Here is a 203,207-nt window from a genome sequence, read left to right on the forward strand (position 1 = left end):
CCGTCCGCTCCCGCGCGCGGTGCCCGGCCGGACGGCCGGCCACCGCTGGAAGATCTCGGGTCGCGGGGTCCTCAGAGGGCCCGGCGGCGGCCGGTGAGGCCGGCGACCAGCGCCACACCCACGGCGGCGACGATCACCTGGACGACGAGCTCGCCCCAGTCGACGCCCGGCGTGTCGGTGGCGATGCCGATCGCGTTCGCCAGCACGGTGCCCAGCAGTGCAGCGACGATGCCGACCACCATGGTCAGCAAGATCGAAATGTGCTGACGGCCGGGGACCACGAGCCGCCCGAGCGCGCCCACGATCAGACCGACGATCAGCGCGGTGATGATCCCAGTGACTGTCATTGCTCCTCCTGCAATCCGCCGTTTTCAACCTGACTCAGTGATGCCCATGCCTCGCTGAACCGAAACGGACCGCACCCGTGTGACCGGCGGCACACCGACGCCCTGGGTCAGCGGCGGCGAGCGCGTCAGCTACCGGGGAATTCCGTTTACGGCGGGCGGGGCAGGTCCCTACCCTGGGCGGACCATGTCGACCACCAAGCGGCCCGATCCGCGCCTCGTCCGCACCGACGACTCCTGGCTGACCCTGCCCAACCCGTACGACGTGCCCGTCGAGATCTGCGCCGGCCCCGACGTGCCGATCGAGTCCGCCGCCGTCGACGAGCTCCTGGTCGTCCTGGAGACGGCCGCCACGCTGCGGGCGCTGCCCGGGGCGGCGCGTATCGACCGGGTCGTGTGCACGCCGGACTTCCACAAGGGCGCCGGCATCCCGATCGGCACGGTCCTGCAGACCACCGGCGCGCTCATCCCGCAGGCCGTCGGCAACGACATCAACTGCGGCATGCGGGTCGAGGCGACGTCGCTGACCGTCGACCGGGTCCGGCCGCACCTGGACCGGCTCGAGCAGCACCTGCGGCACCTGTTCTTCGAGGGCGGCCGCCGCATCGGCCTCACCCCCGCCCACCGTGAGGGCCTGCTCCGCGAAGGCCTGCCGGGCCTGCTGTCCGCGGGCGTTCCGTCCGGTCCGGACGGCGCGTGGGCCCAGGTGTCCCCCGGCGACCTTGCCCTTTCCGGCGGTGTGCACGCGTCCGGCCACCCGGTCGCGTCGGCCTCCCAGTTCCGCGACTGGATCACCAGCGGCGGCGGCACCAGCTACGACAGCATCATCGGCAGCGTCGGCGGCGGCAACCACTTCGCCGAGCTGCAGTACGTGTCGGAGGTCCACGACGGCGCCGCCGCCTACGCCTGGGGCCTCGTCCCGGGCCGGGTGGTGCTGATGGTGCACACGGGGTCGCTGTCCCTGGGCCACCAGGCGAACTCGACCGGCCTGGACCAGGCCCGCGCCCTGTGGCCCGCCGGCGTGCCGGCGCCCCGCAACCGGATCCTGCCGATGCTGCTGGACGAGGCCGGCGCCGCCCGCCGCGAGAAGTACCTGACCGCCTTCGCCAACGCCGCGAACTTCGCGATCGGCAACCGCTTCTTCCTCGCCTTGATGATGCGGGCCGGACTCGCCGCCGCGGTGCCCGACGAGTTCGATTCCCGCCTGGTGTACGAGTCCCCGCACAACCTCCTCTGGCCCGCGCCGGACGGCACGGTGGTGCACCGCAAGGGCGCCACTCCCGCCGGTGGCGCCACGACGCAGGACCCGTTCGGCGAGCCGGTCATCGTGCCGGGCTCGATGGGCGCCCCCAGCCACCTCCTGCGCGGCCTCGGCAGCACCCGCGCCCTGCAGAGCGCCTGCCACGGCGCCGGCCGCAGCGTCCCCCGCGGCTCGGCGTCCCGCGGCGGCGACGCAGAGCTCGACGCGTTCCTGGCGGAGTTCCGCGTCGTGACCCCGCTGAACCACCGCGACCCGGCCGTCGCCGGCCGCCGCGACATCCTCGACGCCTGGCGCCGCGACCTCAAACAGGAGGCCCCGTGGGCGTACAAGGAGGTCGGCCCGGTCGTGCGCAGCCTCACCAGCGCGGACGTGGCGATGCCGGTCGCCGAACTGCGCCCCCTCCTCACCGTCAAAGGCTGACGTCCGCCACGTGCCGCATCATCCGATCGGGACGCCGACCGCCCGGATGCCGGTCGGGAGACCGACCGTTCGGATGACGGCCGGCTGCCGACGCACACGATGTGCGACATGACGCTTGCGTCGGATGCAACGCTGCCGTCTTCGTGGTGTCGACGTTGGAGGCAGCGGTGGACACGATGACCGGCACGGGCCTGTCCGGATCCGCGGGCGAGCACCTGTTGCAGCAGCGGTTCGGGACGGTCGAGCGGGCGGACCGGTTCTACCGGCAGCAGGTGCTGCCCGAGCTCAACGCGGACATGGCCGCGTTCGTCGGGCGGCAGGAGATGATGTTCGTCGCCACGGCGAGCGCGCTCGGGCACGCCGACTGCACGTTCCGCGCCGGACCGCCGGGCTTCGTGCAGGTGCTGGAGCCCGGCAAGGTCGCCTGGCCCGAATACCGCGGCAACGGCGTGATGGCGAGCCTCGGCAACATCCTGGAGAACCCGAACGTCGGGCTGATCTTCGTGGACTTCTTCCGCGACGTGATCGGCCTGCACGTCAACGGGCACGCGACGATCGTGCCCGACCCGCAGATGCGCCGGGCGCACCCGGACCTGCCGGCGGAGACCGTCCCCGGCCGCAAGGCGGAGCGGTGGGTCACGGTGCGGGTCGACGAGGCGTACATCCACTGCGCGAAACACATCCCGCACCTGCGGAAGGTCACCGCCGAGGACCGCGCGTGGGGCACCGACGACGTGCACCGCAAGGGCGGTGACTTCTTCCACGCCGCGTCAGAACGGGAACTCTAGGTAGGTGGCGCCGCCCAGCCGGACGTCCCGGTGATGCTTGGCGCGCGCCTCGTACACGCGATCACCGACCGGCCACAGATAGCCGTCCAGCGACGTCCGCAGCAGTCCGGCCGCGTCGGCGATGTAGCAGTCGAAGCCCGGGTACATGAGCCCGATGAACGGCATGTCGTCGCAGTCGACCGCGAAGACGGCGGACTCGCCCGCGCCGTCGGGGTGGCCGAGCGCGAGCACCCGCCGCGAGTCTGACCCGCCGGGCAGCAGCACGCACGACGGGAACCGCGCGGACAGCTCCTGGAACATCTCGCCCCACGGCTCGCCGAGCTCGGCCTCGACGAGGTCCCCGATCGGCAGCCGCGGCTCCGGCTCCGCGTCCATGTCGAAGAGCGTGGCGTCGCGGGCGAGCCAGAACCGCAGGCTCGCCGGCAGGTCGTCGCCGTCGGCGGGCGGTCCGGGCTGCCGCTGGCACGCGAAGGGCAGCGGCCGACCCAGCGCCCGGGTCACGAGATCGACGCCATGATCGGTCATGCGGCGACGGTACCAGCGGCCGCTGGCATCACCGGATGCGCCGGCACGGCGTCTTCCTCGCCATCAGTGCGGTCACCGCGTTCGGCTCGGCGTGCGCGTACACGCTCGGCGAGGAGCGGATCGGCGCGGTGCGCCGCTGTCCGCGGCCCTGACCCGGCAGCGGAAGGAGAGCGCCGCGACCGCCTGCTGATCCGGCTGTGAGGCGTTACAGCAGCACGGTCGCGACGCTCGACGGCGGCAGTGTGAACCTGTCGGCGCCGAGCTCCACCGTCACGGCCGTGTCGAGCGGGTTGCCGGTGACCACGACCCTGCCGCCGTCCGGGTTCTCGAACGCGACGCTGCGCGCCGACCACGGCCCGCGCAGCCCGAGCCGCCGCGCGCCCGGCCGCACGAAGTGCGCGTAGTGCTTCGTCACCCAGAACTCCGGCCGGACCGTGAAGGCGTCCCCGTCGACGGTGATGAGCGAGTTCTGCGCCCAGCCCCACGTGCTCAGGCCGCCCGCGGGCAGGACCATGTTCCAGCTGAGGTACGTGCCGGCCCCGTTGGACAGGTAGTGGCGGAAGAGCTCGTTGACGTACATCGCGTACTGCCACGTGTTCGTCCAGTCGCCGCACTCGCTCTCCGACTGCGTCAGCGGCAGGTCCGGAAACGCGCGGTGCAGCGCGGCGATGTTGGCCCGGCCCGCCCACTGCATCGACGCGCCCCGCACGTACGGCGCGGCGCGGGGGTCGACGAGGCACGTGAACGCGTGGTCCCGCCAGCCGGTCGCGGCGGTGGCGATCGCGTCGTCGTTGACCGTGCCGACCCAGATCCCGGTCTCCACGCCCCGCTCGGCGAACAGCGGCCCGAGGTGGCCGCCGATGAAGTCCGCCATGGCGCGGGCCGTCCACACGCACGACGGGAACTTCTGGTCCGCGCCGGGTTCGTTCTTCCGCCACCGGCACGCCCTCGCCCGCGTACGCCTCCGCGAACCGGGCGAGATACAGCGCGTACGCGTCGCGGTGCCGGTCGTCGGCGATCAGCGTCCCGTGGTTGTACACCGGCGGCGACTTCAGCCACGTCGGCGGGCTCCACGGCGAAGCGACCACCCGCAGCCTGGGCACCCGCACCTGGGCGGCGCGCAGGTACGGCAGCAGCGCCTCCCGGTCCCGTTCGATGCCGAACGAGCGCATCTCGAAGTCGCCGGGCGTCTCGTTGTGGCTGTACCAGGAGGTCGCGTAGTCGCTCGCGCCGACCGGCACCCGCGCCACCGTGAGGCGCAGCCCGTCGGCGGCCGGCGCGAACAGCAGGTCCAGCACCGCCTCCCGGTCCGCGGCGGACAGCTGCCGCAGCGCCCGGTGGCCGACCTCGTTGACGCAGCCGCCGAACCCGCGCATGACCTGATCGGTCGTCCCGTCGAAGTCGAGCGCCACCCCGGTCCCGTCCGGCTGCCGGGCCGCGGGACGCCGCCACGGCCGGTCCGACGTGCTCACCACCAGATCGTTCATGGTCATGCCGCCAATCTATCCACCGCCTAGGATCGCGGGATGAGCAACCGGAGCCTGACGCAGGCCGAAGCCGAGCACCGCGCCGCGCTGCTGACCGTCGAGCGGTACGCCGTCGACATCGACTTCACCGACCTGCCGGCCGGGCCGGCGGTGCGGTGCGTGTCGGAGGTGACGTTCACGTGCCGGGAGCCGGGCGCGGACAGCTTCGTCGACTGCGCCGCCGAGGTCGTCGGCGCCACCCTCAACGGTGCCGCGCTGCCGCCCGCGCAGGACGGCCGGATCCCGCTGCCCCGGCTCGCGGCGGTCAACCGTCTGCGGGTCGAGACCGTGCAGACGGAGACCCGCGACGGCGAAGGCGTGCACAAGGCCGTCGACCCCGCCGACGGTGAGGTCTACGTGTGGACGACGTTCGAGCCGGACGAGGCGCACTTCGTGTGGGCGTGCTTCGACCAGCCGGACCTGAAGGCGCCGCACGAGTTCACGGTCCTCGCGCCCGCGCACTGGACGGTCGTCAGCAACAGCGGCGACCCGGTCGTGGAGACCGTCGGCGACGCGCGACGGTGGGCGTTCCCCGCGACGCCGCCGCTGTCGGTGTACAACACCGTCGTCAACGCCGGGCCGTTCTGCGAGATCCGGCGCGAGGCCGACGGGCACGACCTCGGGCTGCTCACCCGCCGGTCCCTGGCGGCGGTGCTCGACCGGGACGCCGAGGAGCTCTTCACGCTCACCCGGCAGGGCCTGGCCTTCTACGCCGAGGTGTTCCGGATGCCGTTTCCGCAGCGTCGGTACGACCAGGTCTTCGTCCCCGAGTTCGGCGGAGCGATGGAGAACTACGGCTGTGTCACCTGGTCGGACTCCGTGCTCTACCGCTCCGCGCCCACGCCCGCGGAGCGGGAGATGCGGGCGAAGATCCTGCTGCACGAGATGGCGCACATGTGGTTCGGCAACATCGTCACGATGCGCTGGTGGGACGACCTGTGGCTCAACGAGGCGTTCGCCGAGTTCGCGTGCCACTGGGCGGCGGAGCGGGCCACCGAGTTCACCGACGCGTGGGCGGGGCACCTCGCGAGCGGGAAGCTCGCCGCGTACCTCGCCGACCAGGGCCCGGCGACCCACCCGATCCGGCAGCCGATCCACGACGTCGCGCAGGCCATGTCCATCTTCGACGCGATCACCTACCCGAAGGGCGCCTCGGTCCTGCATCAGCTGATGCGGTACGTCGGCGAGGCGGACTTCGCCGCCGGGATGGCCGCGTACTTCGAGCGGTACGCCTGGGGCAACACGACCCTGCAGGACCTCATCGACGTGCTGGGCGAGCGCAGCGGCCGGGACCTGAACGCCTGGCGGACCGGCTGGCTGGAGACCGCCGGCACCGACCGGCTGACGCTGCGCGGCACCGGTTTCCTGGACGCGACCGGTCCCGACGGCGGCCCGCCGCGGCCGCACGTCCTCGCGATCGGCGCGTACGCCGCCGACGGTGACCGGCTGCGCCGCGTCGACCTCGTCCACGTCGAGGTCACCGGCCCGGCGACCGCGGTGGACCTGCCGCCCGCCGACCTGTACCTCGTCAACGACGAGGACCTGGCGTTCGCCACGACCCGCCCGTCGGTCTTCCCCGCGGCGGCCGGGCTGCCCTCGGCGATCTCCCGCGGCGTCGCCCTCGCCACCGTCTGGGACATGCTGCTCGCCGGCGAGGCCACCGCGGCCGAGGCGGTCCGCGGCCTGACCGGCGTCCTGGAGGTGGAGACGTCGGGGTCGGTGATCGAGCCGTACCTCACCCTCGCCGCCGACGCCGCGGAGCTGTGGTCCCCGGCCTCGGACCGGCAGGAGCTGACCGCCGCCGTCGCCGCGGCCTGCCGCAGGCTCGCCGAGGACCCCGACCAGGCGCAGGTGGCGCGGCGGACCCTCGCCCGCACCGCCGGCAGCCTCGACGAGATCGCCCGGCTGCGGGAGTCGGCCGCCGACGACATCGACCTGCAGTGGCGCGCGCTGGCGCGGGCGGCCGAGCTCGGCGGCGACGTGGCGGCCGACATCGACCTGCTGCTGGGCCTGGACCCCGACCCCGACGCATGGGTCCGCGCGACGGCGGTACGAGCGGCGTCACCGGACCCTGCCGTCAAGGAGGCCGTCTGGCAGACGGTCGTCGTGGACCGCAAGGTGCCGATCAGCGAGGTCAAGCACGTCACGACGCTGTTCTGGCGCCCGGGGCAGGACGCGGCGCTGGCCCCGTTCGCGGAGCGCTTCCTGGAGCTCGCACCGCAGCTGCACCGGGGCGGGATGATGCCGGCGATGGTGTTCGCGAGCCGGCTCTTCCCCATCTTCGCCGTCGACGAGGCCTATCTCGCCCGCGCCGAGGCGGTCGCCGCCGACACGGCGCCGGTGGTCGCCAAGTACACGACGGAACGCATCGACGTGGTCCGCCGCATGCTGCGCGCCAGAGCCGCCTAGGGTGCTGCCGGGCCGGTCGTGCGGCCCGGGTCGCCGTCGTGCCCCGGCCGCCGCGCGCCCCCGGTCGGTGGGTCCGCGGAAGGCCGGGGCCATGCTCGACGGCCTGGCGCACAGCCGCTGAGCGGCAGCGACCCCGCCGCGATGAGCGCCCCGCTCTTGGCCCCGTCCGGCCCGGCGCCGGTCCCGGTGCCGACGGGCACGCCTTCCCGGGTCAGAGGTGTGGCCATAGAAAGGGCTCCAATCGAGGAAGGTGATGGGCGCCGCCGCGTCGGTGGTGGTGGTTATGCCGTTGCTGGGGTGGGCAAACCGCGGCGAGAATGCACCCGTGCACTACTCCTTGACAGCGCACCGGAGGGACACGGCCCTCGCCCTGTTGTGGCCCTTGCATGGTGGGTCCGTGTCGCTGGTGGCGGAGGTGCCGCTCGGGCACGACTGGGCTCCCGTCACGCGGTTGATGTTCGACCGCGACCTACCCGGCGTCGGCCGGACTGTGGTGGTCAAGACACGCCGGGTGGACGGGGCCGGTCACGGCGGCCCTACCCATTTGCGACGTGAGGAGGCCGCGTTGCGGACGGCGGCGCCCACCGGGGTCACCGCGCGGTTGATCGCTTCCGACCAGGCCTCGGGTGTCGTGGTCACCACCGATCTTGAGGACTGGCCGACGTTGGAAAGTGTCCTCCTCGGCGCGAATGCCGAAGCCGCCACCCGAGCGGTGGTGGAGTTCGGCGTGGCCGTCGGGCGGCTGCACGCCGGCACTCGCGGCATGGGTGAGGGGTAGCGGCAGGCGCTGGCTGGTCTCGGCGGGTCGGAGGCGGATGCAGGCCCCGGACTTCCCTGGCCCGGTGTGGACAGATGGCGGGACGTGGAGGTCGCGTGCGCCGAGCTGGGTCTGCCGGACGCGCGCGTCGCGGCTGATGACGCCGCGTTCGTCCAGGATCGGATCGCCGACGCCGGCCCATTCGCGGCGCTGACGCACACCGACCTCAATCCCGGTAACGCGCTGGTGGCGCCGGATGGCGTGCGGATCGTGGACTTCGAAGGCGCGATCTTCGGACATCTCGGCTTCGACGCGTCGTTCCTGCATTTCCCGTTCCCCACCTACAGCGCCCACTGGGCGACGCTGCCCGACAACGTGGTGACCGAGGCCGACCATGCCTACCGCTGTGAACTGGCCCGGGCCATGCCCGGTGAAGTCCTCGGACGCCTTGACCAGGCACTCGCGGTCGGTGCTGCGGCGGCCCTTGCCATTCGGGTACAGCGGCTGCCGCTGCTGGCCGCCACCAGCCAGCCCTCACACACTCGCTGGCGCCGTCGAGCGCAGCTCGTGCAGCAGATTCAGGTGTTCACCCGGCTCGCCGAACGAGCCGCGACACTGCCGACGATGGCGGACTGGTTCGCCCGGCTGGCCGACGCGATGTCCGCCCGCTGGCAAGACACGACAACGCCGCCGCCGGCGACGTTCCCCGCCTTCCGGTCAGCCAGGAACAGATGACGCCCAGGCTGGCCGCACGGCGACGGCGAGAGTAGTCGGCAGGTGAATCCGGCGCGTGTTGCTCCGGCGAGCCTCACGGTTGAAGTCCGTTGACGCTGCGGTCCGCCGTGAGCTCCGGGTCGGTCGTCATGATGGCGGTGCGGTCGCCTGCTCGAGCAGTTGTCGCGCGCTGTCGGCGTAGAACGTGGCAGTAGTCCCGCTGATGCCGAACACGACGGTCAGGTGAAGGGGATCGCCGCACCGGCCGCCGGGTAAGGGCGATCATGACGGGCGGGGCTCAGATCCAGCCGCGGGAGCGGGCGATGCGGGCGGCCTCGTGGCGGTTGGCGGCGGCGGTCTTGCCGACGGCGGAGGACAGGTAGTTGCGGACGGTGCCCGGGGAGAGGGCGGCGCGGCGGGCGATCTCGTCGACGGGGGCGCCTTCGGCGGCGAGGGTGAGGACGTCGGCCTCGCGGGCGGTGAGGGGGCTGTCGCCGGCGCTGATGGCCTCGGCGGCGAGCTGCGGGTCGACGTAGCGGCCGCCGGCGTGGACGGTGCGCACGACGGTGGCGAGGATCTCGGCGGAGACGGTCTTGCCGAGGAAGCCGCGGACGCCGCCGGTGAGGGCGCGCTTCAGGTGGCCGGGCAGGCCGTGGCTGGTGACGATCATCGTGCGGCAGGCGGGCAGCTCGGTGTGCAGCGCGGTGGCGACGGCGACGCCGTCGAGGTCGGGCAGTTGCAGGTCGAGGACGGCGACGTCGGGACGCAGCGCGCGGGCGAGGCGCAGCGCCTCGGCGCCGGTGGCCGCCTGACCGACGACCTCCAGGTCCTCTTCGAGCCCGAGCAGCGCGGCGATGGCACCGCGGATGAGGTGCTCGTCGTCAGCCAGCAGGATGCGGATCATGAAACCGCCGAAGCCGGCAGGGAGACCAGCAGCTGGAAGCTGTCCGGCGGGGTCCGGACCGCGCTCACCGTCCCGCCGAGGGCGGTGATCCGCTCGGTGAGCCCGATCAGTCCACCGCCGAAGACGATGGTGCCGGACGAGGGCACGCCGTTGTTGGTCATCGTCAGGGTCACCGAGGAGGGCAGCGTCCGCAGGGTGACGACGCAGCTGCGGGCCTCGCTGTGACGCAGGAGGTTGGTGGTGCCCTCGCGGACGACCCAGCCGAGGGCGCCCTGCAGCGGTGGTGGCAGCGCGGCGCCGTCGCCGATGATCCGGCACTCGATGCCGGCGGAGGTGAGCAGGGCGCGGGCGCCGGCGAGCTCGACGTCGAGGTCCGCGGCGCGGTAGCCGCCGACGACGGCGCGCAGCTCGGTGAGCGAGTCCTGGGCGATGCGCCGCACCTCGAGCATCTCGTCCACCGCCTCCTCCCGGCCCCGGCGGGCGAGCTGCGCGGCGAGCTCGGCCTTCAACGCCACCACCGACAGCGTACGGCCGACGACGTCGTGCAGGTCCCGGGCGAAGCGCAGCCGCTCCTCGGCGACGGCGAGCCCGGCCTGCACGTGCCGGGCCCGGTCCAGCTCCCGGACCATGCCGAGGATCCACAGCGACGTCCGGTACGCGAAGACGAAGCTCACCAGCAGGACCCCGAGCGCGATCGTGGACCCGGCGCCGGAGGAGAACGCGCCGACGGCGCAGCAGGCCACCGCGGCGGCGACCGCGGACCGGGGGCGGACCGCGGCGGCCAGGGCGGCCACGTACGTCGCGGAGAGCATGAGCAGGATCGCGGTCGCCGGCCCGTCGGGGTGGCCCGGGTCCGCACGCGGGTAGGCGGCGTAGCCGGCGCCGACGCCGAGCGCGGTCAGGAGACCACCGGCGACGACGAGGGCGACCGGCTGGGGGCGCAGCCCGAGGTAGGCGTTGATGCCGGCGTGCGCGAGCCGCAGGCACACGACGGTGTGCACGACCGACCCCGCGACCACCACGGCGAGGGCGGTGGCGCCGACGCTGAGCTGGACGAGGGCCCCGATGAGCAGTGGCGACACCACGAGCTGCCCGTAGAGGGTGCCGCGGACGTAGTACTCCAACCGGGTCGCCTGCCCCCGGCGCCGCCACCATCCGATCACCGAACCGACCCCCATCGAACCCGTCACCGCCGCGGCGACCAGCGGAACCAGCGTCGCACGGCGACCCAGCCGAGCACCGTCCACGCCGCGAGCAGCCCGGCCGGACCGGCAGCGGCCCGCAGCACGCCGAGGACGCCCTCCCCCGGCCTGCCGAGCCAGCCGAGCCGCACCAGGTCCAGCGTTGGGGTCAGCGGCAGCCACCGTAGCGTCCCGGCGACCGCGGGCGGCAACGCGTCCACCGGTACCGTCAGACCGGCGCCGACGAGACAGACCAGCAGGACCGGCAGCGTGGTCACCTGCGCGAGCTCCACGGTGCGGGTGAACGCGCTGCTCAGCGCCGCGATCAGGGCGAACACGACGGTCCCGCCGAGGATGCCGGCGAGCAGGACCGGGGCGTTCGCGGGGACCGGCAGCCCGAATGCGATCGCGCCGCCGGCGACGAACAGCACCATCTGCCCCAGGGCGACGGCGACGGCGGGTCCCGCGGTGCCGGCCAGGATCTCCACGTCGCTCAGGACGCCGACCCGCAGCCGCTTGAGCACCAGGTCCTCGCGGCGGGCGACGTACGTGCTGACCAGCGTGTAATAGAGCACGCCGAGCAGCACGAAGCCGAGCACGCCGATGAGCAGCGTCGCGTCGCCGCCGCCGTTGACGAACAGCCCGAACACCATCACCGGCAGCAGCGCGGCGTTGAACACGGCGATGCGGTTGCGGGCGAGCAGGAGGATCTCGGAGCGGGCCAGGCCGGTCATGCGGCACCCGCGATCTGCAGGAACGCCTCGTCCAGCGTCGCTGACCTGGCGTCGAGGCCCGTCAGGACGACGTCGTGCGCCGCGGCCCAGGTGAGCAGCGTCGTGAGCGCGGCCTGCAGCGCCGTCGTGTGGACGGTGACGCGCCCGCCGTGCTCGTCGTAGGCGCCGACGACGTCGGGCAGCGCGTCGAGGGTGAGGCCGGCCGGCAGGTCGAAGGAGACGCGGGCCGGGAACGCGGCGACGACCTCGGCGACGGTGCCGGTCGCGGCGACCGTGCCGGCGTGCAGGATCGCGACCCGGTCGGCGAGTTCCTGCGCCTCCTGCAGGTAGTGGGTGCTGAGCAGGATCGTGACGCCGTCGGTGAGCAGGCCGCGCAGCAGCCGCCAGGTGTCGTTGCGGCCGGCGGGGTCGAGGCCGGTGGTCGGCTCGTCGAGGATGAGCAGGTCGGGCCGGCCGATGACGGCGGCGGCGAGGTCGAGGCGGCGTCGCTCGCCGCCGGACAGCTGCCGCACCCGCACGTCGGCGCGGTGGTCGAGGCCGACGAGCTCCAGCACCTCGCCGACGCCCCGTGCGCGGGCCTTCAGCGTGCCCGCCCACATCCGCAGCGTCTCGGCCGGGGTCAGGTCGGGCGGGAAGCCGCCCTCCTGCAGCATGACCCCGGTCCGGGGGCGGACGGCGGACCGGTCGCGGACCGGGTCGTGGCCGAGGACCCGCACGGTGCCGCCGGTCGGCCGGTCGAGGCCCTCGACGAGCTCCAGGGTCGAGGTCTTCCCGGCGCCGTTCGTGCCGAGCAGGGCGAACAGCTCGCCGCGCTCCACGTCGAACGACACGCCGCGCACCGCTTCGAACGCGCCGTAGCGGCGGCGCACCCCGTGCACCTGGACCGCGGCCGTCACGGGAGGAACCGCATCTCGGGGAACGCCCGCGACGGGCCGTCGAGCAGGGCGCCGCGCCGGCCGCCGAGGTACCGGTCGACGAACGCCAGCTGGTAGGCGCGCTGCACCCGCACCGACCGGGCACCGTCGATGGTGCCGAACTGGTCGGCGAGGTCCGCGGGCGGGATGCCGGCCTGCGGGAGCAGCACCTGGTAGTCGGTGAACGACAGGTGCCCGGAGCCGCGCAGCTGCAGCTCCAGGCGCGGGCCGCGCAGCGCGGACCAGAACGCGGCCCAGGACCCGTCGTCGGCGCGGCCGTGGCCCTCGGAGCCGACGAGCAGGAACGGGCGGTCGAGCCCTGCGGCCACGACCCGGCCCGACATGGTGCCGTCGAGGTTGGCGCCGGCCCTGACCCGCCGGTCCTCCAGCATCGTCTGCGCGGCGGTGGTACCGCCCAGCGAGTGCCCGATCATCCCGGTCCGCCGCTGGTCCATGGCGTGCCAGAGGCCGGCCGGCAGCGCCTGCTGCGGACGGGCGAGCCAGTCCAGGACGAACCGGGTGTCGGCGACCCGCGCGGCGAGGGCCTTGGCGATCAGCGCCTCCTCCTCGCCGGGCTCACCCGTCGGCGGCGGCACCGCGCTGGTCGCGACCCGCCCGCCGGGGAACTCCACGAGCGGCGAGTCGTGCGTGTGGTCGATGGTGACGACGACGTACCCGTGGCCGGCGAGCTCCTCGACGACGGCGGTGCTCGCGGTGCGCTCGACGCCGAAGCCGGGTGAGTACAGCACGACGGGCCACCCGGCGCGCGGGCCGGGCAGCGCGGGCGCGCCGGTGCGGGCGTGGGTGACGGGCAGCTCGACGCCGGAGCCGGCCGGGTTGACGAACTCGGCGAACGCCGGCGACACCCACGGCGCCCGCGGCAGCCACGGCGCGGGCAGCGCCGGATACCAGACCTGGATCATCAGCTCCCGGACGGTCTCGGCGGGGACCCACGGGTCGGGGCGGGACCGGTCGACGAGGTGCAGCGCGACGGTGCCGATGCGGTGCGGTCCGGTCGGCTCGGGCAGCACCAGCCGCCTGTTCCTCGCTTTCCGCAGCGACGGCACGCCGGCCGCGGCGGCCGGGGCTGCGACGGCGGTGACGGCGGCGGCCGACGCGGCGGCCGTCAACACAAGTCTGCGTCTCATATGGACAGTCTTCGTGCCCTCCGGCGGTGCCTGTAGTGCCGCCGCACACGGTTTCGGGTGCGCGGTGCACGTCCGGCGGATGACAAATGTCAGCGCGTTCGCTCCCGTACCGCACCCGCGGCGGACGACGATCGGGCTCAGGAAGGCCCGGCCCGCACCGATCAACGGACCATGTCGGTGAACGCGCTGGAGCAGCACGAGGGTGACTACCGGGCCCGCCAGATCCGGCTGGGCACGTGGGTCGCCGTCGGCGTGATCGCCATCGGCGCGGTCCGCGTCCACCTCGACTGGCAGGGCGGGCCGCTGCTCGTCGCGCTGATCACCCTCGCCGGGGTGTCCCAGGCCGCGATGGCGTTCCTGCCATGGCGGGACCTGGTCGACAGGCCGTGGCTGCCGAAGGTCCTCGTCGCCTGGTGGGTGGCGAACCTCGCCGTGCTGCTGGCGTTCACCGCCTACGACGTCGCCGCGCTCGCCATCTACCCCGCCGGTGTGACCCTCGTCCTGGCGTCCACGGCGGCCCTCGCGAGCGAACGCGCCGTCATCGGCATCGGGGCGGCGTCCCTCGCCGGGTACGTCACGCTCGTGCTCACCAGGGACCGGCCCGTCACCGGTACCCTCGCCGCGCTGACCCTCGCGCTGATGGCCGGCGTCATGTGGTTCTGCGCACGCACCGCCAGCAACCGGCGGCGGCTCGACACGGCCCGGCTCAGCGCCGAACGCCGGATCGAGGCACTGCTGGAGAACTCCTCCGACGCGGTCATCGCCGTGCTCCCCGGCGGCGGCGTCACCTACTGCAGCCCGTCGGTGCGCAGCGTGCTCGGCTACGAGCAGTCGTACGTCACCAGCGAGCTGCTCATGGACATCACCCACCCCGACTTCCTGCCCCTGGTGATGGAGTGGTGGCTGGCCGTCGCCAACGGCGCCCCCGGCTCCTGCGCCCGCGTCGAGTCCCGGGTCCGCCGCGGCGACGGCGCCTGGATCTACGCCGACGTCATCGGCACCAACCGGCTGCACGACCCGTCGCTGGAGGCCGCCGTCATCAGCATCAGGGACATCACCGAACGCAAGGAGCTGGAGGAGGAGCTGACCCGGCAGGCGTTCGCGGACTCGCTGACCGGGATGCCGAACCGGGCGCTGTTCCGCGACCGGCTCGAGCACGCCATCGCCCGCAACCGGCGCTGCGGCGGACGGATCACGCTGCTGCTGGTGGACCTCGACGACTTCAAGCTCGTCAACGACAGCCTCGGGCACAACGCCGGCGACCAGCTCATCGCCACCACCGCGCTGCGCCTGCACCAGCAGCTGCGCGCCGCCGACACCCTCGCCCGGCTCGGCGGCGACGAGTTCGCGATCCTCGTCGAGGACGTCAGCGAGATCGAGGCGATGGATCTCGGCGACCGGCTCCTCGCCGCGATCCGCCGCCCGCTGCGCCTCGGCAACCGCGAGGTCGTGTGCTCCGCCAGCATCGGCGTGGCGACCGCGAAAGCCGCCGACGGCGACGACGGACCCGACCCGGGTGAACTGCTGCGCAACGCGGACCTCGCGATGTACGCCGCGAAGGCCGCCGGACGGGACCGCTACGCGCTGTTCGACCCCGGCATGTACGCCGACATCCTCCGCGAGGCCGACGACCGCGCCGAGCTGGAGCGGGCCCTCGCCCGGGACGAGTTCGTCGTGCACTACCAGCCGATCGTGGACCTGCCGACCAGCCGCCTCATCGGCGTCGAGGCCCTCGTCCGGTGGGAGCACCCGCTGCGCGGCCTCGTGGGCCCCAACGCGTTCATCCCCCTGGCGGAGTCGACCGGGCTGATCGTGCCGCTCGGCCGGTGGGTCCTGCGCCAGGCGTGCGAGCAGCTCGCGCGGTGGTGCGTGGAGTTCCCGGCCGCGGAACGCATCCGCATGAACGTGAACCTGTCGGCGCGGCAGTTCCAGCACGAGGGCCTCGTCGAGGAGGTCGGGCAGATCCTCGCGGAGACCGGCATCAACGCGCAACAGGTGGTCCTGGAGATCACCGAGTCGCTGCTGATGCAGGACACCGACTCGACGATCGAGACCCTCGGCCGGCTCAAGGCGCTCGGCGTCCGGCTCGCGATCGACGACTTCGGCACCGGCTACTCGTCGCTGTCGTACCTGAAGCGGTTCCCCGTCGACATCCTGAAGATCGACCGCTCGTTCGTCGACGGCATCGACACCGAGCACGGCGACGCGACCCTCGCGGAGGCCGTCGTGCAGCTCGGCCGGGCCCTGCAGCTGCAGACCGTCGCCGAGGGCATCGAGACGCAGGAGCAGTGGTCGACGCTGCAGGACCTCGGCTGCGAGTTCGGTCAGGGGTACCTGTTCGCGAAGCCGGGCGCCGCCGACGCGATCTCGTCGATCCTCGGCGGCGCCAAGCCTTCGTGAACTAGGCGGGAATGGTGAACGGGTCCCCGTAGACCTTCCAGCTCAGCGGCGGGTTGAGGTCGAAGTTGCGGTTGTTGAGGAACACCCGCTGCGCCGTGTCGACGCGGCTGGTGTCGCTGTGCGCCTCCTCGGTCTTCATCGCCGCGACCCGCGCGTCGAGGAAGGCGTTGAGGTACGTGAACTCGTCGCCGCCCTGTGCGGGGGTGCGGGCCTTCGCCATCGCGGCCCGGCGGATCCCGCCGAAGCTGACGGCGCTGTTGCCGGGGCCGTGCATGACGATCGCGTCGTAGTAGGCGAACTGGCCCAGAGCCCGCAGCCCGTCGGCCTTCGCCTGCTGGACGGACGGGTTGAAGTAGACCCGGTCGCGTTCGTCGTTCTGCGCGGTCTGGAACGCGGGGTCCGCCGCCGCGGTCTTCCAGTCCTTCGTGAAGTTCGGGTCCAGGCCCGCGTGCGAGGCGGTGCCGTCGACGTTGCGCAGCGCCGGCAGGTACTTCGCCAGGACGTTGCCGGGGACGCGCTGCGCGTACAGCTCGACGAGCTCGAGCATGTCGCCGGTGCCGGAGCAGAAGCCGATGATGCCGGCGGTGTAGCCGCGGCCGTCGCCGATGTCCTCGATGTACTTGTACTGCGCCTTCCAGTCCAGCGACGAGTTCTCCGCGCTGGACACCAGCTGCATGGCGATGTCCTTCTTGCGCGGGTCGGTGAGGTCCTTCCCGGCGCTCGGGCTGCTGCTGGGGCTGCTGCTCGGGCTCTTGGACGGCGACGGGCTCGCGCTCGGGCTCTTCGACGGGGACGTGGACGCGCTCGGCGACGGGGTGGTGCCGTCGCTGCCGTACACCTTGAGCTCCCACAGCGAATAGCCCCACGCCGTGCCGCGGGCGGTGCCCAGGACCCGCACGTAGCGCCCGGTGCCGCTGAGACCGGTGAGGTCGTCGGTCGCGCCGTTGCCGGTGGTGGTGCTGAAGATGCTGGTCCAGGCGCTCCCGTCGGCCGACGTCTGGATCTGGTACGACTTGCCGTACGCCGCCTCCCAGCTGAGGTTGACGTGCGTGATGGTCTTCGTGGCACCGAGGTCGACCCGGATCCACTGCGGGTCGACGCCCTCGGCGCTGGCCCAGCGGGTGCCGGTGTTGCCGTCCACGGCGTTGCCGGGGCCGAACGAGGACGTCTCGTCGGACGACGACGTGGCGGGCCTGCCCTGCGAGAGCAGGGTCTCAGCGGCCGCCTCAGCGCCGTAGGTGGTCACGGCGACCGTCACCCCGCCGACGAGCACGGCCGCGGCACCGATGCCGACCAGCCTGCCGGGAATCTTCACGAGGCGCCTCCATCATTAGATAGGTAAGTTACCTGTCAGATGTTCCGATTCGAATCCTTCGATGTCAAGCCACCTAAGCCAGACTTCAGACTGCATTAGTCGTTCCATCGTGTAACTCGTAGGTTACACTTCCGGCGTGGACGATGTGGCGGAAGCGATCGCGGACCCGGTCCGCCGGTCGGTGCTCGAGCTGCTGCGGGCCGGCCCGCAGCCGGCGGGCCACATCGCGGCCGTGATCGGCGCCCGCTTCGCCATCAGCCGCCCCGCCGTGAGCCGGCACCTGCGGGTGCTGCGCGAGTGCGGCCTGGTCCGCGACACCCTCGACGGCCGGCGCCGCCTCTATGCCGTGGACCCCACCCGCCTCGCCGAGCTGACCGGCTGGCTCGCCCAGTTCGCGGTGCCGCCGGTGTGGCAGCAGCGCATGGACGCCCTCGAAACCGAGGTGTTCCGCACCCGCCGCGAACGCCTTCGCGGCACCCCGACAGGAGAGGAACGCAGCGCATGACCCGCACACCCGACGGCACCTGGACGCCGACCCCGACCGGCGGCGACCTCGTCGTGCGCCGCGCCTTCCGCGCCCCCATCGAGGACGTGTGGGCCAGCGTCACCGAGTCCGAGCGCACCGCCCGCTGGTTCGGCCCCTGGAAGGGCGACGGCCGCCCCGGCGGCACCATCCAGATCCAGCTGGTGCAGGAAGAGGGCGCCCCCTGGTCAGAGGCCCGCATCGAGGTCTGCGACGCGCCGCGCCGCCTCTCGGTGACCACCTCGGACGCGGCCGGCTCGTGGCACCTCGAGCTGCTGCTGACCAGCACCGGCGGCGGCACCGAGCTCCGGCTGGTGCACCACCTGACCACGGCCGACGGCATCGGCGAGGTCGGCCCCGGCTGGGAGTTCTACCTCGACGCCCTGGTCGCCTCCCGCTCGCCCGACGACACCCCGATGCCCGACTTCACCGACTACTACCCCTCGATGCAGGCCTACTACCGGTCCCTCGCCTAACCCTTCAGCGCGCCGCCGGGGTGGTGGTGTCGCTGGGGCGCATGAGGCGTTCCCAGCCGGCGTCGCCCGACGTGCCGTACGTGCGCAGCGCCGCGATCGGGTCGGGCTCGGCGGCGGCGGTCAGCGGGAGCGTCACCCGGAAGCGGGTGCCGCCGCCCGGGTTGTCCTCGACCGCGATCGAGCCGCCGTGCCGCTCCACGATGCGGCGGCAGATGGCGAGGCCGAGGCCGGTGCCGCCGTAGTCGACGGGGCGGGCGCGGTAGAACGACTCGAACACGCGGGCCTTCTCGTCGTCGGGGATGCCGATGCCGCGGTCGGCGACGACGAGGTGGATGCCGTCGGGGCCGGCGTCGGCGGTGACCTCCACGTGCGGGGTGCGGCCGGCGGGGGTGTACTTGATGGCGTTGCCGACGAGGTTGTCCACGACGAGGCGCAGCAGGCCCGGGTCGGCCTTGATCTCGGGCAGGTCGCCGATGTGGACGACCGGCGCCGGCGGGCGGCCGGCCGAGGACGCCATCGCCAGGTCTGCCGGCGGGACCGGCGCGGTCCGCTCGGCGACCACCGACTCGACGATCGCCCGCAGGTCCACCTCGGTGAGGTTGAGCGGCGCGTCGCGGGCGGTGGTGTAGGCGAGCAGGTCGTCGATGATGGACCGCATCCGGATCGCGCCCTGCCGGACCCGCTCGACCGCGGCCCGCGCCGTGCTCGACCGGGTCAGGCCGCCCCGCCGGGCCTCTGGGCTGTCCGGCTCCGCCGCAGCGGCGGGCCGGGCTCCACCCGCCGGTGGGGCGGAGGCGATCAGCGGGTCCGCCACGGAGAGGGCGTCGGCGGCGACGGCGGCGAAGCCGTGCACTGCGGTCAGCGGGCTCTTCAGGTCGTGCGCGACGACCGCGGCGAACTGGGCCAGCTCCGTCTCGTAGCGGCGCAGCGCCGTGATGTCGTGCAGGACCGCGACCGCGCCGCGTGGCCCGCCCGCCGAGCGGTCCAGGGGCCGGGCGCTGACGCTGACGAGGATTCCGTCGGGGTGGGTGGCGTTGCGGATGACCATCTCGACCCGGTCGACGGACACGCCGCGCAGCGCCTTCACCATCGGCAGCTCCGCGGCGGGGAACGGGGTCGCGCGGTCCGGCAGGTACGCGCCGTAGTGCGCCGGCCAGTCCTCGAGGGTGTCGGGGTCGCCGTCGGTGCCGAGCAGCTGGCGGGCCGCGGGGTTGTGCAGCAGCACCCGGCCGTCGGCGCCGACGACGGTGACGCCCTCGCCGAGGCTGGTGAGGATCGCCTGCTGCAGCGCGGCCTGGTTGCGCGCCTCGCGTTCGGCGGCGCGCAGCTCGCCGGTCGCCTCGTGCACCAGGATCATGGCCTTCGAGCGACGGGTCGACAGCAGGTACACCAGCAGCGTCACCAGCACGGTCAGCACCGCCCCCGAGGCGGTCGCGACGAGGGGCCGGTCGGTGTAGGCGCCGGGCAGATCGCGCGGGTCGGCGCTCACCTCGAGGTGCCACAGCCGCTGCGCGATCCCGATGTCCTGGGACCGGCGCAGGGCGTCGCGGGGGGTCGCCAGGCGGTGCACGGTCGCGATCGGCAGCAGGCCGCCGCCGGTCTGGGTGGCCGACAGCGTCGCGGTGACCCGCCGGTGCAGGACCTCGCCGAGCGCGCCGCCGAAGAAGCCCTCGCCACGCAGGCCGAGCACGACCCAGCCGCGCAGCTCCCCGGCCGGCCCGGTGACCGGGGTGGCGAGGCTGAGCGTCCGGCGCTGCGCACCGGCGGGGCGGGACGCGTCGAGCGCGAGCAGCGCCGCGTTGGACACCGCCGCACGGCCCGTCCGGCGCGACTGCCGCAGCACGTCGGCGAGGTCCGGGTTGCCGCCGAGATCCGTCCCGCCCTCCAGAGGCGCGTTGCCGTCGAGCTGCCTGGCGTACACGCCGAAATAATGCTCCTGGAGGCCGTCCGCGGGTCGCAGGGTCAGCCCGGTGGCGCCCGCCGCCCGCCATCCCTCCTGCACGGTGGCGACGTCCGCGGCGCCGGCCGGGACGACGAACACGAGCGCCGTCGCGCCCGCCAGGGCCTCCCCCGGCACCTTCGCCGTCGCCCGCGTGAACTCCTGCGGGCTCAGCCCGTCGTGGGAGCCCAACGCCGCCGCCACGTTGTCGATCGTGTCGACGTACCGGCGGACCTCACCGGCGACGGCGGCGGCGGCGAGATCGGACTGGCGCTCGATCGCCTGCTGCGCCGAGCGCCGCTCCTTGCCGCTGATGACGACGGTGACGCCGAGCGTGGCGAGCGCCCCGAGGACGAGGACCACGGCCGCGAGGGCCATCGAGCCGTACCAGCGGTGCCGCTCCGCCGTCATCGGGCCCGCCGCATCGGCCGGACCGTCACCCGGTCGCCGGGCGTCGCGGTGCGCGGCAGCATGACCCGGAGCTCGGTGTCGCCCGCGGTCACGATCCCGCCGTGCCGGTCGGCGATGGCGCGCACCACCGCCACCCCGAGCCCCACGATGCCGGCCGGGCACGGTTGCGTGCCGGCGGTGACGACGAGCTGCACCTGGGTGTCGTCGCCGTGCAGCGCGACCAGCAGCTCCCCGCAGCCGGCGAAACACCCCGCGGCGTGGTTGAGCAGTGCCACGACGAGATGCTCCAGTTGTCGCGGATCCCCTTGTACGACGCAGCTTCCGCCCTCGGCCGTCCAGCGCACCCCGGGCTCGCCGGGTCGGGCGCGTGCGGCGTGCGCCTTCAGGACGCGGTCGCACAGCCGGCGCAGGTCGAGGTCCTCGACGACGAGCCCGTAGACCCCGGCGTCCACCGCCGCGAAGAGCAGCAGGTCGTCGATGAGGCTGTCGAGCCGGTGGACGCAGGAGTTGAGCATGGTCAGCATGTGACGCTGCCGCTCGGTGAGCGGACCCGCATGCTCCAGCACCTCACTGTACCCACGGATACCGGTGAGCGGCGTGCGCAGCTCGTGCGACAGCTGCCGCAGATACTGCGGCGCAGGCGCTGCGGTCATCGTCGCGGCCTCCAGACTCCGTCCATCCGGAACCACCATAGTTGAGCGGTTTTGTCCATATACTCGGATCGGGAGCTTCCAGAAAGTTGGTGCGCATGTCGACGGTGCTCGTGGCCGAGGACGACCTCGCCATCCGGGAGCTGCTGACGTTTCTGCTCGACACGTCCGGCCACCAGGTGATCGCCTGCGCCGACGGCGGCACCGCGCTGGACACCGCCCGCCGGGAGCACCCCGACCTGGCGATCCTGGACGTCAGCATGCCCGGCATCAACGGCATCGAGGTCTGCCGCGCGTTGCGCGAGACCGCCGACACCGAGCTGATGCCGGTGCTGATCCTCACCTCACACGGCCAGTGGCTGGACGTCAGCACCGGCTTCGACGCCGGCGCCGACGACTACCTGGTCAAGCCGTTCGAGCCGAGCGTCCTGCTCGAACGCATCGAGACCCTGCTGTCCGACGCCCCCGACTAGCCTCGCCGCCGCGTTCCTGGACTCCGGCGGCAGGCTCGCCCCGGGCCGCGCTTCGCGTCCTGCGTCAATCGCTTCGCATCGTTCGTCAGTCGCTTCGCATTGTTCGTCAGTCGCTTCGCAGGCCGTGCTTCGCGTCCTTCGTCAGTCGCTTCGCAGCGCGAAGCCGAGCAGCACGGCGGCGTTGACGATGACGTAGCCGGGGGCGAGGTCCTGGGCGGCGGCGTCGGCCGCGTCAGTGGCGTGGCTGCGGTACTTGTCCGCGCCCGGCCCGTCCGAGTCGACGTCCTCGATGTGCACCACGGCGCCGAGCCGGACGCCGGCCGCCTCCGCGTACAGCTCGGCCTTCGCCCGGGCGGCCGCGACCGCCCCGCGCCGGGCCTCGGCCCGCAACGCCGGCTTGCCGGTGACGTCGAAGTCCACGTCCTCGATCTCGTTGGCTCCGGCCGCGACGAGGTCGACCAGAAGCTGCCGGCTCCCGTCGAGGTCCGCCGACTCGACAGCGAACCCCGCCACGCACTGGTAGCCGACGAACCGGTGAGCGCCCTCGATGTACCTGGTGGCCGTCACGAGGCTCAGCCGGGACGCCTTGACCGCCCCGTCCGCGATGCCGTGCCGGCGCAGCGCGGCCCGGACCTCGGTGACCGCCGCGCTGGCCACGTCGAACGCCGCCGAGGGCGTCTCCTGGGTATTCACGATCTTGAACTTGATCCGGACCAGCTCCGGCAGCGCCTGCACGCTCGCCGCGCCGAAGGCACTGACGCCCCACGGTTGCTCGATCTTGTCCCGCATGCCCCGTTCCAATCTGTCGCATCAGCCGTTGCTCAGTGCGGTGACCAGCGTGCGCAGCCACGGCTCGGCGAGCGCGGGCTCACCGGCGGTGGCGCGGGCGAGCGCGCGGCGCCCCTCCCTGCTGCGACCGTAGTGGACGAGCGCCACCGCCTCCGCGAGGGCCGCCCGGGTCTGCTCGCCCCGGTCGGGCCCGTCCGCCCCGGCCAGCCACCGTTCGGGGCGGAACGACCGGGTCAGCTTCGTCTGGTCGTCCCCGAAGTACGACCACACCTGCCGGTCGAGTGAGACGTTGACGACCGCCCTGGCCGGTAGCTCACCGGTCCACGGCGCGTCGTCCTGCTGCCAGCGGTACGCGTTCGGGCTCGTCTGCCGCCGCGACGTCACCCCGACGAACCGCAGCTTGCGCCGGATCACAGGCCACGGCTCGCGCTCCTCGTCGATCCATTCGCGCAGCAGTGTGTACAGGTCGGTGAACGTCCCGCCCTCGCTGACCACGTCGACGAACGTCACCGGCCGCGCCCCGCGCGCCAGGTCCCGCGGCGCCGCCCCGACCCCTTGGACCATCCGGCGGGCCTGCGCCACCTCGGCCTGCGTCAACGCCCGCTGCCGCCACCTGCGCCCCCGCCGCACCACCGGCCGTGCGAATGAGAACGGCAGCCGCCGCAGCCCCACCCGCCCGTCGAGGGCCCCGCCGAGCAGGTCGTACATCGAGTCGAGGGACCGGCCGACGAACACCAGGTCACCGTTGCCGCCGCGGGCCACGACCTTCCCGGTGCACGCGACGAGCTCGTCGAGGAACCACAGATCCGGCGCGTCCACCCCGTCCAGCAACGACCCCAGCTGATCCGGCGTGACCAGGTCCCACCGAAACGGCGCGCTGTCGTCCATCCCCCGATCCTGCCAGGGCGCCGGCGCCTCATGCTGCGTCGACGCCGATCAAGACGCTGGTCTCAGCCCAGTGGCTGCTCGTCGCCGCGTACCTGTACGCGGCAGTCGCCTTCCTCACCACCGACGCGCCGTACTTCCCCGAGCAGTCACCACCCGGCTGGTCCTGGCCGGCCGTCATCGTGGTCCTCTTCGGCTTCGTCCCGGCCGTCATCTGCCTGGCCTTCTCGGTCCCAGGCCTGGCGAGTCCCCGCTTGCGCGCCGACCGGACCAGGTGGACGGTCCTCGCCGCGACCGCCGTGATGCTCCTGGTCATGGCGACCCCACCCGGCTGGGCCCTGTTCGACTGGTACGTCGACTGACAGCGCACCGCCCTCGGACATCAGATGGCCGACGGCCTGCTCCGCCGGGATCGGACCAGGTCCAGGTATTCCTCACCGGCGACGCCGAAGTTCACCCATCGGTCCCTCGTCGCGCCGGTGAGGCGTTCGGCGAGGGTCATCGCGGCTTCCTCGTCGGGGCTGCCGGCCAGTTCGCGGCCCTGGCCGACGTAGTCCTCGTCGACCGGGTCCAGGGACGGGAACAAGGGCAGGTCGGCGAAGCGGTCGTCGTCGAGGTCACGCACCGTGTGCAACGAGACCGTGTAGCGGCCGTCCATGGGCGTGACCGCGACCCATCGCACGGCCGCCGCGCCGTCGACTTCGGCGGGGCCGAGGAACTGCTCGATGCCGTTGCCGCGGCGCAGGGCGCCGACCGCGAACTGCTGGGTCAGGTACCGCACCCAGGGAACGCTACCGGCCGGCGTCGGGAGCGCGGCCGCTGCACCGGGGAACACGGTGCAGCGGCCGGAAGGGGCGGTCAGCTCAGGGTCCACGTCACGGTGTCGGTGACGGGGGTGCCGTTGAGGGTGGCGGTGACCTGGACGGTGTTGGCGCCCGGGCGCAGGGTCACGCCGGTCCATTTGAAGATGCGGTCGGTGCTGGTGCGAGCGCCGAGGGAGACGCCGTTGAGGGTGGCGGTGACCGAGGGCGCGTTGGAGTAGACCTTCAGCTCCGTGGCGGCGGTCGTGCGGCTCGTCCAGCGGCGGCTGGTGATGTACAGCGTCGGCGTCGAGGCCCAGTTCGCCTTGTAGAAGTAGAAGGCGTCCTTGCGGGTCAGCCGGTCCCGGGTGACGAGGCCCTTGTCGTTGATGCCCGGCTGGCTGCCCTCGTTGCGGGCGTCGGCGGCGAAGTCGAACATGTTCCACACGTAGGTGCCCCACACGTAGGGGCGGGCGTCGAGCTGCTTCCAGGATGCCTCGTGCAGCAGCGCCTGGTATTCCTCGGGGTGGTACTGGCCGCCGGGGCTCGGGGCGCCCGGGTTGAGGGCGTGCTGGGTGGTGTTGGCGCCCGCGCCGTACTCGGACAGGGCGATCCGCCGGGACGGGTTGGCGGCGTGCAGGTTGTCCAGGTTCCCGCCGAGGTCGTTGTACGAGCCGTTGTACCAGCCGAAGTACTTGTTGTAGCCGCTGGCCTCGGCGTGGTTGTTGACGGCGCCGGTGTCGCTGACGCAGCAGCTGGCGTAGACCGAGACGCGGTCCGGGTCTTCGGTGTCCACCAGGCCGGCGAGGCTGTCGAGCAGCGCGTTGGTGGCGGCGTTGTCGACGCGTTGCTCGTTGCCGATGCCCCAGAAGACGATCGACGGGTGGTTGTAGTTCTGCCGGATGAGCTCGGTCATCTGCTGGCGGGCGTTCGCCGTGTACCCCGCGGAGTTGGTGGTGTCGTTGACGAGCGGGATCTCGGCCCAGACGACGAGGCCGCGCTCGTCGGCGAGGCTGTAGTCCTTCTGGTCGTGCTGGTAGTGCGCCATCCGGATCGTGGTGGCGCCGATCTCGCGGATGAGGTCGAAGTCAGCAGTGTGCTGCGTGTCGTTGACGGCCCAGCCGGCCCCGGCGCGGTCCTGGTGCAGGTTCACGCCGTGCAGGTCGTACGCTCGGCCGTTGAGGCTGAAGCCCGTGTTCGGGTCGACGCCGAACGTGCGCAGGCCGAGAGGCTCCGTCACCACGTCCGTGACCTGGCCCGAGTCTCGGATCTCGACGTTCGCGTTGTACAGGTAGGGATCGGCGAGCCCGTCCCACCGGCGGGGGTTGGCGATGGTCACCGTGGAAAGCACATCCACGCCGGCGTTCGCCGCCACGGTGCGGGCGGCCGACGACTGATCCGCGACGACGGTGCCGGAAGCGTCGGTGATGACGGTGCGGACGACGACGGAGCGGCTGGAGGTGTTGTTGTTGAACAGTTTCGTCGTCACGTCGACGGTCGCCGACGCCGCGGTGACCGACCGCTGCCGCAGGTACACCCCGGGACCGGCGGAATCGAGCATCCGCACGGCGAGCGGGTCGACGACCTGCAGGCTGACGTTGCGGTAGATGCCGCCGTAGAACGTGAAGTCGGCGGACAGCGGGGCGATGTCGGCGTTGTGCGCGTTGGTCACCTTGACCGCGATGACGTTGTCCTGCCCCACCTTGAACGCCGAGGTGGCGCCGAAGCGGAAGCGGGCGTAGCCGCCGGAGTGCTTGCCGAGGTAGACGCCGTTGACCCACACGTCGGCGACCTGGTTGACGCCGGCGAACTGCAGGAAGAGCATCTTGCCGGCGAAGCCGGCCGGGACGGTGTAGTGCCGCCGGTACCAGCCGATGCCGCGGTAGTAGTTGTTTCCGCCGTCGGCACCGTCGGCGGCGTTCCAGGTGTGCGGGACGTTGAGCTGCTGCCACGCGCTGTCGTTGAACGTGGTGGCTTCGGCACCGGCGACGTCGCCCTTGGTGAAGCGCCAGCCGGTGTTGAGGTCGACCCGCTGCCTGAGCGCGGGCGGGGTGTAGGTGGCGGCGGACGCGGCGGGTGCCGCGACCGCGTTGCCCGCCACGACCATGACGGCCGCGGCGAGCCACGTGAGGATTCTGCGCATTGTTCACTCCCGGACGGGACGTATGGCGGTACGCGCGGCCCCGGGTGAGGCGGCGGTGAGGTGCCGAATCTATTGGCGGAGCAGACGTGCGGCGTGTTCGATGAGCAGGTCCCGCCACGAAGGGCCGAGCCGGTCGGGGAAGACGGGCAGGAGCGCGTCGACCAGCGCGGGCGCGGTGGTGGCGCCCGCCGTCGCGGCGGCCAGCACCGCCGCTTGCGGGTCGTCGACCGGTTGGCGGGTCGCGACGTACACCATCCACGCCGCGACGGCGAGTGCCGTCCACTGTGGAGTGGCCCCGGCGGCGAGCCGGTCGCGGGCGGTGCCGAGCAGGCGGATCGGCAGTTTCAGCGACCCGTCGGCGGCGACCTGGGTGGTGCGGTGGCCGAGGGCGGGGTCGGCGAACCGGCGCAGGATGGACTCCTGGTAGCCGACCAGGTCGAAGCCGGCGGGCAGGGTGAGTGTCGGCGCGGCGTCCTCGGCCATGAGCCGGCGGGCGGCGTCGGCGAGGACAGGGTCGGTCATGGCGGCGGCGATGGTGTCGTAGCCGGCGAGCGCGCCGGTGTAGGCGAGCAGCGAGTGGGTCGCGTTGAGCAGCCGCAGTTTCGCCGCCTCGTAGGGCGCCACGTCATCGGTGAACGTGGCGTCCCAGGCGGGTCGTCCGGCGGCGAACGAGTCCTCGATGACCCACTGACTGAAGGGTTCCGCGACGACCGCTCCCTCGTCGCGGGCACCGAGCACCGACGCGACCGCGTCGAGGTCGGCGGGTGCTGTCGCCGGCACGATCCGGTCGACGACGCACGACGGGAACGCCACCGACTCGGTGATCCAGTCGAGCAGCCGGTCCGCGTCGGGCAGCCCCGCGCAGTGGGCGGCGACGAGGGTGCGCAGGGTCGCGCCGTTGGCGGTCAGGTTGTCGCACGACAGGACGCTGATCGGCCCGGCGTCGGCGCGGCGGCGCAGGTCCAGGCCGGCGACGAGGTGCCCGACCGCGGGGGCGCCGGGCCGGTACCCCTTTTCCGTGACGGTGAGCGTGACCAGGCGGACGCGGGGGTCGGCGATCCGCGCCGCGGGCCCGCCGTCCTCGTCCGGGGCGCGGATCTCCCGCAGCGCCCCGATCACCCGCGGCGGGGCGGCCCCGGCGCCGCGCTCCAGGACCGTGTAGAGGCCGTCCTGCGGCGCGAGCTGGTCCCGGACCGTGGCGGACCGTTGCGTGAAGCCGCTGATGCCCCAGGTCGGATCGGCGGCGAGGACGGCGTCGGTGTAGACGGCCTGGTGCGCCCGGTGGAACGCGCCGACGCCCAGGTGCACGATCCCGACCTGGACCCCCGCGAGGTCGTACGGGGGCGTACGAACGCCGCGGACGCCGGGCAGCGAGGCACGCGAGAGGCGGGTCACCAACTGTGCATCGTCCCGTCTTCGAGGCGGTTCACCGGCAGGGACGCCGGCTTGTACGGATACCGCGCGGCGAGCTCCTCGTCGATGTCGACGCCGAGCCCCGGCTCCTCCGACGGGTGCAGGTAGCCGCCGTCGAAGTGGTACCCGTGCGGGAACACGGCATCCGTCGCGTCGGTGTGCCGCATGTACTCCTGCAGCCCGAAGTTCGGGATGGCGACGTCGACGTGCAGCGCGGCCGCCATGCAGACCGGGGACAGGTCGGTGGCGCCGTGCGAGCCGGACCGCACGTGGTGCAGCGCGGCCAGGTCGAAGACGCGCCGCAGGTGGGTGATGCCGCCGGCGTGCACGACGGTGGCGCGGATGTAGTCGATGAGCTGCTCGCGGATGAGCTGCTCGCAGTCCCAGATGGTGTTGAACACCTCGCCGACGGCGATCGGGGTGGTGGTGTGCTGCCGGATGAGCCGGAACCCGGCCTGCAGCTCGGCGGGGACGGGGTCCTCGATCCAGGTGAGGTCGTACGGCTCCAACGACTTCCCCAGGCGGGCGGCCTCGATCGGGGTGAGCCGGTGGTGCACGTCGTGCAGCAGCTTCACGTCGGGGCCGAACTCGTCGCGGACCCGTTTGAACACCGACGGGACGTGGTTGAGATAGCGGGCCGTCGACCAGACGTTCGACGTGGGCAGCGCGGCGTCGGCGGGCTCGTAGTACATCTTGTCGCCGGAGACGCCGTAGGTGCTGGCCAGGCCGGGCACCCCCGTCTGCACCCGGATCGCCTTGTAGCCTAGGTCCACATAGCGGGCGACCTCTGTCAGCGCTTCGTCCACTGTGGACCCGTTGGCGTGGCCGTACACGGTGACGCCCTCGCGGGAACGTCCGCCGATGAGCTTGTAGACGGGCAACCCGGCGATCTTGCCGAGGATGTCCCACAGCGCCGTGTCGACGGCCGCGATCGCCGACATCGTGACGGGCCCGCGCCGCCAGTACGCCCCCTTGTAGAGGTACTGCCAGGTGTCCTCGATGCGGGTCGGGTCACGGCCGATGAGCTGCGGCACGACGTGGTCGGTGAGATAGCTCGCGACGGCGAGCTCACGCCCGTTGAGGGTGGCGTCGCCGACGCCGGTGACGCCCTCGTCGGTGACGATCTTCAGGGTGACGAAGTTGCGGTCGGGGCAGGTGACGATGACGCGCGCTTCGCTGATCCTCATGTGACCTCTTCCTCCTTGACCCGGGCGACGAGCTGGGTCGGGTTGACGAGGCGCAGCGCCAGGACGAGCAGCACCAGCATCGTGCCGGTGTAGATGACGGCCATCGCGTCCACGGACTGCTGCGCGCGGATCCCGGCGGCGGACATCGAGTTGTAGAGCGCGACGACGAGCGTCTGCGAGTCCGGCCCGGCGGTGAGGAACGTCAGCTCGAACATGCCGACCGTGCGCACCAGGACGAGGATCGACGCGGCGAGCATGCCGGGGACGAGCAGCGGCGCGAGGATCCGGACGAAGACCTGGCGGGTGCCGGCGCCGCACATGCGGGCGGCGCGTTCGATCGCCGGGTCGATCTGCTCGATGAACGGGGTCATGGTGAGGATGACGAACGGCACCGACGGCACGAGGTTCGCCAGGACGACGCCGGTCATGTGCCCGGCGAACCCGTACTTGTACAGCACGGTCGCCAGGGGGATGCCGTAGGTGATCGGCGGCATCAGGATCGGCAGCAGGAACAGCAGGTACAGCACCCGCCGGCCGGGGAACGAGCGCCGGGCCAGGACGTAGGAGGCCGGCACGCCGATGAGCACGGAGATCCCGACGACGAGCGCGGACACCTCCAGGGTGGTGACGAGCACGGGCAGGAGCCCGAAGTCGCGCCACGCCTCGCCGTACCACTGGCCGGTGGCGCCGGTCGGCAGCCACGTGTCGAACCATGTGGTGCCGAACGAGCTGACGACGACGGAGCCGACGACGCCGAGCAGGTTGACGAAGAAGAACGCCACCAAGCCCCAGACCACCCAGGCACCGGTTCTCATCCCTTGCCCCCCGTCGATCCGGTGTACAGCAGCGAGCGCCAGCCGAGGACGGCGGCGATGACGGCGAGCTCGACGAGGCCCATGACGACCGCGATCGCGGACGCCTTCGGGTAGTCGTACTGCTCATAGCCGGCGTGCCAGGCGGCGATGGAGATGACCCGGGTGTCGCCGGCGGGGTCGCCGACGAGGACCGCGGACGGGAAGACGCTGAACGCGAGCACGAACGTCAGGCAGAACGTGGTCGCCAGGCCCGGGGCGAGCAGCGGCAGGGTGATCCGCCGGAAGCGTTGCGCCCAGCCGGCGCCCAGCGTCGCGGCGGCCTTCTCCAGGGTCGGGTCGATGCCCGACAGGTAGGACAGCACCAGCAGGAACGCGAACGGGAAGCCGGTGATGACGAGGGAGAAGAGCACGCCCCAGTAGTTGTGGGTGAGCCGGACCGGGTCGTCGATCAGGCCGGCGGACATGAGGGTGCGGTTGAACCAGCCGGTGGGGCCGAGGAAGTTGAGCAGCCCCTGGGCGGTGAGGACGGTGCCGAGGGTGATCGGCACGACGAGGACCGTGGTCAGCAGCCGCTTGCCGCGGAACCGGCCCCGCATCCGGTAGGCGATCGGCACCGACGCGCCGACGTTGAGCAGCGCCACCGGCAGCGACAGCCACAGCGTGGTGGTGAGGGTGCCGCGCTCGTACGCGTCGGCGAAGAACGACCGGTACGCCCCGAACGGCCCGCCCTGTTCGGGTTGGAACGACAGCCCGATGCCGTAGAAGAACGGGTAGATGAACAGCGTCACGACGAACAGCAACGCCGGGCCGAGCAGCAGCAGCTGCCGGTCGATGCCGCGTTCGGCGAGCCGGTGCGCCCATGCCACCTGTGGCATCAGTCCTCACCGCCGCGGGGGAACACGAGCAGCGCCGCGGGATCCACCGCGAGCCGCACCTTGTCGCCGGGCGCGGGGCGGGCATCGGTGCGCAGATGCAGCCGCTGCCCGGCCTCGGTGACGACCTCGACGGCGACCTCGCGCCCCTGGTACTCCACGACCTCGACCGTGGCGGGGAAACCGTCTTCGGCCATGCGAAGTGACTCAGGCCGTACACCGGCGACGACATCGTCACCGGCGGACACCGGGCCGACGGGGGTGCCGTGCAGGCTCAGCCCGTCACGGAAGACCTCCACCGTGGACGGTCCACTGGAGACGACCTTCATCGGCAGCAGGTTGCGGAAGCCCATGAAATCGGCGACGTGCCGGTTCGCCGGTTGCGTGTGCAACTGCTCGGGGGTGCCGATCTGCTGGACGCGCCCGTTGCGGAGCACGACCAGGCGGTCGGCCATCGACAGCGCCTCCTCCTGGTCGTGCGTCACGTAGACGGTGGTGAGGCCGAGCGCCTGGTGCAGCCGCCGGATCTCGGTGCGCATCTCCAGCCGCAGCTTCGCGTCCAGGTTGGACAGTGGCTCGTCCATGAGGACCAGCGACGGCTCGAGGACGACGGCGCGGGCGATCGCGACCCGCTGCTGCTGCCCGCCGGAGAGCTGGCCGGGCAGTTTGCGGGCCTGCGCCTCCAGGTGGACCAGCGCGATCGCCTCGTCGGTGCGGCGGCGGACCTCCGCGCCGGGCAGGCGCCGCATCTGCAGGCCGAACGCGATGTTCTTCGCCACCGAAAGGTGCGGGAACAGCGCGTAGTTCTGGAACACCATGCCGAAGCCGCGCTTCTCCGGCAGGAGCGTGTCGAGGCGGGTGTCGTCCTGCCAGATCCGGCCCGCGGTCAGCGGGAGCAGGCCGGCGAGGCAGTTGAGCGCGGTGGACTTGCCGCAGCCGGACGGGCCGAGCAGGGCGATGAACTCGCCCCGCTCGATCGTCAGGTCCAGGTCGACGAGCGCGTCCTGGCCGCCGAAGCGGCGGGTGACACCTTCGAGCCGCAGCTGATTGAAGGCGGTCACTTCTTCACCTTCGCCCCGCCCACCTCGCGGTCCCACTTGTCGAACGCGGCGACGAGCGCCTTGGCGTCCAGGGGTACCTCGAGGGGGTTGCCGGAGATGAGCGCGTCGTACTCGGGGCGGCCGTAGTCGGTGATCGCCTTCTGGCTGTCCGCGGGCGCCATCGACAGCGGCACGTCCTTGACCGCCGGGCCGGGGTAGAAGTAGCCCTTGTCGTAGGCCTTCGCCTGCTGTTTCGGGGTGAGCATCTCCTGCAGCAACAGCAGGATCGCGGACTGCTTGTCGGCGGAGACGCCCTTCGGCACGACGGCGTAGTGGGCGTCGGTGACCCAGTGGAAGCCGTTGAGCGAGCCGATCCTCGCCTCCTTCGGCACCTGGCCGAGGACGCGCGGGTTGATGTCCCAGCCGGTCGTCGTCGCGATGATCTTCGCGGAGCCGTTGGCGAGGGACTTCATCGTCTCGCTGGTCGAGGACGGGTACAGCTCGACGTACTTGTTCAGCTCCGTCAGGTACGCCCAGGTCTTCTCCCACCCGTTGACCGGGTCCTTCGGGTCCTTGTCGCCCAGCAGGTACGGCAGCCCCATGAGGAAGGTGCGACCGGGCCCGGAGTTCGCGGGACGCGCGTACTGCACGGTGCCCGGGTTGGCCTTCGCGTAGGCGAGGAGCTCCTCGGCGCTCTTCGGCGGGTTGGGCACCTTGTCCGGCAGGTATTCGATCAGCGGACCGGACGGGTAGTAGGTGACGGTGACGCCGAAGTCCCCGGCGAGCTTCTGCATGGCGGCGGCGCCCGGCAGGTAGCTGTTCATGTTGGACAGGCGCTGGGCGTACACCGGCAGCAGCGGCTGCCAGAGTCCCTGGTCGACACCGGCGGCGAGGCCGTCGACGCCGGTGAGCACGAGGTCGATGTCGACCCGGCCGGCGTTCTGCTGCGCCTTGACCTTCGGCGCGAGCTCCGGCGCCGTCGCCTTCGAGTAGGTGACCTTGCTGATCGTGTCGGCGTGCGCGGCCACGAAGTCGTCGATCATGCCCTGGGTGAGCTGCAGGTTGCCGGCGACGTCGAGGATGTTGAGCGTGACGGGGGCCCCGGGCTTGAGCGGCAGGTCGCCGCTGGACGCGGGCGCCGGGGTGGATTTCGTCGGCGCGCCGCAGGCGGCGAGCGACAGCACGAGCAGCGAAGCGAGGGATCTCCGGGTGAGGGACATGGCGGTTCCCTTCTCAGGGGGTGGGGGCGCGTCCTGTGGAGTGGCGGACCATGAGCTGTGAGGGGAGCTCTCGCCGCGCGACGGCCGCGCGGTCGGGGTCCTCGAGCAGCTGCAGCAGCATGTCGACGCCGGCGCGGCCGATCGGCTCCTGCGGCTGGGCGACGGTGGTGAGTGACGGGCTGACCATCTGGGACAGCACGATGTCGTCGAAGCCCATGACGCTGATCGTCTCGGGCACCTTGACGCCGCGGGTGGCGAACCAGTTGAGCAGGCCGAGCGCGACGAGGTCGTTGTAGGCGATGACGGCGGTGACGCCCGCGGCGAGGACGAGGTCGGCGGCGGCGACACCGCCGGCGAACTGGGGGGCGAAGTTGCCGACCTCGACGAGCTCGATGCCGCTCGCCGCGGTGACCGCCCGCAGCGCGCGGGCGCGTTCCCGGTTGGACCACGACAGCCGCGGCCCGGCGACGTAGGCGATGCGGCGGTGGCCGAGCGCGGCGAGGTGCGCGACGGCCTGCCGGATGCCGTCGACGTTGTCGATGGTGATCGACGGGATCTGCCCGACCCGGCGGTTGAGCATGACGATGGGGGTGTCGCCGCCGACGGAGCGCAGGTCCTCCTCGCTCATCCGTGGGGAGCACAGCACGATGCCGTCGACCTGCTTGCTCAGCGCCCGGACCAGGCCGGCCTCCGCGGTCGGGTCCTCGTCGGTGTCGGCGAGGAAGACCGAGAAGTCGGACTCGCGGGCGCGGCTCTGCACGCCCTTCACGACGCCCGGGAAGAACGGGTTGGTGAGGTCGGGCACGATCAGCCCGATGTTGCCGGTGCGGCCGGTGATCAGGCCGCGGGCCGCCCGGTTGGGCTGGTAGCCCAGCTCTGCGGCCGCCCGCTCGACCCGGGACCTGGTCTCGGCCTGGACGAGCGCGGGGGTGGTCAGGGCACGGCTCACCGTCGACGGCGACACGCCGGCCACCCGGGCCACGTCCTTGATCGTCACCGGCATCGAGCACGCTCCCTGTCCTGAGGTGGTGTCGGCAAGCATGAAATCGTTTGTAGGTCGATGTCAAGAGATTCTCTTGACGGGTCGCTTTCCGGGGCACACAGTGATGAGAACGTTTGTGGGATCTCTTGCGAGGGAGTTTCTTCGGTGCCGCAGCTCCACCTCGACCCCGACCGCGCCCTGCCACCCGACCCCACCACCCGGGAGCTCGCCCGCACCGTCTATGCCGCGACCCGGTCGCTGCCGCTGGTGTGCATGCACGGCCACGTCGACGCCGGGCTGCTCGCCGACGACACCCCGTTCGGGGATCCGGCCTCGATGCTGATCACCCCGGACCACTACGTGACCCGGTTGGTGCATGCGGCGGGTGTGCCGCTGGAGGCGCTGGGCGTCGGCGCCGCCGCGCAGACCGATCCGCGGGCGATCTGGCGCACGTTCTGCGCCAACTGGCGGCTCTTCCGGGGGACGCCGTCGCGGTACTGGCTGACCCATGAGCTCGTCGAGGTCTTCGGCGTCACCACCGTGCCCTCCGCCTCCTCCGCCGACGTCATCTATGACGCGTTGACCGAGCGCCTCGCTGATCCGGCCTTCCGCCCACGGGCGCTGTTCGAGCGGTTCGGCATCGAGGTCCTCGCCACGACCGACTCACCCCTGGACGATCTCGACGCGCACGCCCGGCTCGCGGCCGACGGCTGGGGCTCGCGGGTCATCCCCACGTTCCGCCCCGACGCGCTCGTCCACCCGGGGCGCCCGTCCTGGACCGCCGACGTCGCGGCCCTCGCGAAGCGCGCCGACACCCCGACCGACGACTACGACGGCTATCTCGCGGCGCTGCGGGCCCGGCGGCAGGCGTTCATCGCCGCCGGCGCGCTCGCCACCGACCACGGCCACGAGTCCGCCGACACCACCCCGCTGCCGGACACCGAGGCCCGCCGCATCTACGCCGCCGCTCTCGCCGGCCGGATCACCGCTTCGGAGGCGGCCGCGTTCGCCGGCCACATGCTCTTCCAGATGGCCGCGATGTCCTGCGAGGACGGCCTGGTCATGCAGCTGCACCCCGGCGTCCTGCGCGACCACAGCACCTCGGCGTTGCAGCTGTACGGGCCGGACCGCGGCTTCGACATCCCGGTCGCCACCGAGTTCACCCGCTCCCTGCGCCCCTTGTTGCAGTCCTTCGGCCGCCACCCCGCACTGCGGCTGATCCTGTTCACGGTCGACGAGACCGTCTACAGCCGCGAGCTGGCGCCGCTCGCCGGCGTCTACCCGGCGGTGCGGCTCGGCGCCCCCTGGTGGTTCCTGGACAGCCCCGAGGGTCTGCGCCGCTTCCGCGCCTCCGTCACCGAGACCGCGGGCTTCTACAACACCGCCGGTTTCGTCGACGACACGCGGGCGTTCGCGTCGATCCCGGCCCGGCACGACCTGGCCCGCCGCATCGACGCCGGCTACCTCGCCACGCTCGTCGCCCAGCACCACCTCGACCTGGACGAGGCCGTCGAGACGGCCGTCGACCTCGCCTACACGATCCCCCGGGAGGTGTACGCCAGGCCCGTGTGAGGGGCCGGGCCGGCGCCCCCGGTCTCACCCTGATGCGGCGTGCCCGCCGGCGCCGGGTGACTCCAGCACGACGACGTCGGCCTCGGTGAGGCTGCCGGCGACGACGGTGCCGTCGCGTTCGGCGACCGAGGTGACGAAGCCGTAGGAACCGTCGGTGGTGCGCAGGTCGTGCACGAGGCGGCCATCGAGATCGAAGGCCATCACCCAGGCGATCGGGACCGCCTTCGGCTTGACGGCGGCGGGCAGATTCCACACCAGCAGCCGCAGGAACCCGGGCAGCGGCAGGAGCCGGTCGAGCAGCGCGTTGCGTGGCGCGGCGATCGCGACCCACAGCAGCCCGTCGCTGCCGAGGCTCATGTTGTCCGGGAACCCCGGCAGGTTCTCCACCAGGGGCTCGACGCGCCCGTCCAGCCAGAACCGCGAGATCCGGTACCCGGCGGTCTCCGCGAACAGCAGACACGACCCGTCGGGCGCGAGGACCAGGCCGTTGGCGAACTTCAGGTCGCTCAGCAGCGTGGTGACCGTGCCGTCGGGGTCGCGGCGGATCAGCCGTCCGGTGCACGAGTGCTCGAACATGTCACCGAGGTGATGCTCCAGGCTCCACCGCGCCGTCGACGTGGTGAACCAGATCGTGCCGTCCGGCCCCTGCACGACGTTGCTGGCGAATGTCAACGGCTCGCCGTCCACGGTGCCGACCAGCACCTCGACGGCGCCGTCCGGGGTGACCCGCAGCAGGCCGCGGTCGTGGTCACAGACCAGGACGCCGCCGTCGGCGCACGGCTGCACCCCGAGGGGCCGCCCGCCGGTCTCGGCGACGACCGTGTGCCCGCCGACGGGGCCGATGCGCAGGACCCGGCCGTCGCCGGTCCCGGTGACCACACAGCCGTGCGCGTCGAACATGACGTCCTCGGGTCCACGCCCGCCGGTCGCCAGCCGCCGCGCCACCACGAACTCGCCCGTCGCCCCGGTGCCGGGCACCGCGGACGGCCGCCATCGCCGCGGCGTGATCCAACGACGGGCCATCCCAGCACCCTACGACGCTCCGACCGCGGCCGCCACCAAGGGCCGACGCCCCGGGACCCGGTCCGCTTCCGGCGCGGCGCACCGCCGGGGACCCGCGACGGCGGGCCGGTCAGGCGAGCTGGCGGAGGATCGACTCGTCCTTGATCTTGTGGTCTTCGGCCAGGAGGAGGGCCTTGGACAGCACGATCGACAGGATCGTGTCGCCCTCGAAGGGCAGGAAGCGCACGCCTGAGGGTTTGGCGGTGTTCGTCGGCACGACGCACAGGTAGCGGTCGTTCGGGGACATGAGGATGTTGCCGCTGCCGATGTGGATGCGGTAGGTGTGCCGGGTGCCGTCCACGACGAGGTAGTGGCCGTCGAGCCGGGCCTTGTCGCGGATCTTCAGCTTGGGCAGCAGATGCTCCAGGACCTGGCGGCGGACCTGCCCGTTGGAGGTCAGGTCGCCGAACGCGACCGACTGCCAGTAGTCGAAGCGCGGGTCGTCGGTGCCGCGGTCGGCCCACGTCGGGTCGGTGGCGATCGAGGTGACGCCGACGAACAGGTCGACGTCGCGCATCGCCTCGGCGAAGACGCGGGCCGGCACCTCCGCCAGGGGGACCTCGTGGCGGGTCCGGCCGCGGCCCCGCTCGAAGCGGACCTGGTCCGTCGCGCAGAACTGCACGGGGTCGCCGCCGCCGTCGGTCGCCTGGTCGTGGTGGAACACGGCCGTCAGGTCCGCCGAGGGGAACTCCCGTTTCGCCTCGCCCGAGTAGCCGCCGTCCCAGCCGCCCAGGTAGTTGCTGCCCCACCGGCGTTCCTTCATCAGCGCGTACGCCTGCTGGTACCGCAGGATGTGCGCCGCGAACCGGTTCGAGTAGGTGCGGGTCTCCTCCTCGGCGGGGGTCAGCAGGTACACCTCCCGGAACGCCTGCTTGAAGGGCTGGTGCAGCTCGTCGGCGAGGATGCGCGCGCGCCAGGCCCGCACCTGCTCAGGGTCCGCGTCCACGGGATGCCACAGCCGGATCCGCGCGCCGACGTCCGGGTCGGCCGCGTCACCGCCGGCCAGGGTGAAGCGACCGTCCGCTCGCGGCAGGCCGGTGTACCGCCGATCGCCGTCGACCACCGTCCACAGCAGACGGCCGGCGAAGACCCCGGTGACGGGGTGCTCGAGGTAGCGTTCGCGCCACGTGTCCAGGGGCCAGTCACGGTCCTCGACGAGCAGGTCCTCGAGGCGCTGCCGCTCGTCGGCGAGGGCCTTCTTCAGGTCGGCGGTGACCCTGCGCACTTCGGCGGCGGCCTCCGGGTCGACGTCCGCGGGCGGTTTCGTCGTGGTCGTGCCGTCGAGCTCCCAGGCGACCCGGACCCGTGCCCGCTCGTCGACGGAGATGACGGCGGTCCGGACGCGCCGCTGCCGCTGCCGGTCGAGGCCGCAGTCGGGGATGGTCAGCTCCGTGAGCTCCGAGCGGCTGACACCGGCGGCGGTGGCGGCCTCGTCGAGGGCGGCGGCGATCTGCTTGAGCTTCCCGCGGTGCCGGTTGCGCCGCTGCATCCTCACGAGCGCGGCGATCGCCTCGGGGTCGGCGCGCCGGCCCAGCACCGCGTAGCAGGCGTTGAGCGGCTTCGGCTCGTGCAGGGTCGGCTCCAGCGACAGCACGAGCGGGACCAGCCACGGCTCGCCGGACACCTGCGCGGCCCACAGCAGCCCCCGCACCAGTTCGGCGTTGTCCGCGCTGACCCGCATGGTCATGTCGGCGTACCACTGCCGGACCATCGCGGGCGGGCAGGTGTGCGCCAGCTGGAGCAGGTGGTGCACCAGGGCGACGAGCGGGCCGTCCAGCAGCTCGCCGGTGCGGCGCAGCCACGCCTTCGTCGGCCGCGGCCCGGACGTGAGGGTGAGCGCGTGGTCGAGCAGTCCGGCGATCGCGGCGGCGTCCGCCGGCGCTGCCCGCAGGTGCTCGACCGCCGCCCGGCTCCAGCCGTCCTCGACCCGGATCCGCCCGGCCCAGGCGGCCGCGCCGTCGGCGGCGTTGTCCGCCAGCCACATCAGCCGCCGCAGCAGCTGCGCACGCTCGGTCGCCTCTCGGAGCGCGGACGTGTCGACCAGCTTCTGCGCCTCCCGGAAGCACTCCACGAGCGTGCTCCGACCGTCCAGGTCCAGCGATTCCGCCGCGACGGTCGCGACGCGCGCCACGGTCACCACCGAATACTCCGACGCCTGATGGGCGAGGCCGAACAGCAGCTCGACGTCGACCGGCGTCCACGCCGGCCGGCGGTTCGCCAGAGCGGGGAAGAGACGCGCCGCCTCCCACGCCCAGCCGCGGTAGTTCGCCGCCCGTTCGGCGAGCGCGACGACGACCGAGCGGAGCTGCTCGTCGTCGAGGTCGGGCAGGACGCGGTGGTGGAAGTGCTCGACGGCGTCGGCGTTGAGGCCGGGCGCGTCCGGGAGCACCCGCGCGGCCCGGTCCCGGTGACCGGCCAGGAGCTCGGTGTTCATCCGCCGACCAGCTGGACCAGGCGGATGAACACCACGTGGGACGCCTCGTCGAGGGCCAGTTCCTCGTCGAGGTCCTCGACCTGCCGGTCGCCGACGAGGACGAAGAACGCGTTGCGGCCGAAGGCGGCCACGGCCGCGTCGGCCTGCTGCTCCCAGTCGATGCGGGCCGGGGCCGGCATGAGGTACCCGTTGAGGTCCGCCTCGGCCGCGGTCGGACGGACCAGGCCCTGGAAGCGTTCGACCGGCCGGGCGTTGAACCGCGCGACCTCCTCCCGCACCCGCAGGCGGATCAGCTCACGGAGCCGCACCGGCCCGGAAACGTCCAGCTCCAGGGCGCTCAGGACCCGTCCGGTCGCCGTCTCGTCCTGGATCTTCACGCGCACGGACCGGAGCGTAGGCCAACCGGGCTGGTCCTGTCACGCGCCGCCGGGTGGTCTCGGCCGCGGGAGGCGGGTGCGGTTCCACCACTGGGCGAGGCCGACGGCGGCGAGGATCAGCGCCGCGCCCGCCAGGGCGAACCATGAGGTCAGTTCGGTCTCCTTGCGCTGCAGGGTCACCTGGCTGGGCAGGTCGCGCAGGACGTCGCCGAGCGATTCGGCGTCCTCGGCCTTGAAGTACTTGCCGCCGGTGGTCTCCGCGACCTTGGTCAGGGTGCCCTCGTCCATGTCCTGGAAGCGGCCACGGCCGCCGCCGAACCCGCCGCCACCGCCGGGGCCGCCGCGGAACTGGCCGCTGCCGCTGCTGATCTGGTCGCTGGAGCAGACCATGGGCGAGGGGGTCGAGGTGCCGAAGCCGATGGTGTACACGCGCAGGCGGCGGGCCTCGGCGGCGGCCGCGGCGGTCATCGGGTCGACGCCGTCGGTGTTGCGGCCGTCGGTGAGCACGACGATCGTGTCCGGCTCGTACTCGCCGGTGTTGACGCCGTCGTCGGGGACCTCGACGCCCGTGGGCGCGACGTCGGGGTTGATCTCGGCGATGGCGTCGATGGAGGCGAGGATGGCGAGGCCGATCGCGGTTCCGCGGGACGTGCGCAGCCCGTCGACGGCGTCGAGGAGCTGCTTGGTGTCGGTGGTCGGCGGGACGATCAGGCCCGCGATGCCGGAGAAGGCGACCAGGCCGATCTTCGAGTCGCCGTCGTGGTCACGGATGAAGTCGCGGGCCGCCTTCTGCGCCGCGGTGAGCCGGTTGGGCGGGACGTCGGTGGAGCACATGGAGCCGGACACGTCGATGGCGAGCAGGATCGTGGCGGCGCTGTCGGGGACCACGACGGACGCCTGCGGACGGGCCGCGGCGGTGCCGGTGACGAGGAGGCCTGCGGCGAAGAGCCACAACGGGATCCGGCGTTTCCATGATGTACGACCAGGCAACGCCGCCCGGATGAGTGCCACGCTCGGCAGCCGGACGGCGGCGCGCCGGCGGCGCCGGCGGGTCCACCAGCGCACGGCGAGGAGGAGGGGAAACGCCAGCAGCGCGGCGAGGGCCCAGGGCCATTGCAGTGACATCAGAGGATCCGTCCGAACCAGGTGGTCATCAGTACTCCCCCGATGGTCAGCAGCAGCACGGCGATCGCGGCGGCGGCGCCGGTCAGTTCGACCGGTTTCGTCTGCACGGTGAGCCTGAGGTCCAGCCCCTCGTACACGTCGTGGAGGGCCTCGGCGTTCTCGGCACGGTGGTAGCTGCCGGTGGTGGTCTTCGCGACCTCGGTCAGCAGCTCCTCGTCGAGGGACGTGGCGACCTGGAAGCCGTCGACCTCGACGGTGGCGCCGTCGACGGTGCCCACGCCGACGGTCTCGATGTGGACGCCGGCGGTCGCGGCGAGCTGGGCGGCGGCGACGGCGTCGGGGCCGCCGGTGTCCTCGCCGTCGGACAGCAGCACGATCGTGGCGTTGCCCCAGTAGCCGAGGTCGGCCGGTGCCTGGCCTTCCTCCGGCAGCGCGGCGGGCTTGCCGGCGATGACGGTGAGCGAGGCGAGGATCGCCTGGCCCAGCGACGTGCCGCCGTTGATCTGGAGCCGCTTGATCGCGGCGACGGTGGCGGCGTGGTCGTCCGACGGCTGCTGGGTGGTGAGCGCGCCCTCGTCGAAGGCGACGACGCCGATGCTGACGCTGTCGGGCTGCGCCTCGGCGAACTCGATCGCGGCCTTCTGCGCGGCGGCGAGCCTGGACGGTGCGATGTCGTCGGCGGCCATGCTGTTGGACACGTCGAACGCGAGGATCACCGTCCCGGCGGCACGCGCCACGGGCAGGTTCGCCTGTGGGCGGGCGACGGACAGCAGCAGCAGGGTCAGCGCGGCGAGGAACAGCACGGGCGGCAGGTGCCGCCGGAACCCGTCCCGGCGAGCGGTGGCGAGCCCGGCGGAGGCGAGGGCGACGCTCCGCTGCCGTTGCAGCCACCAGTACCCGGCCGCAACGGCAATGGCGACGAGGACGCCGGCAACGAGAACATAGGGATGCTGAAAGCTCATGCCGTCACCTCCGCTGCGCTCCGGCGCCGCCCTGAGCCGACACTGAGCCCCTGATTCGCGGCTCCTCCGCTGCGCTGCGGCCCGCTCATGCCCGCCGCCGTTTCGACCAGCGGACCATGTCGACCAGGGCGAGGAGCGGGTCCTCGTCGGTGGTGACGCGGTGCGAGACCACCCGGGCCTTGCGCATCGCCCCGGCGACGGCCGCCTCGCGGTCGTCGACCTGCTCGCGCAGCCGCTGCTGGAACATCGGGTCGCTGGTGTCGACGAGGACCTGCTCGCCGGTCTCGGCGTCCTCGACGAGGACCAGGCCCAGGTCGGGCAGGTCGAGCTCCATCGGGTCGACGATCCGGATCGCGACGACCTCGTGCCGGTGGGTGAGCCGGGACAGCGACGACTCCCAGTTCACGGCGTCGCCGCTGAGGAAGTCGGAGATGACGAAGACCAGGCTGCGCCGGCGGGCCTGGGCCGCGGCGAGCCGCAGCATCCCGTCGACGTCGGTGGCGGCGCCGCCGGGCTTGTCCTTCGACTCCTGCAGCGACGAGGCCGCCCGGGAGATCTCGTGCGCCAGCCGCAGCACGTGGGTGCGGCCCGTCCGCGGCGGGATGACCCGCTGCAGCCCGTTGTCGTAGAGGATCGCGCCGAGCCGGTTGCCGCCCTGGGTGAACAGCCGGGCGAGGCAGACGGCCAGCTCGGTGAGCACGCCGTCCTTGCCGCCCGCGCCGCCGAAGCGCATCGACGCCGACAGGTCCAGGACCAGCCACGCGGTGAGCTCGCGGTCCTCGGTGTACTGCCGCACGTAGGGCTCGTCGAGGCGGGCCGTCACGTTCCAGTCGATGTGCCGGACGTCGTCCTCGTGCGTGTACTCCCGCAGGTCGGCGAAGTCGATGCCACTGCCGCGGAACACGGTGCGGTAGGAGCCCTGCAGCTGCCCGTCGAGCCTGCGGATCACCTGCCACTCCAGGCGCCGCAGCAGACGGTCGGGTGCGCTCGCCACCGTCAGCGGCTTCCGCTGCTCACCGGGACCGGCACCGGCAGCGCCGCCATGACCCGGGTGAGGATCGTGTCGGCGGTGACGTCGTCGGACAGCGCCTCGTAGGACAGCACGAGCCGGTGCCGGAAGACGTCGAGCGCGAGCTCGGTGAGGTCGCGCGGGATCACGTAGTCGCGGCCGCGGATGTACGCCATGGCCCGCGCGGCGAGGACGAGGTTGATCGAGGCGCGCGGGCTGGCGCCGAAGCTGATGTACCGCGCGAGGTCGCCCTGCCCGACCTCCTCGGGCCGGCGGGTCGCGTTGGCGAGCCGGACCGAGTATTCGATCAGCGACGGGTCGACGTACACCTTCTCGACCTCGCCCTGCATCTGGATCAGCCGGGCGGGGTCGACGATCGCCTGCAGCAGCGGCAGCGGCGAGATGGCCCGCTCGACGATGACGAACTCCTCGGTCGGGCTCGGGTAGCCGACGACCACCTTCATCATGAACCGGTCGACCTGCGCCTCGGGCAGCGGATACGTGCCCTCGGACTCGATCGGGTTCTGGGTGGCCATCACCAGGAACGGGCGCGGGATGCGGTGCGTCTCCCGGCCGATCGTCACCTGCTGCTCCTGCATGACCTCCAGCAGCGCGCTCTGCACCTTCGCCGGGGCCCGGTTGATCTCGTCGGCGAGGAGCAGGTTGGTGAAGACGGGGCCGAGCGACACCTGGAACTCGCCGCTGAGCTGGTGGTAGACGCGGGTACCGACGATGTCGGCGGGCACCAGGTCCGGCGTGAACTGGACGCGGTGGAACTGCCCGCCGATCGCCGACGCCAGGGCCTTGACCGCGAGGGTCTTGGCGAGGCCGGGGACGCCCTCGACGAGGATGTGCCCGCGGGACAGCAGCGCGACCATGAGCCGCTCCAGCAGCGCGTCCTGCCCGACGATGGTCTTCTTGACCTCGTACAGGACCTGCTCGACGGCGCCGGTGATGCCAGTTTCGGATGATGTGTCCACGTATCGTCCTTACGTCTGCTGACGGGTCGTCACTGCTGCGGTGCCTGGTCTCCGCCGCCCGCGCCGAGTGCGGCGCCGATCGGCACGGCGAAGCCCACGCCGACGAAGGTGCCGGCGGACGTCGGGTTCGCCAGGGCCACGACGATCGCGATCGTCTCGCCCTTGGCGTTGAGGAGCGGGCCGCCGGAGCTGCCCGGGTTCACGGCCGCGTCGAACTGGATGAGGCCGGTGAGCTTGGTGCCGTCGGGGTTCGACGCGGTGCGCTGCAGGCCGGACACGACGCCGGCGGTGGCGCTGCTGGTGAGCCCGAGCTGGTTGCCGACGGCGATCACGGTGTTGCCGACGGCGAGCCGCTCGGAGTTGCCGATGACGGCGGGCACGAGCACGTCGGGCAGGCCCTCGGGGGCGAGCGCGGCGATGTCGATCGCCGGGTCGGCCTGCGCGACCTTCGCGGCGACCTGGGTGCCGTCGGCGAAGACGACCCGGATCGCGCCGGCGCCCTCGACGACGTGGTTGGCGGTCAGGATGATCCCCTCGGCGCTGGCGACGACGCCGGTGCCGGTCGCGGCGACGGTGTCACCGTCCATGGCCTGGATCGTGACGACGGAGGGGGCGACGGCCGCGTAGATCTGCGCGACGGTCGGCGGTCCCGACGGGGACGGCGACGCGGACGCCGACGGGCGCGGCTTCGCCGTCTCGGCGCCACCGCCACCGGCCTGGAACGCGACATATGCGGTCAATGCAAAGGCAAGGACGACGGCCGCGCCGAGCAGGACGCGCCGGTTCCTCAACCAGGGCAACGAAGGCCACCGCCGCCGGGCGCGTGGCGGGTCTTCGCCCTGGGCGAGAACATCGCCCTGGACGTGGAACTCGACCTCGATGTCGCGTGGAGCCTCGGGAGGCCTCCCGTTCGGGCGCATGCAGGTACCGTAACCACGCTTCCTGGGAAGTTGGTTAGAACTTTCTGCCAATGCTTCCCAGGTTCAGGCGGCTTCGAGCAGCAGCAGACCATGGCGGCGATCAGCTGGTCGGCGCCCCCGCCGCGACGGCCGTGATCGAATCGCGGCGGACACCGGTGTGGTACCGCGGTACCACCGCCGCCGCCGAAGATCGGACCGCGGTACGACGGACCGCTCCGATCCGGTCCATACGGTTCAAGGCATGATCGAGGCACAGCAACTGACGAAACGGTACGGCGACAAGACGGCCGTCGACGGGATCGACTTCACGGTCCGGCCCGGCGCGGTCACGGGCTTCCTCGGCCCGAACGGCGCCGGCAAGTCCACCACCATGCGGATGGTCGTCGGGCTCGACGCGCCGACGTCCGGCTCGGTGACGGTCAACGGCCGCCGGTACGCCCGGCACGCCGCGCCCCTGCGGGAGGTCGGCGCGCTGCTGGAGGCCCGGTCCATCCACCCGGGCCGCTCCGCGCAGGACCACCTGATGGCCCTCGCCCACACCCACGGCATCCCACGCGCCAGGGTCGACGAGGTCATCGAAATGACCGGCCTGCAGGCGGTGGCCCGCAAACGGGCCGGCGCGTTCTCCCTCGGCATGGGTCAGCGGCTCGGCATCGCGGCGGCGCTGCTCGGCGACCCGCAGACCGTCATGCTCGACGAACCCGTCAACGGCCTGGACCCCGAGGGTGTCCTGTGGATCCGGCGGCTGCTGACCGGCCTCGCCGCCGAGGGCCGCACCGTGTTCCTGTCCTCGCACCTGATGAGCGAGATGGCGCTCGTCGCGGACCACCTCATCGTCGTCGGCCGCGGCCGGGTCCTCGCCGACACCACCGTGCAGGACCTGGTCCGGGCCGCCGGCGGCGACACCGTCGTCGTGGCGAGCGCCGACCCGGCCCGGCTGCGGCACGTCCTGGCCGGACCCGGCGTCGACGTCACCGGACGGCCCGGCTCGGAGCAGCTGCAGGTGACCGGGCTGCCCGCCCGGGAGATCGGGCTGCGGGCCGCGGCGCACGGCATCGCGCTGTTCGAGCTGACCAGCAAGGCGGTCTCCCTCGAGGAGGCCTTCATGGACCTGACCAGGGACGCCGTCGAATACCACACCACAGTGAGGGCAGCATGACCACGACGATCGCCGCACCCCGGCCCGCGCCCACGCGGTCGCCGCTCCCCACCGGCCTGAAGGTCACCGGCCGCAGGGTCGCCCGCGCGGAGTGGGCGAAGCTCTGGTCGCTGCGCTCCAGTTGGATCACCCTCGGCGTCGGCCTGCTGCTCCTGCTCGCGTTCGGCACCATCGCCGCGCTGCAGTTCAGGTCCAGCCTCACGTCCGGCCGGCCGATGGACGCCGACTTCGCCGGCGCGACCACGCACACCCTCGCACTGTTCGGGGTGCCGTTCGCGCTCATCGCGCTCGGCGTCCTCGGGGTCCTCACCACGTCCGGCGAATACACCACGGGCATGATCCGCTCCACCCTGGCCGCCGTCCCGCGCCGGCTGCCGGTGCTGTGGGCGAAGGCCTCCGTCTACGGGGCCGTCGCCTTCGCCGTCGGCGCCGCCGGCGCGTTCATCGCCTTCGGCGTCGCCGGCGCGATCCTGTCCGGCACCCCCTCGGCGATGACCTTCTCCGACGACGGCGTCGTGGCGAGCCTGTTCGGCGTCGGCGTCTACCTGGGCCTCGTGGGTGTCATCGGGGTCGCGCTCGGCGCGCTGCTGCGCTCCTCCGCCGGCGGGATCTCCGCGCTGGTCGGCGGGTTCCTGCTGGTGCCGGGGCTGATGTCGCTGCTGCCCAGGTCATGGCGGACCGAGATCACCCCGTACCTGCCGAGCAACGCCGGCGAGTCGATCTACACGCTGACGCACGGGACCGGTTCGCTCTCGGCGGGTGCGGGGCTGCTGGTGCTGCTCGGCTGGACGGTGCTCGCGCTCGCCGGCGCGGCGTACCGGCTGAAGCGCTCCGACGCCTGAGCCTGTCGCTGAAGCGCCCCGACGCCCGAGCCTGTCGCAGGAGGATGGTCGCGTGAGCATCGAGGACGGCGTGGCATGGGTGCTGCGGACCGCACAGCGGGTGCGGCAGTGGGACGCCCGGCACCCGTGGGTGCTGGACGCCGGCGGGGTGTTCGGCGTGTTCGCCATGTTCGGCGCGCCGGACATCGGGGACCACCAGGACGGCGGCGGCCCGCCGATCGCGTGGACCGAGGCGTCCCTGCCGGTGATGCTGCTGCTGCAGGGTCTGCTGCTGCTGCCACTGTACTGGCGGCGCAGAGCACCCTTCGTCGCGTTCCACGCCGTCATGGCGGTGTTCCTGGTGCAGGTCGCGGCCGGGATCACGTTGCGGGCCGACGTCGCGGTCCTCGTCGCCGTCTACAACCTGGTGCTGCACGCGCCGCTGCGGCGGCTGCCGTGGGCGGTGCCGGCGCTGCTCGCGGCGTACGTGCTGGTCCTGGTCCGGCTGACGGACGCCGTGCGGCTGTGGGACGCGATGTTCTTCCTCGCGACCGTCGGCACCGCCGCCGTCGCCCTCGGCTTCGCGGTCCGGCTGCGCCGCGCCCAGGTGGCGGTCCTGCGGGACCGGGCGGTGCAGGCCGAGATCGAACGCGACCAGCGCAGCCGGCTCGCCGCGGCCACCGAACGCACCCGCGTCGCCCGCGAGATGCACGACATCGTCGGGCACAGCCTGTCGGTGATCGTCACGCTCGCCGACGGCGGCGCGTACGCCGCTGACACCGCACCCGAACGGAGCAAGGAAGCGCTGCACCTGATCGGCGACACCGGCCGCCGCTCCCTGGCGGAGCTGCGGCGCATGCTCGGCGTGCTCCGGGAGTCGACCGGCGAGCCCGAGCTCAGCCCGCAGCCCGGCCTCGGCGACCTCGACGCCCTGTGCGAGCGGGTGCGGGCCGCCGGCCCCCGCGTCGAGTACCGCAGCGGCGGCAAACTCGACGAGCTCGACGTCGGGGTGCAGCTCGCCGCCTACCGGATCGTGCAGGAGGCGCTCACCAACGCCCTCAAGCACGCCGGGGCGACGACTTCCGTCGATCTGACGCTGCGGGTCGACGGGTCGCGGCTGCGGATCACCGTGCACAACACCGGCACGTTCGACCGGCCCGTCGCCTTCGGTCACGGCCTGCTCGGCATGCGGGAACGGGCGGCCATGTACGGCGGGACCGTCACCGCCGGCCCCGCACCCGCGGGAGGATGGACCGTGGAGGCCGACCTGTCATGATCACCGTGCTCATCGTGGACGACCAGCCGCTGCAACGGCTCGGCTTCCGGATGCTGCTGGAGAGCAACCCGGACACCGAGGTCGTCGGCGAGGCCGGCACCGGCACGGAAGCGGTCCGCCGGGTCACCGACCTGCACCCGGACGTCGTGCTCATGGACGTGCGGATGCCCGGCATGGACGGCATCGAGGCGACCCGGCGGATCATCGAGGCCGGCGGACGCACCCGGATCCTGATGCTCACCACGTTCGACCTCGACGAATACGCGCACCAGGCGCTGCGGGCGGGCGCCAGCGGGTTCCTGCTCAAGGACGCCCACCCGGAGGAGCTCCTCGCCGGCATCCGGGCGGTCGCCGCCGGCGACGCGGTCATCGCCCCGGCGCTCACCCGGCGGCTCCTGGACGCGTTCGCGCAGCACCTGCCCGTGCCCGCCACGGGCGCCGCTCCGGATGATCCCCGGCTGGCCGCGCTGACCGACCGGGAGCGGGAGATCCTCGTCGCGATCGGCCGCGGCTGGACCAACGGCGAGATCGCCGAGCGGCTGGTCCTGTCGGAGTCGACCGTGAAGACGCACGTCGGGCGGGTCCTGGCCAAGGTCGGCGCCCGCGACCGGGTGCAGGCCGTCATCTTCGCGTACGACCTCGGACTCGCCCGGCCGTCCTGATGTCCTTTCCCGGCGATCCCGAGGCCGCGGAGGTCCGACTCGAAGCTCGGGTAGCCGCGTTCGTCCCATGGCCGATGAGGAGGCCGGATGCCGCACTCGCCGGCGCTGCGGACGGCGGGCCGGATCCATTGTGAAGCTTCCGGCGGCCGGCCGATGCGCGAATGGGTCCGCATCCCTTCGCCGGACCTGCCGCTCGTCCTGGCCTACGTCGTGGAGGCCCGCACGTTCGTCGCCGGGTCGTCCTGAGGCCGCTCGGCGAGACGCCGCAGCATCGGCAGGTTCTTGCTGATGACTCCGGACACGCCCAGCGACGTCGCTTTCGCGAGCGCCTCCTCCGTGTCCACCGACCACACCATCACGAGGTCGGTGTGCCGGTGCAGCTCCTCGACGAGCTGCGGGGTGAGCAGGCTGAGCCGGATCGACAGGCCGTCCACCCGCCGCCGCCGGACCAGCACCCGCGTCCGCGCCAGCTCGCGCTGGTTGCCGGCCGAGTAGATCCGCCGGATGTGCGGCTGGTCCTCGAACGCGTCGAGCATCCGCCACTGCCTGGAGCACACCGCCACCGGCGCCCCGGGCGCCGCCTCCCGCAACGCGGCCGCCGTCAACGGCGCCACCCCCAGGAACGGCCCCTTGAGGTCGAGCATCAGCCGCGCGTCCCCGGCCGCCGCGGCGAGGACCTCGGCCAGCAGCGGCACGGTCACGTCCCGGCGCCGGGTCACGTCCCGCCACGGCTCCCAGAGCACGTGCCGGCCGACCGCCTTGGCGTGCCGCATCTCCAGCGCACCCCGGTAGAGGTGCACGTCGGCCTCGACCAGGTCGACGCGCGCGTCGAGCGCCCCGCGCAGGTCCGCCAGATTGTTGCCCGCCCGGTGTGCGACCAGGACCATCCCCGCCATCGCGCCACGATAGCGCGGCGGTCACCCCCGGGTCAGTGGGACTCGTCCGAACAGCAGATGGCCGCAAGCCGCACACTGCGGGCCCGGCTCGACGATCCGTGAGCCGGGCCCGCGGTGGTGCGGTCGCGTCGTTACCTGTCGGGGCTGCCGGGGCGGCGGCGCAGCGTCCGGATCAGCCGCCGGGCCGCCAGGCGCCGCGACGGGCTGCGCGACCACAGCCCGACGCCGACTGCGGCGACGACGGCGGCGGCCTCGGCGAACTGGGCCAGCGCGAACAGCGTGAGCGGATCGGTCAGACGGGACATGACGGCTCCTCAGGGGGTGTCCGATCGGGTGTGTCCACAAGCCTGAATTGCGCGTAAGTCAAGTGAAAGACCTGCGGATCTAAACCAACATGTTCTTGACTGGCCCGATTCGCCGGTCGAAGGTCAAGCGTTTACGACCATGCGGCGTCAATTGACGGCGCCGGATGATCAAACGATCGGACGGACGGGTGCCCTCACCCGTCCGCGTGTTCTCCATCTGAATTTGCCAAGTGGTGTACAAATTTGGCTCGCCGCGGCCATTGTGGACGCGGCGCGTTACGTGAAACCCTTGCCTTTGACAAAATTTGACGAGGCCGCCTGAGGTCGGAGCGTATCGACGTGGCTATTGCACTGCCGGGTCTCGACAAGGTGCCCGAAGGCCCATTGCGCGACTTCGTCTCGGCCGTGCACGCAATCTACGATGCCGCCGGACAGCCCGCCGCGAGGGTGATCGCCAAGGCGACCGTCGATCTGCCGACACATGAATTCCAGTCCGTCTCGCACGAGACGGTGAGCGCGACATTGCGCGCCGGCACGGTGCCCGCCTGGGAGAAGATCCGGTCGATGCTGCACGTGATGACGGCGATGGCGCCGTTCGAATACGACCTCACGGCGCTCGAGCAGGACATGATCGCGCTGTGGCGGCTGGCCCGGCACGTGCTGCAGGACACGCCGCAGGCCCCTGTCATCCCGGTCCAGCCGCAGCCGAATCTGACACCGCCGCCACCCGCGGCGCCCCAGGTCGACGTCACGCTGCTCGCCGGTGTGCGCCCGCCGGCGGCGCCCGGGTTCGTCGGCCGGGGCGCGCTCATCGAGTGGATGGGCGACGCGCTCGCCGGCGGCACCGACGTCCGGCTGGTGCTCTACGGTCCGGTCGGCACGGGCAAGACGCAGGCCGTCCTGCAATACCTGGAGCGGCACGCCGACGCCGACCACCCGGTGTGGTGGGTGCCGTCCACCACCGTCGAGGCCGCCCGGGCGTCGCTGGTCGAGCTGGCGGCGGTCCTCGGCGTCGAGGCGCATCACCGTGTCGAGCGGACCGTGCGGCTGCTGCTGGACCGGCTCGAGACGCAAGGGTTCCCCTACCTGATGGTCTTCGACGGCCTCGACGGCCAGGACCTGCTGCGGATGGTCCCCAACGGCGGGCACGTCATCATCACCACGTGCGATCCGGTCATCGGCCGCGACGTGTCGAGCGTCGGCGTCGAGGTCGCCGACCTCGACCATGCCGAGGCGGAGGAGCTCCTGCGCCGGCACGAGCCCGGCGTGGTCCCCGAGCGGATCCAGGGGGTCCTGGACACGTACGGGCGGACACCCCTGGCCCTGCGGCAGACGGTGGCCTGGTGGCAGGCGGCCCGGACGCCGTTCGACGTGTCCGACGGCGTCAATCCGGCCGACCGGCTGACCATCGTCGCGGCGGACGGGTACGGGCGCAGCGCGTCAAGAGCGCTGCTGTTCGCCCTGGACCGGCTCGAGGCCGCGAGCCGCCCGGCGCTGCGGCTGCTGGAGACGCTCTCCTGTTTCGCGCCCGTGCCGGTCTCCAAGCACCTGCTCGGCCGGGGGATGGGCGCGAAGGTGGACCCGGCGCTGGCCGAGGCGCTGCGCGGTGAGGTCGCGCTGACCAAGGCGATCGCCGAGCTCTGCCGGCACGGCCTGGCCCGCCTCGCCGACGACGGCCGGCGCGTCGAGGTGATGCCGCTGGCCCGGCTGGTCGCGTTCCGCGCGTTGAGCGGCGAGGAGGCCGGCCGGGCCCGGGGCCACGCGCACGCGCTGCTGGCCGCCGCGGACCCCGGCTGGCCCGACGAGCAGGCCGAGTCGGCGGAGCTGTACTGGGAGATCGCCGCGCACGTGGAGGCGGCCGGGCTGGTCTCGGCACGCACCAGCGAGGCCCGCGAGGTGGTTTACCACCAGATCCGCTTCCGGTATCTGCACGGCGATCACGCCGCGGCCTGTCATCTCGGCGAGCGGGCGTATCTGACGTGGCGGGCCGGCAACGACCCGGCGCAGGACGACCACCTGGTGCTGCGGACCTCGCAGGAATGGGCGAACGCGCTGCGGGCGGCCGGCAGGTACGAGAAGGCGGGCGAGCTCACCCGCGCGGCGATGAGCCAGCTGCGGGTCGACCCGCTGTACGGCGAGCAGCACCGGTACACCCTCGCCATGGCCGCCAGCCGGGCCGCCGACCTGCGGATCTCCGGGGACTACCGGCAGGCGCGCGAGTTCGACGAGGAGACCCTCGAGCGGTGCGAGGCCGGGTTCGGCGACGATCACCCGCGCACCACGATGAGCCGGCACAACCTCGCGGTCAGCCTCCGGCTCAACGGCGATTTCGCCGCTGCCGAGCAGTTGGACCGCAGCGCGCTGCGCCAGCACCGGGACACCTTCGGCGACGGCAACTGGCGGACCCTGCTGTCGGTGAACGCCCTCGCCGAGGACCTCAACGGGCAGGGCCGCTACCAGGACGTGCTCGACGAGGTGGAGCCCATGGTGTCCCGCGTCGAGCCGCCGCCCAGGACCCGGATGTACCGGGGGCTGCTGCTGGCCAGGCGGGCCCTGGCCCTGGCCCGGCGCGGGACCGGCCGGCTGGTCGAGGCGCTGGACCTGCTGGAGCTCTCCCATGCCGAGTGCGCCGAGCTGTTCGGTGAGCGGCACGAATACACCCTCGCCGTGCGGATGAGCCACGCGAACACGCTGCACATGCTCGGCCGGACCGACGAGGCCGCGAACGAGGCGACCCTGGCGCACGCCAGCTACCGGGAGCTGTTCGGCGGCCGCAACCCGCTCACCGTGGCGGCCGAGATCAACCTCGCCAACATGCTGCGGGCCCGCGGCGAGCACGCGCGGGCGATGCGCATCGATGTCGCCAGCAGCGAGTCGCTCAAGGACAAGGTCCGGCGCGAGCACCCGTTCTCCGTGGCGGCGGCGGTCAACCTGGCCTCCGACTACGCCCGCATCGGGCACCCGGAGCGGCTCGCGGCGTCCCGGCGGGCGTTCGACCTCGCGAAGCGGGTGCATCATCAGCCGGACCACCCGGCCCGGATCGCGGCCGAGGCTAATCTGACTATCGACAGCGCCGCCGTGAGCGGGCCGGCCGCGTCAGGCATGCGCCAACAGGTGTTGCTCCGGTTGGGCGGCCTCTACGGCCCGGATCACCCGATCGCGGTGACCGTCGCGCGGGGCGACAGGATCGACTGTGTGCTGGAGCCACCGCTGCCGTAGGCAGTTGACAAGTCTTGTCAAATTCTGGGCACCCGATTTTCTCCAAGATCCACTCGTTCGGAGACTGCTTGCGTTGGATCTCAACAATGAGGTCCGTCCGGCCTCTTTTCAGATGTTGTTCTACGGGGGTAGACAATGCCGGAGACATCTCGCTTCAGCCGTGGAGGACGACCCGTGGGTGGCGCTTCTGGATCGCTCGCGAGTGACGGGCCGCAGGATCCTGGCCTCGTCGATGTCACGAACGTCCCGCTGGTCACACTGTTGGCAGCACAACCCGATTCGCCGGTGGTCCGGTCCATCCGGCGACTGCAGGCAAGTCTTGAGGATCCGAACGGAGTGCTGTCGGCCTTCAGCTCGTTCATCGACACACCATGACCTCGGCCGCCTGGCCGTACGACGATCTCGACGTGGCCGCCCTGCTCGCCGGAGGCTGGCGGCCCACGCCGTTCCACGAGGTGATCGTCAAGGTCCACCAGCGGTGCAATCTCGCGTGTTCGTACTGCTACGTGTACACCCACGCCGACCAGACGTGGCGGGACCGGCCGGCCGTCATGCCCGCCGAGGTGTTCACCGCGACGGCGCAGAGCCTGGGCCGGCACGTGCGCGCCCATGATCTGCGCCAGGTCCGGGTCGTCCTGCACGGCGGGGAGCCCATGCTGCTGGGCGCCGCGCGCCTCGGCCGGCTCGCCGCGGAGCTGCGCGCCGCGGTCCCCGCGCCGTGCGAGGTGCGCGTCGGGCTACAGACCAACGGCGTCCTGCTGGGCGAGGCCGCACTGCGTGAGCTGCGGCGGCACGACATCACCGTCGCGGTGAGCGTCGACGGCGTCGCCGAGGACCACGACCGGCACCGCGTCACCCACGCCGGCAGGGGCACGTTCGGCGCGGTCAGCAGGGCCCTGGCACTGCTCGCCCGCCCCGAGTTCCGGGGCGGCTTCGGCGGCCTGCTGTGCACCGTCGCGCCGGACACGGACCCGGTCGCGTGCTACCAGCGGCTGCGGGCGTTCGACCCGCCGGCGATCGACTTCCTGCTCCCCCACGCCAACTGGGGCGCACCACCGGACCCGGGCGCCGGGGCGTGGCTGGTCGGCGCGTTCGACGCCTGGTACGACGACCCGGACCCGGTGCCGGTCCGGCTCTTCGAGAGCGTCGTCGACCTGACCCTCGGCGGCGCGTCGCGCTCCGAGCAGATCGGTCTGAGCCCCGCGGCCCTCGTCGTGATCGAGTCCGACGGCGCGATCGAGCAGATCGACGCGCTGAAGTCCGCGTACCCGGGGGCGTGCGCCACGGGACTGCACGTGGAGCGCGACGAGCTCGATGCCGCGCTGGCGCATCCCGGCGTCGTGGCCCGGCAGCTCGGCCTGGCCGCGCTCGGCGAGGAGTGCACCGCCTGCCCCGTCCGCCTCGTCTGCGGCGGCGGCCACTACGCCCACCGCTACCGGCCGGGCACCGGCTTCCGCAACCCGTCCGTGTACTGCGCGGACCTGCGGCTGTTCATCGCGCACGTGCGCGGCCGGGTCCTCGCCGACGCCCGGGCCCTGGTCGGGGCGGTGCACCGGTGAGCACCCATGACCGGCCGCCCACCGGGTATCACCGGCTCCCCTCTGCGCTGCTCGGTGACCTGGCCGAGAGCACCGGCGGGCCGGCCGCGTCCAGCGCGCTCGCGCGGGCGCAGTTGAGCAAGCACCTGCTGCGGATCGCGTCGCTGCTCCGGCAGTGGCCGGGGGCCGACGGCGAACGCGACCGGCTCGTCGCCGCGATCGAGTCGGCGCGGGCCACCGATCCTGCCGCCGCCGCCCGGGTACTGGGTGCGCCGCTGGTCGGCGCCTGGGTCGCGATCGCGTGCCGGGCCGCGGGCCAGGGGCTCGCCGACCCTGCCGACGTCGCGCACCTGGGTGCGGTCGCCGCCGTCGCGTGCGCGGCCGCCGGCGTCGACGCCGAGGTCGAGGTCCCCGTCCGCGCCGGCACGGTGGCCCTGCCGGGACTCGGCGTGCTGACGGTCGGCGCGGCCGAAACCGCCCGGGTGCGGACCACCGGCGGCACCATCACCGTCGACGCCGGCCACGGCCCCGTCACGGTCCCGACCGGCGCCACGGGTCCGACCGGCGCCACAGGTCCGACCGGCGCCACAGGTCCGACCGGCGCCACAGGTCCGGCCAACCCGACCATCACCGACGGCTCGACCATCACCGATGGCCCGGCCACCGCGGACGGCCCAGCCATCGCGACCAACCCGACCGGCCCGACCAACCCGACCGGCGCGGACGGCGGCGGCGGGCCGGACCGCGGGATCGGCGACGTCCGGGTGGACTGGCAGCCTGTCCGCTTCCTGCGGGCCGAGGCCGGCGGGATCGGTATCGAGCTGGCGCTCGACGACGTCGACCCGTATCGGCACGGGTATCACGCGCCGCCGGCGCCGAGGCTGTCCGAGGCGGAGTTCGCGGCGTGGCAAGAGCTGTTCGGACGGGCGTGGCGGCTGCTCGCCGAGCGCGTCCCGGGCCGGGCCGCCGAGATCGCCGCCGGGCTGCGGGCGCTCGTGCCGTTGCAGGCCGACGGCCGCTCGTCCCGCAGCGCGACCATCCGGCACGTGTTCGGCGTGTTCGGGCTGACCAGGCCGGCCACCGCGGAGGACTTCGCCGTCACGCTCGTGCACGAGTATCAGCACTCGAAGCTCAGCGCGCTGCTCGACGTCACCCCGCTGAGCGAGCCCGACGACGACCGGCGGTACTTCGCGCCGTGGCGGACCGACCCGCGCCCGCTCGGCGGCCTGCTCCAAGGGGTGTACGCGTTCGCGGGCGTCGCCGACACGTGGCGGGCGCTGCGCGGCGCGGCCGGCGTCAGCGACGCGGCCGAGCAGGAGTTCGCGGATGCCCGGCTCCAGGTCGACCGGAGCCTGGCGAGCGTGGAGTCCTCGGGGTCGCTGACCCCGGCCGGCGAGGTGTTCGTCGGGCACCTGCGCCAGTTCGCCGACTCGCTGCTCACCGTGCCGGTCGACGACGAGGTGGCGCGGCGGGCCGAGCAGCGGCAGGTGGAGCTCCACCGCCGCTGGCTCGCCGCGAACAGCAACTGAGCGCGGGGCCCGGCCCGCTCAGGTGGGCGGCGCCTCGATGTCGCCTTCGAGGCGCTCGCCCCGCTCGGCGGCCACGACCTCGGGATGTCCGTCGCCGAGGGCGTCGCGCAGGCCGGCGAGCGAGGCCCGCAGCAGCGTCTCCGCCTCATCGACCGCGCCCGTCGCCTGCAGATCGTGCGCGAGGTTGATCGCCCGGGCCAGCAGGTAGGGATGTTCGGCGCCGTTGCGGACCTCGTGCGTGCCGCCGGAGACGGACCGGCTGCGTTCCAGCATCTCCTTCGACAGCGCCAGGGCCTCGGCGTGCTCGCCCCGCAGCGCGTGGTCGGTGGCCAGCGACGTACCGGCGCAGAGGGTGTACGGGTGGCTGTCCCCGAGCACCCCGCTGAGGCCCTCGTAGGCCTGGGCGTCCAGTGTCATGGCGCCCGCGTGATCGCTGGCGAGCCGCCGTGCGACGGCCTCGTTGACGAGCGCGACCAGCGTCAGCGGGTGACCTTCCACGAACGAGTCCCGGTAGCGTCGCACCGCCTCGGTGATCTGCGTGAGCGCGCCGTCCGTGTCGCCCAGCTGGCGCAGCGCGTTGCCGTAGCTGCACAGCGCGGCGACGGTGTATTCGTGGTTGGACCCGAATGTCTGCTCCGTCTGCTCCAGATTCTCGCCCAGCACGTCGGCCGCCTCGCGCAGCTGCCCGTCCTTGCGCAGCATGATGCCGTAGGTCCGCCCGGACAGCAGCACCAGACGGTGGCGGGGGCTGCGCTGGTCCAGCAGCGAGCCGCGCCAGCCGTCGAGCACGGCGATCCCCCGCTTGTACGCCCCCAGCCCGTAGTAGTCGCGGGCGATGTTCATGTACGCCTCGAGCGCGCCGAAGCTGGTGTCGAGCTGCTCGCGGCCTTCCCAGTAGTCCACGATCGCCCGGTCCAGGTTCTCCGCCTCGGCGAAGTCACCGACCATCCGGTAGGCGACCGCCAGGTTCGACTGGGCTCGCAGGACATACGGGTCGGCGCGCTGGAACTCGCCGCGGCCGAGCGCGGCCTGGTGCCGGTCGAGCGACGCCAGGGCGAACTCGAGCGAGGGCGCGTAGTCGGCACGGATCCGCAGCGCCTGGCCCACCTGGTTCTCCTGCACGAGGGTCGACTTCGCGGTCTCCCCGAGATGCAGCTTCATCTGCTCGTACGTTTCGTTGGTCAGCTGGTCGGCGTCGTCGCTCAGGCCCTGTGCCCGCATGGCGTTGGCGGCATGGGCGCGGGCCTGCAGGGTGAGCTCGCCGTTGGGGCCGACCTTCGGGTCCTCCTGGCTGCCGCGCCAGTGCTTGACGGCGTCCTCGGCGATGCGGCGGCTGTTCTCGTAGTCGCCCATCTTGTACAGGTACCGGACGTGGTCGACGACCGCCTTCCACACTTCGAAGCGGCCGGAGTGGATCATGTCGGCGGACTCCAGGTGCGGCCCGATCTCCCGCTGGCGGTCGAGGTCGGCGCGGCCGTCGTTCTCGTCCGGGTCGCCGGGATTGGCCCGGGCCAGCAGGTTCTGCGCGCTGGTCAGGGTCTCCTCGGCCCGCTGCTCGTCGAGCGCGTCGCGCAGCACGCCCTGCACGAGCCGGTGGACCTGCAGGCGCTGCGCGTTGTCGATCTTGACCAGGCCGTACTGGTTGAGGTCGCGCACCGCGAGGTTGATCTTGATCGGGTCGCCGAGCAGGCCGCGCAGCGGTTGCACCACGTCTGCGTCCCGCCCGTACCGCAGCAGCGACACCGGCACCGGCTCGCCGCCGAGGAACGCGAAGAGCTCCAGCAGCTGCGCGGTGGCCGGGTGCTCGTTGCGGAGCTTCTCGATCGCCAGGGTCACGAACGCGACGACCGAGGCCGGGTAGCCGGCCGGCTTGCCCTCCGACAGCAGCTCCTTCTGGTGCTGCTCCAGCAGGTCGATGTACTGGGCGATCGGCATCTTCGTGAGCAGGTGCCACGCCGCCGCCTGCTCCAGCGCCAGCGGCAGGTCGCCGAGGCGGTCGGCGAGCCGGTCGGCGTCGGCGGTGCTGATGGCGTTGCGGGTGCGGCGGCGGAGCAGGTCGATGCTCTCGTGCCGCTCGAAGACGTCCACCTCGATCGACACGCCGACGGCCGCCCACTCCCGGTTACGGGTGGTCACCACGACGTCCCCGCCGGTGGACGGCACATACTCGTCGATCGAGTCGAGGTCGTTGGCGTTGTCGTAGACCAGCAACCATTTCCGCGAGCCGGTGGCGAGCGCGTCGAGCACCAGCCGGACGGTCTGCTGCGTGTTGTCGCCCGGCCGGATCCCGAGCGGGTCGGCGAGCTGCTCCAGCGACGCGAGCACGCCCGACGCCGCGTCGGCCGGCACCCACCAGACCAGGTCGTATTCGTCCAGGTGCCGGTACACGTACTCCAGCACCAGCTGGGTCTTGCCGACACCACCCATGCCGTGCACGGCGTGTGGCAGCACGGCCGCCTTGATGCCCGAGGCGAGCGTCTGCGCCAGCCGGTCGAGCAGCTCCGTGCGGCCGGTGAAGTTCTGGTTCTGCAGCGGCAGGTTGCCCCGCAGCGGCCCCGCGCCACCGGCACGGCGCCGCGGGACGGCGGGCCCGTCCTCCACGTCGCCGAGCCGCATCGCGTCGAACTCCGCCTCCGTCACACCGAGGCCGCCGGCGACGTTGGCCGCCCAGCGCCGCAGCGCGCTGGCCATGTTGCCGTCCACGAGACGGGCGAGGCGGGTGACGAACGCGAGCAGGGGCGGCGCGCCACCGCCGGGCACCGGCTGGATCTCCATGATCCGGACCACGGCCGGCCAGTCGGTCCAGATGGCGAGATTCTGCAGCTCGGGCACCGTCGAGAGCTCACCCAGCGCCCCGAACACCGGCGGGGTGCCGACCGCGCCCAGGATCCGGCACAGGTCGTGGCGGTCGGGCTCCGACAGCAGCAGCACGCCCCTGAGCTCGTCGGCCATGGCCGACGCCCGCAGCGCCGGCTCGACCGGATGACTGTCGGCGACGATGCGGGTGAAAGCCACCACGCCGCCGCTGAGCAGGTCCAGTGAATGGACCAACGACAATAGATCTTTGCGTGCGTCGGAAGTCCGCCGGGTCGTGTACTTACGGCGCAGCGCTACCGCCGTCTCATCCACGATGGTGTCGCGCACATTAGCGTCCGACAAGGCGTTGACCTGCAACAACACTGCAACCAAGGCGTCAAGCGGCTGTTCCGCCGTCGCGGCTTCCGACACGGGTACTCATTTCCCACGCGATCTGAACGTCAGCCTCGAATAGTAACGGATTTCCCCGCCCGGCAGACCCGTCCGTTCGGTGGTTCCACTCCTTTGGCATAGATCCCTTTTGCGCTTCGTGCATGAACCGGCGGCACGGACGCGCACAGACCACCAATCACGTGGCACATCCGGCAGACGCCTGAACTGGACCTCCAGCCCGGTTAAGGTCCTACGATCTTCCGCATGGCCGCTATTCACGGGGATCGCAGGACGTTCTACCAGCTTCTGATCAATACGCTGCTGGTGTCGGTGGTCAACTTCACGGTCTGGTTCGCGATCACGTTCTACGTGTATCTGGAGACCAGGTCCGTGTTCGCCACCGGGGTGGTGTCCGGGATCTTCCTGGTGATGACGGCGCTGACCGGGATCTGGTTCGGCAGCCTCGTGGACCATCACTCGAAGACCACGATCATGCAGGTGTCGGCGGTCGCGTCGTTCCTGCTCTACGCGGCGGCGTTCGGGATCTACCAGACGGTGCCGCGGGACGAGTTCAAGGACCCGGCGAGCGTGCCGCTGTGGACGCTGATCGTGCTGCTGATGCTCGGCGTCATCGCCGGCAACATCCGCACGATCGCGCTGCCGACGATGGTGACGGCGCTCATCGAGGAGAGCGACCGGGACCGGGCCAACGGGCTCGTCGGCACGACGTCCGGGGTGTCGTTCCTGGTCACGTCGGTGATCAGCGGCATCCTGGTGGCGCTCGGCGGCATGTTCTGGGTGCTCGTCGGGGCATTGGGCGTCCTGACCGCGGCGGTGGTGCACCTGTCGTTCCTGCGGGCCGTGCCGCCGGCGGCGCAGCCCGAACCGGAACCCGGCGGGGAGGCGCCGAAGCGCAGCGTCGACCTGCGCGGCACCATGCGCGTCGTCAGCCAGGTGCCCGGCCTCACCGCGCTCATCCTGTTCTCCACGTTCAACAACTTCCTCGGCGGCGTCTACATGGCCCTCATGGACGCGTACGGCCTGTCGCTCGTCTCCGTGCAGACGTGGGGCCTGCTGTGGGGCGCGCTGAGCGCCGGGCTCATCGTCGGCGGGCTGTGCGTCGCGCGGACCGGCCTCGGCAGCAACCCGGTCCGGCTGCTGCTGCTCGTCAACGTCGTGCTGTGGACGGTGACCGTGCTGTTCCCGGCCCGGTCGTCGATCATCCTGCTCGGCGGCGGCATGCTCATCTACATGGTCCTCGTCCCGTACGCGGAGGCCGCCGAGCAGACGATCCTGCAGAAGGTGGTCCCGTACGAGCGGCAGGGGCGCGTGTTCGGCTTCGCCCAGAGCGTCGAGCAGGCCGCGTCGCCGCTGACCGCGTTCCTGATCGCGCCGATCGCCCAGTTCGTGTTCATCCCGCTGATGACCGACGGCGCCGGCGCCCGGGCGATCGGCGGCTGGTTCGGCACCGGCGCCGAACGCGGCCTCGCGCTCGTGTTCGTCCTCACCGGGGTCATCGGCCTGGTCGCCAGCCTGTTCGCGTTGCGCAGCGGCCCGTACCGCCGCCTCAGCCACCACTTCATGACCACCCCCGCCACACCGAAGATCGAGGAGGTCGAGGAAAAGGTCGGCGAGCCGTCCTGAGGCGCGCCGATCGGACTGGCGTTCGTACACGTGTACGAATAACGTTGGGGCCGATCGGTCGTTGGTCCTTGGGAAGGGTGGTTCTCCGATGCCTCGCAACGACCTCTCCGACGTCGTCCGCATGCTGTTGCGGCGGCCCGCGCCAGGTGACGGTTTCGCCGTGCGCCTCGACTGGGCGGGCTACGGCCCGGTCCTCGTCTGCCACGACCTCACCCAGTTCACCCCCGACCTGGACCGCGCCGTCCGGCGGGCGCGCAGCACGGAGCGGTATTGGTCACGCGGCCCGCTGCAGCCCCTGGCCATCACCGTCGTCCCGATCGGCCACGCGACGTACCGCGTCCACCCACGGGAATGCGCGTCGACGGCCTGCCCGACGACCGCCCCGCTGCTCGGCGTCGGCCCCGCCGGACTGGACCTGACCCGCAAGCCCTGACCCGAAGGTCCTGACCCGTGAGCCCCTGACGAGCGTCCGGCACGATGTGGGCGTGATCGGCACCGGTGCGCTGGTCCACCCGCACCATTACCACCACGCGGCGCAGCAGGTCCGCCGGGCCGCCGGGCCGCCGGGCCGCCGGGCCGCCGGGCCGCCGGGGATCGCAGACGGCCCGGCGGTGCCGGATCAAGGCCCTGGTCAGCAGGGCCGGTCAGCAGTGCCAGATCAGGAGGTGGCGGTCGGTGGTGGCGGTGGCGCCGGTGATCGTGGTGCCGTCGTCGCTGATCGACGCGGCGACGGCGCCCGGGCCCTTCGGGGGCAGTTGGAGGCCCGGTGGGAGCGGCAGGCGTTCGACGGTGCCGTCGGGGGCGATCCTGGTCGGCTGGTTGTAGTCGCCGCCGGTGGTGATCGCCCAGCCGGTCGGGGTGCCGTCGGTGATGTCGTCCGGGGCGCCCGTCAGCACGGTCACGGTGCCGGCCGTGAGGTCCCAGCGCAGCGCCGAGTTGCGGTCGGCGCCGACGACGCGGGCGAGGCCGTAGGCGTGGCCGCCGCGCATCGCGGTCGCGATCGTGAGGTCGTGGCCGGGCGGCACGGGCAGCAGCGCCGGGGTGCCGTCCGGGGACCAGCGGGTCGCCGCGCCACGGACGTTGCCGACCGCGGTGCCGTCGTCGCCGATGCCGGCCGCCTGCGACCCGCTGGTGCCGGGCTCGCCGTACCCGGCGGGCACGGCGAGCGCACGCACGGTGCCCGGCCGGTCCGCCGGCCAGACGACGGGGACGCTGTCGTCGTTGGCTTCGCCCATCGCGTAGCCGGCGACGTCGCCGCGGGCGTTCACGGCGGTCGGGACCGTGTACGCGTACCCGGTCAGCTTCGCCAGCGGCGTCTTCGTCCCGTCGCGGTAGGTCCACGCGAGCATGTGGCTGGCCTCGTCGACCTCGTCGTAGCCGACGACGGTCCCGGCGGCGTTGACGGCGACGACCTGGCCGGTCGCACTGGTGTAGGGCGTGAAGGCGCCGTCGGCGAGCCGGGCCGCGGTGCCGCCGGCCGTCGCGACGATCAGGCGCCCCGCGGGATCGACGACGGGGATCCCGGTCGGCACGCCGACGTCGACCGTGTCGACGGTGCACGCCGCGAACGGTGCCCCCTGCGGCTGCTGCCCGGTCGGCGCGCCACCGGACCCGCCCGGCGACGGCGTGACGCCGAGCGCGTAGGCGGTGCCGCCGGCGAGGGCCAGCGCGGCCGCCGCCCCGGCGAGGGTCGTGCCGCGGCGGGCCGCCTGGCGGCGCCCGGTGGCGATGGCCAGGCCGATGTCGGCGGTCGTCGGCGGCACCTCGACGGCCAGCATCAGGTCACGGAGTCGCTCGTCCTCAGACATGTCCACGCGTTCCAATCGTCTCTGGGTGGTCCGGGAGCATGGCCCGCAGCGCGGCGAGCCCCCTGGAGGTCTGGCTCTTGACGGTGCCGACGGAGCAGCCGAGGATCTCGGCGACCTCCTCGACGGGCCGGTCGAGCAGGAACCGCAGCACCAGCACGGCCCGTTGCCTCGGTGGCAGCTTCCGCAGTGCGGCGACGACGACACCGCGGTCGTCGATCGTGGTGTACGGCTCGGCGGCACCCTCGGCACCGGCGCCGGCCGACGCGTCGTCGCCGGGCGGGAGCAGCCACACCCGCGACCACAGCCGGCGCTTCTCGTCGATGTAGGTGCGCACCAGCATCCGGTGCACGTACGCGTCGACGTTGTCGGCGCGGCTCGCCCGCTTCCAGCTGCGGTACAGCTTCGTGATGGTGACCTGCACGACGTCGTCGGCACGGTCCTTGTCACCGCCGCACAGCAGGTATGCGGCGCGGTGGAGCGCTGGCAGCCGCGCCGCCACGTAGGTCGTGTAGTCGGCTTCGCTGTCACTGCGCATCCGGGCTCCTCCCTGTCGCCTTCACCCGTCCGACGGGTCCCGGCACGGCGGAGGTTGAGAACATCCGAAGGATTTGTCGGCGCACGGCCCGGTCCAGCACGGCCCGGTCCAGCACGGCCCGGTCCAGCACGGCCCGGTCCAGCACGGCCCGGTCCAGCACGGCCCGGTCCAGCACGGCCCGGTTCAGTCGGCGCGCAGGGCGTCCTCGACGCCGGTTTCGTGGCGGCCGAGGTACACGGGGTCGCGGCCGGACACGACGTCGTAGACGACCTTGACCGAGGCCGGGTATTCGCGGCGGGCGTTGGCCTGCCAGACCTTCGTGTACTTGCTGACGCTGTCGTCGCCGACCCCGGCGGCGTCCAGGCCCAGGTGGCGGCACACCATGACGGCCCGGGGCAGGTGGAACGACTGCGTCACCACGGTCACCTTCGTGACGCCGAAGATGCGTTTCGCGCGGGCGCACGTGTCGTAGGTGTCGAAGCCCGCGTAGTCGCGCACGATCTTCGCGTCGGGCACGCCGTGGGCCATCAGCCAGGCCCGCATCGCGGTCGGCTCGTCGTATTCGTGGCGCATGTTGTCACCGGAGACGAGCAGGACCTTGACCTTGCCCGCGTCGAAGAGCCGCCTGGCCAGGTCGAGTCTGGCCTCGAGGAACGGTGACGGGGTGCCGTCGGCGTACACCTGCGCGCCGAAGACGAGCGCGACCGGCGCGACCGGGACGGCCTGCTCGGTGAACAGGTGACCGTCGGCGCCGCCGCGGACCCAGACGACGCTGCCTGCCAGGAGCAGCAGCACGCCGTGCACGCCGATCGTGGCGAGCACCGCCAGACGGCGGACGTACCGGTGCTGCCACCAACGCGGCTCGGTCATACCAGGAGCCTGACAGCCGCCGTCAACGTTGTTCAACGGGCCTCCGGCAGTCCTGCGCTGGCGCGCCAGTCGGCGATGCGGACCAGGGTCTCCAGGTATGCGAGGAGGAACGGGCCGTACCGGTCGCGCAGCCCGGTCGCGGTCCGGGTCCAGGTCTCCTGGATGCCGTCCTGGTCGACGGTCAGGGTGCCGGCCGGGTGGCCGTGCGTCGCCGGCACGGGCACCGCGTCGCCGGCCCCGACGTCGCCCGGTGGCGGGATCCGGACGCGGAGGTTGCCGTGGTGGGCGAGCACCAGGTAGCGGACCAGGTCCGGGTCGGCGATGCCGTCGAGGAGACCGCGGAGCGGGCCGTCGAGGAGCAGCAGCGAGCCGAGCTCGTGCCGGAACGCGACGTCGTCCCGGAAGCGCAGCGGCGCGTCGATGCCGGACTTCGCCCACGGCCGGCCCGCCGTGATCCAGGCGGGTTCGGGGTCGCCGGCGAGGGCGCACAGCGCGTCCTGCCAGGTCGGGTGGGCCTTGCCGAGGTCGTGGGCGTGGCCGGCGACGACGGCGGCGTGTGCGGCGCCGGGCGGCAGCGCGGGGCCGATGGCGGTGAGGAGCGCGCGGACCTGGTCACGCACGTCGGCGCTGTGCCGGTCGAGCGACAGCCATCCGGTCGGCTCCTGCTGCCGTGGTACGGGGTCCACGTCGGGCGCCGGCTCCACCGGGTCCGTGCCCGCCGGGTCGAAGCCGGTGCGCGGGTCACAGCCGCCGTCACGGGCCGCGACGAGGACCGTCTCGCCGGGGCGCAGCGGGGATCCGGCGAGCACCCGGGACCAGTCGCCCTCCGCGTGGTCGAACCACCAGACCGCGACCCGTTCCGCGAAGGCCCGCAGGTCACCGGACGGCACTAGGTGCCGCCACCGCTGCTCCGGGACGCGCACCTCGGCAGCCGGCCGGCCGTCCGGGCCGGCCGGGGTCCACCGGGCCCAGGCGACCTGCACGTCGAAGTCTCCGGTGTCACTGACATAGGGCGTCACGTCGACGTCGTCCGTGGTGTCGAACCAGGCCAGGAGGTCCTCCCGTTCGATGCCACGGACGTGCGGACGCATCACGATCGCGGGTCGCGGCGCGCCCGCCGTCGACACGCAGGTCAGCGCCAGCGGCTCGGCGGTCGGCCAGGAGCCGCCCGGCGCCGGTCGGGTGAACGCGACGACGCGGCGCAGCGTGGCGGTCGCCGCCGGCGACAGGCCGGGCTCGTCGACGATCCACTGCGCGCCGTTGGTGACGAGGGCGAAGTCGATCGGGTACATCGCCCGCGACAGGGCGTAGCCACGGTTCAGCGCCTTGCTCACCAGGGCGTCGGCGGCGCCGATCACGATCGCCGGCCGGTGCGGGTCGAGCCGCCAGCGGCGGTCCGCCTCACCGGCGCCGGCCATGACGGTGTGCACACCGACCCGGTCGGTCAGGTCCAGTGCGGCGAGCCAGCGCACGACGTCCCCGGCGACCGGTTCGACCCCGGCCCCGCGCGGCAGCGCGTAGATGAGGCGTCGGTGACCCTGGTCGTACCGTCGCCGCCAGAGCCAAACGAGCACGATCGATGTCCGTGGGACCCCGGCGGGCACTTCGACCTCGCCGGGCAGGCCTTCGCGGGCCAGCCGTCGCAGCGCCGGGTCGGGCTGGTGACCGGCCGCCCGCCGGAAGAAGTCGTCGAAGGTCATGCACAGAAACGTACGCGGCGTCCGGACAGAATCCTTTGCACGGGGCCGGTTTCCGGTGCTGCACTCTGCAACGTGCGTGCATCGTCATCGGCGGCCGGCGGGGGCCGGGCAGGTCAGGACCGCGGGACCGACGTCCGGCGCCGGTCGCTGCGCCCGCTGCCCGTCTGACCGTGGGCCGGCGCTCGTCACCGCCGCCGCGATCGGCTGCCGGCCGCGTACCATGCTGCGATGCAGATCGACATGTGGGTGCCGTACGACGAGGCTCAGCTGCGTCGCACGATCAAGGTGGTCCTCCGGCCGCAGCTCCGGCCGATCCGCATCCTCGGCGCGGTCTGCTCCGCACTGGGCCTGCTGCTGCTCATGATCGGCGGCCCGGTCGGCCTGGCCGCCGCGGCGGTCGTCGTGGGCCTGGTGTGCCTGACCCTCGTCGGGCCGATCACGGTGCGCGTCACGGTCGGCATGCAGCCGGCCCTCATCAAGGACGGGTTCCACCTGTCGCTCACCGACGAGTGGCTCGCCGTCGTGTACCCCTTGGCCGAGTCCCGGTACCGGTGGGCCGGCCTGGACCACGTCGCCGAGACGCCGGAGGCGTGGTACCTGCTGCTGGGCAAGGCGGCGTCGCTGTTCGTGCCGAAGGCGCCGATGACCGACGCGCAGCGGGCGGAGTTCACCGCGTTCCTCGCCGCGGACGCGGAGCGCCGGGCCGGCCGGGCGTCCCTCGGCCGGCCCGCGTGACCCGGGCCCTGCCTCAGCAGGGGCGGCCGTAGTCGTACGGGAGGGCCTGCAGGCGTTCGACGGGGATGTCGCCGAGGATGAGGTACTTCTCGGCGCCGTCGGGGACGATGTCGTCGGGGTCCATGAGCTTGAAGTACGGGTCGACGCCGCCGTTCGCTGCCATGTAGGGGCGCGGGTCCTCGGCGTAGGTGACGAGGGCGCCGGCCTTGTCGGTCAAGATGAGGCCGTACTCCTGCATGGCGCGGGCGATGGTGCGGGCGGCGGGGCTGCGCACGACGCTGATGTCGAAGGCCGGGTCGAGGCGGAAGCGCTGCCCCTCGCACGGGATGTCCGCGCCTTCGGTGTTGCCGTCGTTGCGGGTCGCCGGCCACGAGTCGCAGTCCTTGCGGGTGCGGACGGTGGCGATGTTGACCGCGTGGTCGATCCTGCCCCGGCGCAGCTCGTCGATGCGGATGGTGAACGCGCCCATCGGCAGGCCGGTCGCGGTCGCGCCGAGGGGGTTGGTGAAGATGCCGGGGTTGCGGGAGTAGTGCTCGATCTTCCCGCCCCAGCACGCCGACCAGTGCCCGGCCGCGTCCTGCTCGGCACGCCAGAAGTCCCAGTACGTGTCCGTCGACGGCTGATAGATGGTGACGGCGGCGTCGGTGCCCTTCGACACGATCAGGTCGGCGGGCGTCGGCACCGCTGCGAGGCTGCCGGCGATCACCGGTGCCAGGTGCGGCAGGTTCAGACAGTCGGAGAACGTCCACCGCTGCGTCGGCGTGTCCCGCGCGACGGTGAAGATCGGGGTGGAGTACTCGTCGGTGTTCACCGCCCAGGACCCGTAGTTGTTCACCTTGTCGAGGCGGATGTTCTCGACGATCGCGGCGGAGTTCGCGGCCAGCGGGACGTGCCGCGGCAGCTTCGTGTTCCACGGTCCCTGCCGGGAGAACCCGTTCGTGGGCCGCGCCTGATGTCCTCCGGAAGCATGCGCCGGCTGCGCCACGACCACGGCCGCCGGCACGAGGGCCAGCATCACCAGTACCCGAGTGAGCATGTCGCGCAGCGTAGGGCCGCGCCGCCCGAGCCTGGCCCATTTCATGCGGTGGTGCCGTCCGGACCTGGCGCATCTGCTGAAACTTCCACGCGCAGGCGGCGGCGGAGCCAGCCGAGCGCGCCGATGCCGAGGCGGAGCTTGGCGGCCGCGATCGCCTCCAGGCCCGGCGGCGGTGCCGCCAGTCCCCCGGCGAGCAGGAAGCCGGTGTGTGCCGCCAGGACCTCCGTGACCGCCACCGCGTCCTCCGGCACGAACGGCTCCGGGTCGAGCCCGTCCGCCGCCACGCTCGACAGGAACGCGACCAGATCCACGGTGGGCGAGCCGAGGCGGGCGTGCGGCCAGTCGACGAACACGACCCGGTCCGCCGTCAGCAGGATGTTGTGCGGATACAGGTCGCCGTGCACCAGCGAGCCGCCACGCGCCGCGGCGAGGCCGTCGCGCTCCAGCGCTTGGAGCCGCGTCAGGTCGCCGGCCGCCCACGGCGCGTGCCGCCGCAGCCCGGCCACGCTGTCATCGTCGATCCCCACCCACCCGCCGAGCCTCGGATGATCACTCGGAAGCCGCCCGCCCCGGCCGAGACCACCGACGCCCTCCACGACCCCGCCGGGACCACCGGCCGCCTCCACGACCCCGCCGAGACCACCGGCCGTCTCCGCGACCCCGCCGAGGGCACTGGCGGCCTCGACGACGCGGAGGATGTCACCGGGCGTCCAGGGCCGCCCCGGCGGCACACCGTCGACGTCCTCGAAGGCGAGGATGCACTAGTGGCCGTCGTCGTGCACGCCGAGCAGCCGAGGAGCGGGCACCGATCGCGGCAGGGCGGCGGCGACCCTCGCCTCGATCCGATACGCGCCGACCTCGTGCGGCCAGGCGTCGGCGTCGATCGCTTTGACGAACCGCCGGGCCCCGTCGGCGCGCGTGAGCCGCGACGCGAACCCTGGCGAGAACCCGTCGGGGCAACCGTCCGCACGGACGACCGGCCCGCCGACGAGCTCCTCGACGGCCACCCGCACCGCCGCCGGCAGATCGATCCACGACGGACGCATTCAGGTGCCCTTTCCGCTCAGCTCGACCAGTGCCTCCGACAGGGTGACCGGGTCGCAGTGGCCCACAGGGGTGCGGCGGATGTCCCGGGCCGGGCGGCGCTCCAGCTCGCCGTCCTCCCACGCCACCGGCTTGTCCACCGCTGAAAGTGCCATGCCCGGGACGCTACCGCCCGGGTACGACATTTCCCGGCCCGTCTACCGGCGCCGGGGCAGTCGCTCCTCGAGGGTCACGCGCAGGTCGTCGGGCAGCCCGTCGATCCCGATCAGCTCCGGCAGCAGCGAAGGCTCCGTCATGTACGCCCGGAACGCCTGCGCGATCGTCACCCCGTGCGCCGGACGATCCTGCACCGTGACCGGGTCGCCGGCCCACACCTCGCCCTCCTCGACCACGCGCAGGTAGGCGCCGGGACGCATCGACCTGGTGAACGTCTTCAGCCAGCGCGGCTCGCCCATCTTGTGCTGGAACGTGGAGCACGGGATCCGGCCGAACGTCGGCTGCAGCACCAGCCGCGGGCCGATGCGCCAGTGTTCGCCGATGACCGCGCCGTTGACGTCCAGGTCCTCGGTCGTCAGGTTCTCCCCGAAGAGACCGTTGGGCAGCCGGCGGCTCAGCCGCGCCTGCCACCAGTCGTAGTCCTCCCGCGCGTACGCGTACACGGCCTGGTCGTCGCCGCCGTGGTTGACGATGTCGTAGATCTGGTCGCCGACGAGGCCGGTGTGCAGCCCGGTCGTCTTCGGGCCCGGCGCCCGCACGGCCACCAGGTGGTCGACCGGCCGTTTGTTGATGCCGGTGAGGCCGCCCTTCGCCGGGTTCGGCTCCGGCACCGCCAGGTTGACCGAGAGAATCCTGCCCACCACGGCAAGCTACCCACCCGCGGCCCGGCCCGCCGCGTATTTTTCCTCAGGCCGGCAGGTCCAGCGGGCCGCCGTGGCCGGGAAGCCCCTTGTCGTCCGGGATCGGCTGGTCCGCGACGTCCACGGACGTGATGCCGTGGCCCCGGGTCAGCTCGGCGAGGCGTTGGTAGTAGGCGGCGACGACCGTGAGCGGCCGGTGGGCGGCGTACAGCAGGACGTCGGCCGAACGCTCGACGACCTCGGCCTCGTGGGCCTCGAAGGCGCGCACGCCCTCCAGGACGGCGTGCTTCAGGTCGCGCAGCAGCTGGGCGTCGGCGTGGACGTAGGCGCGGCAGAGGGCGGCGACGCGCCCCGGTTCGTCGCCGGACAGCAGCAGCGCCTTCACCGCCGGTACGCTGTGCCGGACCAGCCGAGCGTCCACAGTGGACGACAGGGTGGCCAGCCCGGCGTCGAAGGAGCGCAGGTCGGTGTGCGGGTCGCAGAAGCCGGCGGTGCGCAGCCACAGCCGGCGCAGGTCGTCGTGCAGCAGGCCGTCCAGGTAGCTGACCAGGAAACGGCGGTGGGCCTCGACGACGTACTGCGCTTTGAACGGCGTCAGCTCGGCCGGGTTCTCGCCGTGGGTCGCGACCGCCGACGTGAAGCCGTGGTCGGCGGCCAGGGCGTTCTCCATGCCGCACACCAGGTACACGAACCGCACCCAGGTCTTGAACAGCTCCTCCAGCGGCAGGCTCCGCAGGCCGTCCTCGGTGAGCACGACGCCCCAGCGGGCGCCGAAACGCAGGCGGCGCAGGTGCCCGATCTGGTACATCGCGAGTTGCGCGTCGATCTCGGCGTGCGCGTGGTGCAGGACCGTGCGGTAGGCCACCGTCGCGTCGAGGCCCGTGTGGTTCCGTACGATGTGCGGCCCGCCGACGTGCAGGTGGAGGAACTCGGTGACGTCGAGGACCGCGCCGCCGATCGCCATCCAGTGGCCCGCCTCCGGCGTGTTGTGCACCGCCAGGTCCGACACCTCGAAGCGCGGGCCCTGCTGGGCGTGGCCGAGGTACGTGGTGAACACGTCCTCGCCGAGCCGGCCCTCGGCGACGAGCCGGCGCAGGAACTCGCGGCCCGCGGCGGCCCCGCCGGGCACGATGTCGGTCAGCGCCCGGATCACCGCGACGGCGAAGGGGGCGCTGCCGCAGACGTACACGTGCGCGCCGCGGCCGCCCTCGTCGACCGGGCGCAGTAGGTCCCACAGGGCGTCGGCCTCGGCCCGCACGACGTCGTCGACGTGCCGGCGCTGCCCGTCGTGGACGGTGTGCCGGCGGCCGTCGAAGGAGACCGCGTGGTCGGCGCGGGAGAAGGCGACCGACAGCCGCAGGCGGCCCTCGGCGGCGGCCGCGTCGAGGTCGGGGTGCTCCACGAACTCCGCCGGCGAGCGGACACCCCAGTACAGCCGGTTCTCGCCGGGACCGGTGCGGGCCGAGACGAAGGACAGGAACGGGGCGATGCCGGAGCCGGCGGCGAACATGAGGATCGGGCGCGCCGGGTCCGACGGCAGCCGGAACCGTGGCGTCGGCACGATCCGCAGGGCGAGACGCTGGCGGCCCTCGGCGGCGGCCCGGCGCAGGAAGTGCGAGGCGGCGCCGCGCCGGGGCCGTGGGTACGACCACGGCGTGCGCGCCGACGTGTAGTCCAGACCGGCGACCACCAGCCGCAGTGCCGTCGCGGGGCGGCCGGGCGGCGGCGCGGACGCGATCGAGTACAGCCGGAACGGCTCCGGCGGGATCACCGCGCAGAACGCGTCGTCGGCGTCCGGGTCGGCCTTCCAGAGCCGGGTGACGTCGTACCCACCGGCGTGCAGCAGGTTGAGCACGTCCCACAGCTCCCACTGGTCCTCCATGCGGGCGTCGACGACGCGCTGCCAGGACCCCACCGCGCTCAGCCGGGCCAGGCGTTTGGCGACGTCCCGGCCGATGGGGCGCAGCTTCGCGAAGCGCAGCAGGGTCCGCAGGGGCAGCACGTCGACGTCGCCGTACCCCTCCCGGCAGGAGACCGACGTCTGCCACTGCGGCGTCAGCGGCACCAGCTCGTCGCCGGTCGCCTGCAACGCGGCGGTCGTGCGGCGCACGAGCTCGTCCTCGTGTTCGGCGAGCACCCCGACCCGGTCGCCGGGCAGGTGGTGCACGCCCAGCCCGGTCACGTCGAGCTCGACGTAGCAGGTCCAGGCGCCGCCCTCCCCGCTCACGGTCCGGCCGCGCCGGGTCGTGCCGAAGACGACCGGCGGACCGACGGGGGGACGGCGCTCGTCGCGGACCGTGGCGAGCTCGTGGTCGACCTTGTCCCAGGTGCGGTCCTTGAACAGGCCGGTGAAGCGGGCGCCGGTCGTCACCTGCCGGCCGACCTTGAAGGCGACCTCGAGGAAGCCGTACGCCTTGATGCGGTGCAGCCCCATCCAGCCGCGGTCGCCGACGTAGGCGTCGAGCATCGCGTTGTAGACACCGCGCAGGGTGCTGTTGCGGGTGTCCTCGACGTACTGCCGCACCGACACCTCCCGCAGCGCGGCGACGAGCTCCTGCCAGTGCCGCGGGAAGAAGCCGGCGAGGTAGGTGCTCTGCTGCCCGACGAGCGAGCCGTACTCGCGACGCTCGAGGAACGCGTCGAGGGCGTGGATCTGCGGCTGGGCGGTGCCGCTCGGGCTCGGCGCGCCGTCGAAGATCGGCACGCCGGCGGTGCCGACCGTCTTCGCCCACAGCACCTGGTCCAGCGGATGACGGGCGCGCGGATTCGGGTCGATCTGCGGGTAGACGGCCTGTGTGACGTGCTGCAACCGGTCCAGGATGGTGAGCAGCGCCCGCTCCAGGCCCACCGGGTCGTCGGCGACCACGGCCTCCTGCGCGTCGAGCATGGCGCCGAGCACGGGCGTGAGCCCCATCGCGAACTCGGTCGTGACCAGGTAGAAGACCCGCTCCGCGGCGTTGTCCCAGGTCGGGACGAGCAGCTCCATGTTGGGAAGGGCCCGTGGGCCCGCCGGGTCGCGCAGCCGCCAGTTGTAGAAGAAGAGGTCGATGTACGACACGGCGGGCAGCTGCTTGCCGAGCCGCCGCGACACGGTCGTCCACGGCCGCAGCAGCGACTCCGGGAGCGCGGCCGGAGGGTCGATCGCCATGTACTGGTACGCGTGCGCGAAGACGCCGAGCAGGGTGGACGCGCGCAGCAGGTGCCGGTCGGGCAGTGCCTCCGGCCGCGCGTCGAGCACGGGCATGGCGTCGAAGGCGCGGCGCAGCGACAGCCGCCGGAACAGCTCCGGCAGCTGCGCGGTCATGTCGTCCCAGGCCCGGTGCGACCCGGGGAACGCCAGCAGCGGCGGCTCGGCGGGCAGGAACCCGTGGGCGAGCGACAGGAACCCGTCGAGCTCGTGCCCGACCCGCCGGTTGTGCAGCTCGGCGGCCTGCACGACCCGCCGCGCGGCGACACCGGGCGCGGCCACGGGCCGCAGCGCGGTCAGCTCGCCGGGGTCGATCAGCGCGGTCGCGTCGGGGTCGATGAACGCCCACACGAGCTCGAACCGCCCGATCCGCAGCCGGTCGCCGGTGACCAGGACCCTGCGGGTGACGCGTTCGTCGTTGACGAACGTGCCGTTGGTGCTGCCCAGATCCGTCAGCAGGAGGTCGTCGCCGGCCAGCTCCAGCCGGGCGTGCCGGCGGGAGATGTCGCGGTCCTCCAGCACGACCGCGGCGGTGGCGCCGTCCCGGCCGAGGGTGGCCGGCAGCGCGCACATCCGCTCGCCGGTCTGCCGGGTGTGCCGGTCCGTGATGATCAGCCGCAGGTCAGGAATGGTAGATCACCGCGCGACACAGATCGGCCCGCGACACCGTGCCGACAAGGGCACCGTCATCGACGACGGGCAGCCGCCGGATCCCCCGGTCGAGCATGACGATCGCGGCGCGGGCGAGCTCGTCGGTCGGCCGCACGGTCGCCGTGTCGCGCACGACCAGGGGGTCGATGACCCGGTCGGCGAGGGCGCGGCCCCGCTCGAGAAACAGCCGGAACGCGTCGGCGAGCGTGCCGCCGGCCTCGGTCACGTCGTCGAACCCGGGCAGCATGGCCCGGACCAGGTCCTCCTCGGACACCGACCCGACGAACTTCCCGTCGTGGTCGAGGACCATGAGATGCCCGACCTCGGACACGCTGACCACCTCGGCCGCCCGCCGGATGGTCGCGCCGAGCCTTACATAGGCCGGATAGGCCGCCATGACGTCCCTGACCAGCACGCCGCCTCCCACGCTGCCCCGTGAGTCCGATTCGCATGGTCATCATCGCACCGCGGACCGGAAAACGTCATCGAACCTGCGGCCGATTCCCAGGCGGCCCCCCGTCTGCCCGGTGCTCCGCACGCACGGTTGCGGATCTGTGCGTATCGCACGTAATATCTGTGCGATGCGCACGGATAATGTGGACGGCGGCGGGCCGGCGTTGTTCCGGCTGGTCCGGTTCTGGTCGCGGCGGTGGGCGGCCGGGATCAGCCAGGACGAGGGCAGCGACGTCGCGCACGTCCTCGTCCTGGAGGCCGTCGCCGCCGCCGGGCGGCCCGCGCAGATCGGCGCCGTCGCGGTCGAGCTCGGGCTGGACCGCTCCAACGCCAGCCGGATGGTGGCCGCGAGCGTCACCGCCGGGCTCGTCACGAAGACCGTGTCGGCACAGGACGCGCGGCGCACCTCGCTCGACCTCACCCCGGCCGGCGAGGACCTGCTCGCGGCCGCGCGCGCGTGGCAGGCGCAGACGTTCGCGCGCATGGTCGCCGACTGGCCCGCCGCCGACGCCCGCCGCTTCGCCGCCTACCTCGTCCGCCTCGCCGAATCCCAGGGAGCGTCATGACCATCGTCCTCAACCACACCATCGTCCCGGTCGCCGACCGCAACCGCGCCGCGTCGCTGCTCGCCGGCCTCCTCGGCGTCTCGGTGGCCGCTCCTGCCGGTCCCTTCGCGCCGGTACGGGTGAACGCCGACCTCACCCTCGACTTCGACGACCGGTCCGGGGCCCGACCGGGCCACTACGCGTTCCTCGTCGACGACGCCGTGTTCGACGGGGCGCTCGCCTACGCCTCACGGACCGGTCTCGAGTGGGGTTCGGCACCCCGCCTCATCGACCACCGGATCAACCACCTCGGCGGCGGTCGCGGCGTCTACATCCTCGACCCGGACGGCATCGCCTACGAGTTCTTCACCGCCGTCCCCTGACCTCGCAGCCGCGCCGCGCCCAGGCGGCTCCACCACGACCTCCTGCAACCGAACCCGGACGCGTCCACCCCACCGAACGGCCTACCGGCCGCCGGCATCGCCGCGACCCGGCCGCCGCAACCCGGCCGGTGCCGGTCCGTGCCCAGCCGTGCCGTGCCCAGCCGTGCCGTGCCCAGCCGTGCCGTGCGCAGCCGTCCCCCGACCTCCAGCCGCGCGCTGCCGCTCTCCGCGGCGCACTGACGCGGCTGCTCAGTGCGCGACCGTGACGAGGCCTGTCTCGTACGCGACGATGACCAGCTGCGCCCTGTCCCGCACCTCCAGCTTCGCCAGCAGCCGGCTGACGTGGGTCTTCACGGTCGCCAGGCTCAGGTTGAGCCTGGCCGCGATCTCCACATTGGACAGACCGCGCGCGATCAGCGTCAGCACCTCCCGCTCCCGCCCCGTGATCCCGTCGAGCCGCCGGTGCGCCGGCGCCACCTCGGCGGGCCGCCGCGCGAACTCCCCGATCAGCCGCCGCGTCACCGACGGCGCCAGCAGCCCCTCCCCCGCCGCGACGACCCGGATCGCCGCCAGCAGCTCCCCCGGCGGCGTGTCCTTGAGCAGGAACCCGCTCGCCCCCGCCCGCAACGCCCCGTAGACGTACTCGTCCAGGTCGAACGTGGTCAGGATCAGCACCCGCGTCGCCGTCGTCGCCGGGTCGGCACAGATCCGCCGGGTCGCCTCGATCCCGTCCATCAACGGCATCCGCACGTCCATCAGCACCACATCGGGCCGGTACCGCTCCACGAGCGCAACCGCCTCCACCCCGTTGCCGGCCTCGCCGACCGTCGTGCAGTCCTCGCTCAGGTCCACCAGCACCCGGAAACTCCCACGCAACAACGCCTGGTCGTCGGCGATCAGCACCCTGATCACACCACCACCCCCGCCGGCCCCCGCCGCGTCAGCTCCGCCGCCCCGCCTGCCGCCCCACCGCTGCCCACGCCGCCACCCTGTGCCCGACCTACGCCGCCACCACGCACCCGGCTCGAAGCCACACCCAGCACCCGCGTCACGCCGCCATCCCATATCCGCTGTGCCCCAGTGCCCCGCACCCGTCCACCGCGCTGGCCCCGCCCGGTCCACCGCGCTGTCTCCGTACATGATCAACCCCGGAACAGCGGAGTCTGCTCACAGCGGCAGTCCGCGCCCGGGTCATGCGGGCACCTCGACCGGGGTGTACGGCAGCGTGGCCGTCACCGCGAACCCACCGCCGGGGCACGCTGCCGCGGTGAAGGCGCCGCCGTGGGCACCGACCCGCTCGCGCATGCCGATGAGGCCATGGCCGGTGCCCTGTGCGCGGATCGGGCGGCGGCCGTCGTCGGTGACCTCGACGCGGACCTCGGCCGGGCCGATCGTGACCTCGACGCGGCAGGTCGCTGGCGCGGCGTGCTTCACCACGTTCGTCAGGGATTCCTGCACGATGCGGTACACCGCGAGCCCCACCGACTCAGGGACCTCCTCCTGCGGCGCCGTCCCGGTGACCTCCAGGCGCGCGTCGACGTCGCCGAACGACGCCTGCCCGGCCAGCGCGGGCAGCTCGGCGAGGCCCGGCACCGGCGCATATGGCGCGTCGTCGCGCAGCATGCCCAGGGCCCGCCGCATCTCCAGCAGGGCGCCCCGCCCGGTCGCCTCGATCACCCGCAGGGCGTCGCGGGCCTCCTGCGGGCTGGCCTCGGCGACGTGGTTGCCGACGGCGGCCTTGACCACGATGAGGCTCATCGTGTGGGCGACGATGTCGTGCAGCTCCCGCGCGATCCGCAGCCGCTCCTCGGCGACCGCCTGCCGGGTCACCTGCTCGCTCTGCCGTGCGGCGTGGGCCCGCCGCTCCCGCAACGTCCAGCCGATGAGCCAGCCCGGCATGGTCATGACCGCCCCGTACACCACGGCGAAGGCACCGGACCAGAGGTTGCCGCCGGTCGCGGCGAGCGCGGCGACGACAGCCGTGAGGCAGCTTGCGGCGACGGGCAGCGACCAGCGTGGCGGGGTCGCGACGGCGAGGGTGTAGAAGGCGAGCGCGAGCGAGGCGGACGGGGCCGCGGCCGCGAAGTTCGGAATGACGCCCGTCGCGAGGGCGATCGTGGTGGTGAGGCTGACCGTGACCGTGACCGCCACAGGGAAGCGGCGACGGACGGCGAGCGGCAGCCCGATCGCGAGACCCGTCAGCACCGACACCCACACCGGCTCGACGAGACCGCCGCTCTCGGGCGACTCCAGTGCCGCATAGGCGCACAGGGCCGCGCCGACCACGACGGCGAGGAGCGCGTCGACCACATACAGGTCGACGGGCCGGAGCCGGCGGGTCAGCAGCAGTTCGCTCACGTCGTCGACGGTAGCGGCAGGTGGGGGCGGGGCGCGTCCTCCCCAGGTCGGCCCCGGGGGGTCCTCCTTGAGTATGACGAATCGGCGATTCGGCGCTGGAGGTCCTACTCAAGCAGGACCCGATCGAACGACCTGAGTCTGACGCGGCCGCACCCGCGCAAGCGGCAGTGTCTGGGGCATGACGACACCGACGGTGCTTCTCGACGATGTGCGGGCCGTGTATGGCTCCGGCACACGACAGGTGACGGCCCTCGCGGGCGTGACGGTGGGGTTCGACCGGGGGACGTTCACGGCGGTGATGGGGCCGTCGGGGTCGGGCAAGTCGACACTCCTGCACTGCGCGGCGGGCCTGGACCGGCCGGCGTCCGGCACGGTCACGGTCGACGGGACCCGCCTCGACGACCTCGACGAGGACGCGCTGACCCGCCTGCGCCGCGACCGCATCGGTTTCGTGTTCCAGGCGTTCAATCTGGTGTCGACGCTGACCGCGGCGCAGAACGTGGCGTTGCCGCAGCGGCTCGCGGGGCGGCGTCCGGCCGACGGTGACGTGGCGGCGGCGCTGACCGCCGTCGGGCTGGCGGGCCGCGCCGCGCACCGGCCGAGCGAGCTGTCCGGTGGCGAGCAGCAGCGGGTCGCGCTCGCCCGGGCGCTGATCAGCCGGCCCGCGGTCGTGTTCGCCGACGAGCCGACCGGCGCCCTCGACAGTGCCACGTCCCGGCAGGTGCTGACGCTGCTGCGAGCCCTCGTCGACGAGCACGGACAGACGGTGGTGATGGTGACGCACGACCCGGTCGCCGCCGCGCGGGCGGACCGGGTGGTGATCCTCGCCGACGGGCGGGTCGTCGACGAGCTCCGTGAGGCGATCACGGCCGAGGCCGTCGCCGCCCGGACCGCCGCCGTCGAGGCCGTTGTCGCTGGGCCGTCATGCTGACCGCGGGCGGCGGCGGCGCGGGGCGGCGCGGCGCGGGGCGGCGCGGCGCGGTCATGCGGACCGTGCGGCGGTTCGGCGGCGCGTTCGTGGCCGTCGCGGTCGGGATCGCGCTGCTGTCGGCGGCCACGCTGTTGTATGCGTCGGGCCGCCCCCAGGTCCCCGAGCGCCTGGCGGATGCCGCCGTGGTCGTCCGCACCAGACCGGCGGCGGCGCCGGCGGACGCGTTCCCGCCGCCGGTGCCGTGGTCGTCGGACACGGCCGCAGCCGTCGCCAGGCGGCTCGCCGCGATCCCCGGCGTCGCCGCCGCCGTCCCCGACCGCACGTTCTACGTCCAGGCGATCGTCGACGGCCGCCCCTCCTCGGCGGACGGTGGGCGGCAGGACGCCCGCGAGGGGCACGGCTGGTCCAGCGCGCAGCTCGGCGGGCTCCGCCTGACGGCGGGTGCGGCGCCGGGCGCGGCCGGGCAGGTCGTCGTCGACCGTGGGCTGGGCCTGTCGCCCGGCGACACCGTGACGTTGCTGACGGCGTCGGGGCCCGCGCCGTACACGGTGAGCGGCACCGTCGACGCGCCCGGCTTCCACGTCACCGATGAGGTCGCGGCGGCGCTCGCCCCCGGCGTCGACACCATCGGACTCGTGCTGCGGCCCGGCGCCGACCCCGCGGCGGTCGCGGACGCGGCGAAAGCGGTCGCCGGCACCGGCGCCCTGGTCCTGACCGGCGACGATCGGGGCGCCCTGGAGCCGCGCGACGACGCCCGCATGCGGTGGATCGGGACGCAGGTGCTGACCGCGGTCGCGGCGCTGTCCGGGTTCGTCACGGTGTTCGTGGTCGCGTCGACGTTCGCGTTCGCGGTGGCGCAGCGGCGACGGGAGTTCGGGCTGCTGCGCGCCGTCGGTGCCACGCCCCGCCAGATCCGGCGGATGGTGCAGGGCGAGGCCCTCGCTGTCGGCGCCGCGGGATCCGTCGTCGGGCTGCTCGCCGGGGCCGCGTGCGCGACACCGCTGGGCTGGGCGCTGGTCGGGTCGGGGTTCGAGCCGGCGACGTTCAGGGTGCGGTTCGTGCTCTGGCCGGTCGTCGTGGCGCTCACCGCCGGTCCGGTCGTGGCGCTGATCGGCGCCTGGTCGGCGGCGCGGCGCGCGGCCCGGGTGCGCCCGGTCGAGGCGTTGCGGGAGGCGGCGGTCGAGCCGCGGCCGATGGGTCCTGCCCGCTGGGTCACCGGCCTCGGGCTGTTCGCCGTGGGCGCTGCGCTCGCCGTGGGCACCGCCACGTCCGGTGATGCGCAGCATTCGGCGACCTTCGCGCTGTACAGCATGATGGCCCTCGTCAGCGGCGTGGCCGTCCTGGCGCCGGCGGTGGTCGGCCCGGTGGTCCGGCTGCTGCGCTCGCCACTGCCGTCGCGGGGTGGCGCGATCGGCATGCTGGTCCGGGGCAGCGCGCTGACCGCGGCCCGCCGCACGGCGTCCACGGCCGCGCCGGTGCTGCTGACGGTCGCGTTCGCGGTGCTGGTGTCCGGCATGGTCCGCACGTCGACCGGCGCGTACGCGGCGGGACGGTCCGCCCGGGTGGACGCGGGCTGGGTCGTCGCGCCGGACCGGGCCCCGGGTCTGTCGGACGCCGCGGCGGCGGCGGTGCCGGGCGCGGCGGTGCTGCCGGCGACGGTGTTCGTCCCGTCCGGGTCGGATCCGGCCGGGCCGCGGGCGACACGGACCGCGTTCGGGGTGGATCCGGCCGCGTTCGCCGCGGTCAACCGGCGCCTCGAGGTGCTCAGCGGCACGCTCACCGACCTGCGCGGGGATGACACGGTCGCACTCACCGTCTCTGCGGCGGCCGCGGCGTCCGGGCCCGGCTCAACGCCCGGTCCAGGCTCAACGCCCGGGCCAAGCCCCGCGCTCGGCCCAGGCTCAACGCTCGGGCCAAGCTCCGCACCCGGTCCAGGCCCGACGCCCGGTTCAAGCTCCGCGCCCGGTCCAGGCCCGGCGACCGGCCCGAGTTCTGCCGGTGCGTCGGGCGGTGCGGCCGCGACCGGATCAGCGTCTCCGCCGGGCACCGCCGGTGCGGCCGTGGCGGGCTCCCCGTCGCCGCCGGGTGCCGTGGCCGGACCGGGTTCCACGGCGGCGACCGTGTCCGGCCCGGCGAAGGGCGGTGCTCGGGATGGGGTTCCGGCGGTGTACCCGGTGATGTTCGCCGACGGGACGGTGGTGTCGCTGCGGGTCGTTGCCGTGATCTCCGACGACTCGATTCCCGGCGACATGATCCTGCCGCGAGCCGCCGTGCGGGCGCACGACCCGTCGGCGCTGACGTCGGCGGTGTTCGTCCGGGACCGGGTCGAGGTGCCGTCGGGGTCCGGGGCGCGGCTCGTCGACGTGGGCACGTGGGCGGCCGAGCAGGACAGCGCCGAGGACCGGCTGGTGTGGATGTTCACGGTGCTGCTGATCGCCGTGTCTGCCGGGTACGGTGCGATCGCCGTCGCCAACACCCTGCTCATGGCGGCCTCCGGCCGGGCGGCGGACCTGCGGGCGGTGCGGCTGGCGGGAGCGACGCGCCGGCAGGTGCTGCGGCTCGTCACGGCCGAGTCGGCGCTCGTGGTGCTGATCGGCGCGGTCCTCGGGGGTGGCGTCGCGTTCTTCGCGCTGCTGAGCATCAGGGCCGGGCTGGCCGAGCAGGTCGGCGCCCCGGTCGGCCTGGTGGTGCCGTGGTCCGTGGTCGGCGGGGTCGTCGGACTGTGCCTGCTGCTCGCGGTCACGGCAAGCGCGGTGCCGACCTTGCGCACCCTGCGCAGCGGCCCGGTGCACGAGCAGGTGTAGATGGCAGCAGTCAGGAGGTCCTGAGCGAGCAGATGCGGGCCTGAGCAGGCTCCGGTCCGGACCGGGCCGGTGTGCGGGGCCGAGCTGCGGGCAGGTCGCGGCCGGAGGAACGGGACGGGGCAACCGAGCTGCTGTGGAGGAGCGGCAGCCGGGCGGTGAACCGCTGACGCCGGACTGGGCCGCCCGGCGTCAGCGGCACGCCAGGAGCCGGCGGCGGTGCAGCAGCGGCCCCCGTTGCACCTGCCGCCGCAGGGCCGCCTGACAGCCTCGCAGCGAGCGCTGAGCGACGCCGGTCATCCGCGGGCGCGGGCAGCGCAGGCGGATGCGCGTCCTCAGCGGGGTTCTGGATGATCCGGAAGAGTTTGTGCCGCTATGGAGCCTGTTGCGAAATGGCCGTCTCACGTTCCGTGCTGAGAAAAACACGGCTGTGCGAGCCGGTCGCGGCCGATCGGTAGCCGTCGAGGGTCGCGACGACCGTCGACGAGACAGTTTTCCGCCAAAACGCAACAGGCTCTATGACGACACAAACCCTTCCGGATCAGGGGAAAAAGGCCGCTGTCGATGGCTGGACCGGGGGGTACCACGGTTCGGGCGGTGATCTTCGGCTAGTTCGACCGCATGACGAATCCGGGGCGCGGTGTGAGGGTGGGGACGGCGCCATTCGCACGCCACCAACGTGGACACGACCGCGCGAGCGGATGGGCGGCCCGAGCGGACGGGCGGCACGGGGCGGCGCAGTCGGCAGCAGACAGGCGCGGACCCCGGGGGTCAGTGGGTGAAGCGGTCGGCGAGGTCGGCGAGGTCGCGGATCTCCAGGTCGGCGGAGAGGCCGCGCAGTGCTGCCACGCGCATCCCGGCGGCGTGGCCGGCGTCGATGCCCGGTTGGGAGTCCTCGACCACCAGGCAGTCCTTCGGGTCGACGCCGAGCAGGGAGGCGCCGGCCAGGTACGGGGCGGGGTCGGGTTTGCCGCGCGGGGTGTCCTCGATGGTGACGAGGCGGGTGGCCGCAAGGCCCGCCGCGTGCAGCCGGACCGTGGCGAGCCGGCGGTCCGCGCTGGTCACCACCGCCCACGGCAGGGCGAGCTCGTCCAGGGTCCGCAGCAGCCGGGCCGCGCCAGGCGTGGCGACGACGTCGGAGAGGTCGTCGTACTGCAGGTCGAGGTTCCGCTGGGCGGCCACCGCAACGGCGGCGTCGTCGAGGTCGGGGCGGACGGCGCGGATCGTGGTCGCGGCCGGGTTGCCGTGCAGGATCGGGGCGAGGACCGGGATCGGGACCGCGTGCTCAAGAGCCCAGTGGTGCCAGGCGCGCTCGACGGCGGCGTCGGAGTCGACGAGCGTGCCGTCCATGTCCAGCAGCACGGCCTTCACCGGAATCACGAAATGCCTCCAAGATGGGAGAAGCCGCTCCCCCGAGCCGGGAACGGCCGGGCGGCACACCCGCCGCCCCGCTGCGGGGCAGGTCGGGCGGCGGGGTCATGCGGGGCTGCCGGGGCCGGAAACGGGAGCCGCCAGGCGGTAGCGGGCCTTCATCACGGTGAGGGTGACCAGTGCCGCCCCGGTCGCCGCGTTGGTGAGCACGATGGGCAGGTCGCCCTGGGTCGCGCCGTACACCACCCAGAGCGCGACACCCGACGCGAGGGCCAACAGGTACACCCACGAGATGTCGCCGACCGATCTGGTCCTCCAGGACCGGGCGAGCTGTGGCAGCCAGCATCCCGTGGTCAGGATTCCGGCCAGCACACCGAGCACCGACATGGCGCCTCCTTTAAACTCGTCCCGCGAGCATATTGTACGACAGGCAGGATCTGCACTGATGGACCATCGCGCGGAGACGTTGCGGGCGCAGGGGGCGCTGGCGATGCTGCGGTGTGCGCACCGGACGCCGGGGATCACGCGGGCGGAGGCGGCGGCGCGGCTGGGGCTCAGCAGCGGGTCGGCGGCCGGGATCATGGGCCGGTTGCGGGCGGCGCGCCTGCTCGCGGAGGCGCCCGCGCCGCAGACCGGAGGGCGTGGCCGGCCGACGGCGACGCTGGTCCCCCACCCGGACGGGCCGCTCGTCGCCGTCGTCGACATCAGCCATGCGACGTGGACGGTGACGACCGCGGCCATCGGTGGCGTGCTCACCGAAGCGCCCGCCCACCGGCACCTGGGTCAGCCCGCCGATGCCGTCATTCCGCTGGTACGTGACGCGCTCGCCCGGATCACCGGACCCCGGCTGCGGGCGGTCGGCGTCGCGATACCCGGCACCGTCCACGGTCGCACACTGGTCGAGGCGACGAACCTGCGCTGGCGGGGCGTCGACCTCAGTGTCCTGACGGAGCTTCCCCTCACGGTCGGCAACGACGCGTCCCTGGCCGGGGTCGCCGAGGCGTTGCGCGGCGCCGCGAGCGGCATCGATGTCGCGCTGCACCTGACGGTCGAGGTCGGTGTCGGTGGCGTGCTCATCGTCGACGGCCGGCCGGTGCTGGGCACGGCGGGCGCGGGTGGCGAGTTCGGGCACCTGCCGTTCGGCGACCCGGCGCGGCGCTGCCCGTGCGGCGCGCACGGCTGCTGGGACCTCGACGTCGACGGCCGCGCCATGGCCCGGCACCTGGGCCGGCGCGCCCCGGCGGACCCGCGGGCGTTCGCGGAGCGGACCATCGCCGCCGCCCGCGACGGTGACCCCGATGCGGGCGCGGCCTGCCGGACGGTGGCGGCGGCGCTGGGCCGCGGCATCGGCGCGCTGCTCAACGCCGTCGACCCGGCCGTCGTCACCCTCGGCGGCCTGGGCGTGGACCTTCTCGACGTGGCCGGACCGGCCCTGCACGCGGGCGTCACCGCCGGCGCGATGGCCTGGCGCCGCGACGCCCTGCCCCCGGTCGTCCCCGCCGCCCTCGGCTCCCACGGTCCCGCGATCGGCGCCGCCGAGTCCGCGATGGCGCTGGTACTGACCGAAGCCGCCCTGCTCACGTAGCCAGCGGCACGGAACCAACAGCACGTGGCCAACGGCACGTGGCCAGCAGCAGGGACCGGCAGCACGGAACCAGCGGATCGAGGCGGTGGACCTCCCCCCGCGCCGGGCGTGCCGGAGTCGCGGGCGGTCTCCGCGTCCCAGCTCGTCCTGGCGTATCCGTCCGGCCTTCGTCACGGAACGCAACCCCATCCACCGGCCCGAGCCAGCGCGTGCCACTTTGGCACATCAATGTGCCATGGCGGCTTCACAAGGTGCCATGCGCGTGCCATGATGGTGCCATGGACTTGACCTCGTACGTGAGCAACCTCGGGCGGGAGTTCGCCACCCTCGCCGAAGCGGGCGGTGAAGAGTCGCGTGCGCTGGTCGAGCGCCTGACCGGATCCCTGGAGTCGGCGATCCGGATGACGCTCCTCGAAGCGCTGTCCGCCGCCGCCGACGAGATCACCCGGGACCTGGCCCCGGGTTCGGTCGAGCTGCGCCTGCGCGGCCGCGACCCGAACTTCGTCGTGACCGTGCCCCAGGGTGAGCAGCCGGCCGCGGCCGAACCGGTGCGGACGACCGAGAGCCAGGCCGACCAGTTCCCGGAGGACGGCCCGGCCGCGCGGATCAACGTCCGCCTGCCCGAGCAGCTCAAGGCGGCGATCGAGGAGGCCGCCGCCAAGGAGGGCCGCTCGGTCAACGCCTGGCTCAGCCGCGCCGCGGCCGCCGCACTGCAGCGTGACACCCATGACCCCAGCGCCGCCATGAACGCGAAACGCGGCAAGCAGGCCTTCACCGGCTGGGTGCGGTAAGCGCCCGAAAGGCCCACCCAGCACAGCCACCCACTCAGGATGCGGGGACCACCATGCCAGTTTTCGACACTCATGAATCGATCACCGTCAATGTAGAGCTCGGCGTCGGCGACGTCTGGATCACCGCGGGCGACCGGACCGACACCGTCGTCGAGGTCCGGCCCAGCGAGGAGACCGACGAGTCCGACGTGCAGGCCGCGAAGCAGGTCCGCGTCGACTACACCGGCGGCGTCCTGCGGGTGACCGGCCCGCGGGCGCGGCTGTTCGACTTCTCCCGCAGGACCAGGTCGGTCGACGTGACCATCGAGCTGCCCAGCGGCTCGCACCTGACCACCGACCAGCAGCTGGGCGGCGTCCGCGGCACCGGCCGGCTCGGCGACTGCAGGATCAAGACCGCCGCCGGCAACGTCGCCCTGGACGGGACCGGGTCGCTGCGCGTGGACACGGGCGCCGGGCACGTCACCGTCGAGGGCGTCACCGCCGGCAACGCCGAGGTCTCCACCGGCACCGGCAAGGTCCGGCTGGGCGAGGTCCAGGGCACCGTCGTGGTCAAGAACTCCAACGGCGACACCGCTCTCGACGCGGCGGACGGTGACGTACGGATCCGCAACGCCAACGGGGAGATCGCCATCGGGCGCGCCGGCGCCGGGATCGACGCGAAGTCCTCCAACGGCGAGATCCGCGTCGGCGAGATCGTGCGGGGTTCCGTCGTCCTCGCCACCGCGAACGGCGACCTGGACGTCGGCATCGCCGCCGGCACCGCCGCCTGGCTGGAGGTGCACACCGGGTTCGGGCACGTGCGCAACCAGCTGGACAACGCCGGCAGCCCCGGCGGGTCCGACGAGACCGCCGAGGTGCGCGCCCGGACCTCGTACGGCGACGTCACCATCCGCCGCGCCGCCCACCAGCGCGCAGAGAAGGACACGAAATGACGATCGCCGTGACCGGCCTGCGCAGGTCCTTCGGCGGCCAGGTCGTCCTCGACGGCCTGGACCTGCAGGTGCCGAGCGGGACGGTCTTCTCGCTGCTGGGCGCGAACGGCGCCGGCAAGACCACCACGGTGAAGATCCTGTCGACGCTGCTGCGCGCCGACGCCGGCGACGTCCGCGTCGCCGGGCACGACGTCGCCCGCGAGCCGGACGCGGTCCGCGCCGCGATCGGGGTCACCGGCCAGTTCTCCGCGGTGGACAACCTGCTCACCGGCGAGGAGAACCTGCGGCTGATGGCGGACCTGCACCACCTGTCCCGCGCCGACGGCCGGGCGAGGGTCGCGGGGCTGCTCGCGCGGTTCGACCTGACGGACGCGGCGGCGAAGCCGGCCTCGACGTACTCCGGCGGCATGCGGCGGCGGCTCGACCTGGCGATGACCCTGGTCGGCAGCCCGCGGGTGATCTTCCTGGACGAGCCGACGACCGGCCTGGACCCGCGCAGCCGCCGCGACATGTGGCAGATCGTGCGGGACCTGGTCGCCGCCGGCACCACCATCTTCCTCACCACGCAGTACCTGGAGGAGGCCGACGAGCTCGCCGACCGGATCGCGGTCCTCGACCACGGCCGGATCGTCGCCGAGGGCACCGCGGAGGAGCTCAAGCGCCGCATCCCCGGCGGTCACGTCCGCCTGCGGTTCACCGACCAGGACGGCCTCGACACGGCGATGTGGGCCCTCGGCCAGGCGGCCCGGGACGCCGACGCGCTCACCCTGCGGGTGCCCAGCGACGGCAGCCCGCGCGAGCTCAAGGCCATCCTCGACCGCCTCGACGACCGGGCCGTGCAGGTCGAGGAGCTGTCCGTGCACACGCCGGACCTCGACGACGTGTTCCTGGCGATCACCGGAAAGGCCGGACGATGACCACGACGCTCGATCTGCCCAGGCAGCAGCCGTTGCGCGACTCGGCGACGATGCTGCGCCGCAACCTCAAGCGCATGCTGCGCTACCCGTCGATGACCGTGATGCTCATCGCGATGCCGGTCGTCTTCCTGCTGCTGTTCGTCTACGTCCTCGGCGGCACCCTCGGCGCCGGGCTCGACGCGAGCACCGGCAGCGCCGCCGCGGCGCGGGCCGTCTACGCCAACTACGTGTCACCGGCGATCATCCTGATGACGGTCGCGGCGACGGTCCAGGGCACCGCCATCTCCATCGCCATGGACATGACCGAAGGCATCATCAACCGGTTCCGGACCATGCACATCGCCCGGGTCTCCGTCCTGACCGGCCACGTCCTCGGCAGCGTCATCCAGGCCGCGATCAGCCTGGCCGTCGTCATCGGCGTGGCGGTGCTCGTCGGCTTCCGGCCCACCGCCGGGGTCGCCGGATGGTTCGCCACCGCCGGGTTCCTCCTCGCGGTGACGTTCGCGCTGGTGTGGCTGGCGGTCGCGCTCGGCCAGGTCAGCAAGAGCGTCGAGACCGCCAGCAACCTGCCGATGCCCCTTGTGCTGCTGCCGTTCCTCGGCAGCGGGTTCGTCCCCACCGACTCCATGCCCGCCGGGCTGCGCTGGTTCGCCGAGCACCAGCCCTTCACCCCGATCATCGAGACCCTCCGCGGCCTGCTGATGGACGAGCCGCTCGGCGGCACCGTCTGGGTCGCCCTCGCCTGGTGCGCGGCGATCGCGCTCGGCGGCTACCTGTGGTCCAAGCGCCTGTTCAACCGCCAGTCCTGACCGCACACCGACCATTGACCTGGGGAGAAGCGATGTTCGACAGATGGGGAAGGTTCGTCGTGCGACGGGCCTGGTGGGTCATCGCCGGCTGGCTGGCCGGCGCGGTGGCGATCATCGGGCTGCTGCCGGGTCTCTCCGACATCACCAGCGGCGACCAGGGCAGCTTCCTGCCCGGCACGTACGAGTCGGTCCAGGCCATCGAGCTGGCCAGGACGGCGTTCCCGGAGCAGGCCACGTCCACCGCGATCGTCGTGGTGCGGCGCACCGACGGGGGCGCGCTGACCGCCGACGACCAGACGAGGGTCGGTGCCCTCGCCACCGCGATCGCCGGCGCGCACGTCCCCGGCATCGGCCAGCCGCTCACCGGGCCGCAGGCCGTCGCACCCAACCAGCTCGTCCAGCTGATCAGCGTGCCGGTCACGGCGGCCCTCACCGACGCGCAGGGCCAGCTCGACGCGGTCACGAAGACCCGCGACGTGATCAAAAAGGATCTCGACGGGACCCCGCTCAGCGCCGGTGTCGCCGGGCAGATCGCTCAGGTCGTCGACAACAACGACACGTTCAACACCGCGTTCGCGGTCGTCGGCGCCGCCACGTTCGCGCTGATCATCATCCTGATCCTGATCATTTTCCGCAGTCCGATCGCGGCGCTGCTGCCGATCGTCGTCATCACCGTGGTCATGCAGGTCTCCTCCAGCCTGATCGCGGCCGCGGGCAAGGCGTTCGGCTTCAACGTCGACCAGAGCCTCCAGACGCTGCTGCTCATCGTGCTGTACGGCATCGGCACCGACTACCTGCTCTTCCTGCTGTTCCGCTACCGGGAGCGGCTGCGCGCCGGGGTGGACAGGAAGACCGCGATGGTCGAGGCCGTCGCCCGGGTCGGCGAGGTCATCACGTCCGCCGCGGCCGCCGTGATCGTCGCGTTCCTGGTGCTGCTGCTCGCCAGCTTCGGCGGCTTCGGGTCGCTCGGCCCGGCCCTCGCCATCGCGGTGTTCGTCATGCTCGTCACCGGGCTGACCCTCATCCCGGCCCTGGTGAGCCTGATCGGCCCGGCGACGTTCTGGCCGTCGAAGGCGTGGAAGCGCGAGCCGAAGGGCACCGCGTTCGTCCGGATCGGCGCGGCGCTCGGCCGCCGTCCCGCGGTCGCGGCCGTCGCCTCCGGGCTGGTGCTGATCGCCCTGGCGAGCGGGAGCCTGCTGTACAAGGCGGACTACGACTTCGCGGCCGGCTTCCCCAGCACGACGGAGTCCGCGAAGGCCGCCGCCGACCTGGAACGCGGCTTCCCGCAGGGCGCGCTCGACCCGACCGACGCGTACGTCACCACGCTCGACGGCGGCAGGCTGACCCAGGCGCAGCTCGACCAGTTCGCCGCGGCGGCCGCGAAGGTGTCCGGCGTCGGCGGGGTGCAGCCGCCGGCCACCGCGGCGAGCGGCACCGTGGCCCGCTTCGGCCTGCTGCTGGACGTGAACCCGGCGTCCAACGAGGCGATCGACCTGGTCCGCGACCACCTCCGCGCCGACCTGCACGCCGTCGCACCGCCCGGCACGAAGGTCGTGGTCGGCGGCACCACGGCGATCTACGCCGACATCAACTCGGCCAACAACCGGGACCTGTCGGTGATCCTGCCGGTCGCGGCGCTGCTCATCGCCGTCATCCTCGGGCTGCTGCTGCGCAGTGTCGTCGCGCCGCTCTACCTGGTCGTCGCGGTGCTGCTGAACTTCGCGGCCACGCTCGGCGCGGCGATCCACCTGTTCCAGGGGCTGGCCGGGCGGCCCGGGGTCACGTTCCAGCTGCCGATCATCCTGTACCTGTTCGTCCTGGCGATCGGCACGGACTACAACATCCTGATGATCGCCCGGCTGCGGGAGGAGGCGCGGGCCGGCAACGAGCCCCGGGCCGCGGCGGCCCTCGCGGTGCGGCACGGCGGTCCGTCGGTCGCCGCGGCGGGCCTGATCCTGGCCGGCACGTTCGCGGTCCTCGCCCTCGCGCCGGTGTCGTTCCTGCGGCAGATCGGGTTCTCGGTCGCGGCCGGCATCCTGCTGTCCGCGTTTGTGATGTCGATGTTCCTGGTCCCGGCGCTGACCGCGATCTTCGGCCACGCCGCCTGGTGGCCTGGCCGCGCCGACGTCGAGCAGCGGCGTCCGTAAGGGCCGCACACACCGAAGGCACCCGTCGGGGTGTCACCTCAGGGAAAGCCCTGACGTGACGACTCCCCGGCGGGTGCTAGCGTTTCACGTGTAAGAAAGTTCTTACACGTGAAGGAGCATCATGACGGCGAGTCCGCCAACCGGCGACGACCTGGTCGAGATGCTGGCAGCCCTCTCCAACCCACTGCGACTGCGCATCGTCGCGAAGCTCGCCGGCGGCCGTGACTACGTGAGCCGACTCGCCCGGGAGATCGGCGTCAGCCGCCCCCTGCTGCACATGCACCTCCAGCGTCTCGAGGCCGCCGGGCTGATCGTCGGCAGCCTCGAGCTCTCCGAGGACGGCAAGGCGATGAAGTACTACGAGGTCGCGGACTTCGACCTGCACCTGACCGCCGCAACCCTCGCCGCGGCGGCCGAAACCCTCACGGACCCCGACAAGGGTCCCACCCGCAAGGAGCGGTCCTGATGTATCTGAGCGCGGAAGACATGATCACCTGGCCCGAGAGCGTGGCCTTCCTCGGCATGCTGCTGGCCGTGCTGTTCCTGTTCGGCTTCAGCGTCGCCAGCTGGCTGGAGTACCGCAAACTCAAGATCACCGGCCTCCAGCAGGAGGACCTGCGGCAGCTGGTCAGCCGCTACGAGAAGCTGGCGGAGAGCTCGATGGACGCCCAGCAGCGCATCGCGACCGACGTGGCGGACCTGCGCACCCGCACCGCGTCCATCGAGACGATCCTGCGGACCGTCGAATGAGACGCGCGGTCGCGGTCCTCACGCTGTGGCTCGTCGCCGGGTTCCTGCTCATGCCCCTGGCCGGCAGGCTCGGCGACGTCACGTCCACGGACCCGGCACTGGTCCTGCCGCAGCACGCGGAGGCCACCCGGGAGCTGCTGCGGGAGCGGGCGGCGTTCCCCGGCACCGGCACCCCGTCCGCGGTCGTCGTCTACGTCCGCGACGGCGGGGTCACCGACGCCGACCGGGCGGTCGTGGAGGCCGACCGGGCCGCGTTCGGCGCCGTGGCCGTCGGCGGTGCGGCCGGGCCGGTCACCGCGAGCCGCGACGGTCAGGCGCTGCTGGTCGCGTTCCCCGTGCCGGACAAGGCGGCGGTGAAGCAGATCAAGGCGGCCCTCGCCGACGCGCCGGCCGGGCTGCGGACCGCGGTCACCGGCGAGGCCGGCGCGCTCGCCGACGTCGACGAGATCGGCGAGCACGTCGACGCGACCCTGTTCCTCGCCGCGGCCGGCATCGTCGCGGTGCTGCTGCTGCTCACGTACCGCAGCCCGGTGCTCTGGATCGTCCCGCTGGTCTCGGCGGCGGCGGCGAGCCAGTTCACCTCGGCGATCGTCTACCTCATGGGCCGGCACCTCGACGTGACCGTCACCCCCGACAACACCACGATCATGACGGTGCTGGTCTTCGGCGCGGGCACCGACTACGCGCTGCTGCTCATCGCCCGGTACCGGGAAGAGCTGCACCGGCACGAGGACCGCACGACGGCGATGACGGTCGCGGTGCGCCGCTCGTTCCCCGCGATCCTCGCCTCGGCGGCGACCGTGACGATCGGCGTGCTGTGCCTGCTCGCCGCGCAGATGAACGACATGCGCAGCTTCGGCCCGATCGCCGCGACCGGCATCATCGTGTCCCTGGCGGTGATGACGACGCTGCTGCCGGCGATGCTGGTGCTGCTCGGCCGCTGGGTGTTCTGGCCGTTCGTCCCCCGCTTCGGCGCCGTCGTCCCGGTCCGCCGCGGCGGCTGGCAGCGGGTCGCCGGGTTCGTCGGCCGCCGCCCGCGGGCGCTCTGGATGGCGACCGCCGTGGTCCTCGTCCTGCTCGGCCTGGGCGTGTCCGGGCTGCGGCTCGGCCAGAGCTCCTCGCAGATGTACACCGGCGAGGTCGGCTCCGTGCTCGGGCAGCAGCTCATCGAGCGGCACTACCCCGGCGGTACCTCGGCACCCGCGATGCTCGTCGCGGCGGCGTCCACAGTGGACGACGTGGTGGCGGCGGCGAAGCGCGTCAGCGGGGTGGCGGACGCGACGGCGACGGCACGCTCCGCCGACGGCCGCTGGGTGCGCATCGCCGCGACCCTCACCGACCCGCCGGAGTCCGCGGCGGCGCGGGCGACGATCGACCGGCTGCGGGCGGCGGTGCACGCGGTGCCGGGCGCCGACGCGCTCGTCGGCGGGCAGACGGCGACGCTCGTCGACGTGGCCCGCGCCTCGGAGCGCGACAACGCGGTCATCATGCCGATGATCCTGCTCGTGGTGCTGGTCGTGCTGGTCCTGCTGCTGCGGGCGCTCGTCGCGCCGCTGCTGCTCGCCGCGAGCGTCGCGGTGTCCTACATCGCGGCGATGGGCCTGTCCGGCCTGATCTTCACCGCGATCGGGCACCCGAACATCATGCAGGCCATGCCGCTGTACGGATGGCTGTTCCTGGTCACGCTCGGCGTCGACTACACGATCTTCCTGATGACCAGGGCCCGGGAGGAGGTCGCGGTGCGCGGCAACCGCGACGGGATGCTCACCGCCCTCACGGCCACCGGCGGCGTCATCACCAGCGCCGGCCTGGTCCTCGCGGGGACGTTCGGGGTCCTGGTGGTGCTGCCGTTCGTCGCGGCGATCCAGATGGGCGTGATCGTCGCGGTCGGGGTCCTGCTGGACACCTTCGTCGTCCGCACGCTCCTGGTCCCCGCCCTGGCGATCGACGTCGGCCCGAAGCTGTGGTGGCCGAGCCGCCACGCACTCTCCCCCGCCGCCGCCCCGCCGTCCCGGGTCCCGGCCAGAGCGGCCTGACGCACGGGTTGACCTTGGAGACTTCGGCACGCCCTGACGTGTCAAAGTCTCCAAGGTCAACCCGAACTGGATCGGCGGGCTTGCGGGAGCGGGTAGTGTCGTCCGGGTGGGGCCGGCTCCTCCGGCGTGCTTCCGTCTCTTCGTAGCCGGTGCGCCCGCTTTCGGCCCGCCCGACATGAAGGAGGGCCGGTGACCGCGCAGCTGATCGCGATGCTCGCCCTGCCGGGTGTGCTGTCGGCCGCCGGCGCCGCGGACCTGCGCGCGTTGCTGGCCGCGCAGGCACGGCACGATCTGGCGTGGCTGCCCGCGCGGATCCCCGGCCGCCAGGCGAAGGCGCACCTCCTCGCCTGGCTCCTCGACGAGCCCGCCACCGCCGGCCGGGCCGAGCCCTATGTGGACACCGCGACCGACGTGCTGCGGGTCCTCATCGTGCGCTCCGGCGGCACCGGCTCGATCGCCGACCGGCCGCGGCTGGCGACGGTGCCGCGGCCGCTGCGCCGGACGCTGCTCGCCCTGCTGGACCGGCGGCCGGTCGCGCGCACCGTCGACGACATGCGCCGGCATCCCCGGGCGTGGGTCGCCGCCGGCGAGAAGCTCCACCCCGCCACGCACGCCGCCCGCTATCCCAACGCCGCCCACGCCTTCGCCACGATCCGTGGTGGGAACCCAAACGGCCGCGCAAGCGTCTGAAGGGGTATGAGCATCGACGGACGCAGGTGGCTGGTGGTCGCCCTCGCCGGGGTCGGCACCCTGGTGGCTTTGTTCGCTGTGGTGGCGCTGGCGACCAGCCCATCCACCGCCCCCCATGAGGCGGCTCCCGCGCCGCGGGTGACGCAGGCCGCGGATCCGGCCTCGCTCGTCGTCGACGACGGCGACGTCGTCGAGGCCAGCGGCCGGGTCCTCATCGCCGCGGGGAAGCCCGCCCGGTTGTGCGCGCCGGCGCCCGTCCTCGCGATCGGCACGGTCGGCGACAAGCCGCCCACCTGCGCGCTCGGCGTCGACGTCACCGGCGTCGACCCGGCGAAGCTCACCGAGCGCGGCGTCGTCCTCGGCGTCACCGTCGGCCAGGCCCGCCTGCGCGGCACCTGGAAGGGTGGGGTGCTGCAGGTGACCGAGCAGGGGCCGCCGCTGCCCGCGGCCTCGACGGCGATCGACGACACCCTGCCGTGCCCGGCGCCGAAGGGCGGCTGGAAGCCGACCGCCGGCGTCGACAGCAACGCCATGCACCAGTACATCCACGAGCGGCACCCGGACAGGTTCCGGCCGCTGCGCGTCGTCTACCCCGACGGCGCGCCGACCGGGGCCACGACCGGGCCGCAGCCGCCGGACGTGATGGTCGTGGAGGTCGTCGCGGGTGACCCGGCGAAGGAGGAGCAGCAGCTGCGGAAGCTGTACGACGGCAACCTGTGCGTCGTCGACGCGCCCGGCAGGCCCAGCCTCGCCCGGCAGGAGGAGCTCCGCGAGCAGGTGACCGCCGGTCTGGACCCGCTGATGACGGACCCGGCCAACGGGATCTGGTCCGTCGGCGGCGACGACGTGTTCACCGTCGAGCTCATGGTGCTCACCCCGCGCCTGCACGAGCAGCTGCGCGCCATCGGGTTCGACCTGTTGCGCGTGGAGCCGTGGCTGCGGCCTGTCCAAGCGCGATGATGGAGCGATGAGCAGCAGCCTCGACATCCTGGGCCGGCGCAAGCAGGTCAGTCTCACCACGTTCCGCAAGGACGGCCGTGCCGTGTCCTCGGCCGTGTGGCACGTCATCGACGGCGGGGAGGTGCTGATCCTCACCGAGCCGCACTCGGGGAAGGTGAAGCGCCTGCGCAACAGCGGCCGGGTCGTGCTCGCGCCGAGCGACGTCCGCGGCCGGGTGCCGGATGGGGCGCCGTCGTTCGAGGGGACCGCCCGGCTCGTCGAGGACCCCGACGGGGTCGCCCGTATCCGCGCGGCGATCGGCCGGCGGTACATCTCCTCCAGGATCGGCAACTGGTTCAACCGGCTCCTGCGCCGCCCCCGGGTGAGCATCGGCATCATCGTCACCCTCTGAGCGGCCCACCGGCGGGGGCGACACGCGAAGGGTGGCGGCCTCCCCCGTCGGTGGCCGCCACCCCCCACCTCAGTTACTTGCCGGCGGCCGCCCGGAGCATCGCCCGCGACGCGAACGTGTTCGCCATCGTGGGATCACCCGCGCCGACGACCGGGTCGGCGACCATCACGACCACCACGTACCGGCCGACCGCCGCGGCCACGTACGCGACCGAGCGGTCGCCTTCGTCGTACGTGCCGAGGAACAGCACCGTGTCCGGCCCGAGGTGGTCCTCGGCGACCGGGACGAAGCCCACCTCGTCACCACCGGCCTTGCACCGGTGCAGCTGCTCCTTCAACGCGTTCACGTACGCCTGCGCGCCGCCGGGCCGGTAGCGGGCCACGTTCTCGTACACCCGGTGCCGGGGGCTGTAGTCGGCGGCGAGGCTCCGGGCGGCCACCGGCTGCGGCACGGGCGTGTCCGCGCACGGCTGCGGCAGCAACGGATGCGGCAGCCCCGCCTCCACCGGCCCGGTCGCCGCACCCCCGAGGTCCGCCGGCTGCAGCATCACGCGGTCCGGAATCCCCCGCCGCTCCGGCGCCGCCGCTGCCGTCCCGCCCAGTGCCACCACGCCGGCCAGCACTGCTGTCACGATCGTCAATGTTCGTCGCATGTGCCCATCCTTCGCATCGCCGGACGACGATGGATCGGGGCGCGTACCCAATCCGGCTGAGTACGCCTACTCACACCCGGCTGGGGGTGCCGAACCGGACGGGGACGCCGGGTGAGAACAGCACACTCGCCGGCGGGCCCTGCGGTGCCGGCAGCCCGGCGGCGGTGACCAGGGTGTCGTCGAGGTCGAGGAGGTCCGCGCGGTGCAGCGGCCACCGCGGGTGCTCGTTCGGCAGGTGCAGCGTCCCGCCCCACGCGCCGGTGTGCAGCCCCCACCGGGCGGTGACGAAGTGTTCCAGCGGCGTCGGCTCGGCGATCGGCGCGCCGACCCGCACCGTCATCGCGTTCCGCGCGGGGCGGGGACCCGGCCAGCGGCGGCGGCTGGTGTACCGCACGACGTCGCCGTCCTTCTCCAACCGCATCTTCGCCCACTTGTACGGCAGCCGCAGCGAGACCTGAGCGGTGATGACCGGCAGCAGGCGGGCCGCTTCCAGGGACAGGAACACCACGGCGCGGCGGCCGGCCCCGTCGACGCTGTAGAGCCGCACGTTCGTCTCGCAGAACGTGCCGAGATACGGCAGGCCCGGCCCGTTGAACAGGCCGAGCCGCACCATCCGGAAGCCGATCAGGCCGACATACGCGACCCCGTCCAGCGTGTCGGGGACGGTGCCCGCGGGCAGGAACGGCGCGACGGTCTCCGGCGGCACCGCCCAGTGCAGGAACGCCAGGTCGTGCCAGCGTTGCACGAGCAGCGAGCGGCGCACCGGGCGCAGCGTCTCCGGGGTCACGTCCTCGATCCGCACGGCACCATCATCCACCCCGCCGGCGTGCTCAGCGGGTCACCTGGATCACCACCCTGGTCCACTGCAGCCCGTCCGAGGACCTGTACAGGGCGTCGCTGTCGTACGCGAAGTACGCCCCCGGTCCGACGGTGAGGATCTGGCCGCCGCCGGTGAAGTTCAGCGACCCGCCGAGGCCCGGCTGGGCCGTCCGGCGGTAGCTCTGCCCGCCGTCGACGCCGGCGACCCACTGCAGCGGCGGGTTCTCGTCGGTCAGCACGACATGGACGCCGCCGGCCGCCACGTAGGCGTCGCCCGCGTTGTACGCGACGTTCGGCAGCGACTGTGCGGGGACGCGCTGCCAGGACCGCCCGCCGTCGCCGGTGCGGTAGACGAGGGCCTTCAGCCCGGGGCCGGGCCTGCTGGTCGGCCCCGCGCTGGTGGTGACCGCCGGGTCCGCCACGGTGATGATCATGTACCCGGTGACGCCGTCGACGCTGGCCGGGGCCGGGTAGGCGAGCATGTCGGTGACCGGGTAGCCGGCCTCGCCCTTGCCGAACACGTGCGTCTGCCAGGTGACGCCGCCGTCGTGGCTGACGGCGACGGCGGGCAGGTGCGCGCCGCCGCGTTCCCAGCCGGTGACCCACAGCCCGGCCGAGGACGGCACGGCGGCGGGACCGTTGACCTCGATGTCCGGCACGGCCGCCAGGGGGGTCGCGCGGGCGGCCACCGGGTCGACGGCGAGCAGCGCGCACGGGTCGTCGAGGGTCCGCGGCGGCGCGCACGTCAGCCACCCGCCGGCCGGGACCCGCGGCGCCTGCCCGGCGAGGGTCACCACCTCCGTCCAGACGCGGCCGCCGTCGCGGGAGACCCACGGGATGTGCAGCAGCTTCGGCCCCATCGGGTCGGTGTTCTCCCGCTCGACGGTGCGCAGCAGCACCCCGGGCGTGGGCGCGGTCAGCTCACCGGTGAAGCCCTGCCACCGCACGGTCCAGGTGCGGCCGCCGTCGTCGGAGCCGACCAGGTCGACGGTGCAGCGCCGCTCCTGCGTCCCGTCGCCCGTGCAGGCGTTCACCGTCGCGTACAGGTGCTCACCGTCGGCGGCCGCCATCCCGAGGAGCATGCCGTCGTGGGCACCGGCGGGCCATCCGTCCGCCGTCCGGGCCGGTGCCGGGTCGTGCGCCGGCCGGGTGACCGATCCCGCCGGCAGCAGCCCGGCGGCGACGGCGACGGCGAACGCGACGACCCCGGCCCCGCACGCCGTCCACGCGGTGGCCCGGCGCCGTCGGCGCCGGAACGCGGCGGCGTAGACGGCGTCGGCGGTCAGCCGGCTCGGCGGCGCCGCGGCGGCGGCCGTCTCGTCGAACCGTTCCCGGATCTGGTTCATCGCAGCCCCTCCATCGTCACCAGCTCGCCGTCGGCCTGCAGCAGCTCCCGCAGCTTCGCCAGTCCGCGCGCGGCCTGGCTCTTCACCGTCCCCTGTGCGCACCCCAGCACGGCCGCGGTCGCCGCGACGTCGAGGTCCTGGTAGTACCGGCACACCAGCACCGCCCGCTGCCGTGGCGGCAGCCTGCGCAGCGCGGCCGTGAACGCGATCCGGCCCGGGCTGTCCTCCGCCCCGCCGGGCCGCCCGGCGACGTCCGGCGGCTCGGCGACGCTGCGTTCCCGCCGCCGCCACACCCGCCGCACGTCCGCCAGATACGCGCGGACCAGGCAGGTCCGCACGAACCCGTCGAGCGCCTCCCGGTCGCGGACCTTGCGCCACGACACTGCGAGGCGCATGAACGCCGTCTGGGTCAGGTCGTCGGCCCAGTGCCAGTCGCCGCACAGCAGGTACGCGGTCCTGCGCACCGCGTCCCGGCGGGCCGCGAAGTACTCCCGGAACTGGCGCTGCTCTTCGGTCTCTCCGCTCGGCATCGCACCTCCTCGCCCACTAGGTGCGCGGCGGCCACCGGATCGGTTGCACGCCCGCCGCCGCGACTGCCGCCCCGGCAGCGCCGCGTCCGACCGGCCGTCACGCTCCTCGACGCCGGCTCACCCGGCGAGAGGGTCAGACCCGGTTCAGGGCCCGGTGCCGGCGACCGGCCGTCACGCTCGGCGCCGCCGGCTCCTCCGGCTCGCCCGGGCGAAGAGGGTCAGCTCCGGTTCAGGGCCCGGTGCCGGAACTCGGCGAGCGCGGCCTGCACGACGCCGTTGAGCCGCTCCAGCTCACCCTCGGCCGGTTCGCGGCGCAGGTGCACGTCCATCCGCCAGTCCCCGTCGACGATCCGCGCCTCGAAACGCTCCAGGAGGTCGTGCGGCAGGCGGCTCGTCACGAACTCGCGGAACGCCTCCTCGACCGCGCCCTGCACGTCGCCGCAGCCGCAGCCGCGCCCGTCCAGGACGGCGCCGAGGTGGCCGCGGCCGCTGATCGCGTCCGGGTGCGCGGGCGCCAGCGACGCCAGGCCCGCCTCGAGAGCCTGCCGCGCCCGCGGCAGCCGGTCCTGGTGCTGCAGGAAGATGCCGAGGGCGATCCCGGCCCGGCCGAGGATCTCGAAGTCGGCGCCGCGCTGCGCCTGGGCGACGGCGTCGGTGAGGCACCGCTCCGCCTGCTCGGTCCGTCCGGCGTCCTGCAGCGCGAGGCCCCAGTTGCGCAGCACCTGACTGGTCAGCTCGGGCCGGTCGATGCCGACCGCCCGCCGGTGCGCCGACTCGTACGTGCGCAGCGACGCGTCCCGGTCACCGGCGTCGCCGTGCGCGAGCGCCAGGCCGAGCTCGGCGGTGAGGGCGTCCTCGGCGCGGCCCTGCCGGTCGTAGGAGGCGAGGACCCGCCGGATCGCGTCGACCCGGCCGGTCTGGTCGCCGCTGTCGTACCCGGCGTTGGCGAGCGCCGCGAGCGCGTTGAGCGTCGTGGGATGGTCGGGGCCCAGCCGCGCGTCGACGGCGGCGGCCAGCGCGGCGAGGACCGCGTGGTGCGTGGCCGGGTCGGCGAGACCGTGCCGGTACGTGACGGCGGACAGGATCCCGTCGGCGGTCGCCTCCGGCAGCTGGTCCAGGCCGGGGAACAGCGGCTCGCCGGCGCCGCCCGCGTGCACGATCTCGGCCCGCAGCGCGAGGGCGGACGCGAGGTGGTCGTGCCCGTTGCCCCACAGGTTGCGGACCGTCTCCTCGACGACCTCCCGCGCCTGCCGGACGTTGCCCCGCTGCAGCAGCACGTCCGCGAGGGGCTCCAGGCCGAACGCGTAGCCGGCGTGGTCGCGGCCGTAGAACGCCTGCCGCTCCTCGGCGCCGCGGCGCAGCTCCTGCTCGGCCTCCTCCAGGCGGCCGACCAGGCGCAGCGCCAGGCCGAGGTTCAGCCGGTACGTGAGGTGCTCCTTGCGGTCGACGGCCGGGACCGAGATCGCCTGCCGGTAGCAGTCGATCGCGCGGGCCGGCTGCTCGCAGTTGAGCAGGATGTTGCCGAGGTCGCACTGGGCGGACGCCCAGGCCGCACTGCCGTGGCCGTGCCGGACGGTGACCGCCCGCAGCTCCCGCACCATGACGTCTTCGGCCTCGACGAACCGCCCCTCGTGCATCAGGGAGACAGCCGTGTCGATCGGTGCGAGGGGTCCGGTCACGGCGCGGAAGTCTACCGTCCGACGCAGTGTTGCCTTATGGCCACATACCGCTAGGATGTGGTCCGTGAATGTGCAGCGACACGTCCCGGCCATGTACCACCAGATCGCCGACGTCCTCCGCGGAGAGATCGACCGCGGCACCCACCCGGCCGGCCAGCCCCTGCCGACCGAGCGTGAGCTCTGCGAGCAGTACAGCGTCAGCCTCACGACCATCCGCCGCGCTCTCGCGATCCTGCGGGAGGAAGGCCTCATCACGACCCGCCGCGGCGCGCCCTCGGCCGTCCGCGAATGCCCGGCGCGGCGGACCGTGGTGATGGGCCGCGGCAGCAAACTCACCTGCCGCATGCCGACCACCACGGAACGCTTCGCGATGGGCATCGACCGGGGCGTGCCCCTGGTCGAGGTCCGCGACAGACTCGGCCACGTCGAGGTCTTCCTCGCCGACCAGGTCGAGGTCCTCAGCCCCGAGGGCCTCGCCAGCGCCACCACCCGCGTGATGGACTTCGCCTGACGCCGGACCCACCGACCCCGGAACGGTCAGGATCTGGGACCCGGTGGGCGGGGCCTGCCTCGACGCGTTCCCGGCGCCGTTCGGCGTCGTTCAGGTCGTCGCCGTGGCCGCCGGGCGGGTCACCGTGCTCGCCGGGGGGGTGCTGACGCGGATCGCACAGGACTGAGCACGATCGCAAACAGATCAACATGGCAGGCAAGTTCTGCTAAATCTTGACCGAACGTCGATCAGTGGGTATGAATGGCATCGAGAGCGCTCTCCCGTCCTCACCGCCACGAACGGGAGACCACCCATGTCCCGATCACGCACGGTCCGACTGCTCGCCGGTGCGGGCGCAGCCCTGCTGGGCAGCGCCTTCGTCGCGCTGGCGCAGGCAACACCGGCACAGGCCGCCGACCTCAACCTGACCCAATACGTCAACCCGATGATCGGCACCGACGACAGCAACTCCCCCAACCCTGTCGGCGGCGGCGCCGGCGGCAGCACGTTCCCCGGGGCCACCGTGCCCTTCGGCATGACCCAGTTCAGCCCCGACACCCCGACCGCGTCGCCGTCCGGGTACCGCGACCGGGACCGCACCATCGAGGAGTTCAGCCTCACCCACTTCAACGGGGCAGGCTGCGCCAACAACGAGGACCTCGGCCTGCTGCCGGTCACCGGCGCGCTCGGCTCCTCGCCCGGCACCGCGTGGACCAGCTACGCCTCCGCGTACACGAAGACCAACGAGGCGGCGTCCGCCGGCTACTACAAGAACCGGCTCGACAAGTACGGCGTCGACGCCGAACTGTCCGCCACCACCCGCACCGGCGCGCTGCGCCTCACCTACCCCAGCACGACCACCGCGCGGCTGCTCATCAACACCAGCCGCTCCGCCACCGGCAACCGCAGCGGCTCGGTCACCATCTCCGGCAGCAACGTCACCGGCAGCGTCACCGCCGGCGGGTTCTGCGGCTCGTCCAAGACCTACCAGATCTACTACTCGATCCGCTTCGACCGGGCGCCGTCGTCCGTCGGCACCTGGAACGGCGGCACGATCAGCAACGGATCCACCAGTACCAGCGGCGTCAACACCGGCGCGGTCATCACCTGGGACACCAGCAGCAACCGGACCGTGAACGCCACCGTCGCGCTGTCGTTCGTGAGCGCCGCCAACGCCACCGCCAACCTCAACGCCGAGACGGGCGCGTTCGACACCGTCCGGGCCAACGCCGACGCCGCCTGGAACACCGCCCTCAACCGGGTCCAGGCCACCGGCGGCAGCGCCACCGAGCTGCAGAAGTTCTACACCGCGCTCTACCACGTGATGGTCAACCCGAACATCGCCAGCGACGTCAACGGCCAGTACCGCGGCTTCGACAACGCCGTGCACACCGCGGCCCATCCCGTCTACCAGAACTACTCCGGGTGGGACATCTACCGGTCGTGGGCGGCGCTGATCGCGTTCATCGCCCCGGACGTCGCCAGCGACATCATGAAGTCGATGGTCCTGGACGGCCAGCAGGGCGGCCTGCTGCCCAAGTGGTCGCAGCAGATCAACGAGGACTTCGTCATGACCGGCGACCCCGGGCCGATCATCGTGTCCAGCGCCTACGCGTTCGGCGCCCGCAGCTTCGACACCGCCGCCGCGCTGCAGCTGATGAAGAACGCCATCGCCGGCGGCGCCATGCAGGGCTCCCCGATCCGCGGCCGGCAGTCGGAGTACGCGTCGAAGACGTACATCCCCGGCGCGCCCTCGGACTCCATGGAGTACTCGGCGTCGGACTTCGCCGTCGCCAGGTTCGCCCAGTCGCTCGGTGACACCGCCACCTACAACTCGGCGATGACCCGCGCCCAGTACTGGCGCAACACCTTCAACACCGAGTCCGGCTACATCCACCCGCGCAACAGCGACGGCTCCTGGCCGTGGCCGCTCAACCCCGCGCAGGAGAGCCCCTTCACCGAGGGCAACGCCGCCCAGTACACCTGGATGGTCCCCTACAACCTCGGCGGCGTCATCAACCTGATGGGCGGCCCCACCACCGCCGTGCAGCGCCTCGACCACCACTTCACCGAGCTCAACGGTGGCCTGTCCCGGCCGTACTTCTACATCGGCAACGAACCCGAGCACAACGTGCCGTGGGCGTACAACTTCGCGCAGCGGCCCGGGAAAACGGCGAGTGCGGTCCGGCGGGTCATGACCGAGTCGTTCACCACCGGCGCCGGCGGCCTGCCCGGCAACGACGACCTCGGCGCCACGTCCGCCTGGTACGTCTGGTCGGCGATGGGCATGTACCCCGTCACCCCCGGTGCGGACACCCTCGCCATCCACGGCCCGACGTTCCCGTCGGTGCTCGTCCAGCGCGCCGCCGGCAACATCCAGATCAACGGCGGCAGCTCCACCAACGCGTACGTGCAGAGCCTCACCCGCAACGGCGCCGCCGTGACGAACAACTACCTGCGCTACCCGGACCTCGCCGCCGGCGGCACCCTGCAGTACACGATGGGCTCCGGCGAGTCGTCGTGGGGCACCGGCGCCGGCAACGTCCCGCCCTCCTTCACCGACGGCGCGACCCAGCCGCCGACCCCGGCGTCGCTGGGGACCAACCTGGCGCTGAGCAAGACCGCCACCGGCTCCGCCGCCTGCGGCACCACCGAGACCGCCGCCAAGGCCGTCGACGGCAGCCTCGCCAACAACAGCAAGTTCTGCACCAGCGCCGCTCCGCGCTTCCTGCAGGTCGACCTCGGCTCCAGCCAGACCGTCAGCACCTTCGTGCTCAAGCACGCGGGCCTCGGCGGCGAGTCGACCGGCTGGAACACGGGCGCCTTCACCATCTCCACGTCCACCGACGGCACCACCTGGACCCAGGTCGTCTCCGTCACCGGCAACCGCTCCAGCCGCACCCAGCACTCGATCACGGCCCGCACCGCCCGCTATGTGAAGGTCGACATCGGTACACCCGCCAACGACGGCAACGCGGCCGCCCGCATCTACGAGTTCGAGGTCTACGGCAGCGGCACCCCGTCCGGCAACCTCGCCCTGGGCCGCCCGGCCACCGCCGACTCCTCCTGCGGCACGACCGAAGGCCCCGACAAGGCGGTCAACGGCAGCGTCTCCGGCGGCAACTCCGACAAGTGGTGCTCGCTGGGCACGAACAAGTTCCTCCAGGTCGACCTCGGCAGCACCGTCCACATCGGATCCCTCGTCGTCCGGCACGCCGGCGCCGGCGGTGAGGACGCGGCCTGGAACACCCGCGACTACGACCTGCAGACCTCCACCGACGGCACGAACTGGACAACCGCCGCCCAGGTCCGCGCCAACACCGCCGACGTCACCACGACGGCGACGAACGTCAACGCCCGCTACATCCGCCTGAACGTCATCACCCCGACCCAGAACACCAACACGGCCGCGCGCGTCTACGAGTTCGAGGCCTACAGCTGAACCCCACCGCGGACCCGAGTCCAGCTTCGCTGTCCTCAGTCCAATATGGACTCGGGTCCGCGGTGGCCGACCTCCGTCGCTCCCGCCAGCCGCCGGTCAGGCCGTGGACGGCCTTCCCTCTCCCGCCGCCGGCAGTCGCCCAGCCACGACCTTCGGTCGTGAACAACCACGACACCCGCGACGGCAACCGACGGTCCCGCGCCGCCGCGGTGACCGGAACTGCCCGGACCTGACGACGTCTTCACCTCGCTGCCCCGGTCCGGGACGGTCCGCGCCGCGCGGCCCCTGGCCGAGATCGGTGATGCCCGCGGCCGGTTCCCGACCGCTGCTGCCCCGGCGGGCCTGGCCGGTGTCACCCCGTCACCCCGTCAGCCCGGGCAGACGCGGGTCGTCGTGCTCCGGTGGGCAGTGGACGGCGGTGGACAAGGAACTCCGCGGCGCGGTCTGCGACTTCGCCGCCGACTCCCGCCGCGCCAACCCCGGGCACAGCGCCTCTACGCCCAGGCCAGAGCCACTCACACGCCGTGAGGATCCTCTCCCGGCAGTGGCCGTGGGCCGCGCCCGTCCCGGTCGCGACGAGCACGCGGCCGTGGACGGCCGCGACACGACCTTGCGGTCGTGACCGTCCGGGGCCGGGCGGGGGAGTCAGTTGACCTTGGAGACTTTGTCTCGTCAGGGTGAGACAAAGTCTCCAAGGTCAACTCTGCCGTGGCGGGCACCGGCGCGGGACGGCCGACATGCACCCACACCACATTTTCTCCCCCACGTCCGGGTCCGCTCAGCGGGTGGCGAGGCCCTGCATGGCGATGGACAGGAGCTGGCGGATCATCGCCACCGGGTCCGCTGACTGCTCCCCCGCCCACGCCAGTCCCGCCGCGAGGGCCAGCAGCTGCGCGGCCGTCACGTCGCCGCGGACCTCGCCCGCGGCCTGGGCGCGGTCCAGCAGCCGGCCGCCCGCGGCGCGCATGGCGGCGCACGAAGCGTGCAGCTGCGAGCGGTCGTCGCGCAGCGCCGTCATCACCGACTCGGGCAGGCCGCGGTAGGTCACCGAGCCCGCGGCGAGCTCGCTGAGCCAGGTCAGCAGCGCCTCACCCGGGGCCGGGGCCTGCGACAGCTCGTCGGCGCGGTCGCGCAGCGCGTCGAACCGGCTGCGCAGCAACGCCTCCAGCAGCGCCTCGCGGGTCGGGAAGTGCCGGTACAGCGTGCCGATGCCCACCCCCGCCTGCCGGGCGATGTCGCGCAGCGACGCGTCGGTGCCGTGCTCCGCGAACGCCTCCCGGGCGGCGGCCAGCAGCAGGTCATGGTTGCGCCGCGCGTCGACGCGGGCGGTGCCGGGCATGGCGGTCCCCTTTCCACGGTTGACAGAGCGGAGCACCGCTCCGTATTTTCGGAGCAGTGCTCCGGAAGGAGCCAACCTTACCAAGGGGGAACCATGCCCGAAAACATCGTCGTCGTCACCGGCGCCACCGGCCAGCAGGGCGGCGCCACCGCCCGACACCTGCTCGCCGCCGGCCGGTGGCACGTGCGGGCCCTCGTCCGTGACCAGGACAGCCCCGCCGCCCGCGACCTGGCCGCCGCCGGCCGGTGGCACGTGCGGGCCCTCGTCCGTGACCAGGACAGCCCCGCCGCCCGCGACCTGGCCGCCGCCGGCGCGGAGCTCGTCACCGGCGACATGGGCGACCGGGCGTCGCTCGACGCCGCCTTCGCCGGAGCCCACGGCGTCTTCAGCGTCCAGCCCGCGTACGACGCGCCGCACCTCGACAGCGACGAGGTGCGCCTCGGCGTGACCGTCGCCGACGCCGCGCACGCCGCCGGGGTCCGGCACCTCGTCTACACCTCCGTCGGCGGCGCCGACCGCGGCACCGGCATCTCGCACTGGACCACCAAATGGGAGATCGAGCAGCACATCAGGGCGCTCGGCCTGCCCGCCACGATCCTGCGGCCGGTCATGTTCATGGAGAACCACGCCTCGGCCCGCTACGGCGTGACCGGCCCGGCGGCACTGATCCGGATGATCGCACCGGGCTCGCGGGTCCAGCTGATCGCCGTCGACGACATCGGCGCCTTCGCCGCACTCGCGTTCGCCGACCCCGCCTCGTACACCGGGACCGCCCTCGAACTCGCCGGCGACGAGCTCACCAGGGAGGACCTCGTCGCCGCGATCGTCCGGGCCACCGGCCTGGACCTGGACGTCTCCCCCGTGTCGCGGGAGGCGCTCGCCGCGCAGGGCGTCAACGTCGGCAACGTCCGCCGCGGCGGCTCCTTCGGTGGGTGGCAGGCCGACATCCCAGCGCTGCGGCGCCTGCATCCGGGCCTCATGACCTTCGACGCCTGGCTGGCCCGCGGTGGCGCCGCGCGCTTCGGCGCGCTGTTGTGACGGGTGGTGCGCAGCACCACATCCGCTAGGCCGTCCTAGGATACTAGTCCACGACGCTGAGGTGCGAAAACGACCCGCTTGGGTCCGGCGCGGTGCGAAGATCGGCGCAGGGGTCGAGCGCGAGGGAGCATCGTCGTGACGAAGCCGCTGACCGCGGACGACGAGCCGCAGCGCCTCATCGCGCTCAACGAGACCGGGATTCTCGACACGCTGGCGGAGACCGACTTCGACGACATCGCCGCGCTCGCGGCCGACATCTGTGACGCGCCGATCGCGATGGTGTCGATGGTGGACGCCGATCGGCAGTGGTTCAAGGCGCGGGTCGGGTGGGAGCTCGAGGAGAGCGCGCGCGAGGACTCGTTCTGCACCCATGTCGTGCGGGACCGGCAGCTGCTGGAGATCGACGACACCGTGGCCGACCCGAGGTTCGCGGACAGCCCGGCCATCGCCGGGCACGGCGTGCGGTTCTATGCCGGCGCGCCGATGCTGCTGCAGGACGGGCACGCGGCCGGCACGGTCTGCGTCATGGACCGCCGGCCGCGGCACCTCACGCTGCAGCAGCGCCGCGCACTGCGGTCCCTCGCCCGGCACGCCGCCGCGCACCTGGAGCTACGGCGGTACGCCCGCACCGCCGGCAACACCGCACATCACCGTCACCACGACCGCCGATCCGCGGCCGGCGCTGTCGATCGTCGACACCGGCGTCGGCGTGCCCGCGGAGGATCTGCCGCACGTCTTCGACCGGTTCCACCGCAGCAGCACCGCCGACCACCTCGCCTCGCAGGGCGCCGGCCTCGGCCTGACGATCGTCAAGGCGATCATCGAGGCGCATCACGGCGACATCACCGTCACCAGCACCCAGGGGCAGGGCACCGCCGTCCGCCTGACCCTGCCGTGTCCCGGGGGCTCACCGTGACGCGCCGTCCGCCGGTGCACGGCGAAGCCGCCGCGCCACCGCCCGGACGGCGATGACCACGCCGAGACCCGCCGCGACGGCGAGCTTGAACACGCCCTTGCTCCACAGCAGGCCCTTCACGCCCGCCCACACCAGCAGCGGCCACGGCCGTTCGTCGTGCTGCCAGTACAGCATGGCCGCCAGCACCAGCACCGTCACCGCCGCCGCGCCCCCGATCACGAGCACCGCGCCCGCGTGCCGCCAGTTCGTTCGCATACATCCGAAGCTATGGCCGCGGCGCGCCGCGTTCGTCAGGCCGGGGGCGGATTCCCGGCACCACCCTGGGTTGTAGACGGGCCCGGGCGGGCCAGTCCCGCGTCGTAGGCGAAGATCGTCGCCTGGACCCGGTCGCGCAGGTCGAGCTTGGCGAGGATCGCGTTCATGTGCGCCTTCACCGTCGCGGGCCGCACGCCGAGCTCGGCGCCGATCTCCGCGTTCGACAGGCCCCTCGCCACCCGCCGCAGGATCTCGACCTCGCGGGCGGTGAGCGCGGCGAGACCGGCCGCGACCGCCGGGTCGGCCGCCGGCGCCCGGACGAACGCGTCGATGAGCTGCCGCGTCAGCGTCGGGTCGATGAGCGAGTCACCGGCCGCGACGACCCGGACCGCGTCGACGACCCGCTGCGGGTCGGCGTCCTTGAGCAGGAACCCGGACGCCCCGGCGCGCAGCGCCGCGTACACGTACTCGTCGAGGCCGAACGTCGTGAGCACCAGTACCCGCGACGGATCCGCACCGGCGGTGAGCCGCTGCGTCGCGGCCAGCCCGTCCATGCCGGGCATGCGGATGTCCATGAGCACCACGTCGGGCCGCTCCCGGTGCGCGACGGCGACCGCCTCGGCCCCATCGGCGGCGACCGCGACCACGCACAGGTCGGGCTCGGCGTCCACGACGGCGGCGATCCCGGCCCGCACCATCGGCTGGTCGTCGACCACCAGCACCCTGATCACCGCGGCACCCCCTGCACGTCCGGCTCGGTGGTGGGCAGGTTCGCTTCGAGGCGCCAGCCCGGGTCCGGGATCCGCGCCGGGGTGAGGGAGCCGCCGACCGCGTCGACGCGTTCGCGCAGGGCGGCCAGGACCGGCCGCGGGACCGGACCGCCGAGCCCTTCCACGCGCAGCCGCAGCGCGCCCGGCCCGTGCTCGATCCGGACGCTCAGCGATGCCCCACCGACCGGCAGGACGGCCTCCACCAACCGGAACGCGCACAGCTCCACCTCCAGGGGGACCCCCGGCCCGGCGCCGTGCACCTCGAGGGTGACACCGGTCAGGTCGGCGAGCCCGGCCAGGGTCGGCTGCGCCGCGCGCGGGGCCGGACCGACCCGCAGCACGGTGAGCAGTTCCCGCATCGCGGTGAGCGCGGCCCTGCCGTGCCCGAGCGTCACCGCGATCTTCCCGGCGGCGGGTGTACGGTCATCGCCCGCCGATTCGAGCAGGGCCGAGGTGTGGCGCAGGACCTGGTCGCGCAGGCCGTCGGCGATGCGGGCCCGTTCCTCGCGGGCGGCGCGGACGGCCCGGTCGGCGACGTCGCGCAGCGCGGCCCGGTCGCGCCGGTCCGTGCGGGCGTGGTGCCGGGCGACGAGCAGCCCCGCCATCCACCACGGCACGGTGAGCAGGCTCAGCGCGGCGCCGCTCAGCCCGGTGACGAACACGGCGCCCGTCGGCCACAGCTGCGGCGGCCCACCACCGGCGATGAGGTCGGCGGGCCGCACGAACCTGACGACCAGCACGACGGCGCCCACGACGCCCGCGATGACCGCGGCGAGCCAGCTGAGTGCGGGGTGGCGGGTCTCGTACCGGCCGACCGCGTAGACGGCGCCGACGATCCCGGCCAGGGCGAGGGGCAGCACGCTCCCGGAGCCGGTCGCGCCGGGCACCAGCCGTGCCACGATGCCGCCGGTGAGCGCGACGGCCAGCATCACCGCGAGCACCACGACCGGCGCCCGCCGCCGCCACCACAACGCTCCACAGTAGACAGTCAGGAACAGCGCCGTCATGCCGGCGTCGCCTGCGCCCGCGAACAGCGGCCCGGCGTCCTCCTCGGCCCGCGCGACCGCCGCGACGAACACGGGCAGCCCGGCCACGACGAGCATCAGCAGCCCGTCGAGCACCCGCCCTCCCGGCTGCCGCACCGCCGCGACCGTTGCCGGCACGGGAGTGACGGGTCCGTCCGTGCCGGGGCCGCGGACACCGTTCGTGGTGGGCAGGACCGCGTGCACGGACCAGCCGCCGGACGCCCCGGGCCCGGCCGTGACGGTGCCGCCGAGGCGGGCGGCCCGGGCCCGCATCCCGGGGATGCCGGCGCCCGACCCCAGGTCGAAGCCGCTCGCACCGCCGGCACCGTCGTCGTCGACCGTCACGGTCACCGCGCCGGCGGTGCCGGCGACGCTGACGGAGACCTGCGCGCCCGGGGCGTACCGCAGCGCGTTCGTCAGCGCTTCCCGCACGATCTGGTGCACCGTCCCGCCGACGTCCGGGGCCAGGTCCGGGTCCAGGTCCGGGGCGAGGTCCGGGGCGGCGTCCGGGTCGAGGTCCACGCGCAGGCGCGGGCGCAGGCCGAGGCGGGCGTAGCCGGCGACCAGGTCCGGCAGGCCGGCGAGGCCCGCCGGGGGCGTCGGGTCGTCGCGGCCGGCGAGGGCGACCAGGTGGTGCAGGGACCGCGACGCGGCGCGCCCGGAGGTGCGGGCCACGTCGAGGGCCTGGGCGGTGCTCGCCGGGTCGCGGAGCCGTTGCGCGGCGGCGAGCTGGACGACCACGGCGGTGAGGTGGTGCGCGGACACGTCGTGCAGCTCCCGGCTGAGCCGCTCGCGCTCGTGGGCGGCGGCGGCGCGTTCGTGCTCGGCCGCGGCGGCGACGTGGACGCGGATCGCTTCGCTGCGGGCGCTCCGGCGGCGGCGGGACCGGCCGAAGACGACGACGGCGGCGTACGCGACCGCGGCGAGCACGGCGTCGGCGGCGGCGGTCATCACGTCCACCCCGCCGAACACGTCGCCGAGCGGTCCGGTGAGCGTGTCCCAGCCGATGAACGCGTCCCGACCGGTCGCCGGGCCGGGACGGAAGAGCACGTCGGCGACGAGCGTGGACACGACGGTGCCGGCGGCGGCGCAGGCGACGCTGACCCGCAGGGTGCGGCGGGCGGCGAGCGCATACAGGGCGAACAGGTCCCCGAACGGCACGACCAGGGCCTGGTCCTGCAGCCCGAGCGGCGACGCGCAGCTCACCGCGGCCAGGGTCGCCGCCCACGCCGCGACGGGCGCGACCGACCGCAGGCTCAGCGCCACGGCGACGACGGCGGTGAGCGCCGTGAGCCGCCAGACCTGGCCGGCGTCGACGGTCATGCCGAACGCGAAGGGGCCGAGCGGCCACACGAGCAGCTGCACGGCGGCGAGGGCGAGGGGCAGCCGGACCTCCCTGGCCCACCGGATCCGCCCGCCCTCCCCGTCCATGGCGTGAGGCTATCGCCCGTGGGCGGCCCCCCGGTCATCCCCGGGGCGGAGGCCGTCTCCGCCCTGGGTTGGTGTCAGGTCACCGACGGCGTCGGCGTAGTACGTGCTGCCGAGGCGGAACGCGACCTGCCGCAGCGTCCACGCGTCGCCCTCGGCCCGGTCGAGCCGCTCGTCGTTCAGGGCGCGCAGGCGCAGCGCCCAGATCCCGGCCAGCCGGGCGAGCCGGGCGGCGGCCTCGTCGGCGTCCTCGGCGGTGAACGCGGCCAGGTCACCGGGCGTCGTCACCGCGGACGCGTGCCAGTGGTCGGGCGGCGGCGTCGCACCGGCGAGGCGGGCCTCGAGCTCGGCGAGGTGGTCGACGAGGTGGTCCCCGATGCGGCGGACCGCCTTGTGCGGCGTGTACACCCGGTCGCCGGCGGGGATCGGCCGGCCGTCCCACGCGGGCCAGGTCCGCGCCAGCGCGATCGCGTGCGCCACGGCGTGCTCGATGACGTCGGCGGGGTCGCGGCCGTCGGTGACAGGGATGTCGTCGCTCATGCGGCCGAGGCTAGGCCCGCAACAGTTCGGCCCGCACCGAACGCGGGCCGCGACGGCGGCGGCGGTCAGGCGAAGCGGATGTGGACCGGGCTGGTGGTGGCCGTCTCGGGGGCGAAGGCGAACGCGGCGAGCGCCGTGCGCACGACGCCGAGGGTGTCGGCGCCGACGAGGTCGACCCAGGCCTGCTCGACGGCGACCCCGGCGGTGCGCATCGCGTCGACGGCGCGCCGGCCCTCGGCGGTGAGCTGCAGGTGGCGCACCCGGCCGTCGGCGACGGCCGCCTGGCGCTCGAGGAGGCCCCCGGCGTGCAGGGTGGCGCAGATCTTGCTGATCGCCTGGGTGGTCATGCCGAGGCGGTCCGCGAGCTGGGTGACGGTGTCGAGACCGTCACCGATGAACAGCATGGTGAGCGACTGCGACGGGGTCAGGTGGCCGTATCCCACGGTGGACAGCTCGCCGAGCAGGTTGCGCACGATGCGCTCGCAGCAGGCGGCCAGCAGCATGCCCAGATCCTGCTCGGCACGGTCGACCGGACTCATGCCAGAAACCTTACCGGCCCTTGACTCGGTAACCCAGATGCGTATCTAATTTACGTAACTCAGTTACCCATAGGAGGAGTCATGCAGGTCAAGACCGATCGTGTCGCATTCACCGACGGCACTGGCGCCCAGGTCACGGTGGCCGATCTCCGCGGCGGCACGCGGGGCGTCGCGCTGTATTTCATCCGGGCGGCGAGCTGCGCCATCTGCGTCCGGCACGTCAAGGACCTCGCCGGGCTGCGGCTCGACGACCGCGACGTGACCCCGGTCGTCGTCGTCCCCGGCGGCGAGGCGCAGGCCGCCCGGGTCCGCCGGGTCGCCGGCCCGGTCCGCGTGGTGTCGTCGGCCGGCGCCGAGGCCCACCACACCGTCGGGCTCCCCCGCGCGATGCTGGTCCAGCAGAGCGGCACGCTGCTCGTCGACGCCAAGGGCGACGTCCGCTACCGCCTCGCCGCCACCCTCCCCACGGGCGGCTTCGACGCGGCTGCCCTGACGGCCGCCGTCGCCGCCCTGTGATCCACACCGAAGCGCTGCCCGCGCCCGCGCCCGCACCGGCGGACGGTCAGCGCCGGGCCTGCAGGAGCGCGGCGGCGCGGGCGGCGTCGGCGGGCATGCCGAGGCGGGTGGCGGCGCGGGCGGCGGCGGTCCAGGCGCGGGCGGCGGCGCGGGCGCGGCCCCGAAGCGCGAGGTGGCGGCCGAGCACGATGCCGTAGCGGGGGCGGGCCATCGGGTAGATGCGGGCGTACCTGCGCAACCGTCGCACCGCGGCGGCCTCGACGGCACGAACCTCGTCCACGGCGACCGAAGCCGCGGCAACCGAAGCCCCGCCGACCGAAGCCGCAGCAACCGAAGCCCCACCGACCGAAGCCGCAGCAACCGAAGCCCCACCGACCGAAGCCCCGGCAACCGCAGCCCCATCGGCAGAAGCCGCGCCGGCAGCACCGGTCTCGAGCAGGGTCTGGCAGACCTCGGCGATGCCGGACAGGGCCTCGAGGCCGTACTGCACCGGGGCTGGGCGCGGGCCGATCAGCCGGTCGGCGGTGCGGGCCGCCTGCCACGCCGAAGCCGGGCGGCCGGCGGCGAGGTGCATCCGGGCGTGCGCGGTGTGCAGGCGCGCCGCGTCGATCCGGGACGCGGCGGGCAGCAGCGGGAGCGCCTCCGCGACCCATCCGGGCAGCGCCGGGTCCACAGGGTCCACAGGGTCCACGGGGTCCGCGGACAGCGTCGCCTCCAGCAGTACCAGCAGACCCCACAGCTGCACGACGGGGTCCTGACGGTCCCGGCCCGCCGCCGTGCCCGCCGCGGCCGACGCGAGGGCCTCGGCGCGGCGGCCGGTAAGGTGCTGGGCGACGCCGGCGATGAGCCTGACCTCGTCGGCCCACCGGTGCAGCGGCACGGCCGGGCGCCGGGTGAGGACCCGCGCGGCGGCGGCGTCGACGGCGGCCCAGTCGGCGACGCCGGTCCAGTGCAGCCCGCCGACGATGCCGACCCAGCAGGCGGTGAGCGGGTCGCTGGTGCGGCCGGCCGCGGCGACAGCGGCGGCGAGGTGCCGGCGGGCGAGCCGGTGCAGCCCGGCGCTGCCCGCGATCATGCCGAGCCCGGCGCGGGTCCGGGCGGTGAGGTCGGGGTCGCCGTCGCGTTCGACGTCGTTGACCGCGCGCAGCGCGACCGGCAGCATCCGCCGGTGCTGGTCGAGGACCCAGTACACCTCGTTGATCGCGAAACAGCTGGCGGCGCGCTCCCGGAACAGCTCGCGACGTGCCCGCGCGGCCAGGCCGCCGAACGGGCGCCGGGCGAGCTCAACGGCGACCATCCAGGCCCAGCCGGCGCCGGAGCGGGGGACCGGGCTGCCGAGGACGGCAAGGGCCTGCTCCAGCTCCCGGCGGGCGGCGACGGCGTCGCCGAGCTGCTGGTGCGCCTCGCCGAGCAGCCTGTGCCAGCGGGCCCGGCACAGGTCGGGCACGTCGGTCCGGCGCAGCGCAGCCCCCACGACGACCTGGAACTCCTTGAAGGCACCGGTCCGCCGGTGCAGCGTCCAGAGCCGCCGCAGGTGCGCGTCGAGCTCGGCGGGGGCGGCAGCGCCGATGAACCAGTCGGTGGCGGCCCGCAGGTTGGCAGCGTCCGGGGAGTCCAGGGCGGCGTGGTGGGTGGCGTGCCGGCGTCGGGTCTCCGCCTCCTCAGCGGGGTCTTCGGCGAGCCGTTCCGCCAGGTACTGCCGCAGCAGCTCGTGCATCGTGTACCGCCCGTCCGGCGTGGCGGTGATCAGTGACTGGTCGACGAGCCCGGCCAGCAGCGGCAGCCCGGCGCCGGCCACGGCGGAGGCGGCGGCGAGGTCGAAGCGGTGCTGCACGGACAGGCGACGCAGGGCGCGGCGTTCCTCGTCGGTCAGCAGCCGTACGGACGCGTCGAGCACCGACCGGATGCTGCGGTGCCGCGGCGCCACGTCAGGCGCGGTCGTGGACAGCAGCTCGAGGCCGTGCTCGAGCCGGTCGGCGATGGCGCCGGGCGCGGCGGCGCGGACCCACCTGGCGGCGAGCTCGATCGCGAGGGGCAGCCCGCCGACGAGGCGGCAGATCCGCGCGGCCCCGTCGACGTCGGCCTCGACCCCGGGCCGCAGCGGCCTGGCCCGTTCCTGGAACAGCCGCACCGCCGCGTAGCCGTCACCGGGTGCGCCCTGCGGTGGGTACGGCAGCCCGGGCACCTCGACGAGCCACTCGACGCCCAGTCCGAGCGGCCGGCGCGAGGTGGCGAGCAGCTGCAGTCCGGGCACGCGCCGTAGCAGCCCCGCCAGCGGCGCCGCGGCGCCCGGCAGGTGCTCCAGGTTGTCCAGCACGACGAGGACCCGGCGGTCGGCGAGGTGCGCGACGAGCAGGTCCAGGGGGTCGCGCGGCACGGTCAGCGGCACCCCGAACGCTCTCGCCAGGTCGGCGACGACGAGATCGGCGGCGTCGCCGGCGCCGTCGATGCCGGCGAACGACACGAACACGGCCCCGCCGGCCTCGAGGGCGAGGCGGGTCTTGCCGACGCCGCCGGGCCCGACGAGGGTGACGAGCCGGCACGCGGGGTCGCCGAGCAGCTCCCGCAGCCGGGCCAGCTCGCCCTCACGGCCGACGAGGGAGGTGAGCGGCCGCGGGCGGTCGTCGGCTGCCGGCTCGAACGCCGGCTCGGCCGCGGCCGCGATCTCGTCGCGCAGCGCGGTCGTCGCCGGTGACGGCGGGACGCCGAGGTCCTCGTCGAGGAGGTAGCGGCAGGTCTCGTACTGGGCGAGGGCCGCGCCGCGCTGCCCGCCGGCGGCGAGGAACCGCATGAGCACCCGGTGCGCCTCCTCGTGCAGCCGGTCGAGCTCAAGGATGCGCCTGGCGGCGTCGATCCCCGCCGCCGGGTCGCCGCGGTCGCGCCCCCACCTGGCGGCCCGATCCAGGACGATCAGCATGTCGGCGTGCAAGGCGGCCCGCCGCGCCGCGACCCAGTCGTCGAAGAGCGCGGCGCCCGGCACGTCGAAGCCGTGCAGGAACTGCCCGCCGCACAGCCGGACCGCGTCGGCGGCGGACAGGGCGGGATCCAGTACCGCGGCGGCGTCCACCCAGACCGGCGCGCCGTCGGCGAACGCGACGGTCCGTCTGGTCACAGCGAGGTGTCCGGGCACGACCCGGCGCAGCTTGGTCAGCGCGAGGCGCAGGTTGGCGCGGGCGGTCGCCTCGGGCAGGTCGCTCCACAGCAGCCCGGCGAGCGCCGAGCGGGTGTGCCCGGCGCCGGTCACCGCGAGGTAGATCAGCAGCGCCGCCGCCTTGGCCGAGGCGAGTCCGGTGAGGGGCTGCCCGTCGAGGGCGAGGTCGGCGCGGCCGAGAGTGTGGATCGTGAGCCGTTGATCCGTCATCGCCACCGCCGTCGTCGTCGAGATGCACGGTAACGCCCGCGCACACGTTCGGGAAACGATCCGCACACGATCCGGTGCCTACCTTGCCGCCATGACTGACGCCGTACACCACCTGGTGCTGCAGCACGCGGCACGCCTCGGCGACAAGGCGGCGCTCCTCGACGCCGCGACCGGGGCCACCATCACCTACCGGGAGCTCGCGGACGGGGTCGGGCGGGTCGCCGCCGGGCTCGCCGCCCGCGGCTTCGGCCGGGGCGACGTCCTGGCCGTGTCCAGTCCCAACCTGCCCGCCTACGCGCTGGCCGCCTATGGGGCGATGGCCGCCGGGGGGACCGTCACCGGCGCCGACCCGGCACTCACCGGCGCGGAGCTTGCCACCCAGCTCGCGGACGCCGGGGCGCGCCTGCTGGTCACGGCACCGCCGCTGCTGGCACGGGCGCGCGACGCCTTCGCAGCCGCCGGCGGGGTGCTCACCTTCGACGATCTGACCGGGCAGGAGCATCCACCGGTCGCGGCCCAGACCGACCCCGTCCGGGACGTGGCCGCGCTGCCGTACTCCAGCGGCACCACCGGACTGCCGAAGGGGGTCGAGCTCACGCACGCCGCTCTGGTCGCCAACGTCCGGCAGGCGCAGGCGGTGCTCGGGTTCGCCGAGGACGACGTCATCCTCGCCGTGGCGCCGTTCTGCCACGTGATCGGGCTCAACCTGCTCCTCACCGGCGGGCTCGCGGCCGGCGCGACCGTCGTCACGCTGCCCGGCTTCGAGCTGGAGTCGTTCCTGCGCGCGGTCCAGGACCGGCGGGTCACGCTCACCGTGGTCGTGCCGCCGGTCGTGCACGCCCTGGCGGGGCACCCGCTCGTCGACCGCTTCGACCTGTCGTCGCTGCGCGCGGTCGGCGTCGGCGCGGCACCCCTGGACGCCGCGACGGAGCAGCGCTGCGCCGAACGGCTCGGCTGCCGGGTCAGCCAGGGCCTCGGCATGACCGAGACCAGCGCGCTGATCGCCGTCAGCGACCCGGACGCGCCGCGCCGCGGGTCCGTCGGGCGGCCGCTGCCGGGCACCGAGACCCGCATCGTCGACCCGGCCACCGGCGCCGACCTGGGTGCCGGTCGCACCGGTGAGCTGTGGGTGCGCGGTCCGCAGCTGATGCGTGGGTACCGCCGCCGCCCAGAGGAGACCGCGGCGGCACTGGACACGGACGGGTGGCTGCACACCGGTGACCTGTGCCACTTCGACGAGGACGGCCACCTGTACGTCGTCGACCGGCTGAAGGAGCTCATCAAGCACGGCGGCTACCAGGTCGCGCCGGCGGAGCTGGAGCAGCTGCTGCGGATGCACCCGGCGGTCGCCGACGCCGCCGTGGTGCCCCGGCCCGACCCGGCCGCCGGCGAGGTCCCGGTCGCGCACGTGGTGCTGCGCTCACCGGCGAGCGCGGAGGAGCTGCTGGGGTACGTGGCGGAGCGGGTGGCGCCCTTCAAGCGCCTCGCGGCGATCACCTTCACGCCCGCGCTCCCCCGCTCCCCCACCGGCAAACTCATGCGCCAGGCCCTGCGATGAAGTGGCTGGCCAGCCTCGCGGCGACCGTGGTGTCCGCATACGCCCTCGACGCCACCGCGACCGCTGCCGGGGTCGCACTCGTCGCGTCCGGCCTGCTCGACGGCATCGGGCACCGGTGGGCCCTGGCGCTGCTCGCCATCAGCTACGCGCTGTGGGCGTGGGGGCTGGCGGCGAACCTGCGCGCGAACCAGGAGCTCCTCACCGCGACCGGGACCAGCACCAACGTGCTGTCCAAGGCCGCGCACGACCTGACCCGCCGGTACACGCCGGATCCTCGCGCGGCCCGGGTCGCAGCCGCCGCCGGGTACGCCGCGACCGAGGTCGCCAAGGAGGTCCCGTACTACGCGGGCGCGTTCGGCGTGGCGCTGCTGACCGGCTCCGCGACCCGGGCCCTGGTCTTCCTGGTGGGTGCGAACGTCGGCGCCGCCGGCTACGAGTACGGCCTCGCCCGCCTGACCAGGGTGTTCCTGCGCCACCGGTACGCCTCGTTCGACACCGACTGGGATCCTGCGGCATACCTGCGCGGCTACTACGGCTCCGTCGAGCCGGACGAGGTCGCCACCATCGCGTTCCTCGTCGATGTCCTACGCGGTGCCGGCCGGGACCGGCCGGTGCTGTTCTTCGGGGTCGGGCCGACCCTGCACCACGTGTTCGCGGCGGCCGAAATCGCCTCCGAGATCCACCTCGGCGACTATCTGCCGGGGAACCTGGCGGAGATCCGGCGGTGGCTGGACCGGGATCCGGACGCCCACGACTGGCGGCCGTTCGTCCTGCACACCCTGCGGTGCGAGGGCAACGCTGACCCGACCGACGACGAGGTGGCCGCGCGGGAGGACCTGACCCGCAAGAAGGTCACCGCCCTCGTCGAGGTCGACGCCCGGCACCCGCGTCCGGTCGACCGCACCTATCCTACGGTGATCAGCGCCTACTGCGCAGACTCCGCGACCGGGGACAGGGCGACGTGGGTGCGGTACATGCGCCACATCACCGGGCTGGTCGAGCCGGGCGGACTGTTCGTGACGGCGGCGCTGCGCCGCTGCCGCGGCTACACGGTCGGCGACCGGTCGTTCCCGAGCGCGGACGTCGACGAGCACGACCTGCGGGCGGTGCTCCGCCCCGGTTTCGCCGCCCCTGTCATCGAGGTCCACCGGGTGCCGCAGCAGGACACCCACGGCTACGCGGGGATCATCCTCGCGCACTGCACGGCGAATTCCCTTTCCTGACGTTCCAATTCGTCGACGCTGCGATTTCGACGCGGAGTGTGCAGCCGTCGGCTGCCCGGCACACCCTGACGCCTACCCGGACCGGGCTGCCCCGTCCACGACCACCCGGACACCGAATGGATGCTGGTCCCGGCGGGTGGGGCGCTTCGTGGCCACCGCACCGCCCGCGCCGCACGACAACCAGGCAGGAGGCGTGCCGGGTCGGCCGCGGCCCCGAGCGGCCCCGTCAGCGCGGCGAGGCGCCGCCGTCGAGGTCCAGCGTGGACCCGGTGACGAAGCCGGCCTCCACGGACGCCAGGTAGACCGCCGCCGCGGCCACCTCGGCGGCGGTCCCGCCCCGCCCCAGCGGCAGCGAGGCCACCGTCGCGTCGCGTCGCTCCCGGGTGCTGAAGGTGGCGTGGAAGTCGGTGTCGCCGATGTACCCGGGGGCCAGGGCGTTGACCGTGATGTGGTCCGGCGCGAGCTCCTTCGCCAGGCCCTTGGTGAGCCCGATGATGCCGGCCTTCGCCGCGGCGTACGCGACCCCGCCGGGACCGCCGCCGTTGTGCGCGGCCAGGGACGCCATCGTGATGATCCGCCCGGCGTCGGAGGCGCGCAGCGCCGGCAGCGCGGCGCGGACGGTGCGGAACGTCGCGGTGAGGTTGACGTCGGTCACCTTCGCGAAGTGCTCGTCGCTCATGTCCGCGACGGCGACCCGCCCGACCAGGTGCCCGGCGTTGCAGACGAGGATGTCGAGCCCGCCGAGGAACCCCGTAGCGGTGTCGACGAGCGCGTCCACCTGCCCGGTGTCCGTCACGTCCGCCTGGACCGCCGTCGCCCGCTGCCCCATCGCGGCGATGCGGTCCACGACGCCGGCGGCCCGCTCCGCGGAACGGCCGTAGTGCACGACGACGTCCGCACCGTGCTCGGCGAGCGCGACCGCGATGGCGGCGCCGATGCCGTGCCCGGCGCCGGTGACGAGCGCCAGGCGCCCCGTGAGGTCGAACATGCCGCCACCCTTTCCCGTTTCCGGGCGGCTGGAACCCGCCGCCCCCGCTGAGATTCTGCACGGTGCCGGCGCCGCCGGGAGGTCAGGGTCGATGCGGGTGCTGTTCAGACGCCGAGCAGACGGGCCGTCTCGTCGTGGCGGGCGGCCGGTGCGAGGTCCAGGGCCGCCGCCCGGTGGCCGCACCGATCATGTCGGCGGGCACGCCGTAACGCCGCACAGACCCTCCTTCCCCGGTCGAGTTCCCCGGTCGAACGGGACGATCGTGACATCCCCCGGCGGGACCCGCGCCTCGCCGTGGGACAGGTTGACGGTGCGGCTGGAAACAGTAGTGCGGGTTTCGTACAGTGCGCAGTGTGAAGGGCGACGAGGTGCTGCCGGCGGGCGTCGAGGTGTACGCGTTGACCGCCGACGGCACCGCGCTGCTGACGTCCGGGACCGGACGCGGGGACCTACTCGACCCGGGCGAGCTGCTGCCGTTCATCGACCAGGGGCAGTTCGCGAGGTATCTGATCGGTGACGCGTTGACGTCGCCGGAGCGGCCGAGCAACGCGACGTACAAGCTGGGGCTGATGCGGGGGCACAGTGCGTTCACACCCCACGCGCACGGCGGGGAGCACTTCGTGCTGAGCCTTGGCTACGCGGCGTGCGGGCTCTACGACGAGGAGCGGCAGGCCGCGGTCTCGGTGCGGCTCACGCCCGGTGTCATGATCCGCATCCCGGCGCTGCTGCCGCACTCGTTCGCCAACCGGGGCGACGGCCGGCTGCTGATCCTGGCCGCGAACAGCGGGTTCGGCATCGACCACGAGGACTACGCGATCACCGCCGAGGAGGCCGAGCGCCGCGCCGCCGCGGAGCCGGCCGACGGCGGCGGACTGGACTATCCGGCGCTCGCGAAGGCGTTGCGCGCCGTCGGTGAGCGGCCGGCACCGGGTGGGATGAGCTGGCGGGAGCGCGCGGCCCGGACCGCCCGCCGCCTCGCCGTGCGTCTGGAGGGATCGGCATGATCTGCCCGCACTGCACCACCAACCTCAAGCGCCGCGACCGCACCGGTGGCCGCTGCGGCACCTGCAAGAAGCCGTTCGTGTTCGAGCCGAAAGCAAACCCCCTGGCCCTGCACGACGTGAAGGTGCGGCGGCTCACCGCGAAGCTCGCCGAGGGCGGCCTCTGGTACACCACGACCCAGCTGTGGTATGCCGCCGCCCGCAAGACCAACAAGGCGAGCACGGGCGTCACCGCCGGGTGCGGGATCGTCGTGCCGATCATCATCGGATCGGTGATGATCGTCGTCGGCCTCACCGGCGGCCCCGAGCCCCTGGCGGTCGTCGGGGTGGTGCTGCTGCTCATCAGCGCGACCATCATCGTGCTGCGGCTCGCCGGCGTCTTCAAACGCGAGGTGGCGGTGAACATGCCGCTGCCGCAGTTCCGCAAGGAGATCATCGGCGGCTGGGCGCGCGTCTACGGCAAACCGCCCGGCGGGATCGTCGACGAGCCGCACGTGCGGCCCGGCCCGCCACCCGCGCAGCCGGCGTTCGCGATCCTCTGCCCCGACCTGTCGGTGCTCGCCTGCCTGCGGGTCAACGACGTCGAGCGCCGGTTCGCCGCCGCGCTCGCCGTGAACGTCGCCGAGCTGCCGGCCGGGACCCCGGTGGCGGTGCTGCACGACGCGAGCCTCGACGGTGAGGTGTTCCTCGCGACGGCCCGGCACGAGCTGCGCGGCCGCCGCGTCGTCGACCTCGGCCTGCGGCCCCGCTCGATCCTCGCCGCGAAGGACCCGTTCAAGCTGCGGACGAAAGCCCGGCAGCCGGAGCGGATCGCGTGGCTGAAGACGCAGACGGACCTGACGCCGAAGGAGCTGGACTGGCTCGGCGACGGCTGGTCGTCGCCGGTCGCCGCGCTGCGCCCGGCGCAGCTCCTCGCGCGGGTCGAGAAGGTCGCCGCGCACCTGCGCAAGGCGGGCGCACCCGACCGGGACGAGAAGGCCGCGATGGCGGTCGGCTTCATGACCTGGCCCGGGCAGTGAGCGTCGTCGACCGGGCCCTCGCGGCGGCGGTGGCGCGAGCCGGCGCCCCGGGACGGATCCGGTTCACCCGGCGGCAGCTGTACTACGAGCTGTGCCGCGGCCTGATGCCGCTGCACCGGCTGCCGCGCCGGGTCAGGTTCACGCTGCCCGCCCCGGGCGGCCACGAGCGGTTCCTGGCGGCCCTGCGGCGGCACGGCCCGGTCCCCGGGCTCCTCGACGACCCGGCCACGCGGACCGTGCCGTCGCCGGCACCGGGCGACGACGTGCCCGACCTGTACGACTACGGCCTGCCCCGCCTGCTGGTCTGCCAGGACGCGGGGATCGCCGGGATGCTGCTCGCCAACGAGCTGCACATGGAGTCGGCGTGCCCGGTGTTCGCGCTGCGCGACCTGCCGCTCGACCCGCGCCTCACCGCCGCGCTGCGACGCACCGGCGACGCCACGGTCTTCGTGCTGCACGACGCGAGCACCGCCGGCTACACCGCCGTCGACGACGTCCGCCGGTGGGCCGGTGACCTGCGTGTCCACCCGCTCGGACTGCGCCCGGCGCACGCCGCCGCGCTCCACCTCACCACCGGCGCCCGCGACCGCGCCGGCCCCCCGGAGCACGCCGCCGGGCTGGAGCCGTGGGAGGTGCGCCGGCTGCGGGCCGGGCACACCGTCGAGGTCGCCGCCGTCAACCCGGCCCGGCTGCTGCGCACCGTGCACCGCCTCGTCCGGGGCCAGTCCCGGACGCGTCGCAGGACCCGCCTGCGCCAGCTCCAGGCCGCGGGCTTCATGACCTGGCCGGCAGCATGACCGGCCGCATGACAGGAGTGCTGTGAGCCAGTACCGGGAGATCCAGTACACCGACGAGCTCCTCGCCGACCACAGCGTGCACCGCCGCTTCGCCGACGGCCGGCAGGAGTGGCGCCGCCGCGCCGGCGAGCACTACGTGCAGTGGCAGGACAACTCCGGCCGCAGCGGCGTCGACGAGATCCTCGGCGACCGCATCATCAAACGGACGTACACGACCGGGCAGGTCGTCTACGGCCGGGACCAGGGTTACGGCCGCACCGCGTGGGGCGACGGGACGCTGACGGTCAACCGGACGTCGTTCGGTGGCCGTACCGGCGCCATCCTCGCCGCCGTCGGTGCCGGGGCGCTGCTCGGCGCGATCGTGGCTCCGCCGCTGATGATGTCGCCGCTCGAGGAGGACGAGCTGCGCCGCCAGGCCCAGCAGCAACAGCAGAACAACGGCGGTGACGGAGGCGACGACGGGGGCGGCGGCGACAGCGGCAGCTGGAACGACGACGGCGACGGCGGCGGCGGCGGCTCCGACGACGACTTCGGCTGACGCACGACAGGGCACGGGCCTCCGGCTGGAGGCCGCGGCCCGCAACGACAGGAGACTCCCGTGCCACGCATCGCAGCGACGCTCGGCGACCCGCGGGCGCTGACCGGTCTCGGCGCCCGGCAGGTCGTCCAGGCCGGCCCGGCCACGCTCGGGTTCGTGGACGGCGAGCCGGGCTTCGCCGAGGGACCCTGGACCGCCGGGCCGCTGCACGCGGTCGGCGAGGTCGTCCTGCACAACCGCGCCGAGCTGCTCGCCGCCCTCGCCAGGGCCGGGGACCCCGTCGCACCGGAGACGCCCGACGGTCTGTTGCTGCTGCTGGTGTACAGGAGTCTCGGCGCCGACGGGGTAAAGGCCGCCGACGGCATGTTCGTCATGGTCGTCGCCGACGGCCCGGACCTCGTCGTCATCCGCGACCACGTCGGCGCCCGCACGATCTTCACCGCCCGGTCGACGACGCGGCTGGGCGGCACCTGGGCGGCGTCGACGTCGCTGCGCGCGATGCGCCGCCTGCCGGGGCTGGACACGGGCCTCAACCTGGGCGCGGTCCGGTCGTTCCTCACCTTCGCCTACCTGCCCGGCGACGAGACCCTGCTCCGTGGCGTCCACGAGGTCCTCCCCGGCAGGATCGTGCGGCTGCGCGCCGACGGCACCGCCCACGAAGCGGTGTTCTGGGAGGCGACGGAGGCCATCGACGAAGGCCCTGACGAGGCCACCACCGCCGGCGGGCACACCGCGACCCTGCGGGCCCTGCTGGAGCGGGCCACCAGCATCCGGCTGCCCGCCGCCGAACCCGCCGCGGTCCTGCTGTCCGGCGGCGTCGACAGCAGCCTCGTCACCGCCCTCGCCGCGAAGCTGCACGACCAGGAGGTCCGCACCTACTCGATCAGCTTCGGTCATGAGCTGCCGAACGAGCTGGCGTACTCGGGGCTCGTCGCCGCCCACTGCAACACCCGCCACCGGGTCCTCAGCGTCTCCGGCGACGCGGTCGCCGCCCGGCTCGCCGACACGGTCGCGCTGCTGGACAGTCCCGTCGGCGACCCGCTCACCGTGCCCAACCTGATGCTCGCCGAGGCGGTCGCCGGCGACGGGATGAGCGTCGTGCTCAACGGCGAGGGCGGCGACCCCGTGTTCGGCGGACCGAAGAACCTGCCGATGCTGCTGTACGAGTTGCACCGCGACGACCCGTCACCGGACGCGCGGTCCCTGGCGTACCTGCGGTCCTACCGCAAGTGCTACGGCGACCTGCCGATGCTGCTGACGCAGGACACGCTGCGTGCCCTGGACACCGAACCCGGGCCGGAACGCTTCGTCGCGCCGTACCTGTCGCCGGGCACGATGCGCTCCCACCTCAACCGGCTGCTGCACTGCAACCTGCGGACCAAGGGCGCCCACCACATCCTGACCAAGGTCGAACGGCTGACCGCCGCCCGCGGCCTGCAGGGACGGGCGCCGTTGTTCGACCGGCGGGTGATCGACCACGCGTTCACCGTGCCGCCGCGGCTGAAGCTCGCCGGCACCGACGAGAAGTGGATCCTCAAGGAGGCCGTGCGGGACCTGCTGCCGGCCACCATCGTCGACCGCCCGAAGAGCGGCATGCGGGTGCCGGTGCAGCAGTGGCTGAGCGGGCCGCTGCGGGAGCTCGCCGACGACGTGCTGCTCGGCAGCCGCACCAGCGGCCTGTTCGACCCGGTCACGATCCGCGCGTGGCTGCGCGGCGAGGGCGCGCTGCTGCCCCGCCAGGGCGGCAAGGTCTGGCTGGTGCTCACGCTCGAGCTCTGGCTGCGTGCCTACGATGTGGTGTGAACTTCGTTGATCTGACCGACCCCCGGACCGGCCAGGTCCGCAACCGTCTCTCGTGCGGCGGCCCCGCCGAGGTCTCGGCGGCCGTCGCCGCCGCCCGCGCCGCCGCGCCCGGGTGGGCCTCGCTGACCGCCAAGGAGCGCTCGCACCGGCTCCTCGCGCTGGTCGCCCTCATCGAGCAGCACCTCGGCGAATACGTACATGCGGAGATCGCCGGGACCGGGAAGTCCCCGGCGGACGCCCGCGCCGAGGTGCTGAACTCCGCTGACGTGCTGCGCTTCTACGCCGGTGCGGTCCGCGCCGACCTGACCCCGGCCGCCGGGCAGCTGCTGCCGGGCCGGGAGAGCTGGGTGCGGTGGGAGCCGCTCGGGGTCGTCGCGGCGATCGTGCCGTGGAACTACCCGCTGCTCATGGCCGCGTGGCGGCTCGGACCCGCGCTCGCCGCCGGCAACGCCGTGGTCCTGAAGCCGGCCGAGACGACCCCCGACACGGCGGTGCTGCTGGCCTCGCACGCCGCCTCGGCGCTCGGCGCGGGCGTGCTGGTCGCGCTGCCCGGCGACCGGGAGACCGGCAGGCTCCTCGTCGGCGCGCAGGTCGACGCGGTCGCGTTCACCGGGAGCCAGGCCGGTGGGCTCGACGTCGTCGCCCGGGCCGGGCTGCGGCGGGTCAGCCTGGAGCTCGGCGGCAACTGCGCCGCGGTCGTCCTGCCCGACGCGCCCGACGACACGTATGACGCCCTGGTCGGGGCGTGCACGTACAACGCCGGGCAGAGCTGCGCCGCGCCGGCCCGCGTCATCACGCTGCGCTCCCACCTGGACGAGACCGTCGCGCGGCTCGCCGCCGCGATGCGGGCCCGGCGCGCGGGTCCCGACTTCGGTCCGCTGAACAATCCGTCGCAGGTCGCGCGGTTCGACGCGATCGTGTCCTCGTCGGCGGCCCAGGCGCTCCACCGGGGGGATGTCGCGGTCGGCTCCGGTGAAGACGGAGGGTTCTGGCGGCCCGGGCTGATCCTCGCCGACCTGCCGGCGGACGACCCCGCGGTGACCGGGGAGATGTTCGGCCCGGCGCTGACCGTGCAGGCGGCGGACGACCTCGACGGGGTGGTCGCCCTCGCCAACTCGGTGCCGCAGGCCCTGGCGGCGAGCGTGTGGGGGACGGCGGTGGGGCCGTCGCTGCGGCTCGCGCAGCAGCTCGACTGCGGCGAGGTGTGGGTCAACTGCCACCTGGAGCAGACCGCGGAACTCCCCCACGGCGGCCGGCGCGGCTCCGGGCACGGCACCGACCTGAGCGTCCTGGCGCTCACGGAGTACCAGCGCCCGAAGACGGTCACCGTGCGGCTCGACTAGCGTCCGGTTCCGCACATTCCGGGCCCGGCTGCTCGTCCAGGGAGGCCCCGGCGTGGCGGGGATCGCGCCGGGCTCCCGCTACTGTGGCACGATGACGTCCCCTCAGCTGCGGGATCTCGCCCTGCTGCGGCGGGTCCGCGACCGGATCGACCGGGAATACGCGCAGCCGCTCGACGTGGAGGCCCTCGCCCGTGGCGTGCACATGTCCGCCGGGTACCTGAGCCGCGCGTTCCGGCAGGCGTACGGGGAGTCGCCGTACTCGTACCTGATGACCCGCCGCATCGAACGCGCGATGGCCATGCTCCGCCGCGGCGACCGCACCGTCACCGAGGTCTGCTTCGCCGTCGGCTGCTCGTCGCTGGGCACGTTCAGCACCCGCTTCACCGAACTCGTCGGCATGCCGCCCAGCGCGTACCGGGCGCGCGCCGCGCTCTCGACCGCCAGCCTGCCGCCGTGCGTCGCCAAACGGGTGACCCGGCCGGTCAGGACCCCTCCTCCGGGCAGGACCCCCCATCCGGTCAGGAACCCTCATCCGGTCAGGAATCAAGAAGCGGCGGCCGGCGGCGCCCGCCTAGCGTGACCGGTATGACCATCAGCATCCAGGCCTCGTTCCTGCCCCACACCGACCCTGACGCGTCCCTCGCCTTCTACCGCGACATCCTCGGCTTCGAGGTCCGCAACGACGTCGGTCACGAGGGCATGCGCTGGATCACCGTCGGCCCCGCCGGCCAGCCCGACACCGCCCTCGTCCTGGAACCCGTCGCCGTCCCCGGCAGCGGCGTCACCGACGACGAACGCCGCACCATCACCGAGATGATGGCCAAGGGCACCTACTCCGGCGTCAACCTCGCCACCACCGACCTCGACGCGGTCTTCACCCGCCTCCAGTCCTCAGCCGCCGAAATCGTCCAGGAACCCACCGACCAGGACTGGGGCGTCCGCGACTGCGCCGTCCGCGACCCCGCCGGCAACCTCATCCGCATCCAGCAGAGCTAACTGTGCCGGCTTCGCCGCCGCGCTTTCCCATGATCCGGAAGACTTTATGTCGTCCATAGCAGCACGAACTCTTCCGGATCATCGAGAACCCCGCCGCGCCGCGGCTGGCACAGCTCAGCGGCGCTGCCAGATCTCGGCGGCGGTGGTCCAGCGCAGGGTGGTGACGGCCTGCAGGGCGAGGCCGCCGTCCTTGGCGGGGGTCAGGTACAGCTCGTCGGCGAGGGCGCGGATGATGTGCAGGCCACGGCCGTGCTCGTCGAGGACCGCGAGGTCCAGGGCGGCGAGCTCACTGGTGGTCATCTCGGTCGCCAGGACGAGGCGGGCCGGGTCGATGACGGAGCCGTCGTTGACGACGTGGATCACGCAGCGGCGGTCGGTGACGTCGATGCTGATCTCGTAGTCATCGATGTCACGCGCGTGCTCGATGACGTTGGCGCAGGCCTCGGTGAGGATCAGGCCGATGTCGTCGCGGCAGCCGGGCTCCACGCCGAGTGTTCGCAGCGCCTGGTCGAGGAGGCGGCGGGCCATCGGCACCGTCGCGGCATCCCGCGGGAGGTGCAGTGCGAGCCGCAACGCGATCGACACCTGGTCGTCGCCCCCTTTCCGTTGTCGTGGTCTGCAGCGACCGTACCCTCAGCACCACCTGTTTCATGTTTGTCACACGGCAAGAATCCTCATCCGGTGCGGGTGAGGGTGGGTCGCGCGGATCTGGGAACGGGTCTGCCATGCGGCGAACACACTGGTTGCTGGCCCTCGCGGCCGGGTACGTCGACGGCATCTGCCTGCTGTTTCTCGGGGGCGTGTTCGGCGGCGTCGTGACCGGCAACCTCGTCGTCCTGGGGGTGGCCGGCGTACAGCGGCTGCCGGAGACCGCGCTGCGCGCGGCGCTGTCCGTGGCCGTGTACGGCGGGACGCTGTGGCTCGCCCGGCGGGTCGCGCCGAGCCGTTGCCTCGTCGGCGCGCTGCTCGCGCTGTGCACCCTGTGCGGCGGCTGGATGGTCACCGCCCACGACCCTCGCGGGGTCACCCAACTGCCGCTGCTCGCGCTCGCCGCGATCGCCACGGGCCTGCAGCACGCCGCCACGACCGGCGAGAAGGGCGGCGAGAAGGGCGTTTTCGACACCGTGCTGCCGTTCGCCTGCATCGCGATCGGTGCGGTGAGCGCCGGGCTGCTCGTCGAACGGGTGCCGTGGATCGGCCCTCTACCGGCGGTCCTGCTGGTCGCCGTCGCCCTCGTGGTGGGATCGTTGCGGCCCCCGGACGCGTCCACGTCCACGCCCCGGCATCGCGAACGGGCCGGCGGCCCGGCCGAAGCGCCGGCCAGGCTGTGACCGGCCGTACAGTTGCAGGATGGGCATGGTGCACACGGTCGGGCTGGTCCTGCATCCGCGGCGCGACTCGAAGCCGGCGATCGACGCCATCATCGAGTGGGCGACGACCCGTGAGGTGACGGTCCTCGGGCTGCCCGACGAGGTCGACCGCATCGACTGCACCGCCGTCGCGGTCGACGCCGACGAGCTGGTGAGCCGCGCGTCGCTGGTGGTGAGCCTCGGCGGGGACGGCACGATGCTGCGCAGCATGCGGCTGCTGTCGGGCAAGCCGACGCCGGTGCTCGGGGTCAACCTCGGCCGGCTCGGGTTCCTCGCGGAGGTCGCCGTCGACGACCTGCCGGCGGCGTTGAGCGCGATCGACGCCCACCGGTACACGGTGGAGCCGCGCATGGCGATCCGCACCCGGCTCCCCGACGGCAGCGACGTGACCGCCTTCAACGACATCGCGCTGGTCCGTGTCCCCGGGCAGGGGCTGGCCGCGATCGGCATCTCCATGCAGGGCTACCCGTTCGTCCGGTACTCCGCCGACGCCCTCATCGTGGCGACGCCGACAGGGTCGACCGCGTACAGCTTCTCCGCCGGCGGGCCGATCGTGTCGCCGAACGTCGAGGGCATCCTGGTCGTGCCGGCGGCGGCGCACTCGGCGTTCAACCGGGCGATGGTGCTGTCCCCCGACGAGGACCTCGACCTGGAGCTGCTGCCGTCCAGCGGCCGGCTCGTCATGGAGGTCGACGGGGTCCTCGGCGCGGAGCTGAAGCCCGGCGACATGCTGACGGTGTCGGCGGCGCCGGCCGCGGCGAAGGTGGTGCGCCTCGGCTACACCACCTTCTACGAGCGGGCCCGCCGCAAGCTCCAGGTCAACGGGAGCCTCGAGGTGGAGGAGCCCTGACCGGCCTCAGCCGAAGGCGACGTGCCGCAGCCAGTGGCGCAGCAGGTCCGCGTCGCCGTCGATCCGCAGCCCGTCGGGGTCGCGTCGCCGGTACACCAGCAGCAGCAGCTCCCTGAGCGGGGCCCGCACGGTGACGGCGGCGGGTCCGGTGCCGCGGCGCCAGGTGTTGACGTCGCCGGTCAGGTCGACGAACCAGCCCTCTTCGGGCGCGACCAGGGCGACCGTCCGACCGGGTCCGAGGATCGCGCGTTTGGCGGGGTCGAGGTCGAAGTGGACCGGGTGCGCGTCGAGCTCCATCCACTCGTCGAGCGCGTCGAGCGCGACGTCCGTGCCGACCTCGAACGGCACCCCGGCGGCCAGGCACGCGTCGGCGCGGTGCATGAGGGTCTCGTGCGCGAAGCGGCGCGCCCAGAACGGCATCCCGCCCGCCTCGAACGGCGTCCACACCGCCGCGTCCGGACCCGCCGCGGTCAGTGCGCCGGCGAGCTCCCGGGCGCCGTCGAGCAGCCACCCGGCTGGAATAGGCCCGGTGTCGTCGCCGTCGACGTCACGCACGATGCCGTCGGGCAGGAACTGCGTCGCCCTGGTCCGGACGATCCGCGCGGCCCACCGGTGCCCGCCGCCGACGTGCCGCAGCAGCGCGCCCAAGGTCCAGCCGGGGCACGACGGCACGGGCGCGGCCTGCGACGCACCCGCGCCGAGGTCGGCGACGAGCAGCTCGGTCTGGGTGACGATCCACCCGCAGTGGTCCTCGAATCGCATGGCTCTCTCCTCGCAGCACGCAACGATGACGCTGTCACGAGCTGGTCGGAGCCACCACGCGTTCCTCGACGTGCCCGGCGGCGGAGATCGCGACGCGCTCCATCGCCCACAGGACGGCCTCGACGTCGGCCGGGGCGAGGAAGTGGCTGTCGACGTAGACCGTGATCGCCACGGCCTCGTCGGAGCCGTCGACGTTGACGAACAGGGCCGAGGAGGGCTCGTCGCCGCTGGCGACCCAGGCGAACTCGCTGCGGGCGGGGCGGGGCACGTCCTGCAGCGCGCCGCCGAGGCGGCGGTCGTTGACGCTGACGTCCAGGGCGAACTGCGGGCCCAGGTCGGCGACCACGGCCGCGATGACCGCGTCGAGGTCGAGGCGGTTGTAGTACGCGTACTTGTACGCGGTGATCGCGGCCGGCCGCGTGCGGTGCAGCACGTCCGCGAACGAGCCGGCGGTGTCGATCACGCACAGGCCCATCTGCGAGACGGGGGCGACGACGCCGCCGAGCCCGGCCCGGAAGCGGTTGCTCGACACGAGCCGCAGCGGCAGCACGTCGACGCCGGTGACCTGTGCGAACGCGACGCCGAACGCGGCCAGGAGGGCGGGTGCCGGCTCGACGCCCTCCCGCAGCGCCACCGCGCGCAGCGCGGACGGCAGGACCCTGGAGTGCAGGACGCCGGTCCAGTGCCGGGGGCTGCGTACGTCGCGGGACGGGGCGACCTGCGGGACGGGGATGGCGCGCAGGTGACTGTCCCAGTGCCGCAGCGCGGCCGCGTTCTGCCGCACCCCGGACGGCGACGTCTGCCGACGGGCCTGTTCCAGCGCGGAGAGCCCCTCGTGAGGTGCGTCCGTGCGGGCGTCGGTCTCGGCCATCATCAGCACCGCGCCGGCGCCGTCCATGACGAGGTGTGACATGACCAGGACCACGTGGGTGCATTCGCCGCCGGTCCGGACGACGGCCATGCGGACCGGCCACTCGTGCGCGTGGTCGAAGGGGACGTCGCGGTAGCGGGCCTCGACGCCGGCCGGGTCCACGTCGTCGAGGACCTCGATCTCGATCGCGCCGGAGCCGTCCACGACCTGCGACGGCGGTCCGTCGCCATCCTCCAGCAGCCGCGTCCGCATGCTCTCGTAGCGGCTCATGAGATACCGCAGCTCGCCGGCGACGTCGTCGAGGGTGGTGCCCGCGGGCAGCGGCCGGATCCCGCCCATCGCCATCGACTGCCCGATGGCGGTCATCTTGAGCCATATGTCCAGCTGCCCCCACGACAGCGGGCCGGAGCCGGCCCCGTCACCCTCGAACGTCACCCGCATCCACTTACTTTAGGACGCGAAAAAACGGGCGACTAGGGGTGCGCGCGTGATGGCAGACCGTCGACCTTGAGCAGCGCGTCGTCGGCGTAGCACCACACCCACTCCTCGCCCGGCTCGAACGACTGGACGAGCGGGTGCCCGACGCTGTTGTAGTGCGCGGTGGCGTGCTTCGCCGGCGAGGAGTCGCAGCAGCCGACGTGCCCGCAGGTCAGGCAGAGCCGCAGATGCACCCAGCGACCACCGGCGGCGAGGCAGTCCTCGCAGCCGTCCGCACCGGGCTGGACGTCGTTGATGAGGTCGAGGTGCTCACACGGGTTGCTCACGGGTCACACCGTATCCGGTCCGCGGCGGCGGCGAGGGCGAGCCGTCGGGCGGTGTTCGTTGATCGGCGAAACGCGTGGTTGGATTGGGTCCATGGCCAAGCCAGCGATCTTGACCGTTGACGACGATCCCGCGGTGTCCCGGGCCGTCGCCCGTGATCTCCGCAAGCAGTACGCCGAGGACTACCGCATCATCCGCGCCGACTCCGGCCAGGAGGCCCTCGACGCGCTCAAGGAGCTGAAGCTGCGCGGCGAGCAGGTCGCGGTGCTCCTCGCCGACTACCGCATGCCGAACATGACGGGCCTGCAGTTCCTCGAGCACGCGATGGACCTGTTCCCGCGCGCCCGGCGGGTGCTGCTCACCGCCTACGCCGACACCGACGCCGCGATCCAGGCGATCAACGTCGTCGACCTCGATCACTACCTGCTCAAGCCGTGGCATCCGCCGGAGGAGAAGCTGTACCCGGTGATCGACGCCATGCTGGAGGCGTGGAAGGCCGCCCCCGACCAGCCGGTCGGCGACGTCAAGGTGGTCGGGCACCGGTGGTCGGCACCGTCGTTCAAGGTCCGGGACTTCCTGGCCCGCAACATGGTGTCGTACCGGTGGTACACCACCGACGACGCGGAAGGGCAGCGGCTGCTGACGGCCGCCGGGCTGTCCGAGGCCGACGTGCCGCTCGTCGTCACCCCGGAGGGCAAGACCCTGGTCGCGCCGGGCGAGGCCGAGCTGGCGGTGCAGGTCGGCCTGACCACGACCCCGGCGTCGGACTTCTACGACCTCGTCGTCGTCGGCGGCGGCCCGGCGGGCCTCGGCGCGGCGGTGTACGGCGCCTCCGAAGGCCTGCGCACGGTCCTGCTGGAGGAGCGGGCGACCGGCGGGCAGGCCGGGCAGAGCAGCCGGATCGAGAACTACCTCGGCTTCCCCGACGGCGTCTCCGGCGCGCAGCTCACCGACCGCGCCCGCCGCCAGGCGGTCAAGTTCGGCGCGGAGCTGCTCACCGCGTGCAAGGTCACCCGCCTGGCGGTGCAGGGCTCGGCGCGCGTCCTGCACTTCGAGGACGGCACGACGATCGCCGCGCACTCCGTCATCCTGGCGACCGGTGTGGCGTACCGGCGGCTGCGCGCACCCGGCCTGGAGCAGTTCCACGGCCGCGGCGTCTACTACGGCTCCGCGTCGACGGAGGCGCCGAGCTGCTCCGACCAGGACGTCTACATCGTCGGCGGGGCGAACTCGGCCGGGCAGGCGGCGATGTTCTTCAGCCGCTACGCGCGCCGGGTCCACCTCGTCATCCGCGCCCCCGGCCTGGACGCGTCGATGTCGCGCTACCTGATCGAGCAGATCGCGGCGGTGCCGACGATCGAGGTCCACCCGTGCACTGAGATCGTCGGCGGGGACGGCGACGAGCACCTGGAGCGGCTCACGCTGCGATCCGTCGAGGGCGGCGCCGAGCGTACCGTCGACAGCTCCTGGCTGTTCATCTTCATCGGCGCGGAACCGCGCACCGACTGGCTCGACGGGGTCGTGCAGCGCGACGCCCGCGGGTTCGTGCTCACGGGGCTGGACATCGAGACCAGCGCGCACCACGCCACGCTGGGCCGTGACCCCTATCACCTGGAGTCGAGCGTCCCCGGAGTGTTCGCCGCGGGTGATGTACGAGCAGACTCGGTGAAGAGGGTGGCGTCGGCCGTCGGGGAGGGCGCGATGGCGGTCTCACTGGTGCACAGGTATCTGGTGGAGGGGCAATGAGCGGACCGGAGCGCGGCGAAGAGGCCCCTCATCGGGACGGCGGGTTCAGCCCGGGCCGGCGCCGGAGCGCGGCGGAGGTGACGGCATGAGCCGGAGACTCGCTCACGAGGAGCTGCGCAAGCTGTTCCTGTTCGAAGCCCTGGACGACGAGCAACTGGAGTGGCTCGCCTCCCGTGGCGCCGCGGTTTCCCATGAGGCCGGTCGGCCGGTGTACCGCGAGGGCGACGCCGCGACCTGTTTCGTGGTCCTGCTCAGCGGCATGGTCAGCCTCAGCCGCAACGTCCGCGGCGACGACGTCGAGGTCAGCCGCACCGACCAGGTCGGCGTCTACGGCGGTGCCACCCAGGCGTATCTCGGCGAACGCGTCCCGCAGGTCTACAACAACACGATGCACGCGATCACCGACACCGAGGTGTACGAGCTGCCGGCCGTCGAGCTCGGCGCGGCGATGCGTGAGTGGTTCCCGATGGCGATGCACCTGCTCGAAGGCCTGTTCTTCGGCATGCGCAACAGCAACAACGCCGCCGCCGAACGCGAGCGGCTCCTCGCCCTCGGCGCCCTGTCCGCCGGCCTGACGCACGAGCTCAACAACCCGGCCGCGGCGGCGGTGCGGGCCACCGCCGTGCTCCGCGACCGGATCGCCGGCATGCGGCACAAGCTCGCGATGATCGCCGACGGCCGGCTCGACGGCGAGCACCTGCAGGGCCTCGTCGAGCTGCAGGAACGCGCCGTGAAGCTGGCGGCGAACGCGCCGAAGCGGTCCGCGCTGGACGCCAGCGACGCCGAGGACACCATCGGCGACTGGCTCGACGAACGCGGCGTCAACGGCGCCTGGGACCTCGCCCCGACCCTGGTCGCCGGCGGCGTCGACGTGCCGTGGCTGGAGGACGTGAAGCTCTGCGTCGGCAAGCTCGACCTGGAGCCCGCGGTCCGCTGGCTGGTGTACACGATCGAGACCGAGCTGCTCATGGGCGAGATCGACGACGCCGTCACCCGCATCTCCGGCCTGGTCAACGCCGCGAAGCAGTACTCGCAGCTGGACCGCGGCCCGTTCCAGGTCGTCGACGTGCACGAGCTGCTCGACGCGACCCTCATCATGCTCAACGCGAAGATCTCCAAGCGGGGGGTCAAGGTCGTCACGCGCTTCGACCGCGCCCTGCCGCCGATCCCCGCGTACGCGGCCGAGCTCAACCAGGTGTGGACCAACCTGATCGCCAACGCGGTCGAGGCCATGGACGGCGAAGGCACCCTGACGATCACCACGTCCCGCGACAGCGACTGCCTGGCGGTCGAGTTCGCCGACACCGGCACCGGCATCCCCGACGACGTCCGCCCCCGCATCTTCGAGCCGTTCTTCACCACCAAGCCCGTCGGTGAGGGCACCGGGCTGGGCCTGGACATCTCGTACCGCATCGTGGTGAAGAAGCACCACGGCGACATCCGCGTCACCTCGACCCCGGGCGACACCCGCTTCGCCGTCCTGCTCCCCCTGACCGAGCCCGCCCCCACCGCCTGACCCGCCCGGCCCGGACCCCGCCGCACCGGCCTCAGACGCCGCTGCGGCTCTCGAGCGACTGTGCCCGCACCGACGCGGCTGGGCCGGGATGCGCCGCGCGACGGCGGCCGGCCCAGCCGCGGCCGTCACCGCCTGGGCCGGTGTGGGCCTGCTGGCCCCGTGCACCCTGCTGACCTACGCGGTCGTCGCCACGGCGTCGCCCTGCTCCTGACCGCCGCGACCTGGTGTCGTGAATCCTTGCCCTGGCAAGGGCAGGTCATGCGAACATATGTTCGTGTCGGAAACGGCCTCGATCCTGCATGCTGACCTTGACGCGTTCTACGCGTCGGTCGAGCAGCGGGACGATCCGCGCCTCAGGGGGCGGCCCGTCATCGTCGGGGGCGGGGTGGTGCTCGCGTGCAGCTATGAGGCGAAGCGGCGCGGGGTGCGCACCGCGATGGGCGGGCGGCAGGCGCGGCAGCTGTGTCCCGAGGCGATCGTCGTGCCGCCGAGGATGCGGGCGTATTCGGAGGCCAGCAGACGGGTGTTCGAGGTGTTCCGGGACACGACGCCGGTCGTGGAGGGGATCTCGATCGACGAGGCGTTCCTCGACGTGCGGGGGCTGTGGCGGATCGCGGGGACGCCGCGGCGCATCGCGCAGCAGCTCCGGGTGGATGTACTGCGGCGGGTCGGCCTGCCGATCACCGTCGGGGTGGCACGGACGAAGTTCCTGGCGAAGGTCGCCAGCGGGGTCGCCAAGCCCGACGGGCTCCTCGTCGTGGAGCCGGCCGACGAGCTCACGTTCCTGCACGCGCTGCCGGTCGAGCGGCTGTGGGGCGTCGGCGCGGTCACGGCGGCGAAGCTGCACGCGCACCGGGTGATGACGGTCGGGCAGGTCGCGCGGCTCGGTGAGGCGACGCTCGTGTCGATGCTCGGTGAGGGCTCGGGCCGGCACCTGCACGCGCTCGCGCACAACAGGGACCCGCGGCCCGTGCAGGTGGGCCGGCGCCGCCGCTCGATGGGCGCGCAGCGGGCCCTGGGGCGGGGGCCGCATCAGCCGGCGTTCGTCGACGCGGTCCTCGGCGAGCTGGTCGACCGGGTCTGCAGGCGGCTGCGCGCCGCCGAGCGGGGCGGGCGGACGGTGGTGCTGCGGCTGCGGTTCGCGGACTTCACGAAGGTCACCCGCTCGCACACCCTCGCCAAGGAGACGTGGCACACCGCGACCGTGCTGAGGGCGGTGCACCTGCTGCATCACGAATCGGCGAGCCTGATCGCGCAGCGGGGGCTCACGCTCGTCGGTGTCGCCGTGGCCAACCTCGACGGCGACGGCGCGGTGCAGCTGGAGCTGCCGCTGCAGGCGCACACCGGCGGCGAGCTCGACACGGCGATGGACCGGGTGCGGGACCGGTTCGGCTCCGCCGCGCTGACGAGGGCGTCCATGCTGGGCCGGCAGCAGGGACCCACAACTCCCCTGCTGCCGGACTAGAGCAACGATCAGCTGCGCAGGTCCCGGATGGTGTCGCGGTACCACAGCGCGGACTGCTTCGGCGTGCGCTCCTGCGTGTCGTAGTCGACGTAGACGATGCCGAAGCGCTTGTCGTAGCCGTAGGCCCACTCGAAGTTGTCCATCAGCGACCACGCGAAGTAGCCGCGGATGTCGGCGCCCTGCTGGCGGGCCAGGGCGACCGCGCCGATGTGGGAGTCGAAGTAGGCGACCCGGTCGTCGTCGCGGACGAAGCCGGTCTCGTCGGGCTCGTCGTGGAAGGCGGAGCCGTTCTCGGTGACGAAGATCGGCAGCCGGTAGTCCTCCCACAGGCGCACCAGGAGCTGGGTGAAGCCCTCGGGGACGATCTCCCAGCCCATCGCGGTGATCGGGCGGCCGGTCGGGATGGGTCGGCTGACGGGCAGGCCGGTGGCGTCGTGGGTGTTGCCGTCCTCGTCGACGCCGGAGACGGTCTCGCTGAAGTAGTAGTTGACGCCGAGCACGTCGAGCGGGGTCTTGATGATCTCGAGGTCGCCGTCCTGGACGGGCAGTTCGATGCCCTGCTGCGCCAGGTCCGCGACGAGGTCCGAGGGGTACCGGCCGTGGACGAGCGGGTCGAGGTAGATGCGGGTGCTGAGCGCGTCGCTGCGCCGGGCGGCGTCGCGGTCGGCGGCGCTGTCGGTCTCCGGGGTGCTGACGCCCATGTTGAGGGTGATGCCGAACTCGTGGTGCTCGGCGGCCGCCGCCTTCATGCGCTGGGTCGCGAGACCGTGACCCAGCAGCAGGTGGTGGACGGCGTGCATGCTGGCCGCGAAGTCGCGCCGGCCCGGGGCGTGCACCCCGTAGGCGTAGCCGAGCATCGCCGAGCACCACGGCTCGTTGAGCGTCGTCCACGTCTTGACGCGGTCCTTGAGCGCGTCGAAGACGAGCATGCTGTAGTCCGCGAAGCGGTAGGCGGTGTCGCGGACGGGCCAGCCGCCCGCGTCCTCCAGCTCCTGCGGCAGGTCCCAGTGGTACAGGGTGATCCACGGCTCGACGCCGTTGGCGAGCAGCTCGTCGGTGAGCCGGCTGTAGAAGTCGAGCCCGGCCGGGTTCACCGGGCCGCGGCCGCGGGGCTGGACCCGCGGCCACGCCACGGAGAAGCGGTACAGGTCGACACCGAGGTCGCGGATCAGCGCGACGTCCTGCGGCATGCGGTGGTAGTGGTCGCAGGCGACCTCGCCGGTGTCACCCTTGTCGATCGCGTCGGGCACCTCGCAGAACGTGTCCCAGATGGACCGGGTCCGCCCGTCCTCGTCGACCGCGCCCTCGATCTGGTAGGCCGAGGTCGCCACTCCCCAACGGAAGGCAGGCGGGAGTGTGGCGATCGGGTTCTGCACATCGAGGGGTGTCGCGGTCGTGTCCATGGTTCTCCTGGTTATCAGTAACTGGGACGTTGCGCCATTCGCAGGCTCAACCGGCGGTGACCGGATGCAGCCAGCAGGCGACGGAACGGGGCTCACCGACGTGATCGTCGGGCTTGCCCAGGATCGGCAGCTCGGTCGCGCACGGATCGAACGCCTTCGGGCAGCGCGGGTGGAACGCGCAACCGGTGGGCATGCCGCGCAGGTCCGGCGGGGAGCCGGGGATGCCGGTCAGTTCGCGGCGGGTGCCGCGCAGCGCGGGGAACGAGCGCAGCAGGCCCGCGCTGTACGGGTGCTTCGGGTCGCGGTAGATCGCCGCCGAAGGCGCCTCTTCCACGATCCGCCCGCCGTACATGATCGCGATCCGGTCGGAGAACTCGACCAGCAGCGACAGGTCGTGCGTGATGAACAGGACGGAGAAGCCGAGCCGCTCGCGTAGCTCGACGAGCTGGCCGAGGATCTGCCGCTGCATGACGACGTCGAGCGCGGTGGTGGGCTCGTCCATGATGACCAGCTGCGGCTCCAGGGCGAGCGCCATGCCGATCATGACGCGCTGGCGCATGCCGCCGGACAGCTGGTGCGGGTACGCGTCGAGCCGGTCCTCGGCGATGCCGACGAGGCGCAGCAGCTCCTTGGCCCGGGCCAGGCGGGCGGCCTTGCTGGACTTCGGGTCGTGCGCCTTGATGGCGTCCATGAGCCCGACGGAGACCTTGTGCACCGGGTTGAGCGAGTTCATCGCGCCCTGGAACACGATCGACGTCTCCGCCCACCGGTACTTGCGCAGCTCCTCGTTGGAGAGGTTGAGCACGTCGTACGGGTCGCCGGTCGCCGGGTGGTAGACGACGGAGCCGTTGGACACGACGCCGGGCGGCGGGAGCAGCCGGGTGACGCCGTAGGCGAGCGTGGACTTGCCGCTGCCGCTCTCCCCGGCGAGGCCGACGACCTCGCCGCGGTGGATGGTGAGGCTGACGTCGCGGACGGCCTTGACCGCCTCTTCGCCGAGACCGTAGTCGACGTCGAGATTCTTGATCTCCAGCAGCGGCCGGGTCAGGATCTGGGTCATCGCTTCGCTCCATCGGCGGCGTCGTGCTTGATCTCGATCTTGGGGGTGGTCTCGGCGCGGCCCCGGATGACGGGGGTGAAACCGACCCGCATGGTGACCTTGTCGCCGTTGGGGGCGCGGCGCGAGCCGGCGCCGGCGGTGCGCAGCCGGGGGCTGACGAACTCGTCGATGCCGAAGTTGATGAGGCTCAGCGCGGTGCCGAGGAACGCGATGGCCAGACCGGCCGGCACGAACCACCACCAGGCGCCCTGCGCGAGAGCCTGCTGGCCCTGCGCCCAGAACAGGATCGTGCCCCAGTTCCAGGTCGACACCGACGAGATGCCGATGAAGGCGAGGGTGATCTCGGACATGACGGCGAAGATGACGGTGCCGACGAAGCTGGACGCGATGATCGCGGTCAGGTTCGGCAGGATCTCGAACAGCACGATCCGCCACGTCTTCTCGCCGGTCGCCCTGGCCGCCTCGACGTAGTCGCGGCGTCTCAGCGACAGCGTCTGTGCTCGCAGCACCCGGGCGCCGTACGCCCATGACGTACACCCGATGACCAGTGCCACGACGATGTCGCCGGCGTTGGTGATGGTCGAGGTGACGATGATGATGAGCGGCAGCGCCGGGATGACCAGGAAGACGTTGGACACCGCCGAGAGGCTCTCGTCCGCCGCGCCGCCCAGGTAGCCGGACGTGACGCCGATGAGGACCGACAGGATCGTCGCGACGATGCCGGCGATCGCGCCGACGACCACGACGCCGCGGGCGCCGACCAGGATCTGGCTGAAGATGTCCTTGCCGAGGTGGTCGGTGCCGAACCAGTGGGACCCCGACGGGGCCTGCAGTTTGTCCGGCGTGATGAGGTCCGGGTCGTACGGGGAGATCCAGGGCCCGATGACGGCGATCAGCACGTAGATGCCGAGCACGATCAGGCCGGTGGCCGCCTTGGCGTTGGACACGAACCGGAAGCGCTTGCGCTTCGCCTTCGAGGCCGGCTTCACGCTCGGCTGGGCCATCGAGCCCTGACCCGGGATCACCTGCTCGATGCTGGAGGGGGTGACGGTCATATCAACCACTCTTTCGGGTGCGCGGGTCGAGCAGCAGGTAGGCCACGTCGGCCAGCAGGTTGGCCACCAGCACCGAGATCGTGATGACCAGGAAGATGCCCTGCATCAGCGGGTAGTCGTAGGCCTGGACGGCCTGGAAGAGCTGGTAGCCGACGCCGGGGTAGGAGAACACGATCTCCACCAGCAGGGTGCCGCCGACGATGAAGCCCAGCGACAGGGCGAAGCCGGACACGTTGGGCAGCAGCGCGTTGCGGGCCGCGTAGCTGAAGGCGACCCGCCGGTCGGAGAGGCCCTTGGCGTGCGCGACGGTGATGTAGTCCTCCGAGGCGACGGTGACCATCATGTTGCGCATGCCGAGGATCCAGCCGCTCATCGAGGAGATGAGGATCGTGCCCGCCGGCAGGATGCTGTGGTTGATCGCGCTGGGGATGAAGTAGGCGTCCCAGGCGGGCACCAGGCCGGGGGTGAACCCGCCGGAGGACGGGAACCAGCTGCCCGGACCGGCGAGCACGGCGATGGCGACGAGGCCGAGCCAGAAGTACGGCACCGAGGACAGGAACGTGGTCGCCGGCAGGAGGCTGTCGATCCACGACCCGCGCTTCCAGCCGGCGCCGACGCCGATCGCGGTGCCGATCATGAAACTGAGGATGGTGGTGACGCCGACCAGGCCGACCGTCCACGGCAGGCTCTGGCTGATCACCTCCGACACCGCGGAGGGGAAGAACGTGAACGACAGGCCGAGGTCGCCGTGCGCGAGCTGCTGCCAGTAGTTGATGTACTGGTCCCACAGGCTCTGGCTCTTGTCGAGGCCGAACAGCACCTCGAGGGAGTGGATCGCGTCGCTGGACAGCCGGCCCTGGTTCTTGGAGATCAGGGAGCTGACCGGGTCGCCGGGCATGACCCGCGGGATGAAGAAGTTGAGGGTGATCGCCGCCCACAGCGTGAACAGGTAGAAGGCGAAGCGTTGCAGCAGGAACTTCATCGTGCCTCCTCCGTCAGCGACAGGGCCGGCGGCGTGGGGATGGCGGCGGCGGCACTGTCGGCGGCGGAGCCGATGCCCTCCTTGGCGACGGTGTCCGCGTCGTACAGCCAGCAGGCCGCCCAGTGCCCGTCGCGGTCGCCGATCTCCAGCCGCGGCGGCAGGTCGACCTTGCAGCGGGGCATGGCGTGCGGGCAGCGCGGGTTGAAGCGGCAGCCGGCCGGCGGCCGGATCAGGCTCGGCGGCTCGCCGTTGCCGCGGTCCATGGCGGTCGGGTCGGCGATGCCCTCGATGCGGTCCGGGTCGGGCGCGGACTCGATGAGCAGCCGGGTGTAGGGGTGCGCAGGGTTCTGCGTCACGGTCTCGCTGTCGCCGCCCTCGACCATGCGGCCGGCGTACATGACCATCGTCTCGTCGGCGAAGTACCGCGCCGAGGCGATGTCGTGCGTGATGTACAGGATGGCGAGGTTGAGCCGTTCCTTCAGGTCACGCAGCAGGTTGAGGATGCCCAGACGGATCGACACGTCGAGCATGGAGACCGGCTCGTCGGCGAGCAGGGCCTCGGGGTCCGCGCCGAGGGCGCGGGCGATCGCGACGCGCTGGCGCTGGCCGCCGGACAGCTCGTGCGGGAACTTGTCGACGTAGCGCTCGGGCGGGGTGAGGCTGACCCGGGTGAGCAGGTTCGCCAGGGCGGCCTCGAGGTCGGCCGCGGACTTGCCGGCGTTGCCGTGGATCTTCAGCGCGCGGGTGAGGTGGTAGCGCACGGTGTGCACCGGGTTGAGCGAACCGAACGGGTCCTGGAAGATGAGCTGGACCCGCTTGACGTAGCTGCGGAAGCGGCGACCGCCGTTGACCTTGGTCGACGTGCCGTGCAGCAGGAGGTCGCCGCCGGTGCGCGGATAGAGCTGCGCGAGCAGCCGGGCGACCGTGGACTTGCCGGAGCCGGACTCGCCGACCAGTGCCGTGACTCTGCCCCGTCGCAGAGTGAAGGAGACGTCGTCCACGGCGTGGACGACCGCCTTGGTGCCGGAGAAGAGATCACTCAGCCGCCTGCGGACGGGGAAATGCTTGGTCAGGCCGACGGCCTCAAGCACCACCTCGCCTACCGGCGCCGCCGTGCTTTCGCTCAACGTCATGCCGATGGTCCTGTCTAGGGGGTGTCGTCACGGGGTACCGCTCCCCGGGTGACCGTCGGCCACCCGGGGAGCGGTGTCACTAGCGACCGGTCAGGAGGCCGGCTTGAGGTGCAGGATCACGTCGATCGCGTTGGCCTGGGTGGGCTGAGCGGCGCCGTAGGGGTTGGCGTCGTCCGGCCAGCCGGTCCAGTTCTTGGTGGAGTACGCGCCACCGACGTTGTCGGCGCCGACCGGGATCATCGGCATGTACTCGACGAAGATCTTCTGCAGCTTGTTCATCGCCTCGACCCGGACCGAGTCCTCGGTCGCCGACTGGTAGTCGCGCAGCGCCTTGGTGGCCTCGGGGTTGTTGAAGCGGCCGAAGTTACCGGCGGGGCTGGCGGTGCCGATCGGCTTGAGCAGGTCGCCGTCCATGATCGTCTGGTAGATGTCGTACGGCGTGTTGCCGCCGTTGGTCCACCGGAAGCCCGCGTCGAACTGACCGGCTTCGACGTTCTTGAACCACGCGTCCTGGTTGGCCTTCTCGACCGTGGCCTCGATGCCGATCTTCTGAAGGTTGGCCTTCACGATCTCGAGCGAGGTCTGGTAGTCCGACCAGCCGGCGGGGTCGGTCAGCGTGAGCGTGACGGCCTTGCCGGTCTTGTCCTTCAGGGTGGTGCCCTCGTACTTGTAGCCGGCACCGGTGAGGAGCGCCTTGGCGCCCTCGATGTCGATCTTGTAGTCCTTGCCCTTGAACTCCGGCGCGAGGAACGCGTCGCCGGCGGGGCTGGGCAGACCGGTCACGCTCTTCACCAGCGGGTGGAAGTAGCCGGCCTCGGCCGTGTTGAAGATGTCGTCACGGTCGATGACCATGCTCATGGCCACGCGCAGGTTCTTGTCGTCGAACGGCGCCTTGGTGGTGTTGATGTACAGGCCGTGGATGCCGAGGACCGGCGGGGCCCAGATCTTGTGGTGCGCGGCGTCCTTGTCGAGGAAGACCGTCTTCACGTTGGGGATGAAGACGAAGCTCCACTCCGACTCACCGTTGGCGAGCGCGGTGGTCTGCGCGTTGTTGTCGGTGTAGGAGGTGTACCGCAGCTCCTTGACGGCCGGGAGCGCCTGCCAGTAGCCCTTGTCCTTGGCGACCAGGGTGGCCGTCTGCGGGGTGAAGGACTTCAGCTTGTAGGGGCCCGAGCCGATCGGGTCCTTGGCCAGCTCGGCGGCCGGGTCGGAGACCTTCTCCCAGATGTGCTTGGGGACGATCGGCACCTGGGCGATGGCCTTGTGCTGGCTCACGAACTGCGGGTTCTTGAACGTGATGGTCACGTCCGCGCCGCTGGCCGTGGCGTCCTTGATGGTGAGACCGCCGGTGTTGATGGCGTCGTTCTTGGCCAGCAAGTTGTACGTGAACGCGACGTCCTCGGCGGTGACCTTCTGGCCGTCCGACCACTCCGCGTTGTCACGGATGGTGGCCTTGACCGACGTGTAGTCCTTGGACCACTCCGCCTTGGTGGCGAGCCACGGCTTCATCGGGTCGGCCGGCTTGACCGGGTTCCACATCATCAGCGGCTCGTACAGCGCCCAGCGGTAACCCGACTTGGACGCGGCAGAGGTGCTGAGGAACGGGTTCTGGTTCTCGGTCTGCGGGCCGTTCGGCATGCCGACGTTGAGAACCGTCACGCCCTGCTTGGCGTTCTGCTCGTTCTTCGACTCGCCGCAGGCGGCGAGGGAGCCGGCTGCGAGCAACCCGGCGAGGCCGAGCACAACGGAGCGTCTGGTATGCACGGGGGTGTCTCCTTACGTACCTGGATCGACAGGTGGGGCGGGCATTCGGGGTATGACGACGGGGCCTTCTTGCGGCAGGTCCCGCCCTTTGGTGCGGTGTCGGTGGTGCTGGTGTGGAGCGCTAGGGCTGCGCCGGGGCGGTCGAGGACCGCACGACGAGCGTGGTGGACAGGATGTTGGGCTCACTCGTCAACGGCGTGCCGTCGAAGTGTGCGATGAGCCGCCGGGCCGCCATCTCGCCCATCTGCCGCATCGGCTGGCGGATGGTCGTGAGTGGGGGCTCGGTGTGCGCGGCGTGGACGATGTCGTCGAAGCCCACGAGGGCGACATCCTCCGGCACCGCGCGGCCCGCGTGACGCAGCGCCTGGAGGGCGCCGGCGGCGGACAGGTCGTTGTGGGCGAAGACGGCGTCGAACTCCAGCCCCAGCTCCAGCGCTCGCCGGACGGCCTGGGAGCCGCAGTCGTACGTGAAGTCGCCCTCCATCACAAAACGCGGGTCGACCGGGTGCCCGGCGGCGGCGAACACGTCCGCGAAGCCACCGAGCCGGTCCTGTGTGCAGCCGAACTTCTCGGATCCGGTGATCACCAGTGGGCGCCGCCGGCCGATCTCGACGAGATGCCGCGCGGCGAGGGCCCCGCCGGCCCGGTTGGTGGTCCCGACCGACGGCATGAGCGGCTTGTCGCCGCGGTCGTCGATGAGCACCACCGGCAGACCGCCGGCATACAGGTCGGCGAGGTAGTCCAGGGTGCCTTCCGGCTCGATCGCCAGCAGGCCGTCGAAGGCCTTGCCGGAGACCTGCGCGGAGAACTGCCGCATCGACTCGGCGCCACGGTTGCACGTGAACAGCAGCAACCCGTAGCCCTCCGCCTCGACGACATCCACCGCTCCCTGCACGATCTCGCCCATCCACGGCCAGATCAGCGACGGCACCAGCATCCCGATGACCCTGGTGTGGCCACGGGCGAGGTTGACCGCCCGCGCGCTGGGCGTGTAACCCAGCTCGTCGATGACCCTCCGCACCCGTGCCGCGGTCGACTCGTCGACCTCGCCTTTGCCGTTGAGCACCCGCGAGACGGTGGTCTTGCTGACCCCGGCCCGGGACGCGACGTCGGCGATGGTGATCGGCACGTCGGCATCCTCTCTGTGAGAGCGCTTTCTGGCAAGAGAGCGTTTTCTGGAACCGGTTCCGCAACCGGTTCCGGCACACTAAATCCGATTGCGGACTGTGGTGTCAATAACACGGTGGTAACGAAACGTAACGTCGGCGAAAAGCTTGCCAAGCCTCAGGACGTGGTGTTTGCTCGGCAGCACACCGGTGCGCTTGCGGTCGCAGCGGCGCCCGGCCGTGCCCGCGGGCGCCCCCGCGAAAGCGCTCTACCGGTCGCGGCGCCGGCCGTCCGACCGGCCGTTCCGCGGGGCAGTTGCCGACAGTTGCCGACAGCCTGCCGGCGGGCGCTACCGGCCGGGCAGGCGGATGACGGTGCCGTCGCTCAGCGGCTGCTGCTTGACGACCAGGACGTCGAACCTGAGCCCCTTCGGCACGTCGAACACGAGCGTGCCGGTGACCGGTTTCCCGGACTTGATCTCCCCGTACAGCGGCCGAGTCTCGGCGTTGTAGAGCCACGACCAGTCGTCGGGTTTGTGGTCGTTGCCGTCGGTGTCGCGCAGCCGCTGCGAGCCCTGCCAGATGCGGGTGCCACCGGCCCCGAGGTTCTCCACCCGCACCTCGACCAGGCAGTACTCCCCCACGGCGTCCTTGACGATCGGCCACTCGCCGATCCGCTTCACGCCGCACTCGAAGCCGGTGACGGTGAAGCGGACCCCGCCGTCGGTGCCGACCGGACTCGGCTTCCTCGACGGCGCCCTGCTGGCCGGCGCCGCGGTGGTCGGAGCGGCCTGCGGGTCGCCGGAGCCGGCCGAGCCGGCGAGGTTGAACACGCCCCACAGGCAGCCCACGACGATCAGCACCGCGATGACGGCGGCGACCCCGCGGCCCATCCCGCGCGGCGCCGGCCGGGGCGGCGGCGGCACCGGCGGGAGCGGCTGGCCCTGCCCCACATACTGGGACCGGCCGGTGGGGTCGAGCATCGTCGGGCTGACCGGCGACGGCGACACGGGCCCGTGCACCCCGTGCACGGCGGTCGGCGAGACCGGGATGACGGGCGCCGCACCGGGCGCGAACCGGCCCGCCGGCGGTCTCGGCGCCGCCGCGGCGGGCACCGTCGCGGTGTGCCCGTGCCCGCCGCGGGGCCGCGGATCCGGGCGGGTTTTCCTATCGGCCCGGGGGGATGTCACGTGGACGGCCGCGGGGTCGTCGTCGCCGACGAGCGCGAGGAGGAGCTGGCGTGCCGTCGGCCTGGCCGCCGGGTCCGTCCGCAACGCCCGGGCGACGATCTCGGCGATGCCCGGGGTGAGGATCCGCTCCAGGCCCGGCGGGACCGGCCCGGCCGGCATCACGCCGGTGCCCGCCCACGCGACGAGGACACCCCACGCGTAGACGTCGGAGGCCTGGCTCGGCGGGGCCCCGCGCTCCTGCTCGGGCGCCAGCCATCCCGGCGTGCCGAACAGCTGCCCGACGGGTCCCGAGTGCCCCAGGAGGCGGGCGACGCCGAAGTCGACGACCTTCGGGCCGAACGGGGACAGCAGCACGTTGCGCGGGCTCAGGTCGGCGTGCACGAGCCCGACCGCGTGGATCGCGGTGAGCGCCGCGGCGACCCCGACCGCGACCGCCTCGACCTGACCGCCGAGCGGGCCGTTGACGGTCGCATACTCGTGCAGGGACGGCCCGGACACGTATTCGGTCACCAGGTGCGGCACCGGACCGTCCAGGGCCACGTCGAGCACGCGGGCGGTGCAGAAGCCGGCGACCCGCGACGCGGCGGCGGCCTCGGCCGCGAACCGCTGCCGGAACTGCGGGTCGCCGTGCCAGGCCGGGTTGATGACCTTCAGCGCGACCCGGCGGTCGTCGGGGCCGGCGGCGAGATAGACGGTGCCCATGCCGCCGACGCCGAGGACGCCGAGCAGCCGGTAGGACCCGACCGTGGCCGGGTCCCCGGCACGCAACGACGCGGGCACGTCCCCCATGCCACCTATCGTGCCCTATGTCCGCACGGAATCGTGCTCAGTGCGCCCGTCGCGACGCGAGGAGTGCGGCGCCGACGATCCCGGCGTTGTTCTGCAGGGTCGCCGGGACGACCTTCGTGGGCACGTCCACGTACTGCAGCCACTTCTCGGTCTTCTTGCTCACGCCGCCGCCGATGATGATCAGGTCGGGCCACAGCAGGGCGTGCAGGTGGCGCAGGTAGACCTGGACCCGCTCGGCCCAGTCGGGCCAGCTGAGCTCCTCGGTCTCCCGGATGCGGTCGGAGGCGAAGTCCTCGGCGTCGCCGCCGTGCAGGTGCCGGCCGGTCAGCTGCAGGTGGCCGAACTCGGTGTTGGGCACCAGCTTCCCGTCGATGAACAGGGCGCTGCCGATGCCCGTGCCGAGGGTGACCATGACGACCAGGCCCTCGACGCCCTTGCCCGCGCCGTACTCGACCTCGGCGACCCCGGCCGCGTCGGCGTCGTTGAGGACCGTCACCGGCCGGCCCAGCTTGTCGCTGAAGAGCCGCTCCGCGGGCGCGTCGACCCAGGAGGCGTCGACGTTGGCGGCGGTCTTCGTCACGCCGTGCTGGACCACGGCCGGAAACGTGATGCCGACGCTGCTCGCCGGCGGGAACTGCGCGACGACCGCCGCGACGGTCTCGACGACGGCGGCGATGTCCGCAGGCTGCGGGGTCTCGATGCGGTGCCGGTCAGCGGTGAACTCGCCGGTCGCCAGGTCGACCGGCGCCCCCTTGATGCCCGAACCGCCGATGTCGATACCCAGGACCACCACAGCTGCTCCTCCACGATGTGTGCCTCATCCGATGCTGCAGGATGAGCCAATCATGCGGCGCAGGAGCAAGGATCACCCGGGGTACGCACCGACCGTGTCGCGGATCTCCGGACCGAGCGCGTCGTCGGCGGTGCGGGCGCAGTGGGCGCTGCAGTAGAAGCTGCCGGACACCTCCGCGCCGTGCCCGACGATCCTCGTGCCGCAGTGCTCGCAGACCGGGGCGAGCCGGTGGATCGCGCATTCGAAGGAGTCGAAGACGTGCACGCCGCCGCCGACGGTACGGATCTCGAAAGCCATGTGGTAGTCGTTGCCGCAGGTCTCACAGACCGCCATGATGAAAGCCCCCCGTTCGTATCACCGCAGCGTGTGCGCATCGGGCGGCCGGCGCAACCGGTTCAGGCGGAATCCACCCGGCGGATCACGAGAAGGGCAATGTCGTCGTCGCGCGACCGCGCGCTCAGCTCGCGCAGCAGCCGGTCGCAGAACTGCTCCAGGTCGGCCTCGATGTCGCCGACGGCGGCGCACAGCGCATCGAGCCCCTCGTTGAAGGTCTGCCCGCGCGCCTCGATGAGCCCGTCGGTGACCAGGACCAGTGTCTCGCCGGGGGCGAGGGTCAGCCGGATCTCCTCGTCGTGCGGGGTCGGCACGCCCAGCAGCGCGACCCGGCCCTCGACCAGGTCGACCCGCCCCTCGTGGACCCGCAGCACCGGCGGGTGCCCGGCGTTGGTGAGCCGGACCTCGCCGCTGGCGGGGTCCATGCTCAGCAGGCACATCGTGGCGATCTCCTCCGGCAGCAGCCGCAGCATCATCCGGTTGAGCCGCTCCATGCTCGGCCCCGGTGACGCGTCCTCCACCAGGTAGGCGCGCAGCGCGTGGCGGACCTCCGCCATGATCGTGGCGGCCCGCAGCGAGTGCCCGGCGACGTCGCCGATCGCCGCGACGAGCCGCCCGTCGAGCAGCAGCAGCTCGTAGAAGTCGCCGCCGACGGACGCGTGCTCACTGGCCGGCTGGTAGCGCACCGCGAGCTGCACCCCCGGCACCGACGGCAGCCGCTGCGGCAGCATGCTCTGCTGGAGGGTCAGCGCGGTGCGCCGCTCCTCGTCGTAGCTGCGCAGCGCCTCCACGGCGAGCGCGACCGCCTGCCCGAACTGGCGCAGCAGGTCGGCGTCGTCGTCGCTGAACCCCTCCGCGGGCACGGCGACGTGCAGCGGCTCCCGGCCCGGCTTGGCGCGCGCGACGACCCGCCACACCGCGCCCTGCCACCACGGCCCGTCGTCCTGCCGGAACAGCACCGTGCCGGCCTGCCCGTCGAGGGGGTCGTGGTCGTACTGCTCACGCATCGCGGACCGCACCTGGGGCACGCCGTCCTGGGCGTCGACCTGCACGGCGATCGGCCCGGTCTCCTCCGACCCGGCGGCGACGGCGGCCGGACCCTCGAACACCCGGGCGGCGCCGGTCGCGGCGGCCACCAGCAGGTCCGGCAGGCTCGTCGTGGCGTTGAACGCCGTCGTGGTGTCCACCAGCCGGGTGAGCCGGCCGGCGAGGCGTTCGGCGCGGCGGCGGGCGCGGTACTCGCGCAGCTTCGCCCGGACCGTGGCGAGCAGCTCGTCCGGGTCGATCGGCTCGGCGAGGTACGCGTCGGCGCCGCGGTTGAGCCCCTGGGTGCGGTCCACGACGTGGACGGCGGTCGCGGAGATGTGGATGACGGGGATCGCGGTCGTCCGCGGGTCCTCCTTGATCCGCTCGGCGACCTCGAACCCGTCGATGTCCGGCAGGCGCACGTCGAGCACGACCAGCTCCGCGTGCAGGGCGGCGTCGTGCAGCAGCCGCAGCGCCTCCAGGCCGGTGGCGGCCTCGACGACCCGGTGCCCGTCGCGGCGCAGCCAGCTGGTGATGACATACCGCTTGGAGGGGCTGTCGTCGACGACGAGGATGTCGGCGGCGGCCTCCCCGATCACGCCGCCACCGCCGCTGGGCTCCGGCGCGACCGCGGTCCGGGACGGCGCCCCGGGCCGGTCACGCGGTGACCCGGGCGACGACCTCGGCGACCATGCGCCGGGTCAGTGCCGACTTGTCCAGGACGGCGGCGGCGCCCGGGACGTGCGTGATGTCGGCGCCGGTCACCACGACGACGGGCACGCCGCGCAGCTCCGGCACGCCCGCGAGGGCGGCGATCAGCTCGCCGCCGTCGCCGCCGGGCATCCGTAGGTCCAGGAAGATCAATGATGGGCGCTCACGGGTCGCGATGGCGAGCGCCGAGCGGGTGTCGGCGGCCTCGTGGATGTACTCCGCAATGCCGTCGAGGTGCTCGCGCAGCACCTGCCGCGAGGCGGCCTCGTCGTCGACGACCAGCACCACCGGCACGTGCGGCAGGTCCAGGTCGTCCACCGGCGCGGGCTGCAGCGGCACGTCGAGGGTGAAGGTGCTGCCCTCCCCCGGCTCGCTGACCATGCTGAGCCCGCCGCCGAGCAGCGTCGCCAGCCGCCGCGCGTAGGGCAGCCCGAGCCCGGTCCCGCCCGCCTGGTGCACACCACGCACCTGATGGAACTCCTCGAAGACGCGGCGCTGCTCGGCGAGCGGGATGCCGATGCCGGTGTCGGCGACCGCGATGTGCAGCCGGCCGTCGAGCACCAGCGCGCCCATCGCGACACTGCCGGCGTCGGTGAACTTCAACGCGTTGGTGAGCAGGTTGCGCAGGATCTGGGTGAGCAGCAGCTCGTCGGTGACCAGGTCGACCGGCTCGGCGGGGTCCGCGATCTCGAACTGCACGCCGGGCTTCGCCAGCGGGCGCAGCGTGCCGCGCAGCTGGCCGAGCACCGCGCCCAGGTCGACCTGCGCCCAGTTGGGCTCGATCCGGTTGGACTCGGCCTTCGCCAGGTCCAGCAGGTCGTTGACCCGGGCGAGCAGGTCGGCGGCGGAGCCCTGCACAAGGTCCAGCTGGTGGGTCTGGTCGGCGGTGAGCGGCTCGGAGCGCGGGTCGAGCAGCAGCCGGGTGAGCCCGATGATCGCGGTGACGGGCGCGCGCAGCTCGTGCGACACGTTGGCCAGGAAGCGGCTCTTCGCCTCGTTCGCCTGGCGCAGCTGGGCGGAGCGTTCGTCGAGCTCCGCGTACAGGGCGACGACACCCTGGTTGGTCTGCTCCAGCTCCTCGGACAGCTGCGTGTACAGCGCCATCACGCCGCGGTTGGTCTCCTCCAGCTCCGCGTTGAGGGTGAGCAGCTCGTCGCGGTGCGCCTGGACCTCCTCCAGGGCGGTGACCAGCTGCTGGTTCTGGACGCTGAGCTCGTCCAGCGCAGTCGTCGGCCGGCTCGCGGCCAGCTCCTGCCGCGCCGCGGCCAGCCGGTCCGTGCCGACCTGGGCGGGCAGCCTGCGCGCCAGGCTGATCCTGTCCGGTTCCACCTGCACCTCGTCCATCAACCGGCCCGCCGCCGCCGTGCCCTCCGGCGGGCTGATCCCGATGCCGGCCGCCTCTACCACAATGACCAATCGCGGCCTCGCGGAAACGTCGGTGGAGAACGTGACGACGGCCCCGATCGTGTGCCGTCCGATCTCGCTGAGCGCGGTGGCGACCCTGACTTGGTCCTGGTGCTCCATGAGCAGCGCCGCGGCCACCTCCCGGCCGCGCTGGCGCAGCACGAACACGTCCTGGTCGGTGCGCAGGGTCATCCGCAGCAGCGGCTCGGGCGACCCGTCCGCGGTCACGGCCGGACCACCGCCACGCACGCGTCGTCGCGGCGCACCCCAACGTCGCGCAGCAGCGTCCCGGCGATGAGCAGCGGGTCCTGGCGGCTGAGGCCGGGATAGTCACGCAGGGTCCAGCGGTCCGACACGCCGTCGGAGTGCAGCACCACGACCGCGCCGGGTGGCAGGTCGTAGCTGAACTCGCGGACAACTCTGGACTGGTGGCCGACGATGCCGGGGAGGCTGACCATGCCGCGCCGCGCCCCGTCCGGGGTCGCGACCGTGCCGGCCACGTTGCCCAGCCCGGCGAAGCGGACCGTGTCGTGCTCGACCCTCGCCACGGAGACCGCCGCGCCCCGGGTGTACGACACGACCCGGTGCAGGTGCTCCACGATCGCTCCGGGAGACTCCAGCGGGCTGGCGAGGAAGGCGTCGACGCACGCGCCCGACGCCGCCGCCGCGAGGGCGCCGTGGCCGAGCCCGTCGGCGACGATCAGCAGCATCGCCCCGTCGACGCGGCGTGCCGCGTAGCGGTCGCCGCAGGCCGACTCGCCGGTGATCGGTCGCGTCAGCCCGCCGACCACCGGCACCGCACGGTAAACCCGGTCCTGCCATAGCTGCGCGGTCAGGACGGTGCCGCGGCCCGGCAGCGAGTAGCCGCCGGAGTGGCTCGAAAGGCGGCGGACCGCGCCGAGCCCGATGCCGAGGGTGCCGGCGGTGGACGTACCGTCGACGCCGCTGAACACCAGGTCGGCCATGCCGGGACCCGTGTCGACGGCGACCAGCTCGACCCCGCCGCCGGTGCCCGCGCGCAGGCACCGCACCGACAGCGCCCCCGCGTCGGCGTGCCGGTGCAGGTTGCCGGCCAGCTCCGAGGCGACGATCGCCACCTCGCCGGCCCGCTCCTCGGTGAAGCCGAGCCGTTTGGCGCAGTCCACCGCCACCCGCCTGGCGATGTTCGCCGCCGCGTTGTCGTCGACCGGGAACCAGCCCAGCTCCTCGACGGTGGGAACCTCGACCGGCGGCGTCACCGGGCCCACTTGGTGACCGTGATCTTCGTGCCCTCGCCGGCGACGGTCTCGATCTCGAACTCGTCGACGAGCCGCCGGGATCCGCTGAGGCCGAGCCCGAGGCCGCTGCCGGTGGTGTACCCGTCGGTGAAGGCCAGACCGAGGTCGACGATGCCCGGCCCGGTGTCGACGAACTCGGCCCGGACGCCGGCCCGCCGCCCGTTGTGCACCTGTGCGACGGTCGCGTGCCCACCGCCGCCGTGGATCAGGGTGTTGCGGGCCAGCTCGCTCGCCGCGGTGACGAGCTTCGTCTGGTCGACCAGCGGCAGCTTCGCGGCGAGCGCGATCACCCGGACCGCCTGCCGCACCCGGACCACGTCCTTGTCGTCGGTGATCGGCAGATGCTGCGGGTCCTGCGGCTGCGTCATACGGGCACGTCGTCCGATCCGCTGACACTGAGCACGCCGACGCCACGCACCTGCTTCGCCTCGGCGAGGATCTCCAGTGCCTTGTCGACGTTGAGCGCGGTGCGCACCCCGTTGAGCGACAGGCCGAGCTCCACCAGGGTGATCGCCACCGCCGGGCGCATGCCCACCACGACCGTCTCGGCGTCCAGCACCCGGGACACGGCCGCGATCGTCGACAGCATCCGGCCGATGAACGAGTCGACGATCTCCAGCGCGGAGATGTCGATGATCACGCCGTGCGCGCCGGTCTCCACGATCCGGTCGGACAGGTCCTCCTGCAGCTGCATCGCCGATTGGTCGTCGAGGTCGATCTGGATCGAGACCAGCAGGATCTCGCCGATCTTCAGGACGGGGATGCGGTCCATCAGGCCGTCCTGTCCCGGTTCGCCCGGCGGACGACCTCGACGCCGCTGGCGCGCATCGCGTGCAGGAGCGCGTCGGCGAGGTTGGCCTTGGTGACGATGTCGCCGAACTCGATGCCGAGCGCGACGACGGTCTGCGCGATCTGCGGGCGGATGCCGGAGATGATGCACTCCGCGCCCATCAACCGGGCCGCCACCACCGTCTTGAGGATGTGCTGGGCGACCTGCGTGTCGACCGCCGGCACGCCGGTGATGTCGACGATCGCGAAGCCCGAGCCGGTGTCGACCAGGGTCTGCAGGAGCTTCTCCATGACCACCTGGGCGCGGGCGGAGTCCAGCGTGCCGACCAGCGGCACCGCGACGACCCCTTCCCACAGCTTCACGACCGGCGTCGACAGCTCCAGCAGCTGCTCGGTCTGGTCGGCGATCACCGACTCGCGGGTCTTGGTGTAGGTCTCGAACGTGAACAGGCCCATGTCGTCGACAAGCAGCGACAGCAGCTGGAAGTCCTTCGGCGTCTGCTCCTCCGCGCCCGTCTCGGTGAGGCCGAGCACGACCTCCTTCACGGTGAACACGAGGCTCGCGGTCTCGCTCGGGGTGAAGCCCTGCCGGGCCCACGCCCGCGACAGCTCACCGAGCGTCGCCCGGGACTCGCCGCCCTGCATGCCGGCCACATCACCGTCGCCCTCGGCGGTGAGCATCGCCATCAGCGCGCTGTAGATGTCGCGCACCTGCCGGCTCAGCTCGGCCTGGGTCAGCCGGCCCCGCAGCGTGCGGGCCGCGATCTCCGTCCAATGCCGCACGATCGTTTCCTCATGCGTCTGCAGGAGCGCGGTCAGCCGCTGCCGCGCCTCGGCGTCCACCTTCACTCGTGATCTCCTTCTGTCAGCCGTCGGACCGAACGGTACCGTCCCGCGTCGGCCGCCGCGAACGTTGCCCCGGATCGGTGTGTCACGACCGCGTCGCCAGGGAACTTGTACGGGCATGGAGACGACATGGAGGCCCTCCGAGGCACACGGCACGCTGTCCGAGGAGACCCGCGAGCGCCTGCCCGACAGCGTCTACGCGTTCCCGGAGCAGCGCAAGCTGCCGCTCACCGACGCCAAGCACGTCCGTAACGCGGTCGCGCGGTTCGACCAGGTGCGCGGCGTCAACGACAAGGACCGTGACCTCGCCTTCGCGAACCTCGCGGTGGCGGCGAAGCACTACGAGGTGGAGCTGTCCGAGGCGAGCTGGCACGAGCTCGGCCGCGCGCCCCACTGAAATGACACGCCGGCCCACCCGCTGTGCGGAAGCGGGTGGGCCGGCGTCATGTCCTACCGGTCAGATCAGGCCGAGACGCTCCACGGCGGTGCGCTCCTCGGCGAGCTCGGCGACCGACGCGTCGATCCGGGCCCGGGAGAAGTCGTCGATCTCGAGACCCTGGACGATCTCCCACTTGCCGCCGCGGGACACGACCGGGAACGACGAGATCAGGCCCTCCGGTACCCCGTACGAGCCGTCGGACGGCAGCGCCACCGACGTCCAGTCACCCTCGGCGGTGCCGTTCACCCAGTCGTGGACGTGGTCGATGGCCGCCGACGCCGCCGAGGCGGCCGACGACGCGCCGCGCACGTCGATGATCTCCGCACCGCGCTTGGCGACCCGCGGGATGAACTCGTCGGCATACCACTGCCGGTCACCGACGGCCTCGGCGGCGTTACGGCCCGCGACCTCGGCGTGCAGGATGTCCGGGAACTGCGTCGCCGAGTGGTTGCCCCAGATGGTGACCTTGCGGATCTCCGACACCGGCACGCTGAGCTTCTGCGACAGCTGCGCCACCGCCCGGTTGTGGTCCAGGCGGGTCATCGCGGTGAACCGGTCTGCCGGCACGTCCGGCGCGTTGCGCTGGGCGATGAGGGCGTTGGTGTTGGCCGGGTTGCCCACGACCAGGATCCGGATGTCGTCGGCGGCGCCGGCGTTGATCGCCTCACCCTGCGGCTTGAAGATGCCGCCGTTGGCCTCGAGCAGGTCGCCGCGCTCCATGCCCTTGGTGCGGGGCCGGGCCCCGACGAGCAGGGCGACGTTGGCCCCGGAGAACGCCTGCTTCGGGTCGTCGAACACGTCGACCCCGGCGAGCAGCGGGAACGCACCGTCCTGCAGCTCCAGCGCGGTGCCCTCGGCGGCGCGGGCGGCCTGCGGGATCTCCAGCAGGCGCAGCTTCACACGGGTGTCGGCACCGAGCAGCTGACCGGACGCGATGCGGAACAGCAGCGCGTAGCCGATCTGGCCGGCGGCACCGGTCACGGTTACGTTCACGGACTCGCTCATCAGACTTCTCCTGCGGCAGCGGCGGGTGTGCTTGTCCCCACAAACTATCCCTGGCCCCCAACGACCGTTCACTCACCGCCGTTTTGATGTGGCTTGAAGCACTCGATCAGGTAGCGGCTCGTGGAAGCGGTGAACGGGCCCTCGGCCTGGATGCGGTCGTGGAGGGCCCGCAACTGCTCGCGGTAGGCGTCCACGGTGAAGCCCGGCACGATCCAGATGACCTTGCGGAGGAAGACGGCGACGGCGGCGACGTCGGAGAACTCCATCCGCAGTCTCACCTCGCGGAGGTCCTTCACCTCCAGGCCGGCGGCGCGGGCGGCGGCGGCCGCCGCGTCCGGGTGACGGCCCTGGCCGACCGGGGTCGGGCCGAGCATCGCCTCGGTGAGCTCGTGGACACTGCCGACGCCGACGTGCTGGGCGAGGTACGTGCCGCCCGGGCCCAGGACCCGGGCGAGCTCCGGCCAGCCGGCGACGACCGGGTGCCGGCTGCTGACGAGGTCGAACGTGCCGTCGTCGAAGGGCAGCGGGTCCTCGTCGGCGACGTGGGCGACGGTGCCGCCGTACGGGGCGAGCGCCCGCGTGGCGAGGGCGACGTTCGGGAGCCAGGACTCGGTGGCGGCCAGGACCGCGGGGGTGGTGCCGGCGCGGCGCAGGGCCCACGCGACGACCTCACCGCCGCCGGTCTGCACGTCCAGGGCGCGGCCGGCGGTGCGGTAACGCCGGGACAGGAGGTCCGCGTAGCCCCAGGGTGGTCGCTCCTCGGTCGCGCGGCCGTGGAACCAGGAGAAGTCCCAGCCCTCGACGGGCACGGTCGCGCCTTCGGCGAGGAGCGCTTCGAACTGCGGCATGACGTGGTTGCACCTTCCGTTGCGGGGGAATCACCGACAGCATGACGATCATTGCGCAGACCCAGGTGTTGTGGCTGGCCACGGCCACCGACGACGAGATCCAGGCCGGCCGGGTCATCGGCTGGCAGACCGAGCACGTGCAGCCGGTGCCACTGGTCGCGTGGACCGACGAGACGGGACTGCTCAGCCGCGTCGGCACGCCGGTCAACCCGGTCGTGTGGCTCGGCGACACCCGCGGCGAGGTGGTGGAGTCGGCGCAACGCGAGTCCCGCCAGCCCGCCCTGCGGTAGCCGCGGCAGGTGTACGGCCGGCGACAGGTCGGGCCGCCGCGCGGAGCCGGGACCGGGCGGGCCGCTCCCGCACGTCGAGTCGCACCCGGGCCTTGCGTCGCGTCGGCATGTCTCGATGTTGTGCCGGTCCCACCCGGGACGCAACCCAGTTCCGCGCTCACGGGTCATGGGACTCAGCGGGCCCGCACCGGCCGGGTGATCGTCAGGACCGAGGGGGTTTGACGATCACCCGCCCCGCCGCTCGACCTCCCGCCGGTGCCAGTCCTGGAAGAGCTCGCGTTTGCGGGCCGCGCGGTCGGCGACCTCGGCCTCGATGCCGTTGGCGGCGGTGAGGTAGCCGATCGCCGCGAGCAGATCGCCGCACTCCTCGACGAGCCGGTCGCGCAGGTCGGAGCCGTCGTAGTGGGCGGGGTGGCCACCGGTGGCCACCAGCTTGCCGACGACCTGCAGCAGCTCCCCGGCCTCCTCCGCGACCTTCGCCAGGCCGGGCCACACGCCGGAGCCGATGCCGAACGGGTCGGTCACCGCGGGTCACCTCCCGACCCGCAGGCCCTCCGCGGCGACGAACTCGAGGAAGTCGTCGGCGGCGTGCTCGACGGCGCCGTCCTCGTGGTAGCGGAAGCTGACGGCGTCCTCGCAGATCCCGTCGTGGACCACGAAGCCCCAGTAGTCGCCGGTGCCGACGGGCGCGACCGCGACGAACCCGCGGCCGTGTTCGTCGGCGGGCGCGTTGGCGCTGAGCAGCGTCTCCACCCAGCGGCGGCCCTCGTCGGCGGGGAGCAGCTCGACGAAGAGGAAGCGGCCGGCGCCGTACCGCAGCAGGAACCCGCGGTACTGCTCCGGCAGCCGCACGCCCAGCCGCCGCTGGACCCGCATGAGGTCCGCCTCGGTGGCCCGCCAGTGGTCGAAGACGGCGACGTCACCGTCGCGCTCGAGGGCCGCGTACCGCCGCAACGCCTGCCGCAGCAGGACGTCGAAGTCGGCGAATCGCACCGGAGCAGTGTGCCACCGGCGGTCACTTCAGCAGCGCCCGGGCCTTCTCGGGGTCGAGCTCGCCCTTGCCGGCGAGGCCGGTCGACGGGCACTCCTCGGCGAGGGGGCAGGCGCCGCACGCGGGCCTGCGGGAGTGGCAGGTGCGCCGGCCGTGCAGGATCAGCAGCAGGTTGACCGAGACCCAGTCCTTCTTGTCGAACAGCGCCGCGACGTCGGTCTCGGTGCCCTCGACGTCGCGCTCCGGCCCCCAGGCGAGACGGTGCGCGACCCGCTCGACGTGCGTGTCGACGGAGATCGCCGGGACCGAGAACGCGTTGCCGAGCACCATGTTGGCGGTCTTGCGGCCGACCCAGGGCAGCTCGACGAGCTCCTCGAACGTGCCGGGCACCTCGCCGTCGTGCCGCTCGACGAGGGCCGACGCCAGCTTCATGACGATCTGGGTCTTCTTCCGGTAGTACCCGACGGGCTGGAGGATCTCCTCCATCTCCGCGGGGTCGGCGGCGGCGAGGTCGGCCGCGGTCGGGTACTTCGCGAACAGCACCGGGGTGACGAGGTTGACCCGCTCGTCGAGGGTCTGCGCGGCGAGGACAGCGGCGAAGAGCAGTTGCAGCGGCGAGGCGAAGTCCAGCTCGAGGACCGGGTCCGGGTATCTGGCGGTGAGCAGCCGCAGGATGCGCCGCGCCTGTCTGGTCTTCTCCAGGTCCGGCCCGGCCGGCACGTGGACCACGGCGGCCTTCGAGGGCTTCTTGACGGGGGTCGCCTTCTTCGCCGCGGCCTTGGCGGCGGTGGCCTTCTTCGGCGCGGCGGCCTTTTTCGCCACGGCCTTCTTCACGGGCGCGGCGGTGGTGGGCTCGGCTGCTGGGGTCGTGTTCCGGCTCGGCACGCAGACGAGCCTACGTCGCCGCGCCGCCGCCTGCGGTCCGCCTCGCCCGCGGCTACGACGTCCGGCGCCGCCGCCGGATGTTGGAGCAGATCCGCACGACGAACCCGCCGCCCCCATATTGAGGGCGGCGGGTCAGGCGGTGGGTCAGGCGGACGGGACCAGGGTGGCGACGTCCGCGGGGCGCAGCGCGAGGGCGAGCACGTCGGCGACGTCGGCGAGGGCGTGCACGGTCAGCTGCGACCGCACCTCCGCCGGCAGGTCGTCGAGGTCGGGCTCGTTGCGCTTCGGGATGATGACCTCGGTGAGGCCGGCCCGGTGTGCCGCCAGGAGCTTCTGCTTGACCCCGCCGATCGGCAGGACCCGGCCGGCGAGGGTGACCTCGCCGGTCATGCCGAACTCGGGCCGCACCGGCCGCCCGGTAGCCAGTGACGCCAGTGCCGTGACCATCGTGATGCCGGCGCTGGGGCCGTCCTTCGGGACCGCGCCCGCCGGGACGTGCAGGTGGATGCGGCGGCCGGCGAGCTCGTTGGGGTCGATGCCGAGGCGCCGGCCGTTGGAGCGCAGGTAGGACAGCGCGATGTGCGCCGACTCCTTCATGACGTCGCCGAGCTGGCCGGTGAGGGTCAGGCCGGGCTCGCCCTCCATCGAGGTCGCCTCGATGAAGAGCACGTCGCCGCCGGCGCCGGTGACGGCGAGGCCGGTCGCGACGCCGGGGACGGCGGTGCGCTCGGCCGACTCCGGCGTGAAGCGGGGCCGTCCCAGGTATTTGACGACGTCGTCGACGTGCACCGGGGTGCCGTCGTAGGCGACGGCGACCTTGCGCAGGACCTTCGCCAGTGCCCGCTCCAGCTGGCGGACGCCGGCCTCGCGGGTGTGCTCCCCGGCGATGGCCCCAAAGGCAAGATCGCTGATCGTGACCTCGTCAGGGCTCAGGCCGGCCCGGTCGAGCTGGCGGGGCCACAGGTGGTCGCGGGCGATGGCGACCTTCTCCTGCTCGGTGTAGCCGTCCAGGGTCACCAGCTCCATGCGGTCCAGCAGCGGGCCGGGGATGGTGTCCACCACGTTGGCGGTGGCCAGGAACAGCACGTCGGACAGGTCGAGGTCGACCTCGAGGTAGTGGTCGCGGAACGTGTGGTTCTGCGCCGGGTCGAGGACCTCGAGCAGGGCCGCGGCCGGGTCGCCGGCGTAGCCGACGGCGAGCTTGTCGACCTCGTCGAGGAGCACGACCGGGTTCATCGAGCCGGCTTCCCGCAGGGCGCGGACGATCCGGCCGGGCAGCGCGCCGACGTAGGTGCGGCGGTGGCCGCGGATCTCGGCCTCGTCGCGCACGCCGCCGAGGGACACCCGGACGAACTTGCGGCCCAGCGCCCGGGCGACGGATTCGCCGAGGCTGGTCTTGCCGACCCCGGGAGGGCCGGCGAGGGCGAGGACGGCGCCGGAGCCGCGGCCGCCGACGACCTCCTTGCCCTGCGCGGCGCGCCGGTTGCGCACGGCCAGGTATTCCAGGATGCGGTCCTTCACGTCGGCGAGGCCGGCGTGGTCGGCGTCGAGGATCGCGCGGGCCTCGGCCAGGTCGGTGTTGTCGCTGGTCCGGACGTCCCACGGCATCTCCAGGACGGTGTCGAGCCAGGTGCGGATCCAGCCGGCCTCAGGCGACTGGTCGCTGGCCCGCTCCAGGCGGCCGACCTCGCGCTCCGCCGCCTCGCGGACGACGTCGGGCAGCGTGGCCTCCGCGACCCGGGTGCGGTAGTCGGCGGAGCCGGACGGCTCGTCCTCGCCGAGCTCCTTGCGGATCGCGGCGAGCTGCTGGCGCAGCAGGAACTCCCGCTGCGTCTTCTCCAGGCCCTCGCGGACGTCGTGGTTGATCTTCTCGTTGACCTGCTGCTCGGCGGCGTGGGCGCGGGCCCATTCGACGAGCAGCTCGAGCCGGGCGGTGACGTCGGGGGCGCCGAGGAGCTGGATCTTCTGCTCCAGGGTGAGCCACGGCGCGTAGCCGGCGGAGTCGGCGAGCTCGGACAGGTCCGTCATGCGTTCGACGGTGTCGATGACCTGCCACGCGCCGCGCTCCTGGAGCACACCGATGACGAGTGCCTTGTATTCGCGGGCGAGCTCCTTCGCCCTGCCGGCGGGGGCGGGCTCGTCGAGCAGGGTGGCCTCGACCCACAGCGCCGCGCCGGGGCCGGGGACGCCGGCGCCGATGCGGGCCCGGGACACGCCGCGCACGACCGCCGCGGGCTCGCCGCTGGGCAGCCGGCCGACCTTCTCGAGGACGGCGACGACGCCGAAGGAGCCGTATTCGCCGTCGACGCGCGGGACCGCGAGGACCCGCTTGTCACCGGCTGAGCGCGCCGCGTCGACGGCCGCCTGCGTGGTGGCGTCGAGCGTCACGGGGATGACCATGCCGGGGAGCAGGACGTCGTCGGTCAGTGGAAGAACCGGGAGAGTAGCCATGTCTGACACCTGCCATCAGGATGAGGTTGAGCGTGTCAGGCTTAAGTTACAAAGCGTTCCCTCTGTTCCCGGAAAGATCCCGCGTGTGACCCAGGCCACCGTAGTCCGGCAGGTCGAAGGCCTCCGCGGTCCGCGTCGCGAGGTGCTTGAACAGGTGTTTCACCGGCGGGAGGTAACGGATCACGCGGAAGAAGCGGTCCCGCTGGGCGATCCTGCGGTCGGTGTCCGGGACGAGGAAGTCCGCACCGCCGGACGCCTGTTTCTGGCAGGTGGCCACGTAGGGGCGCAGGCGCCGCTCGTACACCTCGAACGCCTTGTCGAAGGGAAGCCGCCGCAGCTCACCGGCGAGCACATGGGCGCCGACGACGGCGAGACCGGTGCCGTTGCCGCCGGGGCCGCCGGCGTAGCCCGCGTCGCCGAGGAGCACGACCCTGCCGCGTGACCACCGGTCCATCCGGATCTGCGTGGTGGAGTCGAACCAGAAGTCGGGCGCGGTCCGCATGGCTTCGAGCAGGCGCGGCACCTTCCAGCCGGCTGCACCGAACGCCTGGGCGACGACGGCTTTCGGGTGCGTTTTCGTTATTTCGTCATTCGCCGTGAAAAAGAGTGAGACGACTGCTTTGTCCTTGGTCACCCCGCCGATCGTGACGGTGCGGCGCGGTTCGTTGTACATGAGCGCGGTCCGGTCCAGGCCGAACTCGTTGGCCATGGTGAAGATGCAGCCGTGGACACCGAGGTCGCGCCGCGGCACCTCGCCGAAGACCAGGTCGCGGACCTTCGAGTTGACCCCGTCGGCGCCGACCACCAGGTCGAACCTCCCCGGCGCGCCCCGCTCGAAGGTCACGTCGACACCGTCGGCGTCCTGGGTGATCGTGGCGATCGAGTCGCCGAAGACGTATTCGGCGTGGTCGCGGGTGGCGTCGTACAGCACGGCGCCGAGATCCCCGCGCAGCAGCTCCAGATCGCCGCTGAAGATCGCCGACGGCATGGTCGCCTTCAGCGCGCCGTCGCGGTCGACGATCGCGATGTCACCCATGTGCGTGGCCCTGGCCCGCATCGCGTCCAGCAGCCCCATCCGGCGCAGGACCTCCAGGTGGACCCGGCCGCGGAAGTCGACCGCGTAGCCGCCGCCGCGCAGTGCGGGCGCCCGCTCCACGACGGTGACGCGGTGGCCGAGCCGGTGCAGCCAGAGGGCGAGGGACGGGCCGGCGACGCTCGCGCCGGAGATGAGGATGTCCATGGCCGGGAAATATACATTCGTCTTATACGCTTGTATAGACCCTAGGATCTGGACCATGGGACATCGCGAGGACCTCCTCGACGGCGCCGTGCGCTGCATCTACGAGAAGGGCTACGGGCGGACCACCGCCCGCGACATCGTCGCCGCGTCCGGCACCAACCTCGGCTCGATCGGCTACCACTACGGCTCCACCGAGGCGCTGCTCAACGCCGCACTGGAGAAGGCCCTCGAGGACTGGGGCACGCAGATGGCCACCGCGCTGCTGGCCACCGACGCCGAAGGCCTCGCCGGTCTGGAGCGTTTCGAGGCGTACTGGACCAGCGTCATCGCCTCGCTCGGCGCGCACCGGCCCGCGTTCATGGCGTCGTTCGACGCGTTCGTGCAGATGGAGCACGCCCCCGCGATCCGGACGATGATCTCCGAGGGCATGCGGGACGCCCGCGGGCTGTGGGCGTCGGTGTTCCACGGGATCGACCCCGCCGCCGAGCCGCAGAAGGCGTTCCAGCTCGGCTCGTTCTACCAGGCCCTGATCAGCGGCGTGCTCACCCAGTGGCTGATCGACCCTTCGAGTGCGCCGAGCGGCCGTGATCTCGCCGAGGCGCTGCGGATGATCGCCGCGTCGCTGTGACCCGCCGCGTCGGCGGCATCCTGCTCCTGGGCGCGATCGGTCGGGCGCCGCTGACCGCGGTCGGGCCGCTCGTCGCCGACATCCGCGCCACCGGGCACCTGTCCGGGGCCGCCGCCGGGCTGCTCACCACCCTGCCCCTGCTGGCGTTCGCCGGCTTCTCCCCCGTCGCGCCGCTCGCCGCCCGGCGGATCGGCCTGGAGCGTGCCCTCGGCCTCGCGGTCGCCGTCCTCGCCGTGGGCATCGCGGTGCGCTCCGCCCCGGTGCCGACCGCGCTGTGGCTGGGCACGGCGGCGGTCGGCGCGGCGATCGCCGGGTTCAACGTGCTGCTGCCGAGCCTCGTCAAGCGCGACCACCCGGCGCGGGTCGCGCAGCTGTCCGGCGGGTACTCCGCGGCGCAGGCGGTCGTCGCGGCCATCGCCTCCGGCACCGCGGTGCCCCTCGCCGCGCTCACCGGCGGCTGGCGCGCGGCCCTCGCCTGCTGGCTCGCGCTCGTGGCCGTTTCCGCTGCCGCCTGGCTGCCCCGCGTGCTGCGTCCGTTGCCCCCTGCCGCCGCAGCCGCCGGTACCGACGCGGCACCGGCAGACCCGGGAAACCCCAGGTCACCGTGGCGGACGGCGCTCGGATGGCAGGTGACCGTGTTCATGGGGTTGCAGTCCCTGGCGTTCTACGTGCTCATCACGTGGCTGCCGTCGATCGAGCGCGACCACGGCATCCCCGCGCAGGCGGCCGGGTGGCATCTGTTCGCCTACCTCGCCGCAGCCGTCGCCGCCAACCTGGCCGCGCCCGTCGCCCTGCACCGGGTGCGGGATCAGCGGCTCGTCGGGTTCGCCGGGGTCGCCTGCATCGGGCTCGGCACCGCCGGGCTGCAGTGGCTGCCGTGGACGCCGGCCTGGACCCTCGTCTCGGTCGTCGTCGCCGGGTTCGGCGCGGGCGGCGTCCTCGTCGTGTGCCTGTCGCTGTTCAGCCTCCGCACCGCCGACCACGCCCAGGCCGCGGCGCTGTCCGGGATGGCGCAGACCGGTGGGTACGCCCTCGCGGCCACCGGACCGGTCCTCTTCGGCGCCCTGCGCGACGCCGGCGGGTCCTGGTCGCTGCCGATGACCGTCCTGTGCGCCCTGATCGCGGTCACCGCCGCGTTCGCGGTGCTGGCCGGCCGGGACCTCCGCATCGGGTAGTGCGGGGGTCGGGCGGGTCGTGGGTTAGGTTGGTCGGCGTGGATGATCAGCTGGCCTGCCGCCTGCGTGTCGCGGGAGATGTGTTCGATCTGGCCGGGCCGCCGGCCGCACTGCGTGACCTGGGTGCCCGGCTGCGGGCCGCCGGTGACGTGTTCGAGCAGCGCATTCTCAACGGGACCCTGGTGCAGCTGCGGGCCGGCGGGCCGGTGAGGGTCGCGCTGCGCGGTGGGCCGGCGCTCGAGGTCAGCGGATCCGCAGAGGCGCTCGCCGCGCTATGGGACGCTCTCGATGTCGTCGCCGAGGAGGCCGAGGCCGATCCGGACGCGGATGGACCCGCGCCACACCGGCACGTCGAGGCGCTGACCGTCACCGCCGAACGCCCCGCCGCCGAGCTCGTCATCTGACACCCGCCCCGCGAAGGCCCGCCCCGCGAAGGCCCGCCCCGCGAAGACCCCGTGGTGCTAGAAAACCTTGACGACGACGGCGGTGGCGTTGTCCCGGCCGCCGGCCTCCAGGGAGGCGGCGACCAGGGCCGAGGCCATCGCGTCCGGGGGTGCGCCGGAGCTCAGGGTGGCCTCCATCCGCTGATACGGCACCTGCTCGGCGATCCCGTCGGTGCACAGGCAGTAGACGTCGCCGGGGAACATGGTGACGCTCAGGACGTCGGGCTCGGGCAGGCCGGGGTGGCCGATGAAGCGGTGCAGCTGGTAGCGGGCCGCTTCCGCCTGCGGCGAGTCGGCGGGAAACCAGCCGTGCACGGCGCCGAGCCACGCCTCGGTGTGGTCGATGGTGAGCAGTTCGAGCAGGCCGCCGCGCAGCCGATACACCCGGGAGTCGCCGATCTGCGTGACCCACGCGCCCGTGGCGTCGGCGACGAGGGCGGTGAGTGTGCAGCCGGTCAGCTCCCGCAGGGTCTTGCCGGCGGCGCGGACCTGGCGCTGGGCGTCGGCGACCGCGGCGAAGAGCGGCGGCGGCGCGAACGGCCCGCGGTGCTCCTGCACGGCGGTGGTGAAGATGTCCACGGCGGTCCGGCCGGCGGTGCGGCTGCCCTCGCCGGCGCCCATGCCGTCGGCGACGACCGCGCACAGGCCGGGACGGCGCTGCAGCTCGGCGGTGTGCAGCACGTCGAAATTGGCCGGATACCGCCGGCCGATGTCGGTGGCGGTGCCGACCCGCAGTAGGCGCCCGGCGCCCTGGACCTCGATCGTCATCAACGTTGAGCGTAACCCGGGGCCGCCCCGAAAGTGACCCGGGTTCATGTGCCGGACACCTCACCGTCGTCCCGCAACCGAACGTCGCACCACGCCGGTAGCCGTGCCGCTGCACACGGTGCTCACAGACGGCGGGACTCCACGCGCCAGGTGCCGTCGTCGAGGCGTTCCCAGCCGTCGGCCTCGCCGCCGAGCTCCGCGAACAGCAGCACCCGGTCGAAGATCCAGTCGGCGAAGTCGTCCTGCTGGTCCTCGTCGAGACCGGCCCGGATCACCGCGCCGAAGGTGATCAGCCCCGTGCCCTCAAGGGGGGACGCGCCCAGGATGCCGATCACCGACAGGTCGTCGGGCGCCACGTCGACGCGCTCCTCGACCTCCAGGAACCCACCGTCGGGCATCTCCACCAGAAAGGCCACGGCTCCGACGGTACCCAGACAGCGGGCGCGACACCCGCAGGCGCGGCCGTTTCGGCTGGTGACGTAGCCGGTCCGATGATGCCTGTGGGTTGAATGTGGCCGGTACAGTGCGCGGATGGAGTCCGCCGCGGCGCTACCGGCCCCGCTGACCATCCTGGTCGGCCGGGACGCGGAGGTCCGCGCCACGGTCCGCCTGCTGATCACCGGACATCGACTCATCTCACTGGTCGGGACGGCCGGGAGCGGCAAGACCCGTCTCGCGATCGCGGTCGGCGCGGCGGTGCGGACCCCCGTCTGGTTCGCGGACCTGACCACCATGCAGGTCGACGACGCCGCCGGCTTCGTTCTGGACGCGTTCGCGGTGGCGCGCAGGCCCGACCTCGACGCCGCCGGCACCCTCCTCGCCACGCTCGGCGACGGGCCGGCGCTGCTCGTCCTCGACAACTGTGAGCACGTCACCACCCAGGTCGCCGACCTCGCCGCCCGGCTGCTCGACGCGGCGCCGGCCCTGGCGGTCCTCGTCACCAGCCGTCAGGCGCTCGGCCTTCCCGGCGAGACGGTGGCACCCGTCGCCCCGCTGGACGACGAAACGGCGCTGCGCCTGTTCGAGACCAGGATGTTCGAGCGGACCGGCCGGCCCTTGCCGGACGGGCACCGGGCCGGCGCCGCCGCCATCTGCCGCGCCCTGGACGGCCTGCCCCTGGCGGTCGAGCTGGCCGCCGCCCGGGCCGCGCTGCTGTCCGTGCCGGAGGTCCGCCGGCTGCTCGCCGACCGCTTCCGGGTCCTGGCCGACGCGAAGGCCGGCGGGCCGGAGCACCACCGCACGCTGCGGGCCGCGCTCGACTGGTCGTACGAGCTGCTGTCGCCGGACAAGCAGGCGCTGCTGCGGCAGCTCGCCGTGTTCCAGGGCGGGTGGAGCCCGGCGGCGGCCGCGACGCTCCCCGCGCACGGGCCCGGTCTCCTGGCCGCGCTCACCGAGCGGAGCCTGATCGACACGACCGGCGCCCCGCGGGGACGGATGTTGCAGACCGTCGCGGCGTACGCGGCCGCCCGGCTCACCGAGGTCCCCGACGAGGCCGCCGCCGCCCGCGACGCCCACGCCCGCTGCTACCTCGACCTCGCCGAGCGGGCCGCCGACGGCATCCGCGGCCCCGGCCAGCGGGACCTGCTGCGCATGTTCACCGTCGAGCAGGACAACCTGCGCGCCGCGATGACGTGGCTGTCCACCCGGCCCGGCGCCGAGGACCTGCGCCTGGCGACGGCACTGGCCCCCTTTCTGCATTTCACCGGTGTGTACCGGCAGGGCCGCGACTGGCTGTCGGGTGCCCTGGACCGCCGGCCGGACGCGCCGGCGCAGCTGCGGGCCGCGGCGGGTGCGGCCGCCGCGACCCTCGCGATGCTCGACTGCGACTACCCGGCCGCCGCCGCGCTCGCCGAGCTGGCCCTCGGTGGCTCGCCCGGCGGTCCGGCACGGGGGCGGCTGCTCACTCTGCTCGGCTGCGTCGAGCGGGAGCGCGCCGACTACCGTCGCTCGCGGCGCTTCCTGGAGGAGGCGCTGACCCTGTACCGCGACGCGGGCGACGCCTGGGGTGAGGGCCGCGCGGCCCAGCTCGCGGGCGCGACCGCGTGGCTGTCCGGCGACCTGGCCGCCGCGGCGTCGCTGCTGGACGCGAGCCTGGTGGCGTTCCGGGACCTGGCCGATGACGAGTCGGTCGCCTCGACCCTGACGCATCTCGGCGCGGTCGCGCATTTCGGCGGTGACCAGCCGGGCGCGCGCCGGCACCTGGTCGGCGCCCTGGACCGCTTCACCGAGCTGTCGTTCCCGGAGGGGATCGGCTGGGCGCAGGATCTCCTGGGCCGGGTCGACCTCGCGGACTCCGCCGTCGCCTCGGCGGCGGAGCGGTTGCGGGCCAGCCTGTCCATCCACCGGCGGGTCGGCGACCGGTGGCGCTCGGCCAGCGTCCTGGAGGCCCTCGCCGAGGCCCGCCGCCGCCTCGGCGACCCGGCGCACGCGGCCGCCCTGCTCGGCGCCGCCGACGTCATCCGGCACGAGATCGGCGCGCCGACCCCCGCCTGCGAGCTGCCGGCCCGCCACGCGACGGAGGAGGCGCTGCACGCCGAGCTGCCGGGCGCGGCGTTCGACCGGGCGTTCCGCTTCGGCACCCGCACCGGCGTGGACGACCTCCTCGACCTCGCGGGCACGGCCGGGCAGCTGGCTCGCGCCTAAGACGTGTTTGGTGAGTGGGGTCGGAGCGAGGCGAGGTCCAGGCGGCGTCTGGGCCCGCCGCAGCCCGGCATCCACTTACCAAGCACGCCTTAGGTCAGCTCGCCGGGGAGCAGGCCGTACACGACGGTGTCGCGGCGGCCGTCCTTGAACCGTACGTGGGACCGCAGGACGCCCTCGCGCACGAACCCGCACCGCTGCGCGACCCGCGCCGAGGCGACGTTGGCCGGCTCACAGGTCAGCTCCAGCCGCTGCACGCCGAGCCCCTCGAACGTCCACGCCGCCAGGAGCCGCAGCGACCGGGTGGCGACGCCGCGGCCGCGGGCCCAGGGCGCGACCCAGTAGCCGACGGCCGCCCGGCCGTCGGCGGCGCTGACGTCGTACACGGACGCCGCCCCCCACACGCGGGCCGGGTCCGCGGCGTCGGCGACGGCGAGGTTCAGCGACTGCCCGGCGAGGCGTTCCCGTTCGTCGCGCTCATACGCGCCGAGCACGTCCCGCTCGGTGGGCGGCTCGACCCGCGGCCACGAGAACCGCCGGCACAGCTCGTCGGAGAACCCCGCGAACCGCTGCGGGCCGTCCTGCTCCCGCCACGGTCGCAGCAGCACGAACCCGTCGCCGAGCTCCGGGTCGGGAAAGGGCAGCTCCGCCATGCCGGGAGCCTATCCGCGGCAAGCGGGCGTTAAGTGGCGGCCAAGTGCGGCAGGGTTTCCTCAAGGTCGTCACCACTGACCTGAGGAGCGAACATCGTGCCGAACCTTGTCGGGATCACCGTGAACCACCGTTCGATGCGCGGCGACGCGCGCCGGTTCGCCGGGCTGCTGCGGGACATCGCCGACGGCAGGACGCCGAGCACGCCCGCGCGGGCGAAGGCGGTCGCCGCGTACCTGGAGACGCTGTGCGACGGAATCCACCACCATCACCAGGCCGAGGACGACGTCCTGTGGCCGGTCCTGGAGGCGAGCGCCGGCGCGGAGGTCGACCTGCGGGAGCTCACCGAGGATCACCGGCAGCTGGACCCGCTGCTCGACGCGATCCGCCGGGACGCCCGGGTCCTCGCGGCCGCGCCGGGTGACCGGGACGCGGCGGAGCGGCTCGCGGGGGCGCTCGGCACGCTGCGGGACATCCTCGACGAGCACATCGACGACGAGGAGCGCACCGTGTTCCCGGTGATTCTGCGGTACGTGTCCGACGCCGACTGGGACAAGGTCGAGGCCGCGGTGCGCAAGGGCGGCAAGATGGGGTTCGAGCTGCCCCGCATCGAGCGGTACGCGACGCCGGCCGAGCTCGCCGAGCTCAAGCGGATGGCGGGGCCGGTGCTGCGGGTGCTGCTCGCGGTGACCAGGCGCGGGTTCGCCAAGCGCGAGGCCGTCATCTTCGGCGCGGCCTGACCCGCCCGCGCTACGGGGCCGGGCGCTACGGGGCCGCGCTCCAGGGGACGGCCCCCGTGGCGGCGGCCAGGGCGTGTCCCGCCGCGCGGTGCCCGGCGGCCGCCGCGGTGTCGCCGAGGACGTCGGCGAGGTCGGCGAGGACCAGGTCGACCGGCGGGCCCGTCAGGGAGCCGCTGGCCAGGCCGACGAACTGGCCCGCCCACGGCAGCAGCGCCCGGTAGCACCCGCGGGCCCGCGGCACGTCGCGCAGGGCCGCGGCGTTCAGCCCGCGCAGGCCCGTCCACGCGAGCCAGTAGTAGTCCTCGCGGACGGCGACCGCGTCGGGGGTCCACAGCGCTCTGGCCTCCTCGGTCCGGCCGGCGTCCAGCAGCGCCCGCACCATGTAGTCGTTGAGGGCGTCGGGGAGACGCTCGTACACCGGCTGCAGCATCGGCAGGAGGGTGTGTGTCGTGCCGGCGGCGAGGTGCACGAAGAACACGCCCGCGACGCCGACGAGCGCGGCGTTCGGCTGGCCGGCGCGGGCGATGCGGGCGGTGAGGTCGCTGTACAGCCGTTCGGCGGTGGCCAGGTCCCCGGCGAGGACGGCCCGGACCGCGGCGAACAGCGCCATCACCGACAGGGCGACGCCGAGCTGCCCGGCGGTGGCGTGCCGGACGGCCCGGTCGACGTGGTCCTGCGCGGCGGTGAGGTCGTTGCGTTCGAGCGCCACCTGGAACAGCACGTGGTGCGCCTGCGCCTGGAACTGCACGTGCCCCGCCGCCGTCGCCACCTCCAGCAGTTCCGCGCCGACGGCGGGCAGCTGGTGCCGGCGGGCCGGGTTGAGCACCGCGAAGTAGCGGGCGTTCAGCGCGTGGCAGCGCAGCAGCGGGTCGTCGCCGGCGAGGGTGAGCGCCTCGGCGCTGGCCGCGTCGCAGCGCTCCAGGTCGTCGCCTTCGAGCTCGTAGACGAGCGCGACGAGCAGCCGGCACCGCACGGCGGGGGCGGCTGAGGTCAGCGCCGCCTCGAGGTGCGCGACGAGGTCGGTGTCGACGGCGCGGTCGGCGCGGATCGTCCAGGCGACCGGCGCGTCATACGCGGTCAGGGCGGTCGCGGCGGGCACCCCGGCGAGCGCGGCGGCGGCGATGGCCTCGGCCCGGGCGGCGCGGGCGGCGAGGACGTCACCGGCGTTGGCGAGCGCGGACGTCAGCCCGCACAGCAGGTCGTGCCGTTGCGTGGGCGGCAGCGGCCCGGCGTCGAGCGCGCCCCGGAAGAGGGTGGCGGCCTCCCGGTGCGCGTACAGGGCGGCGGCCTGCCGGGCGGCATCGGCGGCGTACCCGGCGGCCTTCCCCGCGGTCGCGGGCGTCGCGGCGGCGAGGGCGTGATGCCCGAGCGCGGCGGTGAGCGCGTGGCCGCCCGGGGGCGACTGCTGCGTGAGCTGTTCCTCGAGCGCGGCGAGGACGCGGGCGTGCAGGCGGCGCCGGCGCAGCAGGGGCATGTCGTCGTACAGGACGTCGCGCAGCAGTGCGTGCGTGAACCTGACCCGTCCCGCCGCCGGCTCCTCGAGGAGCCCCGACACGACGCCGGCCTCCAGGCCGTCGAGGACGGCGTCCTCACCGCCGCCGTCGGCCGCGACGAGCAGGTCGATGTCGACGTCCCGGCCGAGGACCGCGGCGTGCCGCAGCACCGTCTGCGCGACGGCCGGCAGCCGGGTGAGGCGCCGGCGCAGCACGTGCCCGATCCCGGAGGGGATGGCGCGCACGGCGCTGTCGGCGCCCTCGGCGGAGACGAGCCGGGCCGTCTCGGTGAGGAACAGCGGGTTGCCCCCGGTCCGCTCGACGACGACGCCGACCGCGTCGCCGGGCACGCCGAGGTGCCGCAGCAGCGCCGCCCCCGCGTCGGCGTCGAGGCCGCCGAGGTCGACGTCGACGGCGCGGTGCCCGGCGAGCGCCGCCCGGACCGGGTCGAGGTCGGGCCGGGACTCCCCCGGCCGGTGGGTGGCGACGAGCAGCAGCGGCCGCTGCGCGAACGCGACCGCCACGTGCCGCAGCACCTGCAGCGTCTCCCCGTCGGCCCGGTGCACGTCGTCGAGCACGACCAGCAGCGGCCCGGACCCGGCGAGCCGCTCCCCGACCGCCTGCGCCAGCGCGAACTGCCCGCCCGCCCCCGCGACGGCCGGCCCGGACGAGGAGACCGGGGCCAGCAACGGGGCGAGCCGCGAGTCCTCGCCGTCGCCCGGCAGGCCCCGCAGCACCTCGCTCCACGCCCAGGCCGGCGGCGCCCCGTCCACTTCCGGGCACCGGCCCCAGGCGACCCGCCACCCGAGTCCCGCCGCGAACATCCGCAGCAACGTCGTCTTCCCGGCGCCCGCCTCCCCGCCGACCCAGACGACCCGCAACCCGTCGCGCAACACCTCCTCGGCGACCCGGCCCAGCGTCGCGAGCTCCACTTCGCGCCCGAACGCTCCCGGTGTGTCGGCGGCGGCAGGTGTACCGCCCGCCGGCACCGACGGATACGTCCCCGGCAAGGGCCCGGACGGACCAGTGCCGAGCGTTTCCTCCCGCGACGGTCCATCCGGTGCGACGGCCCGCGCGCCGGCACCGCCGCCCGGGTCCCCCGGCGGGGCGGGCGTGAGGTGCGGCGCGTGGGCGAGGACGTCCGCTTCCAGCGCCCGCAGCCCGGGCCCCGGGTCGACGCCCAGCTCCCCCGCCAGCCGCGCCCGCACCTCCCGCAGCGCGGCGAGCGCGTCGCTCTGCCGGCCGGCGGCGTACAGCGCGGTCGCCAGCAGGTGCACCGCCTCCTCCCGCAACGGGTGGGCGGTGACGTGCCGCTCCAGGGCGGGCACGACCAGCGCGGCCCGGCCGAGCCGCACCGCGACCCGGCCCCCGGCCTCCACGCAGGCGAGCCGGAGCGCTTCCAGGCGCCCGGCCTCCGGGACGGCCCACGGCTCGTCGGCGAACTCCGCGTACGCCGGGCCCTCCCACGCCGCGAGCGCCTCCCGCAGCAGCCCGTCGGCCCGCCCGGGATCGCGCTCGGCGAGGGTGGTGCCCTCCCGCAGCAGCGCCTCGAAGCGCCACGCGTCGACGGCGGTCGGCGGCAGACGCAGCGCGTACCCGGGCGCGGCCGTGACGAGGACCGTGGCCGGGGTGCGGGGCGCGCGGCCGGGTTCGAGGGCGCGGCGCAGGTTCGACACGTAGACCTGCAGCGCGGCGAGGGCCTTCGGCGGCGGCACGCCCTGCCAGAGGTCGTCGACGAACCGGTCGGTCGGCACGACGTGCCCGCCGGCGGCGACGAGCCGGGCGAGGACCGCCCGTTGCCGCGGCCCGCCGAGGTCCGCGGGCCGCCCACCGATCCCGGCGCGCAGCGGCCCGAGGACCCCGACGACCGGCGTGCCTGACTGTTGTGTGCGCATCAGCGGGCTCAGTGGAACAGCGAGCTGACCGACTCGCCGTTGTGGATGCGGCGCATCGCCTCGGCCATCGCGGGCGCGATCGACAGCACGCGCAGCTTCGGCACCCACTTCTGTTTCGGGATGGGCACGCTGTTGGTGCAGACGATCTCCAGGACGTCGGGCTGGGCGGCGAGCCGGTCCAGGGCGCCGTCGGTGAAGAGGCCGTGCGTGCAGGCGACCCTGATGCTGGCGACGTCGCGCTCGCGGAGCCGGTCGATGAGCTCGATGACGGTGCTGCCGCGGGCGATCTCGTCGTCCAGGACGATGACGTCCTTGCCCTCGATGTCACCGATGACGGAGCTGATCACCACCCGGTCGTCGCTGAAGCGCTGCTTGGCGCCGGCGGCGACCGGGACCCCCAGCAGCCGCGCGAACGCGGAGGCCACCTTCGCGTTGCCGAGGTCCGGCGAGACGACCACGCTGTTGGTGAGGTCGAGGCCGCGGAAGTGGGTGGCGAGCTCCCGCAGCGCGTGCAGGTGGTCCACGGGCACGCTGAAGAACCCGTGGACCTGCGGCGAGTGCAGGGTCAGGGTCAGCACCCGCGACGCCCCGGCGGCGCTGAGCAGGTCGGCGACGAGCCGCCCGCCGATGGAGATGCGCGGCTCGTCCTTCTTGTCGGAGCGGGCGTAGGCGTAGTGCGACATGACGACGGTCGTGCGGGCCGCGGACGCACCCCGGGCCGCGTCGAGCATGAGCAGCAGCTCGACGAGGTGCTCCTGGACGGGCGGGACGAGCGGCTGGATCAGGAACACGTCCCGCTCACGGCAGTTGGCCTGCAGCTGCACCTCGAGGCAGTCGTTGGCGAAGCGGTCGACCCGCACGGGCTGCAACGGCACCTCGAGATGCGTGCAGATCTCCTCCGCCAGCTCGGGATGGGCGCTGCCACTGAACACGGCGATGTCCCGCACTGGTCCTGCTCCTAGCTGTGGTCGGGGCACTCCTCATGCCCTTGATACCACACGGCGCGGAGATCATCCGCCGGCGCCGACGCGAACCTTCCGGCGCTGCTCCCGGCGGTCCTCGCCTGGGCAGGAACCCAGCGCGACATACCGGTCGGTGAACTCGGCGACCGCGTCACGCACGGCGAGGGGCGCGTCCTGTCTGCGCAACACGTCACCCGCGGCGGTGAAGCAGGCGAGGGCCGCGGCGGCGAGCGCCGGGTCGGTGAGGCCTTCGCGGGCGGCGCCGACCCAGTCACGGTGCCGGCGCAGCGGGGAGCGCAGCGGCTCGGTCGCGGCGGCCGCGGCCTCCGCGCCCTCCGGGTCGTCGAGCAGGGCGGTGACGACCGCGACGGGCACGACCCAGCCGTCGCCGGGCTGCTGGTCGATCATCCGCAGCTCCAGGTAGCCGCGGGGGCGCACCGGCGGGACGAGGGTGCCGAGGTGGCGCTCGAGGTCGTCGAGGGTGACGGGGCGGGGTCCGTGGCCGCGCAGCCAGTCGCGCATCGTCAGCCCGGCCGGCACGTGCCAGCGGCCGGGACCGGCGACCATGGCGACCTTCGCGGCCAGGGCGTAGCGGGACCAGGCGGCGCGGGGGTCGTCGTCGCGGCGCGGCGCGCGGGTGCGGCTGGCGTCGGTGCCGAAGCGCAGCCCCTGCCGGTGCGACACCCAGCGCCGGCCGGACTTCGAGCGGTGCGGCGAGTTGGCGAACGCGGCCTGGACGACCGGGCCGATCGCGTCGGCGAGCCACCACCGGCGCCGGTAGTGGCTCCAGTCGTCGGGGTCGTCGCTGCCGGCGTCGAGGCACACCTGGATCGACGCGGAGTTGCACATGACGGTGAGGCCCTTGGACCCGGCCCGCTCGTGGTACTCGGCGAGCGCGACGTACCGCGGGTGGTCGGTGACGAGCAGCGGCGCCCGGACGTCGTCGAGGCCGGTGCCGTCCAGGACGAGGCCGTTGGCGGCGAGGACGGCGCGGACGAGGGCGAGGTCGCCGGCGAGTGCGGCGACGCAGCCGGTCATCGACGCGCCGACGGCGGAGGACAGCTCCAGCTGCCCGCCGGGCTCGATCGTGACGCCGCTGCCGCCGGGCAGGGGGTTGCCGAGGTGGGCGAGCATGCTCAGGAGGCGCTCGGGCTCGGGCCGGTGCATCGGTTTGCTCAGGTCCCGCACGCAGTACTCGAGCTCGACGCCGACGCGCCCGACAGGACCGACCCGGAACCCGGCGGCGGCCACATACGCGGCGGCGGTTGCCTCGGTGAGGATGTCGTTCACTGCGGCCTCCCGTTCAGGGGTGCGTGCTACCCAGGGTGGTGTTGCGGTTGACTTGAGTGACGCGTGCGGCGACGGTTTCGGTTGTCCGGTCCGGCGAGCTGGCGAGGCTTGCGGACGGCGGGCCGATCCGGCGCGCGGAAACGCTGAAACTGCGGCTGGGGTGATGGTGAACGGCGGGACGTGCGGGTGTGGCGGGTGCGGCGCGGTGGCCGCCGGGTTGCGGGTCCGGCGGGGTGCATTCCATTAGGCGGTCCGGCGCCCGTTCTGTCCAGCCCGGACGGGCAACACGTGGTGAACCCTGGCTGTGAACTGGCTGAATGCCGCAATATCTCCCACGGCGCCCCTTCGGCCACGCAGATCTTGCGGTCGATGTCCATTCCGCAGTCGTGGCAAAACAAGATCGACTGTTATGGTTTCGTCTTGGCTTTCTCAACGCCGATTCGGCGACGTTTGGAGGAAAGTGCGTCATGCCAATTCCCACCGAGAACGTCGGCTCCCTGCCTCGCCCGATGCGCCTGCAGGAAAAGATCGCGCAATATGACGCGGGCGAGATCGGAATCGAGGAGCTGCACGCCGAGCAGGACGCCGCGTGCCGCGATTCGATCACCCGGATGGAAGCGACCGGCGCGCCGATCGTGTCCGATGGGGAGCAGCGCGCGTCGAGTTTCGCCACGTATCCGCTCACCGAAACCCTGGCGGGCACCGGCCTCGCCGACACCCTCGCCGGCGACGGGCAGTGCTTCGCGATCTTCGACGACGGCCACCAGCGGCAGCTGCCCCGCCTCGTGCGCGGCCCGTTCCGCTACCGCGCGTATGCCGCTGACTACCTGCGGCGGTCGGTGCTGATGGCGACGAAACCGTTGAAGCAGGCCGTGATCGCCCCGTCGATGCTCTCCCTGCTGTACCCCCTCGACGCCGCGGTGGACGGCTACTCGCGCGAGGAGTTCCACGACGATCTCGTCGACGAGTGCGAGAAGGACATCCGGCAGTGCTTCGCCGCCGGCGCCGCCCGCGTCTCGATCGACTTCACCGAGGGCCGGCTCGCCCGCAAGAACGACCCCCGCAACCCGTGGACCGGGCGCGACATGCTGGGCGGCTTCATCGACCTCAACAACCGCGTCCTGGACCGCTTCACCGCCGAGGAGCGCTGCGACATCGGCATCCACACGTGCCCCGGCGGGGACCTGGACTCCGCGCACAGCAGCGACGTGGACTACGCCGAGCTGCTGCCGCACCTGTTCCGCATGCGGGCCGGCTACTTCCTGATCCAGCTGGCCGGCGAGAAGGACAAGGAGCGGGTGTATCGGCTGATCGGCGAGCACAGCACCGACTCGCAGGTCTGCTTCATCGGCGTGACCGACCCGCTCGACCCGGTCGTCGAGACGCCCGAGCAGGTCCGCGACGCGCTCGTCACGGCGGCCGCGTCGATCCCGCGGGAGCGGCTCGGCGCGACCGACGACTGCGGCTTCTCCCCGTTCAGCACCGACCACAAGCCGAAGCACGGCTCGCCCGACGCGGCCCGGGACATCGCCTTCCGGAAGGTCCGGGCCCGGGTCGAGGGTGTGGCGCTCGCGTCGGCGGAGCTGGGCGTCTGACGCTTCCGAGGTTCCCGCGGGCGGTCGTCGGTGCCCGCGGGAACGCTCGTCCCGCTCCTCAGCGTGGACTGGCGAAGTCCTGGGTCCAGTAGGGCACCCCGCGGCCGTTGTACGCCACCGCGACCCCGATGTTGCGGAACCGGCAGTTCAGGATGTTGGCCCGGTGACCGGGGCTGTTCATCCAGTCGTCCATGACCTCGCCCGCGTTGCGCTGGCCCCAGGCGATGTTCTCGCCGTACGTCGACCACCGGTAGCCGACGGACGCCACCCTGCTGCCGGGACCGCTCCCCCTGGGCGAGCCGTGCGAGAAGTAGCCACGGTCCGCCATGTCCCTCGAGTGCAGCCACGCGGCATAGCTCAGCCGCGGGCTCAACGTGACCGGCCCGCAGCCCGCCCGGGCACGTGCACTGTTGGTCAAGGAAACGACGCCGCGGATCACGCCGTAGTCGGCCGCGAACGCCGGCACCGCCTGCACGGCAGCGCCCGCGGCGACGGCGCCCGCCACCACGGCGACGGCGACACCCTTCCGGATTCCCATCTCACCTCCACGAAGTAGGGCAGATGAGCCGAAACTAAAGGACCACCCTGTCGCTGACACCAATCTGACAAAACTCGCATTTCCGGGCGATTTTTGCGCTACGACACGCGCTACCGAGCCTCCTTCCGGCCACCGACGTCACCCGTTCGGGGGACCCCGTGTGGGTGTCCCTCCGCTTCCGCGGTGTGGAAGTTGCCCGCCGGCGGCTCACGCGTCGGCCGTGCCGATGGTCGCGTTGCCGCTCGCCGGTGGCACGCCTCGGCTGCGTGGAAGTTGCCCGCCGCTTGCGGATCTCCGGGGCCTACGGAGCGGTGCGGAACGCCGCACCGATCCGAGCCGGCGACGCGGCGCTCATTCACCGACGGCGACGCTCGAGGCGCCGGCCGCGTCACGCGCTTCGTCCGGACGGGACCGCAGCAGGGAGCGCAGGGACACGATCGCCCACACGCTCTCCAGCAGCAGGAATCCCCAGTCGTGACCGATGGCCGCCTCGACCGCGAGGGTGGCGGAGCCGATGAGGTTGAGCCACACGTACCGGCGCGACGTGGACGACCACCTGCCGAGCTGCACGAGCACGAAGGGCAGCAGGACGCACAGGGAACCGAGGATCTGGACGAACATGGCACACTCCCGGGCACCACGTCGTCTTGTCGGGCCGGGTACGACGTGACTCGTCCGGGACGACACGGTGCCCGCGCCGCCACGCCTCGATGATGGCACGCGCCGCTGGTCGGCGGCCACACGGACAGGTGAGGTGCGGCGGTTCTCACCACCCTGCAACCTCACCCTGGTTCGCTGATCCCATGATCAGCAGGATCGCGTGCGTCGCGGCGCTCGTCGCCGGCCTCGGAGCCGGTCCCGCGGCGGCGGCCACCCCCGGCAACTGGCCGCAGCACGGTGGGGGCGCCGCCAACGACAACTACCAGTCCGGCGTCGGCAAGCTCGACGTGCGGCGCCAGGTGTGGCAGCGGCAGGCGGGCGGCGACGACTCCGTCGGCAGTGCGGCGATCGCCGGCGGCAAGCTCACCGTCGCCTACGGCAAGGGCGCGCTGCGCCGCTTCGACGTGCGCACCGGCGCCGTGTCCGTCGTGGGCACCCTGCACGGCCGCCGCCCGCTGCAGCTCGCCGACGTCGACGGCGCCCTGTACGTCCGCAGCCTCGACGCCGACGGCACGCGGAGCCGGCTCGCGTCGTACGACCGTGGCGGCAACCGCAGGTGGGAGGTGACGCTGCCGGACGACGAGGCGATCCTGCCCTTCACCGTCGCCGGCGGGCACGTGCTGGTCACCAGCGGGCCGAAGTGCCGGGAGCTGTGCACGGGCCATCATCTGCGCGCGTACCGCGTCCGCAACGGCACCCTCGCCTGGACCGGCGCGGTGGAGGGCGACGCGGGCGGCGCACCGGCCGTGCAGGGCGACACCGTCGTGCAGGGCGCCTACGGGCCGGTCCGCGGGACCGGTGACGGCAGCGGCGGGGCGAGCCTGCTGTTCGCGTTCGACGTCAGGACGGGCATCCGCCTGTGGACCCGGGCCCGGCCGGGCTTCTCGCTCGTCGGGCACCGCGGGTCGCTGCTGGCCGCGGGCGCCGGCGACGACGCGCTGTGCTCGCTGCACCCGGGGACGGGCGCGGTCCGCTGGTGCCGGGGTGCCCAGGCCGCCGACGAGTGGGTCGACGGCCTGTCCGCCGGCGGCGGCGCGCTGTTCGGCTACGGGCTCACCGGCACCGTCCGCCGCTACGACCCGGAGTCCGGCGCCGCCGCCTGGTCCACTCCCCTGGCGCTGCCGGGCTACGAATACAACGCGTCGCACGCGGCGCTCGTCAGCGGCGGCGGGCACGTGTACGCGGCGGTGCGGCACGGCAACTTCACCCCGGAGTCGGAGTTCACCGAGCTCGTCGTGCTGCGCGCCGCCGACGGGCACGTCGTGCGGCGGCTCCGGCTCGCCGCGTACGACGACACGTCCGCCGAGCTCATGCTCGCCGCCGGCCGGCTCGTGCTCGTCGGCGACCGCACGATCCGCGCGTTCGGCTGACGTCCACGAGCGACGACCGGGAAAGAACCGACGTCCACGAAAGACGACCAGGGAGAACCGACGTCTACGAGCGACGACCGGGGAAGAACACGCGGCGCAGGATCGCGGGCGCGAAGAGGGTCTCCGGCGGCGCGGTCAGGTTGACGGTGCGGTGGAACGCGACCGCGACCTCCGGCGACGTCTCCGCCGCGTGCAGCAGTTTCGCGATGTACCAGTTGAAGAACTTCACCTTCGCGGTCCGCTTCCCGGGCACCGAGGGGAACGTGAGGTCGCCGCCGACCGCCATGTCCCACGGCGTGTCGATCACCGTCGCGGCCTTCGCGTAGAACCGCCGCGGCAGCCCGGCGAGCCCGCCTTCCAGCGCCGCCCGCAGCTCGACGGCCTCGAGGGCGGCGACGGTCATGCCCTGCCCGTAGATCGGGTTGAAGGCGCAGATGGCGTCGCCGAACGCGAGGAACCCCTCCGGATGGCCGGGGATCCGCTCGTACCGCCGGCGCACGCTCGCCGGGATCCGGAACTGCCGTGCGGGGCCGAGCGGGCGGGACCGGTGCACCACCTCGGCGAGGTCGTCGATCGGCAGGCGGGTCGCGTAGGCGGCGAAGCCGGCCTCGTCGGTGGGCGGGGGGTCGTCGCCGAACCCGGCGAGGGTGAGGATCCACCGGTCGCCCTCCATCGGCAGCAGCGCCGCGCCGAACGGGTACTCCGGTGTCACGCCGGTGAGCACGCCGAGCATGCCGCCGGCGAGGGGGCCGCGCTCGTACTCGCGGGTGGCGTACACGACACCGGCCATGACGCTGTCCTGCTCCGGTGGGGTGTAGCCGAGCTCGGTCAGCCAGGTGGTGCCCCGGTTGCCGCGGCCGGTGGCGTCGACGACGAGGTCCGCGCGCAGGTCCTGGGTGGCACCACCGGGTCCGGCGCCCATCACGACGACACGGACCCCCGTGACGGTGCCGGCGGCGGGTGCGTGCAGCAGGCCGGTCGCTTCGAGGCCGCCGCGGATCTCGACGCCCGCGAGTTTGCCGGCGCGGGCGCGCAGGTAGTCCTCCAGCGCGGGGCGGCTGACGGCGAGGACGATCAGGTCGGAGGCGGCGCGGGCCATCGGCCGCGGGCCGTTGTGCCAGGCGAAGCCGTTGTGGATGTCGACGGTGAGCGCGCCGGCGGCGACGAGCTCGTCGGTGAGGCCCGGGAACAGGTCCTCGAGGACCTCACGGCCCTTGGCGAACAGCATGTGGGCGTGGCGGCCCTGCGGCACGCCCTTGCGGACGCCGGTGCCGGCGAGGTCGTCACGGTCGAGGACGGTCACGGTGTCGAAGGTGTCGCTCAACGCGCGGGCGGCGAGGAGCCCGGCGATGCTGGCGCCGAGGACCACCGCGTGCGTGGATTCACTGGTCATGCGCCCAGCCGACCATTGATCAACGACAATTCGTAGGTAGAAGTACGCGGAGCGGGAATGCGGCGCGTGCCGCGGGTCACATTCCGGCGACGGCACCGCGAACCTCTGGTTCCGCGCCCGGTGGCCCAGGAGACGCCGCGGAGATCGCCGGCGCCGGCGAACGCCGGGAGGCGCACGCGACGTCCTCCGGGCGAAGGAGATGACCGCCCACCTGGATCGGCTCACCGGTGACCTCGCCGCCACCGTCGGAGGACTCAAGGTGGGATAGGTCCCATCGATCGGGTGGTGTTGCGGCGGTTCGCGCCCGCGTGCGCGTGTGCATTGCTGAGACTGGTGTTACCGGAAGCGAAGCATGCGATCGCACAAGCTCACCGGAAGCGAGACGGCCGGCCCGGGTGGCCGCGGGCCGGCCTGCGCTCGCAGGGATCGACGACCCGGCCCCGCCGGGCGGACGACCCGCCCCCGCCGGGCGTGACCCCGGCGCTCGCGGGGGTGGATGATCGCTGGGTGACCGTCCTCGTGGTGGGTGCCGTGAACGTCGACCTGGTGATCGAGACCCCGCGCATCGCGGCGCCCGGCGAGACCGTCATCGCCGCCCGCTCGTCGACCGGGCACGGCGGCAAGGGCGGCAACCAGGCCGTGGCCGTCGCCCGCCTCGGGGGTGCCGTCCGCCTCGCGGCCAGGGTCGGCGCCGGCTTCGACCCGGGCTCACTGCCCGGGGTGGACGCCGCGGTCGTCCGGGACGCGGCACCCACCGGGCTCGCCGTCGTCCTGGTCGCCGCCGACGGCGAGAACGCGATCACCGTCGTGCCGGGCGCGAACGCCAACCTGTCCCCCGCCGACGTGACCCTGCCGACCGGCCCGCCAGGGGTGCTCCTGGCCAGCCTCGAGGTGCCCCTGGACACGGTGGCGGCGGCCGCCCGTCTCGCCCGGGCGGCCGGTTGGACCGTCGTGGTGAACCCGGCGCCCGCGGTACAGCTGCCGCCGTCGCTGTTGGAGGACGTCGACGTCCTCGTCCCCAACGAGCATGAGCTCGCCGTCCTCGGCGCGCCCGCAGACCTGCTCGCCGCCGGCGTGGGCGCGGTCGTGGTGACGCTCGGCGCCGCCGGCTGCCGCGTGCACCGCGCCGGCGGCACGGTCGACGTCCCGGCTCACCCGGTCCGCGCGGTCGACACCACCGGCGCCGGCGACGCCTTCTGCGCCGCGCTCGCGTGGGCCCTGGACACGGACAGGTCGTTGGAGGAGGCGGTGCGGCTCGCGTGCGTCGCGGGCGCCCTCGCCACCCGCGCCGTCGGCGCCCGCACCGCCCTCCCCACCGCCGCCGACCTCACGGACGGCGCAGCTGCTCGCTCAGGGGGAGATGGACGCGCGGCGGGCGGCGCGGGAGCGGCGCAGGCCCAGGATGCCGATGACGATCAGGAGCACGCCGAGGACGCCGACGCCCGCGACCATGAGGGTCAGGTCGCGCAGGGTCAGCTCGGACATGAAGGAGGCGGCACGGGAGCCGCCCGCCGGTGAGGCGACGGCCGCCGAGGGCAGCGCCACAATCGCCACAAATGCCATCGCCGGCACGACAACCCATCGCATTCCCCGCAACATGGCGACAAGTGTGCCAGGCTCCGCGCCGTCGCGTCACCCCGTGCCGGGGCGCCCGGCGGGACGCCGGTTCAGGCCATTGACTTCTTCGGATGCACGCCGACAATTTCCATGGGCGGTCGTCGAAGGGAACCATTGCGAATGGGCAGTAGCACAACACATCGCGTCCTCGTGCCGTTCCGCGGTGAGGGTGCCGGGACCGCCGACCTGACGTGGGCGCAGCTCGGGATCTGGCAGACCATGCGCGACACGGGCCTGAGCATGAACATCGGCGGGACCGTGCCGATGCCGGCGGGCACGACGGTGCACGACATGCAGACGCTGCTGCGGTATCTGGTGAGCCGCCACCAGGCGCTGCGGACCAGGCTGCGGTTCGAGGGCGGCGGGGTCACCCAGGTCGTGTCGGCGGCCGGCGAGGTGCCGCTCGACGTCGTCGACGCCGACGAGGACCCGGCCGCGGTCGCCGAGGAGCTGCGCCGCCGCTACGAGGAAGCCCCCTTCGCCTACGAGACCGAGTGGCCCGTGCGCATGGGTGTCGTGCGGCACGACGGCCGGGTGACGCACGTGGTCGTGATCTACTGCCACGTCGCCGTCGACGGCTTCGGCATCGACGCGATCGTCCGGGACATGGCCAACCTCGACCCGGCGACCGGGACGACGACCGCGCCGGTGCCGGGCCTGACCCCGCTGGAGACGGCGGCGAAGCAGGCGACCGCGGCGGGGCGGCGGCAGAGCGACAAGTCGCTGCGGCACTGGGAGCAGATCCTGCGGGCGATCCCGGCGCAACGGTTCCGCGCGTCCGACGAACCGCACGAGCCGCGGTACTGGGAGATCACCCACCGCTCGCCGGCCATGCACCTGGCGATGCAGGTGATCGCGCACCGCACCGGCGCCGGCGTCGGCTACGTGGTCCTCGCCGCCTACGCCGTCGCCCTGGCCGGGCTGACGGGGCACAACCCGAGCGTCGCCCAGCTCGTGGTGAGCAACAGGTTCCGGCCCGGCTGCGCCGACTCGGTCAGCCAGCTCGCGCAGCTGAGCATCTGCGCGGTCGACGTGGCCGGCGCGACGTTCGACGAGGTCGTCGGCCGGGCCTGGACCGCGGCGACGAACGCGTACATGCACGGGCACTTCGACCCGCTCGCGCTGACCGCCCTGCTGGAGCGGGTGCGGGCCGACCGTGGCGACGTAGACTTCTCGATCATCGTCAACGACCGCAGGACCCGTGACGGCGCGCCGCAGCCCGCGGCACCGCCGTCACCGCATCAGGTCACGGCGGCGTTGCCGTTGTCGAAGAGCTGGTGGAGCCGGAAGGTCGAGGTGCTCGACGCCGCGCTCAACATCAGCGTCGACGCCGCACCGGACGCCGTCGACGTGTCGATCTGCGCGGACACGCACCGGCTCCCACCCGCCGACATCCAGGCCCTCGCCCTGGAGATGGAGCGGGTCACGGTCGAGGCCGCCGCGTCTGTCGCCGTGGTGAGCTGAGGAGCCGGGTGGGGTTCAGGTTCGACGTCGTCGGGGTCGGGGCGCTCAATCTCGACTCCATCGCCCCGGTCTCGCCGGCCGCGCGGTCCCTGCTGCGCGGCGCCGTCGACTGGGGCGCCGAGTGCCGGGTCGGCGCCGCCACGGTGGACGCGGCGATGCGGACGGTCCACGCCGCCGCCGTCCGGAACGCTGTCGGTGGGTCCGCGTACAACACGGTCGCCGCCCTCGCGCGGACCGGCGTCGGGCTGCGGCTCGGATACGTGGGCGTCGCCGGGCGGCTGCCGGTGCCCGGCACCCCGGTCGCGGAGCGGCTGCGGAAGGCCGGCGTCGACACCGCGCTGCTGCGCGAGGAGCCCGGCGAGCTCAGCGGCGTGTGCCTGTCGCTGGTCGAGGACGGCGAGCGGACGCTGCTCGTCCACCCTGGTGCGAACGACCGGATGGCCGCGCACCTGGAGGTCGAGTTCGACGCGGTCGTGGAATACCTGTCGGCGGCCAGGATCGTGCACGTGACGTCGTTCCTGGACCCGCGGACGCCGGCGGTCCTCGCCGACGTCCTCGCCGCGGTCCGGGACCGCAGCCCGGAGACGGTGCTGACGTTCGACCCGGGGCACGTGTGGGCGGGCACCGGCGGCGCCCCGATCGCCGCCCTCGCGACGACGGCCGATCACGTCCTGCTCAACGAACGCGAGCTGCGGGCGCTCGGCACGACCGGCGACGACACGTGGGCCGCGGACCGGATCCTGCGCGCCGGCCGGCCCGGCCGGGTCGTGCACGTGAAGCGGCCCGCGGGGGTCACCACGTTCACCCGGTCCGGTCCGCTGCTGCGGGCCCGCTTCCACCCGCAGGAGGCGCTGACCGCGGATCGGGTCGTGGACGCGACCGGGGCCGGCGACGTCTACGCCGCCGGGGTCCTCGTCGCGCTCGCCGGCGGGGGCGGCACCCACCTGTACGACGGGGTCCGGCTCGGGATGGCCCTGGCCAGGCACAAGCTGCTGCACCTGGCCGACGCCGGCCACGCCGACTTCCCCGGCGTCGTCCAGGCCTGGCGGGACTTCACGACCGGCCCCACGAGCGGCCGTAGCCCCACGGATAGGTAGCGGTACCCACCGGCCCGGTTGTCGTGTGATGTTGATCGATGCTTGACAACTGTCACATCGACCGGCTTTGCTGTGATGGCTTGTGAGCATCCACGTTGGAAGTTGTTGCTTTTTCGCCGAATCCCGCCAGGAGGCGAACATGCCAGACGCCCGACTGTCCCGCCGCTCCGCACTCAAGGGTCTCGCCGCCACGTCGGCGCTCCTCACCGCACCCACGCTCCTCGCCGCGTGCGGCGATGACGACGGGAAGACCGCCGACTCCGGCGCCCCGACCGACCCGATCACGTTCGGCTCCAACTACTCCGACGACGCCACCAAGCAGGCGTTCGCGGCGCTGTGCGCGGCCGCGACGTCGGCGACGAAGGTGCCGATCACCGTCAACACCACCGACCACAACACGTTCCAGAACAACATCAGCAGCTATCTGCAGGGCACGCCGGACTCCCTGGCGACCTGGTTCGCCGGATACCGGCTGCAGTTCTTCGCCGCGCAGGGCCTGCTGACCCCGATCGACGACGTGTGGGAGAAGATCGGCGGCACCTTCAACGACGCCGCGAAGAACCTCTCCAAGGGCATCGACGGGCACTACTATCTGGTGCCGCTGTACAACTACCCGTGGGTCGTGTTCTACAACAAGAGCGTCTTCGCCGCGAAGGGCTACCAGGTGCCGACCACCTGGGACGCGTTCATCGCCCTGTGCCAGAAGATGAAGACCGACGGGCTGATCCCGGTCGCGTTCGCCGAGAAGGACGGCTGGCCGGCCCTGGGCACGTTCGACATCCTGAACCTGCGGATCAACGGCTACGACTTCCACATGCAGCTCATGAAGCACGAGGTCCCGTGGACCGACCCGAAGGTCGCCGCGGTGTTCGACCAGTGGCGGCAGCTCATGCCGTACGTGCAGAACGGCGCCAACGGCCGCACCTGGCAGGACGCGGCGAAGACGCTGGAGAACAAGCAGGCCGGGATGATGTTCCAGGGCTCGAACCAGGTCGCCGCGAACTACGCCCCGGGCAACCTCGCCGACCTCGACTTCTTCGTCTACCCGGCGATCAACCCCGCCTACGGGCAGGACTTCATGGACGCGCCGACCGACGGGTTCATCCTGCCGAAGAAGGGCAGGAACTCGGCCGCGGCGAAGACCGTCCTGCAGTACATCGGCACCGGCGAGGCGGAGACGAACTTCCTGCAGAACGACCACTGGGACGTCGGCCTCGCCAACGGGCTCGTCGCACCGACGTACAACGAGATCCAGAAGAAGTCCGTCGCCGAGATCGCCAAGTGCAAGAACGTGTCGCAGTTCATGGACCGCGACACCGTGCCGGACATGGCCACGGCGATGATCAAGCTGATCCAGACGTTCATCGACGACCCGAGTCCGGCCACGGTCACCTCCATCCTGAAGAGCGCGGAGGACCAGGCGAAGACGATCTTCACCAAGTGAGGACCTTGACCCGCCGCGACGGCCTGGTCGTCGCCGCCATGCTCGGGGTGCCCCTGGTGCTGGAGGCCGCCCTCATCTGGGGGCCGACCCTGGCTTCGGTCGGGCTGTCGTTCACGAAATGGACCGGCGTCGGCGGTGTGCGGTTGCAGTCCTGCGACTCGCTGCCGTCGGCGCCGGGCATCCCGCAGCCCGGCTGCCTCAACGGGGTGCGCAACTACGAGCAGGCGTTCACCACGTACCCCGACTTCTGGCCGGCGGTGCAGCACAACATCATCTGGCTGCTGGTCTTCGTGTGCTTCGCGACGCCGCTCGGGATGCTGTTCGCCGTCGTCATCGACCGGGGGATCCGCGGCTCCCGGATCTACCAGAGCATCCTGTTCCTGCCCGTGATGCTCTCCCTGGCCCTGATCGGGATCATCTGGGAGCTCATCTACTCCCCCAACTACGGACTGATCAACTCGGTGCTCGGCCGTACCGGCGACGACAACCTCATCGACTGGCTCGGCGACCCGTCGCTCAACCTGTGGGCGCTGCTGGTCGAGGCGAGCTGGCGGCAGGCCGGCTACGTCATGATCCTCTACCTCGCCGGTCTGAAGGCCGTGGACCCGGCGCTGCGCGAGGCGGCGCTGACGGACGGCGCGAACGCCTGGCAGACCTTCTGGCGGGTCGTGTTCCCCGCGATGCGGCCCATCAACATCGTCGTCATGGTCGTCACCGTCATCGAGTCCCTGCGCGCCTTCGACCTGGTGTACATCACCTCCGGCGGCAACCCGCTCAAAGGCCTCGAACTGCTGTCGGTCGCCGTCACGCAGAACATCGTCGGCGAGACGCAGCGGATCGGCTTCGGCTCCACCCTCGGCGTGATCCTGCTCGTCATCTCGCTCGTGCCGATCACGATCTTCCTGTTCCAGGCGTTCCGCCGCGAGGAGGCCCGCTCGTGACGAGGTCCTTCCGGGTCGCCTCGCAGATCTTCATGATCGTGATGATCGCGGTGTGGCTCACGCCGGTGCTGTTCTCGCTGTACGTGGCGCTGCGGCCGATCGCCGACACGAACGCGCACGGCTACGTCTCGCTGCCGGACCGCCTGACGCTGGACAACTTCCGCGCCGCGTGGACCCAATCCGACATGTGGCGCTTTTTCATGAATTCGCTGATTGTGACGGTACCGGCGGTGCTGCTGACGCTGTTCCTGGCGTCGTCGTTCGCCTATGTGGTGTCGCGGCTGCGGTTCCGGTGGAACATCGCGCTGCTGGTCCTGTTCACCGCCGGGAACCTGCTGCCGCAACAGGTCATCATCACGCCGCTGTTCCGCCTGTACCTCGCCGTTCCCCTGCCGCACTGGATCAGCGAGAGCGGCCTGATGTACAACTCGTACGTCGGCCTCATCGCCATCAACGTCGCGTTCCAGCTCGGCTTCTGCGTCTTCGTCCTGTCCAACTACATGAAGGCGCTGCCGCACGAGCTCGACGAGGCCGCCGTCGTCGACGGCGCCGGCGTGTGGACCCGGTTCTGGCGGCTGACGCTCCCCCTGTGCCGGCCGGCCCTGGCCGCCCTGGCGACGCTGCTGACGACGTGGATCTACAACGACTTCTTCTGGGCGATCACGCTGATCTCCACCGGCGACAAGCGCCCGGTGACGTCGGCCCTGGCGAACCTGCAAGGCCAGTTCGTCGCGAACCAGAACATGATCGCCGCGGCCGCCCTGATCGCCGCGATCCCCACCCTGATCGTCTACATCGCCCTGCAGAAACAGTTCATCGCCGGACTGTCGCTCGGCTCCACCAAAGGCTGAAGCCCCCGTGACCCGGGCAGGGTCACGGGGGCTTGCGGCGGTCAGGCGGAGACGAGCTCCTTGTGCTCGGCGGGCAGGTGGTCCTGGGCCTTGCCCTCGACGTGCAGCTCGGGCAGGGCCCGGACCAGCCATGCCGGCATCCACCAGTTGGCCCGGCCGAGGATGTGCATCACGGCGGGCACCAGCAGGAGCCGGACGACGGTCGCGTCGAGGAGGATCGCGGCGGCCATGCCCACGCCGATGACCTTCAGGACCAGGTCGGGGCTCGGGATGAACGCGGCGAACACCGCGATCATGATGGCGGCCGCGGCGGTGATGACGCGGGCGGTGCCGGCCAGGCCGTCGGTGACGGCACGGCCGCTGTCGCCGGTCCGGGTCCAGACCTCGCGCATCCGGCTGACGAGGAACACCTCGTAGTCCATCGACAGGCCGAACAGGACCGCGAACATCAGGACCGGCACGAACGCCGGGAGCGGGGTCTCGGTGTCGATGCCGACCAGCCGGCCGGCCCAGCCGCCCTGCAGGACGAGCGCGACCACGCCGTACGCCGCGGCGACCGACAGCAGGTTCATCACCGCGGCCTTCAGGGCCACCGCGACGCTGCGGAAGGACACCAGGAGCAGCAGCATGGACAGGATCACCACGCCGCCGATGAGCAGCGGGATGCGCCGGGCGATGTTGGCGGTGCTGTCGATGGCGGTGGCGGTCATGCCGCCGACGTGGACGGTCGCGCCGGTGCCGGCGAGGGTCTGCGGCAGGAGCTCGCGGAGCCGCTCGACGAGGTCCCCGGTGCGGGCGTCCTGCGGGCCGGTCCGCGGCAGGACGGTGACGACGGCGGTGGTGCCGTCCTGGTTGACCTGCGCGGGCATCGCCGCGGCCACGCCGTCGACGCCGGGCAGCGCGGCGGCGAGCTTGTCCAGCGCGGTGCGGTCACCGGCGCGGGGCAGCTCGACGGCGAGGACGAGCGGGCCGTTGGCGCCGGCGCCGAAGCCCTCGGCGACCATGTCGTAGGCCTGCCGGGTGGTGGTCTCGGCGCGGTTGTTGCCCGCGTCGGGGAAGCCGAACCGGACACCGAGGAACGGCGCGGCGAGCGCGAGCAGGATCGCGACGCCGAGCAGCGCGGACACGAAGCGGTGCCGCTGGACGAGGCCGCTCCAGCGCAGCCAGCCGCGGCCGGGCTCGACGTGCCCGCCGGCGGCGACGGTGACGGTCGCCCCCTTGCCGAGCGGGAGCCGCAGCCGGTCGACGTGCCTGCCGAGGTAGCCGAGCAGCGCCGGGAAGAGCGTGACGCTGGCGACGAGGGTGACGAGGACGCCGAGGATGGTGACGAGCGCGGCGCCGCGCATGAACGACAGGCCCATCGCGAACAGGCCGAGCATGCTGACGATGACGGTGCTGCCGGCAACCATGACGGAGCGGCCCGCGGTGTCCAGCGTCGCGACGGTCGCCGCCTCCGGCTCCAGGCCGGCGGCCCGCCACTCGCGGAAGCGGGTAACCATGAGCAGCACGTAGTCGATGCCGATGCCGATGCCCATCATGGTGGCCAGCGACGTGGACCAGTCGGGCGCGTCGACGAAGCGGATCAGCACCCCGGTGAGCGTGGCGCTGACGGCGAGCCCGGCGACGGCGACGACGACCGGCAGGCCGGCGGCGACCACGGAGCCGAACATGAGCAGCAGGATGATGATGGCGGCGGCCAGGCCGATGCCCTCGGAGCCGATCTCGCCCTGCTCGGCGCGCTGGATGCTCTGCCCGCCGAGGGCGAACGTCAGCCCGTCCCGGCCGGCCTCGCTCGCGATGTCCATGAGGTGCTGGCTGTCCTCGACCGGCATGTCGTCGGGGTTGACGACGTCCAGGCGCAGGTCGGCGACCGCCGTGCGACCGTCGGCGGAGATCCCGCCGGGGGCGGCGAACGGGTCGGCGACGCCCGTGACGTGCGGGGCGGTGGCGAGCTTCGCCAGCAGTGCCTGGACGTCGGCCTTGGCGCCCTCGACGCCGTCGTCGGCGCGGACGACCACGGTGACGGTCGCGCCGGACTGGCTGGTGAAGCGCTCTTCGAGCAGCGCGGTCGCGGCCTTGGAGTCGGAGCCGGGCGCGGAGTAGTCGGCGGCGAACTCGCCGCCGAAGAGCGAGGAGAGCGCGAAGGCCGCGACGAGCGCGACGGCCCACGCGACGACGGTCCGGCCGCGGCGCCGGTACGCCACCCGGGCGAGCCGCCCGAGCGGTCCGAGCGCGGGGCTTGGGAGGTCGGTCATGGTTCCTGCCTCAGGTTTGGGCTCAGCCGTGAATGGACATCAGTAGCGTTACGACTATTAACCAACACGACGGCACGTCACTTGTCAAGCACCTTCACTTCTGTAACGATGCTTAACGCAACGGTCACCGGGAGGACATCACATGCAGGCCACACCCAGGCGGGAGAAGGCACGCGCGGCAACCATCGACGAGATCAAGCTCACCGCGCTCAGGCTGATGCGCGAGCAGGGCACCGTCGACTTCCGCTTCGCCGACATCGCCCGGGCCATGGAGATGACCCCACCCGCGCTCTACCGCTACTTCGCCGACCGTGACGAGCTGCTCAGCGCCCTGATCGCCGACGCGTACAACGACCTCGGCGAGGTGGTGGCACAGGCCCGCGACGCGGTCGCCACCGACGACGTCGGCGGGCGGTTCATGGCCGTCTCCCGCGCGTATCGGCAGTGGGCACGAAAGGAGCCACAGCAGTTCGCGCTGATCCTCGGCCTGCCCGTGGCCGGCTACCACGCCCCTGTCGACGGCCCGACCACCGAGGCCGCCAAGCGGGCGATGTCGCAGCTGTCATCACTGTTCATGGAGGCCCACACGCTGGGCGTCCTCGGCCCACCCCGGCTGCGCGACGTGCACCCGGCGATCGCCGCGTGCGCCGAGCAGAAGCACCAGCAGACCGGCGTGCCGGTCTCCGCGGAGACCTTCCAGGCCATGCTGCACGCCTGGTCGACCCTGCACGGCTTCGCCGCCCTGGAGGCCTTCGGCCACTTCGACTGGATCGACGAGGCCGGCCGCGACGCCCTCTTCGACGGCCACGCCCGCCTCGCCGCCGAGACCGCCGGCCTCCCCGCCCCCCGCGAGTCCTGACCGGCCACCTCGGGTGGGCTCTCGATGATCCGGAAGACTTGTCGTCGCCGGGGCGACAACATCTCTTCCGGATCATGGAAAATGGCGCCGGGCGGAAAGACTAGTCGACGAGCTCCAATTCGTAGTGGTCGCCGGTGCGCTGGAAGCCGAGGCGGCCGTAGTACGGGGCGACCATCCCCGGCGGGGTCAGGACGCGGTGGTAGCCGAGCGCGGTGAGCAGGCCGCTGCTGCGGAAGACGAACTCGCCGGGGCTGACATCGCGGAAGCGCTGCGTGACGTAGTCGAGCTCGATCTGCGCCACGCCCGTGGACGCGGGCCGCAGGATGAGGACGCCGACGACCTCGTCGCCGCGCATGATCAGGAACGCGGCACGGCCGGGGGCGTCGTCGAAGCCGAACGACGGGTTGAACTTCGCCAGGTCCGCCCAGTGCACGCGCAGCACGTGGGCGAGGAACGTGTCGTCGGTGCCGACCGGCACGACGGTGTAGGTCGCGTCGTCGTGGCGGGTCCTGTGCATCCGGTACAGGTGGAACGCGTTGATGCCGGTCATCGCCGCGTTGAGGCCGACCATCGGCCAGACGCTCAACGCGGCGTTGTAGACGACCAGGACGACGGACCCGATGAGGTTCAGGACGCGCAGGCGCAGGAGCCGGGCCTGGGACAGCGACCAGACGAGCACCGCCGATCCGACCCATCCGATGACATCGAGCCAGTTCACCGTTGCAGGATAAGGGTCTCAGCTCATCGTGTACGAGGTGTGCCGCTGTTCGAGGGAGCCGTAAGGGTCGCGGACCCGGTTCTTCGCCTCGTCGGTGCGCAGGTCCGCGAGGTGCTGGGCGAGCGCGACCATCGTCATCGTCGGGTTCCACGACCCGCTGCGCGGCCACAGCGACCCGCCGGTGACGTAGACGTTGCCGACGCCGCGGGGGCGGTAGTCCAGGCCGACGGGCGCGTCGTCGTGCTCGCCGATCCACAGCGTGGAGCCCTCGTGGACCAGCGCCGGGACCCGGATCTGCTCCGTGGACGGGCGTTGCGGCAGCCAGCGGCCGTGCCGGCCGTCGGGGTCGACGTGCCAGTACTCGACGCGGCCGGGGCCCTTCACCGACAGGACCTCCTCCAGCATCGCGAACGTCGCCGTGTCCATCGTGTCCCACGTGGAGCCGTCCCGGTCGTTCTGCACGACCTGCAGCAGCACGTTGGTGGTGGGGTCGGCGGCGTTCGGGCCGTCGGGGTGCCGGTGCAGCCAGTTGTCGGGGTTGTCGGCGTCGAGCTCGCCGAGGACCGCGCACACGAACACCACGTGGTCGGTGGACGACCGCAGCTGCTCGGGCGTGGCGGTCGCGACGACGTCCGGCATGTGCCGGGCCGCGGTCTGCGCGTTCTTCTGCGGGTCCCGGTCGGCGAGCACGGTCAGCTGCACGTGGAACTGGCCCTGGCTGCCCTCGTCGAGGCCCGCCAGGTAGATCGCGCCGAGCTCCAGGTCGCCGATCTCGTCGGCGTACGGGAAGTCCTGCCGTGGGACCCGGGCGACGACGGCGCTGATGAAGTGCGCGGTGAAGCGCTCCCCGGCCCGTTGCAGCTGCGGGAACGAGTTGAGTAGCAGCGTCGTCGGCGGCAGCGTGCCCATGGCGAGGACGACGTCGGCGTCGCCGACGGTGATCATGCCGCGGCTGGTGTCCAGGGCGGTGGCCCGGCCGTCCTGCGAGACGACCCGCCGGACGGTGCAGTCGGTGAGGATGTGCAGCGGGCTGCCGTGGCCCTCGACGGCGAGCTTGCGCTGCTTGTCGACGAGACCGAGCAGCGGCCCGGGCGTGGCGAACTTGTCGAAGTCCAGCCCGTGCAGCTGCGGCGCGCCGACCGCCAGAGGCGCGGCCATGACCCGGGTCGCGGCCGGGATCCGGCCGAGCTCCGCGCCGAGCCGCTCGGTGAGCCGGTGCTGCAGCACGCCGAAGACCGGCCGGGAGCCGGGCGGCGGCACTGCGGCCGGGTTGGACGGGCCGCCGTCGATGTCGTTCGCGGACACCACGTTGAGGAGGCGCTCCGCGGACCCGAAGTACTCGTGGGCGGCGTCGATGACCGGCCGTGGCCAGCCGGCCATCTCCGCCTCCGTCGGCCGTGGGCACCATGCGCTCCACATGATGGACCGGCCGCCGACGAACGGCACCATGCCGTGCTGCCAGCGGATGTGCTTACCGTTGACGGTGCGGGACGAGAGCGTCCACGGGAAGGTCTCCGACAGTCCGCCGAGGGTCTGCTCGTAGGGCAGCGGCAGATTCTGGAAGTGCTCGGCGAGGAAGAACGTCCCGCGCTCCAGCATCAAGATCCGGGCGTCGGGCCGTCGCTGCAGGACCTGCTCGGCGAACGCGAGGCCGCAGTGGCCGGTGCCGATGACGATGTGGTCGAAGCGCTCCTGCGCGCGGATGCGCTCCCAGTCGTCGGCGCCGACGAAGAAGACGTTGTCCATGACGGCCTGGCCGGTCGGCTGCTGCGGACCGGGGACCGGATAGCCGTAGTTGGCGTTCGGGGTCGAGGCTGCGGTGTGCATGGCTTCAAAGACCTCCGGGGTGGTGGGTCGAGGTCCAGACCAGGGGGAGGGAGCCGGCACCAGCGAGCCTACCGGCGGCACCACCCGCCGATCTCGAGAATCGAAGAGCCCTGTGGTCAGCACCATGGCGGGACCGCCCCGGCCGCCGGCGACGGGGCGGTCCGGCGCGGCTACGCGGCGGCGTTCGCCGCCAGGAAGCCGGTGACCGCTGCCGCCGCTTCCGGGGCGCCGTCGGCGGCGATGGTGAGCAGTGACGTGCCGTGCAGGCTGCCCGGGACGAGGGCGATGCGGCGGCGCGGGTCGGTGGTGGCGTCGTACATCGTCTGGGCCGCGGCCGCGAACGACGACTCGCCGGTCGCGGCGACGAACAGCACCGGCGCCGCGATCTTCGGCACCGCGGCGGCGGCGTCCTCCCCCGCGTAGGTGTCTGGCGCGGACAGGCTCACCACGGCGGTGACCGGCGGGGTGGCGGCGGCTGCCGCGACGAGGACGGCCGTGCCGCCGCGGGAGGCACCGACGAGGACGATCCGTCGCACGCCTTGGAGGGTCCGCGTGTACGCCACGGCCGACAGCACGTCGTCGGAGGGCCTGGTGCCGCTGCCGCGCTGGGAGCGGCCCTCTCCGGAGAAGTCGAACGCGAGCACCCGGAAGCCGGCGGCGGCCTCCTGCTTGGCCCAGGACAGCCAGGAGCAGGCGTCGGCGCTCGCCTGCGGCGCCAGGACGAGCACCGTGCCGCCCGTGCCGAGGAGCAGGCCGGTCAGGTGGCCGCCGGTGCCGGGGAACGCGACCTGCTTGTCGTTGAGCTCCGGGTCCGCGCAGCGCCGGTCGGTCGGACCCGGCGCCGCCTGTGCGGTCTTCGCGGAGGACGGCGCGGTCACCGCCGGGCCCTGCGGGGTGCCGCCGCAGCCGGCGAGCACGAGGACCACGACCAGCGCGATGCGTCTCATGCTGGTCTGACCACCGGCACCGGCCCGGGGTTGCGTCCTTTACCCGATGGTGACCAGCACGGATCCTCTCACTCTGGCACCAGCAGGAGCGAATGCACCCCAGACACGCTGCGTAACTACTACATTGCCGTAAGTAGGTGATTGTCCAGAATGCTCCCGAGGGGGACCGATTCCCGTGCTGACCAGATCCGCCCCGCGCCCCGCCCGCCGCGGCCTGCTCGGGCCCGGGCGAGCCGTCCGGGCCGGTCTCGCCCTCGCGGCCGTCGGCGTCGTCGTCGTCGGCACGACCGGCGGCACGGCGTTCGCGTTCAACCGTCCCAGCCCGGACGGCGGCCCGGCGACGCGGACGCACGGCGTGCACGCGGCGGACGGCGGACGGCAGGCCGGCGACCGCAAGGCCGGCAAGGTCCCCGCCCGCCCGAAGGCCGGCTCGACCCCCAGATCCGACGCCAAGCCCGACGTCAAGGCGGATGCCAAGACCGGCAGGACGAGCAAGGCCAAGGCCAGGGCGAAGTCGAAGGCCAAGACGAACGCCCGGGTCGCCGCTCGGAACAAGGTCGGCACCGGGTCCAAGCCGAAGACCCCGCACAAGGCACCCGCGGCGACCCCGCCCACCTCCGACGGCATGATCGCCTCCACGACCCCACCGGCCGCGACCAGCCCCGCAACCGGCGACCCGTCGGCGAACGGCTCGGCAAGTGGCTCAGCGAGCGGGTCGGCGAACGGCTCGGCACCCGGCTCGGCGGCGGGCAGCCCGGGGACCGCGAGCTCAACCGACCCGGACAGCACGGTGGCGCCGATGGCCCCGGTGTCGGTCGGGCCGCCGGCTCCACCGAAGGCGGTCACCGTCACCATGTCGGGCCCGTCGGCGCTGACCGTGTCGTGGAGCGTCGACGTCAGCGCGACCGGCATCGTCGACCACTTCGAGGCCACCGCCGTCGAGGACAGGACCAGGACCTGCCAGACCCCGACCAACGCCGCGACCAGCTGCACCGTGAAGGGTCTGGCGGCGGGCACCACCTACACGTTCGTCGTGCGTGCGGTCGGGGTCCTCGGCGCCGGCGTCTCCAAGCCCAGCGAGACGTCCGCCCCGGCGGCGCTCGCCGCCGACGTCACCGCCCGGTCCACCACGGCCGTCCAGCCGTCGGTGGCCGCCCAGCCCGCTCAGGCCCGGTCGGGCGTGAAGATCATCACCCCGGGCTTCACCCGCAGCGACCCGGCCGGCCCGCCGGCACGGACCGCCGTCGACTCGAAGCCCCGGACCAAGGGCACCGACAGGGGCACCGGCAGCACCGCCGACAAGGGCCGCGACACCGCCCAGCCCGCGACCGCCGGCCAGCAGCGCGGCACGACCGGCGGCTTCGGCGGTCTGCTCGGCCTCCCCGACGGTACCCCCGCCGCGCCCGCCGCCGAGGCGGCCACCGGCGGCGCCCACCGCACGCGGACCGGGGTGCTCGCCCTGATGGGCCTCGGCGGTCTCCTCACGGCCGGCCTCGCCGTGTTCGGTGTCACCCGGGCCCGCCGCGAGGGCACGCTCTGAGCCACGGACGGAGGCGCCCCGGCACGATCCCAGTGGATCGTGCCGGGGCGTTCCCCCGCCCCAGGGGGTCCGGTCAGCCGAAGGCCCGCAGCTCGTAGATGCGGGTCGCGGTGTCGGCGGTCTGCGTCGGGGTGGTGATGTTGAGCCGGACGTAGCGGCCGGAGACGCTCACCGGGTGGGTGGTGTTCGCCGCGGTGTTGTTCGTGACGGTCACCGGGGTGGTCCAGTTGGTGCCGTCGGTGGACACCTGGATGGTGAACGCCTTCGTGTTGTAGTCCGCGGACTCGCCGCCGGCCTGGGCGTGGGCCACCTCGAAGCGGCTCAGCGCGCGGGTGGAGCCGAGGTCGACCTGCAGCCACGCGCCGGCCACGCCGGAGCAGAACTTGTCGGTGTTGCCGCCGCCGGTGCTGCCGTTGACGGCCTTCTCGGGGCCTTCGGCGGCGGCGCACGCCGTGGAGCCGGTGGCGGGCCGGTTCAGGGCGAGGTTCGTCGGCACGGTCGCCGAGCCGTACGCCTCCAGCTCGTAGACGCGGGTCGCGCCGTCGGTGTTCTGCGTCGGCGTGGTGACGTTCACCCGCACGTACCGGGCCGTCGTCGACGCGAACTGGTGGATCGTCACCGGGTCCGCGTTGTTGGTGACGGTGACGGGGGTGCTCCAGGTGCTGCCGTCGGTGGACAGCTGCACCGTGAACGCCCTGGTGTTGAAGGCGGCCTGTTCGCCGCCCGCGCCGGCGTGCTTGACGACGACCTTGTTCACCGAGGCGGCGGACCCGAGGTCGACCTGCAGGTAGGCGCCGGCGACGGTGGAGCAGAACTTGTCCGGGTTGCCGCCGGTGACGCTGCCGTTGACGGCCTTCGCGGCCGACTCGTCGGCGGCGCACGCCGTGGAGCCCGTCGCCGCCTTGTTCAGCGCCAGGTTCACCGCGGGGGCCGGCGGCGACGTGTGGTTCGACGACGGCGGGGTGTCGCCGGCGCCGGTCCCCCACGAGCCCGGCGTGCCGGACACCGTGTAGGCGAGGTTCCCGCCGTGCGCGATGTCGGACTGGGACAGCCACGTACGGCTGAATCCGCTGCCGCCGAGGGACGCCGAGGCGATGTAGCGGTTGCTGTCGCTGACCGACGGGGCGGTGATGTTGAGGACGCCGCCCTGCTGGCTGCCGTACGACCCGATCGTGACCTTCGCGGACGGGAACTGCGGCGTGCTGACGCCGTAGAAGTTGGCGCCGTTCATCAGCGGGTACAGGCCGAGCGAGGAGAACACGTACCACGCCGACATCGTGCCGAGGTCGTCGTTGCCGGTGACGCCGTTGGGGCCGTTCGTGAAGAGCGTGTAGGCGGCCCGCAGCACCGTGGAGGTCTTGTACGGCTGCCCGGTCCACAGGTACGTGTACGGCGCGAGCAGGTCGGGCTCGTTGTTCGGGTTGTAGGTGGTGAAGCTGTAGTAGTCGTAGGCGCCGTTGACCCACGTGTTGTGCGCGGTCCCCGACGGGTCGGTCAGCAGGTTGTTGTAGGCGAAGAAGCTGTCGAGCCGGTTGTTCGCCGCGGTCTTGCCGCCGAGCAGTGACACGAGGCCGTCCGGGTCCTGCGGGACGAGCCACTGGTACTGGTAGGCGCCCGCCTCGTGGAAGGTGTGCGCGCCGTCGGTCGGCGAGTAGGACGGGCCCCAGACGCCGTTGGCGTTGCGCGGGCGGAAGAAGCCGATCGACGGGTCGAACAGGTTGCGGTAGTTCTGCCCGCGTGCCTCGAACATCGTCGCGTCCGCGGTGTTGCCCAGGCCCCGGGCCATGATGGCGAGGGACGAGTCGGCCGCCGCGTATTCCAGGGTCGCGGAGCTCGGGAACTTGCAGTCGTGGTCCATCGGCAGGACCGGGCCGCACGTGACGCCGGTCGGGATGTAGCCCAGCGACATGTAGTAGGGGTTGCCGTTGCGCCCGTTGATGTTCGTCGGTACGCCCATCGCGTTCTTGCGCAGTGCGGCGTACACCTGCGACTCGTATCCGTTGAGCAGGCCGCGCGCCCACAGGTCGACGAGGAACGGGGTGACGGGGTCGCCGGTCATCGTGTTGGTCTCGGTGTTCGCCAGCGACCACTTGGGCAGCCAGCCGAGCTCACGGTCGACGGCGAGCAGCGACAGCCCGTAGTCGCGGGCGACCTGTGGTTCCAGGAGCGCGACGAGCTGGTTCTGTGCCCGGTAGGTGTCCCACAGCGAGAACGTCTGGTACGGCGTGTACCCGGACGCGGTCCGCACCACGTTGTCGAAGCCGCGGTAGGAGCCGTTCACGTCGCCGGCGAGGTTCGGGTGCAGCAGCGAGTGGTACAGCGACGTGTAGAACGCGACCTGCCGGTCGGTGCTGCCGCCGTCGACCTCGGCCTTGTGCAGTTTGGCGTTCCACGTGTCGCGGGCCGCGTTGCGGATGGTGTCGAAGTTGAAGCCGGCGGCGCTGGTCTCGGCGGTGAGGTTGGCCTGCGCGCCGGCGATCCCGGTGTACGAGAGGCCGACCTTCGCGGTGACGACCCGGTCCGACGAGGTGTCGAAGCGGACCCAGCCGCCCTTCGCCCCGGTGCCGCTGGACGCGCGGCTGCCGCCGGTGAACGTGGTGCCGGACCAGGTCCCGAACGACGCGAACGGCCGGCTGAACTTCGCCGAGAAGTACACGGTGTGCGCGGGCGCGTCGGCGCAGAACCCGGCGGTGGTCACGGACCCTTCGACGGTGTCACCGCCGACGATCGAGATCGACGAGGACTGCGCGCCGGTGCCGCTGCCGCGGGCCTGCGCGGTGTTGAACAGCACGTTGGACTGGGTGCTCGCGGGGAAGGTGTACCGCTGCCAGCCGCTGCGCAGCGTCGCCGTCAGCTCGGTGGTGACCCCGTTGGGCGTGGCGAGGCGGTAGTAGCCGGCGGTCGTCTGCTCCTGCGCGTGGTTGAGCGTCTGCCCGTAGGTGTTGGGGTCGGCGGAGTTGACCGCGCCGATCGTCGGCATGAGCGGCACCTCGCCCTGCACGGGGCAGCCGACGCCGGACAGGTGGGTGTTGGAGAAGCCCCACACCTTGCCGTGGTCGTAGTTGTACCCGGTGCCGTGGCCGGTGTCCGGGCTGACCTGCACCATGCCGAACGGCAGCGCCGCACCCGGGAAGGTGTTGCCCTCCTTCTGGGTGCCGATCATGGGGTTGACCAGCGTGGTCAGGTCCGCCGGCACGGCCGCGTGCGCCGGCACAGCGGGCAGGCCGGCGACCGCCGCCGTAACCGCTACCAGCAGGGTCCTCAACCTCAGTCTGCTCACAAACGCTCCGATCAGGTGCCACCCGGCGAGCCGCGACCGCCGGCTGCACCCGCGTCGGTGCGCCGTGGCGTGTGCGGCTGGTTTCGGTGGGTTGGGCGGGGGACGGGGGACGTGCCGCTGTCCCGGCGCGCCGATCGCCGGGGTGGGGTCGAGCTCGATCGAATCTGGTGGAAGGTTGCGAGGCTTCCTTGCTGGAGAGGTTGGTCGCTCCCCCGAGTTCTGTCAATACTTGACATTTGCCATGGGCATCGATCCGGGCGGGGTCCGGACACGGAAACGCCCGCCGCGCCGGGTGGCGGGCGGGCGTCGCGGGAGAACGGTCAGATCAGGCCGATGACCGCCCGCAGGACGATGATCGCCAGGAAGACGACGATGAAGGCCAGGTCGATGCCGACGCCGCCGAGTCGCAGCGGTGGCAGGACCCGGCGGACCGGCGCGAGGATCGGCTCGGTGACCGCGAACACGCCGGCCGACAGCCGCGAGCGGATCGAGCCCTCGGCCGACGGTCCGGCCAGGACCACGCTCCAGTCGAGGATGGCGCGCGCGACCAGTAACAGCTGCACCAGCAGCAGCACCAGACTCACGATGCCGAGAACGAGACCCATTGGACGCCTCCAGTGACCGGGCGGGACATTGCCTCAACTGTGCGTCACGAATCTGTGGATCCGCTGAGTGGCGGCTGAGTTTTCATTCACGATCGGGTTTCGCGTGCCGATGCCGACCAGTGTGAGAAGCGTGGCCGGCTGGCGTCCTGTGGTCCTCGGGGCCGCCGTCGTGCTGGTCCTGTCGGAGGTCTGGTTCGGGGTGGGCCTGACCCGCCACACGCCGCCGCTGGTCAGCTGGATCGCGCTGCCCCTGGCCGTGGGGCTGGCGGTGCGCGCGTGCTGGACGACGGGCGTCGCGCCGGGCCTGGCCCCCGCCGCGAGACGCTTCTGGCGGCACATCGGGCTCGGCATGGTCCTCATCGGGCTCGGCGGCGTCAGCAACGCCGCCGACATGCTCCTGGAGCGCGTCGCTTCGCAGCACATCAGCGGCGTCACCGCGGCCGTGTACCTGATGGGCCTGCTGGTCATGCTGTGGGGCCTGCTGCGGATCCCGGGCGCCCAGCGCAGCCGCGGCGAGTGGCTGCGCTTCGGCCTGGATACCGCCACCGTCCTGGTGACCGTGATCACCTTCGCCTGGCATTTCATCTTCCGGCACTGGGAGCGCTGGTCCGGCGGCAACACCACCGGCACCTGGGCGGTCCTCGCGCTGATCGCCACCGGGTCGGTGTGCGTGTTCGCCTTCGTCAAGGTCGCGTTCACCGGCACCGGCCCGCTCGACCGCAGGGCCCTCTACCTGCTGGCGCTCGCCGGCGGCGGCGGCGCGACCGGCGGCGCCCTCACCCCGCTGCTCACCGACCGGCCGTACCTCAACGGCACCCCGGTCGTGCTGCCCCTCACCTGCTTCGTCCTGTGCCTGGCGGCCGACCGGCAGCGGCGCGCCGCCGGGGCACCGCCACCCGTGTCGGAGCGGCGGCAGCGGCGGCCGATCGTCGCGTACCTCGCGGTCTTCGCCACCGGTGTCCTGCTGCTCGCCGACGCGGCCGGCGGCGGCGACGACGTGCTCGGCGTCGCGCTGGGGACCGTGGTGCTGGTGCTGCTCGTCGCCGCCAGGCAGGCCGCCGCCCTGCGCGACAACGCGATCCTCGTCGACACCCTCGACAGCCGGCTGCACGAGCTCGAGGAGTACCAGCAGACCCTCGCCTGGCAGGCCACCCACGACGCGCTGACGGGGCTCGCCAACCGGCGGCTGCTCATGCAGTACACCGGCGAGATCCTGTCAGCGGTCGCAGCGGCGGACGCGGACGAGGACGCGGTCGCCGTCGCGCTCGTCGACGTCGACGACTTCAAGGGCATCAACGACGACCTCGGCCACGCGGTCGGCGACGCGCTGCTGACCGCCGTCGCCGAACGCCTCACCCAGCTGCGCCCGGCGGGGGGCCTCGTCGCCCGGCTCGGCGGCGACGAGTACGCCCTCGTGTTCCGCACCGTCGACGAACCTCACGCGCTGCAGGTCCTCGCGGGGGTGACCGCGGAGCTGCGCCGCCCCCTCGACGCGGCCGGGCACGCCCTCGTCGTCGAGGCGAGCATCGGCCTGGCCCTCGGCTCCGGAGGGCACCCCACCTCGTCGGAGGAGCTGCTGCGACGCGCGGACGTCGCCATGTACGCGGCGAAGGCCCGCGGGAAGGGTCGCCGGGTCACCTACGAGCCGTGCATGGACCGGCACAGCGCCGAACAGGCCCGCACCGCCGCCGACCTGCGGATCGCCCTGGACACGGGCCAGCTGCGGCTGCACTACCAGCCGATCGTGCGGCTTTCGGACGCGCGGACCGTCGCCGTCGAGGCACTCGTGCGCTGGCAGCACCCGGAGCGCGGCATGATCCGCCCCGACCTGTTCATCCCCGCCGCTGAACGCACCGGCCTCATCGTCCCCGTCGGCCAGTGGGTCCTCACCGAGGCCTGCCGCCAGGCCGCCCGCTGGCGCGACGAGCTCGGCGCGCTCGAATACGTGTCGGTCAACGTGTCACCGCGCCAGCTGCGCGAGAGCGGCTTCGCCGCCCAGGTCCAGGCCACCCTGCTCAGCGCCGGCCTGCACCCCCGCCACCTCACCGTCGAGGTCACCGAGACGGCGGTCTTCGACGGCGGCCCCGGCCTGGAGGAGCTGCACCAGCTCAAACGCCTCGGCGTCAACGTCGCCCTCGACGACTTCGGCACCGGCCACTCGTCCCTCGGCCTGCTGCGCACCTGCCCCGTCGACCTGCTGAAGGTCGACAAGTCCTTCATCGACAACATCACCGACCAGGGCGACCGCTCCGTCATCGCCGAGGCCCTCATCGGCATCAGCGACGGACTGCGGCTGCGCGCCGTCGCCGAGGGCGTCGAGACCGAGGCCCAGGCCGAGGTCCTGCGCCGCCTCGGCTACCGCTACGCCCAGGGCTACCACTTCGGCCGCCCCATGCCCGCCGACCAGCTCGCCGCCCACCTGAGCAGCACCGACCCCGCCACCGTCGGCTGACCCGCCGTCACCCCGGCAGCGGCGCGTCGCAGACGGCGCAGACGCGGTCAGTACGTGCGGTAGCGGCACCAGGAGCGGGCGGCGCGGGTGTTGAGCAGGATCAGGAACAGCGCCGGGAACGCCGCGCTGACGATCGTCGACGGGGTGAGCGGGGACGTGCTGTACACCTGCCAGGCGACCGACGCGAGGCTCAGCACGTTGAGGACGATGAGGACGATCCGGGCCCAGTTGCGGCCGCGCTGGACCTTGCGGCCCAGGACGATCGCGGTGAGGCCGATCAGGGTGAAGACGCCGACGACGACCGCGACGGCCGGGGTGAGCGTCGACCCGTAGGTCCCGAGCCGGTCGCCGAACTGGGCGGAGAACTCGGAGGCGGCGAAGACGAAGAGCGCGGCCACACCCAGGGTCAGCAGGCCGCCGAGGTACTGGAAGATCGCGACGACGTGCAGGGAGGCCGGGGCGGTGGTGCGCATCGCGTATGCCTGCTGCTGCGGGTATGCGGGGTAAGCGGAGTAAGCCATACCGAGGAGCATCGCCGGGTCGCGGCCCGGGCGACTCGCACGTTCATGCCAACCGCGTCAGCCCGGTCCGCGGCGCTGGTACGGCAGGGCGGCGCTGTCGTCGGCGCGGACGACCCTGCGGTCGCCGAGCGGCGCGGACAGCGTCAGGGCCTCCCACGCCATCTTGCCGTCTGAGCCGAGCCCGGCGCAGTCGGCGCCGGGCTTCGGGGTGCGGCTGACGATGTCGTGCACGCGGACCTCGGTCGACGTCTCGGCGGCGGTGATCGAGAACTGGCCCGAGCACCAGCCGTCGTGCGGCCACTCGAAGCCGATCATGATGGTGTCGGGGTCGCCGCCCTCGCCGAGGTCCGAATACGCGGTCGGGCGGTGCCGGGTCTCCGGCGGGCCGATCTCGTCGCCGAAGTAGAGCGCCGCCCCGACGAGGCCGGCGAAGAGCAGGACGACGACGCCCCAGTAGCGCACGCCGTCGATGCTACGGCCGTCACCGGCCGCCCGGATGCCCCGCGTTCGTCAGCGCGCGCAGGGCGGCGGCGATGTGGGCGACGGCGACGGCCGCGTCCCGGGTCAGGGCGAGCTTGCGCGGGAAGTTGTGGAACGTGTGCTGCCACCGGGTGGCGATGACGGGCACCCCGGCCGAGGCGAGCCACGCCGCGTACCGGTCGGCCTCGTCCCGCAGGATGTCGAGCTCCGCGGTGACGATGACCGCCGGTGGCAGGCCCGCCGGGTCGGCGAGGAACGGGTCCAGGTCGGGCTGGTGCCGGTCCACGCCCGGCGGGGCGAACGCGTCCCAGTAGCCGGCCATCTCGTCGGGCTGCAGGCCGTCGTTGCCGAGATCGGGGAAGTCCAGCGCCGGGCTCAGGACGGGGCAGATGAGCACCTGGGCGAGGAGGTCCCGGCCGGCGTCGCGTTCGCGGCGGGCGGTCACCGCGGCCAGGAGGCCACCGGCGGAGTCGCCCGCGACGACGACCGCGGTGGGATCGAGGGCGTGCTGCCGGCCGTACACCCGCAGCCAGCCGGAAACGGTGTCGATGTCCTCGAACGCCGCCGGGAACGGGGCCTCCGGCGCGCGGCGGTAGTCGACCGCGAGGACGGCCCAGCCGGTCTCCGCGGCGAGCAGCCGGCACAGTCCGTCGTGGGTGGTGAGGTCGCCGGCGACCCAGCCGCCGCCGTGCGCGAACAGGATCACCGGGGTCGTCGCGTCGGTATCGCGGTACAGCCGGACCGGCACCCCGCCGGCGTCCAGATCCCGCACGTGGCGGACGGCACGGCCCGGTCCGACCTGCTCACCGACCGCGTCCGCCATCTCCCGGCGCTGCGCCACATGATCCATCGGAGCAGTATGCCGAACCGCGCACCGGATGCGTTAGAGTCGCGCGCCATGACGCGTCCGCAGTCCCGGCCGAGCATCGACTCCGGCACGTCCGCGCGCATCGAGGCACCGCAGTCCCGGCCGAGCATCGACTCCGGCACGTCCGCGCGCATCGAGGCACCGCAGTCCCGGCCGAGCATCGACTCCGGCACGTCCGCGCGCATCG

185 protein-coding genes, 2 pseudogenes and 1 riboswitch are annotated in these 203,207 nt (G+C 73.0%); of the genes and pseudogenes, 79 read left to right on the forward strand and 108 right to left on the reverse strand.

Annotated features, from left to right (window positions below; translation table 11 throughout):
• Positions 1–71 precede the first annotated feature (71 nt).
• Complete coding sequence (locus ABZS58_RS13615) at positions 72–347, reverse strand: GlsB/YeaQ/YmgE family stress response membrane protein (RefSeq protein ID WP_354781030.1); 276 nt, start codon at positions 345–347, stop codon at positions 72–74.
• Between the two features lie 184 nt (positions 348–531).
• Here ABZS58_RS13615 and ABZS58_RS13620 point away from each other — a divergent pair, with 184 nt between their 5' ends.
• The gene (locus ABZS58_RS13620) at positions 532–2,025 is read left to right on the forward strand and encodes an RtcB family protein (RefSeq protein WP_354781032.1); all 1,494 of its coding nucleotides are present in this window, start codon (positions 532–534) and stop codon (positions 2,023–2,025) included.
• A 146-nt stretch (positions 2,026–2,171) separates the two neighbouring features.
• Positions 2,172–2,813 carry a pyridoxamine 5'-phosphate oxidase family protein gene (locus ABZS58_RS13625; protein WP_354781034.1) on the forward strand — a complete coding sequence of 214 codons (642 nt, stop codon included), beginning with the start codon at positions 2,172–2,174 and terminating at the stop codon, positions 2,811–2,813.
• Here the strand turns inward: ABZS58_RS13625 and ABZS58_RS13630 are convergent.
• The 3 genes and pseudogenes from ABZS58_RS13630 to ABZS58_RS13640 form a co-directional block, all read right to left on the reverse strand.
• On the reverse strand, positions 2,796–3,338 hold the full coding sequence (locus tag ABZS58_RS13630) for a hypothetical protein (protein WP_354781036.1): 543 nt from the start codon (positions 3,336–3,338) through the stop codon (positions 2,796–2,798). The two genes, ABZS58_RS13625 and ABZS58_RS13630, sit on opposite strands and share 18 nt — an antisense overlap.
• A gap of 205 nt (positions 3,339–3,543) precedes the next feature.
• Positions 3,544–4,320, reverse strand: coding sequence for a glycoside hydrolase family 30 beta sandwich domain-containing protein (locus tag ABZS58_RS13635; protein ID WP_354781477.1), 777 nt, complete (start codon positions 4,318–4,320; stop codon positions 3,544–3,546).
• A 19-nt stretch (positions 4,321–4,339) separates the two neighbouring features.
• Positions 4,340–4,831, reverse strand: a pseudogene (locus ABZS58_RS13640) (hypothetical protein); the annotation flags it as partial.
• A gap of 33 nt (positions 4,832–4,864) precedes the next feature.
• Here ABZS58_RS13640 and pepN point away from each other — a divergent pair.
• From pepN to ABZS58_RS13655, 3 genes are all read left to right on the forward strand, one after another.
• A complete protein-coding gene (gene pepN / locus ABZS58_RS13645) occupies positions 4,865–7,273 on the forward strand; it encodes an aminopeptidase N (protein WP_354781038.1) in 2,409 nt (802 codons plus the stop codon).
• Positions 7,274–7,670: 397 nt separating this feature from the next.
• A complete protein-coding gene (locus ABZS58_RS13650) occupies positions 7,671–8,051 on the forward strand; it encodes a hypothetical protein (protein ID WP_354781040.1) in 381 nt (126 codons plus the stop codon).
• Positions 8,052–8,135: 84 nt separating this feature from the next.
• Entirely contained in the window at positions 8,136–8,765 is a 630-nt protein-coding gene (locus ABZS58_RS13655; RefSeq protein ID WP_354781042.1) for a hypothetical protein, read from the forward strand.
• Positions 8,766–9,042: 277 nt separating this feature from the next.
• Here ABZS58_RS13655 and ABZS58_RS13660 read toward each other — a convergent pair whose 3' ends face one another.
• From ABZS58_RS13660 to ABZS58_RS13680, 5 genes are read right to left on the reverse strand one after another with little or no spacing between them, the layout of a single operon-like run.
• Positions 9,043–9,648, reverse strand: a complete 606-nt coding sequence (locus ABZS58_RS13660; protein WP_354781044.1) for a response regulator transcription factor — start codon at positions 9,646–9,648, stop codon at positions 9,043–9,045.
• Positions 9,645–10,811, reverse strand: a complete 1,167-nt coding sequence (locus ABZS58_RS13665; RefSeq protein ID WP_354781046.1) for a histidine kinase — start codon at positions 10,809–10,811, stop codon at positions 9,645–9,647. The genes ABZS58_RS13660 and ABZS58_RS13665 overlap by 4 nt, the downstream gene beginning before the upstream one ends.
• Positions 10,812–10,834: 23 nt before the next feature.
• Positions 10,835–11,563 carry an ABC transporter permease gene (locus tag ABZS58_RS13670; RefSeq protein ID WP_354781048.1) on the reverse strand — a complete coding sequence of 243 codons (729 nt, stop codon included), beginning with the start codon at positions 11,561–11,563 and terminating at the stop codon, positions 10,835–10,837.
• Positions 11,560–12,459, reverse strand: coding sequence for an ABC transporter ATP-binding protein (locus tag ABZS58_RS13675; RefSeq protein ID WP_354781050.1), 900 nt, complete (start codon positions 12,457–12,459; stop codon positions 11,560–11,562). The genes ABZS58_RS13670 and ABZS58_RS13675 overlap by 4 nt, the downstream gene beginning before the upstream one ends.
• Complete coding sequence (locus tag ABZS58_RS13680; RefSeq protein ID WP_354781052.1) at positions 12,456–13,625, reverse strand: hydrolase; 1,170 nt, start codon at positions 13,623–13,625, stop codon at positions 12,456–12,458. Before ABZS58_RS13680 ends, ABZS58_RS13675 begins: the two co-directional genes overlap by 4 nt.
• 171 nt (positions 13,626–13,796) lie before the next feature.
• Between ABZS58_RS13680 and ABZS58_RS13685 the strand changes: the two genes are divergently transcribed.
• Positions 13,797–16,025 carry an EAL domain-containing protein gene (locus ABZS58_RS13685; protein WP_354781054.1) on the forward strand — a complete coding sequence of 743 codons (2,229 nt, stop codon included), beginning with the start codon at positions 13,797–13,799 and terminating at the stop codon, positions 16,023–16,025.
• A 1-nt stretch (position 16,026) separates the two neighbouring features.
• On the opposite strand, the gene ABZS58_RS13690 is transcribed toward ABZS58_RS13685, so the two are convergent.
• Entirely contained in the window at positions 16,027–17,340 is a 1,314-nt protein-coding gene (locus tag ABZS58_RS13690) for a chitosanase (RefSeq protein ID WP_354781056.1), read from the reverse strand.
• Between the two features lie 136 nt (positions 17,341–17,476).
• Between ABZS58_RS13690 and ABZS58_RS13695 the strand changes: the two genes are divergently transcribed.
• Positions 17,477–17,845 (forward strand): metalloregulator ArsR/SmtB family transcription factor, encoded by a 369-nt coding sequence (locus ABZS58_RS13695; protein ID WP_354781058.1) that lies wholly within the window; start codon positions 17,477–17,479, stop codon positions 17,843–17,845.
• On the forward strand, positions 17,842–18,339 hold the full coding sequence (locus ABZS58_RS13700) for an SRPBCC family protein (protein WP_354781060.1): 498 nt from the start codon (positions 17,842–17,844) through the stop codon (positions 18,337–18,339). The genes ABZS58_RS13695 and ABZS58_RS13700 overlap by 4 nt, the downstream gene beginning before the upstream one ends.
• 4 nt (positions 18,340–18,343) lie before the next feature.
• Here ABZS58_RS13700 and ABZS58_RS13705 read toward each other — a convergent pair whose 3' ends face one another.
• On the reverse strand, positions 18,344–20,689 hold the full coding sequence (locus tag ABZS58_RS13705) for an ATP-binding protein (protein ID WP_354781061.1): 2,346 nt from the start codon (positions 20,687–20,689) through the stop codon (positions 18,344–18,346).
• Positions 20,686–21,342 carry a HAMP domain-containing sensor histidine kinase gene (locus ABZS58_RS13710; RefSeq protein ID WP_354781063.1) on the reverse strand — a complete coding sequence of 219 codons (657 nt, stop codon included), beginning with the start codon at positions 21,340–21,342 and terminating at the stop codon, positions 20,686–20,688. The genes ABZS58_RS13705 and ABZS58_RS13710 overlap by 4 nt, the downstream gene beginning before the upstream one ends.
• A 95-nt stretch (positions 21,343–21,437) precedes the next feature.
• On the opposite strand from ABZS58_RS13710, the gene ABZS58_RS13715 reads away from it, so the two are divergent.
• The gene (locus ABZS58_RS13715; RefSeq protein ID WP_354781065.1) at positions 21,438–21,812 is read left to right on the forward strand and encodes a response regulator transcription factor; all 375 of its coding nucleotides are present in this window, start codon (positions 21,438–21,440) and stop codon (positions 21,810–21,812) included.
• Positions 21,813–21,953: 141 nt separating this feature from the next.
• Here ABZS58_RS13715 and ABZS58_RS13720 read toward each other — a convergent pair whose 3' ends face one another.
• The 11 genes from ABZS58_RS13720 to ABZS58_RS13770 form a co-directional block, all read right to left on the reverse strand.
• On the reverse strand, positions 21,954–22,601 hold the full coding sequence (locus tag ABZS58_RS13720) for an SIMPL domain-containing protein (RefSeq protein WP_354781067.1): 648 nt from the start codon (positions 22,599–22,601) through the stop codon (positions 21,954–21,956).
• Positions 22,602–22,622: 21 nt separating this feature from the next.
• Entirely contained in the window at positions 22,623–23,489 is an 867-nt protein-coding gene (locus ABZS58_RS13725; protein WP_354781068.1) for a hypothetical protein, read from the reverse strand.
• Positions 23,490–23,868: 379 nt separating this feature from the next.
• Positions 23,869–24,267, reverse strand: a complete 399-nt coding sequence (locus ABZS58_RS13730; RefSeq protein ID WP_354781070.1) for a hypothetical protein — start codon at positions 24,265–24,267, stop codon at positions 23,869–23,871.
• A gap of 77 nt (positions 24,268–24,344) precedes the next feature.
• Positions 24,345–26,429: a glycoside hydrolase family 2 TIM barrel-domain containing protein gene (locus ABZS58_RS13735; RefSeq protein ID WP_354781072.1), complete on the reverse strand. Its 2,085-nt coding sequence runs from the start codon at positions 26,427–26,429 to the stop codon at positions 24,345–24,347.
• Between the two features lie 69 nt (positions 26,430–26,498).
• The gene (locus ABZS58_RS13740; RefSeq protein WP_354781479.1) at positions 26,499–27,824 is read right to left on the reverse strand and encodes a mannitol dehydrogenase family protein; all 1,326 of its coding nucleotides are present in this window, start codon (positions 27,822–27,824) and stop codon (positions 26,499–26,501) included.
• Complete coding sequence (manD, locus tag ABZS58_RS13745) at positions 27,821–29,029, reverse strand: D-mannonate dehydratase ManD (protein WP_354781074.1); 1,209 nt, start codon at positions 29,027–29,029, stop codon at positions 27,821–27,823. The genes ABZS58_RS13740 and manD overlap by 4 nt, the downstream gene beginning before the upstream one ends.
• Positions 29,026–29,844, reverse strand: a complete 819-nt coding sequence (locus ABZS58_RS13750) for an ABC transporter permease subunit (protein WP_354781076.1) — start codon at positions 29,842–29,844, stop codon at positions 29,026–29,028. The genes manD and ABZS58_RS13750 overlap by 4 nt, the downstream gene beginning before the upstream one ends.
• On the reverse strand, positions 29,841–30,719 hold the full coding sequence (locus ABZS58_RS13755; RefSeq protein ID WP_354781078.1) for an ABC transporter permease subunit: 879 nt from the start codon (positions 30,717–30,719) through the stop codon (positions 29,841–29,843). The genes ABZS58_RS13750 and ABZS58_RS13755 overlap by 4 nt, the downstream gene beginning before the upstream one ends.
• Entirely contained in the window at positions 30,719–31,777 is a 1,059-nt protein-coding gene (locus ABZS58_RS13760) for an ABC transporter ATP-binding protein (protein WP_354781080.1), read from the reverse strand. Before ABZS58_RS13760 ends, ABZS58_RS13755 begins: the two co-directional genes overlap by 1 nt.
• Positions 31,774–32,976: an extracellular solute-binding protein gene (locus ABZS58_RS13765; RefSeq protein WP_354781082.1), complete on the reverse strand. Its 1,203-nt coding sequence runs from the start codon at positions 32,974–32,976 to the stop codon at positions 31,774–31,776. Before ABZS58_RS13765 ends, ABZS58_RS13760 begins: the two co-directional genes overlap by 4 nt.
• A 13-nt stretch (positions 32,977–32,989) precedes the next feature.
• Positions 32,990–33,979, reverse strand: a complete 990-nt coding sequence (locus ABZS58_RS13770; RefSeq protein WP_354781084.1) for a LacI family DNA-binding transcriptional regulator — start codon at positions 33,977–33,979, stop codon at positions 32,990–32,992.
• A 144-nt stretch (positions 33,980–34,123) separates the two neighbouring features.
• Here ABZS58_RS13770 and uxaC point away from each other — a divergent pair, with 144 nt between their 5' ends.
• Positions 34,124–35,530: a glucuronate isomerase gene (gene uxaC, locus ABZS58_RS13775; protein ID WP_354781086.1), complete on the forward strand. Its 1,407-nt coding sequence runs from the start codon at positions 34,124–34,126 to the stop codon at positions 35,528–35,530.
• A 24-nt stretch (positions 35,531–35,554) separates the two neighbouring features.
• Here the strand turns inward: uxaC and ABZS58_RS13780 are convergent, their stop codons facing one another.
• The 8 genes from ABZS58_RS13780 to ABZS58_RS13815 form a co-directional block, all read right to left on the reverse strand.
• On the reverse strand, positions 35,555–36,553 hold the full coding sequence (locus tag ABZS58_RS13780; protein WP_354781088.1) for an SMP-30/gluconolactonase/LRE family protein: 999 nt from the start codon (positions 36,551–36,553) through the stop codon (positions 35,555–35,557).
• A 109-nt stretch (positions 36,554–36,662) separates the two neighbouring features.
• Positions 36,663–39,026, reverse strand: a complete 2,364-nt coding sequence (locus ABZS58_RS13785) for a DUF4132 domain-containing protein (protein WP_354781090.1) — start codon at positions 39,024–39,026, stop codon at positions 36,663–36,665.
• A complete protein-coding gene (locus ABZS58_RS13790; RefSeq protein ID WP_354781092.1) occupies positions 39,023–39,409 on the reverse strand; it encodes a hypothetical protein in 387 nt (128 codons plus the stop codon). The genes ABZS58_RS13785 and ABZS58_RS13790 overlap by 4 nt, the downstream gene beginning before the upstream one ends.
• A 33-nt stretch (positions 39,410–39,442) precedes the next feature.
• Entirely contained in the window at positions 39,443–40,528 is a 1,086-nt protein-coding gene (locus ABZS58_RS13795) for a VWA domain-containing protein (RefSeq protein WP_354781094.1), read from the reverse strand.
• Positions 40,528–41,490: a VWA domain-containing protein gene (locus tag ABZS58_RS13800; protein WP_354781096.1), complete on the reverse strand. Its 963-nt coding sequence runs from the start codon at positions 41,488–41,490 to the stop codon at positions 40,528–40,530. Before ABZS58_RS13800 ends, ABZS58_RS13795 begins: the two co-directional genes overlap by 1 nt.
• An 85-nt stretch (positions 41,491–41,575) precedes the next feature.
• Complete coding sequence (locus tag ABZS58_RS13805) at positions 41,576–42,484, reverse strand: DUF58 domain-containing protein (RefSeq protein WP_354781098.1); 909 nt, start codon at positions 42,482–42,484, stop codon at positions 41,576–41,578.
• A 2-nt stretch (positions 42,485–42,486) separates the two neighbouring features.
• The gene (locus tag ABZS58_RS13810; protein ID WP_354781100.1) at positions 42,487–43,479 is read right to left on the reverse strand and encodes a MoxR family ATPase; all 993 of its coding nucleotides are present in this window, start codon (positions 43,477–43,479) and stop codon (positions 42,487–42,489) included.
• Positions 43,480–43,508: 29 nt separating this feature from the next.
• Complete coding sequence (locus ABZS58_RS13815; RefSeq protein WP_354781102.1) at positions 43,509–44,399, reverse strand: trypsin-like peptidase domain-containing protein; 891 nt, start codon at positions 44,397–44,399, stop codon at positions 43,509–43,511.
• A gap of 241 nt (positions 44,400–44,640) precedes the next feature.
• Between ABZS58_RS13815 and ABZS58_RS13820 the strand changes: the two genes are divergently transcribed.
• The 5 genes from ABZS58_RS13820 to ABZS58_RS13840 all read left to right on the forward strand — a co-directional run bounded on the left by ABZS58_RS13820 (position 44,641) and on the right by ABZS58_RS13840 (position 48,563).
• Positions 44,641–45,558: an ABC transporter ATP-binding protein gene (locus ABZS58_RS13820; protein ID WP_354781104.1), complete on the forward strand. Its 918-nt coding sequence runs from the start codon at positions 44,641–44,643 to the stop codon at positions 45,556–45,558.
• Complete coding sequence (locus tag ABZS58_RS13825; RefSeq protein ID WP_354781106.1) at positions 45,555–46,400, forward strand: ABC transporter permease; 846 nt, start codon at positions 45,555–45,557, stop codon at positions 46,398–46,400. Before ABZS58_RS13820 ends, ABZS58_RS13825 begins: the two co-directional genes overlap by 4 nt.
• A 52-nt stretch (positions 46,401–46,452) precedes the next feature.
• Positions 46,453–47,655: a sensor histidine kinase gene (locus tag ABZS58_RS13830; protein ID WP_354781108.1), complete on the forward strand. Its 1,203-nt coding sequence runs from the start codon at positions 46,453–46,455 to the stop codon at positions 47,653–47,655.
• Positions 47,652–48,317, forward strand: a complete 666-nt coding sequence (locus ABZS58_RS13835) for a response regulator transcription factor (RefSeq protein ID WP_354781110.1) — start codon at positions 47,652–47,654, stop codon at positions 48,315–48,317. The genes ABZS58_RS13830 and ABZS58_RS13835 overlap by 4 nt, the downstream gene beginning before the upstream one ends.
• A gap of 87 nt (positions 48,318–48,404) precedes the next feature.
• Positions 48,405–48,563: a hypothetical protein gene (locus tag ABZS58_RS13840; protein ID WP_354781112.1), complete on the forward strand. Its 159-nt coding sequence runs from the start codon at positions 48,405–48,407 to the stop codon at positions 48,561–48,563.
• On the opposite strand, the gene ABZS58_RS13845 is transcribed toward ABZS58_RS13840, so the two are convergent.
• Positions 48,521–49,213 carry a glycerophosphodiester phosphodiesterase gene (locus ABZS58_RS13845; protein ID WP_354781114.1) on the reverse strand — a complete coding sequence of 231 codons (693 nt, stop codon included), beginning with the start codon at positions 49,211–49,213 and terminating at the stop codon, positions 48,521–48,523. The genes ABZS58_RS13840 and ABZS58_RS13845 overlap by 43 nt on opposite strands.
• A gap of 131 nt (positions 49,214–49,344) precedes the next feature.
• Positions 49,345–49,518 carry a hypothetical protein gene (locus ABZS58_RS13850; protein ID WP_354781116.1) on the reverse strand — a complete coding sequence of 58 codons (174 nt, stop codon included), beginning with the start codon at positions 49,516–49,518 and terminating at the stop codon, positions 49,345–49,347.
• A gap of 339 nt (positions 49,519–49,857) precedes the next feature.
• Here ABZS58_RS13850 and fxsT (ABZS58_RS13855) point away from each other — a divergent pair, with 339 nt between their 5' ends.
• From fxsT (ABZS58_RS13855) to ABZS58_RS13865, 3 genes are all read left to right on the forward strand, one after another.
• On the forward strand, positions 49,858–52,737 hold the full coding sequence (fxsT, locus tag ABZS58_RS13855) for an FxSxx-COOH system tetratricopeptide repeat protein (RefSeq protein WP_354781118.1): 2,880 nt from the start codon (positions 49,858–49,860) through the stop codon (positions 52,735–52,737).
• A gap of 371 nt (positions 52,738–53,108) precedes the next feature.
• Complete coding sequence (locus ABZS58_RS13860; RefSeq protein WP_354781120.1) at positions 53,109–54,296, forward strand: FxsB family cyclophane-forming radical SAM/SPASM peptide maturase; 1,188 nt, start codon at positions 53,109–53,111, stop codon at positions 54,294–54,296.
• Positions 54,293–55,804, forward strand: a complete 1,512-nt coding sequence (locus tag ABZS58_RS13865; protein ID WP_354781122.1) for an HEXXH motif-containing putative peptide modification protein — start codon at positions 54,293–54,295, stop codon at positions 55,802–55,804. The genes ABZS58_RS13860 and ABZS58_RS13865 overlap by 4 nt, the downstream gene beginning before the upstream one ends.
• Before the next feature lie 18 nt (positions 55,805–55,822).
• Here ABZS58_RS13865 and fxsT (ABZS58_RS13870) read toward each other — a convergent pair whose 3' ends face one another.
• Positions 55,823–59,032 carry an FxSxx-COOH system tetratricopeptide repeat protein gene (fxsT, locus tag ABZS58_RS13870; RefSeq protein WP_354781124.1) on the reverse strand — a complete coding sequence of 1,070 codons (3,210 nt, stop codon included), beginning with the start codon at positions 59,030–59,032 and terminating at the stop codon, positions 55,823–55,825.
• Between the two features lie 225 nt (positions 59,033–59,257).
• On the opposite strand from fxsT (ABZS58_RS13870), the gene ABZS58_RS13875 reads away from it, so the two are divergent.
• A complete protein-coding gene (locus ABZS58_RS13875) occupies positions 59,258–60,637 on the forward strand; it encodes an MFS transporter (RefSeq protein WP_354781126.1) in 1,380 nt (459 codons plus the stop codon).
• Between the two features lie 88 nt (positions 60,638–60,725).
• Complete coding sequence (locus ABZS58_RS13880) at positions 60,726–61,070, forward strand: hypothetical protein (protein ID WP_354781128.1); 345 nt, start codon at positions 60,726–60,728, stop codon at positions 61,068–61,070.
• A gap of 211 nt (positions 61,071–61,281) precedes the next feature.
• Here ABZS58_RS13880 and ABZS58_RS13885 read toward each other — a convergent pair whose 3' ends face one another.
• The 5 genes from ABZS58_RS13885 to ABZS58_RS13905 are packed head-to-tail and all read right to left on the reverse strand — an operon-like array spanning position 61,282 to position 65,550.
• Positions 61,282–62,451: a hypothetical protein gene (locus tag ABZS58_RS13885; protein ID WP_354781130.1), complete on the reverse strand. Its 1,170-nt coding sequence runs from the start codon at positions 62,449–62,451 to the stop codon at positions 61,282–61,284.
• Entirely contained in the window at positions 62,438–62,980 is a 543-nt protein-coding gene (locus tag ABZS58_RS13890) for a SigE family RNA polymerase sigma factor (protein WP_354781131.1), read from the reverse strand. Before ABZS58_RS13890 ends, ABZS58_RS13885 begins: the two co-directional genes overlap by 14 nt.
• A complete protein-coding gene (locus ABZS58_RS13895) occupies positions 62,970–63,155 on the reverse strand; it encodes a hypothetical protein (protein WP_354781133.1) in 186 nt (61 codons plus the stop codon). The genes ABZS58_RS13890 and ABZS58_RS13895 overlap by 11 nt, the downstream gene beginning before the upstream one ends.
• 8 nt (positions 63,156–63,163) lie before the next feature.
• Positions 63,164–63,850: an ElyC/SanA/YdcF family protein gene (locus ABZS58_RS13900; RefSeq protein WP_354781135.1), complete on the reverse strand. Its 687-nt coding sequence runs from the start codon at positions 63,848–63,850 to the stop codon at positions 63,164–63,166.
• A 32-nt stretch (positions 63,851–63,882) separates the two neighbouring features.
• Positions 63,883–65,550 (reverse strand): HD domain-containing protein, encoded by a 1,668-nt coding sequence (locus tag ABZS58_RS13905; RefSeq protein WP_354781137.1) that lies wholly within the window; start codon positions 65,548–65,550, stop codon positions 63,883–63,885.
• Positions 65,551–65,778: 228 nt separating this feature from the next.
• Between ABZS58_RS13905 and ABZS58_RS13910 the strand changes: the two genes are divergently transcribed.
• A complete protein-coding gene (locus ABZS58_RS13910) occupies positions 65,779–66,285 on the forward strand; it encodes a YcxB family protein (protein ID WP_354781139.1) in 507 nt (168 codons plus the stop codon).
• A 13-nt stretch (positions 66,286–66,298) separates the two neighbouring features.
• Here the strand turns inward: ABZS58_RS13910 and ABZS58_RS13915 are convergent, their stop codons facing one another.
• Genes ABZS58_RS13915 through ABZS58_RS13945 form a run of 7 tightly spaced genes read right to left on the reverse strand, consistent with a single transcriptional unit; the run spans position 66,299 to position 73,475 of the window.
• Positions 66,299–67,321 carry a hypothetical protein gene (locus tag ABZS58_RS13915; protein ID WP_354781141.1) on the reverse strand — a complete coding sequence of 341 codons (1,023 nt, stop codon included), beginning with the start codon at positions 67,319–67,321 and terminating at the stop codon, positions 66,299–66,301.
• Positions 67,322–67,362: 41 nt separating this feature from the next.
• A complete protein-coding gene (locus tag ABZS58_RS13920; RefSeq protein WP_354781143.1) occupies positions 67,363–68,052 on the reverse strand; it encodes a phosphotransferase in 690 nt (229 codons plus the stop codon).
• Between the two features lie 30 nt (positions 68,053–68,082).
• Positions 68,083–68,367, reverse strand: a complete 285-nt coding sequence (locus ABZS58_RS13925) for a hypothetical protein (RefSeq protein ID WP_354781145.1) — start codon at positions 68,365–68,367, stop codon at positions 68,083–68,085.
• Positions 68,368–68,520, reverse strand: a complete 153-nt coding sequence (locus tag ABZS58_RS13930; RefSeq protein WP_354781147.1) for a hypothetical protein — start codon at positions 68,518–68,520, stop codon at positions 68,368–68,370. It abuts the gene before it with no gap.
• 42 nt (positions 68,521–68,562) lie between these two features.
• Positions 68,563–69,222: an MOSC domain-containing protein gene (locus tag ABZS58_RS13935; RefSeq protein WP_354781149.1), complete on the reverse strand. Its 660-nt coding sequence runs from the start codon at positions 69,220–69,222 to the stop codon at positions 68,563–68,565.
• Between the two features lie 46 nt (positions 69,223–69,268).
• Positions 69,269–72,982, reverse strand: a complete 3,714-nt coding sequence (locus ABZS58_RS13940; protein WP_354781151.1) for an FHA domain-containing protein — start codon at positions 72,980–72,982, stop codon at positions 69,269–69,271.
• A gap of 49 nt (positions 72,983–73,031) precedes the next feature.
• Positions 73,032–73,475 (reverse strand): CBS domain-containing protein, encoded by a 444-nt coding sequence (locus ABZS58_RS13945; RefSeq protein ID WP_354781153.1) that lies wholly within the window; start codon positions 73,473–73,475, stop codon positions 73,032–73,034.
• Between the two features lie 166 nt (positions 73,476–73,641).
• On the opposite strand from ABZS58_RS13945, the gene ABZS58_RS13950 reads away from it, so the two are divergent.
• Together ABZS58_RS13950 and ABZS58_RS13955 are read left to right on the forward strand one after the other, a co-directional pair.
• Positions 73,642–74,079, forward strand: coding sequence for a MarR family winged helix-turn-helix transcriptional regulator (locus ABZS58_RS13950; protein WP_354781155.1), 438 nt, complete (start codon positions 73,642–73,644; stop codon positions 74,077–74,079).
• Positions 74,076–74,441, forward strand: coding sequence for a VOC family protein (locus ABZS58_RS13955; protein ID WP_354781157.1), 366 nt, complete (start codon positions 74,076–74,078; stop codon positions 74,439–74,441). Before ABZS58_RS13950 ends, ABZS58_RS13955 begins: the two co-directional genes overlap by 4 nt.
• 249 nt (positions 74,442–74,690) lie before the next feature.
• On the opposite strand, the gene ABZS58_RS13960 is transcribed toward ABZS58_RS13955, so the two are convergent.
• Both ABZS58_RS13960 and ABZS58_RS13965 read right to left on the reverse strand, forming a co-directional pair.
• Positions 74,691–75,353 (reverse strand): response regulator transcription factor, encoded by a 663-nt coding sequence (locus ABZS58_RS13960; protein WP_354781159.1) that lies wholly within the window; start codon positions 75,351–75,353, stop codon positions 74,691–74,693.
• 279 nt (positions 75,354–75,632) lie between these two features.
• Positions 75,633–76,799: a sensor histidine kinase gene (locus ABZS58_RS13965; RefSeq protein ID WP_354781161.1), complete on the reverse strand. Its 1,167-nt coding sequence runs from the start codon at positions 76,797–76,799 to the stop codon at positions 75,633–75,635.
• A 178-nt stretch (positions 76,800–76,977) separates the two neighbouring features.
• On the opposite strand from ABZS58_RS13965, the gene ABZS58_RS13970 reads away from it, so the two are divergent.
• Entirely contained in the window at positions 76,978–77,730 is a 753-nt protein-coding gene (locus ABZS58_RS13970) for an ABC transporter ATP-binding protein (protein WP_354781163.1), read from the forward strand.
• A complete protein-coding gene (locus ABZS58_RS13975) occupies positions 77,724–80,534 on the forward strand; it encodes an FtsX-like permease family protein (protein ID WP_354781165.1) in 2,811 nt (936 codons plus the stop codon). The genes ABZS58_RS13970 and ABZS58_RS13975 overlap by 7 nt, the downstream gene beginning before the upstream one ends.
• Positions 80,535–81,302: 768 nt before the next feature.
• Here the strand turns inward: ABZS58_RS13975 and ABZS58_RS13980 are convergent.
• Positions 81,303–81,911, reverse strand: a complete 609-nt coding sequence (locus tag ABZS58_RS13980) for an HAD-IA family hydrolase (RefSeq protein WP_354781166.1) — start codon at positions 81,909–81,911, stop codon at positions 81,303–81,305.
• A gap of 96 nt (positions 81,912–82,007) precedes the next feature.
• On the reverse strand, positions 82,008–82,289 hold the full coding sequence (locus ABZS58_RS13985; RefSeq protein ID WP_354781168.1) for a SemiSWEET family transporter: 282 nt from the start codon (positions 82,287–82,289) through the stop codon (positions 82,008–82,010).
• Positions 82,290–82,347: 58 nt separating this feature from the next.
• Between ABZS58_RS13985 and ABZS58_RS13990 the strand changes: the two genes are divergently transcribed.
• From ABZS58_RS13990 to ABZS58_RS14045, 12 genes are all read left to right on the forward strand, one after another.
• Entirely contained in the window at positions 82,348–83,487 is a 1,140-nt protein-coding gene (locus ABZS58_RS13990; protein ID WP_354781170.1) for an ROK family protein, read from the forward strand.
• A gap of 278 nt (positions 83,488–83,765) precedes the next feature.
• Positions 83,766–84,278, forward strand: coding sequence for a toxin-antitoxin system HicB family antitoxin (locus ABZS58_RS13995; protein ID WP_354781172.1), 513 nt, complete (start codon positions 83,766–83,768; stop codon positions 84,276–84,278).
• Positions 84,279–84,331: 53 nt separating this feature from the next.
• The gene (locus tag ABZS58_RS14000) at positions 84,332–85,210 is read left to right on the forward strand and encodes a DUF4097 family beta strand repeat-containing protein (RefSeq protein WP_354781174.1); all 879 of its coding nucleotides are present in this window, start codon (positions 84,332–84,334) and stop codon (positions 85,208–85,210) included.
• On the forward strand, positions 85,207–86,127 hold the full coding sequence (locus tag ABZS58_RS14005; RefSeq protein WP_354781176.1) for an ATP-binding cassette domain-containing protein: 921 nt from the start codon (positions 85,207–85,209) through the stop codon (positions 86,125–86,127). The genes ABZS58_RS14000 and ABZS58_RS14005 overlap by 4 nt, the downstream gene beginning before the upstream one ends.
• A complete protein-coding gene (locus tag ABZS58_RS14010; protein ID WP_354781178.1) occupies positions 86,124–86,936 on the forward strand; it encodes an ABC transporter permease in 813 nt (270 codons plus the stop codon). Before ABZS58_RS14005 ends, ABZS58_RS14010 begins: the two co-directional genes overlap by 4 nt.
• 32 nt (positions 86,937–86,968) lie before the next feature.
• Positions 86,969–89,083 carry an MMPL family transporter gene (locus ABZS58_RS14015; protein ID WP_354781180.1) on the forward strand — a complete coding sequence of 705 codons (2,115 nt, stop codon included), beginning with the start codon at positions 86,969–86,971 and terminating at the stop codon, positions 89,081–89,083.
• Between the two features lie 121 nt (positions 89,084–89,204).
• Positions 89,205–89,549, forward strand: coding sequence for a winged helix-turn-helix domain-containing protein (locus tag ABZS58_RS14020; RefSeq protein ID WP_354781182.1), 345 nt, complete (start codon positions 89,205–89,207; stop codon positions 89,547–89,549).
• Entirely contained in the window at positions 89,549–89,833 is a 285-nt protein-coding gene (locus tag ABZS58_RS14025) for a hypothetical protein (RefSeq protein ID WP_354781184.1), read from the forward strand. Before ABZS58_RS14020 ends, ABZS58_RS14025 begins: the two co-directional genes overlap by 1 nt.
• Positions 89,830–91,869, forward strand: a complete 2,040-nt coding sequence (locus tag ABZS58_RS14030; protein WP_354781186.1) for an MMPL family transporter — start codon at positions 89,830–89,832, stop codon at positions 91,867–91,869. Before ABZS58_RS14025 ends, ABZS58_RS14030 begins: the two co-directional genes overlap by 4 nt.
• 189 nt (positions 91,870–92,058) lie before the next feature.
• On the forward strand, positions 92,059–92,559 hold the full coding sequence (locus ABZS58_RS14035) for a hypothetical protein (RefSeq protein ID WP_354781188.1): 501 nt from the start codon (positions 92,059–92,061) through the stop codon (positions 92,557–92,559).
• Positions 92,560–92,565: 6 nt separating this feature from the next.
• Positions 92,566–93,519 (forward strand): hypothetical protein, encoded by a 954-nt coding sequence (locus ABZS58_RS14040; protein ID WP_354781190.1) that lies wholly within the window; start codon positions 92,566–92,568, stop codon positions 93,517–93,519.
• 7 nt (positions 93,520–93,526) lie between these two features.
• A complete protein-coding gene (locus ABZS58_RS14045) occupies positions 93,527–93,910 on the forward strand; it encodes a PPOX class F420-dependent oxidoreductase (RefSeq protein ID WP_354781192.1) in 384 nt (127 codons plus the stop codon).
• Positions 93,911–93,983: 73 nt separating this feature from the next.
• Here ABZS58_RS14045 and ABZS58_RS14050 read toward each other — a convergent pair whose 3' ends face one another.
• From ABZS58_RS14050 to ABZS58_RS14070, 5 genes are all read right to left on the reverse strand, one after another.
• Complete coding sequence (locus ABZS58_RS14050; RefSeq protein WP_354781194.1) at positions 93,984–94,562, reverse strand: hypothetical protein; 579 nt, start codon at positions 94,560–94,562, stop codon at positions 93,984–93,986.
• A 70-nt stretch (positions 94,563–94,632) separates the two neighbouring features.
• The gene (locus ABZS58_RS14055; protein WP_354781196.1) at positions 94,633–95,364 is read right to left on the reverse strand and encodes a DUF2071 domain-containing protein; all 732 of its coding nucleotides are present in this window, start codon (positions 95,362–95,364) and stop codon (positions 94,633–94,635) included.
• Positions 95,365–95,392: 28 nt separating this feature from the next.
• A complete protein-coding gene (locus ABZS58_RS14060) occupies positions 95,393–96,727 on the reverse strand; it encodes a hypothetical protein (RefSeq protein ID WP_354781198.1) in 1,335 nt (444 codons plus the stop codon).
• Positions 96,724–97,257 carry a SigE family RNA polymerase sigma factor gene (locus ABZS58_RS14065; protein ID WP_354781200.1) on the reverse strand — a complete coding sequence of 178 codons (534 nt, stop codon included), beginning with the start codon at positions 97,255–97,257 and terminating at the stop codon, positions 96,724–96,726. The genes ABZS58_RS14060 and ABZS58_RS14065 overlap by 4 nt, the downstream gene beginning before the upstream one ends.
• 218 nt (positions 97,258–97,475) lie before the next feature.
• The gene (locus ABZS58_RS14070) at positions 97,476–98,936 is read right to left on the reverse strand and encodes a tetratricopeptide repeat protein (protein WP_354781202.1); all 1,461 of its coding nucleotides are present in this window, start codon (positions 98,934–98,936) and stop codon (positions 97,476–97,478) included.
• A gap of 64 nt (positions 98,937–99,000) precedes the next feature.
• On the opposite strand from ABZS58_RS14070, the gene ABZS58_RS14075 reads away from it, so the two are divergent.
• From ABZS58_RS14075 to ABZS58_RS14090, 4 genes are all read left to right on the forward strand, one after another.
• Positions 99,001–99,447, forward strand: coding sequence for a GntR family transcriptional regulator (locus ABZS58_RS14075; RefSeq protein WP_354781203.1), 447 nt, complete (start codon positions 99,001–99,003; stop codon positions 99,445–99,447).
• A gap of 43 nt (positions 99,448–99,490) precedes the next feature.
• A complete protein-coding gene (locus ABZS58_RS14080; RefSeq protein WP_354781205.1) occupies positions 99,491–99,613 on the forward strand; it encodes a hypothetical protein in 123 nt (40 codons plus the stop codon).
• A 126-nt stretch (positions 99,614–99,739) separates the two neighbouring features.
• Complete coding sequence (locus tag ABZS58_RS14085) at positions 99,740–102,868, forward strand: GH92 family glycosyl hydrolase (protein WP_354781207.1); 3,129 nt, start codon at positions 99,740–99,742, stop codon at positions 102,866–102,868.
• A 294-nt stretch (positions 102,869–103,162) separates the two neighbouring features.
• Positions 103,163–103,396, forward strand: a complete 234-nt coding sequence (locus ABZS58_RS14090; RefSeq protein ID WP_354781481.1) for a hypothetical protein — start codon at positions 103,163–103,165, stop codon at positions 103,394–103,396.
• A gap of 250 nt (positions 103,397–103,646) precedes the next feature.
• On the opposite strand, the gene ABZS58_RS14095 is transcribed toward ABZS58_RS14090, so the two are convergent.
• The gene (locus ABZS58_RS14095; protein ID WP_354781209.1) at positions 103,647–104,207 is read right to left on the reverse strand and encodes a helix-turn-helix domain-containing protein; all 561 of its coding nucleotides are present in this window, start codon (positions 104,205–104,207) and stop codon (positions 103,647–103,649) included.
• Positions 104,208–104,300: 93 nt separating this feature from the next.
• Here ABZS58_RS14095 and ABZS58_RS14100 point away from each other — a divergent pair, with 93 nt between their 5' ends.
• The 3 genes and pseudogenes from ABZS58_RS14100 (at position 104,301) to ABZS58_RS14110 (ending at position 106,161) form a co-directional block, all read left to right on the forward strand.
• Complete coding sequence (locus ABZS58_RS14100) at positions 104,301–105,245, forward strand: NmrA/HSCARG family protein (RefSeq protein WP_354781211.1); 945 nt, start codon at positions 104,301–104,303, stop codon at positions 105,243–105,245.
• Between the two features lie 276 nt (positions 105,246–105,521).
• A pseudogene (locus tag ABZS58_RS14105) lies at positions 105,522–105,794 on the forward strand (GAF domain-containing protein); the annotation flags it as partial.
• The gene (locus ABZS58_RS14110; RefSeq protein ID WP_354781213.1) at positions 105,715–106,161 is read left to right on the forward strand and encodes an ATP-binding protein; all 447 of its coding nucleotides are present in this window, start codon (positions 105,715–105,717) and stop codon (positions 106,159–106,161) included. The pseudogene ABZS58_RS14105 and the gene ABZS58_RS14110, both read left to right, overlap by 80 nt.
• On the opposite strand, the gene ABZS58_RS14115 is transcribed toward ABZS58_RS14110, so the two are convergent.
• The 5 genes from ABZS58_RS14115 to ABZS58_RS14135 all read right to left on the reverse strand — a co-directional run bounded on the left by ABZS58_RS14115 (position 106,153) and on the right by ABZS58_RS14135 (position 110,718).
• On the reverse strand, positions 106,153–106,416 hold the full coding sequence (locus tag ABZS58_RS14115) for a hypothetical protein (protein ID WP_354781215.1): 264 nt from the start codon (positions 106,414–106,416) through the stop codon (positions 106,153–106,155). The genes ABZS58_RS14110 and ABZS58_RS14115 overlap by 9 nt on opposite strands.
• A 35-nt stretch (positions 106,417–106,451) precedes the next feature.
• Positions 106,452–107,147 (reverse strand): response regulator transcription factor, encoded by a 696-nt coding sequence (locus ABZS58_RS14120; protein WP_354781217.1) that lies wholly within the window; start codon positions 107,145–107,147, stop codon positions 106,452–106,454.
• Positions 107,144–109,642 (reverse strand): ATP-binding protein, encoded by a 2,499-nt coding sequence (locus ABZS58_RS14125; RefSeq protein ID WP_354781219.1) that lies wholly within the window; start codon positions 109,640–109,642, stop codon positions 107,144–107,146. The genes ABZS58_RS14120 and ABZS58_RS14125 overlap by 4 nt, the downstream gene beginning before the upstream one ends.
• 9 nt (positions 109,643–109,651) lie before the next feature.
• A complete protein-coding gene (locus ABZS58_RS14130) occupies positions 109,652–110,179 on the reverse strand; it encodes a hypothetical protein (RefSeq protein ID WP_354781221.1) in 528 nt (175 codons plus the stop codon).
• 65 nt (positions 110,180–110,244) lie between these two features.
• On the reverse strand, positions 110,245–110,718 hold the full coding sequence (locus ABZS58_RS14135) for a MarR family transcriptional regulator (RefSeq protein ID WP_354781223.1): 474 nt from the start codon (positions 110,716–110,718) through the stop codon (positions 110,245–110,247).
• Between the two features lie 81 nt (positions 110,719–110,799).
• Here ABZS58_RS14135 and ABZS58_RS14140 point away from each other — a divergent pair, with 81 nt between their 5' ends.
• Positions 110,800–111,234: a redoxin domain-containing protein gene (locus ABZS58_RS14140; RefSeq protein WP_354781225.1), complete on the forward strand. Its 435-nt coding sequence runs from the start codon at positions 110,800–110,802 to the stop codon at positions 111,232–111,234.
• Between the two features lie 46 nt (positions 111,235–111,280).
• Here the strand turns inward: ABZS58_RS14140 and ABZS58_RS14145 are convergent, their stop codons facing one another.
• A complete protein-coding gene (locus ABZS58_RS14145; protein WP_354781227.1) occupies positions 111,281–114,595 on the reverse strand; it encodes a BTAD domain-containing putative transcriptional regulator in 3,315 nt (1,104 codons plus the stop codon).
• A 91-nt stretch (positions 114,596–114,686) separates the two neighbouring features.
• On the opposite strand from ABZS58_RS14145, the gene ABZS58_RS14150 reads away from it, so the two are divergent.
• Together ABZS58_RS14150 and gntF are read left to right on the forward strand one after the other, a co-directional pair.
• Positions 114,687–116,153, forward strand: a complete 1,467-nt coding sequence (locus ABZS58_RS14150) for an AMP-binding protein (RefSeq protein WP_354781229.1) — start codon at positions 114,687–114,689, stop codon at positions 116,151–116,153.
• Positions 116,150–117,376: a guanitoxin biosynthesis pre-guanitoxin forming N-methyltransferase GntF gene (gene gntF, locus ABZS58_RS14155; protein WP_354781231.1), complete on the forward strand. Its 1,227-nt coding sequence runs from the start codon at positions 116,150–116,152 to the stop codon at positions 117,374–117,376. The genes ABZS58_RS14150 and gntF overlap by 4 nt, the downstream gene beginning before the upstream one ends.
• Before the next feature lie 226 nt (positions 117,377–117,602).
• Here gntF and fabG read toward each other — a convergent pair whose 3' ends face one another.
• Positions 117,603–118,364, reverse strand: a complete 762-nt coding sequence (gene fabG / locus ABZS58_RS14160) for a 3-oxoacyl-ACP reductase FabG (RefSeq protein ID WP_354781233.1) — start codon at positions 118,362–118,364, stop codon at positions 117,603–117,605.
• 353 nt (positions 118,365–118,717) lie between these two features.
• On the opposite strand from fabG, the gene ABZS58_RS14165 reads away from it, so the two are divergent.
• The 8 genes from ABZS58_RS14165 to ABZS58_RS14200 all read left to right on the forward strand — a co-directional run bounded on the left by ABZS58_RS14165 (position 118,718) and on the right by ABZS58_RS14200 (position 125,861).
• Positions 118,718–119,368, forward strand: coding sequence for a hypothetical protein (locus ABZS58_RS14165; RefSeq protein ID WP_354781235.1), 651 nt, complete (start codon positions 118,718–118,720; stop codon positions 119,366–119,368).
• A complete protein-coding gene (locus ABZS58_RS14170; protein ID WP_354781237.1) occupies positions 119,365–120,384 on the forward strand; it encodes a hypothetical protein in 1,020 nt (339 codons plus the stop codon). Before ABZS58_RS14165 ends, ABZS58_RS14170 begins: the two co-directional genes overlap by 4 nt.
• A complete protein-coding gene (locus ABZS58_RS14175; protein WP_354781239.1) occupies positions 120,381–121,181 on the forward strand; it encodes a hypothetical protein in 801 nt (266 codons plus the stop codon). Before ABZS58_RS14170 ends, ABZS58_RS14175 begins: the two co-directional genes overlap by 4 nt.
• 22 nt (positions 121,182–121,203) lie before the next feature.
• A complete protein-coding gene (locus ABZS58_RS14180) occupies positions 121,204–121,719 on the forward strand; it encodes a hypothetical protein (RefSeq protein ID WP_354781240.1) in 516 nt (171 codons plus the stop codon).
• A 60-nt stretch (positions 121,720–121,779) separates the two neighbouring features.
• Positions 121,780–123,522 carry an asparagine synthase C-terminal domain-containing protein gene (locus ABZS58_RS14185; protein ID WP_354781242.1) on the forward strand — a complete coding sequence of 581 codons (1,743 nt, stop codon included), beginning with the start codon at positions 121,780–121,782 and terminating at the stop codon, positions 123,520–123,522.
• Positions 123,519–124,865: an aldehyde dehydrogenase family protein gene (locus ABZS58_RS14190; protein ID WP_354781244.1), complete on the forward strand. Its 1,347-nt coding sequence runs from the start codon at positions 123,519–123,521 to the stop codon at positions 124,863–124,865. The genes ABZS58_RS14185 and ABZS58_RS14190 overlap by 4 nt, the downstream gene beginning before the upstream one ends.
• 91 nt (positions 124,866–124,956) lie before the next feature.
• Positions 124,957–125,445 (forward strand): helix-turn-helix transcriptional regulator, encoded by a 489-nt coding sequence (locus ABZS58_RS14195; protein WP_354781246.1) that lies wholly within the window; start codon positions 124,957–124,959, stop codon positions 125,443–125,445.
• Between the two features lie 5 nt (positions 125,446–125,450).
• Positions 125,451–125,861 carry a VOC family protein gene (locus ABZS58_RS14200; protein ID WP_354781247.1) on the forward strand — a complete coding sequence of 137 codons (411 nt, stop codon included), beginning with the start codon at positions 125,451–125,453 and terminating at the stop codon, positions 125,859–125,861.
• Between the two features lie 114 nt (positions 125,862–125,975).
• On the opposite strand, the gene ABZS58_RS14205 is transcribed toward ABZS58_RS14200, so the two are convergent.
• The gene (locus ABZS58_RS14205) at positions 125,976–126,446 is read right to left on the reverse strand and encodes an ATP-binding protein (RefSeq protein WP_354781249.1); all 471 of its coding nucleotides are present in this window, start codon (positions 126,444–126,446) and stop codon (positions 125,976–125,978) included.
• 140 nt (positions 126,447–126,586) lie between these two features.
• Between ABZS58_RS14205 and ABZS58_RS14210 the strand changes: the two genes are divergently transcribed.
• Complete coding sequence (locus ABZS58_RS14210) at positions 126,587–127,192, forward strand: DUF1275 family protein (protein WP_354781251.1); 606 nt, start codon at positions 126,587–126,589, stop codon at positions 127,190–127,192.
• A gap of 19 nt (positions 127,193–127,211) precedes the next feature.
• Complete coding sequence (locus tag ABZS58_RS14215) at positions 127,212–128,081, forward strand: NAD(+)/NADH kinase (protein WP_354781253.1); 870 nt, start codon at positions 127,212–127,214, stop codon at positions 128,079–128,081.
• Between the two features lie 6 nt (positions 128,082–128,087).
• On the opposite strand, the gene ABZS58_RS14220 is transcribed toward ABZS58_RS14215, so the two are convergent.
• Genes ABZS58_RS14220 through ABZS58_RS14230 form a run of 3 tightly spaced genes read right to left on the reverse strand, consistent with a single transcriptional unit; the run spans position 128,088 to position 130,478 of the window.
• Positions 128,088–128,843: a maleylpyruvate isomerase family mycothiol-dependent enzyme gene (locus tag ABZS58_RS14220; protein WP_354781255.1), complete on the reverse strand. Its 756-nt coding sequence runs from the start codon at positions 128,841–128,843 to the stop codon at positions 128,088–128,090.
• Between the two features lie 34 nt (positions 128,844–128,877).
• Positions 128,878–130,155 carry a condensation domain-containing protein gene (locus tag ABZS58_RS14225; RefSeq protein WP_354781257.1) on the reverse strand — a complete coding sequence of 426 codons (1,278 nt, stop codon included), beginning with the start codon at positions 130,153–130,155 and terminating at the stop codon, positions 128,878–128,880.
• Between the two features lie 32 nt (positions 130,156–130,187).
• Positions 130,188–130,478, reverse strand: a complete 291-nt coding sequence (locus tag ABZS58_RS14230) for a UBP-type zinc finger domain-containing protein (protein ID WP_354781259.1) — start codon at positions 130,476–130,478, stop codon at positions 130,188–130,190.
• Positions 130,479–130,587: 109 nt separating this feature from the next.
• Between ABZS58_RS14230 and ABZS58_RS14235 the strand changes: the two genes are divergently transcribed.
• The 4 genes from ABZS58_RS14235 (at position 130,588) to dinB (ending at position 135,203) form a co-directional block, all read left to right on the forward strand.
• Positions 130,588–132,222, forward strand: coding sequence for an FAD-dependent oxidoreductase (locus ABZS58_RS14235; RefSeq protein WP_354781261.1), 1,635 nt, complete (start codon positions 130,588–130,590; stop codon positions 132,220–132,222).
• Between the two features lie 85 nt (positions 132,223–132,307).
• Positions 132,308–133,738 (forward strand): ATP-binding protein, encoded by a 1,431-nt coding sequence (locus ABZS58_RS14240; protein WP_354781263.1) that lies wholly within the window; start codon positions 132,308–132,310, stop codon positions 133,736–133,738.
• An 88-nt stretch (positions 133,739–133,826) separates the two neighbouring features.
• Entirely contained in the window at positions 133,827–133,949 is a 123-nt protein-coding gene (locus tag ABZS58_RS14245) for a hypothetical protein (RefSeq protein WP_354781265.1), read from the forward strand.
• 63 nt (positions 133,950–134,012) lie between these two features.
• The gene (gene dinB, locus ABZS58_RS14250) at positions 134,013–135,203 is read left to right on the forward strand and encodes a DNA polymerase IV (RefSeq protein ID WP_354781267.1); all 1,191 of its coding nucleotides are present in this window, start codon (positions 134,013–134,015) and stop codon (positions 135,201–135,203) included.
• An 8-nt stretch (positions 135,204–135,211) separates the two neighbouring features.
• Here dinB and ABZS58_RS14255 read toward each other — a convergent pair whose 3' ends face one another.
• From ABZS58_RS14255 to ABZS58_RS14330, 16 genes are all read right to left on the reverse strand, one after another.
• Positions 135,212–136,606, reverse strand: a complete 1,395-nt coding sequence (locus ABZS58_RS14255) for a GH1 family beta-glucosidase (RefSeq protein ID WP_354781269.1) — start codon at positions 136,604–136,606, stop codon at positions 135,212–135,214.
• Positions 136,607–136,652: 46 nt separating this feature from the next.
• On the reverse strand, positions 136,653–137,666 hold the full coding sequence (locus tag ABZS58_RS14260; RefSeq protein WP_354781271.1) for an ABC transporter ATP-binding protein: 1,014 nt from the start codon (positions 137,664–137,666) through the stop codon (positions 136,653–136,655).
• A complete protein-coding gene (locus tag ABZS58_RS14265) occupies positions 137,663–138,721 on the reverse strand; it encodes an ABC transporter permease (protein ID WP_354781273.1) in 1,059 nt (352 codons plus the stop codon). Before ABZS58_RS14265 ends, ABZS58_RS14260 begins: the two co-directional genes overlap by 4 nt.
• Position 138,722: 1 nt before the next feature.
• Complete coding sequence (locus tag ABZS58_RS14270) at positions 138,723–139,703, reverse strand: ABC transporter permease (protein WP_354781275.1); 981 nt, start codon at positions 139,701–139,703, stop codon at positions 138,723–138,725.
• Entirely contained in the window at positions 139,700–140,836 is a 1,137-nt protein-coding gene (locus ABZS58_RS14275; protein WP_354781277.1) for an ABC transporter ATP-binding protein, read from the reverse strand. The genes ABZS58_RS14270 and ABZS58_RS14275 overlap by 4 nt, the downstream gene beginning before the upstream one ends.
• A gap of 90 nt (positions 140,837–140,926) precedes the next feature.
• Positions 140,927–142,600 carry an ABC transporter substrate-binding protein gene (locus tag ABZS58_RS14280; protein ID WP_354781279.1) on the reverse strand — a complete coding sequence of 558 codons (1,674 nt, stop codon included), beginning with the start codon at positions 142,598–142,600 and terminating at the stop codon, positions 140,927–140,929.
• Positions 142,601–142,721: 121 nt separating this feature from the next.
• Positions 142,722–143,729, reverse strand: a complete 1,008-nt coding sequence (locus tag ABZS58_RS14285) for a LacI family DNA-binding transcriptional regulator (RefSeq protein WP_354781281.1) — start codon at positions 143,727–143,729, stop codon at positions 142,722–142,724.
• A gap of 327 nt (positions 143,730–144,056) precedes the next feature.
• On the reverse strand, positions 144,057–145,685 hold the full coding sequence (locus tag ABZS58_RS14290; protein WP_354781283.1) for a serine/threonine-protein kinase: 1,629 nt from the start codon (positions 145,683–145,685) through the stop codon (positions 144,057–144,059).
• Between the two features lie 37 nt (positions 145,686–145,722).
• Positions 145,723–146,478, reverse strand: coding sequence for a polyphosphate--glucose phosphotransferase (ppgK, locus tag ABZS58_RS14295; RefSeq protein ID WP_354781285.1), 756 nt, complete (start codon positions 146,476–146,478; stop codon positions 145,723–145,725).
• A gap of 72 nt (positions 146,479–146,550) precedes the next feature.
• Entirely contained in the window at positions 146,551–146,811 is a 261-nt protein-coding gene (locus ABZS58_RS14300) for a Prokaryotic metallothionein (protein WP_354781287.1), read from the reverse strand.
• 62 nt (positions 146,812–146,873) lie between these two features.
• Complete coding sequence (locus ABZS58_RS14305) at positions 146,874–148,436, reverse strand: fused response regulator/phosphatase (protein WP_354781289.1); 1,563 nt, start codon at positions 148,434–148,436, stop codon at positions 146,874–146,876.
• Between the two features lie 58 nt (positions 148,437–148,494).
• Positions 148,495–150,180 (reverse strand): ATP-binding protein, encoded by a 1,686-nt coding sequence (locus tag ABZS58_RS14310; RefSeq protein WP_354781291.1) that lies wholly within the window; start codon positions 150,178–150,180, stop codon positions 148,495–148,497.
• Positions 150,177–151,199 carry a SpoIIE family protein phosphatase gene (locus ABZS58_RS14315; protein ID WP_354781293.1) on the reverse strand — a complete coding sequence of 341 codons (1,023 nt, stop codon included), beginning with the start codon at positions 151,197–151,199 and terminating at the stop codon, positions 150,177–150,179. Before ABZS58_RS14315 ends, ABZS58_RS14310 begins: the two co-directional genes overlap by 4 nt.
• Positions 151,187–151,597 carry an ATP-binding protein gene (locus tag ABZS58_RS14320; protein WP_354781295.1) on the reverse strand — a complete coding sequence of 137 codons (411 nt, stop codon included), beginning with the start codon at positions 151,595–151,597 and terminating at the stop codon, positions 151,187–151,189. The genes ABZS58_RS14315 and ABZS58_RS14320 overlap by 13 nt, the downstream gene beginning before the upstream one ends.
• Positions 151,594–152,001: an STAS domain-containing protein gene (locus tag ABZS58_RS14325; RefSeq protein WP_354781297.1), complete on the reverse strand. Its 408-nt coding sequence runs from the start codon at positions 151,999–152,001 to the stop codon at positions 151,594–151,596. The genes ABZS58_RS14320 and ABZS58_RS14325 overlap by 4 nt, the downstream gene beginning before the upstream one ends.
• Positions 152,001–152,867: an STAS domain-containing protein gene (locus ABZS58_RS14330; RefSeq protein ID WP_354781299.1), complete on the reverse strand. Its 867-nt coding sequence runs from the start codon at positions 152,865–152,867 to the stop codon at positions 152,001–152,003. The genes ABZS58_RS14325 and ABZS58_RS14330 overlap by 1 nt, the downstream gene beginning before the upstream one ends.
• A 115-nt stretch (positions 152,868–152,982) precedes the next feature.
• Between ABZS58_RS14330 and ABZS58_RS14335 the strand changes: the two genes are divergently transcribed.
• Positions 152,983–153,261 (forward strand): DUF6582 domain-containing protein, encoded by a 279-nt coding sequence (locus ABZS58_RS14335; protein ID WP_354781301.1) that lies wholly within the window; start codon positions 152,983–152,985, stop codon positions 153,259–153,261.
• 60 nt (positions 153,262–153,321) lie between these two features.
• Here ABZS58_RS14335 and ABZS58_RS14340 read toward each other — a convergent pair whose 3' ends face one another.
• Both ABZS58_RS14340 and ABZS58_RS14345 read right to left on the reverse strand, forming a co-directional pair.
• Positions 153,322–154,308 carry a malate dehydrogenase gene (locus tag ABZS58_RS14340; protein ID WP_354781303.1) on the reverse strand — a complete coding sequence of 329 codons (987 nt, stop codon included), beginning with the start codon at positions 154,306–154,308 and terminating at the stop codon, positions 153,322–153,324.
• Between the two features lie 68 nt (positions 154,309–154,376).
• Positions 154,377–155,156: a methyltransferase domain-containing protein gene (locus ABZS58_RS14345; RefSeq protein ID WP_354781305.1), complete on the reverse strand. Its 780-nt coding sequence runs from the start codon at positions 155,154–155,156 to the stop codon at positions 154,377–154,379.
• A 41-nt stretch (positions 155,157–155,197) separates the two neighbouring features.
• Here ABZS58_RS14345 and ABZS58_RS14350 point away from each other — a divergent pair, with 41 nt between their 5' ends.
• The gene (locus ABZS58_RS14350) at positions 155,198–155,446 is read left to right on the forward strand and encodes a hypothetical protein (protein ID WP_354781307.1); all 249 of its coding nucleotides are present in this window, start codon (positions 155,198–155,200) and stop codon (positions 155,444–155,446) included.
• Between the two features lie 225 nt (positions 155,447–155,671).
• Here the strand turns inward: ABZS58_RS14350 and ABZS58_RS14355 are convergent, their stop codons facing one another.
• The 5 genes from ABZS58_RS14355 to ABZS58_RS14375 form a co-directional block, all read right to left on the reverse strand.
• On the reverse strand, positions 155,672–155,971 hold the full coding sequence (locus tag ABZS58_RS14355; RefSeq protein ID WP_354781309.1) for a hypothetical protein: 300 nt from the start codon (positions 155,969–155,971) through the stop codon (positions 155,672–155,674).
• Between the two features lie 6 nt (positions 155,972–155,977).
• The gene (locus ABZS58_RS14360) at positions 155,978–156,439 is read right to left on the reverse strand and encodes an SMI1/KNR4 family protein (RefSeq protein WP_354781311.1); all 462 of its coding nucleotides are present in this window, start codon (positions 156,437–156,439) and stop codon (positions 155,978–155,980) included.
• A 22-nt stretch (positions 156,440–156,461) separates the two neighbouring features.
• On the reverse strand, positions 156,462–157,322 hold the full coding sequence (gene nth / locus ABZS58_RS14365) for an endonuclease III (protein WP_354781313.1): 861 nt from the start codon (positions 157,320–157,322) through the stop codon (positions 156,462–156,464).
• 144 nt (positions 157,323–157,466) lie between these two features.
• Entirely contained in the window at positions 157,467–159,773 is a 2,307-nt protein-coding gene (gene lon / locus ABZS58_RS14370; protein WP_354781315.1) for an endopeptidase La, read from the reverse strand.
• A gap of 46 nt (positions 159,774–159,819) precedes the next feature.
• Complete coding sequence (locus ABZS58_RS14375) at positions 159,820–161,013, reverse strand: FAD-dependent monooxygenase (RefSeq protein WP_354781317.1); 1,194 nt, start codon at positions 161,011–161,013, stop codon at positions 159,820–159,822.
• Between the two features lie 55 nt (positions 161,014–161,068).
• Here ABZS58_RS14375 and ABZS58_RS14380 point away from each other — a divergent pair, with 55 nt between their 5' ends.
• The 3 genes from ABZS58_RS14380 to ABZS58_RS14390 are packed head-to-tail and all read left to right on the forward strand — an operon-like array spanning position 161,069 to position 163,220.
• On the forward strand, positions 161,069–161,641 hold the full coding sequence (locus tag ABZS58_RS14380) for a TetR/AcrR family transcriptional regulator (RefSeq protein WP_354781319.1): 573 nt from the start codon (positions 161,069–161,071) through the stop codon (positions 161,639–161,641).
• Positions 161,638–162,816: an MFS transporter gene (locus ABZS58_RS14385; protein ID WP_354781321.1), complete on the forward strand. Its 1,179-nt coding sequence runs from the start codon at positions 161,638–161,640 to the stop codon at positions 162,814–162,816. Before ABZS58_RS14380 ends, ABZS58_RS14385 begins: the two co-directional genes overlap by 4 nt.
• A gap of 38 nt (positions 162,817–162,854) precedes the next feature.
• Positions 162,855–163,220, forward strand: coding sequence for a hypothetical protein (locus tag ABZS58_RS14390; RefSeq protein ID WP_354781323.1), 366 nt, complete (start codon positions 162,855–162,857; stop codon positions 163,218–163,220).
• 57 nt (positions 163,221–163,277) lie between these two features.
• On the opposite strand, the gene ABZS58_RS14395 is transcribed toward ABZS58_RS14390, so the two are convergent.
• Positions 163,278–164,027 (reverse strand): protein phosphatase 2C domain-containing protein, encoded by a 750-nt coding sequence (locus tag ABZS58_RS14395; RefSeq protein ID WP_354781325.1) that lies wholly within the window; start codon positions 164,025–164,027, stop codon positions 163,278–163,280.
• 122 nt (positions 164,028–164,149) lie between these two features.
• On the reverse strand, positions 164,150–164,443 hold the full coding sequence (locus tag ABZS58_RS14400) for a hypothetical protein (RefSeq protein ID WP_354781327.1): 294 nt from the start codon (positions 164,441–164,443) through the stop codon (positions 164,150–164,152).
• Positions 164,444–164,558: 115 nt separating this feature from the next.
• On the opposite strand from ABZS58_RS14400, the gene ABZS58_RS14405 reads away from it, so the two are divergent.
• Positions 164,559–166,670, forward strand: a complete 2,112-nt coding sequence (locus ABZS58_RS14405; protein ID WP_354781329.1) for a hypothetical protein — start codon at positions 164,559–164,561, stop codon at positions 166,668–166,670.
• Between the two features lie 89 nt (positions 166,671–166,759).
• On the opposite strand, the gene ABZS58_RS14410 is transcribed toward ABZS58_RS14405, so the two are convergent.
• Entirely contained in the window at positions 166,760–167,320 is a 561-nt protein-coding gene (locus ABZS58_RS14410; RefSeq protein WP_354781331.1) for a GNAT family protein, read from the reverse strand.
• A gap of 96 nt (positions 167,321–167,416) precedes the next feature.
• On the opposite strand from ABZS58_RS14410, the gene ABZS58_RS14415 reads away from it, so the two are divergent.
• The gene (locus ABZS58_RS14415; RefSeq protein ID WP_354781333.1) at positions 167,417–168,058 is read left to right on the forward strand and encodes a hemerythrin domain-containing protein; all 642 of its coding nucleotides are present in this window, start codon (positions 167,417–167,419) and stop codon (positions 168,056–168,058) included.
• Between the two features lie 25 nt (positions 168,059–168,083).
• Here the strand turns inward: ABZS58_RS14415 and ABZS58_RS14420 are convergent, their stop codons facing one another.
• The 3 genes from ABZS58_RS14420 to ABZS58_RS14430 form a co-directional block, all read right to left on the reverse strand.
• On the reverse strand, positions 168,084–171,446 hold the full coding sequence (locus ABZS58_RS14420) for a BTAD domain-containing putative transcriptional regulator (RefSeq protein WP_354781335.1): 3,363 nt from the start codon (positions 171,444–171,446) through the stop codon (positions 168,084–168,086).
• An 8-nt stretch (positions 171,447–171,454) separates the two neighbouring features.
• Complete coding sequence (locus ABZS58_RS14425) at positions 171,455–172,393, reverse strand: ribose-phosphate pyrophosphokinase (RefSeq protein WP_354781337.1); 939 nt, start codon at positions 172,391–172,393, stop codon at positions 171,455–171,457.
• A gap of 63 nt (positions 172,394–172,456) precedes the next feature.
• Positions 172,457–173,698, reverse strand: a complete 1,242-nt coding sequence (locus tag ABZS58_RS14430) for a glutamate-cysteine ligase family protein (RefSeq protein WP_354781339.1) — start codon at positions 173,696–173,698, stop codon at positions 172,457–172,459.
• A 467-nt stretch (positions 173,699–174,165) separates the two neighbouring features.
• Between ABZS58_RS14430 and ABZS58_RS14435 the strand changes: the two genes are divergently transcribed.
• Positions 174,166–175,293 carry a 5-methyltetrahydropteroyltriglutamate--homocysteine methyltransferase gene (locus tag ABZS58_RS14435; protein ID WP_354781341.1) on the forward strand — a complete coding sequence of 376 codons (1,128 nt, stop codon included), beginning with the start codon at positions 174,166–174,168 and terminating at the stop codon, positions 175,291–175,293.
• Positions 175,294–175,351: 58 nt separating this feature from the next.
• Here the strand turns inward: ABZS58_RS14435 and ABZS58_RS14440 are convergent, their stop codons facing one another.
• Positions 175,352–175,831, reverse strand: coding sequence for a CAP domain-containing protein (locus ABZS58_RS14440; protein ID WP_354781343.1), 480 nt, complete (start codon positions 175,829–175,831; stop codon positions 175,352–175,354).
• Between the two features lie 351 nt (positions 175,832–176,182).
• Positions 176,183–176,452 (reverse strand): hypothetical protein, encoded by a 270-nt coding sequence (locus ABZS58_RS14445; protein ID WP_354781345.1) that lies wholly within the window; start codon positions 176,450–176,452, stop codon positions 176,183–176,185.
• A gap of 15 nt (positions 176,453–176,467) precedes the next feature.
• Positions 176,468–176,535, reverse strand: a riboswitch (guanidine-III (ykkC-III) riboswitch).
• Between the two features lie 99 nt (positions 176,536–176,634).
• On the opposite strand from ABZS58_RS14445, the gene ABZS58_RS14450 reads away from it, so the two are divergent.
• Positions 176,635–177,861, forward strand: a complete 1,227-nt coding sequence (locus ABZS58_RS14450) for a PQQ-binding-like beta-propeller repeat protein (RefSeq protein WP_354781347.1) — start codon at positions 176,635–176,637, stop codon at positions 177,859–177,861.
• Positions 177,862–177,925: 64 nt separating this feature from the next.
• Here the strand turns inward: ABZS58_RS14450 and ABZS58_RS14455 are convergent, their stop codons facing one another.
• The gene (locus ABZS58_RS14455; RefSeq protein ID WP_354781349.1) at positions 177,926–179,254 is read right to left on the reverse strand and encodes an FAD-dependent monooxygenase; all 1,329 of its coding nucleotides are present in this window, start codon (positions 179,252–179,254) and stop codon (positions 177,926–177,928) included.
• 507 nt (positions 179,255–179,761) lie between these two features.
• Here ABZS58_RS14455 and ABZS58_RS14460 point away from each other — a divergent pair.
• The 6 genes from ABZS58_RS14460 to ABZS58_RS14485 all read left to right on the forward strand — a co-directional run bounded on the left by ABZS58_RS14460 (position 179,762) and on the right by ABZS58_RS14485 (position 186,668).
• On the forward strand, positions 179,762–180,772 hold the full coding sequence (locus ABZS58_RS14460; protein WP_354781351.1) for a ribokinase: 1,011 nt from the start codon (positions 179,762–179,764) through the stop codon (positions 180,770–180,772).
• A gap of 219 nt (positions 180,773–180,991) precedes the next feature.
• Positions 180,992–182,335, forward strand: a complete 1,344-nt coding sequence (locus ABZS58_RS14465) for a condensation domain-containing protein (RefSeq protein WP_354781353.1) — start codon at positions 180,992–180,994, stop codon at positions 182,333–182,335.
• 8 nt (positions 182,336–182,343) lie between these two features.
• Positions 182,344–183,432: a carbohydrate kinase family protein gene (locus ABZS58_RS14470; protein ID WP_354781355.1), complete on the forward strand. Its 1,089-nt coding sequence runs from the start codon at positions 182,344–182,346 to the stop codon at positions 183,430–183,432.
• Positions 183,433–183,571: 139 nt separating this feature from the next.
• A complete protein-coding gene (locus tag ABZS58_RS14475) occupies positions 183,572–184,876 on the forward strand; it encodes an ABC transporter substrate-binding protein (protein ID WP_354781357.1) in 1,305 nt (434 codons plus the stop codon).
• The gene (locus ABZS58_RS14480; RefSeq protein WP_354781359.1) at positions 184,873–185,817 is read left to right on the forward strand and encodes a sugar ABC transporter permease; all 945 of its coding nucleotides are present in this window, start codon (positions 184,873–184,875) and stop codon (positions 185,815–185,817) included. Before ABZS58_RS14475 ends, ABZS58_RS14480 begins: the two co-directional genes overlap by 4 nt.
• Positions 185,814–186,668 (forward strand): carbohydrate ABC transporter permease, encoded by an 855-nt coding sequence (locus ABZS58_RS14485; RefSeq protein WP_354781361.1) that lies wholly within the window; start codon positions 185,814–185,816, stop codon positions 186,666–186,668. The genes ABZS58_RS14480 and ABZS58_RS14485 overlap by 4 nt, the downstream gene beginning before the upstream one ends.
• 41 nt (positions 186,669–186,709) lie before the next feature.
• On the opposite strand, the gene ABZS58_RS14490 is transcribed toward ABZS58_RS14485, so the two are convergent.
• Complete coding sequence (locus ABZS58_RS14490) at positions 186,710–188,923, reverse strand: MMPL family transporter (protein WP_354781363.1); 2,214 nt, start codon at positions 188,921–188,923, stop codon at positions 186,710–186,712.
• Between the two features lie 142 nt (positions 188,924–189,065).
• Between ABZS58_RS14490 and ABZS58_RS14495 the strand changes: the two genes are divergently transcribed.
• Positions 189,066–189,782: a TetR/AcrR family transcriptional regulator gene (locus tag ABZS58_RS14495; protein WP_354781365.1), complete on the forward strand. Its 717-nt coding sequence runs from the start codon at positions 189,066–189,068 to the stop codon at positions 189,780–189,782.
• Between the two features lie 100 nt (positions 189,783–189,882).
• Here the strand turns inward: ABZS58_RS14495 and ABZS58_RS14500 are convergent, their stop codons facing one another.
• The 3 genes from ABZS58_RS14500 to ABZS58_RS14510 form a co-directional block, all read right to left on the reverse strand.
• Entirely contained in the window at positions 189,883–190,500 is a 618-nt protein-coding gene (locus ABZS58_RS14500; protein ID WP_354781367.1) for a YgjV family protein, read from the reverse strand.
• Positions 190,501–190,518: 18 nt separating this feature from the next.
• Complete coding sequence (locus ABZS58_RS14505) at positions 190,519–192,327, reverse strand: GMC oxidoreductase (protein WP_354781369.1); 1,809 nt, start codon at positions 192,325–192,327, stop codon at positions 190,519–190,521.
• Between the two features lie 170 nt (positions 192,328–192,497).
• Complete coding sequence (locus tag ABZS58_RS14510; RefSeq protein WP_354781371.1) at positions 192,498–193,274, reverse strand: alpha/beta fold hydrolase; 777 nt, start codon at positions 193,272–193,274, stop codon at positions 192,498–192,500.
• Between the two features lie 175 nt (positions 193,275–193,449).
• Between ABZS58_RS14510 and ABZS58_RS14515 the strand changes: the two genes are divergently transcribed.
• Positions 193,450–194,814, forward strand: a complete 1,365-nt coding sequence (locus tag ABZS58_RS14515) for a fibronectin type III domain-containing protein (RefSeq protein ID WP_354781373.1) — start codon at positions 193,450–193,452, stop codon at positions 194,812–194,814.
• 73 nt (positions 194,815–194,887) lie between these two features.
• On the opposite strand, the gene ABZS58_RS14520 is transcribed toward ABZS58_RS14515, so the two are convergent.
• Both ABZS58_RS14520 and ABZS58_RS14525 read right to left on the reverse strand, forming a co-directional pair.
• Positions 194,888–198,094, reverse strand: coding sequence for a GH92 family glycosyl hydrolase (locus ABZS58_RS14520; protein WP_354781375.1), 3,207 nt, complete (start codon positions 198,092–198,094; stop codon positions 194,888–194,890).
• 320 nt (positions 198,095–198,414) lie between these two features.
• The gene (locus ABZS58_RS14525; protein WP_354781376.1) at positions 198,415–198,699 is read right to left on the reverse strand and encodes a YggT family protein; all 285 of its coding nucleotides are present in this window, start codon (positions 198,697–198,699) and stop codon (positions 198,415–198,417) included.
• 130 nt (positions 198,700–198,829) lie between these two features.
• On the opposite strand from ABZS58_RS14525, the gene ABZS58_RS14530 reads away from it, so the two are divergent.
• A complete protein-coding gene (locus tag ABZS58_RS14530) occupies positions 198,830–201,151 on the forward strand; it encodes a bifunctional diguanylate cyclase/phosphodiesterase (protein ID WP_354781378.1) in 2,322 nt (773 codons plus the stop codon).
• A 47-nt stretch (positions 201,152–201,198) separates the two neighbouring features.
• Here ABZS58_RS14530 and ABZS58_RS14535 read toward each other — a convergent pair whose 3' ends face one another.
• Genes ABZS58_RS14535 through ABZS58_RS14545 form a run of 3 tightly spaced genes read right to left on the reverse strand, consistent with a single transcriptional unit; the run spans position 201,199 to position 203,002 of the window.
• Positions 201,199–201,672 (reverse strand): hypothetical protein, encoded by a 474-nt coding sequence (locus tag ABZS58_RS14535; protein WP_354781380.1) that lies wholly within the window; start codon positions 201,670–201,672, stop codon positions 201,199–201,201.
• Between the two features lie 57 nt (positions 201,673–201,729).
• A complete protein-coding gene (locus ABZS58_RS14540) occupies positions 201,730–202,134 on the reverse strand; it encodes a hypothetical protein (protein ID WP_354781382.1) in 405 nt (134 codons plus the stop codon).
• 19 nt (positions 202,135–202,153) lie between these two features.
• Positions 202,154–203,002: an alpha/beta hydrolase gene (locus ABZS58_RS14545; RefSeq protein ID WP_354781384.1), complete on the reverse strand. Its 849-nt coding sequence runs from the start codon at positions 203,000–203,002 to the stop codon at positions 202,154–202,156.
• Positions 203,003–203,207: the final 205 nt, after the last annotated feature.

The sequence above is a fragment of the Dactylosporangium sp. NPDC005555 genome (assembly GCF_040605635.1).
Classification (GTDB): domain Bacteria; phylum Actinomycetota; class Actinomycetes; order Mycobacteriales; family Micromonosporaceae; genus Dactylosporangium.

Bases quoted from the DNA above. Each gene is read 5' to 3' on its own strand.
- ABZS58_RS14265 (WP_354781273.1), bottom strand. From the start codon at position 138,721: ATGACCGTCACCCCCTCCAGCATCGAGCAGGTGATCCCGGGTCAGGGC.
- ABZS58_RS14535 (WP_354781380.1), bottom strand. From the start codon at position 201,672: ATGGCTTACTCCGCTTACCCCGCATACCCGCAGCAGCAGGCATACGCG.
- ABZS58_RS13620 (WP_354781032.1), top strand. From the start codon at position 532: ATGTCGACCACCAAGCGGCCCGATCCGCGCCTCGTCCGCACCGACGAC.
- ABZS58_RS14445 (WP_354781345.1), bottom strand. From the start codon at position 176,452: ATGTTCGTCCAGATCCTCGGTTCCCTGTGCGTCCTGCTGCCCTTCGTG.
- ABZS58_RS13850 (WP_354781116.1), bottom strand. From the start codon at position 49,518: ATGTCCCGTCTGACCGATCCGCTCACGCTGTTCGCGCTGGCCCAGTTC.
- ABZS58_RS14045 (WP_354781192.1), top strand. From the start codon at position 93,527: ATGAGCAGCAGCCTCGACATCCTGGGCCGGCGCAAGCAGGTCAGTCTC.
- ABZS58_RS14300 (WP_354781287.1), bottom strand. From the start codon at position 146,811: ATGGCGGTCTGTGAGACCTGCGGCAACGACTACCACATGGCTTTCGAG.
- fabG (WP_354781233.1), bottom strand. From the start codon at position 118,364: ATGTTCGACCTCACGGGGCGCCTGGCGCTCGTCACCGGCGCCGGGCAC.
- ABZS58_RS14085 (WP_354781207.1), top strand. From the start codon at position 99,740: ATGTCCCGATCACGCACGGTCCGACTGCTCGCCGGTGCGGGCGCAGCC.
- ABZS58_RS13925 (WP_354781145.1), bottom strand. From the start codon at position 68,367: ATGCGTCCGTCGTGGATCGATCTGCCGGCGGCGGTGCGGGTGGCCGTC.
- ABZS58_RS14495 (WP_354781365.1), top strand. From the start codon at position 189,066: ATGCAGGCCACACCCAGGCGGGAGAAGGCACGCGCGGCAACCATCGAC.
- ABZS58_RS13930 (WP_354781147.1), bottom strand. From the start codon at position 68,520: ATGGCACTTTCAGCGGTGGACAAGCCGGTGGCGTGGGAGGACGGCGAG.
- ABZS58_RS13975 (WP_354781165.1), top strand. From the start codon at position 77,724: ATGCTGACCGCGGGCGGCGGCGGCGCGGGGCGGCGCGGCGCGGGGCGG.
- ABZS58_RS14505 (WP_354781369.1), bottom strand. From the start codon at position 192,327: ATGCACACCGCAGCCTCGACCCCGAACGCCAACTACGGCTATCCGGTC.
- ABZS58_RS13970 (WP_354781163.1), top strand. From the start codon at position 76,978: ATGACGACACCGACGGTGCTTCTCGACGATGTGCGGGCCGTGTATGGC.
- ABZS58_RS14350 (WP_354781307.1), top strand. From the start codon at position 155,198: ATGACGATCATTGCGCAGACCCAGGTGTTGTGGCTGGCCACGGCCACC.
- ABZS58_RS14290 (WP_354781283.1), bottom strand. From the start codon at position 145,685: ATGGGGGACGTGCCCGCGTCGTTGCGTGCCGGGGACCCGGCCACGGTC.
- ABZS58_RS14510 (WP_354781371.1), bottom strand. From the start codon at position 193,274: ATGAGACGCATCGCGCTGGTCGTGGTCCTCGTGCTCGCCGGCTGCGGC.
- ABZS58_RS14145 (WP_354781227.1), bottom strand. From the start codon at position 114,595: ATGACGGATCAACGGCTCACGATCCACACTCTCGGCCGCGCCGACCTC.
- ABZS58_RS14435 (WP_354781341.1), top strand. From the start codon at position 174,166: ATGCCAATTCCCACCGAGAACGTCGGCTCCCTGCCTCGCCCGATGCGC.
- ABZS58_RS13735 (WP_354781072.1), bottom strand. From the start codon at position 26,429: ATGCGCAGAATCCTCACGTGGCTCGCCGCGGCCGTCATGGTCGTGGCG.
- ABZS58_RS14150 (WP_354781229.1), top strand. From the start codon at position 114,687: ATGACTGACGCCGTACACCACCTGGTGCTGCAGCACGCGGCACGCCTC.
- ABZS58_RS13880 (WP_354781128.1), top strand. From the start codon at position 60,726: ATGCCTCGCAACGACCTCTCCGACGTCGTCCGCATGCTGTTGCGGCGG.
- ABZS58_RS13990 (WP_354781170.1), top strand. From the start codon at position 82,348: ATGGACCATCGCGCGGAGACGTTGCGGGCGCAGGGGGCGCTGGCGATG.
- ABZS58_RS13995 (WP_354781172.1), top strand. From the start codon at position 83,766: ATGGACTTGACCTCGTACGTGAGCAACCTCGGGCGGGAGTTCGCCACC.
- ABZS58_RS13700 (WP_354781060.1), top strand. From the start codon at position 17,842: ATGACCCGCACACCCGACGGCACCTGGACGCCGACCCCGACCGGCGGC.
- ABZS58_RS13905 (WP_354781137.1), bottom strand. From the start codon at position 65,550: ATGACCTTCGACGACTTCTTCCGGCGGGCGGCCGGTCACCAGCCCGAC.
- ABZS58_RS14040 (WP_354781190.1), top strand. From the start codon at position 92,566: ATGAGCATCGACGGACGCAGGTGGCTGGTGGTCGCCCTCGCCGGGGTC.
- ABZS58_RS13670 (WP_354781048.1), bottom strand. From the start codon at position 11,563: ATGACCGGCCTGGCCCGCTCCGAGATCCTCCTGCTCGCCCGCAACCGC.
- ABZS58_RS14240 (WP_354781263.1), top strand. From the start codon at position 132,308: ATGAGCCGGAGACTCGCTCACGAGGAGCTGCGCAAGCTGTTCCTGTTC.
- ABZS58_RS14345 (WP_354781305.1), bottom strand. From the start codon at position 155,156: ATGCCGCAGTTCGAAGCGCTCCTCGCCGAAGGCGCGACCGTGCCCGTC.
- ABZS58_RS14405 (WP_354781329.1), top strand. From the start codon at position 164,559: ATGGAGTCCGCCGCGGCGCTACCGGCCCCGCTGACCATCCTGGTCGGC.
- ABZS58_RS13820 (WP_354781104.1), top strand. From the start codon at position 44,641: ATGATCGAGGCACAGCAACTGACGAAACGGTACGGCGACAAGACGGCC.
- ABZS58_RS13915 (WP_354781141.1), bottom strand. From the start codon at position 67,321: ATGCTCACTCGGGTACTGGTGATGCTGGCCCTCGTGCCGGCGGCCGTG.
- ABZS58_RS14375 (WP_354781317.1), bottom strand. From the start codon at position 161,013: ATGGACATCCTCATCTCCGGCGCGAGCGTCGCCGGCCCGTCCCTCGCC.
- ABZS58_RS14215 (WP_354781253.1), top strand. From the start codon at position 127,212: ATGGGCATGGTGCACACGGTCGGGCTGGTCCTGCATCCGCGGCGCGAC.
- ABZS58_RS13910 (WP_354781139.1), top strand. From the start codon at position 65,779: ATGCAGATCGACATGTGGGTGCCGTACGACGAGGCTCAGCTGCGTCGC.
- ABZS58_RS14320 (WP_354781295.1), bottom strand. From the start codon at position 151,597: ATGACGCAGCCGCAGGACCCGCAGCATCTGCCGATCACCGACGACAAG.
- ABZS58_RS13860 (WP_354781120.1), top strand. From the start codon at position 53,109: ATGACCTCGGCCGCCTGGCCGTACGACGATCTCGACGTGGCCGCCCTG.
- ABZS58_RS13840 (WP_354781112.1), top strand. From the start codon at position 48,405: ATGCCGCACTCGCCGGCGCTGCGGACGGCGGGCCGGATCCATTGTGAA.
- ABZS58_RS14545 (WP_354781384.1), bottom strand. From the start codon at position 203,002: ATGGATCATGTGGCGCAGCGCCGGGAGATGGCGGACGCGGTCGGTGAG.
- ABZS58_RS14275 (WP_354781277.1), bottom strand. From the start codon at position 140,836: ATGACGTTGAGCGAAAGCACGGCGGCGCCGGTAGGCGAGGTGGTGCTT.
- ABZS58_RS14140 (WP_354781225.1), top strand. From the start codon at position 110,800: ATGCAGGTCAAGACCGATCGTGTCGCATTCACCGACGGCACTGGCGCC.
- ABZS58_RS14420 (WP_354781335.1), bottom strand. From the start codon at position 171,446: ATGCGCACACAACAGTCAGGCACGCCGGTCGTCGGGGTCCTCGGGCCG.
- ABZS58_RS14020 (WP_354781182.1), top strand. From the start codon at position 89,205: ATGACGGCGAGTCCGCCAACCGGCGACGACCTGGTCGAGATGCTGGCA.
- ABZS58_RS14380 (WP_354781319.1), top strand. From the start codon at position 161,069: ATGGGACATCGCGAGGACCTCCTCGACGGCGCCGTGCGCTGCATCTAC.
- ABZS58_RS14270 (WP_354781275.1), bottom strand. From the start codon at position 139,703: ATGAAGTTCCTGCTGCAACGCTTCGCCTTCTACCTGTTCACGCTGTGG.
- ABZS58_RS13785 (WP_354781090.1), bottom strand. From the start codon at position 39,026: ATGAACACCGAGCTCCTGGCCGGTCACCGGGACCGGGCCGCGCGGGTG.
- ABZS58_RS13765 (WP_354781082.1), bottom strand. From the start codon at position 32,976: ATGTCCCTCACCCGGAGATCCCTCGCTTCGCTGCTCGTGCTGTCGCTC.
- ABZS58_RS13615 (WP_354781030.1), bottom strand. From the start codon at position 347: ATGACAGTCACTGGGATCATCACCGCGCTGATCGTCGGTCTGATCGTG.
- ABZS58_RS14475 (WP_354781357.1), top strand. From the start codon at position 183,572: ATGCCAGACGCCCGACTGTCCCGCCGCTCCGCACTCAAGGGTCTCGCC.
- ABZS58_RS13770 (WP_354781084.1), bottom strand. From the start codon at position 33,979: ATGCCGGTGACGATCAAGGACGTGGCCCGGGTGGCCGGCGTGTCGCCG.
- ABZS58_RS13795 (WP_354781094.1), bottom strand. From the start codon at position 40,528: ATGTCACTGCAATGGCCCTGGGCCCTCGCCGCGCTGCTGGCGTTTCCC.
- ABZS58_RS14005 (WP_354781176.1), top strand. From the start codon at position 85,207: ATGACGATCGCCGTGACCGGCCTGCGCAGGTCCTTCGGCGGCCAGGTC.
- manD (WP_354781074.1), bottom strand. From the start codon at position 29,029: ATGAGGATCAGCGAAGCGCGCGTCATCGTCACCTGCCCCGACCGCAAC.
- ABZS58_RS13755 (WP_354781078.1), bottom strand. From the start codon at position 30,719: ATGCCACAGGTGGCATGGGCGCACCGGCTCGCCGAACGCGGCATCGAC.
- ABZS58_RS13720 (WP_354781067.1), bottom strand. From the start codon at position 22,601: ATGCGGGACAAGATCGAGCAACCGTGGGGCGTCAGTGCCTTCGGCGCG.
- ABZS58_RS14100 (WP_354781211.1), top strand. From the start codon at position 104,301: ATGCCCGAAAACATCGTCGTCGTCACCGGCGCCACCGGCCAGCAGGGC.
- ABZS58_RS14525 (WP_354781376.1), bottom strand. From the start codon at position 198,699: ATGGGTCTCGTTCTCGGCATCGTGAGTCTGGTGCTGCTGCTGGTGCAG.
- ABZS58_RS14050 (WP_354781194.1), bottom strand. From the start codon at position 94,562: ATGCGACGAACATTGACGATCGTGACAGCAGTGCTGGCCGGCGTGGTG.
- ABZS58_RS13725 (WP_354781068.1), bottom strand. From the start codon at position 23,489: ATGGACGACAGCGCGCCGTTTCGGTGGGACCTGGTCACGCCGGATCAG.
- ABZS58_RS14395 (WP_354781325.1), bottom strand. From the start codon at position 164,027: ATGACGATCGAGGTCCAGGGCGCCGGGCGCCTACTGCGGGTCGGCACC.
- ABZS58_RS14195 (WP_354781246.1), top strand. From the start codon at position 124,957: ATGACGTCCCCTCAGCTGCGGGATCTCGCCCTGCTGCGGCGGGTCCGC.
- ABZS58_RS14210 (WP_354781251.1), top strand. From the start codon at position 126,587: ATGCGGCGAACACACTGGTTGCTGGCCCTCGCGGCCGGGTACGTCGAC.
- ABZS58_RS13985 (WP_354781168.1), bottom strand. From the start codon at position 82,289: ATGTCGGTGCTCGGTGTGCTGGCCGGAATCCTGACCACGGGATGCTGG.
- ABZS58_RS13875 (WP_354781126.1), top strand. From the start codon at position 59,258: ATGGCCGCTATTCACGGGGATCGCAGGACGTTCTACCAGCTTCTGATC.
- ABZS58_RS14465 (WP_354781353.1), top strand. From the start codon at position 180,992: ATGGGCAGTAGCACAACACATCGCGTCCTCGTGCCGTTCCGCGGTGAG.
- ABZS58_RS13630 (WP_354781036.1), bottom strand. From the start codon at position 3,338: ATGACCGATCATGGCGTCGATCTCGTGACCCGGGCGCTGGGTCGGCCG.
- ABZS58_RS14015 (WP_354781180.1), top strand. From the start codon at position 86,969: ATGTTCGACAGATGGGGAAGGTTCGTCGTGCGACGGGCCTGGTGGGTC.
- gntF (WP_354781231.1), top strand. From the start codon at position 116,150: ATGAAGTGGCTGGCCAGCCTCGCGGCGACCGTGGTGTCCGCATACGCC.
- ABZS58_RS14410 (WP_354781331.1), bottom strand. From the start codon at position 167,320: ATGGCGGAGCTGCCCTTTCCCGACCCGGAGCTCGGCGACGGGTTCGTG.
- ABZS58_RS14125 (WP_354781219.1), bottom strand. From the start codon at position 109,642: ATGGACGGGGAGGGCGGGCGGATCCGGTGGGCCAGGGAGGTCCGGCTG.
- ABZS58_RS14010 (WP_354781178.1), top strand. From the start codon at position 86,124: ATGACCACGACGCTCGATCTGCCCAGGCAGCAGCCGTTGCGCGACTCG.
- ABZS58_RS13955 (WP_354781157.1), top strand. From the start codon at position 74,076: ATGACCATCGTCCTCAACCACACCATCGTCCCGGTCGCCGACCGCAAC.
- ABZS58_RS13815 (WP_354781102.1), bottom strand. From the start codon at position 44,399: ATGCGCCCGAACGGGAGGCCTCCCGAGGCTCCACGCGACATCGAGGTC.
- ABZS58_RS13705 (WP_354781061.1), bottom strand. From the start codon at position 20,689: ATGACGGCGGAGCGGCACCGCTGGTACGGCTCGATGGCCCTCGCGGCC.
- ABZS58_RS13835 (WP_354781110.1), top strand. From the start codon at position 47,652: ATGATCACCGTGCTCATCGTGGACGACCAGCCGCTGCAACGGCTCGGC.
- ABZS58_RS13715 (WP_354781065.1), top strand. From the start codon at position 21,438: ATGTCGACGGTGCTCGTGGCCGAGGACGACCTCGCCATCCGGGAGCTG.
- ABZS58_RS13780 (WP_354781088.1), bottom strand. From the start codon at position 36,553: ATGGCCCGTCGTTGGATCACGCCGCGGCGATGGCGGCCGTCCGCGGTG.
- ABZS58_RS14490 (WP_354781363.1), bottom strand. From the start codon at position 188,923: ATGACCGACCTCCCAAGCCCCGCGCTCGGACCGCTCGGGCGGCTCGCC.
- ABZS58_RS13800 (WP_354781096.1), bottom strand. From the start codon at position 41,490: ATGAGCTTTCAGCATCCCTATGTTCTCGTTGCCGGCGTCCTCGTCGCC.
- ABZS58_RS14450 (WP_354781347.1), top strand. From the start codon at position 176,635: ATGATCAGCAGGATCGCGTGCGTCGCGGCGCTCGTCGCCGGCCTCGGA.
- ABZS58_RS14200 (WP_354781247.1), top strand. From the start codon at position 125,451: ATGACCATCAGCATCCAGGCCTCGTTCCTGCCCCACACCGACCCTGAC.
- ABZS58_RS14135 (WP_354781223.1), bottom strand. From the start codon at position 110,718: ATGAGTCCGGTCGACCGTGCCGAGCAGGATCTGGGCATGCTGCTGGCC.
- ABZS58_RS13710 (WP_354781063.1), bottom strand. From the start codon at position 21,342: ATGACCGCAGCGCCTGCGCCGCAGTATCTGCGGCAGCTGTCGCACGAG.
- ABZS58_RS14030 (WP_354781186.1), top strand. From the start codon at position 89,830: ATGAGACGCGCGGTCGCGGTCCTCACGCTGTGGCTCGTCGCCGGGTTC.
- ABZS58_RS14110 (WP_354781213.1), top strand. From the start codon at position 105,715: ATGCCGGCGCGCCGATGCTGCTGCAGGACGGGCACGCGGCCGGCACGG.
- ABZS58_RS13825 (WP_354781106.1), top strand. From the start codon at position 45,555: ATGACCACGACGATCGCCGCACCCCGGCCCGCGCCCACGCGGTCGCCG.
- ABZS58_RS13685 (WP_354781054.1), top strand. From the start codon at position 13,797: ATGTCGGTGAACGCGCTGGAGCAGCACGAGGGTGACTACCGGGCCCGC.
- ABZS58_RS14455 (WP_354781349.1), bottom strand. From the start codon at position 179,254: ATGACCAGTGAATCCACGCACGCGGTGGTCCTCGGCGCCAGCATCGCC.
- ABZS58_RS13900 (WP_354781135.1), bottom strand. From the start codon at position 63,850: ATGACCGAGCCGCGTTGGTGGCAGCACCGGTACGTCCGCCGTCTGGCG.
- ABZS58_RS13950 (WP_354781155.1), top strand. From the start codon at position 73,642: ATGCGCACGGATAATGTGGACGGCGGCGGGCCGGCGTTGTTCCGGCTG.
- ABZS58_RS13660 (WP_354781044.1), bottom strand. From the start codon at position 9,648: ATGATCCGCATCCTGCTGGCTGACGACGAGCACCTCATCCGCGGTGCC.
- ABZS58_RS14440 (WP_354781343.1), bottom strand. From the start codon at position 175,831: ATGGGAATCCGGAAGGGTGTCGCCGTCGCCGTGGTGGCGGGCGCCGTC.
- ABZS58_RS14025 (WP_354781184.1), top strand. From the start codon at position 89,549: ATGTATCTGAGCGCGGAAGACATGATCACCTGGCCCGAGAGCGTGGCC.
- ABZS58_RS13890 (WP_354781131.1), bottom strand. From the start codon at position 62,980: ATGCGCAGTGACAGCGAAGCCGACTACACGACCTACGTGGCGGCGCGG.
- ABZS58_RS14220 (WP_354781255.1), bottom strand. From the start codon at position 128,843: ATGCGATTCGAGGACCACTGCGGGTGGATCGTCACCCAGACCGAGCTG.
- ABZS58_RS13940 (WP_354781151.1), bottom strand. From the start codon at position 72,982: ATGTGCGCGCTGCCGGCCACCCTCGGCCGGGACGGCGCCACCGCCGCG.
- ABZS58_RS14335 (WP_354781301.1), top strand. From the start codon at position 152,983: ATGGAGACGACATGGAGGCCCTCCGAGGCACACGGCACGCTGTCCGAG.
- ABZS58_RS13680 (WP_354781052.1), bottom strand. From the start codon at position 13,625: ATGAGACGCAGACTTGTGTTGACGGCCGCCGCGTCGGCCGCCGCCGTC.
- ABZS58_RS14260 (WP_354781271.1), bottom strand. From the start codon at position 137,666: ATGACCCAGATCCTGACCCGGCCGCTGCTGGAGATCAAGAATCTCGAC.
- ABZS58_RS14245 (WP_354781265.1), top strand. From the start codon at position 133,827: ATGCGCCGCGCGACGGCGGCCGGCCCAGCCGCGGCCGTCACCGCCTGG.
- ABZS58_RS14095 (WP_354781209.1), bottom strand. From the start codon at position 104,207: ATGCCCGGCACCGCCCGCGTCGACGCGCGGCGCAACCATGACCTGCTG.
- ABZS58_RS13845 (WP_354781114.1), bottom strand. From the start codon at position 49,213: ATGGCGGGGATGGTCCTGGTCGCACACCGGGCGGGCAACAATCTGGCG.
- ABZS58_RS14340 (WP_354781303.1), bottom strand. From the start codon at position 154,308: ATGAGCGAGTCCGTGAACGTAACCGTGACCGGTGCCGCCGGCCAGATC.
- lon (WP_354781315.1), bottom strand. From the start codon at position 159,773: ATGGCTACTCTCCCGGTTCTTCCACTGACCGACGACGTCCTGCTCCCC.
- ABZS58_RS14170 (WP_354781237.1), top strand. From the start codon at position 119,365: ATGATCTGCCCGCACTGCACCACCAACCTCAAGCGCCGCGACCGCACC.
- ABZS58_RS14060 (WP_354781198.1), bottom strand. From the start codon at position 96,727: ATGAACCAGATCCGGGAACGGTTCGACGAGACGGCCGCCGCCGCGGCG.
- ABZS58_RS14255 (WP_354781269.1), bottom strand. From the start codon at position 136,606: ATGGACACGACCGCGACACCCCTCGATGTGCAGAACCCGATCGCCACA.
- ABZS58_RS14130 (WP_354781221.1), bottom strand. From the start codon at position 110,179: ATGAGCGACGACATCCCTGTCACCGACGGCCGCGACCCCGCCGACGTC.
- ABZS58_RS14225 (WP_354781257.1), bottom strand. From the start codon at position 130,155: ATGCGGGTGACGTTCGAGGGTGACGGGGCCGGCTCCGGCCCGCTGTCG.
- ABZS58_RS14325 (WP_354781297.1), bottom strand. From the start codon at position 152,001: ATGGACCGCATCCCCGTCCTGAAGATCGGCGAGATCCTGCTGGTCTCG.
- ABZS58_RS14065 (WP_354781200.1), bottom strand. From the start codon at position 97,257: ATGCCGAGCGGAGAGACCGAAGAGCAGCGCCAGTTCCGGGAGTACTTC.
- ABZS58_RS13750 (WP_354781076.1), bottom strand. From the start codon at position 29,844: ATGAGAACCGGTGCCTGGGTGGTCTGGGGCTTGGTGGCGTTCTTCTTC.
- ABZS58_RS14115 (WP_354781215.1), bottom strand. From the start codon at position 106,416: ATGCGAACGAACTGGCGGCACGCGGGCGCGGTGCTCGTGATCGGGGGC.
- ABZS58_RS14000 (WP_354781174.1), top strand. From the start codon at position 84,332: ATGCCAGTTTTCGACACTCATGAATCGATCACCGTCAATGTAGAGCTC.
- pepN (WP_354781038.1), top strand. From the start codon at position 4,865: ATGAGCAACCGGAGCCTGACGCAGGCCGAAGCCGAGCACCGCGCCGCG.